General features: G+C 68.3%; 207 protein-coding genes, 5 tRNA genes and 1 pseudogene (1 of these 213 running past the window's edge). 102 read left to right on the top strand and 111 right to left on the bottom strand.

Annotated elements, in window-relative coordinates; translation table 11 throughout:
• The 4 genes from ABE957_RS06045 to ABE957_RS06030 all read left to right on the top strand — a co-directional run.
• Positions 1–330, top strand: partial view of an NAD-dependent epimerase gene (locus ABE957_RS06045; RefSeq protein WP_349757780.1) — the 3' end only. Its footprint begins 678 nt before the window's first position; only the last 330 of its 1,008 coding nucleotides appear in the window; its start codon lies beyond the left edge, outside the window; its stop codon occupies positions 328–330.
• 148 nt (positions 331–478) lie between these two features.
• Entirely contained in the window at positions 479–1,819 is a 1,341-nt protein-coding gene (locus tag ABE957_RS06040) for a UDP-glucose dehydrogenase family protein (protein WP_349757779.1), read from the top strand.
• 33 nt (positions 1,820–1,852) lie between these two features.
• A complete protein-coding gene (locus ABE957_RS06035) occupies positions 1,853–2,311 on the top strand; it encodes a tellurite resistance TerB family protein (RefSeq protein WP_349757778.1) in 459 nt (152 codons plus the stop codon).
• A 141-nt stretch (positions 2,312–2,452) separates the two neighbouring features.
• Positions 2,453–3,694, top strand: a complete 1,242-nt coding sequence (locus tag ABE957_RS06030) for an NAD(P)/FAD-dependent oxidoreductase (RefSeq protein ID WP_349757777.1) — start codon at positions 2,453–2,455, stop codon at positions 3,692–3,694.
• Positions 3,695–3,846: 152 nt separating this feature from the next.
• Here the strand turns inward: ABE957_RS06030 and ABE957_RS06025 are convergent, their stop codons facing one another.
• Together ABE957_RS06025 and ABE957_RS06020 are read right to left on the bottom strand one after the other, a co-directional pair.
• Positions 3,847–4,272 (bottom strand): hypothetical protein, encoded by a 426-nt coding sequence (locus tag ABE957_RS06025; protein WP_349757776.1) that lies wholly within the window; start codon positions 4,270–4,272, stop codon positions 3,847–3,849.
• Positions 4,273–4,323: 51 nt separating this feature from the next.
• Positions 4,324–5,217 carry a DMT family transporter gene (locus ABE957_RS06020; protein ID WP_349757775.1) on the bottom strand — a complete coding sequence of 298 codons (894 nt, stop codon included), beginning with the start codon at positions 5,215–5,217 and terminating at the stop codon, positions 4,324–4,326.
• 194 nt (positions 5,218–5,411) lie between these two features.
• Between ABE957_RS06020 and pyrC the strand changes: the two genes are divergently transcribed.
• The gene (pyrC, locus tag ABE957_RS06015; RefSeq protein WP_349757774.1) at positions 5,412–6,449 is read left to right on the top strand and encodes a dihydroorotase; all 1,038 of its coding nucleotides are present in this window, start codon (positions 5,412–5,414) and stop codon (positions 6,447–6,449) included.
• 107 nt (positions 6,450–6,556) lie between these two features.
• Here the strand turns inward: pyrC and ABE957_RS06010 are convergent, their stop codons facing one another.
• From ABE957_RS06010 to folD, 4 genes are all read right to left on the bottom strand, one after another.
• On the bottom strand, positions 6,557–7,471 hold the full coding sequence (locus tag ABE957_RS06010) for an alpha/beta hydrolase fold domain-containing protein (protein WP_349757773.1): 915 nt from the start codon (positions 7,469–7,471) through the stop codon (positions 6,557–6,559).
• 3 nt (positions 7,472–7,474) lie between these two features.
• Positions 7,475–8,209, bottom strand: a complete 735-nt coding sequence (gene mtnN / locus ABE957_RS06005; protein WP_349757771.1) for a 5'-methylthioadenosine/S-adenosylhomocysteine nucleosidase — start codon at positions 8,207–8,209, stop codon at positions 7,475–7,477.
• Entirely contained in the window at positions 8,206–8,673 is a 468-nt protein-coding gene (locus tag ABE957_RS06000) for an S-ribosylhomocysteine lyase (RefSeq protein ID WP_349757770.1), read from the bottom strand. The genes mtnN and ABE957_RS06000 overlap by 4 nt, the downstream gene beginning before the upstream one ends.
• A gap of 100 nt (positions 8,674–8,773) precedes the next feature.
• Positions 8,774–9,634, bottom strand: coding sequence for a bifunctional methylenetetrahydrofolate dehydrogenase/methenyltetrahydrofolate cyclohydrolase FolD (gene folD, locus ABE957_RS05995; RefSeq protein WP_349757769.1), 861 nt, complete (start codon positions 9,632–9,634; stop codon positions 8,774–8,776).
• A 207-nt stretch (positions 9,635–9,841) separates the two neighbouring features.
• Here folD and ABE957_RS05990 point away from each other — a divergent pair.
• From ABE957_RS05990 to ABE957_RS05940, 11 genes are all read left to right on the top strand, one after another.
• A tRNA-Pro gene (locus tag ABE957_RS05990) sits at positions 9,842–9,918 on the top strand.
• A gap of 67 nt (positions 9,919–9,985) precedes the next feature.
• Positions 9,986–10,062, top strand: a tRNA-Arg gene (locus ABE957_RS05985).
• 83 nt (positions 10,063–10,145) lie between these two features.
• Positions 10,146–10,220: transfer RNA gene (locus ABE957_RS05980), tRNA-His, on the top strand.
• Positions 10,221–10,243: 23 nt separating this feature from the next.
• Positions 10,244–10,318, top strand: a tRNA-His gene (locus tag ABE957_RS05975).
• A 300-nt stretch (positions 10,319–10,618) separates the two neighbouring features.
• Positions 10,619–11,974: a trigger factor gene (gene tig, locus ABE957_RS05970; RefSeq protein ID WP_349757768.1), complete on the top strand. Its 1,356-nt coding sequence runs from the start codon at positions 10,619–10,621 to the stop codon at positions 11,972–11,974.
• Between the two features lie 89 nt (positions 11,975–12,063).
• Complete coding sequence (gene clpP, locus ABE957_RS05965; RefSeq protein WP_349757767.1) at positions 12,064–12,684, top strand: ATP-dependent Clp endopeptidase proteolytic subunit ClpP; 621 nt, start codon at positions 12,064–12,066, stop codon at positions 12,682–12,684.
• A 126-nt stretch (positions 12,685–12,810) separates the two neighbouring features.
• Positions 12,811–14,091, top strand: coding sequence for an ATP-dependent Clp protease ATP-binding subunit ClpX (clpX, locus tag ABE957_RS05960; protein ID WP_349757766.1), 1,281 nt, complete (start codon positions 12,811–12,813; stop codon positions 14,089–14,091).
• Positions 14,092–14,272: 181 nt separating this feature from the next.
• Complete coding sequence (lon, locus tag ABE957_RS05955) at positions 14,273–16,681, top strand: endopeptidase La (protein ID WP_349757765.1); 2,409 nt, start codon at positions 14,273–14,275, stop codon at positions 16,679–16,681.
• Between the two features lie 178 nt (positions 16,682–16,859).
• Positions 16,860–17,132, top strand: a complete 273-nt coding sequence (locus ABE957_RS05950) for an HU family DNA-binding protein (protein WP_089850121.1) — start codon at positions 16,860–16,862, stop codon at positions 17,130–17,132.
• Positions 17,133–17,296: 164 nt separating this feature from the next.
• The gene (locus ABE957_RS05945) at positions 17,297–19,117 is read left to right on the top strand and encodes a SurA N-terminal domain-containing protein (protein WP_349757764.1); all 1,821 of its coding nucleotides are present in this window, start codon (positions 17,297–17,299) and stop codon (positions 19,115–19,117) included.
• A gap of 151 nt (positions 19,118–19,268) precedes the next feature.
• On the top strand, positions 19,269–20,312 hold the full coding sequence (locus tag ABE957_RS05940) for a CobW family GTP-binding protein (protein WP_349757763.1): 1,044 nt from the start codon (positions 19,269–19,271) through the stop codon (positions 20,310–20,312).
• 35 nt (positions 20,313–20,347) lie between these two features.
• Here the strand turns inward: ABE957_RS05940 and ABE957_RS05935 are convergent, their stop codons facing one another.
• Both ABE957_RS05935 and ABE957_RS05930 read right to left on the bottom strand, forming a co-directional pair.
• Positions 20,348–21,109, bottom strand: a complete 762-nt coding sequence (locus ABE957_RS05935; RefSeq protein ID WP_349757762.1) for a UDP-2,3-diacylglucosamine diphosphatase — start codon at positions 21,107–21,109, stop codon at positions 20,348–20,350.
• Between the two features lie 84 nt (positions 21,110–21,193).
• Positions 21,194–21,700 carry a peptidylprolyl isomerase gene (locus ABE957_RS05930; protein WP_349757761.1) on the bottom strand — a complete coding sequence of 169 codons (507 nt, stop codon included), beginning with the start codon at positions 21,698–21,700 and terminating at the stop codon, positions 21,194–21,196.
• Between the two features lie 344 nt (positions 21,701–22,044).
• On the opposite strand from ABE957_RS05930, the gene ABE957_RS05925 reads away from it, so the two are divergent.
• Together ABE957_RS05925 and cysS are read left to right on the top strand one after the other, a co-directional pair.
• Positions 22,045–23,757, top strand: a complete 1,713-nt coding sequence (locus ABE957_RS05925) for a glutamine--tRNA ligase/YqeY domain fusion protein (RefSeq protein ID WP_349757760.1) — start codon at positions 22,045–22,047, stop codon at positions 23,755–23,757.
• A gap of 11 nt (positions 23,758–23,768) precedes the next feature.
• The gene (cysS, locus tag ABE957_RS05920) at positions 23,769–25,202 is read left to right on the top strand and encodes a cysteine--tRNA ligase (protein ID WP_349757866.1); all 1,434 of its coding nucleotides are present in this window, start codon (positions 23,769–23,771) and stop codon (positions 25,200–25,202) included.
• Positions 25,203–25,401: 199 nt separating this feature from the next.
• Here cysS and ABE957_RS05915 read toward each other — a convergent pair whose 3' ends face one another.
• Entirely contained in the window at positions 25,402–26,403 is a 1,002-nt protein-coding gene (locus ABE957_RS05915; protein WP_349757759.1) for a DUF1853 family protein, read from the bottom strand.
• Between the two features lie 91 nt (positions 26,404–26,494).
• On the opposite strand from ABE957_RS05915, the gene osmF reads away from it, so the two are divergent.
• The 9 genes from osmF (at position 26,495) to ABE957_RS05870 (ending at position 37,351) form a co-directional block, all read left to right on the top strand.
• The gene (osmF, locus tag ABE957_RS05910; RefSeq protein WP_349757865.1) at positions 26,495–27,409 is read left to right on the top strand and encodes a glycine betaine ABC transporter substrate-binding protein OsmF; all 915 of its coding nucleotides are present in this window, start codon (positions 26,495–26,497) and stop codon (positions 27,407–27,409) included.
• 7 nt (positions 27,410–27,416) lie between these two features.
• Positions 27,417–28,583, top strand: coding sequence for an ABC transporter permease (locus ABE957_RS05905; RefSeq protein ID WP_349757758.1), 1,167 nt, complete (start codon positions 27,417–27,419; stop codon positions 28,581–28,583).
• A complete protein-coding gene (locus ABE957_RS05900; RefSeq protein WP_349757757.1) occupies positions 28,580–29,524 on the top strand; it encodes an ABC transporter ATP-binding protein in 945 nt (314 codons plus the stop codon). Before ABE957_RS05905 ends, ABE957_RS05900 begins: the two co-directional genes overlap by 4 nt.
• Entirely contained in the window at positions 29,517–30,245 is a 729-nt protein-coding gene (locus ABE957_RS05895) for an ABC transporter permease (RefSeq protein ID WP_349757756.1), read from the top strand. The genes ABE957_RS05900 and ABE957_RS05895 overlap by 8 nt, the downstream gene beginning before the upstream one ends.
• Positions 30,246–30,458: 213 nt before the next feature.
• The gene (locus ABE957_RS05890; protein ID WP_432765402.1) at positions 30,459–31,673 is read left to right on the top strand and encodes a thiamine pyrophosphate-dependent dehydrogenase E1 component subunit alpha; all 1,215 of its coding nucleotides are present in this window, start codon (positions 30,459–30,461) and stop codon (positions 31,671–31,673) included.
• A gap of 1 nt (position 31,674) precedes the next feature.
• A complete protein-coding gene (locus tag ABE957_RS05885; protein WP_349757754.1) occupies positions 31,675–32,652 on the top strand; it encodes an alpha-ketoacid dehydrogenase subunit beta in 978 nt (325 codons plus the stop codon).
• A gap of 28 nt (positions 32,653–32,680) precedes the next feature.
• Positions 32,681–34,336 carry a dihydrolipoyllysine-residue acetyltransferase gene (locus ABE957_RS05880; protein WP_349757753.1) on the top strand — a complete coding sequence of 552 codons (1,656 nt, stop codon included), beginning with the start codon at positions 32,681–32,683 and terminating at the stop codon, positions 34,334–34,336.
• Between the two features lie 262 nt (positions 34,337–34,598).
• Positions 34,599–36,446: a protein kinase domain-containing protein gene (locus ABE957_RS05875; RefSeq protein WP_349757752.1), complete on the top strand. Its 1,848-nt coding sequence runs from the start codon at positions 34,599–34,601 to the stop codon at positions 36,444–36,446.
• A gap of 50 nt (positions 36,447–36,496) precedes the next feature.
• Positions 36,497–37,351, top strand: a complete 855-nt coding sequence (locus ABE957_RS05870) for a hypothetical protein (protein WP_349757751.1) — start codon at positions 36,497–36,499, stop codon at positions 37,349–37,351.
• Between the two features lie 31 nt (positions 37,352–37,382).
• Here the strand turns inward: ABE957_RS05870 and ABE957_RS05865 are convergent, their stop codons facing one another.
• Genes ABE957_RS05865 through ABE957_RS05850 form a run of 4 tightly spaced genes read right to left on the bottom strand, consistent with a single transcriptional unit; the run spans position 37,383 to position 40,866 of the window.
• Positions 37,383–37,901 carry a winged helix DNA-binding protein gene (locus tag ABE957_RS05865; protein ID WP_349757750.1) on the bottom strand — a complete coding sequence of 173 codons (519 nt, stop codon included), beginning with the start codon at positions 37,899–37,901 and terminating at the stop codon, positions 37,383–37,385.
• Positions 37,902–37,946: 45 nt separating this feature from the next.
• The gene (locus ABE957_RS05860; protein WP_349757749.1) at positions 37,947–39,242 is read right to left on the bottom strand and encodes a TRAP transporter large permease; all 1,296 of its coding nucleotides are present in this window, start codon (positions 39,240–39,242) and stop codon (positions 37,947–37,949) included.
• Positions 39,243–39,258: 16 nt separating this feature from the next.
• Positions 39,259–39,810 (bottom strand): TRAP transporter small permease, encoded by a 552-nt coding sequence (locus tag ABE957_RS05855; protein WP_349757748.1) that lies wholly within the window; start codon positions 39,808–39,810, stop codon positions 39,259–39,261.
• A 54-nt stretch (positions 39,811–39,864) separates the two neighbouring features.
• Positions 39,865–40,866, bottom strand: a complete 1,002-nt coding sequence (locus ABE957_RS05850) for a TRAP transporter substrate-binding protein (protein WP_349757747.1) — start codon at positions 40,864–40,866, stop codon at positions 39,865–39,867.
• A 220-nt stretch (positions 40,867–41,086) separates the two neighbouring features.
• On the opposite strand from ABE957_RS05850, the gene ABE957_RS05845 reads away from it, so the two are divergent.
• From ABE957_RS05845 to ABE957_RS05835, 3 genes are read left to right on the top strand one after another with little or no spacing between them, the layout of a single operon-like run.
• A complete protein-coding gene (locus ABE957_RS05845; protein WP_349757745.1) occupies positions 41,087–41,842 on the top strand; it encodes a 5-oxoprolinase subunit PxpA in 756 nt (251 codons plus the stop codon).
• Positions 41,839–42,567, top strand: coding sequence for a 5-oxoprolinase subunit PxpB (gene pxpB / locus ABE957_RS05840; RefSeq protein ID WP_349757744.1), 729 nt, complete (start codon positions 41,839–41,841; stop codon positions 42,565–42,567). Before ABE957_RS05845 ends, pxpB begins: the two co-directional genes overlap by 4 nt.
• Entirely contained in the window at positions 42,564–43,520 is a 957-nt protein-coding gene (locus ABE957_RS05835; RefSeq protein ID WP_349757742.1) for a 5-oxoprolinase subunit C family protein, read from the top strand. The genes pxpB and ABE957_RS05835 overlap by 4 nt, the downstream gene beginning before the upstream one ends.
• 38 nt (positions 43,521–43,558) lie before the next feature.
• Here ABE957_RS05835 and ABE957_RS05830 read toward each other — a convergent pair whose 3' ends face one another.
• From ABE957_RS05830 to ABE957_RS05820, 3 genes are all read right to left on the bottom strand, one after another.
• Entirely contained in the window at positions 43,559–43,768 is a 210-nt protein-coding gene (locus ABE957_RS05830) for a hypothetical protein (RefSeq protein ID WP_138182399.1), read from the bottom strand.
• Positions 43,769–43,884: 116 nt separating this feature from the next.
• A complete protein-coding gene (gene csiR / locus ABE957_RS05825) occupies positions 43,885–44,571 on the bottom strand; it encodes a DNA-binding transcriptional regulator CsiR (RefSeq protein ID WP_349757741.1) in 687 nt (228 codons plus the stop codon).
• Between the two features lie 165 nt (positions 44,572–44,736).
• Positions 44,737–46,458, bottom strand: coding sequence for a SulP family inorganic anion transporter (locus tag ABE957_RS05820; protein WP_349757740.1), 1,722 nt, complete (start codon positions 46,456–46,458; stop codon positions 44,737–44,739).
• Between the two features lie 159 nt (positions 46,459–46,617).
• On the opposite strand from ABE957_RS05820, the gene ABE957_RS05815 reads away from it, so the two are divergent.
• Positions 46,618–47,892: an O-acetylhomoserine aminocarboxypropyltransferase/cysteine synthase family protein gene (locus ABE957_RS05815; protein ID WP_349757739.1), complete on the top strand. Its 1,275-nt coding sequence runs from the start codon at positions 46,618–46,620 to the stop codon at positions 47,890–47,892.
• Between the two features lie 84 nt (positions 47,893–47,976).
• Here the strand turns inward: ABE957_RS05815 and ABE957_RS05810 are convergent, their stop codons facing one another.
• Positions 47,977–49,134, bottom strand: a complete 1,158-nt coding sequence (locus ABE957_RS05810; RefSeq protein ID WP_349757738.1) for an NAD(P)/FAD-dependent oxidoreductase — start codon at positions 49,132–49,134, stop codon at positions 47,977–47,979.
• 70 nt (positions 49,135–49,204) lie between these two features.
• Positions 49,205–50,143 (bottom strand): EamA family transporter RarD, encoded by a 939-nt coding sequence (rarD, locus tag ABE957_RS05805; RefSeq protein WP_349757737.1) that lies wholly within the window; start codon positions 50,141–50,143, stop codon positions 49,205–49,207.
• A gap of 130 nt (positions 50,144–50,273) precedes the next feature.
• On the opposite strand from rarD, the gene ABE957_RS05800 reads away from it, so the two are divergent.
• Together ABE957_RS05800 and ABE957_RS05795 are read left to right on the top strand one after the other, a co-directional pair.
• Positions 50,274–51,089, top strand: a complete 816-nt coding sequence (locus ABE957_RS05800) for an amidohydrolase (protein ID WP_349757735.1) — start codon at positions 50,274–50,276, stop codon at positions 51,087–51,089.
• Entirely contained in the window at positions 51,089–51,787 is a 699-nt protein-coding gene (locus ABE957_RS05795) for a pseudouridine synthase (protein ID WP_349757734.1), read from the top strand. The genes ABE957_RS05800 and ABE957_RS05795 overlap by 1 nt, the downstream gene beginning before the upstream one ends.
• Before the next feature lie 92 nt (positions 51,788–51,879).
• On the opposite strand, the gene ABE957_RS05790 is transcribed toward ABE957_RS05795, so the two are convergent.
• The 7 genes from ABE957_RS05790 to gloB all read right to left on the bottom strand — a co-directional run bounded on the left by ABE957_RS05790 (position 51,880) and on the right by gloB (position 61,840).
• The gene (locus tag ABE957_RS05790; RefSeq protein WP_349757733.1) at positions 51,880–53,616 is read right to left on the bottom strand and encodes a sensor domain-containing diguanylate cyclase; all 1,737 of its coding nucleotides are present in this window, start codon (positions 53,614–53,616) and stop codon (positions 51,880–51,882) included.
• Positions 53,617–53,873: 257 nt separating this feature from the next.
• Positions 53,874–55,460 (bottom strand): ABC transporter ATP-binding protein, encoded by a 1,587-nt coding sequence (locus ABE957_RS05785; RefSeq protein WP_349757732.1) that lies wholly within the window; start codon positions 55,458–55,460, stop codon positions 53,874–53,876.
• Positions 55,461–55,464: 4 nt separating this feature from the next.
• A complete protein-coding gene (locus ABE957_RS05780; protein WP_349757731.1) occupies positions 55,465–56,553 on the bottom strand; it encodes an ABC transporter permease in 1,089 nt (362 codons plus the stop codon).
• Positions 56,554–56,556: 3 nt separating this feature from the next.
• Complete coding sequence (locus ABE957_RS05775) at positions 56,557–57,630, bottom strand: microcin C ABC transporter permease YejB (protein WP_349757730.1); 1,074 nt, start codon at positions 57,628–57,630, stop codon at positions 56,557–56,559.
• Between the two features lie 308 nt (positions 57,631–57,938).
• Positions 57,939–59,768: an extracellular solute-binding protein gene (locus ABE957_RS05770; protein WP_349757729.1), complete on the bottom strand. Its 1,830-nt coding sequence runs from the start codon at positions 59,766–59,768 to the stop codon at positions 57,939–57,941.
• A gap of 43 nt (positions 59,769–59,811) precedes the next feature.
• Positions 59,812–60,999 carry a transglycosylase SLT domain-containing protein gene (locus ABE957_RS05765; RefSeq protein ID WP_349757728.1) on the bottom strand — a complete coding sequence of 396 codons (1,188 nt, stop codon included), beginning with the start codon at positions 60,997–60,999 and terminating at the stop codon, positions 59,812–59,814.
• Positions 61,000–61,072: 73 nt separating this feature from the next.
• Positions 61,073–61,840, bottom strand: coding sequence for a hydroxyacylglutathione hydrolase (gloB, locus tag ABE957_RS05760; RefSeq protein ID WP_349757727.1), 768 nt, complete (start codon positions 61,838–61,840; stop codon positions 61,073–61,075).
• A gap of 95 nt (positions 61,841–61,935) precedes the next feature.
• On the opposite strand from gloB, the gene ABE957_RS05755 reads away from it, so the two are divergent.
• From ABE957_RS05755 to nudC, 3 genes are all read left to right on the top strand, one after another.
• The gene (locus ABE957_RS05755) at positions 61,936–62,718 is read left to right on the top strand and encodes a class I SAM-dependent methyltransferase (RefSeq protein ID WP_349757726.1); all 783 of its coding nucleotides are present in this window, start codon (positions 61,936–61,938) and stop codon (positions 62,716–62,718) included.
• Positions 62,719–62,835: 117 nt separating this feature from the next.
• Complete coding sequence (gene dnaQ / locus ABE957_RS05750; protein ID WP_349757725.1) at positions 62,836–63,597, top strand: DNA polymerase III subunit epsilon; 762 nt, start codon at positions 62,836–62,838, stop codon at positions 63,595–63,597.
• Positions 63,597–64,370 (top strand): NAD(+) diphosphatase, encoded by a 774-nt coding sequence (gene nudC / locus ABE957_RS05745; protein ID WP_349757724.1) that lies wholly within the window; start codon positions 63,597–63,599, stop codon positions 64,368–64,370. The genes dnaQ and nudC overlap by 1 nt, the downstream gene beginning before the upstream one ends.
• An 11-nt stretch (positions 64,371–64,381) precedes the next feature.
• On the opposite strand, the gene ABE957_RS05740 is transcribed toward nudC, so the two are convergent.
• A complete protein-coding gene (locus tag ABE957_RS05740; protein WP_349757723.1) occupies positions 64,382–64,693 on the bottom strand; it encodes an SCP2 sterol-binding domain-containing protein in 312 nt (103 codons plus the stop codon).
• Between the two features lie 151 nt (positions 64,694–64,844).
• Here ABE957_RS05740 and sohB point away from each other — a divergent pair, with 151 nt between their 5' ends.
• Positions 64,845–65,891 carry a protease SohB gene (gene sohB / locus ABE957_RS05735; protein WP_349757722.1) on the top strand — a complete coding sequence of 349 codons (1,047 nt, stop codon included), beginning with the start codon at positions 64,845–64,847 and terminating at the stop codon, positions 65,889–65,891.
• Positions 65,892–65,897: 6 nt separating this feature from the next.
• Here the strand turns inward: sohB and ABE957_RS05730 are convergent, their stop codons facing one another.
• A complete protein-coding gene (locus ABE957_RS05730) occupies positions 65,898–66,230 on the bottom strand; it encodes an ArsR/SmtB family transcription factor (protein ID WP_349757721.1) in 333 nt (110 codons plus the stop codon).
• 342 nt (positions 66,231–66,572) lie between these two features.
• On the opposite strand from ABE957_RS05730, the gene ABE957_RS05725 reads away from it, so the two are divergent.
• The 3 genes from ABE957_RS05725 to ABE957_RS05715 all read left to right on the top strand — a co-directional run bounded on the left by ABE957_RS05725 (position 66,573) and on the right by ABE957_RS05715 (position 70,178).
• Positions 66,573–68,480: a propionyl-CoA synthetase gene (locus tag ABE957_RS05725; protein ID WP_349757720.1), complete on the top strand. Its 1,908-nt coding sequence runs from the start codon at positions 66,573–66,575 to the stop codon at positions 68,478–68,480.
• Positions 68,481–68,660: 180 nt separating this feature from the next.
• The gene (locus ABE957_RS05720; RefSeq protein WP_349757719.1) at positions 68,661–69,344 is read left to right on the top strand and encodes a 7-cyano-7-deazaguanine/7-aminomethyl-7-deazaguanine transporter; all 684 of its coding nucleotides are present in this window, start codon (positions 68,661–68,663) and stop codon (positions 69,342–69,344) included.
• A 54-nt stretch (positions 69,345–69,398) separates the two neighbouring features.
• On the top strand, positions 69,399–70,178 hold the full coding sequence (locus ABE957_RS05715) for an alpha/beta fold hydrolase (protein WP_349757718.1): 780 nt from the start codon (positions 69,399–69,401) through the stop codon (positions 70,176–70,178).
• 50 nt (positions 70,179–70,228) lie between these two features.
• On the opposite strand, the gene ABE957_RS05710 is transcribed toward ABE957_RS05715, so the two are convergent.
• Positions 70,229–71,443, bottom strand: coding sequence for an ABC transporter substrate-binding protein (locus tag ABE957_RS05710; RefSeq protein ID WP_349757717.1), 1,215 nt, complete (start codon positions 71,441–71,443; stop codon positions 70,229–70,231).
• A gap of 155 nt (positions 71,444–71,598) precedes the next feature.
• Between ABE957_RS05710 and ABE957_RS05705 the strand changes: the two genes are divergently transcribed.
• Positions 71,599–73,305 carry a potassium/proton antiporter gene (locus tag ABE957_RS05705; protein ID WP_349757716.1) on the top strand — a complete coding sequence of 569 codons (1,707 nt, stop codon included), beginning with the start codon at positions 71,599–71,601 and terminating at the stop codon, positions 73,303–73,305.
• Positions 73,306–73,398: 93 nt separating this feature from the next.
• On the opposite strand, the gene ABE957_RS05700 is transcribed toward ABE957_RS05705, so the two are convergent.
• Both ABE957_RS05700 and ABE957_RS05695 read right to left on the bottom strand, forming a co-directional pair.
• Entirely contained in the window at positions 73,399–73,953 is a 555-nt protein-coding gene (locus ABE957_RS05700) for a YaeQ family protein (protein WP_349757715.1), read from the bottom strand.
• 227 nt (positions 73,954–74,180) lie between these two features.
• Positions 74,181–74,271, bottom strand: a tRNA-Ser gene (locus ABE957_RS05695).
• A 122-nt stretch (positions 74,272–74,393) separates the two neighbouring features.
• On the opposite strand from ABE957_RS05695, the gene ABE957_RS05690 reads away from it, so the two are divergent.
• The 7 genes from ABE957_RS05690 to ABE957_RS05660 all read left to right on the top strand — a co-directional run bounded on the left by ABE957_RS05690 (position 74,394) and on the right by ABE957_RS05660 (position 77,722).
• Positions 74,394–74,864, top strand: a complete 471-nt coding sequence (locus ABE957_RS05690) for an NUDIX hydrolase (protein ID WP_349757714.1) — start codon at positions 74,394–74,396, stop codon at positions 74,862–74,864.
• 79 nt (positions 74,865–74,943) lie between these two features.
• On the top strand, positions 74,944–75,618 hold the full coding sequence (locus ABE957_RS05685) for a Bax inhibitor-1/YccA family protein (RefSeq protein WP_349757713.1): 675 nt from the start codon (positions 74,944–74,946) through the stop codon (positions 75,616–75,618).
• A gap of 68 nt (positions 75,619–75,686) precedes the next feature.
• Entirely contained in the window at positions 75,687–76,079 is a 393-nt protein-coding gene (gene tusD / locus ABE957_RS05680) for a sulfurtransferase complex subunit TusD (protein ID WP_349757712.1), read from the top strand.
• 21 nt (positions 76,080–76,100) lie between these two features.
• Positions 76,101–76,481, top strand: coding sequence for a sulfurtransferase complex subunit TusC (gene tusC / locus ABE957_RS05675; protein WP_432765401.1), 381 nt, complete (start codon positions 76,101–76,103; stop codon positions 76,479–76,481).
• A gap of 23 nt (positions 76,482–76,504) precedes the next feature.
• Positions 76,505–76,795 (top strand): sulfurtransferase complex subunit TusB, encoded by a 291-nt coding sequence (tusB, locus tag ABE957_RS05670; RefSeq protein WP_349757710.1) that lies wholly within the window; start codon positions 76,505–76,507, stop codon positions 76,793–76,795.
• Positions 76,795–77,148, top strand: coding sequence for a TusE/DsrC/DsvC family sulfur relay protein (locus tag ABE957_RS05665; protein WP_349757709.1), 354 nt, complete (start codon positions 76,795–76,797; stop codon positions 77,146–77,148). Before tusB ends, ABE957_RS05665 begins: the two co-directional genes overlap by 1 nt.
• Positions 77,149–77,158: 10 nt before the next feature.
• A complete protein-coding gene (locus tag ABE957_RS05660) occupies positions 77,159–77,722 on the top strand; it encodes an acyl carrier protein phosphodiesterase (RefSeq protein ID WP_349757708.1) in 564 nt (187 codons plus the stop codon).
• A gap of 57 nt (positions 77,723–77,779) precedes the next feature.
• Here ABE957_RS05660 and ABE957_RS05655 read toward each other — a convergent pair whose 3' ends face one another.
• From ABE957_RS05655 to ABE957_RS05605, 11 genes are all read right to left on the bottom strand, one after another.
• Complete coding sequence (locus tag ABE957_RS05655) at positions 77,780–78,988, bottom strand: molybdopterin molybdotransferase MoeA (protein WP_349757707.1); 1,209 nt, start codon at positions 78,986–78,988, stop codon at positions 77,780–77,782.
• Positions 78,989–79,065: 77 nt separating this feature from the next.
• Positions 79,066–79,587 (bottom strand): molybdenum cofactor biosynthesis protein B, encoded by a 522-nt coding sequence (moaB, locus tag ABE957_RS05650; protein ID WP_349757706.1) that lies wholly within the window; start codon positions 79,585–79,587, stop codon positions 79,066–79,068.
• Positions 79,584–79,907, bottom strand: coding sequence for a DUF1244 domain-containing protein (locus ABE957_RS05645; protein ID WP_349757705.1), 324 nt, complete (start codon positions 79,905–79,907; stop codon positions 79,584–79,586). Before ABE957_RS05645 ends, moaB begins: the two co-directional genes overlap by 4 nt.
• A gap of 94 nt (positions 79,908–80,001) precedes the next feature.
• On the bottom strand, positions 80,002–81,063 hold the full coding sequence (locus ABE957_RS05640) for a formate dehydrogenase subunit gamma (RefSeq protein WP_349757704.1): 1,062 nt from the start codon (positions 81,061–81,063) through the stop codon (positions 80,002–80,004).
• A gap of 12 nt (positions 81,064–81,075) precedes the next feature.
• Positions 81,076–81,690, bottom strand: a complete 615-nt coding sequence (gene fdh3B, locus ABE957_RS05635; protein WP_089848956.1) for a formate dehydrogenase FDH3 subunit beta — start codon at positions 81,688–81,690, stop codon at positions 81,076–81,078.
• A gap of 10 nt (positions 81,691–81,700) precedes the next feature.
• Positions 81,701–84,556, bottom strand: coding sequence for a formate dehydrogenase subunit alpha (locus ABE957_RS05630; RefSeq protein WP_349757703.1), 2,856 nt, complete (start codon positions 84,554–84,556; stop codon positions 81,701–81,703).
• A gap of 26 nt (positions 84,557–84,582) precedes the next feature.
• Positions 84,583–84,786 (bottom strand): twin-arginine translocation signal domain-containing protein, encoded by a 204-nt coding sequence (locus ABE957_RS05625; RefSeq protein ID WP_349757702.1) that lies wholly within the window; start codon positions 84,784–84,786, stop codon positions 84,583–84,585.
• Positions 84,787–84,862: 76 nt separating this feature from the next.
• Entirely contained in the window at positions 84,863–85,465 is a 603-nt protein-coding gene (locus ABE957_RS05620; RefSeq protein WP_349757701.1) for a TorD/DmsD family molecular chaperone, read from the bottom strand.
• A 4-nt stretch (positions 85,466–85,469) separates the two neighbouring features.
• The gene (locus ABE957_RS05615) at positions 85,470–87,197 is read right to left on the bottom strand and encodes a 4Fe-4S binding protein (protein WP_349757700.1); all 1,728 of its coding nucleotides are present in this window, start codon (positions 87,195–87,197) and stop codon (positions 85,470–85,472) included.
• 188 nt (positions 87,198–87,385) lie between these two features.
• Complete coding sequence (locus tag ABE957_RS05610; RefSeq protein WP_349757699.1) at positions 87,386–87,961, bottom strand: DUF3306 domain-containing protein; 576 nt, start codon at positions 87,959–87,961, stop codon at positions 87,386–87,388.
• Positions 87,958–88,389, bottom strand: coding sequence for a DUF3305 domain-containing protein (locus tag ABE957_RS05605; RefSeq protein WP_349757698.1), 432 nt, complete (start codon positions 88,387–88,389; stop codon positions 87,958–87,960). Before ABE957_RS05605 ends, ABE957_RS05610 begins: the two co-directional genes overlap by 4 nt.
• Positions 88,390–88,608: 219 nt before the next feature.
• On the opposite strand from ABE957_RS05605, the gene ABE957_RS05600 reads away from it, so the two are divergent.
• A complete protein-coding gene (locus ABE957_RS05600; RefSeq protein ID WP_349757697.1) occupies positions 88,609–89,454 on the top strand; it encodes a formate dehydrogenase accessory sulfurtransferase FdhD in 846 nt (281 codons plus the stop codon).
• A 100-nt stretch (positions 89,455–89,554) separates the two neighbouring features.
• On the opposite strand, the gene ABE957_RS05595 is transcribed toward ABE957_RS05600, so the two are convergent.
• Both ABE957_RS05595 and ABE957_RS05590 read right to left on the bottom strand, forming a co-directional pair.
• Positions 89,555–90,190: a helix-turn-helix domain-containing protein gene (locus ABE957_RS05595; RefSeq protein WP_349757696.1), complete on the bottom strand. Its 636-nt coding sequence runs from the start codon at positions 90,188–90,190 to the stop codon at positions 89,555–89,557.
• Positions 90,191–90,352: 162 nt separating this feature from the next.
• The gene (locus tag ABE957_RS05590) at positions 90,353–91,288 is read right to left on the bottom strand and encodes a histone deacetylase family protein (protein WP_349757695.1); all 936 of its coding nucleotides are present in this window, start codon (positions 91,286–91,288) and stop codon (positions 90,353–90,355) included.
• Between the two features lie 110 nt (positions 91,289–91,398).
• Between ABE957_RS05590 and ABE957_RS05585 the strand changes: the two genes are divergently transcribed.
• Positions 91,399–94,146, top strand: a complete 2,748-nt coding sequence (locus tag ABE957_RS05585; protein WP_349757694.1) for a bifunctional acetate--CoA ligase family protein/GNAT family N-acetyltransferase — start codon at positions 91,399–91,401, stop codon at positions 94,144–94,146.
• A 111-nt stretch (positions 94,147–94,257) separates the two neighbouring features.
• Here the strand turns inward: ABE957_RS05585 and pdxH are convergent, their stop codons facing one another.
• From pdxH to ABE957_RS05570, 3 genes are all read right to left on the bottom strand, one after another.
• Positions 94,258–94,899: a pyridoxamine 5'-phosphate oxidase gene (gene pdxH / locus ABE957_RS05580; protein WP_349757693.1), complete on the bottom strand. Its 642-nt coding sequence runs from the start codon at positions 94,897–94,899 to the stop codon at positions 94,258–94,260.
• Positions 94,900–94,992: 93 nt separating this feature from the next.
• Complete coding sequence (locus ABE957_RS05575) at positions 94,993–95,340, bottom strand: branched-chain amino acid transporter permease (protein WP_349757692.1); 348 nt, start codon at positions 95,338–95,340, stop codon at positions 94,993–94,995.
• Positions 95,337–96,038 (bottom strand): AzlC family ABC transporter permease, encoded by a 702-nt coding sequence (locus ABE957_RS05570; protein WP_349757691.1) that lies wholly within the window; start codon positions 96,036–96,038, stop codon positions 95,337–95,339. The genes ABE957_RS05575 and ABE957_RS05570 overlap by 4 nt, the downstream gene beginning before the upstream one ends.
• Before the next feature lie 129 nt (positions 96,039–96,167).
• Between ABE957_RS05570 and ABE957_RS05565 the strand changes: the two genes are divergently transcribed.
• Positions 96,168–96,851 carry a cytochrome b/b6 domain-containing protein gene (locus ABE957_RS05565; protein ID WP_349757690.1) on the top strand — a complete coding sequence of 228 codons (684 nt, stop codon included), beginning with the start codon at positions 96,168–96,170 and terminating at the stop codon, positions 96,849–96,851.
• A gap of 91 nt (positions 96,852–96,942) precedes the next feature.
• Here ABE957_RS05565 and ABE957_RS05560 read toward each other — a convergent pair whose 3' ends face one another.
• The 5 genes from ABE957_RS05560 to ABE957_RS05540 form a co-directional block, all read right to left on the bottom strand.
• Positions 96,943–97,416, bottom strand: coding sequence for a c-type cytochrome (locus tag ABE957_RS05560; protein WP_349757689.1), 474 nt, complete (start codon positions 97,414–97,416; stop codon positions 96,943–96,945).
• 84 nt (positions 97,417–97,500) lie between these two features.
• Complete coding sequence (locus ABE957_RS05555; protein ID WP_349757688.1) at positions 97,501–97,893, bottom strand: DUF2069 domain-containing protein; 393 nt, start codon at positions 97,891–97,893, stop codon at positions 97,501–97,503.
• Positions 97,890–98,513 carry an NAD(P)H:quinone oxidoreductase gene (wrbA, locus tag ABE957_RS05550; RefSeq protein ID WP_349757687.1) on the bottom strand — a complete coding sequence of 208 codons (624 nt, stop codon included), beginning with the start codon at positions 98,511–98,513 and terminating at the stop codon, positions 97,890–97,892. Before wrbA ends, ABE957_RS05555 begins: the two co-directional genes overlap by 4 nt.
• Positions 98,514–98,553: 40 nt before the next feature.
• Positions 98,554–98,901 (bottom strand): arsenate reductase (glutaredoxin), encoded by a 348-nt coding sequence (arsC, locus tag ABE957_RS05545; RefSeq protein ID WP_349757686.1) that lies wholly within the window; start codon positions 98,899–98,901, stop codon positions 98,554–98,556.
• 97 nt (positions 98,902–98,998) lie between these two features.
• Positions 98,999–99,439 (bottom strand): gamma-glutamylcyclotransferase family protein, encoded by a 441-nt coding sequence (locus ABE957_RS05540; protein WP_349757685.1) that lies wholly within the window; start codon positions 99,437–99,439, stop codon positions 98,999–99,001.
• A gap of 152 nt (positions 99,440–99,591) precedes the next feature.
• Between ABE957_RS05540 and smrA the strand changes: the two genes are divergently transcribed.
• A complete protein-coding gene (smrA, locus tag ABE957_RS05535) occupies positions 99,592–100,185 on the top strand; it encodes a DNA endonuclease SmrA (protein WP_349757684.1) in 594 nt (197 codons plus the stop codon).
• A gap of 114 nt (positions 100,186–100,299) precedes the next feature.
• Here the strand turns inward: smrA and ABE957_RS05530 are convergent, their stop codons facing one another.
• From ABE957_RS05530 to metH, 4 genes are all read right to left on the bottom strand, one after another.
• Positions 100,300–100,830, bottom strand: a complete 531-nt coding sequence (locus tag ABE957_RS05530; protein ID WP_349757683.1) for a DUF934 domain-containing protein — start codon at positions 100,828–100,830, stop codon at positions 100,300–100,302.
• Positions 100,823–102,475, bottom strand: coding sequence for a nitrite/sulfite reductase (locus ABE957_RS05525; RefSeq protein ID WP_349757682.1), 1,653 nt, complete (start codon positions 102,473–102,475; stop codon positions 100,823–100,825). Before ABE957_RS05525 ends, ABE957_RS05530 begins: the two co-directional genes overlap by 8 nt.
• A 118-nt stretch (positions 102,476–102,593) precedes the next feature.
• Positions 102,594–103,922, bottom strand: a complete 1,329-nt coding sequence (locus ABE957_RS05520; protein WP_349757681.1) for an MATE family efflux transporter — start codon at positions 103,920–103,922, stop codon at positions 102,594–102,596.
• Between the two features lie 63 nt (positions 103,923–103,985).
• Positions 103,986–107,705 carry a methionine synthase gene (metH, locus tag ABE957_RS05515; protein WP_349757680.1) on the bottom strand — a complete coding sequence of 1,240 codons (3,720 nt, stop codon included), beginning with the start codon at positions 107,703–107,705 and terminating at the stop codon, positions 103,986–103,988.
• Between the two features lie 355 nt (positions 107,706–108,060).
• On the opposite strand from metH, the gene nfuA reads away from it, so the two are divergent.
• The gene (gene nfuA, locus ABE957_RS05510; RefSeq protein WP_349757679.1) at positions 108,061–108,651 is read left to right on the top strand and encodes a Fe-S biogenesis protein NfuA; all 591 of its coding nucleotides are present in this window, start codon (positions 108,061–108,063) and stop codon (positions 108,649–108,651) included.
• A 45-nt stretch (positions 108,652–108,696) separates the two neighbouring features.
• Here the strand turns inward: nfuA and ABE957_RS05505 are convergent, their stop codons facing one another.
• Positions 108,697–109,761, bottom strand: a complete 1,065-nt coding sequence (locus ABE957_RS05505) for a DNA-binding protein (RefSeq protein WP_349757678.1) — start codon at positions 109,759–109,761, stop codon at positions 108,697–108,699.
• Positions 109,762–110,071: 310 nt separating this feature from the next.
• Between ABE957_RS05505 and ABE957_RS05500 the strand changes: the two genes are divergently transcribed.
• The 3 genes from ABE957_RS05500 (at position 110,072) to gcvA (ending at position 112,817) form a co-directional block, all read left to right on the top strand.
• Positions 110,072–111,316 carry a tyrosine-type recombinase/integrase gene (locus ABE957_RS05500; RefSeq protein ID WP_349757677.1) on the top strand — a complete coding sequence of 415 codons (1,245 nt, stop codon included), beginning with the start codon at positions 110,072–110,074 and terminating at the stop codon, positions 111,314–111,316.
• A gap of 37 nt (positions 111,317–111,353) precedes the next feature.
• Entirely contained in the window at positions 111,354–111,779 is a 426-nt protein-coding gene (locus ABE957_RS05495; protein ID WP_349757676.1) for a SufE family protein, read from the top strand.
• Positions 111,780–111,890: 111 nt separating this feature from the next.
• The gene (gene gcvA, locus ABE957_RS05490; RefSeq protein ID WP_349757675.1) at positions 111,891–112,817 is read left to right on the top strand and encodes a transcriptional regulator GcvA; all 927 of its coding nucleotides are present in this window, start codon (positions 111,891–111,893) and stop codon (positions 112,815–112,817) included.
• A 72-nt stretch (positions 112,818–112,889) separates the two neighbouring features.
• Here the strand turns inward: gcvA and ABE957_RS05485 are convergent, their stop codons facing one another.
• Positions 112,890–114,578, bottom strand: coding sequence for a BCCT family transporter (locus ABE957_RS05485; protein WP_349757674.1), 1,689 nt, complete (start codon positions 114,576–114,578; stop codon positions 112,890–112,892).
• Positions 114,579–114,936: 358 nt separating this feature from the next.
• On the opposite strand from ABE957_RS05485, the gene ABE957_RS05480 reads away from it, so the two are divergent.
• The 6 genes and pseudogenes from ABE957_RS05480 (at position 114,937) to ABE957_RS05455 (ending at position 121,052) form a co-directional block, all read left to right on the top strand.
• Positions 114,937–116,124 carry an aromatic ring-hydroxylating oxygenase subunit alpha gene (locus ABE957_RS05480; RefSeq protein WP_349757673.1) on the top strand — a complete coding sequence of 396 codons (1,188 nt, stop codon included), beginning with the start codon at positions 114,937–114,939 and terminating at the stop codon, positions 116,122–116,124.
• Between the two features lie 32 nt (positions 116,125–116,156).
• Entirely contained in the window at positions 116,157–117,599 is a 1,443-nt protein-coding gene (locus tag ABE957_RS05475) for an aldehyde dehydrogenase family protein (protein WP_349757672.1), read from the top strand.
• Between the two features lie 10 nt (positions 117,600–117,609).
• Positions 117,610–117,771 (top strand): annotated as a pseudogene (locus ABE957_RS05470) (rubredoxin); the annotation flags it as partial.
• A complete protein-coding gene (locus tag ABE957_RS05465) occupies positions 117,760–119,034 on the top strand; it encodes an NAD(P)/FAD-dependent oxidoreductase (protein WP_349757864.1) in 1,275 nt (424 codons plus the stop codon). The pseudogene ABE957_RS05470 and the gene ABE957_RS05465, both read left to right, overlap by 12 nt.
• A 154-nt stretch (positions 119,035–119,188) precedes the next feature.
• Positions 119,189–120,508 (top strand): NAD(P)/FAD-dependent oxidoreductase, encoded by a 1,320-nt coding sequence (locus tag ABE957_RS05460; RefSeq protein WP_349757671.1) that lies wholly within the window; start codon positions 119,189–119,191, stop codon positions 120,506–120,508.
• 190 nt (positions 120,509–120,698) lie between these two features.
• Complete coding sequence (locus ABE957_RS05455; protein WP_349757670.1) at positions 120,699–121,052, top strand: cupin domain-containing protein; 354 nt, start codon at positions 120,699–120,701, stop codon at positions 121,050–121,052.
• 27 nt (positions 121,053–121,079) lie between these two features.
• Here ABE957_RS05455 and yidD read toward each other — a convergent pair whose 3' ends face one another.
• From yidD to ABE957_RS05415, 8 genes are all read right to left on the bottom strand, one after another.
• Positions 121,080–121,367, bottom strand: coding sequence for a membrane protein insertion efficiency factor YidD (gene yidD / locus ABE957_RS05450; protein WP_349757863.1), 288 nt, complete (start codon positions 121,365–121,367; stop codon positions 121,080–121,082).
• Between the two features lie 78 nt (positions 121,368–121,445).
• Positions 121,446–121,886, bottom strand: coding sequence for a phosphoribosyl-AMP cyclohydrolase (gene hisI, locus ABE957_RS05445; protein ID WP_349757669.1), 441 nt, complete (start codon positions 121,884–121,886; stop codon positions 121,446–121,448).
• Positions 121,883–122,353 (bottom strand): Fur family transcriptional regulator, encoded by a 471-nt coding sequence (locus ABE957_RS05440; protein ID WP_349757668.1) that lies wholly within the window; start codon positions 122,351–122,353, stop codon positions 121,883–121,885. Before ABE957_RS05440 ends, hisI begins: the two co-directional genes overlap by 4 nt.
• Before the next feature lie 70 nt (positions 122,354–122,423).
• Entirely contained in the window at positions 122,424–123,386 is a 963-nt protein-coding gene (locus tag ABE957_RS05435; protein ID WP_349757667.1) for an alpha-L-glutamate ligase-like protein, read from the bottom strand.
• 3 nt (positions 123,387–123,389) lie between these two features.
• Entirely contained in the window at positions 123,390–124,895 is a 1,506-nt protein-coding gene (locus ABE957_RS05430; protein WP_349757666.1) for a UUP1 family membrane protein, read from the bottom strand.
• Between the two features lie 53 nt (positions 124,896–124,948).
• Positions 124,949–125,800, bottom strand: a complete 852-nt coding sequence (locus ABE957_RS05425; protein WP_349757665.1) for an ATP-dependent zinc protease family protein — start codon at positions 125,798–125,800, stop codon at positions 124,949–124,951.
• A gap of 159 nt (positions 125,801–125,959) precedes the next feature.
• Positions 125,960–129,025, bottom strand: a complete 3,066-nt coding sequence (locus ABE957_RS05420) for an efflux RND transporter permease subunit (RefSeq protein WP_349757664.1) — start codon at positions 129,023–129,025, stop codon at positions 125,960–125,962.
• Positions 129,022–130,149: an efflux RND transporter periplasmic adaptor subunit gene (locus ABE957_RS05415; protein ID WP_349757663.1), complete on the bottom strand. Its 1,128-nt coding sequence runs from the start codon at positions 130,147–130,149 to the stop codon at positions 129,022–129,024. The genes ABE957_RS05420 and ABE957_RS05415 overlap by 4 nt, the downstream gene beginning before the upstream one ends.
• Positions 130,150–130,474: 325 nt before the next feature.
• On the opposite strand from ABE957_RS05415, the gene ABE957_RS05410 reads away from it, so the two are divergent.
• Positions 130,475–131,020, top strand: a complete 546-nt coding sequence (locus ABE957_RS05410) for a DUF3833 domain-containing protein (RefSeq protein WP_349757662.1) — start codon at positions 130,475–130,477, stop codon at positions 131,018–131,020.
• 121 nt (positions 131,021–131,141) lie between these two features.
• Here the strand turns inward: ABE957_RS05410 and ABE957_RS05405 are convergent, their stop codons facing one another.
• The 4 genes from ABE957_RS05405 to gorA form a co-directional block, all read right to left on the bottom strand.
• On the bottom strand, positions 131,142–131,555 hold the full coding sequence (locus tag ABE957_RS05405; protein WP_349757661.1) for an ectoine synthase: 414 nt from the start codon (positions 131,553–131,555) through the stop codon (positions 131,142–131,144).
• Between the two features lie 98 nt (positions 131,556–131,653).
• Positions 131,654–132,919 carry a diaminobutyrate--2-oxoglutarate transaminase gene (gene ectB / locus ABE957_RS05400; protein ID WP_349757660.1) on the bottom strand — a complete coding sequence of 422 codons (1,266 nt, stop codon included), beginning with the start codon at positions 132,917–132,919 and terminating at the stop codon, positions 131,654–131,656.
• Positions 132,920–133,028: 109 nt separating this feature from the next.
• Positions 133,029–133,607 carry a diaminobutyrate acetyltransferase gene (ectA, locus tag ABE957_RS05395; RefSeq protein ID WP_349757659.1) on the bottom strand — a complete coding sequence of 193 codons (579 nt, stop codon included), beginning with the start codon at positions 133,605–133,607 and terminating at the stop codon, positions 133,029–133,031.
• Between the two features lie 279 nt (positions 133,608–133,886).
• Complete coding sequence (gene gorA, locus ABE957_RS05390; protein WP_349757658.1) at positions 133,887–135,248, bottom strand: glutathione-disulfide reductase; 1,362 nt, start codon at positions 135,246–135,248, stop codon at positions 133,887–133,889.
• Between the two features lie 154 nt (positions 135,249–135,402).
• Here gorA and can point away from each other — a divergent pair, with 154 nt between their 5' ends.
• The 10 genes from can to ABE957_RS05340 all read left to right on the top strand — a co-directional run bounded on the left by can (position 135,403) and on the right by ABE957_RS05340 (position 145,753).
• Complete coding sequence (gene can, locus ABE957_RS05385; protein WP_349757657.1) at positions 135,403–136,056, top strand: carbonate dehydratase; 654 nt, start codon at positions 135,403–135,405, stop codon at positions 136,054–136,056.
• Positions 136,057–136,203: 147 nt separating this feature from the next.
• Positions 136,204–137,778, top strand: a complete 1,575-nt coding sequence (locus ABE957_RS05380; RefSeq protein WP_349757656.1) for an ABC transporter substrate-binding protein — start codon at positions 136,204–136,206, stop codon at positions 137,776–137,778.
• A gap of 108 nt (positions 137,779–137,886) precedes the next feature.
• On the top strand, positions 137,887–138,933 hold the full coding sequence (locus tag ABE957_RS05375; protein WP_349757655.1) for an ABC transporter permease: 1,047 nt from the start codon (positions 137,887–137,889) through the stop codon (positions 138,931–138,933).
• On the top strand, positions 138,930–139,886 hold the full coding sequence (locus ABE957_RS05370; RefSeq protein WP_108444282.1) for an ABC transporter permease: 957 nt from the start codon (positions 138,930–138,932) through the stop codon (positions 139,884–139,886). Before ABE957_RS05375 ends, ABE957_RS05370 begins: the two co-directional genes overlap by 4 nt.
• Positions 139,887–139,891: 5 nt before the next feature.
• Complete coding sequence (locus ABE957_RS05365; protein ID WP_349757654.1) at positions 139,892–140,911, top strand: ABC transporter ATP-binding protein; 1,020 nt, start codon at positions 139,892–139,894, stop codon at positions 140,909–140,911.
• A complete protein-coding gene (locus tag ABE957_RS05360) occupies positions 140,911–141,957 on the top strand; it encodes an ABC transporter ATP-binding protein (RefSeq protein ID WP_349757653.1) in 1,047 nt (348 codons plus the stop codon). Before ABE957_RS05365 ends, ABE957_RS05360 begins: the two co-directional genes overlap by 1 nt.
• Positions 141,958–142,018: 61 nt before the next feature.
• Positions 142,019–142,945 carry a LysR family transcriptional regulator gene (locus tag ABE957_RS05355; RefSeq protein ID WP_349757652.1) on the top strand — a complete coding sequence of 309 codons (927 nt, stop codon included), beginning with the start codon at positions 142,019–142,021 and terminating at the stop codon, positions 142,943–142,945.
• Between the two features lie 110 nt (positions 142,946–143,055).
• Positions 143,056–144,057, top strand: a complete 1,002-nt coding sequence (locus ABE957_RS05350) for a hydrolase (RefSeq protein ID WP_349757651.1) — start codon at positions 143,056–143,058, stop codon at positions 144,055–144,057.
• A gap of 197 nt (positions 144,058–144,254) precedes the next feature.
• A complete protein-coding gene (locus ABE957_RS05345) occupies positions 144,255–144,824 on the top strand; it encodes a hypothetical protein (protein ID WP_349757650.1) in 570 nt (189 codons plus the stop codon).
• A 140-nt stretch (positions 144,825–144,964) separates the two neighbouring features.
• The gene (locus ABE957_RS05340) at positions 144,965–145,753 is read left to right on the top strand and encodes a Crp/Fnr family transcriptional regulator (protein WP_349757649.1); all 789 of its coding nucleotides are present in this window, start codon (positions 144,965–144,967) and stop codon (positions 145,751–145,753) included.
• On the opposite strand, the gene msrA is transcribed toward ABE957_RS05340, so the two are convergent.
• The 4 genes from msrA to ABE957_RS05320 all read right to left on the bottom strand — a co-directional run bounded on the left by msrA (position 145,734) and on the right by ABE957_RS05320 (position 153,318).
• A complete protein-coding gene (gene msrA / locus ABE957_RS05335) occupies positions 145,734–146,348 on the bottom strand; it encodes a peptide-methionine (S)-S-oxide reductase MsrA (protein WP_349757648.1) in 615 nt (204 codons plus the stop codon). The genes ABE957_RS05340 and msrA overlap by 20 nt on opposite strands.
• An 84-nt stretch (positions 146,349–146,432) precedes the next feature.
• A complete protein-coding gene (tamB, locus tag ABE957_RS05330) occupies positions 146,433–150,524 on the bottom strand; it encodes an autotransporter assembly complex protein TamB (protein WP_349757647.1) in 4,092 nt (1,363 codons plus the stop codon).
• A gap of 26 nt (positions 150,525–150,550) precedes the next feature.
• Positions 150,551–152,434, bottom strand: coding sequence for an autotransporter assembly complex protein TamA (gene tamA, locus ABE957_RS05325; RefSeq protein ID WP_349757646.1), 1,884 nt, complete (start codon positions 152,432–152,434; stop codon positions 150,551–150,553).
• 26 nt (positions 152,435–152,460) lie between these two features.
• Entirely contained in the window at positions 152,461–153,318 is an 858-nt protein-coding gene (locus tag ABE957_RS05320) for a coiled-coil domain-containing protein (protein WP_349757645.1), read from the bottom strand.
• A 245-nt stretch (positions 153,319–153,563) separates the two neighbouring features.
• On the opposite strand from ABE957_RS05320, the gene ABE957_RS05315 reads away from it, so the two are divergent.
• Entirely contained in the window at positions 153,564–154,142 is a 579-nt protein-coding gene (locus ABE957_RS05315) for a superoxide dismutase (RefSeq protein WP_349757644.1), read from the top strand.
• Between the two features lie 151 nt (positions 154,143–154,293).
• Here the strand turns inward: ABE957_RS05315 and ABE957_RS05310 are convergent, their stop codons facing one another.
• Together ABE957_RS05310 and galU are read right to left on the bottom strand one after the other, a co-directional pair.
• Positions 154,294–155,583, bottom strand: a complete 1,290-nt coding sequence (locus ABE957_RS05310) for a nucleotide sugar dehydrogenase (RefSeq protein ID WP_349757643.1) — start codon at positions 155,581–155,583, stop codon at positions 154,294–154,296.
• Between the two features lie 4 nt (positions 155,584–155,587).
• Positions 155,588–156,478, bottom strand: a complete 891-nt coding sequence (galU, locus tag ABE957_RS05305) for a UTP--glucose-1-phosphate uridylyltransferase GalU (protein WP_349757642.1) — start codon at positions 156,476–156,478, stop codon at positions 155,588–155,590.
• A gap of 142 nt (positions 156,479–156,620) precedes the next feature.
• Between galU and ubiG the strand changes: the two genes are divergently transcribed.
• Both ubiG and ABE957_RS05295 read left to right on the top strand, forming a co-directional pair.
• Positions 156,621–157,346 carry a bifunctional 2-polyprenyl-6-hydroxyphenol methylase/3-demethylubiquinol 3-O-methyltransferase UbiG gene (ubiG, locus tag ABE957_RS05300; protein WP_349757641.1) on the top strand — a complete coding sequence of 242 codons (726 nt, stop codon included), beginning with the start codon at positions 156,621–156,623 and terminating at the stop codon, positions 157,344–157,346.
• Positions 157,346–158,020, top strand: a complete 675-nt coding sequence (locus ABE957_RS05295) for an HAD-IA family hydrolase (RefSeq protein ID WP_349757640.1) — start codon at positions 157,346–157,348, stop codon at positions 158,018–158,020. Before ubiG ends, ABE957_RS05295 begins: the two co-directional genes overlap by 1 nt.
• A 154-nt stretch (positions 158,021–158,174) precedes the next feature.
• Here the strand turns inward: ABE957_RS05295 and ABE957_RS05290 are convergent, their stop codons facing one another.
• The 13 genes from ABE957_RS05290 to ABE957_RS05230 form a co-directional block, all read right to left on the bottom strand.
• Positions 158,175–158,942 (bottom strand): YciK family oxidoreductase, encoded by a 768-nt coding sequence (locus tag ABE957_RS05290; RefSeq protein WP_349757639.1) that lies wholly within the window; start codon positions 158,940–158,942, stop codon positions 158,175–158,177.
• Between the two features lie 16 nt (positions 158,943–158,958).
• The gene (gene ybgF, locus ABE957_RS05285; protein WP_349757638.1) at positions 158,959–159,726 is read right to left on the bottom strand and encodes a tol-pal system protein YbgF; all 768 of its coding nucleotides are present in this window, start codon (positions 159,724–159,726) and stop codon (positions 158,959–158,961) included.
• 29 nt (positions 159,727–159,755) lie between these two features.
• Positions 159,756–160,292, bottom strand: coding sequence for a peptidoglycan-associated lipoprotein Pal (gene pal, locus ABE957_RS05280; RefSeq protein ID WP_349757637.1), 537 nt, complete (start codon positions 160,290–160,292; stop codon positions 159,756–159,758).
• Between the two features lie 23 nt (positions 160,293–160,315).
• On the bottom strand, positions 160,316–161,602 hold the full coding sequence (gene tolB, locus ABE957_RS05275) for a Tol-Pal system beta propeller repeat protein TolB (RefSeq protein ID WP_349757636.1): 1,287 nt from the start codon (positions 161,600–161,602) through the stop codon (positions 160,316–160,318).
• The gene (gene tolA / locus ABE957_RS05270; RefSeq protein ID WP_349757635.1) at positions 161,602–162,738 is read right to left on the bottom strand and encodes a cell envelope integrity protein TolA; all 1,137 of its coding nucleotides are present in this window, start codon (positions 162,736–162,738) and stop codon (positions 161,602–161,604) included. The genes tolB and tolA overlap by 1 nt, the downstream gene beginning before the upstream one ends.
• Before the next feature lie 9 nt (positions 162,739–162,747).
• Positions 162,748–163,188: a protein TolR gene (gene tolR, locus ABE957_RS05265; RefSeq protein ID WP_349757634.1), complete on the bottom strand. Its 441-nt coding sequence runs from the start codon at positions 163,186–163,188 to the stop codon at positions 162,748–162,750.
• 13 nt (positions 163,189–163,201) lie between these two features.
• Positions 163,202–163,891 carry a protein TolQ gene (gene tolQ, locus ABE957_RS05260; protein WP_138178947.1) on the bottom strand — a complete coding sequence of 230 codons (690 nt, stop codon included), beginning with the start codon at positions 163,889–163,891 and terminating at the stop codon, positions 163,202–163,204.
• Between the two features lie 49 nt (positions 163,892–163,940).
• Positions 163,941–164,963, bottom strand: coding sequence for a Holliday junction branch migration DNA helicase RuvB (gene ruvB / locus ABE957_RS05255; protein WP_349757633.1), 1,023 nt, complete (start codon positions 164,961–164,963; stop codon positions 163,941–163,943).
• 44 nt (positions 164,964–165,007) lie between these two features.
• A complete protein-coding gene (gene ruvA / locus ABE957_RS05250) occupies positions 165,008–165,622 on the bottom strand; it encodes a Holliday junction branch migration protein RuvA (RefSeq protein ID WP_349757632.1) in 615 nt (204 codons plus the stop codon).
• 140 nt (positions 165,623–165,762) lie between these two features.
• Positions 165,763–166,302, bottom strand: a complete 540-nt coding sequence (gene ruvC, locus ABE957_RS05245; RefSeq protein WP_349757631.1) for a crossover junction endodeoxyribonuclease RuvC — start codon at positions 166,300–166,302, stop codon at positions 165,763–165,765.
• Positions 166,303–166,311: 9 nt separating this feature from the next.
• Positions 166,312–167,061, bottom strand: a complete 750-nt coding sequence (locus ABE957_RS05240; protein ID WP_349757630.1) for a YebC/PmpR family DNA-binding transcriptional regulator — start codon at positions 167,059–167,061, stop codon at positions 166,312–166,314.
• 265 nt (positions 167,062–167,326) lie between these two features.
• Positions 167,327–169,108: an aspartate--tRNA ligase gene (gene aspS, locus ABE957_RS05235; protein WP_349757629.1), complete on the bottom strand. Its 1,782-nt coding sequence runs from the start codon at positions 169,106–169,108 to the stop codon at positions 167,327–167,329.
• Positions 169,109–169,157: 49 nt separating this feature from the next.
• Complete coding sequence (locus ABE957_RS05230; protein WP_349757628.1) at positions 169,158–169,418, bottom strand: FmdB family zinc ribbon protein; 261 nt, start codon at positions 169,416–169,418, stop codon at positions 169,158–169,160.
• A 211-nt stretch (positions 169,419–169,629) separates the two neighbouring features.
• Here ABE957_RS05230 and ABE957_RS05225 point away from each other — a divergent pair, with 211 nt between their 5' ends.
• The 3 genes from ABE957_RS05225 to ABE957_RS05215 are packed head-to-tail and all read left to right on the top strand — an operon-like array spanning position 169,630 to position 172,471.
• Positions 169,630–170,565 (top strand): D-2-hydroxyacid dehydrogenase, encoded by a 936-nt coding sequence (locus ABE957_RS05225; RefSeq protein ID WP_349757627.1) that lies wholly within the window; start codon positions 169,630–169,632, stop codon positions 170,563–170,565.
• 15 nt (positions 170,566–170,580) lie between these two features.
• Entirely contained in the window at positions 170,581–171,489 is a 909-nt protein-coding gene (locus ABE957_RS05220; protein WP_349757626.1) for a ribokinase, read from the top strand.
• A 40-nt stretch (positions 171,490–171,529) separates the two neighbouring features.
• Complete coding sequence (locus ABE957_RS05215) at positions 171,530–172,471, top strand: nucleoside hydrolase (RefSeq protein ID WP_349757625.1); 942 nt, start codon at positions 171,530–171,532, stop codon at positions 172,469–172,471.
• Positions 172,472–172,591: 120 nt separating this feature from the next.
• Here the strand turns inward: ABE957_RS05215 and ABE957_RS05210 are convergent, their stop codons facing one another.
• Positions 172,592–172,864 carry an acylphosphatase gene (locus ABE957_RS05210; RefSeq protein ID WP_349757624.1) on the bottom strand — a complete coding sequence of 91 codons (273 nt, stop codon included), beginning with the start codon at positions 172,862–172,864 and terminating at the stop codon, positions 172,592–172,594.
• 286 nt (positions 172,865–173,150) lie between these two features.
• Between ABE957_RS05210 and ABE957_RS05205 the strand changes: the two genes are divergently transcribed.
• Positions 173,151–174,197 (top strand): Glu/Leu/Phe/Val family dehydrogenase, encoded by a 1,047-nt coding sequence (locus tag ABE957_RS05205; protein WP_349757623.1) that lies wholly within the window; start codon positions 173,151–173,153, stop codon positions 174,195–174,197.
• A 156-nt stretch (positions 174,198–174,353) separates the two neighbouring features.
• Here the strand turns inward: ABE957_RS05205 and ABE957_RS05200 are convergent, their stop codons facing one another.
• The gene (locus ABE957_RS05200) at positions 174,354–175,298 is read right to left on the bottom strand and encodes a YihY/virulence factor BrkB family protein (protein ID WP_349757622.1); all 945 of its coding nucleotides are present in this window, start codon (positions 175,296–175,298) and stop codon (positions 174,354–174,356) included.
• 144 nt (positions 175,299–175,442) lie between these two features.
• On the opposite strand from ABE957_RS05200, the gene ABE957_RS05195 reads away from it, so the two are divergent.
• Complete coding sequence (locus tag ABE957_RS05195) at positions 175,443–176,531, top strand: bifunctional nicotinamide-nucleotide adenylyltransferase/Nudix hydroxylase (RefSeq protein ID WP_349757621.1); 1,089 nt, start codon at positions 175,443–175,445, stop codon at positions 176,529–176,531.
• A gap of 187 nt (positions 176,532–176,718) precedes the next feature.
• Here the strand turns inward: ABE957_RS05195 and ABE957_RS05190 are convergent, their stop codons facing one another.
• The 7 genes from ABE957_RS05190 to ABE957_RS05160 form a co-directional block, all read right to left on the bottom strand.
• The gene (locus tag ABE957_RS05190; RefSeq protein ID WP_349757620.1) at positions 176,719–177,636 is read right to left on the bottom strand and encodes a LysR substrate-binding domain-containing protein; all 918 of its coding nucleotides are present in this window, start codon (positions 177,634–177,636) and stop codon (positions 176,719–176,721) included.
• 94 nt (positions 177,637–177,730) lie between these two features.
• A complete protein-coding gene (cls, locus tag ABE957_RS05185; RefSeq protein WP_349757619.1) occupies positions 177,731–179,173 on the bottom strand; it encodes a cardiolipin synthase in 1,443 nt (480 codons plus the stop codon).
• Positions 179,174–179,542: 369 nt separating this feature from the next.
• Complete coding sequence (locus ABE957_RS05180) at positions 179,543–181,048, bottom strand: fumarate hydratase (protein WP_349757618.1); 1,506 nt, start codon at positions 181,046–181,048, stop codon at positions 179,543–179,545.
• 173 nt (positions 181,049–181,221) lie between these two features.
• Complete coding sequence (gene nei, locus ABE957_RS05175) at positions 181,222–182,049, bottom strand: endonuclease VIII (protein WP_349757617.1); 828 nt, start codon at positions 182,047–182,049, stop codon at positions 181,222–181,224.
• A 59-nt stretch (positions 182,050–182,108) separates the two neighbouring features.
• Positions 182,109–184,136, bottom strand: a complete 2,028-nt coding sequence (gene uvrB, locus ABE957_RS05170) for an excinuclease ABC subunit UvrB (protein ID WP_349757616.1) — start codon at positions 184,134–184,136, stop codon at positions 182,109–182,111.
• 66 nt (positions 184,137–184,202) lie between these two features.
• Positions 184,203–184,646 (bottom strand): OsmC family protein, encoded by a 444-nt coding sequence (locus ABE957_RS05165; protein ID WP_349757615.1) that lies wholly within the window; start codon positions 184,644–184,646, stop codon positions 184,203–184,205.
• Between the two features lie 68 nt (positions 184,647–184,714).
• Positions 184,715–184,912 carry a hypothetical protein gene (locus ABE957_RS05160; RefSeq protein ID WP_349757614.1) on the bottom strand — a complete coding sequence of 66 codons (198 nt, stop codon included), beginning with the start codon at positions 184,910–184,912 and terminating at the stop codon, positions 184,715–184,717.
• A 150-nt stretch (positions 184,913–185,062) separates the two neighbouring features.
• Here ABE957_RS05160 and ygfZ point away from each other — a divergent pair, with 150 nt between their 5' ends.
• Positions 185,063–186,097 (top strand): CAF17-like 4Fe-4S cluster assembly/insertion protein YgfZ, encoded by a 1,035-nt coding sequence (gene ygfZ / locus ABE957_RS05155; protein WP_349757613.1) that lies wholly within the window; start codon positions 185,063–185,065, stop codon positions 186,095–186,097.
• A gap of 27 nt (positions 186,098–186,124) precedes the next feature.
• Here the strand turns inward: ygfZ and ABE957_RS05150 are convergent, their stop codons facing one another.
• Positions 186,125–186,889, bottom strand: coding sequence for a TatD family hydrolase (locus ABE957_RS05150; RefSeq protein WP_349757612.1), 765 nt, complete (start codon positions 186,887–186,889; stop codon positions 186,125–186,127).
• A 209-nt stretch (positions 186,890–187,098) separates the two neighbouring features.
• A complete protein-coding gene (locus ABE957_RS05145) occupies positions 187,099–188,688 on the bottom strand; it encodes a peptide chain release factor 3 (protein ID WP_349757611.1) in 1,590 nt (529 codons plus the stop codon).
• Between the two features lie 356 nt (positions 188,689–189,044).
• Here ABE957_RS05145 and ABE957_RS05140 point away from each other — a divergent pair, with 356 nt between their 5' ends.
• Both ABE957_RS05140 and ABE957_RS05135 read left to right on the top strand, forming a co-directional pair.
• The gene (locus ABE957_RS05140) at positions 189,045–190,394 is read left to right on the top strand and encodes a type II toxin-antitoxin system HipA family toxin (protein ID WP_349757610.1); all 1,350 of its coding nucleotides are present in this window, start codon (positions 189,045–189,047) and stop codon (positions 190,392–190,394) included.
• Positions 190,391–190,708, top strand: a complete 318-nt coding sequence (locus tag ABE957_RS05135; RefSeq protein WP_349757609.1) for a helix-turn-helix transcriptional regulator — start codon at positions 190,391–190,393, stop codon at positions 190,706–190,708. Before ABE957_RS05140 ends, ABE957_RS05135 begins: the two co-directional genes overlap by 4 nt.
• Positions 190,709–190,736: 28 nt before the next feature.
• Here the strand turns inward: ABE957_RS05135 and ABE957_RS05130 are convergent, their stop codons facing one another.
• Complete coding sequence (locus ABE957_RS05130) at positions 190,737–191,228, bottom strand: DUF6647 family protein (RefSeq protein ID WP_349757608.1); 492 nt, start codon at positions 191,226–191,228, stop codon at positions 190,737–190,739.
• A gap of 355 nt (positions 191,229–191,583) precedes the next feature.
• Here ABE957_RS05130 and ABE957_RS05125 point away from each other — a divergent pair, with 355 nt between their 5' ends.
• Together ABE957_RS05125 and ABE957_RS05120 are read left to right on the top strand one after the other, a co-directional pair.
• Complete coding sequence (locus ABE957_RS05125; RefSeq protein ID WP_349757607.1) at positions 191,584–192,087, top strand: CIA30 family protein; 504 nt, start codon at positions 191,584–191,586, stop codon at positions 192,085–192,087.
• A complete protein-coding gene (locus ABE957_RS05120) occupies positions 192,084–192,488 on the top strand; it encodes a DCC1-like thiol-disulfide oxidoreductase family protein (protein ID WP_349757606.1) in 405 nt (134 codons plus the stop codon). Before ABE957_RS05125 ends, ABE957_RS05120 begins: the two co-directional genes overlap by 4 nt.
• Positions 192,489–192,609: 121 nt before the next feature.
• Here ABE957_RS05120 and ABE957_RS05115 read toward each other — a convergent pair whose 3' ends face one another.
• Both ABE957_RS05115 and dkgB read right to left on the bottom strand, forming a co-directional pair.
• A complete protein-coding gene (locus tag ABE957_RS05115) occupies positions 192,610–193,275 on the bottom strand; it encodes an SDR family oxidoreductase (RefSeq protein WP_349757605.1) in 666 nt (221 codons plus the stop codon).
• Positions 193,276–193,359: 84 nt separating this feature from the next.
• Complete coding sequence (gene dkgB / locus ABE957_RS05110; protein ID WP_349757604.1) at positions 193,360–194,169, bottom strand: 2,5-didehydrogluconate reductase DkgB; 810 nt, start codon at positions 194,167–194,169, stop codon at positions 193,360–193,362.
• Between the two features lie 228 nt (positions 194,170–194,397).
• On the opposite strand from dkgB, the gene ftsH reads away from it, so the two are divergent.
• The 3 genes from ftsH (at position 194,398) to ABE957_RS05095 (ending at position 198,691) form a co-directional block, all read left to right on the top strand.
• A complete protein-coding gene (gene ftsH, locus ABE957_RS05105) occupies positions 194,398–196,251 on the top strand; it encodes an ATP-dependent zinc metalloprotease FtsH (RefSeq protein WP_349757603.1) in 1,854 nt (617 codons plus the stop codon).
• A gap of 283 nt (positions 196,252–196,534) precedes the next feature.
• Positions 196,535–197,971 carry a sodium:proton antiporter NhaD gene (nhaD, locus tag ABE957_RS05100; RefSeq protein ID WP_432765400.1) on the top strand — a complete coding sequence of 479 codons (1,437 nt, stop codon included), beginning with the start codon at positions 196,535–196,537 and terminating at the stop codon, positions 197,969–197,971.
• Positions 197,972–198,091: 120 nt separating this feature from the next.
• A complete protein-coding gene (locus ABE957_RS05095; RefSeq protein ID WP_349757601.1) occupies positions 198,092–198,691 on the top strand; it encodes a CBS domain-containing protein in 600 nt (199 codons plus the stop codon).
• Between the two features lie 13 nt (positions 198,692–198,704).
• Here the strand turns inward: ABE957_RS05095 and ABE957_RS05090 are convergent, their stop codons facing one another.
• Entirely contained in the window at positions 198,705–200,027 is a 1,323-nt protein-coding gene (locus ABE957_RS05090) for an erythromycin esterase family protein (protein ID WP_349757600.1), read from the bottom strand.
• Positions 200,028–200,222: 195 nt separating this feature from the next.
• On the opposite strand from ABE957_RS05090, the gene ABE957_RS05085 reads away from it, so the two are divergent.
• The gene (locus ABE957_RS05085) at positions 200,223–201,326 is read left to right on the top strand and encodes a mandelate racemase/muconate lactonizing enzyme family protein (RefSeq protein WP_349757599.1); all 1,104 of its coding nucleotides are present in this window, start codon (positions 200,223–200,225) and stop codon (positions 201,324–201,326) included.
• A gap of 50 nt (positions 201,327–201,376) precedes the next feature.
• On the opposite strand, the gene ABE957_RS05080 is transcribed toward ABE957_RS05085, so the two are convergent.
• Positions 201,377–204,511, bottom strand: coding sequence for an efflux RND transporter permease subunit (locus ABE957_RS05080; RefSeq protein WP_349757598.1), 3,135 nt, complete (start codon positions 204,509–204,511; stop codon positions 201,377–201,379).
• Positions 204,508–205,866 (bottom strand): efflux RND transporter periplasmic adaptor subunit, encoded by a 1,359-nt coding sequence (locus ABE957_RS05075; protein WP_349757597.1) that lies wholly within the window; start codon positions 205,864–205,866, stop codon positions 204,508–204,510. Before ABE957_RS05075 ends, ABE957_RS05080 begins: the two co-directional genes overlap by 4 nt.
• Positions 205,867–206,046: 180 nt before the next feature.
• On the opposite strand from ABE957_RS05075, the gene ABE957_RS05070 reads away from it, so the two are divergent.
• Both ABE957_RS05070 and ABE957_RS05065 read left to right on the top strand, forming a co-directional pair.
• Positions 206,047–207,318, top strand: a complete 1,272-nt coding sequence (locus ABE957_RS05070) for an ATP-binding protein (protein WP_349757596.1) — start codon at positions 206,047–206,049, stop codon at positions 207,316–207,318.
• Between the two features lie 34 nt (positions 207,319–207,352).
• Positions 207,353–207,892 (top strand): response regulator transcription factor, encoded by a 540-nt coding sequence (locus ABE957_RS05065; protein WP_349757595.1) that lies wholly within the window; start codon positions 207,353–207,355, stop codon positions 207,890–207,892.
• Positions 207,893–208,029: 137 nt separating this feature from the next.
• Here ABE957_RS05065 and ABE957_RS05060 read toward each other — a convergent pair whose 3' ends face one another.
• Positions 208,030–208,800 carry a 3-hydroxybutyrate dehydrogenase gene (locus ABE957_RS05060; RefSeq protein ID WP_349757594.1) on the bottom strand — a complete coding sequence of 257 codons (771 nt, stop codon included), beginning with the start codon at positions 208,798–208,800 and terminating at the stop codon, positions 208,030–208,032.
• A gap of 156 nt (positions 208,801–208,956) precedes the next feature.
• Entirely contained in the window at positions 208,957–209,475 is a 519-nt protein-coding gene (gene hybE / locus ABE957_RS05055) for a [NiFe]-hydrogenase assembly chaperone HybE (RefSeq protein WP_349757593.1), read from the bottom strand.
• A gap of 129 nt (positions 209,476–209,604) precedes the next feature.
• Here hybE and ABE957_RS05050 point away from each other — a divergent pair, with 129 nt between their 5' ends.
• The 3 genes from ABE957_RS05050 (at position 209,605) to ABE957_RS05040 (ending at position 211,816) form a co-directional block, all read left to right on the top strand.
• On the top strand, positions 209,605–210,423 hold the full coding sequence (locus ABE957_RS05050) for an inositol monophosphatase family protein (RefSeq protein WP_349757592.1): 819 nt from the start codon (positions 209,605–209,607) through the stop codon (positions 210,421–210,423).
• 161 nt (positions 210,424–210,584) lie between these two features.
• A complete protein-coding gene (locus tag ABE957_RS05045) occupies positions 210,585–210,854 on the top strand; it encodes a GrxA family glutaredoxin (protein WP_349757591.1) in 270 nt (89 codons plus the stop codon).
• 194 nt (positions 210,855–211,048) lie between these two features.
• Positions 211,049–211,816: a VOC family protein gene (locus tag ABE957_RS05040; protein ID WP_349757590.1), complete on the top strand. Its 768-nt coding sequence runs from the start codon at positions 211,049–211,051 to the stop codon at positions 211,814–211,816.
• 179 nt (positions 211,817–211,995) lie between these two features.
• Here the strand turns inward: ABE957_RS05040 and ABE957_RS05035 are convergent, their stop codons facing one another.
• Both ABE957_RS05035 and ABE957_RS05030 read right to left on the bottom strand, forming a co-directional pair.
• Positions 211,996–212,658, bottom strand: a complete 663-nt coding sequence (locus ABE957_RS05035; protein ID WP_349757589.1) for a CoA transferase subunit B — start codon at positions 212,656–212,658, stop codon at positions 211,996–211,998.
• 75 nt (positions 212,659–212,733) lie between these two features.
• Positions 212,734–213,435, bottom strand: a complete 702-nt coding sequence (locus ABE957_RS05030) for a CoA transferase subunit A (protein ID WP_349757588.1) — start codon at positions 213,433–213,435, stop codon at positions 212,734–212,736.
• A gap of 170 nt (positions 213,436–213,605) precedes the next feature.
• Between ABE957_RS05030 and ABE957_RS05025 the strand changes: the two genes are divergently transcribed.
• The 6 genes from ABE957_RS05025 to ABE957_RS05000 all read left to right on the top strand — a co-directional run bounded on the left by ABE957_RS05025 (position 213,606) and on the right by ABE957_RS05000 (position 218,845).
• Positions 213,606–214,511 carry a LysR family transcriptional regulator gene (locus ABE957_RS05025; RefSeq protein WP_349757587.1) on the top strand — a complete coding sequence of 302 codons (906 nt, stop codon included), beginning with the start codon at positions 213,606–213,608 and terminating at the stop codon, positions 214,509–214,511.
• A gap of 72 nt (positions 214,512–214,583) precedes the next feature.
• Positions 214,584–215,456: a 1-acylglycerol-3-phosphate O-acyltransferase, YihG family gene (yihG, locus tag ABE957_RS05020; protein ID WP_349757586.1), complete on the top strand. Its 873-nt coding sequence runs from the start codon at positions 214,584–214,586 to the stop codon at positions 215,454–215,456.
• Positions 215,402–216,325 carry a LysM peptidoglycan-binding domain-containing protein gene (locus tag ABE957_RS05015; RefSeq protein WP_349757585.1) on the top strand — a complete coding sequence of 308 codons (924 nt, stop codon included), beginning with the start codon at positions 215,402–215,404 and terminating at the stop codon, positions 216,323–216,325. The genes yihG and ABE957_RS05015 overlap by 55 nt, the downstream gene beginning before the upstream one ends.
• Positions 216,326–216,462: 137 nt before the next feature.
• Positions 216,463–217,623 (top strand): glycosyltransferase family 4 protein, encoded by a 1,161-nt coding sequence (locus ABE957_RS05010; protein ID WP_349757584.1) that lies wholly within the window; start codon positions 216,463–216,465, stop codon positions 217,621–217,623.
• Positions 217,595–218,137 carry a phosphatase PAP2 family protein gene (locus tag ABE957_RS05005; protein ID WP_349757583.1) on the top strand — a complete coding sequence of 181 codons (543 nt, stop codon included), beginning with the start codon at positions 217,595–217,597 and terminating at the stop codon, positions 218,135–218,137. The genes ABE957_RS05010 and ABE957_RS05005 overlap by 29 nt, the downstream gene beginning before the upstream one ends.
• 69 nt (positions 218,138–218,206) lie before the next feature.
• Positions 218,207–218,845: an alpha-ketoglutarate-dependent dioxygenase AlkB family protein gene (locus ABE957_RS05000; protein ID WP_349757582.1), complete on the top strand. Its 639-nt coding sequence runs from the start codon at positions 218,207–218,209 to the stop codon at positions 218,843–218,845.
• A 100-nt stretch (positions 218,846–218,945) separates the two neighbouring features.
• Here ABE957_RS05000 and gcvT read toward each other — a convergent pair whose 3' ends face one another.
• Together gcvT and ABE957_RS04990 are read right to left on the bottom strand one after the other, a co-directional pair.
• Complete coding sequence (gene gcvT / locus ABE957_RS04995) at positions 218,946–220,055, bottom strand: glycine cleavage system aminomethyltransferase GcvT (RefSeq protein WP_349757581.1); 1,110 nt, start codon at positions 220,053–220,055, stop codon at positions 218,946–218,948.
• A gap of 73 nt (positions 220,056–220,128) precedes the next feature.
• Positions 220,129–221,508 carry an alanine/glycine:cation symporter family protein gene (locus ABE957_RS04990; protein ID WP_349757580.1) on the bottom strand — a complete coding sequence of 460 codons (1,380 nt, stop codon included), beginning with the start codon at positions 221,506–221,508 and terminating at the stop codon, positions 220,129–220,131.
• Positions 221,509–222,011: 503 nt separating this feature from the next.
• Here ABE957_RS04990 and gcvH point away from each other — a divergent pair.
• A partial coding sequence (gcvH, locus tag ABE957_RS04985; protein WP_349757579.1) for a glycine cleavage system protein GcvH occupies positions 222,012–222,374 on the top strand: 363 nt, incomplete at its 3' end.

Genomic DNA, 222,374 nt, shown 5'->3' with positions numbered 1-222,374 from the left:
GGGGTCGTGCGAGTGCTCGACGTCATTCCCCAGGCCGATCCGCAGTGGCAGTCCGGCGCGTCGGGGCCGGATACCTCCAGCGCGCCCTATGCGCTGTACAATATCGGTCATGGCAGTCCGGTGTCGCTGATGGCCTTCGTGCGCGCGGTCGAGGCCGCCACCGGGCGTGAGGCGATCTGCGACTTCCAGCCCATACAGCCGGGCGACGTGCCGCGCACCTGGGCCGATACCGAGGCGCTTTTCCAGGCGACGGGGTATCGGCCGGAGGTCAGCGTGGAGGTGGGGGTCAGAAAATTCGTGGAGTGGTACCGCGGGTTCTATGGGGTGTAGGACATGCGAGTGGCGGCAATCGCCTTGCAAGTCGAAACGTCGAACCGACGGCCCCACGAGGACAGGTGCCGAACCCTAGGCCCACGTGCACCTGCAGGGCGCGTATCGTAAATAGAACAGTTGAACAGGACAAAGCGGGAGACAAGGAATGAAGATCACCATTGTTGGCACGGGTTACGTGGGCCTGGTCACCGGCACTTGCCTGGCCGATGTGGGCCACGACGTGCTGTGCATGGACGTGGACGCCGAAAAGATCGCCCGCCTGGAGGCCGGCGAGATTCCCATCTACGAGCCGGGGCTCGAAAGCATGGTGCAGGCCAACGTATCGGCGGGGCGCCTATCCTTTACCACCGACCCGGCCCAGGCGGTGGCCTTCGGCACCATGCAGTTCATCGCCGTGGGCACGCCGCCCGACGAGGACGGCAGCGCCGACCTCAAGTACGTGCTGGCCGTGGCGGAGACCATCGGCTCCCACATGAACGAGTACAAGGTGATCGTCGACAAGTCGACGGTGCCGGTCGGCACGGCCGATCGCGTGCGCGAGACGGTGGCGAAGACCCTCGAGGCCCGGGGCGAGCGCCTCGATTTCGATGTCTGCTCCAACCCCGAGTTTCTCAAGGAGGGGGCGGCCATCGAGGACTTCACCCACGGCGCGCGGATCGTCGTCGGCACCGAATCCGAGCGGGTGAAGGGGCTGATGCGCGAGTGCTACGCGCCCTATATCCGTCAGCAGGAAAAGCTGATGTTCATGGACGTGCGGGCCGCCGAGCTGACCAAGTACGCCGCTAACGCCATGCTGGCGACCAAGATCAGCTTCATGAACGAGATCGCCAACCTGGCCGAGCGGCTGGGCGCCGACGTGGAGCAGGTGCGTCGCGGGGTAGGCTCGGATCCGCGCATCGGCTATCAGTTCATCTACCCGGGCTGCGGCTACGGCGGTTCCTGTTTCCCCAAGGACGTGCAGGCCCTGGCGCGCACCGCGGCCGACGTGGATTATCGGGCGGAGCTGCTCACCGCCGTCGAGTCGGTGAATCAGCGCCAGAAGCAGACGCTCTTCGCCAAGCTCCGTCAGGCCTTCGATGGCGACCTGGCCGGCAAGACCATCGCGCTGTGGGGCCTTTCCTTCAAGCCCAACACCGATGACATGCGCGATGCCCCGAGCCGCACTCTGATGGAAGCACTGTGGGACGCTGGTGCCCGGGTGCAGGCCTACGACCCGGAGGCGATGCGAGAGTGCCGCCGGATCTACGGCGAGCGGGACGACCTGGTACTGGTGGGTGATCGCATCCAGGCGGTGAAAGGCGCTGATGCCCTGGTGATCTGCACCGAGTGGAAGGAGTTTCGCACCCTGGACTTCGCCTGGCTGAAGCAGCAGCTGGCCATGCCGGTGGTGATCGACGGGCGCAACCTCTTCGAACCCGACGCGGTGAAGGCGGCCGGGCTGCTCTACTTCGCCGTGGGGCGGGGCGACTCGCTGCGCCATACTTGAGTGATCCGATGAGCGACGGGGAGGCAGCCTGCGATGATCGATTCGATACAGCGCTTCTTCAGCGACTTCATTGCCGGCGGCGGTGAAGCGGGCGAGGCAGGTCCTAGCCTGGAACTGTCCGTGGCTGCCTTGCTCTTCGAGGTCGCCCGTGCCGACTACCATCTCGACGATAGCGAAGTGGGCCTGCTGCGCGACCTGCTGCAACGGCGTTTCGACCTGGCGGAGGCAGAGCTCGACGAGTTGATGCGCCTGGCGCGGCAAGAGGCCGAGTCGGCGGTGGACCACTATCGATTCGTCAGCCTGATCAAGGAACATTTCGACTACGTCCAGCGCTGCGAACTGGTGCGCATGATGTGGTCGCTGTCACTGGTCGATGGAGAGCAGCACCACCTGGAGGAGCATCGCATTCGTCGCCTGGCCGAGCTCCTTCATGTCAGCCACTCGGATTTTATCCGTGCCAAGCTCGGGGTGCAGGAAGACGCGTCTCGCTGACCCTGTGATCATCGCTTTTCCTTGTCTTCCGGAAGGGGCATGCTGTGGGGAGATCCACATGGGGTAAATCCTTATGGGACAATCTGTTATGTGACAGCCCTTATGAGATGAGCCCCTTAATGGCAGACAAGGAGTCGAGCGATGGCGCGTGAGATAGCGGTGATGGGAGCCGGGATGGTGGGGGTGTCGGTGGCCTGGCACCTTGCTCGGCGAGGGCACTCGGTGACCCTGATCGATCGACGTGAGCCGGGGCGCGAGACTTCGTTCGGCAACGCCGGCATCATCCAGCGCGAGGCGGTCCGCCCCTATCCCTTCCCACGAGATATCGCCACCCTGCTGCGCGTGCTGCCCAACCGCCAGGTGGATATCCGCTATCGCCCCGGCGGCATGCTTCAGGCGGCCGGGCCGCTGCTGCGCTATTGGCACAACTCCTCCAAGGAGCGTTACCAGAAGATCGTGCCGGAGTATGCCTCGCTGATCGGGCTGTCGTTGGAGGCGCACGCCCCGATGATCGAGGCCGCCGATGCCGAGCGACTGGTGCGACGGGAAGGCTGGCTCGAGGTCTATCGCACCGCGGCCGAACTGGAGGCGCGAGCGGCCGAGGCGCGAGAGGACGCACAGCGCTTCGGGATCCGGTATCGCGTGCTGGATGCCGACGAACTGGCCGCCTTCGAGCCTTGCCTGGCCGAGGGCCTGGCGGGGGCCATCCATTGGCAGGATCCCTGGACGGTCGCCGATCCCGGCGCCCTGGTCCAGGCCTACGCCAAGAGCTTCGAGGCGGAAGGGGGGCGCGTGCAGCGGGCCGAGGTGACGGGCATCGAACGCCTGGGCAGCGGCTGGCGTATCGCGACCTCCGAGGGGGCCCTCGACGCCGAACAGCTGGTGATGGCGATGGGGCCCTGGTCGCGCGACTGGCTGGGCGATCTCGGGCTCGAGATCCCGCTGTTCGTCAAGCGCGGATATCACATGCATTACGCTGCTGCGGGGGCGGAGACACTACGCCACTGGGTCATGGATGCCGAGGTCGGTTACGTCCTGGCGCCCATGGAGGCGGGCATCCGCTTGACCACCGGTGCCGAGCTGGAGCGACTCGATGCGCCGCCGCACCTCGCGCAGCTGGAGGCGGCGGAACAGGCGGCGCGGCGGCTGGTGCCGCTGGGCGAGCGTCTCGAGGCCGAGCCCTGGAAGGGCGCGCGCCCCTGCACGTCCGACATGAAACCGGTGATCGGGCCCGCGCCGGGACAGCCAGGGCTGTGGCTGGCCCTCGGCCATGGCCACCAGGGCTTCACCCTGGGGCCGGCGACCGGTCGCCTGCTCGGCCAGATGATGGATGGCGAGACACCCGATATCGACATGGCGCCGTTCCGCGTGGATCGGTTCTGAAGTCAGTGGAGTGGGGTCGAAACCCCATCGCCGTGCAAGCATAGCTCCCACGGATGCATCTGCACGTTGTGGGAGCGGTCGGCTTGACACCTCGACTCGCACCGCGAAGGGCACGCATCGCCCTGCCTCAAGGCGGGAGGGGCCTCAGGGAATTAACGCTTCGCCTTGCGCTTCTGCTGGACGAGGTGACACAGCAGCTTGACGAGCAGGGTGACGACGAACACCAGCCAGCCGGCCGTGGCCAGCGCGTTGAACAGCAGCATCTTCTGCTCGCCGTTCATCGGCGTGATCAGGTGGTCGATGACGATGGCCAGCAGGAAGGCCAGGGTAAGGGGCAGGGCGAGGATGTGCATCCACATCTCGGTGCGCCGCTTGCGGACGTGGTAGCGCCCCAGCAGGACGCGGATCGGGCGGTGCACGAAGCTGATCAGGATCAGGCTGCCCACCATCAGCAGGGCGGCCAGCGACGGCTCGATGCTGCCCAGGTGGGCCGAGATGCTGACCGACCAGTAGAGCACCAGCCACATGAAACCGGCCAGGATGGCGACGATGTCGGCGTAGTGTCTTACCTTGGGCATGCTGTCCTCATGAGTGGTGCGGCCTGTCAGGCTGGCAATATGATACGGCATTCAGCGCCGCTTGAAGAGTCGACGTACCCAGTACCAGCGATTGATCAACAGGGCGGTAAAGATCAGCGAGCAGCCCGTGAGCTGCAGCAGTGTCATGCTCTCCTCGAACCACCAGGCCGCCATCAGCGCGGTCCAGACCGCCTCCAGCATCAGGATCACCGCCGCGTGGCTGGGCGTGGTCAGCCCCTGGGCATGCACCTGCAGGAAGAAGCGCAGGGTGCTGGCGAAGAGCACGCTGGCCGCGAGCCAGCCGAGGGTGGTGGCCGAGAGCTCGGCCGGCCAGGGCTCGATGGGCAGCGAGGCGAGGGTCAGCATCAGGCCCACCACGACCAGCTGGATGGCGGTGAGCGGCAGGGCGGGTACCCGGCGCACGACGCGAGCGTTGGTGTTGATCAACAGCGAGAAGCCTGCCGCCGCTCCGACCATCAGCCACTGGCTCGTCTCGATCCGGAATCCCGCGTTGAGCGACAGCAGGGCGAAGCCGATCAGCGCCACCGGCAAGGCGATCCAGGTGGAGCTAGGCGGCCGGTCGCCGAACATCAGGCGTGCGACCACCGGTACCAGCAGGATGCCCAGGCTGTTGATGAAGGCGCTCTCGCCAAGGTGTCGGGAGTGATGCAGGCCGAACACCCACAGCGCGATGGCGCCACTGAAGATCAGCCCCACCCCGGCCGCCAGCCGCCAGTCGGCGAGCGAGAGTCGTCGCAGGCTGGCGAGCGCGAAGAGCGCCAGGATGCCACCGGCCATCAGGAAGCGCGTGCCGATGAACAGCAACGGCGGCATGCCGGCCAGGGCCTCCTTGGAGAAGATCCAGCCGGCGGCGGCGAGCAGGGTGACCAGCAGCAGCATGAAGTCGGCGCGCAGAGGCGAGCGTGTCGGGTCAACGGGCGTCATCGGTCACCGGGACGTAGGGAAAGCGGTCGAACATGTTAGCAGACAACCGACTTGGCGTGGCCTCGGGAATGCCGAGAGGTTGCGATATACTGGCGCGACCGTGGCTTGCCACTCAGCGCCTGACTCGACAGGCCTTGGTGGCAGGCTCCTCGATACAGACGCTCTCGATACAGACTTTCGAAACAGGACCTGCCGTGAACTCGATTACCCTGACCCGCCCGGACGACTGGCACCTCCACCTGCGTGATGGTGACGTGCTCTCGGCCGTGGTGGCCGCCAGTGCGCGCCAGATGGGCCGTGCGATCATCATGCCCAACCTCAAGCCGCCGGTGACCACGACCGGGCAGGCGCTGGCCTACCGGGAGCGGATCCTGGCTGCCTTGCCCGCCGGGGCGCGTTTCGAGCCGCTGATGACCCTCTATCTGACCGACAACACCCCGGCCGAGGAGATCGAGCGGGCGCATGCCAGTGGCCTGGTACAGGCGGTGAAGCTCTATCCGGCCGGGGCGACCACCAACTCCGCCTCCGGCGTGACGGATCTCGCCCTCTGCGACGAGGCCATTGCCGCCATGGCGCGGCTGGGCATGCCGCTGCTTGTCCACGGGGAGGTGACCGATGCCGAGATCGACATCTTCGATCGCGAGGCGGTATTCATCGAGCGGGTGATGAAGCCACTGCTGGAGCGGCACCCGGACCTGAAGGTGGTGTTCGAGCACATCACCACCGCCGAGGCGGCCGCGTTCGTGGCCGCCGCACCGGCCAACGTGGCCGCTACCATCACCGTCCATCACCTGCTGTTCAACCGCAACCACATGCTCGTGGGCGGTATTCGCCCGCACTATTACTGCCTGCCGATCCTCAAGCGCGAGCGTCATCGTCAGGCGTTGCTGGAGGCCGCGACCTCGGGAAGCCCCAAGTTCTTCCTGGGTACCGACAGTGCTCCCCACGCCCGGGGCGACAAGGAGAGCGCCTGTGGCTGTGCCGGCGCCTACAGCGCCCCGGCGGCCCTGGAGCTCTACGCCGCCGCCTTCGAGCAGGCCGGTGCCCTGGAACGTCTGGAAGGCTTCGCCAGCCATCACGGCCCGGACTTCTACGGCCTGGCGCGCAATACCGAGACCGTCACCCTGGTGCGTGAGGACTGGCAGCTGCCGGAATCTCTGCCCTATGCTGGCGGGCAGACCATCGTGCCGCTCGCCGCCGGCGAGACGCTGAGCTGGAAGTTCGTCGACTGAGGCGAGCCCCCGGTGCGCGATCAATAAGACAGATAGACAAGCGGCCGCCCCATGGGGCGGCCGCTTTGGTTCGGGATGCCGTACCGGACTGGGAGCGAGAGAGGAGCTCAGTCGTCGAGCAGCTGTCGGTCCAGGAAGGCGATCCCGGCCTCGATGGCGCCATCACGCAGCAGGAAGCTGGTGAAGTGTCCGCGATAGTGCTGCAGGTAGAGCTCGCTTGTCACGCCGTGATCGACGAGGGCGGCGTGGAAGTCGGTGGCGTGATCCACCGGCACCAGGCCGTCCCAGCGGCCGTGGAAGAGGAAGTGGGGCGGGGCGTCGGCGTCAACGTGGGTGATCGGCGAGGCCTGCCGGTAGGCCTCTGACTTCTCGGCGCGGGTGCCGCCAATGAACTCGACCACCAGGCGGCCATCATCGAATTTCATGAGGTCGCTGGGTAGGCCGCCGGCCAGCACGGCGGCCAGCCGGGCGTGGTCGCCGCCATGGGGCTTGGCCAGGGCATCGACGTTGGCGGAGACTCCGAGCAGGCTGACCAGGTGGGCGCCGCTGGAGTAGCCGACCCCGACGATGCGCTCGGTGTCGATGCGCCACGCATCGGCATGTTCGTGGATCCATGCCATGGCCTGCTGCAGGTCGTGAAGCTGAGCGGGGAAGCGGTGCTCCGGGGCGAAGCGGTAGGCGACGTTGACCGTGACATAGCCGCGCCTCGCGAGTCGCTCGGCGATTTCCTCCATGTCGTCGGGCGTACGCCGCTGCCAGCCGCCGCCATGAACGAGCAGGGCGGCGGGGCGCCGCGCATCGGCGGGCGTGTCGGGCAGCAGGACGCGGGCCTCGAGGGACTCCGGCCAGTCGGGTGGCGTATAGGGGCGCGGCGAGAGGCGCCGGACGTCGACGTCGGGGCGAGGCCCCGACTGGGTGATGGCGGGCGCGTTGATCGTGGAGAGATGCGTGGCGCAGCCCGCCACCAGCAGCGGCAGGCACAGGGCGAGTCTTCGCCACCATCCCGCCGCCAGGCGCCTCACGGCTCAGCTCTCCAGCGGCTCGGCCTGGGAGCAGGGCTGGCCCAGGCGGTCGACCATGGCCGTGACCATGCGCGTCGAATGGTCGGCGGCCTTCTCCAGGAACTGCTCGAAGGAGAGGTGGTTATCGCCGCCGCCGGCGATGTCGGAGAGCGCGCGGATCACCACGAAGGGGCAGCCATAGAGATGGCAGGTCTGGGCGATCGCCGCGGCCTCCATCTCGGCGGCCAGCATGGTGGGGAAGCGCGAGCGGGTGGTGGCGACGAGCTCCGGGCAGGCCATGAAGACATCGCCGGTGGCGATCAGCCCTTCCACCACCTTGACCTCGCCCAGCGATTCGACGCACTCCCGCGCGACCTTGACCAGGCGCTCGTCCGGCAGGTAAGCGGCCGGCATGTTGGGTACCTGGCCATGCTCGTAGCCAAATACCACGGCGTCTACGTCGTGGTGGCGCACTTCGCTCGAGACCACCACGTCGCCGATCTCGAGACCCTCACCGAAGCCGCCGGCCGAGCCGGTATTGATGATCGCCTCGGGATGGTAGACATCGAGCAGCAGGGTGGTGCCGATGGCGGCGTTCACCTTGCCGATGCCCGATTGCAGGATCACTACCTCGACGCCGTGCAGCCTGCCGAGGTGAAAGGTGCAGCCGACGTGATGGCGGGTGCGGCGATCCTCCAGCTGGGCGGCGAGCTGCTCGACCTCCTGGGCCATGGCGCCGATGATGCCGATGCGTTTCATGCGAAGATGTCCGCCCACTCGTTGCGCTTGGCCAGGAAGCCGCGGGCGATCTGCTGGGCGCCCTCCAGGCTATGGCTGGCGGCCCAGCCGCACTGCATCTCGTTGCAGGCGGGCACCTCAGTGGCCTCCAGCACGTCCTTGAGGGTGCCTTCGACCAGGTCGAGCACGCCCTCGTAGTCGTCGTGGTTGATCATCGCGATGTAGAAGCCGGTCTGGCAGCCCATCGGACTGATGTCGACGACCTTGTCGGAGTGGTTGCGCGAGAGTTCGGCCATCAGGTGCTCGAGCGAATGCAGCCCGGGCATGTCCATGTGGTCCTGGTTCGGCTGGCAGATCCGCATGTCGTACTTGTGGATGGTGTCGCCGTGCTCGCCGGTCTTGATGTCGGCCAGGCGGATGTAGGGGGCCTTCACCTTGGTGTGATCGAGGTTGAAGCTTTCGACGTTCATCTTCTTGTCGGTCATCGGACGACCTCGCGAGTCGGAAAAATGGAGCAGCGATTCTAGCGGAATTCGCGGGAGGGTGCATGCCACCGCGCCTGCGAGACTGCCTGTTCTTGCCGCCTTACTGCGCGGCGTCGTGGAGGTCGGCGGCCTGCAGGGTGTTCTCGAGCAGGGTGGCCACGGTCATCGGGCCCACGCCGCCGGGCACCGGGGTGATCCAGCTGGCGCGCTCGGCGGCGGCGGCGAAGTCGATGTCGCCGATCAGCCGCCCGTCCTCCTGGCGATTGATGCCCACGTCGATGACGATGGCGCCGGGCTTGATCCACTCGCCCTTGACCAGGCCGGGCTTGCCGACCGCGACCACCAGCAGGTCGGCGCGGCGCACGTGCTCCTCGAGATTGCCGGTGAAGCGGTGGCAGACGGTGGTGGTGCAGCCGGCGAGCATCAGCTCCAGTGACATCGGACGCCCGACGATGTTGGAGGCGCCGACCACGGTGGCATCCAGCCCGCGCACCGAGAGCTCGCTCTGCTGGAGCAGGGTCATCACGCCCTTGGGCGTGCAGGGGCGCAGCAGCGGCAGGCGCTGCGCCAGGCGGCCGAGGTTGTAGGGGTGGAAGCCGTCGACATCCTTGTTCGGCAGGATGCGCTCGAGTATCGGTCGCGCGTCGAGGTGCTCGGGGAGCGGCAGCTGCACCAGGATGCCGTCGATGCGCGGGTCCTCGTTGAGCTGGTCGACCAGCTGCTCGAGGTCCTGCTGGCTGGTGTCGGCCGGCAGCTGGTGCTTGAACGAGAGGATGCCGGCCTCCTCGCAGGCGCGATGCTTGTTGCGCACGTAGACGGCGGAGGCGGCGTCCTCGCCCACCAGGACCACGGCAAGTCCCGGAATGCGCCCGCCGGCCTCGCGGCGCGCCTGGACCTGGCGCGCGACCTGCTGGCGGACTCGGGCGGCAATGGACTTGCCATCGATCAGTTGGGCGGTCATCGAGCTTCCCTCTGGTGGTTCGGGGTGAGTATGGGGCGTGGTGAGCGTGCACCGTGTTCGGGGCGGGGATTTTCGCATGCCGGGACCCGCAGGCAAAGCGCGTGCCGGCGGTGGTGAGGTTCCCGCTTGACCCGCCGGCAAAGTTACGTAGAATACGCAGCGCTTGACGAGGCCCCTGCGGCGACGTCGAGGCCGTGCAAGAGCCGGCGGGGTGTAGCGCAGTCTGGTAGCGCGCCTGCTTTGGGAGCAGGATGTCGGGGGTTCGAATCCCTCCACCCCGACCACAACCTGTTGATTGGAAAGTTTTATTTTCCACCAAGGGTTGCGGTCAGGCGCCCGGATATGTATCATGCGCCCATAGCTCAACCGGATAGAGCAACGGCCTTCTAAGCCGTAGGTTGCAGGTTCGAGTCCTGCTGGGCGCGCCATGCTCGCATGGAGTTGCCGGTAGCGGTTCGAGTCGTTCGTTAGAGCTCGCAGCAAGTGTTTTCGCAAGACCCGTGTCGTAGTGGTGGATGTAGCTCAGTGGTAGAGCCCCGGATTGTGGCTCCGGTGGTCGTGGGTTCGATCCCCATCATCCACCCCATCTCGACATGACCCCAGGCAGTGGTGGATGTAGCTCAGTGGTAGAGCCCCGGATTGTGGCTCCGGTGGTCGTGGGTTCGATCCCCATCATCCACCCCATTGCCTCCCTCAGCGTGATCCTGTCTCCCCGTAGTGCTCATCTTCGCCTCTCTTCATGCATGGCTCGTGCCGTGATGTTGCCCGTGGTGTCGTGCCGTGACGCCTTGTCCCGCACGCGTCGCGCCGATCCCGCTCGTGGTCGTGGTCAGCGCGGAAAAATCTCCGTCCTGGCCCTTGTAATGCGTCGTCGGGCCCCCATTTGATCAGGCACGGCGCTTGCCAGTATCGGGCGGGATTCTTAGAATCAGCCCTTTGAACTTTTCACGCTTTCAGAACGCCCAAGTCGGTAGAGGACATTTCATGCAAGTTTCCGTCGATACGACCTCCCAGATTGAACGCCGCATCACGGTTCAGGTGCCGGCCGCCGAGGTCGACGAGGCCGTTGCCGCCCGTCTCAAGGATGCCGCCAAGAACGTGCGCCTGGACGGGTTCCGCAAGGGCAAGGTGCCGATGTCGGTGATCCGTCAGCGCTACGGCCACGACGTCCGCAACGAAGTGGTGGGTGAGGTGATGCGCGAGCGCTACGTGCGCGCCATCTCCGAGCACGAGCTGAACCCGGCGGGCTACCCGCAGATCGAGGCCACCACTAACGAGACCGGCAAGGATCTGGAGTTCACCGCCACCCTCGAGATCTATCCCGAGGTCGAGCTGGCGTCCATCGAGGGCACCGAGGTCGAGCGTCCGGTGGTCGAGGTGACCGAAGCCGACGTCGACGAGATGATCGACACCCTGCGCAAGCAGAATGCCGGCTGGGAAGAGGTCGAGCGTGCTGCCGAAGACGGCGATCAGGTGAAGATCGACTTCCAGGGCTTCCTGGGCGACGAGCCCTTCGAGGGCGGCAGCGCCGAGGGTCACGAGCTGGTGATCGGCTCCGGCAGCTTCATCCCCGGCTTCGAGGAGCAGCTCATCGGTGCCAAGGCCGGTGAGGAGAAGGAGCTCAAGGTCACCTTCCCCGAGGACTACCAGGCCGAGCAGCTGGCCGGCCAGGAAGCGACCTTCAAGGTCAAGGTCCACGCGGTGAAGGGGCAGGCCCTGCCCGAGGTCGATGCCGAGTTCATCGCCAAGTTCGGCGTCGAGGACGGCGATCTGGACAAGTTCCGCAGCGAGGTCAAGCAGAACATGACCCGCGAGGCGAGCCAGGCCGTGGACAACCGCGTCAAGCAGCAGGTGCTCGAGGCGCTGAAGAAGGCCAACGACATCCCGGTGCCCCATTCGCTGGTGCAGCAGGAGACCGACGGCCTCAAGCGCCAGGCAGCCCAGCAGTTCGGCCTCGGTGAGGACTTCGACGTCTCCCAGCTGCCCGACGAGCTGTTCAGCGAGCAGGCCAAGAGCCGCGTTCAGGTCGGCCTGCTGCTGGCCGAGGTGATCAAGAGCAGCGAGCTCGAGGCCACCGACGACGAGATCAAGGCCAAGGTCGAGGAGCTGGCTCAGCAGTACCAGGACCCCGAGCAGGTCGTCGCCCACTACATGGGCAATGACCAGCTGAAGACCCAGGTCCAGTCCGCCCTTCTCGAGGAGAAGGCGGTCGACGCGCTGCTCGCGCAGGCCACCGTCAAGGACGTGGAAATGGGTTATCAGGAGGCTCTCGCCGCGGCCCAGCAGCAGGGCGAAGCGGCCGAGGAAGACGAAGAGGCCGAGGGCGAAGCCAAGGCCTGATCCTCGCTTCGGGATAGCCTGTCCGGCCGAACGGCCGGGCAGGCGCTACATCCACCGCTTCCATTCATCGGATCCAAGGACATCATCAGATGAGCAACCCGTTCGAACCCCAATCCGCCGGCGGCCTGGTGCCCATGGTGGTCGAGCAGAGCGCGCGCGGCGAGCGGGCCTACGACATCTACTCCCGCCTGCTCAAGGAGCGCGTGATCTTCCTGATCGGGCCGGTGGAAGATTACATGGCCAACCTGCTGGTGGCGCAGATGCTGTTCCTTGAGTCCGAGAACCCGGACAAGGACATCCACCTGTACATCAACTCGCCGGGCGGTGGCGTCACCGCGGGCATGTCGATCTACGACACCATGCAGTTCATCAAGCCCGACGTCTCCACCGTGTGCATCGGTCAGGCGGCGAGCATGGGCGCGCTGCTGCTGGCCGGCGGCGCCGCGGGCAAGCGCTACTGCCTGCCCAACTCGCGGATGATGATCCACCAGCCGCTGGGCGGCTACCAGGGTCAGGCCTCGGACATCGAGATCCACACCCGCGAGATTCTCGGCATCCGCGACAAGCTCAATCAGATCCTGGCCCATCACACCGGCCAGGAGATCGAGACCATCGCCAAGGATACCGATCGCGACAACTTCATGAATGGGCCGCAGGCCGCCGAATACGGCCTGATCGATGCGGTGCTGGAACAGCGTCCGACATCCTGATAGCGTGAAATTCACCCGAGTGCCCTTCATGCACTGAGACGTTTCCCGGTGGCCGCGGCCACCGTGGTGAACCCGACGCCCCGTGAGCCATACTGTACGGGGCGTCATCAAGAAAGAGGTACGCGAATGGCCGACGGCAAAGGCAAGGACGAAGGCGGCAAGCTGCTCTACTGCTCGTTCTGCGGCAAGAACCAGAACGAGGTGCGCAAGCTGATTGCCGGCCCATCCGTCTATATCTGCGATGAGTGTGTCGACCTGTGCAACGACATCATTCGCGAGGAGGTGCTCGATGCCGATGCCGAGACCGATGAGGAGCGCCTGCCCGCTCCCCGCGAGATCCGTCACACCCTCGACGACTATGTGATCGGCCAGGACCGCGCCAAGATGGTGCTGTCGGTGGCGGTCTACAACCACTACAAGCGCCTGCGCTACGGCAGCAAGGAAGACGACGTCGAACTTGGCAAGTCGAACATCCTGCTGATCGGTCCCACCGGCAGCGGCAAGACCCTGCTGGCCGAGACCCTGGCACGCCTGCTCAACGTGCCCTTCACCATCGCCGATGCCACGACCCTCACCGAGGCGGGCTACGTCGGCGAGGATGTCGAGAACATCATCCAGAAGCTGCTGCAGAAGTGCGACTACGACGTGGACAAGGCCCAGCGCGGCATCGTCTACATCGATGAGATCGACAAGATCTCGCGCAAGTCGGACAACCCGTCCATCACCCGTGACGTCTCGGGCGAGGGCGTGCAGCAGGCGCTGCTCAAGCTGATCGAGGGCACCACCGCCTCGGTCCCGCCCCAAGGCGGTCGCAAGCATCCCCAGCAGGAGTTCCTGCAGGTGGACACCGGCAATATCCTGTTCATCGTCGGCGGCGCCTTCGCCGGCCTCGACAAGGTGATCCGCGATCGCGCCGAGACGGGCGGCATCGGCTTCAATGCCGAGGTCAAGAGCAAGGACGAGTCCAAGGGCATCGGCGACCTGCTGCTCGACGTCGAGCCGGAGGACCTGGTCAAGTTCGGCCTGATCCCCGAGTTCGTCGGTCGCCTGCCGGTGATCGCCACCCTCACCGAGCTCACCGAGGATGCCCTGATCCAGATCCTCACCGAGCCGAAGAACTCGCTGATCAAGCAGTACGCTCGGCTGTTCGAGATGGAAGGCGTGGAGCTCGATTTCCGCGAGGACGCCCTGCGCGCGGTGGCCGGCAAGGCCATGGCTCGCAAGACTGGCGCCCGCGGGCTGCGCTCGATCCTCGAGTCGGTGCTGCTCGACACCATGTACGAGATTCCGTCGCTCGAGGGAGTCTCCAAGGTGGTGATCGATGCCTCGGTCATCGCCGGCGAGAGCGAGCCGCTGCTGATCTACTCCCAGCAGGAAGCGGCGCGGGTCGACGGCACCGACGGCTGACGCGCGCCGGGCGTTCGTCGCCCTGATGAGGGAGCGGCTTTATCCCCGGGGTGCCCGAAGGGCGCTCCGGGGAAGGGCCGCTCCCCTTCTTGTGTGTGGCCGCCCGCCTTTGCCTTGCAATGCCGCCGCTTCGCCCCCATTCCCTGGGTATCCATCCGATTTCGTGTGAGGAACGTCTGCGATGCAGCAGAACGCCGAACAGACCCTGAGTCTGCCCCTTTTGCCGCTGCGGGACGTGGTCGTCTACCCGCAGATGGTCATTCCGCTGTTCGTCGGCCGCGAGAAGTCGATCCAGGCGCTCGAGGCCGCCATGGAGGCCGACAAGCGCGTCCTGCTGGTGGCCCAGCGCGAGGCCAGCAAGGACGATCCCGATAGCGAGGACATGTTCGCCATCGGCACCGTCGCCGAGATCATGCAGCTGCTCAAGCTCCCCGACGGCACCGTCAAGGTGCTCATCGAGGGCGAGTCGCGGGCCGACATCCGCGAGATCGTCGCCGTCGACGGCGGCTACAGCCGCGCCGAGGTGAGCCTGCGCGAGAGCGAGCCGCTCTCCGAGCGCGAGCAGGAGTCGCTGGTGCGCGTGCTGCTCAACCAGTTCGAGCAGTACGTGAAGATGTCGAAGAAGGTGCCCAACGAGGTGCTCAACTCGCTCTCCGGCATCGAGGACCCGAGCCGCCTGGTGGATACCATCTGCGCCCATCTGTCATTGAAGATCGATGACAAGCAGCAGCTGCTGGAGATGGATCGGGTGCGCGATCGTATCGAGCACCTGATGGCGCTGATCGAGTCCGAGATCGACCTGCTGCAGGTGGAGAAGCGCATCCGCTCGCGGGTCAAGGACCAGATGGAGAAGTCTCAGCGCGAGTACTATCTCAACGAGCAGATGAAGGCCATCCAGAAGGAGATGGGCGAGCTCGAGAACGTGCCCAACGAGGCCGAGAAGTACGAGCAGGCCATCGAGGAATCCGGCATGCCCAAGGAGGCCCGCGACAAGGCCCTCCAGGAGCTGGGCAAGCTCAAGATGATGTCGCCGAATTCCGCCGAGGCCACGGTGGTGCGCTCCTACCTCGACTGGCTGGTGGCGGTGCCGTGGAAGAAGCGCACTCGCATCAAGCACGACCTGGTGCATGCCCAGAAGGTGCTCGACGAGGATCATTACGGCCTCGAGGAGGTCAAGGCGCGCATCCTCGAGTACCTGGCGGTGCACAAGCGGGTCAAGAAGCTCAAGGGCCCCGTGCTCTGCCTGGTGGGGCCGCCCGGGGTGGGCAAGACTTCCCTGGGGCAGTCCATCGCCCGGGCCACCAATCGCAAGTACGTGCGCCTGGCGCTCGGCGGGGTGCGCGACGAGTCCGAGATCCGCGGCCATCGCCGCACCTACATCGGCTCGCTGCCCGGCAAGATGGTTCAGCGCATGGCCAAGGCCGGGGTCAAGAACCCGCTGTTCCTGCTCGACGAGGTCGACAAGATCGGCATGGATCACCGCGGGGATCCCTCCTCGGCGCTGCTCGAGGTGCTCGACCCGGAACAGAACGATACCTTCAGTGACCACTATCTGGAGTTGGACTACGATCTCTCCGAGACGCTGTTCATCTGCACCGCCAACTCGATGAACATTCCCGGGCCGCTGCTGGACCGTATGGAAGTGATCCGTCTTCCGGGCTACACCGAGGACGAGAAGCTGGCCATCGCCAAGCGCTACCTGGTGCCCAAGCAGCTCAAGGCCAACGGCTTCAAGGACGACGAGCTGTCCCTCTCCGACGACGCCCTGCTCGAGCTGATCCGCTACTACAGCCGCGAGGCCGGGGTGCGCGAACTCGAGCGCCAGATCGCCAAGGTGTGTCGCAAGGTGCTGCGCGAGCGCATCGAGAAGGAGAGCAAGGAGGGCGCCCAGGCCCCGCAGCGGCTCTGCGCCGCCGACGTCGAGCCCTATGCCGGGGTGCGGCGCTACAGCTACGGTCTGGCCGATCAGCAGGATCAGGTGGGGCGCGTGACCGGCCTGGCCTGGACCTCGGTGGGCGGCGAGCTGCTCAACATCGAGTCGGTGATCACCCCCGGCAAGGGCCGCCTGGACAAGACCGGCTCGCTCGGGGACGTCATGAAGGAGTCGGTGAGTGCCGCCCAGACCGTGGTGCGGGCGCGCGCCCTGGCGCTCGGCATCGATCCCGAGCGCTTCGAGAAGGAAGACCTGCACATCCACGTGCCCGAGGGCGCCACGCCCAAGGACGGTCCCAGCGCCGGTGTCGCCATGGTCACGGCGATGGTCTCGGCCTACACCGGTCGTCCGGTGCGCTGCGACGTCGCCATGACCGGCGAGGTCAACCTGCGCGGCGAGGTGATGCCGATCGGCGGGCTCAAGGAGAAATTGCTGGCCGCCAGGCGCGGTGGTATAAAGACGGTGCTAATACCGGAGGAAAACCGTCGTGACCTCAAGGAGGTCCCGGACAATATCAAGGAAGCCCTCGATATTCGGCCGGTTAGCTGGATTGATGACGTTCTGGAGGTGGCCCTGGCCGAGAAGCCTAAGCCGAAAAAGGAGGGTTCCACTGCGGAAGACTCCTCCTCCAAATCGTCGATGATCAGTACGCACTAACGGTAATTTTTCTCGCCATGCCGGAGTGAAAAGCCCGGTATGGCGGGGTTTGGCTGGTAAGGTTGCTTGACAGGGCTTTCGCCGCATTGCTATAAACTATCGCCATGCTGTGATCGCGTCAGTCAGCCGAAAGTCTCGCCGATTAGAGCCAATTTACGAAATAGTCAAGGGGTGAAGTGTGAACAAATCCGAGCTGATCGAAGCCATTGCCGCGTCTGCCGACATTCCCAAGGCAGCCGCTTCCCGCGCACTGGATGCCATGGTCGACACCGTGTCAGAGAGCCTGAAGAAGGGTGACAGCGTGTCCCTGGTGGGGTTTGGTACCTTCACCGTCAAGGAGCGTGCCGCTCGCACTGGCCGTAACCCGCAGACCGGCCAGCCGATCGAGATCAGCGCTGCCAAGGTGCCGAGCTTCAAGGCCGGCAAGGCGCTCAAGGACTCCGTCAACTGAGGCAACGGCGCCTGCCGTAGCATTGACGGTGGTTTCTTCAACAGGCGCATCGCCCCGGCGGTGCGCCTGTTCCCGTTCATGGGCACCAACACCGCGGCGTCGCGAGGCGCACGGTGATGCGTATAATGTGCGCGACCCGACTCATTTGATCCGCAGAGGCCTGCATGCTGCAAAGTATTCGTGACCGCTCCAAGAGCTGGGGCGCCAAGATCATCATCGGTGCCGTGGTCGTGACCATGGCGCTGTTCGGCGTGGAATCGCTGGTCGGGCTGCTGGGCAACAGCGGCGATGAGGTCGCCCAGGTCAACGATGAGCCGATCACCCGCCAGCAGCTCGAGATCGAGGTGCAGCGCGCCATCCGCAGCGGCCAGGTACCGCCGGACCAGGAGCGCGCCCTGCGCGCCGAGATGCTCGACATGCTGATCACCGAGCGGCTGCTGACCCAGTACGCCGAGGAGGGCGGCCTCTACGTCTCCGAGCAGCAGCTCGATCAGCTGATCGTCACCCTGCCGGAGTTCCAGGACGCCCAGGGACGCTTCGACCGCGAGCTGTTCCGCAATCGCCTGGCCAGCGCCGGCTTCACGCCGCTGTCGTTCCGCCAGCAGCTCGCCGTCGACCTGAAGCGTCAGCAGGTCCAGCAGGGACTGGCGGTCAGCGACTTCACCCTGGAAGAGGAGAGCGAGCGCCTCGCCGAACTGCAGCGCCAGACCCGCAGCTTCCAATACCACGCCCTGACGGCGGATGACCTGGCCTCTGCGCCTGAGCTCCAGGAGCAGGATCTGCAGGCCTACTACGACGCCCACCAGGGCGACTACCGCCGCCCCGAGCAGGTGAAGGTCAACTACGTGGTGCTTGATCGCCAGCAGATGGCCGCCGAGGTCAAGGTGAGCGAAGAGGCGCTGCGCGAGGCCTGGCAGGCCGGGGCGGCCGAGGCCGATCGCCGCGTCTCGCACATCATGGTCACGTTCGGCGACGAGCGTAGCCGCGAAGAGGCTCGGGCGCGCCTAGAGCAGGTTCAGGCGCGTCTCGCCGAGGGCGAGGCATTCGACGCGCTGGCGGCCGAGCTCTCCGACGACACCTCGACCAGCGACGCCGGCGGCGACCTGGGCGTGATCTCCCGCGGCTTCTTCGGCGAGGCCTTCGAGGACGCCGCCTTCGCCCTCGGCGAGGGGGAGGTCTCCGGGATCGTCGAGACCGACAACGGCCTGCACCTGATCAAGGTCACCGAGCTCGATCGCCCCGCCCTCGAGGAGCGCCGCGAGGCGCTGCGCGCCGAGCTGGCCCTCGAGCAGGTCGACGACGCCTTCAACGAGCGTGCCCAGCGCCTGATCGATGACAGCTTCGCCGCCGACGATCTGGCAAGCGTCGCCGACGATCTCGGGCTCTCGCTTGAGCAGAGCGACTGGGTCGGTCGCGAGGGGGGTGACGGCGTGCTCTCCGAGCCCGGCGTGATGCAGCAGGCCTTCAGCGGCGATGTGCTGGAGGAGGGCTACAACAGCGAGGTGATCGAGCTCGACGAGGATCGCCGCCTGGTGCTGCGCGTGGCCGAGCATCGCGACGCCACCACGCTGCCGCTTTCCGAGGTGCGCGATGAGGTCGAGGCCGCCGTGCGCGAGGCCAAGACCCGCGAGGCGCTGGTGGAGCTGGCGACTCGGCGCGTCGAGAGTCTGCGGGCCAGCGAGACGCTGGAGATCGACTGGCAGCAGGCCGAATCGGTCAGCCGCCAGGGCGGCAGCGCCCTCCCGGAGGCGCTGGTCCAGGCCGCCTTCCGCCTGCCGCATCCCGAGGGCGAGCAGCCGGTCTACGGACACGCCGTGGACGGCGAGCGCGTGATGCTGATCGCCCTGGAGCGCGTCCAGGACGGCGAGCCCAATGCGCAGATGGAGGCCTTCGTCGCCAACATGGCGGAGCGTCTACGCGCCCAGGCCGCCATTCAGGGCCTGCTTGACGACCTGCGCGACAAGGCGAGCATCGACCGGCTCTGACGGTAAGCGCCGAGCCATACGCGCCGAGCGACAAGCTAACCCCAAGGCGATGGCCTTGGGGTTAGCTTTTTCTGGGGGCAGCACACACGCTTGGCCGCTTGGCCTTTATGTTATCTTGTAACATTATTGCTGAGAACACCAAGGAGCCCCCATGCCCGCGCCTCTCTCTGCCATCCCCGTCCATCTGCTCACCGGTTTTCTTGGCAGCGGCAAGAGCTCGCTGATTCGACGCTTGATCGAGCAGAAGCCTGCCGACGAGCGCTGGGCCGTGGTGATCAACGAGTTCGGCCGGGTGGGGATCGACCAGGCGATGTTCGAGGAGCGTGACGACCTGGTCGTCAAGGGACTGCCCGGGGGGTGTCTCTGCTGCCAGCTGGCCGTCGTGCTGCAGGCCTCGCTGGTGAACCTGCTGCATCGCCATCGACCGGACCGCCTGATCATCGAGCCCTCGGGGCTCGGTCATCCGGCGGGCCTCATCGAGGTGCTGCGCGGCGAGGGCCTGGCCGAGGCGCTGGCGGTGCGCGATGTGATCGCGCTGCTCGATCCGCGCCGGCTGGAAGACCCGCGCGCCCGGGCGCATGAGACCTTCCGCGACCAGCTGGTCATGGCCGACGGCGTGGCGCTGACCATGACCGACCTGGCCACCCCCCAGCAGGTGCAGGCGGCGAAGGACTGGCTCGGCGAGCTGTGGCCGCACAAGCGCTGGATTCGCGAGGCGCCCCATGGGGACCTGCCGCTCTCTTTGCTGCGTGAAGGCGGGCGCCACGCCGCCGGCGCCGCAGCGCTTGGCTCGCCGGCCCATCGGGCGGCCCGGGAGGGCGCATTACACTCCGCGAAGGACGCGGCACGGGACGCGGTGCCCGCCGAGCGTGAGCCGTCCCCCGGCAGGCCGGTCCGCGAGGAAGGGGCCTCGCTGGGTCACGCGACCCTGGGCTGGCGCTGGCACGCCGAGGATGTCTTCGACCTGGATCGCCTCGCGGCGCTGCTGGGCGAGCTGCCCGCGGGACTCAGGGTGAAGGGCGTGCTGCACACGGCCGATGGCTGGAAGCTCTACAACCGCGCCGAGGGCACGGTCAGCCTGTCCGGCACGGCCTGGCGGCGGGACTCGCGGCTGGAGCTGATCGGCGAGGCGGGCCGCCTGCCGGACGCCGAGGCGCTGGAGGGCCGGTTGGCAGGCTGCCTGGACAGTCGGTGAGGCCATCCTGGTGGGAGCACTCCTTGCAGCGCGAGTCAGGAGAGCGGGAACTCCTGGAGTCTCGGCTCACTCCCTTCCTCGACGACGATCTCCCAGCCCTTGTCAGGCTGCCAGTCGCCCAGCACCAGGCGCTTGGCCGGGGCACCGTCGACCTCGAGATCATGCACCGCCGGGCGATGGGTGTGGCCGTGGATCAGGGTATCGACCTCTTGGGCCCACAGCGCCTCGACTACCTCGTCGGGGGTGACGTCCATGATGTCCTCGGCCTTGTTGGAGTTCGCCTCGCCGGACTGGTCGCGCAGCTGCTTGGCCAGCTGGAGCCGCTCGGCGATCGGCATGCCGAGCACCTGGGCCTGCCACTGTGGGTCTCGGGCCTGGCGGCGAAAGGCCATGTAGGCCTCGTCGCGGGTGCACAGGCTGTCGCCGTGCATCAGCAGCACTGGCCGCCCGCCCAGGGTCACCACGCTGGGGTCCGGCAGCAGGCGGGCGCCGGCGGCCTTCGCGAAGCGCTCGCCCAGCAGGAAGTCGCGGTTGCCGTGCATCAGGTAGATGGCGGTGCCGGCCTCGGCGAGGGTCTTCAGCGCGGCGGCGACGCGGGATGCCAGCGCGGCGGTGCCGGTCGGATCGGCAGCGCCGAGATCCAGCAGGTCGTCGCCGATCCACGCCTCGAAGAAGTCGCCGAGGATGTAGAGGGCCTCGGCGCCAGAGGCACGTTCGGCGAGCCAGCGAAGGAAGCCGTCGGTGATCTCGGGGGTGGCGGGCTGCAGGTGCAGGTCGGATATCAGCAGGGTGGTCATGGTCGGCCCTGTTAGACGGTGAAACGAATCACGCCCGCCGGGCCTCAACGGCCCCGGCGGGCGTGCGCGCGAGCTTTCCGAGGATCAGACCGCGGTGTCGTCCTTCACGTAGGCCTTCTGGATGACCACGTCCTCGGCGGGCACGTCGGCATGCATGCCGCGACGGGTGGTGGGGACCTCCTTGATCTTCTCGACCACGTCCATGCCCTCGACCACCTCGCCGAACACGCAGTAGCCCCAGCCCTGGATGTTCTTGCCGCTGTGGTTGAGGAAGTCGTTGTCGGCGACGTTGATGAAGAACTGCGCGGTAGCCGAGTGGGGATCCTGGGTGCGCGCCATGGCCAGGGTGCCGGTGGTGTTCTTCAGGCCGTTATCGGCTTCGTTGTCGATCGGGTCGCGGGTCGGCTTCTGGTTGAAGTCGCTGTCGAAGCCGCCGCCCTGGACCATGAAGCCCGGAATCACGCGGTGGAAGAGGGTGCCGTCGTAGAAGCCGTCGCGCACGTACTGCTCGAAGTTGGCGGCGGTCTTCGGGGCCTGGTCGTGGTTCAGGGCGATGGTGATATCGCCGAAATTGGTCTGCAGAATGATCATGCTGGGTTCCTATCGTTGTCGCCGGAGCCGGCGCGATCGCCACGTCCGTTTCGCGGGACTGTTCCGTCGACAGCTCTGCGAGGAGGCGCTGTGAACCCTTCCCTGGGCGCTACTTTTGCCATCCATGGCAAAAGACCTCCTCTTCGAGCTGTCCACGGCGTCCCGCGGGATGGCCCGCGGCGGTCATATTGGTCGGTAGGCGTGATGCCTTGGCGCCGTATGGGCACGTGGCGCTATAATAGCCGTTTTGCCTCGATGCGCGAAGACGGGGGCGTGCCCGCCACGCCTTCTCGTCGTTTGCACCGAGCCAGGCCCGCGATTCAACCAGAGGTTGCCCCACCGACATGACCACCGAGACTACCAGCGCGCCGAACTTCATCCGCAACCAGATCCGCGAGGAGATCGAGGCCGGGCGGACCGGGAAGATCGTGACGCGCTTCCCGCCGGAGCCCAACGGCTTCCTGCACATCGGCCACGCCAAGTCGATCTGTCTGAACTTCGGGCTTGCCGAGCACTTCGGTGGCGACTGTCATCTGCGCTTCGACGACACCAATCCGGCCAAGGAAGAGCAGGCCTACATCGACGCCATCAAGGACGACGTGAGCTGGCTGGGCTTCGAATGGGCCGGCCCGGTGCGCTTCGCCTCTGACTACTTCGACCAGCTCTACGCCTGGGCCCAGCACCTGGTGCGCGAGGGCAAGGCCTACGTCGACGACCTCTCGCCGGACGAGATCCGCGAGTACCGCGGCACCCTGACCGAGGCGGGCCGGCCGAGCCCCTACCGCGAGCGCGGCGCGGAGGAGAACCTCGACCTGCTCGAGCGCATGCGCGTGGGCGAGTTCGCCGAGGGCGAGAAGGTGCTGCGGGCGAAGATCGACATGGCCTCGTCCAACATCAACCTGCGCGACCCGATCCTCTATCGCATTCGCCACGCCAGCCACCACCAGACCGGCGACAAGTGGAAGATCTACCCCTCCTACGACTTCACCCACGGGCAGTCCGATGCCCTCGAGGGCGTGACCCACTCCGTCTGCACCCTGGAGTTCGAGGATCACCGCCCGCTCTACGAGTGGTTCCTCGACAACCTGCCGGTGCCGGTGACCCCGCGCCAGATCGAGTTCGCGCGGCTCAACCTCAACTACACCCTGACCTCCAAGCGCAAGCTCAAGCTGCTGGTGGACGAGCAGATCGTCGACGGCTGGGACGACCCGCGCCTGCCGACCATCTCCGGCATGCGGCGCCGCGGCTACACGCCGGGGTCGATCCGCAAGTTCTGCGACATGATCGGCGTGACCCGGGCCGACGGCGGCCTGGTCGACATCGCCATGCTCTACCACGCCATCCGCTCGGACCTCGAGGACAACGCTCCCCGGGCCATGGCCGTGCTCAAGCCGCTCAAGGTGGTGCTGACCAACGTGGCCGAGGAGCATGAAGAGGTCTATGAGGTGCCCGGCCATCCGGCCCGCGAGGACATGGCGGTGCGCCGTGTGCCCCTGACCCGGGAGCTCTACATCGACGCCGACGACTTCATGGAGGAGCCGCCGAAGAAGTTCTTCCGGCTGGCGCCGGGCAAGGAGGTGCGCCTGCGTAACAGCTATGTGATCCGCTGCGACGAGGTGATCAAGGGCGAGAGCGGTGAGATCGCCGAACTGCGCTGTTCCGTCGACTTCGACACCCTCGGCAAGAATCCGGAAGGTCGCAAGGTGAAGGGCGTGATCCACTGGGTCAGCGCCGAGCACGGCGTGCCCATGGAGGTGCGCCTCTACGACAACCTCTTCCAGGTCGAGCAGCCCGACAAGGACAAGGACGCCGATTTCCTCGAGCACCTCAATCCCGCCTCGCTGGTCACCGTGCAGGCGATCGGCGAGCCGAGCCTGGCCGAGGCCACGCCCGAGAGCCGCTTCCAGTTCGAGCGAGTGGGCTACTTCTGCGCCGATCGCCACGCCTGCCGCGACGGCAAGCTGGTGTTCAACCGCACCGTGGGCCTCAAGGACGGCTGGGCCAAGGTGCAGAAGCAGGAAGGCCAGAAGAAAGCGCACGACCAGAAGAAGGGGTGAGCATGAGTACCATGCAGATCTACAACACGCTGACGCGCCGCAAGGAGCCGCTCACGCCGCTCGAGCCCGGCAAGGTGCGCATGTACGTCTGCGGCATGACCGTCTACGACTACTGCCACCTGGGGCACGCCCGGGTGATGGTGGCCTTCGACGTCATCACCCGCTACCTGCGCGCCCGAGGCTATGACGTCACCTACGTGCGCAACGTCACTGACATCGACGACAAGATCCTCAAGCGGGCCGACGAGAACGGCGAGACCATCACCGCGCTCACCGAGCGCATGATCGAGGCCATGCACGAGGATGAAGCGCGCCTTTGCGTGCTGCCGCCGGACCGCGAGCCCCGCGCCACCGGCCATATCGGCGAGATCATCGCGATGATCGAGACGCTGATCGACAAGGGCTTCGCCTACGCCGCCGATAACGGCGACGTCTACTACCGGGTGCGCCGCTTCGAGACCTACGGCGCGCTGAGCAATCGTGATCCGGACGAGATGCGCTCTGGCGCCCGCATCGAGGTGGATGAGCACAAGGAGGATCCGCTGGACTTCGTTCTCTGGAAGGCGGCCAAGCCGGGCGAGGCGAGCTGGACCTCGCCCTGGGGCGAGGGACGGCCCGGCTGGCACATCGAGTGCTCGGCGATGTCCACCTGCTGCCTGGGCGAGACCTTCGACATCCATGGCGGCGGGCCGGACCTGATGTTCCCGCATCATGAGAACGAGATCGCCCAGAGCGAGGCCGCAACCGGCCACCGCTACGTCAATACCTGGATGCATGCCGGGGCGGTGCGGGTGAACCAGGAGAAGATGTCCAAGTCGCTGGGCAACTTCTTCACCATCCGCGACGTGCTCGAGCACCACGACCCGGAGGTGGTGCGCTACCTGCTGGTGGCGAGCCACTACCGCAGCCCGATCAACTACGCCCCCGAGTCGCTGGCCGACGCCCGCAAGTCGCTGGAGCGCTTCTACAATGCTCTCGAAGGGCTGGCCCTCGAGGACGTCGCGCTCGACGATACGGCCGCGGAAGCGAAAACGCTCGATCAGCCGGGCGACGGCGGCCACGACGCGCGCTTCATCGCCGCCATGGACGACGACTTCAACACCCCCGAGGCGCTCTCGGTGCTCTTCGACCTGGCCCGCGAGCTCAATCGCGCCAGGAAGGAAACGCCGGACCGGGCCCCGGCGCTGGCCGCCGAGCTCAAGCGCCTGGGCGGGCTGCTGGGCCTCTTGCAGCAGGACCCGGCGAGTTTCCTCAAGGCCGGTGCCGCCGACCTGCCGCTCGCGGAAGACGAGATCCAGGCGCAGATCGACGCGCGTGCCGTGGCCAAGAAGGCCAAGGACTTCGCTCGGGCCGATGGCATCCGCGACGAGCTCGCCTCGCTCGGGATCATCCTCAAGGATTCCCGCGAGGGCACCACCTGGGTCTTCGAGACGCCCACCGACTGACCTCGGCCAGACCCTCGGCCGTCGAAAACGCGCCCGGCTCCTGTTCTGCAGGGGCCGGGCGCGCCTCGTCGGGGGCTCGCTTCGGTACGGGGCTTTGGCGTTAGGGCTCTGGTGTCAGGGCTGTGGCGATAGGGCTGTGGCGATATGGCTTTGGCGCAAAGGTCTTGGAGATAGCACCTTGGCGATGTGGGGGCGAGGCTCAGGCGCCGGGTATCGCGTGCGTCGGCAGCGGGATCTGGCGCGGCCAGTCGTCAGGGACCAGGACGAGGCGGCGAGCATTGCTCTCGGGGTGGTGGAGCACGATCTGGATCGGCCGGGCGGAGGCCTCGAAATGCGCCGCCAGTTGCCTCTCCAGCACCGACAGGGCTTCCAGGTCCTCGTGGCGGGGCAGGGCGAGCCAGTGCGGCTTGTGCAGCCAGGCGCCGCGCGTGCCTCGCGGCAGCCCGGCCCGCAGCCGGGGCCAGTCCTGCGCGTAGAGCCAGCGGCCGCGCAGGTGGTCGGGCGTGGCGTCTCGCGGCGCCGGCAGGGGGGCGTGCCAGGGATAGAAGAGCACCCCCGGCATCGCCAGCCGCACGGCCGTCGCCGGATCCTTTGCCCACTGGGGCTGTCCCGCAGAATCCACGGGCGGCAGCAGCGGGTGCAGCGCCTCGATGGCCTCCGGTGTTCGCGCCAGTCGCAGCTGGTGATGGAACAGGTGGTCGCGCTTGGCGAGCAGGCTGTCGGCGCCGCCCGGGCCGATCCAGCGCGCCTGGCTTTCCGGCGTGCCGGGCCCCTCTACGAGTCCCAGGTAGAACTTGATCGCCACTTCCAGGTGTACCGGGCGAGGATCGTCGCGACGGGCGTAGAGCAGGTCCAGCTCGCCGAGGGTGCGCTTGCCCTGGTGGATGCGCAGGTTGTGGGCCAGCAGTCGCGTGGCCGGTGCCTCCTCGAGCAGGAACTGCCAGAGCCGCTCATGATAGAGCCCCATCCGCCCGCGCAGGGTGGGGACGAGATGCGCCTCGAGGCGGCCCGGCGAGCGCTCGTGTGCCAGAAGCCAGGCCGCCAGCCGTTCGTCATCGGCGAGGCCCAGCTCCTCGCGGGTCGGGCGCGCAGCCCCGGGCATCTCGACGAGGCACGGCGCCAGCAGGATCCATCCCAGGTCGCGGACCAGCGGATGGCGGCAGTGATCGAGTAGGCGTTGCGCCGAGGCGGAAAGAGGCATGGCGAAAATCCGACGTTGACGCCCGTGTCTGACATTGAAGCTGTACAGGCCTTATACTCAGGATACATTCATAAGGAACCGGGTGAACATGATGATTCGTCCTCTGTCTCGCTGCGTCTCCCTGGCGGCCGCGTCGTTGATCGCCATCTCCACGGCCCAGGCTCAGGATCCCGTGGTGATCTCCTCCAAGATCGATACCGAAGGCTCGGTGCTCGGCCAGCTGATCCTGCAGCGACTGGAGCAGGGCGGCATCGAGGTCGAGGATCGCCTGCAGCTCGGCGGCACCAGCATCGTGCGCGAGGCGCTGCTGGCCGGCGAGATCGATCTCTACCCCGAGTACACCGGGAACGGCGCCTTCTTCTTCGACATGACCGACAGCCCGGTGTGGAACGATGCCGCCAAGGCCTTCGAGACCGTGCGGGAGCGTGACGCCGAGGCGAACGGCCTGGTCTGGCTGACGCCGGCCCAGGCCAACAACACCTGGGCGATCAGCGTGCGCGGCGAACTGGCCCGCGAGCATGAGCTGTCGAGCCTCGAGGACCTGGCGAGCTACCTCGGCGACGGCGGCGAGTTCAAGCTGGCGGCGAGCGCCGAGTTCGTGGAGTCGCCCCAGGCGCTGCCGGCCTTCCAGTCGGCCTACGGCTTCACGCTTGGCGAGGAGGAACTCTTGGTGCTCTCCGGCGGCAACACCGCGGCGACCATGCGCGCCGCCGCCCAGCAGACCAGCGGCGTCAATGCGGCCATGACCTACGGCACCGACGGTGGCCTGCAGGCCCTGGACCTGGTGGTCATGGACGACACCCTAGGCGTGCAGCCGGTCTATCAGCCGGCGCCGGTGGTCCGCGAGGCGGTCCTCGACCAGCATCCCGAGATCGCCACGTTGCTCGAGCCGGTCTTCCAGGCCCTGGACAAGGAAACCCTGCAGCGCCTGAATGGCGATGTGGCGGTGAGCGGGCGTGCCCCGGACGCCGTGGCGGCCGAGTTCCTCGATACCCTGGGCGACTGAGGCGACATTGCCCGCCGATCGCCCCCGTCACAATGTCGTGCTGCTGAGCCTGTCGCTGGTCGGCCTGCTGGTCTGGCTGGCCCTCGACATGGTGAGCGTGGCCCCCAATCGCATCGTCCCCGGCAGCACCCATGGCCTGGTGGAGTCGCTCGGCTGGGGCGGCGCCCTGGTCTCGGCGATGCCCCTGCTGGCGCTGGCGGCGTTGGCCCGGCGGCCGTCGCCGAGGACACTGCGCATCGCCCTGGGGCTCGTCGTGGTGCAGCTCGCCGCGCTGCCGCTGTGGCTCTCCCTGGCGGCGCACCGCCTGGTCGATCCCGGCGCGGTGGGCGCGCGCCTGGGGATCGGCGCCGGCGTCTGGCTGCTGCTGTTCCTGCTGCTGATGCTGCTGGTGGAACTGCGCAGCCGGCTGGCGCTGTCGCGGCTGGCCGGTGTCGCGCTGCTGGCAGTGCCGCTGGCCGTATTTGGGCTGTGTCTCACGCAGTGGCTTGCGCCCCTGGCGCTGTGGCAGGAGTATCAGGGGCGTCGCGACCAGTTCCTGGGCGCCATCCTCGAACACCTGGCGCTGGTCGGCGTCGCGGTGGGGGTGAGCCTGGTGCTCGGGGTGGCCGCGGCACTCGTCATGCGCCGCTGGCAGGTCGCCCAGCGGATCGGCTTCGGGGTGCTCAACTTCCTGCAAACCATCCCCAGCATTGCGCTCTTCGGCCTGCTGCTGGCCCCGCTCGCCTGGCTCTCGGCGCATGTCGAGTGGCTGGCGGCGCTGGGGGTCAGCGGCATCGGCTGGGCGCCGGCGCTGCTGGCGCTGGTGGGCTACAGCCTGCTGCCGATGGTGCGCAACACCTTTGTGGCGCTGGAGGCGGTGGACCCCGGTGTCATCGACGCCGCCCGCGGCATGGGCATGAGCCGCGGCCAGGTGTTTCGCCAGGTGCGCCTGCCGCTGGCGCTGCCGGTGATCCTCGAGGGCGTGCGCATCACCACGGTGCAGGCCATCGGGCTGACCGCGGTGGCAGCGCTGATCGGCGCCGGCGGCCTCGGCACCTTCATCTTTCAGGGGCTCGGCCAGGCCGCCATGGACCTGGTGCTGCTGGGCGCGCTGCCCATCCTGGCCCTGGCGCTGGTCGCCGACGCCCTGTTGGGGGCCCTGACCGACACGCTACGCCCGGGAGAGGCCGAATGATCGATCTGATCCATGTCACCAAGCGCTTCGGTGCCGACACCGCGGTGGATGACATCTCGCTGAGCGTGGCGCGCGGTGAGCTCTGCGTGCTGGTGGGGACCTCGGGCTGCGGCAAGTCGACCACGCTGCGCATGATCAACCGCCTGATCGAGCACAGCGAGGGCGAGATCCATATCGACGGCCAGCAGATTCGCGACTTTCGTGAGGAGAGCCTGCGCCGACGCATGGGCTATGCGATCCAGAGCACCGGGCTCTTTCCCCACTGGACGGTGGCGCGCAACATCGGCCTGGTGCCGCGTCTGCTCAAGTGGCCGGCCGCGAAGGTCAGGGCGCGGGTCGAGGAGTTGATGGCGCTGCTCGGGCTCGCCATGGAGGAGTTCGCCGACAAGTATCCTCACCAGCTCTCCGGCGGCCAGGCCCAGCGGGTGGGCGTCGCCCGGGCGCTGGCGGCGGACCCCGAGATCCTGCTGATGGACGAGCCCTTCGGCGCCCTGGACCCGCTGACCCGCGAGAGCCTGCAGGAGGAGCTGCGCGAGCTGCAGTCGCGGCTGCAGAAGACCATCGTCTTCGTCACCCACGACATGGACGAGGCCCTGCGGCTGGCGGATCACCTGGTGGTGATGCATCGCGGGCGTATCAAACAGCAGGGTCGGCCGCTGGAGCTCTTGCGCGAGCCGGCCGACGGCTTCGTCGAGTCGCTGCTCGGCGGCGAGGATCGCGGCCTGAAGGAGGCGGCGCTGCTGCCGGTCAGCCAGCGGATGCTGCCGCTGGGGCCGCGCCTGCTGGCGCGCGAGCGGATCGGTCAGCAGGCCAGCCTGCGTGAGGCGCTGTCGCTGATGCTGTGGCGCCATGCCGAGCGGCTCACCGTGGTGGATGATGACGACCTGCCGGTGGGCGAGCTCTCCCTGCGCCGCCTGGTGGGGGTGCGCAGCGATGACTGAGTGTCGCCGGCTGATCGTCCCACTCTGCTGGTTCTCGCTGTTGCTGGCCGCCACCCTGGGCATGGGGCAGCTGGAGGGGCTCTTTCGCGTCATCGAGCCCGACAGCCGCCAGGTGATCTATGCCCGTGCCGACTTCCTTAACCTGCTGGGCCGCCATCTCTCGGTGGTGGGCGTGGCGGCGGTGCTGGCGATCCTGATCGGGGTCGGTGCCGCCATCGCCGTGACCCGCGAGCCGGGTCGCGACTTCCTGCCGCTGGTCAGCCAGCTGGCCTCCATGGGACAGACCTTCCCGCCGGTGGCGGTGCTGGCGCTGGCCGTGCCGGTGCTGGGGTTCGGTACCCTGCCGATCATCGTCGCGCTGCTGCTCTACGGGCTACTGCCCATCGTGCGCAACACCCTGGCGGGCATCCTCGGCATCGACCCGTCGGTGCGCGAGGCGGCGCGGGGCATGGGCATGAGCAGCGGCCAGATCCTGCGCCAGGTGGAGCTGCCCCTGGCCGCCCCGGTGATCCTCGCCGGCATCCGCACCTCGGTGACCATCAACATCGCCACGGCGGCCATCGGCGCCACCGTAGGGGCGAGCAACCTGGGCGACCCGATCATCTCGGGGATCGTCAATGGCAACACCGCCTATGTGATCCAGGGGGCGCTGCTGATCGGCCTGCTGGCCCTCAGCGTGGACAGCCTGTTCAGCCGGTTGCCGTCGCCCGGCGTGCGCTGATCGCGCCTCCGCCGCGCGTGCGTCCCTCGAACTCCTCTCAAGTCCCTCACTCGAGCTTACTCGGGCGCTTCTCTCGCTCGATCGGGGACTACCCAACTCGCCCAGTTTACGTTAACGTCAAGCCTGTTGCGTTGACCGGCCCCGGGGCGACCCCCTGGCGGACCGGAACATTAAAGACAACACTGCCCCCAAAAGGGGCACAGGATCATGACGATGACAACAACACCGGACATCCACGAGCCGACCTTCCTGGCCGGTGACGAGTTCAGCATTCCGACCTTCCGCCTGCTCAAGCAGGACGGCACCCTCTATGAGGGAGCGAAGGCGCCCGAACTCGCCAAGGACCAGGCGCTGGCCATCTATCGCGCCATGGTCGCCACCCGGGTGCTCGACGAGCGGATGCTCGCCGCCCAGCGCCAGGGACGCCTCTCCTTCTACATGCAGTGCACTGGCGAGGAGGCCGCGGTGATCGGCGCCACGGCGGCGCTGGACGACGCCGACATGATCATGGCGCAGTACCGTGAGCAGGGCGCCCTGATCTATCGCGGCTTCACCTTCGACGAGTTCATGAACCAGCTGTTCGGCAACGAGCTCGACTACGGCAAGGGCCGCCAGATGCCGATCCACTACGGGTCGCGCAAGCTGCACTACATGACCATCTCGTCGCCGCTGGCGACCCAGATCCCCCAGGCCACCGGCTACGCCTACGGCCAGAAGCTCGCCGGCGACGGCCAGTGCACCACGGTGTTCTTCGGCGAGGGGGCGGCCTCCGAGGGCGACTTCCATGCGGCCTTGAACATGGCGGCGGTCCACGAGGTGCCGGTGATCTTCTTCTGCCGCAACAACGGCTATGCGATCTCCACCCCCTCCATCGAGCAGTTCGCCGCCGACGGCGTGGCGCCGCGGGCCTTCGGCTATCGGATGCACGTGATCCGCGTCGACGGCAACGACATCCTGGCGGTCTACGCGGCCACCCGCGAGGCGCGCCGAATCGCCGTGGAGCACAACCAGCCGGTGCTGATCGAGGCCATGAGCTACCGCCTGGCCGCCCACTCCTCCTCGGACGACCCCTCCGGCTATCGCTCAAAGAAGGAAGAAGAGGCCTGGCGGGAGAAGGATCCCATCCTGCGCATGCAGCGCTGGCTGGATGACCTGGGCTGGTGGAGCGAGGACGAGGAGAAGGCGCTCCAGGAGAGCCTGCGTCGCGAGGTGCTGGAGACCATGAAACGGGCCGAGAAGCGCCCGCCGCCGCCCCTGGACAGCCTGGTGACCGATGTCTACGCCGACGTCACCCCGGAGCTGCAGCGTCAGCTCGACGCCCTGAAGCGCCATATCCGCCAGTACCCGGAGACCTACCCCAAGGGGGCGCGTGCCCTGGACCCGGACGTGCGAGCCGGCGATGACACCGCGGCCAAGGGAGAGAAGTGAGATGCCGACCATGAACATGCTGCAGGCCATCAACAACGCCCTGGACATCGCCATGGGCGAGGACGACAAGGTGCTCTGCTTCGGCGAGGACGTGGGCAGCTTCGGCGGCGTCTTCCGCGCCACCAGCCACCTGCAGGAGAAATACGGCCGCGCGCGCTGCTTCAACACGCCACTGGTGGAGCAGGGCATCATCGGCTTCGCCAACGGCCTGGCCGCCCAGGGCTCGGTGCCGGTCGCCGAGATCCAGTTCGCCGACTACATCTTTCCGGCCTTCGACCAGATCGTCAACGAGACCGCCAAGTTCCGCTACCGCTCCGGCGATCTCTTCAACGTCGGTGGCCTGACCATTCGTGCGCCCTACGGCGGCGGCATCTCCGGCGGGCTCTACCACTCCCAGTCGCCGGAGGCCTACTTCGCGCACACCCCCGGCCTCAAGATCGTGGTGCCCCGCGATCCCTACCAGGCCAAGGGACTGCTGCTGGCCGCCATCCGCGACCCGGACCCGGTCCTCTTCTTCGAGCCCAAGCGGCTCTATCGCGCCGCCGTGGGCGAGGTGCCGGAGGAGGACTACCAGCTGCCCATCGGCGAGGCCGAGGTGACCAAGGAGGGCAGCGACGTGACCCTGGTGGGCTGGGGCGCCCAGATGGAGGTGATCGAGCGTGCCGTGGAGCTCGCCGAGAAGGACGGCATCTCCTGCGAGGTGATCGACCTGAGGAGCCTCTTGCCCTGGGATCAGGAGACCGTGGCCGAGTCGGTGTTCAAGACCGGCCGGCTGGTCATCACCCACGAGGCACCGCGCACCGGGGGCTTCGCCGGCGAGATCGCCGCGGCCATCCAGGAGCGCTGCTTCCTGTACCTGGAATCGCCCATCGCCCGGGTGACCGGCCTGGATACCCCCTTCCCGCTGACGCTGGAGAAGGAGTATCTGCCGGATCACCTGAAGATCGTCGAGGCCATCCGCGAAAGCGTGAATTTCTGACGACCGGATCCAGGACAGGAGAGACAAGATGACAGATTTCAAGCTGCCCGATATCGGCGAAGGTATCGTGGAGTGCGAGGTGGTGGAGTGGCGCATCCAGGAGGGTGACGTCATCGAGGAGGACCAGCCGGTGGTCGAGGTGATGACCGACAAGGCGCTGGTCGAGATCACCGCCCCCGAGGCGGGTCGGGTCTCCCGGCTCTTCGTGCCCAAGGGCGAGATCGCCAAGGTGCATGCCCCGCTGTTTGCCTACGAGGCTGAGGGCGTGTCGGCCGCGTCTTCCGAGGGTCAGGTGCCTGAGCAGAAGACCGATGAGCCTGAGAGCCAGGCCACGCCCGCCGCCGATCTGCAGGAGGGTGCTCGCCCTGCCGCCAGCACCGCCGCTGCCAAGGACTTTATCCTGCCGGACCTCGGCGAGGGCATCGTCGAGTGCGAGGTGGTGGAGTGGCGCATCAAAGAGGGTGACAGGCTCGAGGAGGACCAGCCGGTCGTCGACGTGATGACCGACAAGGCCATGATGGAGATCACCGCCCCCGAGGCGGGTCGCGTGGCGAAGCTTCACGTGGCCAAGGGCGAGATCGCCAAGGTGCATGCGCCGCTGTTCGCCTATGAACCGGCCGATGGTGACACCACAGATAGCGAGCCGGCCGGCGAGCAGGCGTCGTCCGAGCCCGCCGCCTCGACCCCGCGTGCGCCGCAGGCGGGGTCGACGGATGCCTCGTCTGGCCCGGTGACCCGCGAGACGAGCGGGCAGGGGCCCCACGGGCGGATCCCGGCGAGCCCGGCGGTGCGACGCCTGCTGCGCGAGCACGGGCTGCGCCTCGAGCAGGTACCTGGGTCCGGCAAGCAGGGCCGGGTGCTGAAGGAGGACATCCAGGCCTTCCTGGCGCGCGGCGAGACGGCCAGCCAAGAAGCATCTCCCACCGCGGCGTCCCCCGCCGAGCAGGCCCAGGCGCCCGCGCGCTCGAGCGCCCAGGGTGAGGTGCGGGTGGAGCCGATGCGCGGCATCCGCGCCGCCATGGCGCGCAAGATGGTCGCCTCGGCCTCCACGATCCCGCACTTCCAGTACGGCGAGGAGCTCGACGTCACCGAGCTGCTGGCGCTGCGCGAGCGCCTGAAGCCCGAGGCCCAGGCTCGCGATGCGCGCCTGACGCTGATGCCCTTCTTCATGAAGGCGATGGCGCTTGCGATCCGCGACTTCCCGATCCTCAACAGCCGGCTCAACGAGGCCGGTGACGAGATCCACTACCTGCCGTCGTGCAACATCGGCATGGCCGTGGACGGCAAGGCCGGGCTGATGGTGCCCAACGTCAAGGGCGTGGAGCGTCTGAGCCTGCTGGAGATCGCCGGCGAGATCCAGCGCCTGACCGAGGGTGCCCGCGAGGGCCGGGTGGCCTCCGCGGACCTGCAGGAGGGCACGATCAGCATCTCCAACATCGGCGCGCTGGGTGGCACCTACGCGGCGCCGATCATCAACGCCCCGGAGGTGGCCATCGTGGCCATTGGCAAGACCCAGTGGCTGCCGCGCTTCGATGCCGACGACAACGTCGTCAAGCGGGCGATCATGACGATCACCTGGGCGGGCGATCATCGCCTGATCGACGGGGGCACCATCGCCCGCTTCTGCAACGCCTGGAAGGGCTATCTCGAAGCCCCGGAGACGATGCTCCTGCATCTTGGATAAGCGCGCCTTTCACGGCTTCCCGCCATGCCGGATACCGGGGGCAAGGCGAAGCGAGGGTCCTTTGCCAAGGGTGAGGCGGATTCCGCCGAACGGGTTGGCCATGGATGGCCAACACCGGCCCTGCAAGCGGAGCAGGATGCAAGAGCGCTGCAGGGCAAAGGTAGCGCCCAGGGATGGGTTCACAGCGCCCTCGCGATGGTCCGGCACCCCGGGACTTGCCGACGGGATCTGATCCACTGGGTTGTGCAAGGAGTCCCATGTCATGACGCAGGCGTCCCTGCAGCAGTTCTACATTCCGGAAGAGCAGTCGATCTATCTGCTCAGCCACGACGACGCCCGCAAGCTCAAGGCGTGGGTGTCGCTGTGTCAGGCCCAGCTGGAGCAGCTGGGCTACCGGGGCATCGAGCTGATCGGCAAGGGCGCCTACGGCTTCGTGTTCGCCGGCTTCACCGGGGTGGGCGAGGAGTACGTCTTCAAGTTCACCCGGGTCAACCTGCCCCAGCGCCTGCAGGACCGCCTCGAGGAGGAGGCCTTCATGCTGGAGCAGGTCGACCACCCGCGGGTGCCGAAGCTGATCGTCTTCCAGCGGGTCCGTCGCCAGTCGATCCTGGTGATGCAGCGGGCGCCGGGCTTCAACCTCGAGGAGGTCTCGCTACAGCGGGGGCGGCTTTCGCCGCGCCTGGTGGTGCGCATCGCCGATCAGCTGGCCGATATCCTGCGCGCCCTGCGCCGCGAGAGCGGGCCGGCCGGCAAGCCGGTGGTGCATGGCGACATCAAGCCCTCCAATCTGGTCTTCGATGCGCCAAGCGAGACCATCGCGCTGATCGACTGGGGCTCCTCGGTGTTCGCCCAGCTCGATGCCAACCAGCAGTTCGTGGCGACCAACGTCATGGAGCTGATGTCGGACAACCTGCAGCAGACCAACGCCCGCCTGGGCGATGTCTATTTCATCGGCGAGGAGCAGCTCAACGGCGCGCTCTCCTCGCCGCGCTTCGACGAGCAGGGTGCGGCCGCCACCCTCTATGCGCTGGCCTCGGCGCAGTCCTGTCGCTTTGGCCATCGGGCCATCCCGGCCACCTCGCTCGGCCTGCCCAGGGAGTTCGCGCGCATGCTCGACGGCATGCTCGATCCCGACCCCCAGACGCGCCGGCGCGCCGGCGATCACTTCATCCGCGAGATGCCGCGCCTGGGCCGGCTGGTGATGCTCGACCTGCCGACCCCCCAGGAGGCACCGCTGGTGCCGGTCTGGAGCCGGCCCGCCGGACGCGAGATCGATACCGTCGTCTACAGCTCGCGCAAGTCCTTCCTGCGCGAGGAGGGCGGTCGCGAGACCCTGAATGACGTCAACGACGTCCAGCTCGATCGCTACTACAAGAACTTCATGCAGAACATGGGCGAGACCGAGAAGGCCTTCCTGGCCGCGGTCAGCCGGCTGGGCCGCTATCCGGTGGTCGGCGGGCTGGCGGTGCGCTGGGAGGCCGAGGGGGTCTACATCGACACCTCGCTCAACCTGCACGACCCCGGCCTCAAGCCGGCGTTCATCGCCGCGGTCAACAACATGGTGACGCTCGCCCGGGCGATCCATCGCCGCGGGATCTTCAAGAGCTGCCTGTTCAATGCGCGCGACACCCTGCACCTGGAGCGCGAGAGCGTCGAGGCGCCCTTCGTGCTCACCCCCGGCATGCGGCTGCACTACGAGGTCAGCGCGGTGCCCGAGCTCGAGGACCGCTCGCGCCTGCACAGCTACTTCGAGGACGGTCCGGACCCCGAGGAGTTCCTGGTGCTGCCCGAGGCGATCATTACCTCGCTGGAGGCGCTCAACGATATCCACCACACCGGCATGATCATCTTCGAGGCGCTGCCCGAGCACCTGAAGATCCATAGCCACTACCGGCTGCTGGACCCCTCCCGGGAAGACGAGTTTCGCCGCCGGCTCGAGGACATCCTCGACGCGGTGGGGCTGATCGAGGGGCTCGGGGTCTCGGGCTTCATGAAGATGCCCTACAAGGACACCCGCTTCTTCGCCCATATCGAACACCAGCCCGAGCGCTTCTATCCGCGCAATCCGCGCCGGGCGGCCGAGCTGTCGGCGGTTCGCGAAAGCGAGTAGGGTAACGGCTCGCAGGGTTTCTCGTCGCACAGGGAGGTGGCTCGTCGCTTATGCTCCAGCTGTTGCTGATCAAGCTGCTGGCGACGGCCGGCATCGTGATGCTCGTCGCGCTGTCGGTGGGCCGCCTGGGGCCGAGGCTCGGTGGCATCCTCGCCGGCACCCCGGTGATTCTCGGGCCCGGCTACTTCTTCATGCTGCGCGAGCAGTCGGCGGACTTCGTGCAGCAGGCCGTGCTCTCCACCCTGCAGGCGCTGGTGGCGACGCTGCTCTTCACGGTGTGCTTCGTGGTGAGCGCGGCGCGGTTATCGGCCCTGAAGAGCCTGGCGCTCGCCAGCCTGCTCTGGGTGCCCGGCGCGCTGCTGTTCACCCGGCTACCGGGCGAGCTCGTTGGCGTCATCGTCGCCTACCTGGCGGTGCTGGCGCTGGCGGAGGGGATCAATCACCGGTTGAGGCTGGGACAGCCGGTGGTGGTGGCCAGTGCCGGCTGGTGCGACCTGCTGCTGCGCGGACTCCTGGCGGGGACGCTGGTGAGCCTGGCGACGACGCTGGCCGCGCGCTCTGGCCCGGCCCTCTCCGGCGTCATCCTCGGCTTTCCGGTCGGCATCCTGACCATCGCCTGGACGCTCTCCGAACGCTACGGGGTCGAGGTGGCCCGCATGACCGTCAGCATGACCCAGCGCGGCATGCTGAGCCTGCTCGCCTTCTGCGTCGTCAGCTATCTGGGCGTGGGCCATCTACCGGGCATGCTGGTCTTCGCCCTGTCGCTGTCGGCGTCGATGGCCACCAGTTTCCTGCTGTTCATGTTCAGCCTGTGGCGGGCCCGACGGCTCTACCCGCGTCGCGCGGCCCGCGGCGAGCGCCTTGGCGTCGCTGAATCCAGCGTCGCGGCCGACCCGGAACCCTGACCGCCACCGCGCGGAACCCGGCGGGGCTTGCCTAGAGCGAGGCGGCGGAGCGCGCGGCCTGGTCGTAGAGCCCGGACATGGCGCGCAGCAGGCCCGCCAGGCGACTCATCTCCTCACGCTCGATGCCCATGGAGGAGAGCGAGTCGACCAGGCAGGCCTCGCGGATCTCGGCGTAGCGGCTGCAGGTCTCGCGGCCAAGCTCGGTGGTGCGAAACAGGCTCTCCTTGCCCTGTTTCTCGCCAGCCACCAGCCCCAGACGCGCCAGCTTCTTCAGGGCATAGGTCACCGTGTGGGTATCCTCGACGTTGAGCACCAGGCAGATATCCGCCTGGCGCTTGGCGCGCTCCCGGTGGTTGACGCTATGCAGCACCAGCACGTCCAGGGCGCCGAGTTCCGGGTAGCCGCTGGCCGTCATGCAGCGCACCATCCAGCGGTCGAAGGCGTGCCCGGCGATGATCAGGCCGAACTCGAACTCCGAGAGCTCCTGGCTGCTGCGCGACAGGTGCTCCGAGGAGACAATGGGGCCGCGGGGTGTCCGTTCGCGTGTCACGTGCTGCTCCTTGTCTAGTCATTCCAACAGTCCAGGCGTCCCGGATCAGTTGCCCATGGCCTGCGGCAGCCAGGTCACGATGCCGGGAAAGACGCTGATCAGTACCACGCCGAGCATCATCAGGAAGAAGAACGGCATGGCGGCCCAGGCAATCGACAGGATGTTGCGCCCCGTCATGCCCTGCAGCACGAAGAGGTTGAAGCCCACCGGCGGGGTGATCTGCGACATCTCCACCACCACCACCAGATAGATGCCGAACCAGATCAGGTCGATGCCGGCGGCCTCGACCATGGGCAGCATGATGGAGGTGGTCAGCACCACGACCGAGATGCCGTCGAGGAAGCAGCCCAGCAGGATAAAGAACAGCGTCAGGGCCGCCAGCAGCATGACCGGTGAGAGCCCCAGGGTGCCGATCCAGGCGGCGAGCTCGCGGGGTAGCCCGGTGAAGCCCATGGCCGCGGTGAGAAAGGAGGCGCCGGCGAGGATGAAGGCGATCATCGTCGAGGTGCGCACCGCGCCAAGCAGGGCATCGCGAAAGACCCCGCCGTTCATGCTGCCCTGGACCCGGGCCAGCAGTAGCGAGAGAACCACCCCGACGGCGGCCGCCTCGGTGGGCGAGGCGAGCCCCGCGTAGATCGAGCCGATGACCCCGACGATCAGGGCAAGCAAAGGGATCAGCCGGCGCGCCCGGCGCAGCTTCTCGCCCAGCGGCAGGCCGCTCTCGGCGGGGGGAACCTTGTCCGGGAAGCGCCAGGACCAGAGCATCAGGTAGCCGGCGAACAGCGAGATCAGCAGCAGGCCCGGGAAGATGCCCGCCATGAACAGCCGCGCGATCGACTGGTCGGTGGCGACGCCATAGACGATCAGGATGATCGACGGCGGAATCAGCAGGCCCAGGGTCGCCGAGCCGGCCAGGGTGCCGATCACCAGCTGCTCGTCGTAGCCGCGGCGGGTGAGCTCGGGAATGGTCATCCTGCCCATGGTGGCGCAGGTGGCCGCCGAGGAGCCGGAGACGGCGGCGAACAGCCCGCAGCCGATCACGTTGGTGTGCAACAGGCGCCCCGGGATGCGCTGCATCCAGGGCGACAGGCCGGTAAACATGTCGTCGGCGAGCCGTGAGCGGAAGAGGATCTCACCCATCCAGATGAACATCGGCAGGGCCGTGAGCTCCCAGCTGTAGCTGTCGCCCCAGACATTCGAGGCGAGCACGTCGCCGGTGGGCACCGAGGTGAACTGCGAGAGCCCCAGCCAGCCTAGCCCCAGCAGCGAGAAGGCCACCCAGACGCCGCTGCCGAGCAGCAGCAGCAGGGTAACGAAGAGGACCGTCATCATCACGAGCATGGTGTGTCTCCCGGGCTCATTCCTGGCCGCTGTCGTCGATGGTAAAGGTGGAGGGCCGGGTCACGGCGGTCACCAGGGTCGCCCACCAGGCCTCGGCCAGCGCCAGGCAGAGCAGCACCACGCCCAGGAGCATCGCCGACTGGGGAATCCACAGCGGGATGCGCAGCAGGCCGTAGGAGGTCTCGTTGAAGGCGATGCTGTCGGCCAGCAGCCAGTAGAGGTACCAGCCAAGGTAGAGGCCGAGGATCAGTGCGATGCTCAGACAGAAGACCTCGACGAAGGCGCGCGGGGCTGGCGAGAGGCGCCCGACCAGCAGCGTCACGCGGATGTGGCCGCCGTGCACGAAGGTGTAGGCGAGCCCGAGGAAGCTGGCGCCGACCAGCAGGAAGCCGGAGATCTCCGCGAGGCCGGGAATCGCCAGGCCGATGCGGTCGCCGCCGAGCGCCGTGGCGAGGCGGTCGACGATGCGCCCGAGGATCTGGGCGGTGATCAGCGTACAGATCAGGCACAGGCACAGGGCGGCCAGGTAGCCGCCCAGCTGGTAGAGGGGTCTGAGGCGATAGGTCATGGCAGGGTCCAGAGGCAGCTGCCGGGGCGGGAGGCCCCGGCAGGGAGGGGCGGATCAGTCGCGAGCGGCCTCGTAGGCCTCGAGGATGGCGGCCCCCTGGTCGCCGGCGCGGCCGGCCCACTCCTCGGTCATGGTCGCACCGACCTCCTCGAGCAGGGTCGCGAGTTCCGGGGTCGGCTGGCTGACCTCGATGCCGTTGTCCTTGAGCACCGCGAGGGCGTCGTCGGTCTCCTGGCGGCTCATCGCCCAGCCGCGGGTCTCGGCCTCGGCGGCCGCGTCCAGCACCGCCTGGCGGGTGGCCTCGTCGAGGCGCGAGAAGGCCTTCTCGCTGACGATCACCATGTTCTTCGGCAGCCACAGCTGCGCATGGTTGAAGTGACTCAGGTAGTCCCAGGCCTTGGTGTCGGCGCCGGTGGCCGGCGAGGTGATCATGGCGCCGACGCGCCCGGTGCTGAAGGCGGTGGGGATGTCCGGCACCTCGACCTGGGTCGGCACGGCGCCGACCAGCTGCGCGAACCGCTCGCTGGCGGTGTTGTAGGCGCGCATGCTCAGGTTCTTCAGATCGTCGGGCTCCTCCAGCGCCTGCTGGGTGTAGATGCCCTGGGGCGGCCACGGCACGGCGAAGAGCAGGCGCAGCCGCTGCTCGGCGAGCTCCTCGGCGATGATCTCCCGAGAGGTCTCCCAGAGGGTCTGGGCGTCTTCGTAGCTCGATGCCAGGTAGGGCACGGAGTCGACCTCGAAGATCGGGTTCTCGTTGGCCAGGCGCGACATGATCAGCTCGCCGATGGGTACGATGCCACGACGCACCGAGTTCTTGATCTCGGCATGGCCGATCAACGAGCCGTTGGAGTGCACGGTGATGTCCAGCTCGCCATCGGTGGCCTCGCGTACGTCATCGGCGAACTCGCGGATGTTGACGGTGTGGAAGGTCATGTCGCCGTAAGGCGTGGGCATGTTCCACTCGGTTGCCGCCTGGGCGGTGCCGCCCAGGGTGGCTAGGCTGAGACCAAGGGCGGCGGCCGAGGTCAGAGATAGAAGAGAGAAGCGGGCAGTCATGGGCGGTACCTCGTGTCGGATTCTTGTTGTCGCTCGAGGACGGAAGGGCTCGACGCCTGGCGTCGCACGTGGGCCGTCCAGAAGGAGTCTAGCGACTGTATGGCGAGCAGGTTAGGTAGGCGGACGAGTTCGAGTCAACGATGTGTCGACTAAAGAACGATGTGTTATCGATAAAACGTTGATAAATTCTCGATGTACCCTAGTTTCGAGGAGGTGGAGCATGAAGCGCCTGTTGCTCAATGCCGACATGGGCGAGAGCTTCGGTCCCTGGGTCATGGGTCTGGACCAGGAGGTCATGCCCCACGTGGATCTGGCCAACGTCGCCTGCGGTTTCCATGCCTCCGACCCCGACGTGATCCGCATGACCGTGCGGCTCGCCAAGCGTCACGGCGTTACCGTAGGCGCCCACCCCGCCTATCCGGACATGGTCGGCTTCGGCCGACGCTCGATGGCCTGCTCGGCCGAGGAGGTCGAGAACCTGGTGCTCTACCAGGTCGGGGCCCTGGCCGGGATCTGCCGGGCCGAGGGCCTGGAGGTCGGCTACGTCAAACCCCACGGTGCGCTCTACAACGACATGATGCGCGACCCCGAGATCCTCGCGGCAGTGATGCGCGCGCTCACGGCCTTCGATGCCCGCCTGCCGCTGATGGTGATGGCCACCCGGGATCCTTCCGCGACGCGCGAGCTGGCCGAGCGCCATGGCGTGACCCTGTGGTTCGAGGCCTTCGCCGATCGCGCCTACGACGCCGAGGGGCGGCTCGTCTCCCGGCGCGAGCTGGGCGCGGTGCACCATGATCCGGAGGTGATCGTCGATCAGGCCCGGCGCATCGCCGGCGGCGAGCCGCTGACGGCGAGCGACGGCAGCCGCCTGGTGCTGGACGCCGACACCCTCTGCGTGCACGGCGACAACGCCGAGTCGATCGCCGCCATCCAGGCGATCCGCGAGGCCCTCGACGGACCCGCGAGCGACTCATGAGCCGGCGTCTCCCCCACGGCCTGCCGCGCCTGGAGCCCGCCGGGCTCGACGGCTGGATGGTGCGGCTGTTCGATGCCATCGATGAGGCCAACATGCCCTGGCTCACCGCCCTGGTGAGGGAGTGCGAGGCGGCCTTCGGCGATCGGCTGGTCGACCTGGTGCCGTCCTACACCACCCTGCTGGTGATCTTCGACCCGCTGCGACTCTCGCCGGACGAGGCCCGGCGCCGCCTGGTCGCGCTGCTGGCGGGGCTCACCCCCGATGAGGAGGCGGCGGATGCCCCGGTCAAGGAGCTGCCGGTGTGGTACGACGCCTCGGTGGGGCCGGAGCTTGAGCGACTGGCCGAGCTTTCGGGCATGCGTCGCGATGAGGTGATCGCCTGCCACAGCGAGCGCGACTACCGCGTTTTCGCCCTGGGCTTCGCCCCGGGCTTCGCCTTCATGGGCAGCGTCGATGCCCGGCTCGAGGCGCCACGCCTGGACACCCCCCGGCGCCGGGTGCCGGCGGGCAGCGTGGCCGTGGCCGGCCGTCAGACCGCGGCCTACCCCGCGGTCACCCCGGGCGGCTGGAACCTGATCGGGCGGACCCCGGCGCTGCTCTTCGATCGCGACCGCGAGGGCTTCAGCCTGCTGCAGGTAGGCGATCGGGTGCGCTTCGTGCCCATCGAGCGCGCCGAGTTCGAACGCCTGGGCGGCGATTCCCGACCGATGGAGGAGTCGCGATGACCGATGCCGTCAACGGCCTGCGCGTGACGCGCGCCGGTCCCCTGGCGCTGCTTCAGGATGCCGGGCGCTTCGGCGTGCGCCGGCTGGGGGTGACCCAGGGCGGACCGCTGGACCTGCACGGCTGGGCCTGGGCCAATCACCTCGTCGGCAACGCCTGGGGCACGCCGGCGCTGGAGGTGACCTTCGGCGGCCTGGAGCTCGTTGCCGAACGGGCGCTGGTGGTGGCCGTGGCGGGGGCGGACCTCTCGGCGAGGCTCGACGGCGCGCCGCTCGCCGGCTGGCAGTCGGTGTCGATCGAGGCCGGCCAGCGGCTCGCCTTCGACACGCCGGTCAACGGCCTGAGGGCCTACCTGGCGGTCGCCGGTGGCTTCGCGGCGTCGCCGGTGCTCGGCAGCGTGGCCTGCGTGGTGCGCGAGGGGCTGGGCGGCCACGATGGCCAGGGCCATCGGCTGGCCGAAGGGGATCGTTTGCGGGTCAGGGCGCATCACGCGCCCACCGGGCGCGGGGTGGCTCGTGAGACGCCCCGGGAGGCACCCGCTGAGGCGTGGATCGACTACCGGCAGCCGGCCGTGCTGTCGCTGCTGCCGGGGGCCCAGGTGGGGGAGTTCAGCGGGGAGAGTCTCTATCGGGCCTTCAATGCGTCCTGGCGGGTGGACGATCGCGCCGATCGCATGGGCGTCCGGCTCACCGGCCCGCCGCTTCACTGCCGGGTGACCAGCATGATCTCCGAGGGCATCGGCCTGGGGGCCGTGCAGGTGCCGCCGGACGGTCAGCCCATCGCCCTGCTCAATGATCGCCAGACCATCGGCGGCTATCCCCGGCTCGGCGCCCTCACGCCGCTGGCCTGTTCACGGCTGGCCCAGTGCCTGCCGGGCCAGGAGGTGCGACTGAAGGCGATCGCTACCGAGCGGGCGCTGGAGGCGTACCGCCGTTTTCGCAGCGCCTTCGCCTGAGCGAGGCGCCGGCACGGCGCCTCGCTCAGGCGTTTCTCTCATGCGCCCAGGCCACTCTCACGCAGCAGCTGGTCGATGCTGCGCTCGACGCGGGGCGCGCCGCCCTCGAGCAGCAGCTGGGTCTCCAGGTCGCTCAGGCCGTCCTGCACCAGGCGCTCGATCAGCTCGGCCTTGGTGATGCCGGTATGCTGGCTGGCCTGCTCGAGGCGGGTCTCGATGTCGCGGGAAAAACGCAGCAGATGTGGCATGGGGCTAGTTCCTTGCAATGGGTCCGAGTCGAGTGTCGCGATAGCGCATGACACCATCATGACGCCTTGGCCGGGCGAGGGAAACGCCTCGCCGATGTCATGGCCTCGTCGAGGCCTCAGGCCAGTCCCTGGCGCTGCATGGCCTCGGTGATGATCGGCACCGGGGTCATCAGGTGCTCGCGCATCATCTGGGCGGCGCGCGGGACGTCGCGGGAGAGGATGGCCTCGACCAGGGCGTCGTGCTCGCCGCGCTTGCGCGCCAGGGCTTCATTCGAGAAGACCGTCTCGCGCAGCCACAGGTGCCGATAGCGCTCCACCTGGTCGAAGAGGCCCTCGCGGACCTTGAGCAGGTGGGGCGAGTCGCAGCCGGCGACGATGGCGGTATGAAAGGCCTTGTGGCGGGTATCCCACACCTCGAGCTGCTCCTCGGGGCTGTTGACCTCGGTCACCTTGGCCAGAGTATGGGCCTTGGCCAGGATCTCGGCCTCCCAGTCGTCACCGCCGCGCTGGATGGCCAGCTCCAGCAACAGCCCCTCGAGCTGGGCCCGGGCATCGTAGAGATCGGCGAGTTCCGACAGCGACATGGGCGCGACCCGGTAGCCCCGCTGGCTGATCGCCACCACCAGGTGCTCGGCCACCAGCTGCGAGAGGGCCTCGCGCAGGGGGCCGATGCCCAGGCCATAGCGTTCCTTGAGCCCGCTCATCCGCAATTTCTCGCCGGGCGTGAAGACGCCGCGGATGATGTCGTGTTTCAGCCAGTGATAGGCACTGACGCCGAGGTTCTGTTTCGAGATGGTGTCCATGGCCCGCTGTCGTCCTGAGTGTCCCGTCCATCATACCCAATGATCGCCACGGTGGTGAATCATGCACCCTGATGCCAAAACATGGACGCTTACGTGAATGATGGATATTTCGAGCCACGCCAGGCGCGGCGCCGGGGCCGAGCGAGGGGCGCCCCGCACCCGCCGTCAGTCGGCGGCCTCGCGGGGCTGGCGCAGCTCCTGCCAGGCCGCGTAGGTGCTGAGGAACACCCGGCCGGTCAGGTCGTCGAGGAAGTCGCTGTGCTTGAGCCGGTCCATCACCGGCCCCTTGACCTCGGCGAGATGCAGGGTGACCGAGGAGTCCTGGAGCCGGGCGTTGATCGCCTCGAGGCTCTCCAGGGCCGAGGCGTCGATCAGGTTGACCGCCGAGCAGATCAGCACCACGTGATCGAGCTCGGGGCGGCTTGCCACCAGGGCGTAGAGGGTGTCCTCGAGGTAGCGGGCGTTGGCGAAGTAGAGGCTCTCGTCGACACGCAGCATGGCCAGGTGGCTGACGGTCTCGGTCTGGTGGCGATGCACGCTGCGAAAGTGCTCGGTGCCCTCGATACGCCCCACCAGCACGCTGTGCGGGCGGCTGGTGCGGTAGAGGAAGAGCCCGATGGAGAGCAGCACCCCCGAGATGATGCCTGCCTCCACGCCCTCCACCAGGGTCAGCACGATGGTCACCGCCATGGCCGAGAAGTCGCTGCGCGAGTAGCGCCAGGTCTGGCGCATCAGGGGAATGTCCACCAGCGTCAGGATGGAGACGGTGATAGTGGCGGCCAGCGTGGCGATGGGCAGGTGGTGCAGCAGCGGGGTCAGGGCCAGGGTGACCGCCGCGATGCCCAGCGCCGCGAAGAGGCCCGCCATGGGGGTGCGCGCCCCGGATTCGAAGTTGATCACGGTACGCGAGAGCCCCCCGGTGACCGGCATGCCGCCGGTGAAGGCGGCGGCGACGTTGGCGCCGCCCAGGCCCACCAGCTCCTGATTGGGTGAGATCCGCTCGCGGCGCTTGGCGGCGAGCATCTGCGCCATGGAGATCGACTCGACGAAGCCGACCACGCTGATCAGCAGCGCCGGGACCAGCAGCGCTCGCCATAGCGGCAGCTCCAGCGGCGGCAGGGTCAGCGGCGGCAGCCCGCCGGGCACGGCGCCGACCACCGCCACGCCCCGCTCGGCGAGCCCCAGCTGCCAGCTGAGCAGCGTGGTCGCGATCACCGCGATCACCGGGCCCGTGCGTGTCAGCAGCGCGGCGAGCCCCGCCGGCAGGCCCATCGCCAGGAAGAGCCGCTTGCCAAACTGTCGGATGCCCACCAGGAAGGCCAGGCAGCCCAGGCCCATCAGCAGGGTCGGCCCGTGGGTCCGGCCCAGGTCGCCGGCGAGGCTCGCCACCAGGTCCAGGGCGGTGAAGCCGCTGGCCTCGATGCCGAGCAGGTGGGCCGCCTGGCTGGCGGCGATCAGCACCGCCGAGGCGGAAAGGAAGCCGGCGATCACCGGATGGCTCAGGAAGTTGGCGAAGAAGCCCAGGCGCAGCAGCCCCATGGCGGTGAGCATCAGCCCCGAGAGCAGCGACAGCACGAGTGCCGCCTGGAGGTACTCCGGCGTGCCCGGCGTGGCCACCCCCGAGAGGGCCGCGCCCGTCATCAGGGCGATGATCGCCACCGGCCCCACGGCCAGGGTGCGGCTGGTGCCGAGCAGGGTGTAGGCCAGCAGGGGCAGGATGCTGGCATACAGGCCGACCACCGCGGGTAGCCCCGCGAGCAGGGCATAGGCCAGCGACTGGGGAATCACCATGATGCTGACGATCACCCCGGCCAGCAGGTCGGCGCCGGCCAGGCGGCGGGTGTAGTGGGGCAGCCAGGTGAGGATCGGGAGGTAGCGCTTGAGCATCCTGTCACGCCGTGTCGGTGGCTTTTGCAGCGGGCGGTGGCCCGCGGGCATGCCGACCAGACTAAACGATATTGGTCTCGAGGTTCAGGCTTGGTTAGCATCGGGTGAATCAGCAATGCACAGTGACACCCCACCGATGACAACGCCAAAGGACACGCCATGAAGCCCGAGACTCTCGCCCTGCACCACGGCTATTCCCCCGACGACCAGCACGCCGTGGCTGTGCCGATCCACCAGACCACCTCCTTCTCCTTCGACAGCGCGCAACACGCCGCGGACCTGTTCGACCTCAAGGTCGAGGGCAACATCTACTCGCGGATCATGAACCCCACCTGCGCGGTGCTCGAGCAGCGCCTGGCGGCACTGGAGGGCGGCATCGCGGGCCTGGCCGTGGCCTCGGGCATGGCCGCCATCACCGCCTCGATCCAGACGATCGCCGAGGCCGGCGACAACATCGTCTCGATCAGCGAGCTCTACGGCGGCACCTACAACCTCTTCGCGCATACCCTGCCGCGCCAGGGCATCGAGGTGCGCTTCGCCGACAAGGACGACATCGAGGGCCTGGAGGCGCTGATCGATGCACGCACCAAGGCGGTCTTCTGCGAGAGCGTCGGCAACCCCTCGGGCAGCGTGGTGGACATGGCGGCCCTCGCCGAGGCGGCGCATCGCCACGGGGTGCCGGTGATCGTCGACAACACCGTGCCCACGCCCTTCCTGTGGCGTCCCATCGAGCATGGCGCCGACATCGTTATCCACTCGGCGACCAAGTACATCGGCGGTCACGGCACTACCGTGGGCGGGGTGATCATCGATTCCGGCAAGTTTCCCTGGGCCGAGCATGCCGAGCGCTTTCCGCTGCTCAACGAGCCGGACGTCTCCTATCACGGGGTCTGCTACACCCGGGACCTGGGCGAGGCGGCCTTCATCGGTCGGGCGCGGGTGGTGCCGCTGCGCAACATGGGTGCGGCGCTCTCCGCCCAGGCCGCCTGGAACCTGCTGCAGGGCCTCGAGACCCTGTCGCTGCGCATCGAGCGCATCTGCGACAACGCCCTGAAAGTGGCCGAGTACCTGGAAGGCCATGACGCGGTGACCTGGGTGCAGTACGCGGGTCTCGAGAGCCACAAGGACCATGGCCTGGCACGCCGCTACATGGACGGTCACGCCTCGGGCATTCTCAGCTTCGGCATCAACGGCGGCCTCGAGGCCGGCGCGCGCTTTTACGATGCCCTGGGCATGATCCTGCGCCTGGTCAACATCGGCGATGCCAAGACCTGCTCGTCGATCCCCGCGGCCACTACCCATCGCCAGCTCAACGAGCAGGAACTCAAGGCGGCCGGGGTCAGCCCGGACATGGTACGCCTCTCCATCGGCATCGAGCACGTCGACGACATCATCGCCGACCTGGATCAGGCCCTGGCCGCCAGCCAGGCCTGAGGGAGCGGGGAGGGAGCACGGGCGTCGGAGGGCGTCGAGCGCCCCGGCTCAGGGCCGGGGCGTGCGTAGCCGGTGCCTGTCGAGCTAGCCCCTATCGAATAAGCCCCGATCGAATACGCCCCGGTCGAGCCGGCGCTTCCAGGCCAGCGCCAGGCGCCCGCCCCACCAGCGTCGACCGCGGATGGCCAGGCCCTGGCCGCCCAGGTCGAGGATCGTGACGGCCACCCGCCTGGGAACGTAGGGCGTCAGTGGCTTGCCGGCCAGGCGGGCGGCGAGGTTGTCGGCCAGCACGGCGGCCTGTTGCAGGTCATGCAGGATCAGCTTCGGCAGCACCCGATGCATCAGGGCCGCGCAGTCGCCGGCGGCGAAGACGTCGGGAGAGCCCGGGCTCTGCAGGGTCTCCTCGACGGCCAGACCGCGTTCCGGAATCAGCGGCAGGCCCAGTCGCTCGAGCCCCTCGGGCGGGGCCAGCCCCGCGGCATGCACCACATGGTCGGCCGCCAGCCACTGCAGGCTGTCTTCCCCCCAGGCGTGATCGGCGGCGGTGAAGGTCAGGCCCCCCGGGGCATGGCCGGAGACGTTCACGCCGAAGCGCACCCTGACCTCCTGGCGTGCGAGATGGCGCATCAGCCAGCGCACGGCGCCCGCCGGGGCGCCCTCCAGCAGCCGTTCGTCGCGGGTCACCAGCAGGATCTCGGCTTGGGCACCAGAGCGCCTGGCCAGCTCGCGAAGCTGACAGGCGATCTCCACGCCGCTGGCGCCGCCCCCCACCACGACGATTCGCGGCGCGAGCCCGCGGGCAAACTCCCGCTCCAGGCTGTGGCGCATCGCCAGCAGGCGAGGAATCGGCTTGATCGCCCAGACTCGAGGCCCCGGCGATGAGGGGGGCGGACAGCGACTGGAGGACCCCAGGTTCAGGGAGAGCAGGGAGAAATCCAGCGTCCGCCCATCCTCAAGCCGCGCTTGCCGCGCCTCGGGATCCAGGCCCGCCAGGCGCCCGCGGATCGGCGTCACGCCGTATCGCGTCGCCAGCCGGGCCGGATCCAGCCGACCCTCGCTGGCGCCGTGCTTCCCGCCGAGCATGCCGGCGGCGATGCCCGCGTGCCAGAAGCCGCCGGGGTCGACCAGCATCACCTCGGCATCCCCGAAGCGTCGTCGATGGCGGAGCAATTGCAGGTGGACATGGCCGGCGCCGACCAGCAGCAGGCGGGGACGCTCGGCGCGGGGGGATGCGGGAGTCATGGCGCGATGGTAGCCCAAAGGCGAGGCGCGGGCGACACGGGCCCCGTGTGCGCGCTGATGCCTGTGCTGGTCAACGGGATGCCGTCAGGGGGGCGGAGCGTCGCCGGTGGGCGTGCCAGGCCGACCAGGAATAGAGGGCCAGGCCGATCCAGATCAGCACGAAGGTCGTCAGCTGCGTGGCCGGCAGGGGCTCATGAAAGACCCACAGGGCGATGAGGAACTGGATGGTCGGGTTGAGGTACATCAGGAACCCCAGCGTGGCCAGGCGCAGGCGCCGCGCAGCGCCGGCGAAGGCCAGCAGGGGCAGGGCGGTGATCACCCCGCTGGCAATCAGCAGCAGGGTGGTGCGGCCCTCGTCGAGGAAGTGGGAGAGCTCGGCCTGGGCGAGCCAGCCCAGCGTCATCAGCGCCAGGGGCAGCAGCAGCAGGGTCTCGACGAACAGCCCCGAGAGGCCGTCGAGCCTCACCTGCTTGCGCAGCAGGCCGTAGGTGCCGAAGGAAAAGGCCAGGGTGAGGCTGATCCAGGGCAACTCGCCGAGCATCACCAGCTGGATCGCGATGGCCGCGACGGCCAGCGCCACCGCGACGCCCTGCAGGCGCGCCATGCGCTCGCGCAGCACCAGCATGCCCAGCGCCACGTTGACCAGCGGCGTCATGAAATACCCCAGGCTCGCCTGCAGCACGTGGTGGGTCTCCACCGAATAGATGTAGAGCCCCCAGTTCAGGGCGATCAGCAGGGCGCAGCCCAGCACGCGACCCAGTCGCCTCGGTTCGGCCAGGGCCTGGCGAACGGGCGACCAGCGGCCGAGCAGGGTGATCAGGCCGGCCAGGAAGGCGCAGGACCAGATCACCCGGTGGATCAGCACCTCGAAGGCCGGCACGCCCTGGAAGAGGGCGAAGAACAGCGGAAAGCAGCCCCACATCATGTAGGCGGCCAGGCCGAAGGCCACGCCCTGGCCGGTATCCCGGGAGAAGCCAGCGCCTTTGGCGGAATCGAGGGAGCGCGTCATGGAGATCTCGTGTCGCAAAAACCCTCGAGATTAGCAGGCTATCGGCGTCGCCGCCATGCGCGGGGCGGCTGACGCGACGCCGGTGCTGCGGTAATCTGGGGGCCAGATACAGCCCCGGACGGAGTCCCCGATGAGCGAGTTGCGAACCACCCTGGTGCAGTGCGACCTGCGCTGGGAAGATCCCGATGCCAACTGTCGAATGCTCGAGGAGACGCTGGGCGATCTCGGCGCCGACGACACGGACCTGATCGTGCTGCCGGAGATGTTCGCCACCGGCTTCACCATGAACTCCCGCGAGATGGCCGAGCCCATGGCCGAGAGCCGCACCGTGGCGTGGCTACAGGCTCAGGCGGCCCGTCGCGGCTGCGTGGTCACCGGCAGCGTGGCCGTGGTGGAGGGCGGCGACTACTTCAATCGCCTGATCTGGGCGCGCCCGGACGGCAGCCTGGTGCACTACGACAAGCGCCACCTGTTCCGCATGGCCGGCGAGCATGAGCGCTACGCCATGGGCCACGAGCGGGTGATCGTCGAGCTCAAGGGCTTTCGCCTCCTGCTCAGCGTCTGCTACGACCTGCGTTTCCCGGTCTGGCTGCGCCAGCGGCCGGGTCCCGATGAGCACTTCGAATACGACGCCCTGCTCTGCGTGGCCAACTGGCCGGCGCCGCGTCGCCATCCGTGGCGGGTGCTGCTGCAGGCACGCGCCATCGAGAACCTGTGTCCGGTGATCGGCGTCAACCGTGTCGGCGAGGATGCCAAGGGACTCGCCTACGCCGGCGACTCCATGCTGATCGATGCCAAGGGCGAGGCGATTCTCGACGAGCCCCGCGACACGCCGTTCCTGAAGACCGGCGTGCTCTCGCTTTCCGAGCTGACGGCGTTTCGCGAGAAGTTTCCGGCCTGGCGCGATGCCGACCACTTCGGCCTCGCCGACGGGGTGGGATTCTGATGCGCCTGGACCGTTTTCTCTGCGAGACCACCGACCTGACCCGTAGCCTGGCCAAGAAGGCGCTGCACCGCGAGGAGGTGCAGGTGGACGGCGAGGTGATCAAGAACCCCGCCACCCAGGTCGACGCGAGCCGTCGGGTCACCTGGAACGGTGAGCCCCTGGCGCTGGTCGGCCTGCGCTACGTGCTGCTCAACAAGCCCACGGGGGTCGAATGCAGCGCTCGTCGCGGGCTTTACCCGCTGGTGCGCGAGCTGGTCGACCTGCCCCATGTGGAGCGGTTGCAGACGGTTGGCCGCCTCGACGTCGACACCACCGGCCTGGTGCTGCTCACCGATGATGGCCAGTGGTCACACCGGGTGACCTCGCCGAAGCGGCGCTGCGGCAAGGTCTATCGCGTCACCCTCGCCGAGCCGCTGGAGGGCGACGCCCTGGACGCCGCTGTGAGCCAGTTCGCCGAGGGGCTGTGGCTGGAGGGCGAGGAGAAGCCGACGCGCCCCGCGGAGCTCTCAATGCGCGAATCACGGGTAGCCGAGCTGACCCTCTTCGAGGGCAAGTACCATCAGGTCAAGCGCATGTTCGCGGCGATCGGCCACCATGTGGCGGCCCTGCATCGCGAATCGATCGGCCCGCTGGCGCTCGGTGCGCTGGCTCCCGGCGAGTGGCGAGAGCTCACCGAGGCGGAGCGAGCCCAGTTCTGAGGATCGTTCTCACGTTCTGATTCCTGCGCACCATGTCGCCCTGAACCCCGCCCCGCACTGCGGGGTGCGGGGCGCCTGAGCGCTGGTCACGTTCAGGCGTAGGTCTCGACCCGGGCGCGCCCGCGATGCTTGGCCGAATAGAGCGCCTTGTCGGCGAGCCCGATCAGCGTCAGCGGCTCGCCGGCATGTTCGGGATAGGAGGCGATGCCGCAGGAGATCGTCAGGGGATCGAGCACCTGGCCGCGATAGCGAAAGCGCGTGCGGTCGATGATCTCCATCAGCTCGGCGAGGCGCGCCTCGACCATCGCCGCGGTCGCGCCCGGCATCACGACAACGAACTCCTCGCCTCCCATGCGGCAGACTTCGTCGCTGTCGCGGAAGTGATGCGTCAGTAGCCGGCCCAGGCCGATCAGCACCGTATCCCCCGCCTCGTGGCCCTCGCGGTCGTTGAACTGCTTGAAATGGTCGATATCGATCATCGCCAGGGTCAAGGGCGTGCCGTGGCGACGCGCCATGGCGGCCTCGTGCTCGAGCAGCTCGTCGAAGTAGCGGCGGTTGTGCAGGCCGGTCAGGGAGTCCTGGTAGGAGAAGGCCTGAAGCTTCATGACCGTCTCCTCGAGTTCCCGGGTGCGCTGGGCGACCTGCTGCTCGAGGGAGTGATTCAGGCGGCGCAGTTCATGCTGGGTGCGGCTGTAGTGCCAGAACGAGATCGCCACGATCGCCACCGCGAAGCCCAGGGCGCCGCCATGCACGGGCACCCGACGCCAGCCGAGCAGCCCGTGGGCCACGGCCATGTCGACCAGCAGCATCAGGGCGAAGAGCCCGTAGCTCAGCACGATCAGCCTCTGCTCGCCGTTGAGCTCCCCGAGGTGCACGACGATGGCCACGAACATCAGCACGAGACTCGCCACCAGCAGCGCATCGAAGGGCGGGAAGGTGCTGGAGAGGTCGATGACCCCGGCCAGCGCCAGCCCGAGGGCCACCACCAGGTAGCCGAGGTGGAGCTGCCAGAGGCGACGCAACAGCGTCGGGCGCCGGTCGGCGAACCAGTGCTCCAGCATCAGGCCCATGGCCAGCGGCACGGTGTAGTAGCCCGCGGCGGCGAGATAGTCCCACAGCAGGGGCCGCTCGATCAGTAGCTGGCTGGCCTGGGTCTCGGCCAGCAGCATGGTGCCGGATGCCAGGGCAAAGAGCCCGATGCCGAGGAAGCTGCGCTGATCGGCCTGCACCAGGGTGAAGAGGAAGGCGAGCAGGGCGAGCAGCAGCAGGAAGGCGCTGACGACCAGTTCCCCGGCGGAGCGCTCCAGGATATAGGTCAGCAGATCGGGGCGGTCCATCAGCTTGACCTCCCCCCACAGGCCGATGTCGGTGTAGTCCGAGAAGACACGGAAATAGAGGGTCCGGCCCGCGAAGGTCTCGGGCAGGCTGATCATGTGCCAGGGCCAGCCCTCGAAGCGCCCCTCGCCCTGCGCATCGAAGCGACCGTACTGGTAGATCCGCTCGTCACCGAACCACACCTGGGTGATCAGGTCGACGCTGTAGATGTACAGCACCGGGTCACGCCACTCGCCCTCCGGGAGGGTGATGCGAAACCAGGCGTGCTTGTGCCCGTCGCGACCGGGCGGGTTGGAGGGGAAGGCGATGGGCTTCCACGCGGCCTCGTCCCCGGGCTCGACGACCCAGGCGGGCGTGCCGTCGGGCTGGAACGGGGAGTCGCCCCACCGGTACTCCCAGCCCTCGTCGAGATCCAGCGCCCTGGCGTTGGCACTGGCAACGAGCAGCGCGGCCAGCAGCAGGGGGGCGAGCAGCGAGGGAAGGAGGCGTCGCATGGCGTCTTATCGGCATGTTGGAAGAGATACAGTGTAACGCGGCGTAATCAGCGTATCCTCGCCGCCTGTCAACGCCCCGACGACGCAGGTGACGAATGGCCCTCGGCTCGGTAATGGGGTGACGGCCATGGCGCTCGCTGGTTCGTATTTATACCGTTATCTTGTCTATCTGCTTATAGATCGACGCCTTCCCGTCGTGAGCCTACAGCGGGTCTTCGCGGGTCTTCACAGATAACAAGGGCAGGCGGTTTGCCGGCTCAGTCGACCTCGGCGAGGCCGGCGGCCGCCACCAGGGCCCGGGTATAGTCGCTGGTGGGCTGCTCGAGCACCTGTCGGCAATCGCCCTGTTCCATCACCTCGCCATCCTTGAGCACCAGGATACGATGCGCCATGGCACGCACCACTGCCAGGTCGTGGCTGATGAACAGGTAGCTCAGCCGGCGCCTGGCCTGCAGGTCGCGCAGCAGCTCGACGAGCTGCTTCTGCACGCTGCGATCCAGCGCCGAGGTGGGCTCGTCGAGCACCACCAGGCGCGGCTCGAGGATGATCGCGCGCGCCACGGCGATGCGCTGGCGCTGGCCACCGGAGAACTCATGGGGATAGCGGGAGGCACAGGCCTCGGGCAGGCCGACCTCGCGCAGGGTGTCGCGCACCCGACGCTCGACTTCGCCCAGGGCAAGCTCCGGGTGGTGAAAGCGCAGTCCCTCGCTGACAATATCGAAGACCGGCAGGCGCGGGGAGAGCGAGCCGTAGGGGTCCTGGAAGACCACCTGCAGGCTGCGCCGCTGGCGGCGCAGGTCGTTGCCGCTCAGGCGATCGAGGCGCGCCCCATCGAAGTCGATCTCGCCGCGTCCCTGGCCCAGACGCAGCAGCGCCAGGGCCAGGGTGGTCTTGCCCGAACCGGATTCACCGACGATGCCCAGGGTCTCGCCGGGCGCCACCGAAAGGTCCAGCGGCTTGACCGCCTCGAAGGGGGGCGGGCGACGCGAGAACAGCCGCTTAGGGCGCTGGAAACTGACCCCGATGCCGCGGGCCTCAAGCAGCGGCGCCCGGCTCTCGACGGGCACCGGCCGCCCGCTCGGCTCGGCATCGAGCAGCAGGCGGGTATGGGGGCTCTGGGGCCGGGCGAAGACCTCGCCCACCGCGCCGTTCTCCTGCGACTTTCCGTGGTGCATCACGCAGACCCGATCGGCGTGGCGGCGCACCAGGTTGAGGTCGTGGGTGATGAAGAGCATGCCCATGCCGTGGCGGTCGCGCAGCTCGGCCAGCAGGGCGAGGATCTCCTGCTGCACGGTGACGTCCAGCGCCGTGGTCGGCTCGTCGGCGATCAGCAGCTCCGGCTCGTTGGCGATGGCCATGGCGATCATCACCCGCTGGCGCTGGCCGCCGGAGATCTGGTGCGGCCAGGCGTCCAGCAGCTCCTCGGCGCGGGGCAGCTTGACCTGCTCCAGCAGTTCCCGGGTGCGGCGGCGGGCCGCCTTGCCGGTGAGGCCCTGGTGCAGGCGCAGCGCCTCGCCGATCTGCTTGCCGATGGGGTGCAGCGGGTTCAGCGAGGTCATGGGTTCCTGGAAGATGAAGCCCACCCGGCTGCCGCGAAGCCCCCGCCAGCCCCGCGACGAGAGGCGGGCGAGGTCGGTGTCGCCCAGCCGTCGACCGCCCTCGATCCGCGCGTTGGGGGGCAGCAGGCTCATGGCACCGAGCGCCGAGACCGATTTCCCGGAGCCGGACTCACCCACCAGGGCCAGGGTCTCGCCGCGCTGCACCGTGAGCGACAGCCGGTCGACCACGGTCACGTCGTCGAAGGCGATGGTCAGGTCGTCGAGTCGCAGCAGGGGCTCAGGCATCGCGTTAGGTCCTCGGGGTGGCGGCATGCTGGATATGGCGGGGGTCGAAGGCGTCGCGCAGTCCCTCGCCGATGAACACCAGCAGCGAGAGCATCACCGACAGGGTCACGAAGGCGGTGATGCCGAGCCAGGGTGCCTGGAGGTTGTTCTTGCCCTGAGCGACCAGCTCACCGAGCGACGGCGAGCCCGGCGGCAGGCCGAAGCCCAGGAAGTCCAGGGCGGTGAGGGTGGTGATGGCGCCGGTGAACAGGAAGGGGATGAAGGTCAGGGTCGCGACCATGGCGTTGGGCAGCACGTGGCGCCACATGATCAGGTGCGAGGGCAGGCCCATGGCCCGGGCGGCGCGCACGTACTCCAGGTTGCGCGCGCGCAGGAACTCGGCGCGCACCACGTCGACCAGGCCCAGCCAGGAGAACAGCAGCATGATGCCGAGCAGCCACCAGAGGTTGGGCTCCACGAGGCTCGCCAGGATGATCAGCAGGAAGAGCATCGGCAGCCCCGACCAGATCTCGGTGAAGCGCTGGCCGATCAGGTCGACCTTGCCGCCGAAGTAGCCCTGGATGCCGCCGGCCAGCACCCCGAGCACCAGCGAGCCCGCCGTCAGCACCAGCGCGAAGACCACCGAGAGCCGGAAGCCGTAGATGACCCTGGCCATCACGTCGCGGCCCTGGTCGTCGGTGCCCAGCCAGTGGCGGGCAGTCGGCGGCGAGGGGGCGGGGTGGTCGAGGCCCCTGTCCAGGGTCTCGTAGGAGAAGGGGATCGGCGGCCACAGCATCCAGCCGTTGGCGGCTATCTCGTCCCGGGTGAAGGGATCGCGATAGTCGGCGGGACTCGGCAGGAAGCCGCCGAACTCGGTATCGGGGTAGTCCACCAGGATCGGCGCGTACCACTGTCCCTGGTACTGCATGACGATCGGCCGATCATTGGCGATCAGTTCGGCGGCAAGACTCACGATGAACAGTGCCGCGAAGATCCACAGCGAGAGCCGCGCGCGGCGGTTGTCGCGAAACACCGCCAGGCGGCGCCGGGTGATCGGCGAGAAGCGAGATGGGCGGCGCGCCGCAAGGGCGGGGTCGGTGCTGGGGGCATTCATGACTCAGGACTCCCGTGTCTCGAAGTCGATGCGCGGGTCGACCCACACATAGGTCAGGTCCGAGACCAGCTTCAGGATCAGGCCGATCAGGGTATAGAGATACAGGGTGCCGAAGATCACCGGGTAATCGCGCTGCATCACCGCCTCGAAGCCCAGCAGGCCGAGCCCGTTGAGGGAGAAGATCACCTCGATGAGCAGCGAGCCGGTGAAGAAGATACCCACCAGCGCGGCGGGCAGCCCCGCGATGATGATCAGCATGGCGTTGCGGAACACGTGGCCGTAGAGCACGCGCCGGTCGCTCGCACCCTTGGCGCGGGCGGTCAGCACGTACTGCTTGTGCACCTCGTCGAGGAAGCTGTTCTTGGTCAGCATGGTCAGGGTGGCGAAGCTGCCGATCGCCGAGGCGGCCACCGGCAGGGTAATGTGCCAGAGGTAGTCCTTGACCTTGCCCCAGGCGGAGAGCTCGTCGAAGTCCGCCGAGGTGAGGCCGCGCAGCGGGAACAGGTCCCAGTAGCTGCCGCCGGCAAACAGCACGATCAGCAGGATCGCGAACAGGAAGCCCGGGATGGCGTAGCCGACGATCACCAGTCCCGAGCTCCAGACGTCGAAGGTCGAGCCGTGGTGCAGGGCCTTGCGGATGCCCAGCGGGATCGAGACCAGGTAGACCACCAGGGTGGTCCAGAGCCCCAGCGAGATCGACACCGGCAGGCGTTCGAGCATCAGGGTGGTGACCTGTTCGTCGCGAAAGAAGCTCTCGCCGAAGTCGAAGGTCGCGTAGTCGACGATCATGCCCAGGAAGCGCTCGTGGGCCGGCTCATCGAAGCCGAACTGTGCCTCGAGCTTCTCGATGAAGGCGGGGGGAATGCCCCGGGCACCGCGGGACTCGCCGCCCGCCGCGACGTCGCCCCCACCGCCTTCCATGCGGGTGCTGGCCTGGCTGGAGAGCCCCTGGAAGCGAGCCAGCACCTGGTCGATGGGGCCGCCCGGGGCGGCCTGGACGATCACGAAGTTGAGCAGCATGATCCCCAGCAGGGTGGGGATCATCAGCAGCAGGCGGCGCAGTACGTAGGCGGCCACGGCGTGTCCTTGAAGGTTACGTTCAAACGTCGTGCAAAAATGCGATGAGCTGTTCCGGCGTCAAGCCCCGGAGTGCCGGACCACCACGAGGGCGCTGTGAACCCTTCCCTGGGCGCTACTTTTGCCCTGCGGCGCTCTCGCATCCTGCTTCGCTTGCAGGGCCGGTGCTGGCCTTCCTTGGCCAGCCCGTTCGGAGGAATCCTCCTCACCCCTGGCAAAATGACCCTCGCTTTGCCTTGCCTCCGGCGCTCATTTGGCCAAGTAGGCGCAGGCACAGCCTTATCCTGGCGGCCGACTCCCTCCGGCCGTCAGCGATTACGCTGGCGGGCCTCGATCTCGCCGCCGCGCTCGGGGTCTACCCACCAGGCGTGAAGATCCAGTCCGTAGGTGGGGAAGGGCTCCTGCCAGCCGAACTTGTCCCACAGGGCGATCCGCGTCTGACCCAGGTGCCACTGGGGGATCACGTAGAAGCCCCAGCGCAGCACCCGGTCGAGCGCCCGGGCGGCGGTGTCCAGCGCCTCCCGGGAGTCGGCGGCGATCAGGTCGCTGACCAGCTCGTCGATCACCGGGTCGCTGAGCCCGATCAGGTTGCGGCTCTGGGGCACGTCGGCGAACTCGCTGGTCCAGAAGTCGCGCTGTTCGTTGCCGGGGTTCGCCGACTGCGGGAAGCTGCCGACGATGATATCGAAGTCGAAGCTGCGCAGCCGGTTGAGGTACTGGTTGACGTCGACGATGCGGATATCGCCCTGAATGCCGAGGCGTTCGAGGTTCTGCAGCAGCGGCTGCACGACCCGCTCGAACTGGGTGTCGAAGAGCAGCACCTCCAGGCGCAGGGGCGTGCCGCTGTCGAGCTCGGTCATCACGCCGTCGCGCACCGCGTAGCCCGCCTCGTTGAGCAGCTCGAGCGCCCTGCCAAGCCGGGGGCGCAGTCCCTCGGGATGCTCGATAGGCAGCGGCGCCTCGAAGACCTCGTCCGGCAGCGCCTCGCGATGAGGCGCGAGCAGCTCGAGCTCGGCCTCGCTCGGCAGGCCCTCGGCGGCCATCTCGGAGTTGGCGAAGTAGCTCTCGGTGCGCTCGTAGGCGCCGTAGAAGAGGTTGCGATTGAGCCACTCGAAGTCGAACGCCAGGTTCAGCGCCTCGCGGACGCGCACGTCCTGGAAGGTCTCGCGACGCAAATTCATCACGTAGGCCTGCATGCCGGCGGGCTGGCCGTCCGGCACCTCGAGGCGCTTCACGAAGCCTCCGTCGAGGGCCGGGAAGTCGTAGGCGGTGGCCCAGTTGCGGGCGCTGGTCTCGATGCGCAGGTCGAGGTTGCCGGCCTTGAAGGCTTCAAGGGCCACGGTCTGGTCGCGGTAGTAGTCGTAGACCAGCCGCTCGATGTTGTGGCGCCCGCGGTTCACCGGCAGGTCCTTGCCCCAGTAGTCCGCCACGCGCTCATAGACGATGCGGCGTCCCGGCTCCACCGTGGCGATGCGGTAGGGGCCCGAGCCGAGCAGGGCGTCCCGGGTGGTCGCCTCGAAGTCCCGCCCCTCCCAGTAGTGGGCCGGCAGGATCGGTAGCTGGCCCAGTATCAGCGGCAGCTCCCGGGATTCGCTGTCGGCCAGGTCGATGTGCACGGTGTCGTCATCGACGGCGCGGACCTCCACCACGTCGGCGTAGTAGGCGGCGTAGAAGGGCTGGCCCTGCTCGGTCAGCGTCTTGAAGCTGAAGATCACGTCCTCGGCGCTGACCGGGTGCCCATCGTGGAAGCGCGCCTCGGGGTGCAGGTCGAACTCGATCCACTGGCGATCGGGATCCAGGCGCACGCCCTCGGCGAGCAGCCCGTACATCGAGAAGGGCTCATCGGGGTTCTGGGCGAGCAGGGTGTCGTAGATCTCGGTCAGCCCGGTGGCCGGGGTGCCGCGGATGATGAAGGGGTTGGTCGAGTCGAAGCTGCCGATGGCCGAGCGGACCAGGCTGCCCCCGGTCGGGGCCTCGGGGTCGGCATGGGGCAGGTGCGGGAAGTCGGCGGGCAGGGCCGGGTCGCCGTAGAGCGCCAGGCCCTGCACGGTCGGCACCTCGGCGGGCGCGGCCGCCAGGGCCGGCCCGCCGAGCAGGGCACCCAGCAGCAGGCCCAGGCCAGGGGCAGCGTGTCGCATCGATCAGCATCCTTGTAGCAGGGCGGGGCCGTGGCCCCGGTCATCAACTACCGGAAAGTGTCAGCTGTTGCCCCGGTTGTAAAGCATCGGGCCGCTCGATACCGTTCCAGCGGGCCAGCTCGGCCAGGGTCACAGAGTGGCGCGAGGCGATCGCCGAGAGGCTGTCGCCGCGGCGCACCACGTAGACGTCATTTTGACCCAGCGCGGTGGCGCGGTCGGGGGTGTCGCTGCGCAGGCGGGCGACCATCTGGGTGGCGCTCTCGGCGGGCACCAGCAGGCGCGTCACGCGGCGCGGGTCGGCGCGGTTGCCGAGCAGGCCGGGGTTGAGCTCTTCGAGTTCCGAGCGGGAGACGCCGGCGAGCTGGGCGGCTTCGCCGAGCGCCAGGGAGCGGGTCACCGGCACCTCGGCCACGGCCGGCTCGGCCTCGATCTCGGGCAGCGCGACGCCGTAGCGCTCGGGGTCGGCGATGATCGTCGAGATGGCGATCAGCTTGGGCACGTAGGCCATGGTCTCCCGCGGCAGGTCGAGATCCCAGTAGCTGCCGGCCTTGCCCTGGGCGAGCGCGGCGCTGCGGGCACGGTTCACGTTGCCGGCCCCGGCGTTATAGGCGGCCAGGGAGAGCTCGATGTCGCCCTCGTACCACTGGTCGGCCTGCATCTCGATGTAGTCCAGGGCGGCGTGGGTAGAGCGCGCCACGTCGAGGCGACCGTCGTAGCCGCCGCCGCGGTGCAGGCCCAGGGCGTTGCCGGTGCCGGGCATGAACTGCCAGAGGCCGGTCGCGCCAACATGGCTGCGGGCGGTGGGATCGAACGAGCTCTCGATGAACGGGATCAGGGCGATCTCGCCGGGCAGTTGCCGTTCTTCGACGCGCTCGGTGATCCAGGCGAGCCACGGCCGAGCCCGTTCGGTGATCTCGGCGATGTTGTGCGGGCTCTGGCGGTAGTGCTCGATCCAGTGCTGGACGCGCGGATGGTCGGCGTCGGCCTGCCACTGGAAGGCCTCGCTGAGTCGCGACCAGGCGTCCTGGGGCTCCAGGGCCAGGGCATCCCAGAAATGCAGGCTGGTGGGCAGGGGGGCGGGTCGGGCCTTCTGGCTGGCCGAATCATCCTTGAAGGCGCTCCCGGGTGTCGAGGTCGAGGCATGGCTGTTGCCGGCGACCATCAGTGAACCCATGAGAGCGAGACAGCTGGTGAAGCCCAGGATCCGTCGACGTGAGGTGTAGTAGGTCATCGAGAGGTGATCTCCAGGTCATACGAAGGCCTGCCCCAGGGGGCAGGCCTGAAAACGTCTGTCATCAGAACGTTCAGAAGTCGTCTTTCCAGGCGCGTAGCGTGGTAAAGGTCGCCAGGCTGGTGTCGGTGTCGCCATGGGCGGCGGCGGCCTGGCGGATGCCGGCCGAATCGCAGCGCAGGAAGGGGTTGATCCGACGTTCACGGCCGAGGGTGCTCGGCAGCGTGGGGCGATCGAGCTCGCGGGCGCGGCGGCACTCCTCCTGGGCCGTCTGGACGTCGGCATTGTCCGGGTCGGCGGCGCGGGCGAAGGCCAGGTTGGCCTGGGTGTACTCGTGGGCGGCGAAGACCAGGGTCTCCTCCGGCAGGGTCGCCAGGCGCGACAGCGACTCATGCATCTGCTCGGGCGACCCCTCGAAGAGGCGGCCGCAGCCGCCGCTGAAGAGCACGTCGCCGCTGAACAGCAGCGGCGGGATGCCCGCCGTGAAGAAGCCGATGTGATCCAGGGTGTGGCCGGGCAGGGCGAAGACCTCGAACAGCCGACCCATCACCCGCACCTCGTCACCGTCGCCGACCCGCTCGTCGATGCCGTCGATGGCAGGGTTGGCCGGGCCGATCACGCGCGGCGAGTAGCGCGTGATCAGCTCGCGCAGGCCGCCGGTATGATCCGGGTGGTGGTGGGTGATGAGCACGGCGCCGAGCTCGAGGCCCTCGCGCTCCAGCCACTCGATCACCGGCGTTGCATCGCCCGGGTCCACCACGCAGACGGCCTGGCTCGTATCCTGGCGCAGCAGCCAGATATAGTTGTCGCTAAAGGCGGGGATCGGTGTCACGCTCAACATGGCTCAGGATCCTTGACGGAGGCGTTCCCAGACGCTGCCGCGATTCGTTGCGATATGGCTTGCAAAACACGGCACTGTGGAGGGATAAGGGCGTTATGTCAAATTCGCGGGATCTTCATGGACTGGCGCAGCTGGTACGGGACGGCCGCCGCTACTGGTCGTCGCCGGTGGGGCGCGCCCTGTGGCGGGCCGAGCGCGCCTGCCTGGGCCCGGTCTGCGAGCGCCTCTTCGGCCGGCACAGCCTGGAACTCGGCATGGCGCCCGTGCTGAGCGACATCTGCCCGATCCGCCATGCCCTGAGCTGGTCGCCGACCCGCGAGATGGCCGCCCATGAATCGACCCTGGTGTGCCCACCCGATGGCCTGCCGCTGCCCGATGACAGCCTGAGCCTGGTGGTGATCCATCACCTGCTGGAGGTGGTGCCCGACCCCCATCACATGCTGCAGGAGGCGGCCCGCGTCACCGCCGACGACGGCCGGCTGATCATCTTCGGCTGGTACCCGCTGAGTGCCTGTGGGCTCTCGCGCGCCTGGCCGGGGCGGCGCGAGCTCATGCCCTGGCGAGGGCGCTGGCGCACGCCCGGACGACTAGGAGACTGGCTGGCGTTTGTCGACTTCGAGATCGACCGGGTAGACTATTGCGGCTTCCATCTGCCCGGCAGCCTGCCGCGCAACGCCATGTTGGAGACCCTCGGGCGGCGTCACAACTTGCCGCTGGGCGACAGCTACATGATTCACGCCCGGCGCCGTACCCAACTGGTCCAGCCCCAGCGGCCGGGGCTTAACCTGGCCAGCCCCCTGGTGGGGCCGAGCCTTGGCAGCGCCACCCGAATCCGTACCCCGCGCGAGGCGCTGCGCGAGAAGGAACCGTTGGGGTGAGGCAAGGCGCCCGCTGCTTCGCGCCGTGACGTCCCACTGTGTACGGCCGCGCCTGCCCCTGGCGTCCCGCTCCTGGCTTTTCCATCCCCTGTTACCCGCGAGTCGACGAGAGACCCCATGCGTCAGATCATCCTGGATACCGAGACCACCGGCATCGACCCCCGTGACGGCCACCGCCTGATCGAGATCGGGGCGGTGGAGATGGTCAACCGCCGTCTCACCGGCAACTCCTACCACCAGTTCATCAATCCCGAGCGCGACATCGAAGCCGAGGCCGTGGGCATCCACGGCATCACCAACGAACGCGTGGCCGACGAGCCGGTGTTCGCCGAGGTCGCCGACGCCTTCTGGTCCTTCATCGAAGGGGCGGAGCTGGTGATCCATAACGCACCCTTCGACGTGGGCTTCATCGATCACGAGTTCGGCCTGCTCAACGCGCGCCGCGGCGAGCCGCGCCTCGGCCCGGTCGCCGAGCACTGCCGGATCCTCGATACGCTGAAGATGGCGCGCGACCTCCACCCCGGCCAGCGCAACAACCTGGATGCGCTGTGCAAGCGCTACGACATCGAGAACGGTCACCGGGTGCTGCACGGCGCCCTGCTCGATGCCGAGATCCTCGCCGACGTCTACCTGGCGATGACCGGCGGCCAGACCGCGCTGTCGCTGGACGCCTCGGCGGCCTCGGAGGGGGCCTCCAGCGAACAGCAGGGCCTGTCCATCCGCCGGCTGTCGCTCACGCCGGGACAGCTGCGCGTGGTGCGCCCCGGCGAGGACGAGCTGGCCGCCCATCACGCCAAGCTGGGCCGCATTCGCGAGGCCGCCGGGGAGTGCCGCTGGGATGCCCATGCCGGGCTCGTCGGCGAGGAGGGGAGTCGCTGATGCTGCGTCGGGAGCTGCCCAGCGAGGCGACGGCCGGGCGAGTGATACGCCTGGCCCGCGGGCGCATTGCCCCTGGGGCCGACGACAGTCCCCTGCAGCCCATTCAACCCTGGCACGGCCGGGTGCAGCCGCTGTGCTGGTGGCAGGAGGAGCCGGTGGCGCTGTCGCTGGAGGAGCAGCCGGGGGAGGACTGGCCGGAGGCCCGCGAGTGGCTCGCTCGGCTGCCGGAGTCCTGGTACGCGCTGGTCGCCACCTCGCTGCAGGTGGCGGCCTGGCTCCAGAACCATCGCTTCTGCGGCCGCTGCGGGACCCCGGCGTCGCGGCTGGACGCCGAGTTCGCCATGCACTGCGCAGCGTGCGGCCATCGCAACTATCCGCGTAACTCGCCCTGCATCATCACCCTGGTGACCCACGGCGAGTCGCTGCTGCTGGCGCGCAGCCCGCGCCACCCGCCAGGGCGCTACTCGACCCTGGCCGGCTTCATCGAGCCCGGTGAGGCCGCAGAGGAGGCGGTGCGTCGCGAGGTCTTCGAGGAGGTGGGGCTGAGCGTGGGGCGGGTCAGCTACTACAAGAGCCAGCCCTGGCCCTTCCCCCACTCCCTGATGCTGGGGTTCTTCGCCGAGGCCGCCAGCCGGCGCATCCGCATCGACGGGGTCGAGATCGCCGACGCCGCCTGGTTCAGTCCGCGGCGCCTGCCCCAGCTGCCCCCGCTCTACTCCATTTCGCGGGCGCTGATCGAGACCCATCTCAAGGAGGTCGGGGGCCGCGGCTGACGGGCGCCGGGTCAGCAGCTCGGGAAGAGACTCGAGAGCTTGGTGGCCAGCATGACGTTGCCGGTCGCCTTGAGCTTGCCGCTCATGAAGGCGCTCATGCCATTGATCTCGCCGTTCATCACGCCCTTGAGGGTCTCGCTGCTCAGGCTCAGGCTGACCGAGGGATCGTCATGCTCGCCCTCGTGCACCTCCAGCTCGCCGTCGTCCACCACCAGGTAGTGATCGCCGACGTCGCTGAAGTGGAACTGAAAGACTTCGTGCATGCCGCTGGCGGCGTCGGCATCGAATCGGCGCTTAAGCTTGTCGAGGGTGGCATCAGACATCGGGGGTCCTTTCTGGGTGGTGGGGGTGCATCTTGGGAAGGATGGCGTGGCTGTCAGCGTATTTGAAACACCTGTTTGAATCAAGCGCCCTTGTGCCTCGGGGAGGGCCCCGGGCAGGATGGTATCAGGGCGAGTCGACGCGGAGAGGACGATGAACGAGTGGCTGACGGATTTCGGCATGTTCGTGGCACAGCTGTTGACCCTGGCCCTGGTGGTCGGCCTCGGCGCGGCGCTGTTCGTGAAGGCGCGAGGCGAGACGGGGGAGCGCACCCGGCTGCGTCTCGAGGAGCTCAACCAGACCCGCCGCCAGCGCCGCCGGCGGATGCAGCTGGTGGCCAGCCAGCCGGGAGCCCGCAAGGGCCTGCTCAAGGCCTTCCGCCGCGACGACAAGGCACAGGCGCGCGGCGGTTCTAAAGGCGAGGGCGAAGACGGGGCGCGCCCCACGGTCTGGGTGCTCGACTTCCACGGCGACATCAAGGCCAGCGCCACCGGCCGCCTGGCCGAGGAGGTCTCTGCGCTGCTCGAGGTGGCCGGCGACAACGACGAGGCGGTGCTGCGCCTGGAGTCGGCCGGGGGCCTGGTGCACAGCTACGGGCTCGCCGCCGCCGAGCTCGACCGGCTGCGCCAGGCGGGACTCTCCACCACGGTCTGCGTCGACAAGGTGGCGGCCAGCGGCGGCTACCTGATGGCCTGCGGCGCCGACCACCTGCGGGCCGCGCCCTTCGCGGTGATCGGCTCCATCGGGGTGGTCGCCCAGCTGCCCAACCTCCATCGCCTGCTCAAGCGTCACGACATCGACGTCGAGATGCTCACGGCGGGGCGCTACAAGCGCACCCTCACCGTCTTCGGCGAGAACACCGACGAGGGGCGCGACAAGTTCGTCCAGGATCTCGAGACCACCCATCAGCTGTTCAAGCGCCACGTGGCCGAGCGCCGCCCGGGCCTGGACATCGAAGCGGTGGCCACCGGCGAGATCTGGTACGGCAGCGATGCCCTCGAGCGGGGCCTGGTGGACGACCTTGGCACCAGCGAGGCCTATCTGGTCGAGCGCATGCAAGAGGCCCGGGTCATCAGCCTGAAACTGGAGCATAAGCCGACGCTCTCCCATCGCCTGGGGCTGGGGATCTCGCGGGGGGTGGAGCGAGGCGTCGAGCGGGGGCTGGAGATGCTCGACGCCGGTCGCTGGCAGAAGCGCTGACGGCGTTTACGGCCTGCCATCGAGGGCCAGGCTGCCGAGCGCCTCGATGAGGGTACGGGCGCGCTCGCCCTGCAGCGAGTAGTAGATGGTCTGTGACTCGCGGCGGGTCGTGACGAGGCTCTCGCGACGCAGGATCGCCAGGTGCTGCGACAGCGCCGACTGGCTGAGCACCAGCCGCTGGTTCAGCTCGGTCACCGATAACTCGGTGCCGTCCAGCAGGCAGAGAATCCGCAACCGATTGTCGTTGGCCATCGCCTTGAGTAGGGAGCTGGCCTCGTTGATGACCGCCTCTCCGCCTTCGAGGAGGCGTGCTGACGCACCTCTGGTGGTAGTGCCCATGATCTGTGCCCTGCGTTGCAGGCGCCGCCCATGGTCGGTCGCCTGCGCGGTGAAAAAGGATCCCCTGAGTCCACGCCTGGGGGGTGTGCTCGGTCGTTCGTCAGACCTTCTGATTCAGCTTATTCGCAATAATAGCGCAGCCTGGACGCCAACGCCGGATCAACGATGCCCAGGCGAGGGCGCGTCCGGCGGTGGTGGCGCGCGTGTTGTTGACAATAGTGGGGAGGTTTCTCGTCCTTTTGTCGAAGATTAGCCGATGGTATGAGGTTTGGCGGCGCAGTATGTTCTAGAGTGTCAACAATCAACGCCCTTTCCTCGATTGCTGACAGGATGCTGACGCGCATGTATCACGACGAGTTCCGCCGCTCCATCGATCAACCTGAGGCCTTCTGGGCCGAACAGGCCAAGCGTATTCCCTGGTTCACCCCGCCTACCACGATCCTCGAATACGACGAGGCGAATCACGCCCGCTGGTTCGTGGACGGTGAGCTCAACATCTGCCACGCCGCCCTGGACCACCATGTCGAGCAGGGGCGGGGTGATCAGCCGGCCGTCTACTGGGATTCACCGGTCACCGACAGCAAGCGGACCCTGACCTTCGCCGAGATGCGCGACCAGGTGGCGCGCTTCGCCGGGGCCTTGAGGGATCTGGGGGTGGAGAAGGGCGACCGGGTGGTGATCTACATGCCCATGGTGCCCGAGGCCCTGGTCGCCATGTACGCCTGTGCCCGCCTCGGGGCCATCCACTCGGTGGTGTTCGGCGGCTTCGCGCCCCACGAACTGGCGGTGCGCATCGAGGACGCCGAGCCGAAGGTCGTGATCGCCGCCTCCTGCGGCGTCGAGGGCGACCGGGTGCTGCCCTATAAGCCGATCATCGATGCCGCCATCGAGCAGAGCACCTACAAGCCTGAGGCCTGTGTGATCCTGCAGCGCGAGCAGCACGCGGCCGAGCTGAGCACGGCGATCGACCATGACTGGTCGGCCCTGGTCGAGCGGGCCATCCCGGCCGAGTGCGTGCCGGTCAAGGGCAGCGATCCGCTCTACATCCTCTATACCTCCGGAACCACCGGCAAGCCCAAGGGCGTGGTGCGCGATACCGGCGGCTATGCCGTGGCGCTGGCCTACTCCATGGAGACCATCTACGACGTGGCGCCGGGCGAGGTCTTCTTCTCGGCCTCCGACGTGGGCTGGGTGGTCGGCCACTCCTATATCGTCTATGCGCCGCTGCTGCGCGGCGCCACCACCCTGGTCTACGAGGGCAAGCCGGTGAAGACCCCGGATGCCGGAGCCTTCTGGCGGCTGATAAGCGAGTATCGGGTCAAGAGCTTCTTCACCGCGCCCACCGCCTTTCGCGCCATCAAGAAGGAGGATCCGGATGCCAAGCTGATGGCCCAATACGACATCAGCTGCCTCAAGGCGCTGTTCCTGGCCGGCGAGCGGCTGGATCCGCCGACCTTCCACTGGCTCGATGATCTGCTGACGGTGCCGGTGATCGATCACTGGTGGCAGACCGAGACCGGCTGGCCCATCGCCGCCAACCTGCACGGCCTCGAGCCGATGCCCACCAAGGCTGGCAGCGCCACGGTGCCGGTCCCCGGCTTCGACGTGCAGATCCTCGATCGGGAGGGCGAGCCCTCCGGCGCCATGGAGCAGGGTAGCGTGGTGATCAAGCAGCCGCTGCCGCCCGGCTGCCTGTCCGGCGTGTGGCGCGATCCGAAGCGCTTTCACAGTGCCTACATGGCTGCGTTCCCCGGCTACTACCTTACCGGCGACGGCGGCTACTTCGACGAAGACGGCTACCTGTTCATCATGGGGCGCACCGATGACGTCATCAATATCGCCGGCCATCGCCTCTCCACCGGCGAGATGGAGGAGGTCGTGGGCGCCCACCCCGCGGTGGCCGAGTGCGCGGTGATCGGCATCCACGACGCCCTCAAGGGGCAGCTGCCGGTGGGGCTGGTGATCCCTAAGGATGGCTTCGAGGGGGATGAGGTGACCCTGGAGAACGAGCTGATCGGCCTGGTACGCGAGAAGATCGGCCCCATCGCCTGCTTCAAGCAGGTGCTGGTGGTCGACCGCCTGCCTAAGACCCGCTCCGGGAAGATCCTGCGCAAGCTGCTGCGCAACATCGCCGACGGCCAGGAGTTCGGTGTGCCCTCGACCATCGACGACCCGGCGAGTCTTCAGGATGTCCACGAGGCGATGAAGGAGCGTTCGGTCGGCGCCGCCGAGGAGGCCCGCCAGGTCTGAGCTCCGAGCGACTCAGCTGTGATGCCACGACGCCGCCCCCTAGGGCGGCGTCCTCATGTGGGCAGGGCCCTTCCATGGCCAGGGTGGCGGCCAGGTCGTATAATGCGCGGCCCATTCTCGCCACGCGCGAGTGCCGATCCACGAGGGTTCCCTCACCCCTCCCCAAAAAAGGATGCCGTGATGTTCGTGCTGTCCGAGGCCCAGACCCGGCGCTGCCTGGCGCTGCTGGTCGCCTTCCATATCCTGGTCATTGCCGCCAGCAACTACCTGGTGCAGCTGCCGTTCACCCTGTGGGGCTTTCATACCACCTGGGGCGCGTTCAGCTTTCCCTTCATCTTCCTGGCGACCGATCTCACCGTGCGCCTGTTCGGCAAGGAGCCGGCCCGGGCGATCATCCTGCGCGTGATGCTGCCGGCACTGGTGATCTCCTATGTCGTCTCCGTGGTTTTTCCCCGCGGCGGTTTCGCCGGCCTCGAGGCGTTGGGCGAGTGGAACCTGTTCGTCGCCCGCATCGCCCTGGCGAGCTTCATGGCCTACGTGCTGGGACAGCTGTTGGACGTGCAGGTCTTCGACCGGCTGCGCACCCTCAAGGCCTGGTGGGTAGCGCCGGCCGTCTCCACCGTGCTTGGCAACCTCGCCGATACCTTCGCGTTCTTCTCCATCGCCTTTCATCGCAGCCCCGATCCCTTCATGGCCGCCAACTGGCCGGAGATCGCCTGGGTCGACTACGCGATCAAGCTTTGCATCAGCCTGGCGTTCTTCCTGCCGCTCTACGGCGTGCTGCTGGCCTGGCTCAGCCGTCGGCTGGTGGCGGTGACGGGGCGCGACGACGTGATGCCGGACGAGGCGCGCGCGCCTTCCTGATGCTCTGACGCCGGATACCCCAGCACCCGAACCCCTGACGCCAAGGAGGCTTTCATGCCCACCGATCTCCACTTCCTCGATACCGGCGGCGACGAGACCCCGCTGGTGGTCATCCACGGCCTGCTGGGCAGTGCCGACAACTGGCGCTCCCACGCCAAGCAGTGGCAGCGGCGCCGTCGGGTGATTACCGTGGACCTCCGCAACCACGGACGCTCGCCCCACGTGACGGGGATGGGCTACGACGCCATGGCCGAGGACCTGCTGGCCCTGCTCGATCGCCTCGACGTCGAGCGCGCCCACCTGCTGGGACACTCCATGGGTGGCAAGGTGGTGATCAGCCTGGCGCGGCTGGCGCCTGAGCGGGTGGCCTCGCTGATCGTCGCCGATATTGCCCCGGTGGCCTACGGGCACGACCACGACAGCGTCTTCGCCGCCCTGCGCCGCGTCGAGGCAGGCTCGCCGACCAACCGGCGCGAGGCCGATGCGCTGCTCGCCGAGCACGTCGACGAGCCCGCGGTGCGGCTGTTTCTCGCTACCAACCTCGAACGCGACGAGGCGGGCATCCTGAGGCCGCGCATCGGCCTTGACGAGATCCAGGACGACTACGAGACGATCATGGGCGAGCCGGCGGGCGAGGGCGCCTTCGAGGGGCCGACCCTGGTGTTGCGCGGCGCTCAGTCGCGCTACGTGACCGACGAGATGCTCCCGGCGCTTCATGCGGTGCTGCCACGGGCAGAGATCCAGACACTCGAGGCCGGCCACTGGCTGCATGCCGAGCAGCCTTCGGCCTTCCAGGCGGCGGTCAACGCCTTCCTGGAGGCGCTGGAAGACTAGCGGGGGTTGGCCACTGTGCGGACCACTTGGCGGGGCAGTTAGCGGGTCGCTTAGCGAGAAAGCGCCCCGGGGTCGACGGCCAGTCGGGAGACCGGATGGCGTTCATCCAAGATGCCGGTCTCGAGCAGGTACGCCTCGAAGCGACGGTAGCGGCCCTGGTCCAGGGCCGCGGGGCTCAGGCTCAGGCGCGGACGAATCTGCTGCCAGGCCTCACGGTTGACCGGGGTGTCGATGCCCGGCTCGGCGGTGGCGATCAGCATCCACGCCTCTTCCGGGTGGTTGGCGATCCAGGCCGAGGCCTCCTCCAGCGCCTCGACCAGCCGGCGAATGGCGTCGCGCTGTGAGCCCAGGTGATCGCGGTTGGCCAGCAGAACCAGACCGTCGTGCAGCGGGATGCCGAGGGCTTCGCTGGTCAGCGTGCGGGTGGCGAGTCCCTCGTCGGCCAGTTGGCGCGGCAGCAGGTGGCGCATGGCGCCGATCACCCCCTCCACGCGACCCTCGCGCAGCGCATCGCCGAGGCGGAAGTGCAGCTCCTCGGTCTCGACCTCGTCATCGCGCACGCTGGCCTCGCGCAGCAGGGCCGCGAGCAGCACGTCTCGGCTGTCGGCGTCGGCATGGCCGATGCGCGCACCGGCCAGGTCGACCGCCGCGGTGATGTCGCTGTCCTCGCGCACCACCAGGGCGCTCAGCGGCATGGCGACCAGGGTGGCGACCCGCACCAGCGGCAGCCCGCGATCCACTCCGAGATGCAGCAGCGGCTGGCGAGCCAGGGCGAGATCGATACGCGACGCCGCCAGCAGCTTGATGGGCACGTCCGGGTCGGCGGGCGTCGAGAAGGTGACTTCCAGTCCGCGGCTGGCGAACAGGCCGCGCTCCCGTGCGACGATCAGCGCGGCATGCCGCGGGCTGGGGGTCCAGTCCAGCATCACGCTGAGCGGGGTGACGGGGGGCGGCTCGATCGGCTCCGCCGGGCGCAGGGCGATGGCCGGCACGCTGGGGCGAGAGGGCGTGTCGACCGCCGGCCCCCGGGGGGCCTCCCGGTAGCGCCGGCGAATCGCCTGCCGCTCGGCGATGGCGCGCGCCGCTTTATCGGCCAGGGCCTCGAGATCCAGCACCATCACCTCGGTGCCCAGCGGCAGATAGCCCTCCCGGGTGTCGGGATCGGCCGATGCGGCGTCGGCCGCTGCCGGTCCGGTCGGCAGCAGGCAGGCGATCACCAGCAGGACGATCGGCCAGCGACGCCGACGAACAACGGGGGGGATCATAGAAAGGACTCCTGCCATGCGCGGTACCCGGTCAATGGTGCCGCGCAAGCTTAACCGCTGGCGGTCGGCCACGGCCAGTGGCGGGCGCCAACGAAAATCGCCGCGTCGAGCGTGACATGCGATACTTTGCCCTCTCGCAGCCAAGGCAGGCGGCCATGGATTCGATCAACAGTCTGTTCCTGCTCAGCGGCTTCCTGCTGGCCCTGAGTATCCTCGCCAGCCGGCTCTCCTCGATGGCCGGCGTGCCGCTGCTGCTGATCTTCCTGGGCCTGGGGATGCTGGCCGGCGAGGAGGGGCTGCTCGGCATCCAGTTTGACGACTACTCCCTGGCCTTCTCCATCGGCCACCTGGCGCTGGCCATGATCCTGCTCGACGGCGGGCTGCGCACCCGGCTGAAGACCTTCCGCGTCGGCTTTCGCCCGGCGCTCTCCCTGGCCACCTTCGGGGTGTTCATCACCAGCGGCCTAGTGGGGCTCTTCGCCATGTGGGTCTTCGACCTGAGCCTGGTGCAGGGCCTGCTGGTGGGTGCCATCGTGGGCTCCACCGATGCCGCCGCGGTGTTCTCGATGCTTAGCGGGCGCGGCGTCAATCTCAACGAGCGGGTCGGCGCCACCCTGGAGATCGAGTCGGGCACCAACGACCCCATGGCAATCTTCCTGACCCTGATGCTGGTGGAGGTGCTGGTCGGCGACATCGGCGGGGTGGGCGAGACCCTGCTCTTCCTGGTGCAGCAGTTCGGTCTGGGGATCCTCATCGGGCTCGGCGTCGGTTGGCTGAGCGCCCGGTTGTTGAGCTGGCTGGACCTGGCGCCGGGGCTGTATTCGCTGCTGGCCCTCGGGCTCGGTTTCTGTGTCTTCGGGCTGACCAGCGCTCTGGGCGGCAGCGGCTTTCTGGCGATCTACCTGGCCGGCCTAATGATCGGCAACCGCCCCGGGCGCCATCTCGCCTTCATCCTGCCGGTGCACGACGGCCTGGCCTGGCTCTCCCAGATCGGCCTCTTCCTGGTGCTGGGCCTGCTGGTCACGCCCAGCGAGATGATGGACTATGCGCTGCCGGCGCTGCTGGTGGCCCTGGCGCTGATCTTCGTCGCCCGGCCGCTGGCGGTGCTGATCGTCGTCAAGCCCTTCTTCAAGTTCCGCTGGCGGGAGATCGGCTTCATCGCCTGGGTGGGCCTGCGCGGGGCGGTGCCCATCGTGCTGGCGATTTTCCCGGTGATCGGCGGGGTAGAGAACGCCTCGCTCTACTTCAATGTCGCCTTCGCGGTGGTGCTGCTGTCGCTGCTGATCCAGGGTGGCTCTTTGCCGTGGATGGCGCGTCGCATGAAGGTCGAGCTGCCGCCCACCGTCACGCCCAACCGTCGCGGCCCCTTGGGCATCCTGCCGGAGAACGACTACGAGATGTTCGTCTACGAGGTGGAGAACGCCGACCTTGAGGACGTGCCGATTCGGCTGTTGCGCTTCCCCTCTGGGGCCCTGATCTCGGCGCTCTTCCGTGAGCATGCCATGCTGCACCCCAAGGGCAGCACCCGACTGCGGCTGGGCGACGTGATCTGCGTGATCGGCCGCACCGATGACCTTCCAGCCCTGAACCGCCTGTTCAACGGGGACGCCAAGCTCAAGCGCGAGCGGGCCTTCTTCGGCACCTTCACCTTCGACGGCGACGCCTTCATGCGCGACATCGCCGACGCCTATGGCCTCACCCTGAGTCCCGGCGAGCAGGACATGACCCTGGCCGAGTTCGTCTCGCTGCGGGTCGGCGGGCATCCGGTGGTGGGCGACGACGTGGACTGGCACGGCATCCATTGGGTCGTCAGCGCGATGGAGGGCAATCGCGTGACCCGAGTAGGGCTGCGTCTCTATTAAGAGGAAGAGCTAGGCTGCGCTTTTATTGAGCGCAGCATGATGCGTTGGGGCAATGAGGGCCGACGGGGAGGGGCGAGGAGCGGTCTTGGCCACTCACGCCTGCCGGGTCGCCGCCTTGAGCACCTCGAGGGTGACCTCGACGGCCTGTTCGCCGTCGGCGAGCCACACCGTGTCATCCTGCAGGGTGGCGCTCAGGGACATGCTCTTCGCCGCCATGCCCGCCAGCGACTGCACTGCCTCCGGCGCGATGGCGACTACCGTCAGGTTGTCGAGGGTCGCGAGCTTGCCGGCCAGCGAGTCCCACCAGAGCGCGGCGCCATGGCCGCTGTAGGTGTAGAGGATGACCTCGTCGGCGCGGCCGCAGGCGCGGCGGATGCCCTTCTCGTCGGGCTGGCCGAGTTGGATCCACTGCTCGATCTCACCGGTGAGGTTCTTGCGCCACAGGTCGGGCTCGTCGTCGGTGCTCACGCCGCGGCCGAAGGCCAGGGCCTCGTCGGCGTTCAGCGCGAAGGCGAGCAGCCTGACCATCATGCGCTCGTCGGTTTCCGAGGGATGTTGCGCCACGGTCAGGGCATGATCGGCGTAGTAGTGCCGGTCCATGTCGGCGACCTGCAGCTGTACTCGATGAATCGTTGCCTTCAGTGCCATGGCGGGATGGGCCTTTGTCGGGTGGCGGCCTCGCGGTGCAAGGGCGCGGGATGATGCCGTCGGGCGTTGCCCGGTGGCGCCTCGAGAGTGGACAGCGGGGAAGGGACCCATGTTTCGCGTCCGGACGCGGCGTGATCGTCGCGCGACGATCCGGTGCGCCGCCATCAGTGTGGTCCGTACGCTGAAACAAGAAAACCAGCCGCAGGGGGCTGGTTTTCATCAAAAGGTGGCGGAGGGACAGGGATTCGAACCCTGGGTAGGCTATTAACCTACGCCGGTTTTCAAGACCGGTGCATTCAACCGCTCTGCCATCCCTCCGGCTTACGGATGCGTACTCTACCAGCTTTCATCCGCAGGTCAAGAGCCCATCTGGATCAGGATGTTAGCCCCCGGTTCAGGGGTGGGGCACAATGGGGGCACGATGATCGCAGGAGACCCTTATGCCTAAGCGCTCGGCAGGTACCACAGTGCACCCCATACCCGCTGTGTCGGCCGCGGTGATGAGGGACGATCGCATCCTGATGGTCAGGCGGCGCAATCCCCCCAACGCGGGCAAGCTGGCCTTGCCCGGCGGCAAGGTCGAGGCGGGGGAGAGCCTCCAGCAGGCCGCGGCCCGCGAACTGCGAGAAGAAACCGGCGTGCTGGCCGACCCGCGGCGCATCTTGACCGCCCTCGACGTCTTCGATCACGACGCCGAGGGTGCGCTGATCATGCACTTCGTCATCGTGGTGGTCCAGCTGGAGTGGCAGGGCGGCATCGAGGCGGCCGCGGACGATGCCACGGCGCTCTGCTGGATGGACTTGGCGGCCCTAGAGCACGCTGGGGAGGAGGTCTGTGACTCCGCGGCGCGGGTGGCGCGGCGGGTCCTGGAGGAGGCCTCAGCCGCGGAAAAGGCGTTGAACCCTGACTAGCCGGGCGCTTGCGTCGGGAACCATCTGGCTGCATCCTAAGTCTAGTGCCTAGTCCAACCATACAGGGAGCTTCGGATCCATGGCTTATCAAGAGACGCAGACGACACGTCAGCAGACGCAGTCGCAGTCGGTCGGTACCAGCAAGGTCCTTCGCAATACCTACGGCCTGCTGGCGATGACCCTGCTGTTCTCCGCGGTCACCGCGGGCGCAGCCATGAGCATGGGCATCGAGCGCATGAACATTTTCGTGTTCTTCATCGGTGCCTACGGCCTCATGTTCTTGGTGCACAAGACCGCCAATTCCGCGATGGGGCTGCTCGCCACCTTCGCCTTCACTGGGTTTATGGGCTTCACGCTCGGGCCGATCCTGAGCGCCTACCTCACCCTGCCCAACGGCGCTCAGCTGATCATGACCGCTCTGGGCATGACCGGCATCACCTTCGTGGGGCTCTCGGCAGTGGCGCTGATCACCCGCAAGGATTTCAGCTTCCTGGCCAACTTCCTGATGGCCGGCGCCATCGTGTTGATCCTGGCCATGCTGGCGGGCATCTTCCTGCAGATTCCGGCCCTGTCGCTGATGGTCTCCGCCGGCTTCGTGCTGTTCTCCTCGGCGGCCATCCTCTATCAGACCAGCGAGATCGTGCATCGTAGCGGCGAGACCAACTACATTCTCGCCACCATCACGCTCTACGTGTCGATCTACAACCTGTTCATCAGCCTGCTGTCGATCCTGGGGATCATGAGCCAGGACTGACCCCAACGCGGTATCAGGATCATCTGGCCCCGCCAACCGGCGGGGCCAGGTTGTTTCAGGAGGACCTCATGCGCTACGCCATCCTGCTGATGGGCGCTCCCTACACCCATCAGGCCAGCCACTCGGCCCTGCGCTTCGCCCACGCCCTGGTGGCGCGCGGCCACCGCCTGGAGGCGGTATTCTTCTATCACGACGGGGTGCACAATGCGGCTCGGCTGGCCGCCCCCCCGCAAGACGAGCCGCATCTGGTGGATGCCTGGACGGCGCTGTCCCACGAGCATGAGGTCTCGCTGCAGGTCTGCATCGCCGCGGCGCTGCGTCGCGGTCTGCTCGACGAGCGCGAGGCCGCTCGGCACGGCAAGGACGGGATCAGCGTGGCGGCGCCCTTCGAGCTCACCGGGCTAGGGCAGCTGATCGATCTGGGCACCCGCTGCGACCGGCTGGTGACCTTCGGCCCCTGAATCTCGGCATGTGATGGAGCGATGATGCACGAACACGACGATCCACTCCGTGACCTGCTGGTCATCTTGCGCCATGCGCCTCACGGCAGCAGCTGGCTGAAGGAAGGGCTGGACGCCGCCCTGGTCGCCGCCGCCTTCGGGCAGAGCGTTTCACTGCTGTTCATGGGGGAGGGCGTTACGGCCCTGATGCCGGGGCAAGGGCCCGGGCCGCTCGAGCAGAAGGGGACGGCCGCGACGCTGGAGATGCTGGAGATGTATGATATCGAGACCCTGCTGGTGGACGCGCAGGCGCTTTCGGCGCTCGGCCTCGCGGCCGACGAGCTGATGCTCGATGTGACTCCCGTGTCGGCCGAGGCCCTCTCAGAGGCCCTCTCCGCCCACCGCCTGGTATTGACCTTCTAGCCCGAGTCGCGAGGAGACCCTGGATGCTGTTGCATGTGGTGAACCGTTCCCCGGCGAACAGTCGGGTCTATGAGCAGGCCCTGAGCGGCATGGGGCCGGATGATGTCCTGCTGCTGATCGAGGACGGCGTTCAGGGGGCGCTGCCCCAGCTGGTGCGCTATTACGCCCAGATCGAGGGGCGGCTCTTCGCCCTCCAGGAAGACCTGCAGGCCCGCGGGCTCCTGGGACGCTGCGCGGAAAGCGTGCAGGTGGTCGATGTGGATGGCTTCGTGACCCTGACCGAGGAAGCCGAACGGACGGTGAGCTGGTACTGATGGCTTCTACAGAAATATACCGTTATCTATCTTTAGACAAAGACCAGTACGGCCTGGATCCGGAAGGCTATCTCGTCGACATGACGCAGTGGTCGCCCCAGATCGCCGAGGCCCTGGCACGCGAGGAGGGCATCGAACTGACCGAGGAGCACTGGGAAGTGCTCAGGGTGCTGCGCGATTTCTATGCGCGCTACGAGATGGCGCCCGCCATGCGGCCTCTGGTCAAGGCGGTGGGCAAGGCCCTGGGGCCCGACAAGGGCCGTTCGATCCACCTGATGCGCCTCTTCCCCGGTAGCCCCGCCAAGGTGGCGGCTCGGCTGGCCGGGCTGCCCAAGCCCACCCATTGCCTGTGACCGGCCCACCGTGAACTTCCTTGCCCATGGCTGGCTCGCCCGCGGCGGCGGTGACGACTTCCTGTATGGCAACCTGATCGCCGACGGGGTGAAGGGCATCGACCTCTCGGCCTGGCCGCTGGCGACCGCGGCGGGTATCCGCCACCACCGTCGGGTGGACGCCTTCGTCGATGGTCACCCGGTGGTCGCCGACGTCCTGGCGCGCACGCCGTGGCCGCAGCGCCGCTTCGCCGGCATCGCCCTCGACCTGGTCTGGGATCACTTCGCGGCCCGCACGCTCGAAGGTGACGAGCGGCGCCGGCTGATCGCGCGTTGCTACCGGCTGCTCGAGGCCTCTCCCGCCCCGGGCCGGCTGGCGGGGATGGTGCCCGTGCTGGTGGAGCAGGACTGGCTCAACCGCTATGCGGATTTCACCTTCACCTGTCGTGCCATCGAAGGCATCGGCGGGCGACTCTCCGGGCCGAATCGCCTGGCCGAGCTGGTCCCCTGGCTTGAGGCGGACTACGTCCGCCTCTCCCGCGACTTCGAGCGGCTATGGTCGGCCGTCAATGCCGAGCTCGGCGTGCCGGCCTGAGGCCGGCATCAGCCGCCTCTTGATCGATCCTCGATCGACCTTCAGTCCAATCGGTCCTCAATCGACCCTGAGCCACAGGCAGTCGAGGCGATCGCCCGGCTCGATGCGGGTCTCGGCGGGGATCTCCGCCAGGGCATCGGCGCCGATGCACGACGACAGCACCCCCGAGTTCTGGTCGCGAAACGCCCGAGCCACGATGCCGTCCTCCCCGAAGGCCAGGGTGACGCGCATGTAGTGGCGGCGCGGACCGGTGGAGGTCGAGAATTCCGCCTGCGCCGCGAGACGGGGCAGCTGCGCCAGGGCAGGGCAGCCCTGCAGGGCGCCCAGCAGCGGGCGCAGGAAGAGCCAGGCGCCGACAAAACAGGACACCGGGTTGCCGGGCAGGCCGACGAAGCGCACGTCCTGGCCCGCCGGCCCCGGCAGCCGCCCCAGCGCCAGGGGCTTGCCCGGGCGAATCGCCAGCCGCCACAGATCCAGCTGCCCCAGCGACTCGAGCGCCGCCTTGACGTGGTCCTCCTCGCCGACGCTCACCCCTCCGGTACTGATCACCAGATCGGCCTCCAACGCCGCCGCGGCGAGGGTGTCGCGGGTGCCCGCGGCATCGTCCGGCACCGAGACGACACGCACCAGCTCGGCGCCGAAGCGCTCCAGCAGTCGCCTGAGCATCGGCCGGTTGGAGTTGTAGATCTGGCCGTCGGCCAGGGGCGTGCCCGGATCGACGATCTCGTCGCCGGTGGAGAGCAGCGCCACCCGAGGCCGGCGCCGCACCACCACCTCGGTGATGCCCTGGCCGGCCAGGTGCCCCAGGGCCGCGGCCTCGAGCCGTTCCCCGGCGGGTAGCAGGGGCGCACCGGCCGCCACGTCACGCCCGCGGCGGCGAACGTTGTCGCCCGCCGGGACATCCGCCGGAAGGGAGGCGACGTCGTCCTCGAGCGTCACGCGCTCCTGCATCACCACGCAGTCGGCGCCCGGGGGCAGCGCGCCGCCCGTGAAAATGCGGGCGCACTGGCCGCGCGCCAGCGGCGTCGCCGGCGAGCCCGCGGCGATGCGCTGGGCGACGGGCAGCCGCTTGCCCGCGTCGCCGTGGTGCAGGGCATAGCCGTCCATGGCGCTGTTGTCGAAGGCGGGTACGTCGAGGCGCGCCTCGATCGCCTCGGCGAGCACGCGGCCCGCGGCGTCGGCGCAGGGCACGGTCTCGGCGGGCGTGGGGGTGACGCCCTCGAGCAGCGCGGCGAGGGCCGCCTCGACGGGTTTCAGCTCAGCCATGTTGGCCCCGCTCGGGAATGCCCCGGTTGGCCTGAAGGTGTAGAGAGCTGCATGGCTTATGCCGATGGGTCGTCCTGTCACGCATGCTGGCCTCGCTCGGGAATGACCAGGTTGGCGAAGTTGCACGGCTTGTGCCGGCTGTCGAGCTGTTCGGCGAGGATGCCGTCCCAGCCGGTGCGACAGGCGCCGGTGGAGCCGGGCAGGCAGAACACCACGGTGGCGTTGGCCAACCCGCCGAGGCAACGGCTCTGCACGGTGGAGCTGCCGATCTCTTGCCAGGAGAGGTGGCGAAACAGCTCGCCGAAGCCTTCGATCTGCTTGTCGAGCAGCACCGAGACCGCCTCGGGGGTGGAGTCGCGACCGGTGAAGCCGGTGCCGCCGGTGGTCAGGATCACTTGCACCGCATCGTCGGCGATCCAGTCCGCCACCACCGCACGGATGCGATAGATGTCATCGGGCACGATGCGCTTCTCGTGCAGCCGGTGGCCGGCGGCGGTCAGGCGCTCGACCAGGGCCTGGCCGCTGCGATCGGTCTCCTCGTTACGCGTATCGGAGACGGTCAGCACCGCCACGGAGAGGGGAATCATCGGTTCGCTCATTCGCCTTGGGTCTCCTGCTTGGCTGCCTGGCGCGCCTCGAAGGCCGCCTGCTGCTCGGGGGTGGCCTCCTGCTGGTACTTCGCCTTCCACTCGCCATAGGGCATGCCATAGACATGCTCCCGGGCGCTGTCGTAGTCCAGCTCGACCCCCCGCTCATCGGCGGCAGCCACCAGCCACTTGGAGAGGCAGTTGCGGCAGAAGTCGGCGAGGATCATCAGGTCAATGTTCTGGACCTCCTTGTGCTCGTCCAGATGGCGCAGCAGGCGGCGAAACGCGGCCGCCTCGAGTTCGGTGCGGGTGGCGTCGTCGAGTTGTGGCATCGTCGCTCTCCGATGGTCGGGGGATCTGTGGGGTCAGCTTAACAAAAAAGACACCGCCCGCAGGCGGTGTCGTAGGGGGCATCGAGGGTGTGGCTTAGCCGGAGCGTGGCGCGGGCGCGTCACCCTCGGCGGCCGGGCGCTGCTCGGCCAGCTGCTCCTCGGGAATGGCCTGATCCTTGACCTCCTCGTACCAGAGGTTGTGGTGCTCCTTGGCCCAGCTCTCGTCCACGTAGCCGGTGGTCATGCCTTCCAGCGACCCTTCGGTGCCGACGGTGCCGATGTAGATATGGCCCAGGGCCACGGCGGTCAGGCCCAGGGCCCCCACGGCGTGGATGATGCTGGCCCACTGCATGGTGTCACGCGCCTGGCCGTAGTTGGGGAAGTCCAGCACGAAGCCGCTGGCGATCACCGCGAGGCCGGCGGTGGCCAGCAGCCAGTACCAGACCTTCTCGCCGCCGTTGGCGAAGCCGGCGTCGGGATGCCCCTTGCCGACCAGGCCGCCGCCCTTGGCGAACCACTCAAGGTCATGGGCCTTCGGGATGTTGTGGCTGAGCAGGCGCAGCAGCAGAATCACCAGCAGGATGCCGAACAGCGGCCCCAGGTAGTTGTGGATCAGCTTGGTGCCCGACATCATCGCCGCCCAGGCCCCGTCGCCGAACAGCGGACGCAACAGCGTCTTGCCGTAGGCGAGGTTGAGCCCGGTGAGGGCCAGCAGGATGAACAGCGTCGCCACCGTCCAGTGCAGGGAGCGCACGACCAGCGACCAGCGCAGCAGCTTGCGCCCGGTGCGCGGCTCGTCGAGCTTCTTGCGTCCCACCAGCAGGTAGAAGAGCGCGATCGCCGCGATCATGCCCAGTACCGCGATCGCCCCGAACGGGGAGATCCAGCGCTCGCGGATCTGCCGCCAGGTCTCGCCGCTGGCATTCACCAGGTTATAGGTGCTCTCGGCCCGGGAGTCCCGGTAGTTGGGGCCCGTCTCGCCCGCCTTGACCTGTCGCCACAGGTCGGCGTCCACGGCGGGGACGGCGAAGGCCGCCTCCCGGCCGGGATCGGCCTCCTGTGCCAGCGCCAGCGAGGACAGCACCAGGCCGGCCAGCAGCACCAGCAGCGTCAGGAGTCGCCGGGCGGCCCCCGCGTGCTTCATCGAAATGCTCATGGCATCGCCTCCTTACCCCTGCTGGGTGGCATCGTAGGCCAGGGAGTCGGCGTCGGCCCTGGGGTTGCCCGACCAGCCGCCGTCCTTGTGCCCGCGCTGGACGACGCGTTGGCGGAAGATGTCGGCGACTTCCTGGGCATCCCCGGCCAGCAGCGCCTTGGTCGAGCACATCTCGGCACACAGCGGCAGCTTGCCCTCGGCGATGCGGTTGGCGCCGTACTTCTGGTACTCCTCTTCCTTGGTCTCCGCCGGCCCGCCTGCGCAGAAGGTGCACTTGTCCATCTTGCCGCGCTCGCCGAAGGCGTTCTGCTTCGGGAACTGCGGCGCGCCGAAGGGACAGGCGTAGAGGCAGTAGCCGCAGCCGATGCACAGGTCCTTGTCGTGCAGCACGATGCCGTCATCGCGCTGGTAGAGGGTCTCGGTGGGACAGACGGCGATGCAGGGCGCATCGTCGCAGTGCATGCAGGCCACCGAGATTGAGACCTCGCTGGGCTCGCCGTCGTTGAGGGTCACCACGCGGCGGCGCTGCACGCCCCATTCGACCTCGTTGGCGTTCTTGCAGGCGGTGACGCAGCCGTTGCACTCGATGCAGCGCTCGGCGTCGCACATGAATTTCATTGTGGCCATGGGGTTCTCCTCAGCTTGCCTTCTCGATGCGACACAGGGTGCACTTGGTTTCCTGCATCTGGGTCACCGAGTCATAGCCGTAGGTGGTGGCGGTGTTGGCCGCCTCGCCGAGCACATAGGGGGCCGAGCCTTCCGGGTAGCGATCGTGCAGGCTCTCGCCCTGGAACATGCCGCCAAAGTGGAAGGGCATGAAGACCACCTCGGGGGCCACCCGTGGGGTGACCAGCGCCTTGACCCTGACGCGCCCGCCCTCGGCGCCCTCGACCCACACCATGTCGCCTTCGGCGATGGCCAGGTCGTTGGCGAGTGCCGGGTTGATCTCGACGAACATCTCCTGCTGCAGCTCGGCCAGCCAGGACATGGAACGCGTCTCCTCGCCGCCACCTTCGTACTCCACCAGTCGCCCGGAGGTGAGGATGATCGGGTACTTCGCGGTGACGTCCTGCTCCTGGATGCTCCGGTAGAGGGTCGGCAGGCGGTAGTGAGAGGTCACGTCGTCCCAGGTCGGATAGTCCTTCACCAGGTCGCGGCGGCTGGTGTAGAGCGGCTCGCGGTGCTTGGGGATGGGATCCGGGAAGGTCCAGACGTTGCAGCGTGCCTTGGCGTTGCCGAAGGGGGCGCACTCGTGGGCGATGGCCACGCGCTGGATGCCGCCGGAGAGGTCGGTCTTCCAGTTCTTGCCCTCGGCCGCGGTCTTCTCCGCGTCGGTCAGGTCATCCCACCAGCCCAGATCCTTGAGCATGGCGTCGGTGAATTCGGGATAGCCGTCCTCGAGTTCAGAGTCCTGGCTGAAGACGCCGTCGGCCAGCAGGTTCTCGCCGTCGCGCTCGATGCCGAAGCGGGCGCGGAAGGTGAGGCCGCCCTCGGAGACCTTCTTGCTGGTGTCATAGAGGATCGGCGTGCCGGGATGGCCCATCTCGGCCGTGCCCCAGCAGGGCCAGGGCAGCCCATAGTAGTCGCCGTCGGCGGGCCCGCCCTCGGCCTTGAGGTCGCGGAAGCTGAAGGTGTGCCAGTTCTGCTGGTGCTCCTTCAGACGCTCGGGGCTCTGGCCGGTGTAGCCCACGGTCCACATGCCGGCGTTGAACTCCCGGGTGATATCCTCGATCAGCGGTTCGCTGCCCTCGACCCGGATGTTCTTGAACAGCTCCTCACCGAAGCCGAGCTTATGCGAGAGCAGGTACATGATCTCGTGGTCGGGCTTGGACTCGAACAGCGGCTCGATCACCTTGTCGCGCCACTGGATGGAGCGGTTGGTGGCGGTGACGCTGCCGGTGGTCTCGAACTGGGTGGCCGCGGGCAGCAGGTAGACGCCGTCCTGACGGTCGTGCATGACCCCGGCCACGGTGGGGTAGGGATCCACGATGACCATCATCTCGAGCTGCTGCATGGCCTTCTGCATCTCGGGGCCGCGGGTCTGGGAATTGACCGCATGGCCCCAGTAGAACATCGCCTTGAGGCGGGTCCGCTGGGAGATGTCCTCCTCCTGCTCGAGGACGCCATCGATCCAGCGCGATACCGTGATGCCGCTGGCGTTCATCGGCTTTCCATCGGCGTACTCGGCCTGGTCGAAGCGACTCTTGAGCCACTCGTAGTCCAGGTCCCAGACCCGTGCCCAGTGCTGCCAGGCGCCCTCGGAGAGGCCGTAGTAGCCGGGCAGGGAGTGCGACATCAGGCCGAGGTCGGTGGCGCCCTGGACGTTGTCGTGGCCGCGGAAGATGTTGGCGCCGCCGCCGGATTTGCCGATGTTGCCCAGCGCCAGCTCCAGGATGCAGTAGGCGCGGGTGTTGTTGTTGCCGGTGGTGTGCTGGGTACCGCCCATGCACCAGACGATGCAGCCCGGACGGTTCTCGGCCAGCTGGCGGGCGGTGTCGCGCATCGTTGCTTCCGGTACCCCGGTGATGTTCTGGACCACATCGGGCGAGAAGGTCGCGACCTCCTCACGCACCTGGTCCATGGCGTAGACCCGCTGCTCGATGTACTGGCTGTCTTCCCAGCCATTCTCGAAGATGTGCCACAGCAGGCCCCAGATGAAGGCCACGTCGGAGCCGGGGCGGATCCGCACGAAGCTGTCAGCCTTGGCGGCGGTGCGGGTGAAACGTGGATCGACGACGATGATCTGCGCCTGGCTGCGCTCCTTGGCCAGCAGGATGTGCTGCATGGCGACCGGGTGCGCCTCAGAGGGGTTCGAGCCGATGAACATGATCGATCGGCTGTTCTGGATATCGTTGAGCGAGTTGGTCATCGCCCCGTAGCCCCAGGTGTTGGCGACCCCGGCCACGGTGGTGGAGTGACAGATGCGTGCCTGGTGGTCGGTGTTGTTGGTACCGGCCAGGGCGGCGAACTTGCGCATCAGGTAGGCCTGCTCGTTATTGAACTTGGCCGAGCCCAGCCAGTAGATGCTGTCGGGTCCATGCTGCTCCGTCAGCGCCAGCACCTTGTCGCCGATCTCCTCGATGGCATCCTCCCAGCTCAGACGCTGCCACTCCCCGCCGACCAGCTTCATGGGGTACTTGAGGCGACGGCTGGAGTGGCCGTGCTGGCGCAGCGAGGCGCCCTTGGCGCAGTGGGCGCCGCGATTGATGGGGTGGTCGAAGGCCGGTTCCTGCTTGGTCCAGACGCCTTCCTGCACCTCGGCATAGACGCCGCAGCCCACCGAACAGTGGGAGCAGACGGTACGCTTGGTTTCGACCGGGGCATCGGACCAGGCGGTCTTCTCGGCCGCCTCGGCACGCTGCATCATTGGTGCGCCCATGAAGCCGGCGGCGGCCAGCCCCCCGGTGGTCGCGCCGCTGCGCTGGAGGAACTGGCGACGGGAAATGCCCAGTCCGCTGGCCCTCGGAGTATTGGTTTTAGGTGTCAGACGCATGGTGTCGCTCTCCTGGCTCGGGGCCGTCAATCACGCAGGGTGGCGTAGAAGGCTCGAATATGAGGCGTTTCCCGATACTCGCGGGAGGGCTCGGCCTCCGGGGCCTCGGGCTTGGCATCGGCCTGGGCCAGGGTGACGTGGCCGACCGCGGCCGCCGCGCCGGCGGCCGCGGTGCCGACGCCGAGGGTCTTGAGGAAGCGCCGACGCTGCGGGTTGCGTGTGCTGGGCATGGGGATCTCTCCTGTGTCTCGCTGCTCTGGCCCTGACGGGCGCTGTTCTGGTGATGTCACGGTGTGCCGTGCGGCGTCAGGGTTCGACGATTCGCACCGGATCCTGTTGGGCCTCGGCCTCGAGGCGACGGGCCTCCTGCTCGAGGAAGGCCTGGCCGAGCCGCCCCAGTCGCGCCTGGAAAGGGGTGTCGACCCGGCCGAGGTCGGCGAGGCAGTCCGCGGCCCAGGGGGCGAGATGGGCCATGAAGAAACGCGCCTCGTCCGGCGAGCGAGCCTCGATCAGCATCGCCATCACCTCCGCCAGCGCGGCGAGGTGGTCCTCGGGGTCGCGGCTATGCTCGGCGCGCTGGAAGCCCAGCGCCTTGAGGTCCCGGCGCAGCGCCACCAGCGCCGCATCCATCAGTTCGCCATTGCGGTACCAGGAGGCGTAGGGCGTGACGTCGCCTTGGACCACCCCGACCAGGTGGCGGAAATGGGCCCGTGCCTGCTCCTCGGCGGTGGTCGCGCGTGCCGCCTCGATCAATGCCGCCCAGTGCTCGGCGAGCAGGGTGCCGTCGGCGTCGATCTCCAGCCCGGCCAGCCAGTCGAGCAGGGCGGCATCCGGGGCCTCGCGCAGCAGCCTGGCCAGCAGCCGGTAGACGTCGGCTCGCAGCGCATCGCTCTCGTTCAGCTCGTTCATGCGGTCACACCTTCAGCTGCGATTCGGGGTTGCGGGCCATGTCCTGCCAGACGTCCTTGACGCGACAGTCCTCGCACATCTCCAGGCGGGCCAGGGCGTCGCCGGTGAAGTAGGGGTGGTCGGCGAGCTTGGCCTTGATGGTCTCGACGGTGCTGACGGTGGCGAAGGGCTTGCCGCAGCGAATGCACGGGAAGGCGTCCTCCTCGTGGCGAACCTGGCGCTCGCCGCGCTGGGCGTCGGCCAGGAAGCCGGGGACGAGAGTGATCGCGTCCTCGGGGCAGGCCTCGGCGCAGAGCCCGCACTGCACGCAATCGGCTTCGCGAAAGCTCAGCAGCGGGCTGTCGTCGCCGGCGGCCAGCGCCGGGGTCGGGCAGTTGGAGACGCAGGCCATGCACAGGGTGCAGGCGTCGCGATCGACCGCAATATCGCCATAGGCGGCGCCGGACGGCAGGCGATGGCGCTGACCGTCCGGGGCGCCCAGGCTCGCCAGATGCTCGAGCACGGCGTTGAGCCGGCGGCGCTTGTCATGGCCTTCGAACACCGGCGGCGTCTGCGTCAACGGCGGCTCGAGCGGCAGGGCATCGCGGGCCGCCGCGTCACCGGCCGCGAGGCGGCCGATCCGCTCCGGCGAGTGGCCGAGGGCCGTCAGCAGGGCGCGCGCCTGGGCGAGCTGGTCGTCGATGAAGCGGGTCAGGCGCTCGGGCATGCGCGGATGGCACTGAATGCGCACCTCGGCCGCGCCGGCGGCCAGGGCCGTCAGCCACTGATCGTGACCGGCGGCACCGAGCTCCTCGAGGGGCACGTCGAGCACATGGCCCGCCGCCTCGCCCTCGGCCTCCAGGTCGCTCGCCTCGGCGAAGCGCACCACTGGCGCCGTGCCGCCGGCCTCGCGATAGGCGGTAAGCCAGCCCAGCAGGGTGTCCTGCTGGCGGGCGGTCTCGGGCAGGCGAAACTGGATGGCCCCCGTGGGACAGGCGCTGCTGCAGCTGCCCACGCCGTGGCATCGGAAGGGGTCGATCTCGATCCATGCCTCGATGCGGCCCTGGTGGCTCTTGACGGCATCGGCGGGGCAGACGTCCAGGCAGCGGGTGCAGCCCGTGTTGCCGCTACTGGCATGGGCGCAGAGGTCGTTGTCGATCTGGAAGTAGCGCGGCTTGTCGAACTCGCCGACCAGCCCGGCGAGGGCCTCGAGTCGCTCGTCGCGATCCGCGTCCTGCCAGCCCAGGGCGACATAGCCCGGCGGAGGAAGCTCGAGGGCGAGGGCCGGCGTGGCACCGAGATCGAGGATCAGGTCGAAGTGCGCGCGCTCGGCCAGCGCCCGGGCGAGGTTCAGCGCGCCATCGCCATCGGGCACGCTGACGCCGAAGCGTCCCAGGTAGCCGTCGATAGTCAGTGCCCGCGCCTGGGCGCGCGATAGCGTCTGGCAGGCGAGATTGGCAGTCTCGGCGAGCAGGGCCTCGTGTTGTTCATCACTACCGGCGTCACTACCGGCGTCGCCCTGGAGGGGCTCGGTGACCAGTAGGGCAGGGGGTGCGAGACCCCGCGCCACGAGGGCGCGGGCGGCATGCCGTGCGTCGCGCTCGTTGCCGAGTATCAGGGCGTGGCCGTCACTCTTATAGCTGACGCGGGCGGGGCTGAGATTGATGGGCCAGGAGACGCGACGTCGCGCGGCTTCCCTGGCCTGCCGGTTGCGGTCGTCGTCGACCGGCATCAGTTCGATGTGCTGGTTCATGCAGTCTCACGGTTGCGTGCGTGCGGTAGGCGTCTTGTCATAGTTATGTGCCTTCGCATCAGTCTTGGTCGAATTCTCGGCGTGCGCAAACGCTGCCTTGGTCTAATGCATAGGACTGATGCATGATCCCGATAGACCGGCTCAATGGGCCGGACGGTGACATTCGGCGGCCGCGTTGCTGCGGGCTGTTATCCCGGGCGCTCAGGGGTGCGCGCCTCGGCGTCTTCGGTGATATCGCTGTCCGAGGCGGTATCGGATGCCTCCGGCGGTGTTTCACGGGCGTCGTGCTCGTCGCTGTCCATGTCCCGTGACGACACCTCTTTCGGCGCCTCGGCTTCCAGCATCTCGTCATCGTCCTCGACCTCACGGCGGGTCCACTGGCGCAGCCGTTCGGCCACGTCCTCGGCCAGTGGCTTCAGCTTCGCCCGGAAGTCATCGTCATAGTCGTCGAGGCCGTCACGCACGCCGTAGTGACTCGCGGCGAAGAGTCGACGCAGGGCGCGCTTGCGCAGCCCCGCGCTGACGCCCGAGACCAGGTAGGCCTTGATGTCGCTGCCCGGGGGCAGGGTGTCGGGGTCGGGCAGGGTATGGTCGAGGCTGCCCGGCTCGAGGGTCTCCGGCGAGTCATCCTCGGGAATGTCTTCCTCTCGGCCATCGGCCCCGAGGCTCGAGGGTGGCCACTCGCCCTCGGCGGGTGGCGAGGAGACCGGGGCCTCCTGCGCCTCGCCCCGCTTGAGGCGCGACCAGCGCTCCAGCCGGCTCATGACTCGGCCTCCCGGGCGCGACCGGCGCCCTTGCGCTTCTTCTTGCGCCCCTCCTCGGGCGCCTCGCCATGATGGGCGAGATAGGCCTCGAGCCAGGCCTGGATGGCCAGCGGCATGTCGACCTCCAATACTTGATGCTCGCCGTCGAGCCAGCCGGCGGCGACGTCCTGGCTGGCGGTGATGGCATCGGGCCGGGGCATCCCGCCCGCCTCGCCGGCCCGGATGAACAGTCGCGGCGTGCGGCTCGTCAGGTTGAAGCGGTAGGCCGAGCGTTCGGTCATGTAGAGCTGCAGGTCGAGCCGGCAGGGGCCAGCGTCGCCGGGCGTGAGGTTCGCGATGCGCCAGCGGGTCGTGGCAAAGCCCTTGATGGTGAGCGGCTCGCCGACGATCGTGAAACTCAGGGGGCGAGTGCTGCTGATCGACGCCATGGGTAAGTCTCTCCGGGGCTGGGCGGGGTGAGGACGCTTGTCGCGATGCGTTGTTGAATGTCGACACCGGGTAGTGGCAAAGGGTGCCGACAGTGCCAATAGTACAGAAATTTCTGATATAAGAGACACTGTCGAGTGTCAACTAACCTTTACACAGTAAAGACACCGCCGGCCGCGAGTGCCATCATCGAGAATCAACGTTCTGTCGAGGAGCCGTGGATGCACGACATCAGCCTGAGCCGGGCACGCCTGCCCGCCACCCTGGAAATCGAGGTGCTGGATGAGTTCGGCGAGACGAAGCGCCAGGCGATCGCCGCGGAACGGGCCCTCACCGTCTACCTGAACAAGCGCGAGATCGTCACGCTCATGACCCTCGGGGCCGATCCGGAGGCGCTGGTGGTGGGCTACCTACGCAACCAGGGACTGCTCGGCGAGGCGCGGGATCTGCAGGCGGTGCAGGTGGACTGGGAGGTCGAGGCGGCGGCGGTCGTGACCCGTCGCCTGCCGGAGGATCTGGAGGAGCGCCTGGGCCAGCGCACCGTGACCACCGGATGCGGCCAGGGCACGGTCTTCGGACGGTTGCTCGAGTCGACCGCCCTGCGCCCGCTGCCGGCCACGGTGATGCGCCAGTCGGTGCTCTATCGGCTGCTGGACAACCTGGGCGCCTACAACGAGACCTATCGCAGCGCCGGCGCCGTGCATGGCTGTGCGCTCTGCCGCCAGGAGGCGGTGCTGGACTTCGTCGAGGACGTGGGGCGCCACAACGCCGTGGATACCCTGGCGGGGCGCCAGTGGCTCGCCGAGGCCGACAGCGGCGACGCCGATATCTTCTATACCACCGGGCGGCTGACCTCGGAGATGGTGCTCAAGGTCGCACAGATGGGCATCGGTGTGCTGGTGTCGCGCTCGGGCGTCACCCAGAAGGGCGTGGAGCTGGCCGAGCGCTTCGGCGTGCTGCTGATCGCCCGCGCCAAGGGGCGACACTTCCAGGCCATCCACGGCGGAGGACGGCTCGAACTGGATGCCATGCCGACGCGCCGCCCGGGTGACCGGGCTCGCGCATGAGACTCGGATCGTGAACCCCGGGGCCGGCACCCAAGGACGCGAACCTCAGCACAGGAACCTAGGGACAGGAGTGTAAGGGCCGTAATGTACGGACCCAGTCTCAGGATGTGCCGTCGCCCCGGGTACAGACCGACAGCACCACGGCATCGGCCTCGCTGGTCGACACCAGGGCGTGGCCCATGGCGCTGTCGAAGTAGATGCTGTCGCCCTCGGTCAGGCTCAGCGGCTCGTAGTACTCGGTATAGAGCCGGATATCGCCCTCGAGCACCATCAGGAACTCCTCGCCATCGTGACGCACCCACTCGGTGAACTCCTCGAAAGCGCGGGCCCGCACGATGGTCTTGAAGGGGATCATGCGCTTCTGGGCGAGCTCGCAGCTGAGCAGCTCATGCTCATAGGTTGGAGTGGGGTGGCGCTCACCGTGGCCGCGACGCGTCAGGTCGCGACGCCCCATGGTGCGAGCCTGGACCTTGGGCGGAGAGAGCAACTGCGGCAGGTCGATGCCCAGGCCGTCGATCAGCTTCTGCACCGCGGTGAAGGTCGGCGAGATCTGATCGTTCTCGATCTTGGAAAGCGTCGAGCGGGCGAGCCCGGTGCGCTGGCTGACATCCTCCAGGGTCCACTGGTTGGCCAGGCGGATCTCCTTCACGCGCTCGCCCAGGCGCAGCGGTTCGACGAAGGGCTTGCGGCCGGCGGCGATACGCAGGGCGGCGCCCTGATCGGTGGTGGCGGTCATGCGCGATCACTGTCCTTGTTCACTATCGGAAACCAGGTTTCTTCCAGCCTATCACACCCGCCGGAGCCGATGCCCCGTGTTCTGCGCTCAGTTAGGCGTGCGTCCAGGCCTTCCAGACCCCGGATGCACGCGCGCCTGTTTCCCGCCGGCGAGAAACACCGGTCAGCCGCTGAACGGGAGGCCGAGCAGGGCGGTAAGGTGGGCCTCGGCGCTGCGTCCCAGGGCGTCCAGGTCGTAGCCGCCCTCCAGCACCGAGACCAGGCGCCCGTCGGCATACAGCGCGGCGATCTCCAGCGCCAGGCGGGTGACCCAGTAGAAGTCCTCGTCCTCCAGGCAGAGCTCCGCCATGGGGTCCTCGCGGTGGGCGTCGAAGCCCGCCGAGACCAGCACGATCTCCGGCTTGAAGGCGTGCAGGGCCGGCAGCCAGTCGTCCTCGATCGCGCGACGGAAGGCGGCGCTGTCGGTACCGCCTGACAGCGGCGTGTTGACCACGTTCTGCCACTCGCTGCGCAGGTAGCGCCAGGGATAGAAGGGGTACTGGAAGCTGGTGCAGACCAGCACCTCGGGGTCATCCTTGAAGATATCGATGGTGCCGTTGCACTGGTGCACGTCGAAGTCGAGGATCGCGACCCGGCGCGCCCCGTACTTCGCCCGGGCATGGGCGGCACCCACCGCCACGTTGTTGTAGAAGCAGAAGCCCATGGCGTCGGTGGCCTCGGCATGGTGGCCGGGCGGGCGCACCGCGCAGAAGACGTTGTCGGCCTGGCGGCGAAACACCTGATCGACGCCCCGCACCACCGCGCCGGCGGCCATCTTCGCCGCCGTCAGGCTGTCGGGGTTCATCATGGTGTCGCTGTCCAGGGTGACGATGCCCTGGTCCGGCACGCACTTGTCCAGGGCGCGCAGGTGGCGCAGGGGGTGGACCCGGGCCAGCTGCTCCTCGGTCGCCGCCTTGGCATCCGACTGCATGGTCTGCTGCAGGACGCCGGACAACATCAGGCGCGCGCGGATGGCGTCCAGTCGCAGCGGACTCTCGGGATGTTCGGGCCCCATGTGGTGCAACTGACAGTCTGGGTGGGTAATGTAGGCGGTGATCATGCGCTGGCTCCGGGAAGTCTGAAGTCACCTTAATCGTGACGCCCGCTTGCCGGACAGTGTCCATAAGTCGTAAACGCGACGGGGCGAGCCCCCGCGCAGGAGGTCCTGGCTTGAGCACGCGCTTTCTTCGCCACTTCTTCGAGCCCGGCACCATCGCGGTGATCGGAGCGTCAGAGAAGCCCCATTCCATGGGTGGCCTGGTGATCCGCAACCTTCGCGAGGGCGGCTTTCCCGGTAGCGTCTGGGCGGTCAATCCCAAGGGCTACGACGCGGTCTTCGAGGCGCCCTGCGTCACCCGGGTGTCGCATCTTCCCGAGGTGCCAGACCTCGCGGTGATCTGCTCGCCGGTGCAGACGGTGCCCAAGCTGATCGACACCCTGGGCCGCTTTGGGGTCAAGGCCGCGCTGGTGCTCTCCGGCGGGGCCCACCTCGACCGCGAGCACGGCGACAAGGGTTCGGTCCGCAGCCGTATGCTCGGCGCGGCCCGGGCCTCCGGCATCCGTGTGCTCGGCCCCGAGTGCATGGGGCTGATCGTCCCCGGGCGCAAGCTCAACGCCTCCTACGCCAGCCAGCCCGTCAAGGCCGGCCGCGTGGCCTATCTCGGCCAGTCGGGCATGCTCGGTAACGCCATGATCGACTGGGCCGCCGGCCGCGGCATCGGCTTCTCCCACTTACTTACCGTGGGCGACAGCGTCGACGTGCTGCTGCCCGACCTGATGGACTACATCAACCAGTTCTCGCCGGCCCAGGCGATCCTGCTCCACCTCGAGCGCATCATGGATGCCCAGCACTTCATGACCGCGCTGCGCGATGCGTCGCGCAACCGCCTGGTGCTGGCCATCAAGAGCGGGCGCACCGCCGAATCTGACATCTCGGGCCTGCCGCCGACGCCCGGCGTGGCCAATCGCGACCAGATCTTCGATGCGGCCTTCGCCCGGGCGGGGGTGGTGCGGGTCAACGACTCCGACGAGCTCTTCGATGCCCTGGAGACGCTGTCGCGGATGAAGCCCTTGAAGGGCGATCGGCTGGCCATCGTCTCCAACGGCCTGGGCCCGGCGATGCTCGCCATCGATAAGCTGATCAATGCCGGAGGCAAGCTGGCTAGCTTCAGCGAAGAGACCCGCGACGCCCTGCGCCGTGACGACTTCGACATGAGCAAGCCCGGCGAGAACCCGGTGGACCTGGGCGGCAACGCCACCCCGGAACGGCTCGTGGAGGCCCTGGAGATCGTGGCGGCCGACCGCGGCGTCGATGCCGTGCTGGTGGTGCATGCCCCGACGCGGCAGGCCCCGTCGAAGACCACCGCCCAGGCGATCATCGCCGCCCGCAAGCGCTTTCGGCGCAACTTGCTGACCAGCTGGATGGGCCTGAACGAGGCGCTGTCGGCCCGCCACGAGTGCAACCTGGCGGGCATTCCTACCTATCTCAGCCCCGAGAAGGCGGTCAAGGCCTTCATGCACATGGTGAATTACCAGCGCGTGCAGGCGCTGCTCCAGGAGATTCCGCCGAGCCTGCCCTTCGCCACGACCCCGGAGATCCGCCGGCGCTGCCGGCAGCTGATCGAGGAGGCCCGCGAGGCGGGACGCGAGACCCTCTCACATTCCGAGACGGCGCAGGTGCTCGAGGCCTACGGGCTGCCGGTGGCGTCGAGTCGCTATCCCCGGACGCCGGAGGAGGCGGCCGAGGCGTCGGCCGCATTCGAGGGGCCCATGGCCCTCAAGGTGGTTCATGAGGGCAACTGCCGTCCCTTCCGCTACCGCCAGCACCCCCACAAGATCTCCGCCGGCCTGCTCCAGGACCTGGCGACCCCGGAACAGGTCGCCGAGGCGGTGGGGCGCCTGGGCGACCGGGTGCAGGAGAAGTTCCCGGACTTCGCGGTTCGCGAGTACTGCCTGCAAGCCATGCAGCGCGGCAAGCACTCCATGCAGCTGTGCGCTGGCATCACCCGCGACCCGGTGTTCGGTCCGGTGATCGTGTTCGGTATCGGCGGCTACAAGGTCAATATCCTGGCCGACCGGCAGGTGGCGCTGCCGCCGCTCAACATGAGCCTGGCGGCGGACGTGGTGGGGCGCACCCATGCGGCGGCGCTGATTCGCGAGCACTCCAACCATCCCGAGCGCGACCTGGAGCGGCTCTGCGAGCTGCTGGTGACCCTGTCGCAGATGGCCAGCGACCTGCCCCAGCTGCGCGGGCTGGAACTCAACCCGCTGGTGCTCAATCGCGATGGCCTGCTGGCCGTGGACTTCGCCATGGACCTCGGCACCCCGGCGCGCTTCGCGATCATGCCCTATCCCGAAGAGCTGCGTGAGTGGTTCACGCTGAAGAACGGCTGGGAGGTCGAGGTGCGCCCGATCCGTGCCGAGGACGCGCCGCTGATCACTCGCTTCCACGAGCAGCTCTCCGAGGAGAGCATCCGCTTTCGCTACTTCCACAACAAGGCCGACCTCACCCAGCGGGACCTGTCGATCCTCTCGCACATCAACTACGACCGACAGATGGCCTTCATCGCCGAGCACCGTGGCGAGAGCGGCGCCAAGGAGATGCTCGGCGTGGTGCGGGTGTGGAACGACCCCGACAATATCCGCACCGAGTTCTCGGTGATCATTCGCGACGATCTCCAGGGGCTGGGCATCGGCAGCCTGCTGATGAAGAAGATGATCGGCTACTGCCAGAGCGTCGGCACCCTGGAGATGATCGGCAAGATCATGGTCGACAACCATCCGATGCGCTCGCTGATGAAGCACCTGGGCTTTCGCCTGCGCTACAACATGGAGGAGCAGGTGGTGGACGCCGTGCTGCGCCTCAACGAGCCGGAGAGCGAGTGGCAGCGCCACCGCCTGGAGAGCCAGCCGGACTGACACCCACCCTCACCGGCGCTAGAAAAGAACGCGGCCCCCGCCATGGCGGGGGCCGCGTTCCGTTCGGATCCGAGTGGGCCGGATGAGTGTCCTGTCGACGCCGAGGCGGGGTCAGGGCGCCAGGCGGAAGCGGTGCCAGCTGCCGTCGCGGCGCTCGTAGCGCAGGCGGTCGTGGAGCCGGCTCGGCTGCCCCTGCCAGAACTCGATCATGTCGGGGATCACGCGGTAGCCGCCCCAGTGGATCGGGCGGGGAATGTCCTGCCCCTCGTAGGCACGCTCGAAGCGCTGTTCGCGCTCTGCGAGCCAGGTGCGATCGGGGATCACCACGCTCTGGGTGGCGACCCAGGCGCCCAGCTGGCTGCCGCGGGGGCGGCTGGCGAAGTAGGAGTCCGACTCCTCCGGGCTGACCTGCTCGACCCGGCCCTCGACGCGCACCTGGCGGGAGAGGCCGGGCCACCAGAACACCAGCGAGGCGTGGGGCACGTTGGCGAGCTCGCTGCCCTTGTGGCTGTGGTAGTTGGTGAAGAACACCATGCCCTTCTCATCGGTGCCTTTGAGCAGCACGATGCGGGCGTGGGGGCGTCCCTGGCTGTCGGCCGTGGCCAGGGTCATGGCGTTGCCGTCGCTGCCCTCGGTGTCGAGCGCCAGGGTCAGCCACTCGTCGAACAGCGTCATGGGCTCGTCGGGCGAGTCCGTCTCGTCCAGCTGACCACCCTCATAGTCGCGCCGAATATCGGCAATATTGCGTGTCATGACCGTCTCCTTGAAGTTTGTGCCATGGTCGCCGCTCGTCGGGCCAAGCTCAATGCCCTGGATCAACGGGCCATGCGAAATCTTTCCCCAAGCTTACGGTGTCCAGCCCAGCTGCACCATGGCCATGTAGGCGCCGGTCCCGCCGGCGATCGACAGCAGGGCATGGCGTCGCCACAGGTGTAGCCCCACCACCGCGAGCGAGGCGAGGATCAGCGGCCAGCCGTCGGGGGCGACGTTCAGGCGGCCGTCGGTCAGGGGGCGGAAGTCGCGCAGCGCGTAGATCACCAGGATCATCATCACCGCCGGCGGCAGGTAGCGCCCCAGGTGGAGGATCAGCGGGTGCTCTGCCTGGCGCGCCAGGGCCACGAACGGCAGCACGCGGGTGGCGAAGGTCGCCGCGGCGCAGACGGCGATGAAGATCAGCAGCTCGATGGAGGTCATGGGGACAGGGCCTCGCGTTGTGCCTGACGGCGGCGGTGGTCGGTCAGCAGGATCAGGGTGGTCGCGCCGATGGCGCCCAGCAGCAGGTGGCGGTCGGGCAGCAGCAGCACGGCGCCGAGGCCGGTGGCCAGTGCGATGGCGAAGGGCAGCCACTGGCGCAGCCGCCGGGCCTGCTCCAGCGTCAGCACGATGAACAATGCCGTCAGGGCGAACTCGATGCCGCGGCTGTCGAAGGTCAGGGTGGTGCCGATCAGCACGCCCGCCACACTGCCCAGCACCCACCAGAGCTGGTTGAGCAGGCTGAGGCGAAAGGCCTGGGCGTGGTCCAGCTCACGCTCGCCGCCGTGCGTGGTCAACAGCGAGTAGGTCTCGTCGGTCAATGCGAAGATGAGATAGGGCTTGCGCCAGCCGGCGCCCTGGAAGCGCTTGAGCAGCGAGAGGCCGTAGAAGAGATGGCGAGAGTTGAGCATCAGGGTGGCCACGGCCACCTCCACCAGGCCCGCCCCGGCGGCGAGCAGCGCCACGGCGAGAAACTGTCCGGCCCCGGCGTAGATCACCAGCGACATCAACAGCGCGCCCCAGACCGGGATGCCGACCTCGATGGCGAGGATGCCGAAGGCGGCCCCCAGCGGCAGGTAGCCGAACATCACCGGCAGGGTCGTGACGCTGGCCTCGTGCCAGGCGTGGCGGTTTGGCACCGTGGACCTCCTTGTCGTCGTGTGCGGGTGCGGTAACACTGCATCGGGCGAGCTATCATGGGCCGACGCGACCCGTGCCTCCCCTAGAGGCAGGGATATACTATTGCAGGAAGGCAAGGAGGCAGCAATATGCACCGCGTGAGAGTCTGGGATCTGCCGATTCGTCTGTTTCACTGGGCCTTGGTGAGTGCCGTGGCGCTCTCGTACTACACCATGAAGCTGGGGGGAGCCCCCTTCGTCTTTCCCGTCGAGATCCATGCCCGAGCCGGACTGGTGGTGCTGGGGCTGCTGCTGTTTCGCTGGGGCTGGGCGCTGGCGGGTAGCCACCATGCTCGCGTGTGGCACTTCCTGCACGGGCCGCGCGCCATGCGGGACTACCTGAGGGCCCTGTGGCGCGGCGCGCTGCCGCCTTATGCCGGCCACAATCCCCTCGGTGGCCTGGCGGTGATGGTCATGCTGCTGTCGCTGAGCGTTCAGGCGATCAGCGGACTCTTCCTGAGCGACGATGTCTTTTTTCAGGCGCCGCTCTACGACCAGGTCTCCACGGCGACCAGCGATGCGCTGCGCACCCTGCACCACTGGAACGGCCAGCTGCTGCTCGTGCTGATCGGCCTGCACCTGCTGGCCCTGCTGATCCATCGCCTGAAGGGTGAGCGTCTGGTGGGCGCCATGATCCATGGCCGCAAGCGGCTGGACGCGACGCCCCTGGATGCGCCCGGCGAGACGGTGACCCGCGACGCGGGCCGGCCGTGGCGGGCCACGGGACTGCTGCTGGTAGCGGTCGGTGTGGTCGCCTGGCTCTGGCGGCTGTGACGGTCGGGCCGCGCTAGGCCGGGCGGGGTGACACAAAAGCGAGGAGGCGGCCCGTGGGTCGCCTCCTCGTTTGTTGGCGCCTGGCGTCGGCTCACTCGGCCTTGTAGTTGTCGTGACACCCCTTGCAGGTATCGGCGACCGCCGCGACCTGGCGGCGCATGGCGGTGACGTCGTCTCCCTGGGCGAGCTCGGCCAGGGTGGCGGTCTCCTCGATCAGGGCCTGCTGGCGAGACTCGAAGTCCGCCCAGTCGTCGGCGATATCGGCCAGGGCGGCGGTGTCGATCCCGTGGCCATCGCCCCGCAGGGAGCTCTCGATGAAGCCTTCCCAGGGCAGGGGCGCCGCGGCGGCGAGGTTCTCGGCCCGGCGGGCGAACTCCTCGGCGTCGTAGTCGATCTTGCCTTGGGCCATGTCGCCCAGCGGGCCGATCTGCCAGCCGATCACACCCAGGGCGTCCTGGCGGTACTCGATGGCCTTGTCGACGTCGGCGGCGTAGCTACTGGTGGCGCTGACGAGCGCGAGGGTCAGGGTGGCGGCGGCGATCAGCGGTCTGCGCATCGGGGTCATCACGATCTCCTTTTCGTGTCGGGGGAGGACCGGTCGTCGAGCTACGGCCGGCCCCGCCCAGCCTAGCATTTTTCGCCCCCGCCGCTAGCCGGCGCGCAGCTGGCGGCTGCGGAAACGCGCGTAGCCCATGCACCCGGTGAACAGCGCCAGGGAGACCAGCGCCTCGGCCGTGCCGCGCAGCCCCTGGCCTGGCAGGGTGGCGACCATCACGCCCTGGGTAAAGTAGAGCAGGCTGACGAAGGAGAGCCAGGCATGGCCGCGCGGGCGACGGGCGATGATCGACGGCAGGAAGAGCACCAGCGGCAGCACGAAGGCCACCAGGGGCACCAGGGGATTGCCGTCGGTAGTGACCAGCAGGCCGCGATAGAGCATCAGCGCCAGCAGGATGCCATAGCTGCCGAGCACCAGTCGGCGTGAGGCGTCGGTCAGGTGATCGAGTCCCTTGCGGGCCTCCAGTCCCTCCAGCCACTGTCTCATTTGGCCTCCCGGCGTGACGCCTCGAGAGCCAGAGCGAGGCGCGCGACGCGCTTGCCCTGGGCGAAGGCGAGCGTGCGCTCGTGCTCGTCCAGCGGGCGATCGCTACGCGTGCCCGCCAGGTGGCTGGCGCCGTAGGGCGTGCCGCCGCCCGTAGTCGCCATTAACTCGATCTCGCTGTAGGGCAGGCCGGCGTACACCATGCCGTGGTGCAGCAGTGGCAGCAGCATCGAGATCAGCGTGGTCTCCTGGCCACCGTGCAGGCTGGAGGTGGAGGTGAAGGCGGTGGCCGGCTTGTCGATCAGGGCGCCGCCCAGCCACAGCTCGCTGGTGCCGTCGATGAAGTACTTGAGCGGGGCGGCCATGTTGCCGAAGCGGGTCGGGCTGCCGATGGCCAGGCCCGCGCAGTGGCGCAGGTCGTCGAGGGTCGCGTAGACGGCGCCGGCCTCGGGGATCTCGGGTTCCACCGCCTCGCAGGTGGCCGAGACGGCGGGCACCGTGCGCAGGCGCGCATCGATGCCCGGGCACGCCTCGACGCCGGCGGCGAGGCGCTCGGCCATGGCGCGGGTGGCGCCATGGCGGGAGTAGAAGAGAATCAGCACGTACGGACGGTTTGCGGTCATGGGAGTTCCTGGGTGACCTGGGGAAGCGGGCGGGCGAGGCTCAGTCGAGCAGGGCGCGGATGGCCTCGGGAGGGCGGCCGATGATGGCGCGGCGCCCGTCGTCGGCGATGGGGCGCTGCAGGATTCGCGGGTGGGCGAGCAGGGCCTCGATCACCTGGCGCGGGTCCTCGGCATCGGCCCTCCGCTCCTTCCACTCGCTCTCGTTCTGACGCACCAGAGCCGAAAGCTCGCCCTCCAGGCGCTGGATCAGGGCCTCGAGCTCGGCGGCGTCGAGCGGCTCGTCCAGGTAGCGGCGCACCCGCACTTCGGTCCCGGCCTCCTCGAGCAGGGCCAGGGCCTCGCGTGACTTGGAGCAGCGCGGGTTGTGGTAGAGGGTGATGCCGACCATGGAAACTCCTTGAACCCTGATGAAAGGCGCCATTGTAGAAGGCGGCGATGTAGGGCCACAACCCGGCCGTGCCGCAATCTCGCCAGAGGGGCGTGGATCATTCCGTGGCGTCGGCGGCGTCCTTTGGCAGGCGTCGATAGACCCAGGCCCGGGTGTCGTCGCCCAGGGTGACACGCACCCGCTCGTAGCGGATGCCCAGGCGCTCGTAGCGATCGAGGCGAGAAAGCTCCTCGGCATCGACCCGCAGCAGCAGGCCCTCCACTCGTGCCGAGGCTGCCGGCGCGAGGTCCAGCCCCGTGCGCCGGAAACCCTCCAGAACGACCGGTTCGGGCTCGCCGGTGCGGCCATAGACCAGCCAGCGGATCGGGGCATGGGTCAGGGTGCCATAGACGAAGACCCGGTGGGGCCCCTCGGCGATCGGGGCCAGGTGGTCCGGGCGCTCGTAGGTGAAGGGACTGAGCATGGTCAGCCACAGCCAGCCGGCCAGGGCGAGCGGGGAGGCGATGGCCAGGACACCCAGCCGCGTGCGCATGCGCATGGCGCTTCCTTGTCGTCATCAGTGGAGGGTGGGAATGGCGGGGTGGATCCCCGGTGTGCAGCGCCATCCTGCCACGATCGGGCCGAGTGCTTAAGCCGTGCGCGCGGCTCTGCTAGGATGGGATTTCCCCCTTGACGTCCTGGAGGTGTCCCGTGAGCCAGCCTAACCGTAACGACGAGGATTTCCAGGCGCTGATGGGGGACGTGCGCCCCCTGACGAAGCGTGCCCACCGTGCCGATCCGGGTCGCCGCCGCGGCGCCCCCAGCGAAGCGCAGCTGGCCCGGCGGGAGAGCGCGGCGGCCGAGACGCCGGGGCGCGACCTGCTCTCGACCGACTTCATCGACCTGATGCCCCCCTTCGATCCGCTCTACTTCCATCGCGACGGCATCCAGACCGGCGTGATGGATCGCCTGCGCCACGGCGGCTATCCGGTCCAGGCGAGCCTGCACCTGTTGCGCCGGCCGCTGGAGGAGTGTCGCCGGCTGCTGGCTCCCTTCATCCGCGAGGCCTACGCCCACGACCTGCGCTCGGTGATGATCATCCATGGCCGTGGCCGCGAGATCGACAGCCCCGCCAACGTGCTGCGCTCCTGTCTGGCGAAATGGCTCCAGAGCCTCGACGAGGTCCAGGCCTTTGCCTCGGCGAGCCAGGCGGATGGCGGCCTGGGCGCCACCTGGGTGATGCTGCGCAAGAGCGAGCGGGCGAAGGCCAACAACCGGGAACGTCAGCAGAAGCGTCGCGGCTGAGTCGGGACGCTATGTGTTAGATAGGCGACAAGCAGAAAGACGACGCCGCCGGCCTTCGGGCCGGCGGCGTGCGTTGGACAGGGACGTTGAAAAGAGGCGGCGTTGTCGCCCCGGTCAGGCCAGAGCCGGCTCCTGCAGTCGGCCGGCGAGCTCGCGCAGGCGACGACGGAACAGCGGCTGGGGGTCGTCGGTGCCCGGCTGGTAGCCGCGGCTGAAGGTGGTCAGGGCGTTGAGCGCGTCCGCGACGATCTGATCCTCGCGCAGCGAGAAGGCGTTGACGCCGCAGCGCGACAGGTAGAAGAGCTGGTCGATCAGCACGTCGCCGACGGCGCGAATCTGGCCCGAATAGCCGTACCGTTCGCGCAGCAGCCGCGCGATGGAGTAGCCGCGGCCGTCGGTGAACTTCGGGAAGTCGACGCCGATCAGCGGCGCCTGCGCGAGCTCGGCGGCGAGTTCAGGCGTTAGCTCTGTGTCGCTCGGCAGCCAGGGCGCCAGGTCGGCGCGCCGTCCGGCCGCCTGCCAGACATCCAGGCGTACCAGGGCCGGGCCCTCGGCCGGGGCGAAGTCGCCGTCGTGGCGTGGCCAGTCGGCCTCGACCGGGCGGCCATCGACGATCAGCGGGCGAGTGGCAATCTGCTCAGGCATAGACACGCTCCTTGAAGGGTTTGAGGCCGATGCGGCGATAGGTGTCGAGGAAGGTCTCGTCGGGCTGGCGGCTGCCGACATAGACCTGCAGCAGCTTGTCGATCACGCTCGGCACGTCCTCGCGGAAGAAGGAGGGGCCGAGGATCTTGCCGAGGGAGGCGCCGTTGCCCTGGCTGCCGCCCAACGAGATCTGGTAGTACTCCTCGCCCTTCTTGTCGACGCCGAGGATGCCGATGTGGCCGACATGGTGATGGCCGCAGGCGTTCATGCAGCCGGAGATGTTGAGCTCCAGGGGGCCCAGGTCGTAAAGGAAGTCGAGGTCCTCGAAGCGCTCCTGGATGGCGTGGGCGACCGGGATCGACTTGGCGTTGGCCAGGCCGCAGTAGTCGCCGCCGGGGCAGCAGATCAGATCGGCCAGGGTGCCCACGGTGGGGTTGGCCAGGCCCAGCGCCTCGAGGCGCTGCCAGAGTTCCTCGATGCGATCCACCGGCACGTCGGTGAGCACCAGGTTCTGCTCGTGGGTGACCCGCAGCTCGCCGTAGCCGAACTCGTCGGCCAGGTCCGCCACCGCGGCCATCTGCTCGGAGGTGACGTCGCCCGGCGAGTGCTCGCGGCGCTTCAGGGACAGGGTGACCGCCTTGTAGCCGGCCACCTTGTGGTCGGTGACGTTGTTGGTGACGAAGCGGGCGAAGGCGCGGTTCTCGCCGCGCAGCCGCTCATAGGCCTCGAGGGCCTCGGCGGGCACGGCGCGGCGCTCCGGCTCGACGAAGTGCTCGGCCACGGCCGCCAACGCCTCGGCGTTGAGGGTCTGGGGGCCGTCCTTGAGGTGGGCCCACTCCTCCTCGACGCGGCGGCGGAACTCGTCCACGCCCAGCGCCTTGACCAGGATCTTGATGCGCGCCTTGAACTTGTTGTCGCGGCGACCGAACTGGTTATAGACGCGCACCAGGGCCTCGAGGTAGGTAAGCAGGTGCTGCCAGGGCAGGTCCTCGCGCACCGTCTCGGCGATCATCGGCGTGCGCCCGAGGCCCCCGCCGGCCAGTACCTTGATGCGCACCTCGCCGTCGCGGTCGCGCCACAGGCGCAGCCCGACGTCGTGAACCTGAATGGCGGCACGGTCGTCCTCGGCTCCGGTCACGGCGATCTTGAACTTGCGCGGCAGGAAGGCGAACTCCGGGTGGAAGGTCGACCACTGGCGGATCAGCTCGCACCAGGGGCGCGGATCGACCTCTTCGTCAGCGGCGATCCCCGAGAACTGGTCGGTGGTGGTGTTGCGGATATCGTTGCCGCTGGTCTGGATGGCGTGCATCTGCACGCTGGCGAGCTCGGCGAGGATGTCCGGCACGTCCTCGAGGGCCGGCCAGTTCAGCTGCAGGTTGGTGCGGGTGGTGAAGTGGCCGTAGCCGCGATCGTAGCGGGCGGCGATCTCACCGAGCTTGCGCAGCTGGTAGGAGGCCAGCATGCCGTAGGGAATGGCGATACGCAGCATGGGCGCGTAGCGCTGAATATAGAGGCCGTTCTGCAGGCGTAGCGGCAGAAACTCCTCTTCGCCGAGCTGACCGGCGAGGTAGCGGCGCATCTGGTCGCGGAACTGGGCGACGCGTTCATCGACCAGGGTCTGGTCGTGGGAGTCGTAGCGATACATGCAGCGCGATCCTGAATCGAGAAAAGGGACGTTGGCGCTACCTTACCCGCTCCGGTTTATTCTAGAAAAGAATAAATGTGCATAGTTTATATGCGAAATGGAATGAGGCGGTACCCGGCTACAGTGCCAGGGACTGCCAGCGCCGCCGCTGCCAGATCAGCACGAACCAGGCCGAGTTGAGGCAGCGGTAGCCCAGCTGCACCCACCAGATGCCGAGCAGCCCCTGCTCGAGCACCACGCCCACCCACCAGGCCAGCGGCAGGAACACCAGCCACTGCAGGGAGAGGGTCGCGGTCATCACGGTGCGGTTCGCCCCGGCGCCCAGCAGGGCCTGGGCGAAGACCAGGGCGGCGGCATCGAGCACGATCATCACCGCGGTCAGCTGCAGCGGCAGCCGGCCCAGGGCGACCAGGGCCGGGTCGTGGAGGAAGAGGCGCAGCACCGCCTCGGGGAAGAGCAACATCGGCAGGGCCAGCACCGCCAGGGCGCACCAGGCCAGGCGCACCACCTCCCAGCCCCAGCGGTGGGCATCATGGAGTGCCTGGCGGCCCAGCGCCTGGCCGACCAGACTCATCGCCGCCATGCCGAGCCCCACGCCGGGCAGGATCAGCAGCAGCGAGAGGTTCACCAGCACGTGGCCCACCGCCACGCTTGGCGTATCGATGCGCCCGAGAATCCAGAACAGCACGGCGTAGCCCGCCGCGAACCACAGCTGCTGGAAGGAGTGGGGCGTGGCCAGGCGCAGGGTGGTGGCCAGGATGAGGCCGCGGGGGCGCTCGGCCAGAAAGCCGCTGCCGGTGGCGTGACGCAGGCTGAGCCCGGCCCAGATGGCGAGCCCCGCGAAGAGCGAGAGGCTGGTGCCGGCCCCGGCGCCGGCCGCGCCCATGGCCGGCAGCCCGGCCAGCCCGAAGATCAGCCCCAGGCTCGCGACCACGTTGATGGCGTGCATCACCAGGATGATGCGCAGGTAGATGCCGGTCTGCTGGATGCCGTTCCAGTAGCCGCGAAAGCAGAAGATCATCGCCACCGGGATCAGTGACACCACCCGCCAGCGGAAGTACTCCACCGCCACGGCGTTGACCGCGGGGTCCTGGTTGATCAGCGCCAGCAGGCGCGGCGCCTGCCACAGGCAGAGCAGGGTGAGCGGGCCCGCCACGGCCAGCGCGATGGCGAGCCCGGCATTGAGCGCCAGGGCGCGTCGTCCCCAGTCCTCCTCGCCGTGGCGACGTGCCGTCTGGGCCTGCACCCCCGAGGAGAGCCCGAAGACCATGGCGGTGATCAGGAACATGGCGTAGCCGCCGATGCCCACGCCCGCCAGGGGCACCTGGCCGAGCGAGCCCACCAGGGCGGCATCGATCAGGTTGAGCAGGCTCTGGGTGAGCATGCCGGCGATAATCGGCAGGGAGAGGCGCAGGATCGTCTGGCGGCGGGTGGGCTCGGGCAGCATCCGTCTTCCGGCAAGGTGGGGCACAGGGTATGAAAGATGGCCCGCCGCGGCGGGCCGGCGGAGTCAGGCGGGATCGTAGGAGAGCACCGGCGCGAGCCAGCGCTCCAGCGCCTCGACGGTCATGTCCTTGCGGGTGGCCAGCGCCTCGACCTGGTCGCGGGTGATCTTGCCGGTGGAGAAGTACTTCGAGCGGGGGTGCGAGAAGTACCAGCCGGCGACCGCGGCGGCGGGCCACATGGCGAAGTTCTCGGTGAGCTCGAGGCCGGCGTTCTCGGTGGCCTCGAGCAGGCGGAACAGGGTCGCCTTCTCGGTGTGGTCGGGGCAGGCCGGGTAGCCCGGCGCCGGGCGGATGCCCTGGTACTTCTCGGCGATCAGCGCCTCGTTGTCCAGGGTCTCGTCGGGCACATAGCCCCAGAACTCCTTGCGCACCCGCTCGTGGAGCCGCTCGGCGAAGGCCTCGGCCAGGCGGTCGGTGAGCGACTGGACGAGGATGGCGTTGTAGTCGTCGCCGGCGGCCTTGTACTGCTCGGCGAGCGCCTCGACGCCGTGGCCGGTGGTCACGGCGAAGCCGCCGATCCAGTCCGGCTGGCCGCTCGGCTCGCCCGTCGCGTCATCACGGGGCGCGATGAAGTCGGCCAGGCTGTGGCAGACGCCGTCGCGGTTCTTGGTGGTCTGCTGGCGGATGTGGTGCAGCCGCTCGATCACCTCGCGGCGCGACTCATCGGCGTACACCTCGATGACGTCGTCGTCGACGCTGTTGGCCGGCCACAGGCCGATCACCCCGCGGGCGTGCACCAGCTGCTCGTCGATCAGCTTGGCAAGCATCGCCTGGGCGTCGGCAAAGAGGTGGCGCGCGGCCTCGCCGACCACCTTGTCCTCGAGGATCTTCGGGTACTTGCCGGCCAGCTGCCAGCTCATGAAGAAGGGCGTCCAGTCGATGCGCGGGACCAGCTCCTCGATGTCGTAGTCGTCGAACACCTGGAGGCCGGTGATCGCCGGCCGGGGCGGCGTGTAGCCCTCCCAGGCCATGTCGGGCTTGCGGCGTCGCGCCTCGTCATAGCTCAAGTCGGCGGCCTTGGGGCGGCGCTTGGCGTTGCGCTCGCGCACCGTCTCGTACTCGGCGCGGATGTCCGCGATGTAGGCCGGCTTGAGGGCCGGCGAGAGCAGCTTGCCGGCCACGCCCACGGCGCGGGAGGCGTCCGAGACGTAGATCACCGGCTGATCGTAGCCCGGCTCGATCTTGACCGCGGTATGGGCCTTGGAGGTGGTGGCCCCGCCGATCAGCAGCGGCAGGCTGAAGCCCTGGCGCTGCATCTCCTTGGCCACGTGAACCATCTCGTCGAGCGACGGGGTGATCAGCCCGGAGAGGCCGATGATGTCGGCGTTGATCTCCCGGGCCGTCTGCAGGATCTTCTCGGCGGGCACCATCACGCCCAGATCGATCACCTCGTAGTTGTTGCACTGCAGGACGACGCCGACGATATTCTTGCCGATGTCGTGCACGTCGCCCTTCACCGTGGCCATCACGATCTTGCCCTTGGCCTTTGTCTCGGCGCTCTTCTCGGCCTCGATGTAGGGGATCAGGTAGGCCACCGCCTGCTTCATGACCCGCGCCGACTTGACCACCTGGGGCAGGAACATCTTGCCGGCCCCGAACAGGTCGCCGACCACGTTCATGCCGTCCATCAGCGGTCCCTCGATCACCTCGATGGGGCGCTCGGCGCGCTGGCGGGCGAGTTCGGTGTCCTCCTCGATGTAGGCGGTGATGCCCTTGACCAGGGCGTGGGCGATGCGCTTCTCGACCTCCCAGCTACGCCACTCGAGGTCCTCCTTCTTGGCCGGGCCGCTGCCGTCGCCCTTGTACTTGTCGGCGAGCTCGAGCAGGCGCTCGGTGGAGTCGCTGCGCCGATTGAGGACCACGTCCTCCACCGCCTCGCGGAGCTCCGCCGGCAGGTCATCGTAGACGGCCAGCTGGCCGGCGTTGACGATGCCCATGGTCAGGCCGGCGCGCACGGCATGGTAGAGGAACACCGAGTGGATCGCCTCGCGCACCGGGTTGTTGCCGCGAAACGAGAAGGAGACGTTGGAGACGCCGCCGGAGACCATGGCGTGGGGCAGGTGCTCGCGGATCCACTGGGTCGCCTCGATGAAGTCCACGGCGTAGTTGTCGTGCTCCTCGATGCCAGTGGCGATGGCGAAGATGTTGGGATCGAAGATGATGTCTTCGGCCGGGAAGTCCAGTTCGTCCACCAGGATGCGGTAGGCGCGCTGGCAGATCTCGCTCTTGCGGGCGAAGGTGTCCGCCTGGCCGGCCTCGTCGAAGGCCATCACCACCACGGCGGCGCCGAAGCGCCGGCAGGCCGTGGCCTGCTCGCGGAAGGCGTCCTCGCCCTCCTTCATGGAGATGGAGTTGACCACCGCCTTGCCCTGCACGCACTTGAGGCCCGCCTCGATGATCGCCCACTTGGAGGAGTCGATCATGATGGGTACCCGGGCGATGTCGGGTTCGCCGGCGATCAGGTTGAGGAAGCGCACCATCGCCTCCTCGGACTCGAGCATGCCCTCGTCCATGTTGATGTCGATGACCTGGGCGCCGTTCTCCACCTGCTCCAGGGCCACTTCCAGCGCGGTGGTGTAGTCCTCCTCGACGATCAGCCGCTTGAAGCGCGCCGAGCCGGTGACGTTGGTGCGCTCGCCGACGTTGACGAACAGCGAGTCGGCCTCGATGTTGAAGGGCTCGAGCCCGGAGAGGCGACAGGCCCGGGAGCGCTCGGGCACCCGCCGCGGGGGCAGGTCCTTGATGGCGGCGTGGATCGCCGCGATGTGCTCCGGGGTGGAACCACAGCAGCCGCCGATGATGTTCACGAGCCCGCTCTGGGCGAACTCGGCGACGATCGCCGCCATCTCCTCGGGCGTCTGGTCGTACTCGCCGAACTCGTTGGGCAGGCCGGCGTTGGGGTGGGCCGAGACGAAGGTGTCGGCCTTGGTCGAGAGCTCCTCGATGTAGGGCCGCAGTTCCTCGGCGCCGAGGGCGCAGTTCAGCCCCACGCTGAGGGGGCGGGCGTGGCGCACCGAGTTCCAGAAGGCCTCGGTGGTCTGGCCCGAGAGGGTGCGCCCGGAGGCGTCGGTGATGGTGCCGGAGATCATCACCGGCAGCCGCTCGCCGCGGGCCTCGAAGAGCTCCTCGAGGGCGTAGATCGCCGCCTTGGCGTTGAGCGTATCGAAGATGGTCTCGATCATGATCAAGTCGGCGCCACCCTCGATCAGCGCCTCGGCGGCCTCGCGGTAGTTCTCGCGCAGAGCGTCGAAGGTGACGTTGCGCTTGGCGGGGTCGTTGACGTCCGGCGACAGCGAGGCGGTGCGCGAGGTCGGCCCCAGCACGCCCGCCACGAAGCGCGGCACGCCGCTCTCCTCGGCCACGGCGTCGCACACCGCGCGGGCCAGGCGCGCCGACTCGCGGTTGAGCTCGGGGACCAGATCTTCCATGCCGTAGTCCGACTGGGAGAGGCGGGTGCTGTTGAAGGTGTTGGTCTCGACGATATCGGCACCGGCCTCGAGGTAGTCGCGATGAATCCGCGCCACCAGGTCGGGGCAGGTCAGGGCCAGCAGGTCGTTGTTGCCCTTCAGGTCGCTGGGCCAGTCGCTGAAGCGCTCGCCGCGGAACTCCGCCTCGGACAGCTCGGCGTTCTGCAGCATGGTCCCCATGCCGCCATCGAGCATCAGGATGCGACGTGAAAGGCTGTCATGAAGCGAGTTGGTCTGGGCGGTGGGAACGGCGGCCATGGGCGGATCAATCTCCAGCGAAGAGGCGTCAAGGTTCTGGCCGGCAGCGGTGCGCCTGTGGCGTCTTGTCTCGTTGATGCGCTGCGGGCCGGGGCGGCCTGCCGGGATGCGGCACGTCGGCGGGTCGCCGGGGAAGGCGAATATCTTAGCAAAAGCCGGCGCGCCGCGGCAGGGGCGCGACGCGAGCGTCTTTCATGTCCTGCGTGACCGGGCTTCATGCAGCCGGTGGATGTAAAACCCAGCAAATCAGTCGGGATTGTGTCGGCCGCGCGGGTCGCTTACCATTGACGTCATCACCCTTTCTGCCTCCGTCGCGACGGTCTTCGATGCGGCGGATCACGATAGCGAGAGCACCATGAGCGACAGCATCCAGATTACCGATAGCGCCCAGGACTACCTCGCCGAGCTGCTCGAGAAGCAGAACGTCGAGGGCATCGCGGTGCGCATCTTCATCACCCAGCCCGGCACGCCCTACGCCGAGACCTGCCTGGCCTACTGCCGGCCCGGCGAGGAAGAGCCCAGCGACGAGCTGCTGGAGCTTCCCAAGCTGCGCGTCTACCTGGACAAGAACAGCCTGGCCTTCCTCGAGGAAGCCGTGGTCGACTTCAACGCCGATCGCATGGGCGGCCAGCTGACCATCAAGGCGCCCAACGCCAAGATGCCCAAGGTCAATGCCGACAGCCCGCTGGAGGATCGCGTCAACTACATCCTCTATAGCGAGATCAATCCGGGCCTGGCCTCCCACGGCGGCGAGATCAAGCTGGTCGAGCTGACCGAGGACCAGGTGGCGATCCTGGCCTTCGGCGGCGGCTGCCAGGGCTGCGCGGCGGTCGACCTGACCCTCAAGGATGGCGTCGAGAAGACCCTGCTCGAGCGCATCCCGGAGCTCGCCGGCATCCGCGACGTGACCGACCACTCGGACACCACCAACGCCTACTACCGCTAGGCGCTTCGGCGGGCGCGGGAGGCCATCGGCCTCCCGGCGCAACGCTCACTCCTCCCTGGAAGGTTCCGCAGTCGCGGGGCCTTCGTCGTTTCCGGCCCCGTGTTCGGCTCCGTCCTCTTTCTCGTTCTCGTGCTCGTCGCCAGGCGGCGCCACCGGTGCCTGCCACAGGCAGCGATGCAGCTGAGTCTCCAGGTCGCGCAGCCGGCGCGCCTGCTCCGCCAGCAGCTGCTTCTGCTCGTCGATGCGCCCCTGCAGCAGGCTCTGCTCGTGTTGCTGCGTGCGCGTGCGCTCCTCGGCCTGCTGGCGTGCCCAGTCGGTCTCCCGATGGCGCTTTTCCTCCTCGGCCAGCGCGCCACGGGCTTCCTGCACCAGCCGCTCTGTCCGCTCCAGTCGCGTCTCGAGCTGCTGGTGGCGCTGCGCGTGGGCCTTGTCGGCGGCCTGGCGCTCCTGGCGCGCCTCGTCCAGCAGGGCCATCAGCCGCGATTCGCTGCTCTCGTGACGCTTCTCCTCCTGGGCCAGCCGCTCCTGGTGGCGTGACGCCTGCTCGGCCAGCGCCTGCTGATGCTCCTGGGCCTGGCGCTCCTGCATTTGCTGCAGGTCGGCGAGCTGCTGCTCGAGCCGCGCCTTGTGGCGGCCAAGCTTCACCTCGCGCTCGGCCAGGGCGTCGCGTTCGGCCTCCCGGCGGGCCAGCTCCCCACTCTGTTCGCCCAGGCGCTGCTCGACGCTCGCCAGATGGGCGGAGAGTGCCGACTCCCGCTGCTCGGCGTCCTCGGCGCGCCGCGCCGCCTCATCGGCCTCGCCGCGGGCCGCTTCCACCCGGCCGTCGGCCTCCTGGCGATAGTGGGCGAGCGCCTCGTTGGCGGTGGCCTGAGCCTTCTCCCACAGCGCCTCGGCGAGCTCCTGCAGTGCCGCGGGCATGCCGCGGGGCGGCGGCTGGTCGCGATTCTCCTCCCGCTGGGTGCGCCATTCCCGCAGGTGCTCGCTGATGGTGGTGAAGCTGCCGGTGCCGAGTACCTCGCGCACCTTGTGCACGCTCGGGGCCTCGCCTTTCGAGAGCAGGGCGTCGATGGCCCGCTGTACATCCTCGTACCGCACGCCGCTGCGCGCCATGGTCGTCTCCTCGTGGTGATCTGTCGGCTGTCTGTCGGGCCGTGTCCGTGTTCTGGGCGCCAGTCTACCCGGGAGTATGCCAATATTGAAGCTAATTACATAATACGTAAAACGTAAAAAAATTTACATTTATTGGGATAAAATCAAGATTACGCGGCTTACCTTGATTATGTGCCGCCGTAAGGGCGACACTGAGCGATGTGGCAGGAGGGGCGGCCTCTACGAAGAGGTCGCCAACGGCGGCCGGGCCGCGGGGAGCCACGGCGTGAATCGACACGGCATGAGCGACAGGGAAGGAACCGGAGAGTCGATGAAAGACGATTTAAATCAATTGGTTGATCAGGGCGAGGGGCAGCCTGATCGGAGCCTGGTTCAGGGCCTGGAGATCGCGCCGGGTCGAGCGCCCGCGGCGGATCTCACGCCTTCGCCGGCAACGCGCGTGCACATCGAGGCCGAGAGCGACGCCGAGGCCGTGGCGAGATGGTTGGCCGAGTACCGGGCGAGCCAGCAGACCCAGCGCGCCTATCGCCGCGAGGCGGAGCGGCTGCTGCTGTGGCTGGGCGAGCAGGGCAGGGGGCTTGGCGAGCTGCGTCGGCATGATCTCGATGCCTTCGAGGCCTTTCTGGCCGATCCGCGTCCGGCCGAGCGCTGGATCGGACCGGTGCGAACGCGCGAGGATCCGCGCTGGCGGCCCTTTCGCGGGCCGCTGTCACCGGCGAGTCGCCGGCAGAGCCTTGTCATCCTGCAGGGCATGTACGCCTGGCTCGTCGAGGCGGGCTGGGTCGGCCACAACCCCTTTCGGCTGATGCGCGACAAGCGCCGCCGGCTGGATAACCGCCAGGGGGGGATCGAGCGCTATCTCGAGCGGCCGCTGTGGGACTGGTTCTGGGCCTGGCTCAATCGGCCGCTGACGCCGGACGCCACGCCGCGTCAAATCTTCGAGCAGGCGCGTCGCCGGCTGGTCTTCGGCTTCGCCTATCTGCTTGCCCCGCGCATCGGCGAGATGAGCGCGGCGCGCATGAACGACTTCGTGCGTCGCGAGGGGCGCTGGTGGTGGCGGGTGGTCGGGAAGGGCGACAAGGCGGCGCAGATCCCGGTGCCGCCGGACATGCTGGCCCTGCTGGAGGCCTGGCGGGAGGCCCTGGGCCTCTCGCCCCATCCGGTATCGGACGACGACGGCCCGCTGCTCAGGGCCCTGGACGGGAGGCGGGGCCTGGGCGACAACCGGCTCTATCGGCTGATTCGCGACGCCTTCGGCAAGGCGGCGGACGTCCTCGAGGCCGAGCAGGGCGACGAGGCCCGCGACGCCGCGGCGCGCCTGCGCCAGGCGACGCCGCACTGGCTGCGCCACACGGCCCTGACCCATCAGGCCCAGGCCGGCGTGGAGCTTCGCTACCTGGCGGGCACCGCGCGCCACTCGCGACTCGATACCACGGCGCGCTACCTGCATGCCGAGGACGAGGAGTGGCATCGCCAGCAGGCCCGCCATGGCCTCGGTGTCGATGCCGCCGGCGACGGGCACGACGCCGGGGAAGGATCGAGATGGGGCGTCTGAGTCGTTATACTGAAGCTCACTGCTTTGAGGAGAGATCATGAGCACCGAGACCACCGCCGAACAGGCCCAGCAGGAGCTTCTCGACGAGTTCGAGATGTTCGACAACTGGATGGATCGCTACCAGTACATCATCGACATGGGCAAGCAGCTGCCGGCCTTCCCCGAGGAGTGGAAGATCGAGGAGCTGAAGATTCAGGGCTGTCAGTCCAACGTCTGGATGCGCCACCGTCGCGAGGGTGAGACCCTGCACTTCGATGCGGTCTCCGATGCCGCCATCGTCTCCGGCCTGATCGCCGTGCTGATGCGCATCTACAACGACCGCCGGCCGGCGGACATCCGCGCCACCGGCCCGCACTTCCTCAAGGATCTGGGCCTCGACAAGCACTTGTCGCCGACCCGCAGCAACGGCCTCAACGCCATGCTGGAACGGATCTACCGGGTGGCCGAACAGGAAGCGGCGTGACCGGCAGGCTCGAGCCCTGATCGACTCGGGGAGGCGGTGTCGAACCGCCGTGGCGCCGGCGCAGCGTGACGCGTAAACTCAGCGCCCCCTAACGGTCGATGTTGCGCTGCCATGAAGATCAGCCCCTTGCCTCCCCTGAACAGCCTCGTGGCCTTCGAGTCGGCCGCCCGACACCTCAGCTTCACCCTGGCGGCCGAGGAGCTCCATGTGACTCAGGGAGCCATCAGTCGCCAGATCCGCGGTCTCGAGGACTATCTGGGCAAGCCGCTCTTCGAGCGCGCCAACCGCAGCGTCAAGCTCACCGCGATGGGCCATCGCTACGCCCAGACCATTCATCAGGCACTGAACGATATCTCGTCGACCACCGACGAGGTGCGTAGCTGGCAGGGCACGCACCAGCTCACCGTGGCGACCACCAGCGCCATGGCCTCGCTATGGCTGCTGCCCAAGATCTCCGAGTTCCAGCGCGAGCATGACGACATCGAGCTGCGGATCGTCGCCACCGAGCAGCTGCGCGACCTCGCGCGGGTGGAGTGCGACGTCGCGCTCTTCTATTGCCGCACGCCACCGCCTTCGATGCAGGCCACAACGCTCTTCCACGAGGAGGCCTTCCCGGTGTGCAGTCCCAGCTACCTGGAGAAATACGGTCCCTTCTCGGGCCCCGACGCACTGCTCGACTGCACCCTGCTGTCGCTGGAGGATGCCGATCAGGACTGGATGAGCTGGAAGCAGTGGTTCACCGAGGTGGGCGTGATCGCACGCCCACCGCGACGCCGGCTCAACATCAACAGCTACTCGATGCTGGTGCAGGCGGCGATGATGGATCAGGGGGTGGCGCTGGGCTGGAGTCAGCTGGTGGACGACTACCTGGAGCGCGGCCTGCTGGTGCGGCCGGTGGAGACGGTGCTGCGCACCGAGGCACGCTTCTGCCTGCTCGAGCGCGGTGAGGCACCCTCCAGCCGCCGCGCGGTGCGCGCCTTCCGGGAATGGCTGCTCGATACCATTCCCAAGGAGGTGGGCGATCTGGGCCTGATCTGAGGTCCCGATGCAGCGCCCAACAATGACGAGGCCCGGCGCTTGCCGGGCCTCTTGCGTTGCGTAGGGCGCCTCTCAGGCCTGCGCTACCGCCGCCTCGCGGCGCGTCGCGGCCGTCGGGGAGGCCTTGGCCCTGCCGCTGTGGTGATCCAGGTCCTTTGCCGCGGGCCGCACCTGGGCCGGCAGCATGGCCGCGGCGATGGGCTCCCGTCGCAGGGTGCGGTGCAGGCTCAGGGTCATCATCAGGATGAATATCGCGATGGGCAGGCCGGCGATGATCGAGGCGGTCTGGATCGTCTTGAGCCCGCCGGCGTAGAGCAGCGCGCCGGCGATGCAGCCGATCACCAGGCCCCAGATCACCCGGATCGGCTGCGGCGGCTCGGGGCTGCCCATGCTGTCCAGGGTGCACAGTACCAGGGTGCCGGAGTCCGCCGAGGTGATGAAGTAGGTCGCCAGCAGCAGCACCGCCATGATCGACAGCACGCTGCCCAGCAGTCCCGGGTCCAGGGTGTCGAACAGCGTGAACAGCGCCAGGGTGGTGTCTTCCTTGGTCGCCTGGAGCACCGCGCCGCCGGCGAAGTCGGCATCTTCGACCAGCGCTCCGCTGGCCACCGCCTGTTCATGGGCCTGGCGCGCCTGCTGCTCCTGAAACAGGGCGCTGCCGCCGAACACCGACATCCACACGAAGGTCACCAGGGTCGGGACCAGCAGGGCGCCGCCGATCAGCTCGCGGATGGTCCGGCCGCGGGAGATGCGGGCGATGAACATGCCGACGAAGGGCGCCCAGGTCATCCACCAGGGCCAGTAGAAGGCGGTCCACCAGTTCTGCCAGCCGCTATCGGCGTTGGCGTCACTCCACAGGCTCAGGCCGACCAGGTTGTCGGCATAGTCGCCGGTACTCTGCAGCAGGGTGTTGAGGATGTAGCGGGTCGGCCCTATGGCCAGCACGATGGCGACGATCGCCACCGACAGCAGCATGTTCCACTCCGACAGCCGGCGAATGCCGCGGCCCACGCCGGACATCACCGAGGCGATGGCGAACAGTGTGATCACCGCGATCATGGCCAGCTGGATGCCGATGCTGTTGGGCACCCCGAAGACGTTATGCAGCCCGCTGTTCATCTGGATCACCCCCAGGCCCAGCGACTGGGAGACCCCGAAGGCGGTGATCGCCACGGTGAGGATGTCGACGGTGTGGCCGATAGGGCCGTAGATGCGATCGCCGATGAAGGGGTAGAGGATCGAGCGCAGGGTCAGCGGCAGGCCCTTGCGGTAGGCGAAGTAGGCCAGCGCCAGGGCCACGATGATGAAGGTCGCCCAGGGGTGCAGGCCCCAGTGGAAGAAGGTCAGGCGCATGGCCATGCCCGCCGAGGCATCACTCATGCCATCGCTGAAGGGGTTGTCGGCGTAGTGCCACATCGGTTCGGCCACCGACCAGAAGACTAGGCCGATGCCCATGCCCCCCGAGAACAGCATGCTCACCCAGGAGATGAAGCTGAATTCGGGGCGCTCGTCATCCTTGCCCAGCCGGATATGCCCGAAGCGGCTGACCATCAGGTAGAGCAGGAAGGCCAGTACGCCGCTGACCACCGCGAGATAGAACCACTTGGCGTTGTTGAGGACGGTCGTCGAGATGTCCTGGAAGATGGTGCCGGCCCGTTCGGCGAGCACGGCGCAGAAGATCACGAAGCCGATGACCAGCACCTTGGAGGCGATGGTCACCGTAGGGTTAAGGCCCTTGAAGAGGCCACTTTCTGAGCGCATGGCGTCACTCTCGTTTGTTATTGAGTCAGGGGACGTCTTGGAGGGAGGGTCACGATGACCCGCCGGAAAGGGTGGGGACTTTGCGGGGTGCGGACAACGCATGTTTTCTCATCGATCAATGAGCTTTCATCACTCGGCGTTGCGCCGGCATCGCCCATGTATCGCATCTTGGACAGGAGGTTAGAGCGCTTACCTGGGATTGGTCTTTGGTCTAATCGATGATGATGGATCATGGGTTGATGCCGAATCATCGATTGTGGCCGTGCCGCGCCGCTCCCAGACTTGCCTCCACCAGCCGGAACCCCCGGTAGGGCCACAACCAGATAATGACTCGCCCGTTGCCCGTGAGGAGCCCAAGATGACCCTGACCCAATCCCTTATTCCCGCCCGCCAGCTCGATGACGTCCTCGCGCCGATCGAGGAGGCCACCGGCATGCCCAACGCGGCCTACGTCAGCGATGCCTTCTTCGCCGACGAGCGCGACCGCGTGATGGCCGGCACCTGGGCGTGTATCGGCTTCGCCAGCGACCTGATCAAGAACGGCTACGTCAAGCCGGTCGACTTCATGGGCCTGCCGCTTCTGATGATGCGCAACAAGGAGGGCGAGACCCAGGTCTTCCATAACGTCTGCAGCCACCGCGGCATGCAGCTGGTCGCCGAGGAGGGCGAGGTGCAGGGCGTGATCCGCTGCCCCTACCACTCCTGGACCTATGACCTGAACGGCAACCTGCGCGGCACGCCGCACATCGGCGGCGTCGGCCAGCACAAGGTCGACGGCTTCAAGTGCGAGAAGCATGGCCTCAAGCCCATTCGCAGTGCCGTCTGGATGGACATGGTCTTCGTCAATCTCGATGGCCAGGCGACCGAGTTCGCCGAGCACGTGGCGCCCCTGGAGAACCGCTGGCGCGATTTCATCGGCGCCGACGGCTTCGACCTGCTGCGTCGCGTCAACATGGGCGGCAACCTCGAGATCACCGTCAACTGCAACTGGAAGCTGGCGGTGGAGAACTACTGCGAGAGCTACCACCTGCCCTGGGTGCATCCGAGCCTGAACACCTACTCGCGCCTCGAGGACCACTACAACATCCAGTTCGGCGAGCATTTTTCCGGGCAGGGCAGCTTGGCCTATCGCCTCTCCGACGTGGCCGGCACCCGCCTGCCCAAGTTCCCGTCCTGGCCGAAGGACAAGATGGAGCACGCCGAGTACGTCTCCTTCTTCCCCAACGTGCTGCTCGGCATCCAGGCCGACCATGCCTTCGCCATGATGCTTGAGCCGGTGTCCGCCGATAAGACGGTGGAGCACCTGCGCGTCTACTACGTCGGTGACGAGGCGACCCAGGACGCCTACGCGGCCTGCCGGACCTCCACCCTGGAATCCTGGCGGGTGGTCTTCGGCGAAGACATCGCGGCCGTCGAGGGCATGCAGCGTGGCCGGCAGTCGCCGGGCTTCCAGGGCGGCGTCTTCTCGCCTGTGCTGGATCACCCGACCCACTTCTTCCACCAGTGGGTGGCACGCCGCGTGCGCGGCGACGCCGAGGCCGCCTGATCGCCTGATCCCTCGTTATTGGAGTCCCCCTGATGAGTACGCTCGACCGCTACTATAACTATATCGACGGCGCCTGGACGGGCGCCGATACCTGGCTGATGGTCGCCGATCCGGCCACCGACAAGCCCTATGCCGAGATCGCCGAGGCCGGCCTCGAGGATGCCGATGCCGCCATGGCCGCGGCGCGACGCTGCGTGACGTCGGGCGCGCTGAGCTCGGTGCGTCCGGCCCAGCGGGTCACCTGGCTGCTGGCCATCGCCGAGGAGCTCAAGGCGCTGACCGACGAGGCGGCCCTGGTGCTGTGCCGCGAGAACGGCAAGTCCGTGGCGGTGGCCCGCGGCGAGTTCGAGGAGGCCGCCCGCTACTTCGAGTACTACGCCGGCATGGCCGACAAGATCGAGGGCACCTCGATCCCGCTGGGCGACGATTACGTCGACTTCACCAGCTATGAGCCCATGGGCGTATCGGTGCAGATCGTGCCCTGGAATTTTCCGCCGTCGATCTGCGCGCGCTCCCTGGCCCCGGCGCTGGCCGCCGGCAACGCCGTGGTGATCAAGTCGCCGGAGATCTCGCCGCTGGCGATGACCTACCTGATGACCGCCTGCGAGCGCGCTGGCCTCCCGCCAGGCGCCGTCAACCTGCTGTGCGGCAAGGGCTCGGTGGTCGGTGCCCATCTGGTCAAGCATCGCGATGCCAACCAGATCGTCTTCACCGGCTCGGTGCCTACCGGCCAGCGCATCCTGCGCGACGCCGCCGAGCGCGCCACCCCCAGCGTCATGGAGCTGGGTGGCAAGTCTGCGGCCATCGTGCACGCCGCTGCCGACATCGAGCAGGTCGTCGACAGCGTCAAGGCGGGCATCTTCTTCAATGCCGGCCAGGTCTGCTCCGCCATGTCACGCCTGCTGGTGCATCGCTCGCGCTTCGATGAGGTGGTCGAGCGGCTCCGGGCACTGGCCGAGGGACTCTCCATCGGGCCCGGCGTGGATAACCCGGACCTGACCCCGCTGGTCTCGCGGGACCAGCTCGAGCAGGTCGAGGCCATGTGCCGTCGCGCCATCGAGGCCGGCGCCACCTGCGTGACCGGGGGCGAGCGGGTCTCGGGCACCAACGGCTACTTCATGCAGCCGACGCTGTTCACCGGTGTGGCCGTGGACAGCGAGATCTTCCAGGAGGAGGTCTTCGGCCCGGTGCTGGTCATCCATCCCTTCGATAGCGAGGACGAGGCCGTCGAGCTCGCCAACGGCACCGCGTTCGGCCTGGTGGCCGGCGTCTTCGACGGGCAGCTCGATCGGGCCCTGCGCACCGCGCGACGCCTGCGCGGCGGCCAGGTGTTCATCAACGAGTGGTTCGCCGGCGGCGTGGAGACGCCCTTCGGTGGGGTCGGTCTCTCCGGTTTTGGTCGCGAGAAGGGCCAGGAGGCGCTCTACAGCTACGTCCAGACCCGCAATATCGCCGTGCGCATCAAGGGCGCGTGAGGAGGTCCCGATGAAGAAGTGGCTCTGCATCATCTGCGGCTTGATCTACGACGAGGCCGAGGGCTGGCCGAGCGACGGCATCGCGCCCGGGACCCGCTGGGAGGACGTGCCGGAGGATTGGCTGTGCCCTGATTGCGGGGTGGGCAAGGCCGATTTCGAGATGCTCGAGATCACCGATGACGCGCCGGCTGCGGCGGCGCCGGTGGCTCCGAGGCCCCTGGCCGATGCCGTGGCCGCCCCGGCGGCGACCGCCGCCGAGCCGCGGTCCGGGACCCCGGCCGGCCCGCTGGTGATCATCGGCAGCGGCCATGCCGGCTACGGGCTGGCCGAGGCGGTGCGCGCCCGGGATCCCCTGCGGGAGATCCACGTGGTCACCGCCGACGATGGCGGCCTCTACTCGAAGCCGGCGCTGTCCAACGCCTTCGCGCTGGGCCAGGCCGCCGAGGCCCTGCTCGACGAGTCGGCGCTGTCCGTCGAGAAACGCCTGAACATCCGCGTGCACGCCTTCTGCCCGGTGGAGCGCATCGACGCCGAGGCCAAGCGCCTCACGACTCGCCTCGGCGAGCTCGACTACGGCCAGCTGGTGCTGGCCACCGGCGCGAGCCCGATCCGAATCCCCGTGGCGGGCGAAGCGGAAGCGCTGCTCTCGGTCAACGACCGCGGCGACTATGGCGAGATGCGTCGTCGCCTCGACGCCCTGGACCGTCACGCGCGGGTGGTGATCATTGGTGACGGCCTGATCGGCTGCGAGTTCGCCAACGACCTGGTCCAGGCCGGCCACGGCGTCGAGGTGGTGGGCCTGGCCGAGCGGCCGCTGCCGCGCCTGCTGCCCGAGGCGGGCAGTGAGGTGCTGCGCGAGGCGCTCTCCCGGCTTGGCGTGGGTTGGCACCTGGGCCGCTCGGTGGCCCGTGTCGCCGCCGAGGAGGAGGGCTACCGGCTGACCCTGACCGACGACAGCGAGCTCGCGGCGGACCTGGTGATCAGCGCCGTGGGGCTCGCGCCCAACGTCGAGCTGGCCCGCGCGGCCGGCATCGATTGCGGTCGTGGCATCCGGGTCGACGAGGCACTCGCGACCTCGCTGCCCGATGTCTACGCCCTGGGCGACGCCGTGGAGATCGATGGCCAGCTGCTGCCCTACCTGGCGCCGATCAATGCCGGGCTGCGCGCCTTGGCGGCGACCCTCACGGGCACGCCGACGGCGGTCAGCTACCCGGTGATGCCGGTGATGGTCAAGACGCCAGCCGCGCCGGTCTGCGTGGTGGTGCCCCCGGCCGCGACCGAGGTGCACTGGCGCGTCACCGCCACCGCCGACGGCATCGAGGCCGGCGCCTTCGACTCCAGCGGCCGGCTGCTGGGCTTCGCCCTGGTGGGCGAGGCGGCCATGGCCCGGCGCAGCGACTGGGTGAAGGCCTGCGGCCAGGCCCAGGCCGCCTGAGGACTCACCCTGCGCCCCGGGATGATGGGCGCCAAACGGGGTTCAAGGCACGCCGCCGCCATATCACATGCGATGCCCATCGGGCGCCGCCTTCTTTCGAACCGCCGGGCCCGCCCGGCGATCACGTCGCGCCCCGGCGCGGCGGAGGTCCAGGATGTCACAAGCAACGATTCCCCGTGACGACAAGTGCAACGGCTGGTACCAGCTGCTCGACGCCCCTGCGCCGGCGCGTCGCCTCAATGCCCGGGAGACGGCCGACTGGCTGGTGATCGGCGCCGGCTTCACCGGCCTGGCCGCGGCCCGGCGTGTCGCCGAGCTGCGCCCCTTTGATCGCGTGGTGCTGGTCGAGGCCCTGCGGGTCGGTCAGGGCGCCTCGGGGCGCAATACCGGCTTCGTCATCGATCTTCCCCACAAGCGCGACCTCGAGGGCGACGACCTGGCGCACAAGCAGAGGCTGCTGTCGCTCAATCGCGCGGCGATCGAGGACCTCGAGACCCTGGTCCGGCGCCACGGCATCGACTGCGGCTGGTCGCTGGCCGGCAAGTATCAGGGCGCCGTGGGCGCGCGGGGGCTCAAGTACCTCGACCACTACGAGACCCTGCTCAAGGCGTTCGACTATCCCTACCGGCGCCTGGAGCGCGACGCCCTGGCGTCGATCCTCGGGACCCGCCACTACGCGGCGGCCATCTACACGGCCAATACCGCCCTGATGCAGCCCGCCGCCCTGGTGCGCGGCCTCGGCGAGACCCTGCCGGCGAATGTCGAGCTCTACGAGCATACCCCGGTCGTGAACCTGACCCGCTCCGACGGGCAGTGGTGCGCCACCACGCCGGAGGGCGAGGTGCGGGCCACCAACCTGCTGCTGGGATCCAATATCTATGCCCAGGAGTTCGGGTTCCTCAAGCATCGGATGCTGCCGGTGATGACCTTCGCCAGCATGACCCGGGCGCTGACCGAGGAGGAGATGGCGCGGTTCTCCACGGCGCCTCATCACTTCGGCCTGACCCCCGCCGACCATGCCGGCACCACGGTGCGCCTGACCCCGGACCGGCGGTTGATCGTGCGCAACCAGTACCGTTTCGTGCCGCGCTATCACGATGACCTGGCCGAGCGGACGCGCATCCGGCAGGGGCATCGGGACTCCTTCGAGGCCCGCTATCCGGAACTGGCCCATGTACCCTTCGCGGCGACCTGGGGTGGGGCCTGCGGCCTCTCTCGCAACTATACGGCCTTCTTCGGCAAGGTCGGCGACAACGCCTGGATGTCCGGCGTGCATCAGAGCGTCGGCGCGGCCCGGGGTACCATCTCCGGCAAGCTGCTGGCGGAGATGGCGACCGGCCAGGACTCCCGTCAGCTAGCCGACATGCTGGCGGTCTCCGGCATGCCGGCGCTCAACCCGCCTGAGCCCTTCCTGAGCCTCGGCGTGAAGGCGCGCATGAAGCAGGCGGCCTGGTCCAGCCGCAGCGAACTCTAGGGAGGAAACGCTGATTTATTGCTGCGCTCGATATCCTGGCCGCCGGCGGTGCCGAGGCGTCGGACCATCGCCATCCTCATGTAGCGGGCTACATTCCGGCAGCTGCGCTCCGGCGGCGACCAGCCTCTCATCGCTCGCGACATAAATCAGCGCATCCTAACGCATTTTATTTTCTGTCTAGGAAGCTAGTGTGAACGATACCCCCATCCGCGCCATCAAGTTCGACCATCGCGACACCCCGTTCCGCCATCGCGGCGGACCGCCCGGCCATGCCGAGATCGGCCGCACCGTGGACACCGCGCTGAGCGCCACCATGGGCGCCGGGTTCGCCCGCTGGGAGGGGGCCGAGGTGGCCTGGACGGTCCTCTACGACGAGGTGATCTTCGTGATCGAGGGCGAACTCCAGGTCACCGCCGCCGGCGAGACTCATCGCGTCACCCCCGGCCAGATGCTGTGGATCCCAGAGGGCACCGAGCTGGTCTACGCCGGCCAGGCGCTGTTCGGCTACGCCCTCTATCCGGGCAACTGGAAAGACCGCGTGTAGGGCAGGGGGCGGGGCTCTGCTAGCGCGTCAGCGGGGGTCGTGCGGCTGGTGGGGGTGACGGCAGCGGAAGTGCTCGTCGAGCTCGGGGTCCTCGCGGCAGAGCGCTTCGCTCGGGCCGCCGGGCACCGGGTCGATGCCGCCGTCGGCACCGGGGTGGCAGCGCGCGATGCGCTTCATGCCCAGCCAGCCGCCGCGCAGCGGGCCGTGCACCCGCAGCGCCTCCGCCGTGTAGGCCGAGCAGCTCGGCCAGTAGCGGCAGCGCGGCCCCAGCAGCGGGCTCAGCGTGACCTGATAGAGCCTCACCAGGGCGATCATCAGCCCGCCCAGGGCGCGTGACAGCAAGCCCGAGAGGCGCCTCACGGCTCAGCCCTTCCCAGCTCGGCCCTTCTCAGCTCAACCCTTGCCATAGAGCGTATCGGGGTCGATCAACGGATCGCTGTCGATGCGCGCCTCGTCGCCCTCCAGCGCCACGTAGAAGCAGCTGCGCCGCCCGCTGTGACAGGCCGGCCCGGTCTGCTCCACCTGCAGCAGCAGGGTATCGCCATCGCAGTCCAGCGCGGCGGACCTGAGCCGCTGCTGCTGGCCGGAGCTCTCGCCCTTGCGCCACAGCTTGCCGCGGGAGCGCGACCAGTAGCAGACGCGGCCGGACCGCAGGGTCTCCTCCAGGGCTTCGCGATTCATCCATGCCATCATCAGCACCTCGCCGCTGTCGTGTTGCTGGGCGATGGCGGGGATCAGGCCGTCGGCATTGAAGCCCACGGCGGCGAGGATCTCGGCCAGCGGCCGGCGACTGTCGCGAGGGGCCCGTTCGAGGGCCTTGAAGGATGTGCTCATGGGGACTCCGCGGAAACGGCGGGGGAGAGGCTCTGCCGGCAGGCGTCGCACTGGCCGAGCAGCTCGATGGTCTGGCGCTGGACCTCGAAGCCCAGCTCCCTGGCGCGTCGCGTCAGGTGATCGTTGATCTCGTCCAGGTGCAGCTCCTCGACGCGGCCGCAGTGGCGGCAGATCAATAGCTGAAAGCCGTGGGCGTGCTCCGGGCAGGGGCAGGCCACGTAGGCATTGAGCGACTCGATGCGGTGTACCAGCCCCTGGTCGATGAGGAACTCGAGGGCCCGATAGACGGTGGGCGGACGCGCCGCGGCGTGTTCGGCCGCCAGGCGGTCGAGCAGCTCGTAGGCCTTCAGGCCGCCGCGGGTGGTGGCGACCAGCTCCAGTACGCGGCGGCGAATCGGCGTGAAGCGCGCGCCGCGCTGCTGGCACTGCTGCTCGGCCTGGCGGATCATGTCGCGGGGGTCGGTCATGGCACCCGAAGCGGTGGCTGAAGGAAGCGCATATTCTACGCGGCCGCCCGGTGAGGAGCCAGCCGCCGCCTCAGGCCGTCTCGCGCAGCTCGCTCGACCGGGCGAAGTGATGCTGCGAGAAGACGACGCGCTCCTCGGCGGGAACGCCGTCGGGCTGGCGTTCGATCAGATCGAGCCGCGAGCGCAGCCCCTCGCCGTTGGCCATCTGGATCGCCAGGCCCGGGCGGGCGTTGAGCTCGAGCAGCATGGGGCCGTGAGCACGATCGAGCACCATGTCGGTGCCGAGATACCCCAGGCCCGTCATCTCGTAGCAGCCGGCGGCGAGCAGCAGCAGGGTGGCCCAGTCGGGAATGTGCAGGCTGGCGAGCTCGTGGCCGGTGTCGGGATGGTCGTGTCGCGTGCGGTCGAACTGCACGCCGCGGATCGCCGTGCCGCTGGCGATATCGATGCCCACGCCCACGGCGCCTTGGTGCAGGTTGGCCTTGCCGTCCGAGGCGGCCGTGGAGAGGCGCATCATCGCCATCACCGGGTAGCCCTTGAAGACGATGACCCGGATATCGGGCACGCCCTCGTAGGTGTATTCGGCGAAGGAGTCGTCGAAGTTGATCAGTGCCTCGACCAGCGCCACATCGGGCGATCCACCCAGCGAATAGAGCCCCGAGAGGATGTTGGAGACGTGGCGTTCCACGTCGCCGAGGCTCAGTCGGGCGCCGCTCGGCTTGACGTAGCGGTCGCCCTCGACCCGCTCGATGACCAGGATGCCCTTGCCGCCGCTGCCCTTGGCCGGCTTGATCACGAAGCCATGGTGACCGGCAAGCATCTTGCGGATGTGCTTGACGCCGAACTGGGTGGTCACGGTGCCGATCAGGGCCGGGGTAGTGATGCCGAATTTCTGGGCCAGCAGCTTGGTCTTGAGCTTGTCATCCACCAGCGGATAGAGCCGGCGACTGTTGTAGCGTCCGATATAGCGGATGTTGCGCCGGTTCATGCCGATGATGTCCTTGGCACGCAGGCGTGCGGGGGTCGTCCACATACCTCAGTCCTCCGTGACCGGCTTGAAGCGGCGCAGCTCGAGCAGACGGTAGCCCGTGTAGTTGCCGAGCAGCAGGATCAGGCCCATCAGCATCAGCTGCACGCCGAGGAAGTTGAAGGTGATGTGGCGGATCCAGGGGTTGTTCATGGCCAGGTAGGCGAGCACCGCCGTCATCAGGCTGCCGCCCCCCTGGATCAGCACCTGCTTGGGCCCTTCCTCCTCCCACAGGATCGACATCCGCTCGATGGTCCAGGAGAGGATGATCATCGGGAAGAAGGTGATGGTCAGGCCGGCGTTGAGCCCGAATCGGTAGGAGAGCACCGAGAACACCGAGATGATGGCGATGACCGTGATGATCACCGCCGTCACTCGCGCCACCAGCAACAGGTTCAGATAGGAGAGGTAGTTGCGGATCACCAGCCCCACGGCGACCACCATCAGGAAACCGACCAGGCCGGTGATCAGCGTTGTCTGGATGAAGGCCAGGGCAATCAGCACGGGCATGAAGGTGCCCGAGGTCTTGATGCCCACCAGCACGCGCAGCAGCACCACCACCAGGGCGCCGATGGGAATCAGCAGGATGGTCTGGAACAGCGCCTGATCCTCGAGGGGCAGGCTGTGGATCGAGAAGTTGAGCAGGGTGTCGTCGGCCAGCTGGTTGCGCACGGCGGCGGCGGCCGGCTGGTTGCGCGAGAGCATCGAGAAGTTGATGCGCGAGTTGCTGCCGCCCTGGACCTCGAGCACCGCCTGGCCGGCGGACTCCCAGAGCAGCATGTTGTCCGGCCGTCCTCGCTCGCCGGTGCGCGGATCGAAGAGCACCCACTGCTGGTCCTCGAAGACCTGGATCCAGGTCGTCAGGCTCTGGCGGCGGCGACCATGATCCAGCATCAGGCCGCTGACCTCGCGCGCCGGCACGCCGGCCTGGTTGAGCAGGCGCACCAGCAGCGGCGTGCGGTCGAACTGGGTCAGCAGCAGCCGCGCATTCTCGCCCTGGCGCTCGTCGGTGAAGTCGTTGATCAGCTCACGGGCGAAGGTGAAGTGATCGGCGCTGCGCGCCCAGGCGCGGTCGATCACCTGGCTGGCCGCGGTGTCGTAGGGCGACTCCCAGAGGATGTCGCGACGCAGGGGAGGGGGCTCGATCTCGGCACTGCGCGCTCCGGGGGCCACCAGGGCCTGGACGCTGTAGTAGAGCTGCTGATCGCCGCTGGCGTCGCGGGTCGACCACTCGGCGCGACGCCCGCCTTCCTCCTCGAGGAAGGCCAGGCCGTAGCCGGGCGAGGCGGTATGCTCGGTGAGGATGCGATACCCCTGCTGGCTCGAGGGCAGCGCCATGTTGACCTTGGCCGGTCCACCGTCGGCGGTGAAGTTCACCTGAGCCTCGATCTCCCAGACCTGGCGCAATTCGCCCGGCGTCCAGGGCACCTCGAACTGTACGTGGCGATGGATGCTCATGGCGGCGCCGGCCACCAGCAGGAGAGTGACGATCAGGTAGAAGGGCAGTCGTGACATGGGTCTTCCTTGGGGGATGGACGGACGGTCCGGGTCAGGCCCGGACGCGGGCGTCAGCCCTCGGGTTGTACATCGGCATCGGTGGCTTCATCGGCGCCGGCGTCCGCTGCCGGACGCCCACCCGGAAATTCGGGTCGTTCGTGGAGGTACTGCTCGGCCACGTCGATGATGGCGATGTCCAGCAGGAAACGACGACCGAGCAGGACCGGATGGTCGAGGTGTGTGCGGTCATTGAGGGTGAACTGCACCGTCTCGCGCAGGGGGCCGAGGGTCATCAGCAGGCTGATCACCGGGCGAGACTCCTCACCGGTGGCCTGGATGATGCGCACCCGGCGATCCACCGAGGCCTCGATCCACTCGCCGCGGACGCGGTCGACCACGCTGTCGTCATCGTTGAGTCCCAGCTTGAAACGCACCCAGTCCTCGCCGTCGCGTTCGAAGCGAGTGATCTCGGTGGCCGAAAGCGACGAGGTTGTGGCACCCGAGTCGATCCGCGCCTTGAGATAGGTACCCACGTCGGGCAGACCGATCCATTCGCTGCGTCCCAGGACCTCCTTGTTGTTGAGGCTGGTCCGTTCGGCGTTGCTGCACTGGCTTTCCGTCCGCCGCGGTTCGTCCTTGCCGTCGAGGCGGGCAACATCGCCGCGCAGTTGCCGCAGCAGGCTGCCGACCTCACCGAGGTCGGCATCCACCTCGTCGAGACGCCGTTGCTGCTGCGTGAACTGTTCCTGGCGGCCACCGCATTGGCCTTCCACCACCGCTTGAAGCCGTGTGAAGCGCTCATCCACCTGGGCCGTGGTCGCCAGCGTGGCATGAGCCTTTTCCTGGGCCTGAGGCAACCAGGAGCAGCCCGCCAGTAGCGAGAGACCCATCACTGCCGCCAGGCATGCATAGCGATTGCCCATCGTTGTTTCGCACCTTTAAACCGGCCGTTGGTATCCGACCCTAGCCACCGCCGGAATTCTCAGATTTCCATCTCCGCGAATGGCGAAGAGTTCGGCGATGATAAGGAGTGATACCGACCCTGTCCACGTGAGCACCGGGAGTGCCGGGTGCCTGACCGCTCATGATGAAGCACTCGCCGCAGCGCCGGCATCCTTGGCCGCATTGTGATCCCGTGCCAGCAGCAGGTAGAACGCCGGCAGCACGAAGAGGGTGAACAGCGTGCCGATACCCAGTCCCGAGGCGATGGTCAGACCGATATCGAAACGGCTGACTGCGCCTGCTCCGGTGGCCACCAGCAGGGGCACCATGGCCACGATCAGCGCCACCGACGTCATCAGGATCGGCCGCAGGCGGATCGCCGCGGCCTCGATGACCGCATCACGCTTGTTCAGCCCCTTTTCGTGCTGCAGGTGATTGGCGAATTCGACAATCAGGATGCCATTCTTGGCCACCACCCCGATCAGGGTGATCAAACCTACCTGAGTATAGATGTTCAGGCTCGAAACCCCGAGGGTAATGAAGGTCATGGCGCCGGCCACCGACATCGGCACCGAGACCAGGATAATCAGCGGATCACGCCAGCTCTCGAACTGGGCCGCCAGCACCAGATAGATGACGATCAGCGAGAGAAAGAAGGTCAGCACCAGGGCGCTGCCCTGGCTCATCAGCTGTCGCGACTGACCCTTATAGTCGACCGAGTAGGCGGGGGGCAGGCTCTCGGCGGCCGTCTGGTTGAGCCAGGTCAGCGCATCGCCCAGCGTGACGCCGGGGCGAGGCACCCCCTCGAGTATGAGGGAGTTCAGCTGCTGGAACTGGCTGCGCGCGGAAGGCTCCACGCTGTCCTCGAAGCGCACCAGGTTACCCAGCGGGACCTGTTGACCGGAGTCCGCCTCGATGTAGTAGGTGTCGATCATCGAGGCATCGAGGCGGAAGGCCTGCTCGACCTGGGGAATGACCTTGTAGCTGCGCCCGTCCATGCTGAAGCGGTTGGCATAGCCTTCGCCGAGCAGGGTCGACAGCGCCTGGCCAATATCGGCCATGGTGAGGCCAAGATCCGCCACCCGGTCACGGTCGACCAGGATACGGGTGGTCGGACGGTCGAAATCGATCGACTTGCGCAGGAAGGCGAAGTTGCCACTGCCCATGGCGCGACCGAGCAGCTCGTCGGCGATGGCGTTGAGCTCCTCGTAGCTGTTGCCGGTGGTCAGCACGAACTGCACCGGCAGGCCACCGCTGGAGCCGGGCAGGGAGGGGCGAGGGAAGGCGGCGGTCTGCAGGCCGGTGACCCGGGAAAGGGCGCCCTGCAGCGCCGGCATCACCTCCATCTGCGAGACATCCCGCTCGCTCCAGGGGGCCATCTTGAAGCCCCCGAACACGGTGTCGGTGCTGGTGCCGCCGAGGATCATGAAGGACTCTTCGTAGCCGTCGATGCCTTCCATGCCGGCCTGGATGTCGCCGGCATAGCGCTCCAGGTACTCCAGCGTGCCGGTCTGCGGCGCGGTCCCCTGGAAGAAGATGATCCCCTGATCCTCCGTGGGGGCCAGTTCGTTCTGGCTGGTGATGAACATGAAATAGATCGAGGCCAGCACCACGGTCGCGAACACCACCGGGACCGAGACGGTTTCCAGGGTGCGCGACAGGAGCCCACGGTAGCCGCTGGACAGGCCATTGAAACTGGCCTCGACCCCTCGCTCGAAGCGCGACGAGCTGCCGTGGGGCTTCAATACCTTGCCGGACAGCATCGGGGAGAGCGTCAAGGCGACGATACCCGAGACCACCACCGCGCCGGCCAGGGTGAAGGCAAACTCCGTGAACAGCGAGCCGACCAGGCCGCCCATGAAGCCGATCGGCGCATAGACCGCCACCAGGGTGGTGGTCATGGCGATGATGGGCACCGCCATCTCCCTGGCCCCGTTGATGGCGGCGTCGAAGCGCGATTCCCCGGCCTCGATGTGTCGATGCACGTTCTCGACCACGATGATCGCATCATCCACCACCAGGCCGATCGCCAGCACCATCGACAGTAGGGTCAGCAGATTGAGCGAGAAGCCCAGCATCAGCATCACGAAGGCCGCTCCTATAAGTGACAGCGGCACCGCGACGGCCGGGACCAGGGCCGCACGGAACGACCCGAGCGACAGGAAGATCACCACCAGCACGATGACGACCGCCTCGAGCAGGGTCTTGATCACCTCGTTGATGGAGTCCTCGATGAACTCCGAGGCGTCATAGGGGAGTACCACCTCGAGACCGGCCGGCAGCTGGCGACGGATCTCCGGCAGCGTGTCGCGGACCGCCCTGGCCACCTTCAGCGGGTTGGCCCCGGGCGCCTGCTCGATGGCCATGAAGGTGGCGGGCGTCCCGCTGTACCAGGCGGTACTGTCATAGCTTTCTGCGCCCAGTTCCGGGCGTGCCACGTCCCGTAGGCGTACCAGATCACCGCCGTCATTACGCACCACCAGGTCCTCGAACTGACCGGGATCGGTGATATCGGTATCGGTGGTCAGGTTGATGGCCACGAGCTCGCTGCGGGTCTTGCCGACGCCGGCCTGGTAGTTATTGTCCTGCAGCACCTCGATGATCTGGCCGGGATCGACGTTCAGGGCCGCCATGCGTCGCGGGTCGAGCCAGATGCGCATGGCCATGTTCTGACCGAAGCTGCGGGCCTTGGCCACGCCGGGCAGCGCCTGGAGCTTGGGCTGTACCACCCGCGTCAGGTAGTCGGTGATGCGCGGCACCGCCATGCGCTCGGAGTAGAACGCCAGATACATCAGCGCCGTGCTGTCGCCGGTCGACGACTCGATGACCGGACTCTCGGCCGCGACGGGCAGGACGCTGCGCTGGCTGGCCACCTTGGCCTGCACCTCGGCAAGTGCCGCGTTGGCATCGTAGTTCAGCTCCATGTTGACCTCGATGGTCGAGGCCCCCTGGAGGCTGGTCGATTCGATGAAGTCGATGCCATTGGCTTCGGCGATGGCCTGCTGCAGGGGCGTGGTCACGAAGCCCTGCACCAGTTCGGAGCTGGCCCCGGGGTAGGAGGTCGTCACCGTGATCACGGTGCTCTCCAGCTCCGGGTACTGGCGCACTTCCATGTCCATCGCGGCCCTCAGGCCCGCGAGCAGGATCAGCAGGCTGATCACGGTGGCGAGCACCGGGCGCCGGATGAAGACATCGGTGAATGTCATCGGCCCTTGGCCTCCTCGCCGGCGTCGGCCGCCGGATCCGGGTAGGCACCTTTCTCCGTCGGCTTGACCGGCTGGCCATCACGCAGGCGCAGCAGGCCGGTGGCCACGACCCGGTCGCCGGGCACGAGCCCCTCGGTGATCTCGATCACATCGTCGCGCGTGCTGCCTGTCGTGACCTGCTGACGAGCCACGACGGTCTGGCCCTGATCATTCTCGGTGACGCGGAACACGAAGTCGCCATAGGTATTGAAGGAGAGCGCCGTGCGGGGGAGGGTGATGACCTCTCGCGTCTCGGTCGAGAGGGTATTGACCTCGGCGAACATGCCGGGACGCAGGGCCCCGTCGGCATTGTCGAGACGCGCGCGGACATTGATCGTTCGTGTCGATTCGTTGACCGAAGGCGCGACGGCCAGTATCTCACCACGAAAGATGCGCTCGGGATACGCCGCCACCGTCAGCGCTATGTTGCGTCCGGCGGCCACCTGGTCAAGCGCACGTTCCGGCACGCTGTAGTCGACATGAATGGGATCGAGCATGTTCAGGTCGACGATCGGCGTGCCCACGGCGATGTATTCGCCCAGATCCACCTCGCGCAGGCCCACCACGCCATCGAAGGGCGCTCGGATGGTCTTCTTGTTGATCTGGGCACGCTGCTGTTCGACGTTCGCGCGGGCGGCTCGGTAGTTGGCGCGCGCTTCATCGAACTGGGACTGGGATACCGCACTGCGTGGCAACAGGTTCGAGTAACGCTTGTACGTCTCGTTGGCCAGCTGCGCCTGCGCCTCCAGGGCAACCAGCGCGGCTTGATCGACGCTGTCCTCGAGACGAATCAGGACGTCGCCTTGGCTGACGCGCTGCCCTGATTCGAAGGCCACGTCACTGACGACGCCGGCCAGCTCGTTGGCCACCTCGACACCATTGATGGCGCGCAGTGAACCCACCGAGCTCAACGCCGAGCGCCAGGACTGCGACACGATGGTCACCGCCTCGATGGGCGTGGGTGACTGGGGCTGAGCATTTTTCTCGCCCATTTCCTGCATCTTCAGGTACTTCCACCCGAATATGCCGCCCAGGGCCACCGTCAGCACGAGGATGACGATGACGAGACGTAGCGTGGTTTTCATGGCCCGTTCCCGAGAAGCGTCGACAAGAACCCTGCGCGCACTGCCCAGCGAGGCGGCGCAGGTAAAACGACGGTATTAGTGTTCAATCATGTGAGCATCATGGCCAAATGGCCAGTCAGCAACGGGAAAAGGCGGGGCAACGGTCGGGAGGATCCATATCGTGACTATCCATCATTTAACATAATATACATTATGCGTCGTAGTGGGTGTCCGGCATTCCACGCGATCAGGATCGCCTTCCAGGTGGCCATGTGGGCCGCCGGATGGCGCCGGCGTCGGCGATCCGCTAGCCTTTGCTGTACTTGAAATCAATCCTGGATAGATCATGTACAAGATATTGCGCTATCGACTGCTCCTGCTGCTTCTCCTGGCGCTGCTGCTCGCCGGCTGCGGCAGTGTCGATGTCGAGCGGTACGCCGGCACCACGCCCCGGCTGGACATCGGCGAGTACTTCGACGGCCAGACGCGCGCCTGGGGCATGGTGCAGGACTACAGTGGCGAGGTGCAGCGTCGCTTCACGGTGGTGATCGACGGCAGCCTCGAGGGCGACACCCTGACCCTCGACGAGCACTTCACCTACCAGGATGGCGAGACGGACCGCCGGGTCTGGACCTTCGAGCGCCAGGATGATGCGACCTGGCTCGGCCAAGCCAATGACGTCGAGGGTCCCGTCGAGGCTCGCCAGGCCGGCCATGCCTTCAATATGCGCTACCGCCTGCCGGTCGAGGTCTCGGGACGCGAGCTCACCTTCACCCTGGATGACTGGATGTACCTGCAGCCAGACGGGCGGCTGATCAACCGCACGGCCATGAGCAAGTTCGGCGTGAGGCTGGCCGAGATCACCATCGTCTTCGATCGCTCGGCGCCCTGAGGCGCCACTAGGCTATGCCGAGTGGCGCACTCCATCACGACCTGGCCCCGAACCATGACGGTTCGGGGCCAGATGTTAAACCCGTGTCGTCGCGACAGGAACGCGACGAACAGCGCTCGGATCAGAGCGGGGTCTTGTCGTCCGGCTCGTTGGCCGGCGCGTAGGAGCCATCCTCGCGATGGATCTCCTTGCCGGTCAGGCCCGGAGTGAAGACGCAGGCCAGGTGCATGGTCTTGCTGGCCCGCAGCAGGTGTTCGTCGTGCTGGTCGAGAATGTAGATGTCGCCCGGCTTGATCGGCCAGATCTTGCCGTCGGCCAGGGTCTCCACCTCGCCTTCACCCTCGATGCAGAACACCGCCTCGAAGTGATGCTTGTAGTGGATATGAGTCTCGGTGCCCTCATAGATCCGGGTGATATGGAAGGAGCAGTTGCCGCCATCGTCGGCCAGCGACAGGCGGGTGCTGTCCCAGTTGCCGTTCTCGGCGGTGACCAAGCGGTCAGACTTGCGGGCTTCCTCGAGATTGCGAACGATCATGAATACTCTCCAGTAATGTCGATGGCGAACCGGCCGAGCCCTCGGCCGGTCGAGGACCGGGCCGCCCTTCCTCGTGACCGGGCGACCCTGTCAGCGTATCAGCTCAGCGCTTCGCGTGCGCTGGCCTCGAGGATATCCAGGCCGCGAGTCAGCTCTTCGTCGGTGATGGTCAGCGGGCAGAGGCACTTGACCACCTCGCCGTCCTGGCCGCTGGTCTCGATGACCAGGCCGTTCTCGAAGGCCTTGTGGGTGATCTTGTCGGCGATGTCGCCGCTGCCCACGTCGATGCCGCGCATCAGGCCGCGGCCACGCTCGGTGGCCTCGAAGCCCAGCTCGTTGAGCATGCCGGCGATCTTCTGGAAGCGCTTGGCGACCACCTCGCCCTTGCGCGCCACTTCCTTCTCGAAGGCGTCGTCGGCCCAGTACTCACGCAGCGCCGCGGCGGCGGTGGTGAAGGCCAGCGCGAAGCCGCGGAAGGTGCCGTTGTACTGACCCGGCTTCCAGACGTCGAGCTCCGGGCGCATCAGCACCTGGGCGAACGGCAGGCCAAGGCCGGAGAGCGACTTGGAGTTGGTCACGATGTCCGGGGTGATGCCGGCGTGCTCGAAGCTGAAGAACTTGCCGGTGCGCCCGCAGCCTGCCTGGATGTCGTCGACGATCAGCAGGATGTCGTGGTCGCGGCAGATCTGCTCGAGCCGCTTGAGCCACTCGAGGCCAGCCACGTTGATGCCGCCCTCGCCCTGCACGGTCTCGATGATCACCGCGGCCGGCACGTCGAGCCCGCCGGACTTGTCGCCGAGCAGCTTCTCGAAGTAGTCCAGGGTGTCGGTGCCCTCGCCCATGTAGCCGTCGAAGGGCAGGAAGCTGCCCCCGACCGTCGGCACGCCGCCGGTCGCCTCGCGGAACTTGCGGTTACCAGTGGTGGCCAGCGCGCCCATGGTCACGCCGTGGAAGCCGTTGGTGAAGGTGACGATGTTGTGGCGACCCTTGGCGTTGCGGGCCAGGCGAATGGCCGCCTCGACGGCGTTGGTGCCGGTCGGCCCGGGGAACTGGACCTTGTAGTCGAGCCCACGTGGCTTGAGGACGACCTCCTCGAGGGCCTCGAGGTAGTCACGCTTGGCGGCGGTCCAGAAGTCCAGGCCGTGGATGATGTTGTCCTCGGCCAGGTACTCGAGCAGCGCCTGCTTGATGTGCGGGTTGTTGTGGCCGTAGTTCAGCGTGCCGGCACCGGCCAGGAAGTCGATGTATTCGCGGCCGTCTTCATCGGTCAGCCGCGCATTCTGGGCCTTGGTGAAGACCACCGGAAAGGAGCGTGAATAGGTCCGAACGTCGGACTCCATGCGTTCGAGAATCTGGGTCTGCATGTGCGACCTCCTGTTGGTGTTGGATAGGGTTCTGGCCGCGACGCGGCCGGTAGAGACGCAGGGGCCTGGGCCGCCCGTCGGGCAGCCGGTCCCACGAAAAGGCGGATGATCAGATGCGATCGGTCTGGAAGGGTCCGATGCGCACGAGGTTTTCCGGGTCGTGCTCACCGCCGAGCTGATCGGTGGAGAAGTACTCGCGGCTGTTGAGCGGTGCCTGCCAGCGATCGGCCAGTCGCCGGAACAGGCCCCAGGAGGCCTGGTTGTCGGGGGTGATAGTGGTCTCGAGGTGGTGCACCTCGGCCATTTCCGGGCGAGACATCACGGCTTCCACCAGGCGGCGCGCCAGGCCGGTGCCGCGCGCCTTCTCCCCCACCGCCACCTGCCAGAGGAAGTAGGTGTCGGGCGCATTGCTCTTCACGTAGCCGGAGACGAAGCCGACCACCTCCCCTTCCTCGTTGGTGGCCAGGGCGCAGCTGTTGCGAAACTGGGTCGCCAGCAGCAGGTAGGCATAGGCGGAATTGACGTCCAGCGGCGGGCAGGACTTGACCAGCTCGTAGATGCCCCAGCCGTCATCGGGATTGGGTTTGCGGATGAACAGCGGCGAGGCCTCGTGGCCGACCACGGCGTCGGCCACGGTGGGCCGTGCCAGGTCGGCGGAGGGCGTGAAGGGTTCGGTGGTTGCGGTCATGTCGGTGGTTCGCTGTAGCGAATTTGAGCGAGATTATAACAGCGCCTTATTAGCAATTCAAAACCATGGTTATCCAGGCGCCGCCTAACCATAAAATATCATTATGTTGCGTGGGTCCAGGCCCGCCATGTCGGCATCGACGCCCGGCTCCTCCTTCCAGAACAGCGTCAGAGTCACTTCAGAATAGCCCAGGATGAGGACGCCGAAACGTTGAGGGTCTCCAACGCAAACGGGCCCCCCTGAGGGTGGCCCGTGATCACGTAGCGCCGTCGATCGACGTCAGCGGCGCGTCGGGGTGCGCATGGTGACGAACTCCTCGGCGCCGGTGGGATGGATGCCCACGGTGGCGTCGAAATCCGCCTTGGTGAGTCCCGCGCGCACGGCAACGGCGATTCCCTGGATCACCTCGCCGGCCTCCTCGCCCACCATGTGGGCACCGACCACCACGTCGCTGGCGTCGTCGACGATCAACTTCATCAGACAGCGCTCGCTGCTGCCGGAGAGGGTGTGCTTCATGGGGCGGAAGTCCGCCGCGTAGACCCGGATCTCGCCACAGGCCGCACGGGCCTGCTCCTCGGAGAGCCCCACGGTGCCGATGTTGGGGTGGCAGAACACCGCCGTGGGGATGTGGCGATAGTCCAGCGGGGCCGGCTCGCCCGGCTCGAAGTGGTGGCGGACCAGCTGCATGGCCTCGGCGAGCGCCACCGGCGTGAGCTCCGGGCCGCCGGTTACGTCGCCGAGCGCCAGGATCGACGGCACCGAGGTCTCGAAGCGCTCGTTGACGGCAAGATGCCCGCTCTCGGTGCGGGCCACGTCCAGCGCCTCGAGCCCGAGCCCCTCGAGGTGGGGGCGACGACCGGTCGCCGCCAGCACCGCGTCGACCTCAAGCTGCTCGCCGCTGGTCAGGGTGACGCGCAGGCCGCCCTCGACCTTCTCTATCGCCTCGATGTTGGCGTCGAAGTGCAGGTTGACGCCCTTCTTGGCCATCTCGTCCCGGGTGAACTCGCGCACTTCCTGATCGAAGCCGCGCAGGAAGAGATCACCGCGATAGACCAGGTGCGCCTCGCTGCCGAGCCCGTTGAAGATGCTGGCGAACTCCACCGCGATGTAGCCGCCGCCGAGCACCAGGAAGCGCTCGGGGAAGGTCTCGAGATCAAAGACCTGGTTGGAGTTGACCGTGAGCTCCTTGCCGGGGAAGTCCGGCGTCCAGGGCCAGCCGCCGACGGCCACCAGGATCTTCTCGGCGCTGACGGTCTCGCCGCCGACCTCCACGTGATGGGCGTCCACCACCCGGGCGCGCTCGTTGATCAGGCGCACGTCGGCGGCGTCCAGCAGCCGCCCGTAGATGCCATTGAGCCGCTTGATCTCGCCGATCTTGTTGTCGCGCAGCGTCGCCCAGTCGAAGCGTGGCGCCTCGGCCAGGTGCCAGCCGAAGCCGCCGGCATCCTCGAAGGCCTCGTGGAAGTGGGCCGCGTAGGAGTAGAGCTTCTTGGGCACGCAGCCGACGTTGACGCAGGTGCCCCCCAGGTAGCGATCCTCCGCCACGGCGACACGGGCGCCGGTCGCCGCCGCGGTGCGGGCGGCGCGCACGCCGCCGGAACCGGCGCCGATCACGAAGAGGTCGTAGTCGTATTCGGACACAGTGTTCTCCTGATGGTGTGTCGTTCTGATCGGGCGCGATCATACCAGCCGCGGTCGACGCCAGGGAGGCCCGCTCCATTGACCCTGGCTATGCGGTAATCAAGAATGCCTCCCGTCCCATATCCCATGGCCCGTTCTTCAGAGAAGCCCACCCATGAAAACCGAAATGCAAGAGCTGCTCGAGCGCAACCGCGACTGGGCCGACAGCGTCCGTCGCCAGGATCCCGACTTCTTCGCCCGGCTGTCGCAGCAGCAGAATCCCGACTACCTGTGGATCGGCTGTTCCGACTCCCGGGTGCCGGCCAACCAGATCATCGACCTGCCGCCCGGCGAGGTCTTCGTCCATCGCAACGTCGCCAACCTGCTGCACCACAACGACATGAACGCCCTCTCGGTGGTCCAGTTCGCCGTCGACGTGCTCAAGGTGAAGCACATCATGATCGTCGGCCACTACGGCTGCGGCGGGGTCAAGGCAGCCGTGACCGGCGACGAGTGCGGCATGGTCGACTACTGGCTGCACTCGGTGCGCGAGCTCTACAGCCGCCATCGCGGCGACCTGGAGTCGCTGCCCCTCGGCGAGCAGGTCGATCGCATGTGCGAGCTCAACGTCCAGGCCCAGGTCAACAACCTGTGTCGCACCAAGATCATCCAGCGCGCCTGGCAGCGCGGCCAGCCGCTCGCCGTGCACGGCTGGGTCTACGGCCTGAGCGACGGTCGCGTCACCGATCTGGAGTGCAGCGTCTCGGGGCTTGACCAGGTCGCCACCCTCTACCGCATCGGCCGCCTGACGCCGACCAGCGAGGACTGATGCATCGTTCGCCCGGCGGCCTCATTCGCCGGGCGCATGGCGCCTGTCAAAATTTCGATTGGGCAGGGGCCGCCGGGCTCTCTATGTTGTGGGCTGGACCTTAGCGGTCATGACACCAATAACAAGTCACCCGGCATGGAACGACACATGACTCTCAAGAAGACCCTGCTGGCGAGCGTGATCGGCGCCGCCATGACCACCGCCGTACTGCCCTCCGTGGCCACCGCCGAAACCAGCCTGCGCATGGCCTACGACGCCGACCCAGTGTCGCTGGACATCCACGAGCAGCTCTCCGGCGGCATCCTCCAGCTCTCCCACATGACCTTCGACCCGCTGGTGCGCTGGAACAAGGACCTCTCCTTCGAGCCGCGCCTGGCCACCGAGTGGGAGCAGGTGGACGACACCACCATGCGCATGACCCTGCGCGACGACGTGACCTTCCACAGCGGCAACGCCTTCACCGCCGAGGACGTGGTCTGGACCATCGAGCGCCTCAAGCGCAGCCCGGACTTCAAGGCGATCTTCGAGCCGATCGAGAGCGTCACCGCCGTCGACGACACCACGGTGGAGATCACCACCACCAAGCCTTACCCGCTGCTGCTGAACCTGGCCACCTACGTCTTCCCGATGGACAGCGCCTTCTACAGCGGCACCGACGAGGACGGCGACCCCAAGGACGAGATCGTCAAAAACGGCAACTCCTTCGCCTCGAGCCATCTCTCCGGCACCGGCCCCTACGTGGTCACCGAACGCCAGCAGGGCGTGCGCATCGCCTTCGAACGCTTCGATGACTACTGGGACGAGGACTCCCCGGGCAACGTCGACGAGATCGTCATGACCCCGATCAGCGAGAACGCCACCCGCGTGGCCGCCCTGCTCTCCGGCGACGTCGACTTCATCGCCCCGGTGCCGCCCAACGACCTGGAGCGGGTCCGCGAGGACGAGGACGTCCAGCTGGTGACCATGTCGGGCACCCGCATCATCCTCTTCCACATGAACCAGGAGCGCGTCGAGGCCTTCCAGGACCCGCGGGTGCGCCAGGCCTTCGCCTACGCCATCAACCAGGAAGGCATCGCCGATCGCCTGATGAAGGGCTTCGCCACCCCGGCCGCCCAGTTCTCGCCGGAAGGCTACGCCGGCCATGTCGAGAGCCTCGAGCCGCGCTACGACCTGGAGAAGGCCAAGCAGCTGATGGCCGAGGCCGGGTATGAAGACGGCTTCGAGATCACCATGATGGCGCCCAACAACCGCTACGTGAACGATGCCAAGATCGCCCAGGCGGTCGCCGCCATGCTGGCGCGCATCAACGTCACCGTGGATCTCAAGACGCTGCCCAAGGCCCAGTACTGGGGCGAGTACGACGAGCGCGTCGCCGACATGATGATGATCGGCTGGCACTCCGATACCGAGGACTCGGCCAACTTCCACGAGTACCTGACCGCCTGCCCGGACGCCGACACCGGGGCCGGCCAGTACAACGCCGGCAACTACTGCAACCCGGAGCTCGACAAGCTGGTCGCCGAGGCCAACCTCGAGGTCGACCTCGAGAAGCGTGCCGAGATGCTCCAGCAGGTCGAGCAGGCGCTCTACGACGATGCCGCCTTCGTGCCGCTGCACTGGCAGGACCTGGCCTGGGCCTCGGCCGCCAACGTCGACATCGAGCCGGTCCTCAACGTGATGAACTTCCCCTACCTCGGGGACCTGGTCATCCACGAAGAGTAACCCCCGCCGCGCGCCGGCCCCTCGCGGGCCGGCCCTTCGAAACCCTGACCCCTGTGGCGCGCTCGATGCTCGAGTGCGTCACCGCGTGTTGCACACGGGACGCCAGCCATGATCGCTTTCCTGATCAAGCGCCTCTACCATGCCCTGCTGGTGATGTTCGTCATCAGCATCATCGCCTTCGCCATCCAGGACAACCTGGGCGACCCCATCCAGCAGATGGTCGGCCAGTCGGTGCCCGAGAGCGAGCGCGAGGCCCTGCGCGAGGAGCTGGGGCTCAACGACCCCTTCCTGGTCCAGTACCTGCGGTTCGCCGGGAACGCCGTCCAGTTCGACTTCGGCTACTCCTACACCTTCAACCAGCCGACCACCGAGGTCATCATGCGCCACCTGCCGGCGACCCTCGAGCTGGTGGCGGCCAGTACCTTCCTGATCATCGCGCTGTCGGTCCCGATCGGCGTGTACAGCGCCATCCGGCCCCGGGCCTGGCTGTCGCGCTTCTTCATGGGGGTGTCGATCGTCGGCATCTCGATCCCGGTCTTCCTGACCGCCATCGTGCTGATCCAGATCTTCGCCATCGGGGTGAGCGTCTCGCCCTTCCCCGCCGATACCGGCTGGGGTGCCTGGCTCAATGAGGCGCTCTCCACCGACGGCGGCATGCCGGCCTACGGGCGCGGCGACCCGATCAACGTCTTCGGCACCTGGGACACCAATTTCGCCTCGCTGACCGGGCTGACCTACCTGGTGCTGCCGGCGGTCTCGCTGGCCTCGATCATGCTGCCGCTGTTCATCCGCCTGATCCGCGCCGAGATGCTCGAGGTGCTGCAGTCCGAGTACGTGAAGTTTGCCCGCGCCAAGGGCATCTCGCTGCGCCGCATCTACTTCATCCATGCGCTGAAGAACACCATGCTGCCGGTGATCACCGTGGGCGGGGTGCAGATCGGCACCCTGGTGGCCTACACCATCCTCACCGAGACGGTCTTCCAGTGGCCGGGCATGGGGCTGATGTTCCTCAACGCCATCCAGCGCTCCGACGTGCCGCTGATCGTGACCTACCTGATGATCGTGGGCCTGATCTTCGTGATCACCAACACCCTGGTCGACCTCATCTACGGCCTGGTCAATCCCACCGTCAAACTGACAGGGAAGCCCGCATGACTACCACGAACTCTTCCATGGCAGCCGCACCGGTGGCGAGCCGCTGGTCGCGTTTCCGCGGCTCCTACCTGCTCTACAGCTTCAAGCGCGACCCGGTCGCCCAGCTCAGCCTGCTGGTGTTCATCATGCTGGTCGGCGTCGCGGTGCTGGCCCCGTGGCTGGCGCCGATGGACCCCTACGACCTGGCGCAGATCGATATCCTCGCCTCGGAGCTGCCGCCCTTCTGGATCGACGGCAGCGATCCGGCCTACGTGATGGGTACCGACGCCCAGGGGCGCGACCTGCTCTCGACCATCCTCTACGGCGCCCGGGTGTCGCTGATCATCGGCTTCGGCGCCGTGGCGCTGCAGGCCCTGCTCGGCGTCAGCTTCGGGCTGCTCGCCGGCTACCTCGGCGGGCGCGTCGACGCTTTCCTGATGCGCCTGGCCGACATCCAGCTGTCGTTCTCCACCCTGATGGTGGCCATCGTGGTCGGCGCCCTGGTCAAGGCGGTCTTCGGCGGCGCCACCTACAGTGACTACGCGGTGCCGCTGCTGGTGCTGATCATCGGCCTGGCGGAGTGGCCGCAGTACGCGCGCACGGTGCGCGCCTCGGTGCTCGCCGAGCGCAGCAAGGAGTACGTCGACGCCGCCCGGGTGATGGGCTTCACGAGCCGGCGCATCATGTTCCGCCATATCCTGCCCAACACCCTGTCGCCGATCTTCGTCATCTCCACGGTGCAGGTGGCCAACGCCATCATCTCCGAGGCGGCGCTGTCGTTCCTGGGGCTCGGCATGCCGGAAACGCACCCGTCGCTCGGTTCGCTGATCAAGTCGGGCTTCGACTACATCCAGTCGGGCTCCTGGTGGATCACCCTGATCCCCGGGGCCGTGCTGGTCATCCTCGTGCTGGTGATCAACCTGCTCGGCGACTGGCTGCGCGACGTCCTCAACCCGCGACTCTACAAGGGCTGATTACCATGGCACTCCTCGACGTAAACAACCTCGACGTGCGCTTCGCCCTGCGCCGCGGCGACGTGCAGGCCCTGCGTGACGTCTGCTTCAGCCTGGAGCGCGGCGAACGCCTCGGCATCGTGGGCGAATCCGGCGCCGGCAAGTCGGTGGCGGCCTTCAGCCTGCTCAACCTGATCGCCAAGCCCGGCTACATCGCCGGCGGCAGCATCCGCTTCGACGGCCAGGAACTCACCGCCATGAGCGACCGCGGCCTGCGCCACGTGCGCGGCCACCGCATGTCGATGATCTTCCAGGACCCGATGATGACCCTGAACCCGGTGCTGACCATCGGCGAGCAGATGGTCGAGTGCCTGAAGGCGCACCGGCGGATCTCCACCAAGGAGGCCCGGGCGATCTCGCTGCGCAAGCTCGAGCAGGTGCAGATCCCCTCCCCCGCGGCGCGCCTGGACCAGTACCCCCACGAGCTCTCCGGGGGCATGCGCCAACGGGTGATCATCGCCATCGCGCTGCTGCTCGACCCGGACATCATCATCGCCGACGAGCCCACCACGGCGCTGGACGTGACCATCCAGGCCGAGATCATGGCGCTGCTGCTCGAGCTCTGCGAGAAGCACAACGTCGGCCTGATCCTGATCACCCACGACCTCGGCGTGGTCAGCCAGGTCACCCAGCGCATGCTGGTGATGTACGCCGGCCGGGTGATCGAGCAGGGCCCGACCCGGGAGATCATCAACGATCCCCAGCACCCCTACACCCAGGGGCTGATCAACGCCCTGCCGCAGATGGCCACGCCCGGCGCGCGCCTCAACCAGATCCCCGGCAGCATGCCGTCGCTGGACAACCTGCCGAGCGGCTGCGCCTTCCACCCGCGCTGCGGCTTCCTGAAGCGCGCCGACGGCTCGACCCGCCACGCCTGCACCGATGAGGTGCCTGACTTCGTGACCTCCGGCAACTGCCGGGTCGCCTGCCACATGGTCGCCGAGATGCTCGATCGCGAGCGCATCCCGGCCGAGGAGATCCGCTGATGAGTTCGACAGCCCACGCCCCCGCCGCCGAGCCCGCCTCCCCGCTGCTGGAGATTCGCGGCGTGGAGAAGCGCTTCTCGCTCTCCGGCGACTTTCTCGAGCAGCTCAAGTTCAAGGGCGGCAAGCTGGTCCGCGAGCAGAAGCACGTGCACGCCATCAACGGCGTCGACCTGGACATCCAGCGCGGCGAGGCGCTCTGCGTGGTCGGCGAGTCCGGCTGCGGCAAGTCCACCGTGGCGCGCACCGTGATGGGGCTGCTGCACCCGAGTGCCGGCGAGATCCGCTATGACGGCGAGCGCATCGACGATCTCTCCCATCAGGCGCTGATGCCCTATCGCCGCCGCATGCAGATGATCTTCCAGAACCCCTATGCGTCGCTGAACCCGCGCATGACCATCCAGCAGACCCTGGAGGAGCCGATCCGCCTGCACCACCCCGACTGGTCGGCGCAGCGGGTCAAGGACCAGGTCGCCGAGGTGATGGACTCGGTGGGCATCGCCGCCGACTGGGGCGCCCGCTACGGGCACGAGTTCTCCGGCGGCCAGCGTCAGCGCATCGCCATCGCCCGGGCGCTGGCGGTGGACCCGGAGTTCATCGTCGCCGACGAGCCGATCTCGGCGCTGGACGTGTCGATCCAGGCCCAGGTGCTCAACCTGCTGATGGAGGCCCAGCAGCAGCGCAACCTGACCTACCTGTTCATCACCCACGACCTCGCCGTGGTGGAGCACTTCGGCACCCGGGTGGCGGTGATGTACCTGGGCCGGGTCTGCGAGGTGGCGCCCACCGCGACGCTCTTCGCCCGGCCGCGCCACCCCTACACCCAGGCGCTGATGTCGGCCATCCCGCGCCTGGAGGACGACCGGCCGCAGCACATCCGCTTGCAGGGCGAGGTGCCCACGCCGGTCAACCTGCCGTCGGGCTGCGTCTTCCACGGCCGCTGCCCCCACGCCAACGCGCGCTGCCGCAGCGAGATCCCGGAGCTGATCGTCTCGGACGACGGCAGCCAGGTGGCCTGCCACGCCGTGGAGGAAGGGCGCATCGACTGACGCCCCGGGAGGTGTGGCACAATGCCGGGTGTGACACCCGGCTCCTGGCTCGAGGATCGACATGGAACTGCGCTGGCTGGAAGACTTCATCGTCCTGGCCCGGACCCAGCACTTCTCGCGCGCGGCGGAGGAGCAGAACGTCACCCAACCGACCTTCTCGCGACGCATCAAGCTGCTCGAGGAGGGCATGGGCACCACCCTGATCAACCGCCAGACCCTGCCGCTGACCCTGACGCCGGCCGGCGAGGAGTTCCTGGCGCTGAGCCTGGAGGTGACCCGCCGGGTCGCCGCGACCCGGCAGCGGCTGTCGCAGCTGGCCGAGGAGCAGGCCAGCCAGCTGCGCCTGGCCGCGCCCCAGAGCCTGCTGGCGCACTTCCTGCCGGCCTGGCTCGCCAGCTTCACCAACCCGCCGCCGCTGACCCCCTACCTGCGGGCCACCGGCTGGCTGGCCAGCGACTTCTTCGAGGCGCTGGCCCGCGACGAGTGCGACCTGGTGCTCACCTACTGGCCGCGGGTCGAGGGGCCCCAGATGCCCGAGACCGAGGGCCTCGAGCACTGCTGCCTCGACCGCGAACGCCTGGTGCCGGTGTCGCTGCCCGAGGCCGATGGGCGGCCCCGCTTCGCGCTGGCGTCGGGCCCGCGTGCCAGCCTGCCGCTGATCGCCTACCATCCCCGCGGGCTGACGGACATGGCGCTGCGCCGCCATCTCGAGGGGATCCCCGGCGCGCCGGACTTCCGGGTGCTCCACGAGAGCATCCAGAGCGGCAACATCCGCGAGCTGGTCGGCCTGGGCTATGGGCTGGGCTGGCTGCCCGAGCGCGTGGTGCAGGAGACGCTGGCCGCGGGCACCCTGGTGCGCGCCGGCGACGCCCGCTGGGACGTGCCGCTGGAGATCCGCCTCTACCGCCGCCGTGGCGTCGAACAGGCCGCCGTCGAGGCCCTCTGGGAGGCGCTGGCGACAAACACCGAGGCGCGCCGCGCACTCTGAGTCGCGTTTACCCTGATACCCTTTGAACCTGACGCGGCACGGCGCCGACGCTGGTGGCGTGCCGTGTCCCCTACCCCTCCCTTTTATCCAACACCCTGGTGGAGCCCCTCATGGACGAGCCCTGGCACATCGCCGACTTCCGCGCGCCCTCGGGGCTTAGCAATCGTCACGTCCAGACCCTGCTGCCGCGCTGCCTGCCGCGGCCCGCGCTTGGCTGGAAAGACGAGATCCTGGAGCTGCCCGATGGCGACTTCGTCGAGCTGGCCTGGGCAGAGCCGGCCCCGTCCGAGGCCGAGGCGCCCATCCTGGTGCTCTTCCACGGGCTCGAGGGCTCGATCGACTCCCCCTATGCCCGGGAGCTGCTGAATGCCGCCGCCGGCCTGGGCTGGCGGGCCGTGCTGATGCATTTCCGCGGCTGCGGCGAGCACCCGAACCGCCTGCCCCGCGCCTATCACAGCGGCGATACCGCCGATGCGGCCTTCCTGATTGGCCAGCTGGCGCAGCGCTACCCTCACGCCATGAAGGTCGCCGCCGGGGTCTCGCTGGGCGGCAACATGCTGGCCAAGCTGGTCGCGGAACAGGGTGGCCGGGGCCTCGACCTGGCCGGGGCCATCGTTATCAGCGCGCCGCTGGATCTCGCCGCCTGTGCCGACACCCTGAGCCAGGGATTCGCCAGGCGCTACGAACGCCATCTGCTAGCCTCGCTCAAGCAGAAGATGGCCGGGCGCCTGGCGCGCGGCGAACTGCCGCTGGCGCTCGGCCCCCGCGAGCTCGCCTCGCTCGACAGCCTGCGCGGCTACGACGATGCCGTGACCGCCCCGCTGCACGGCTTCGACGGCGCCGCGGACTACTACCGGCGGGCCTCGGCCGGCCCACTGCTCCGCGAGGTCGCGCTGCCCATGCTGATACTGCACGCCGACGATGATCCCTTCATGCCGCCGGCGCTCTTCGAACGCTTCCCCCGGCCCTCGCCCGCGGTGCGGGTGGAGCTCGCCCATCACGGCGGGCACGTCGGCTTCGTCGAGTGGCGCAATGGCCGCCCGGCCTCGTGGCTGGCCAGGCGAGTCGCCCGCCAGCTGACGGCGTGGCAGGCCCCTCGCTCGGGCCGCTGACGGTCGTCGACGCCCCTCCCGCCATGACCCCTGGCGACAATAAATACCGTGACCTTAACCCATGTTGTCGCCACTACCCGGCCGCAATGCCTAGTCTGGCGGCATGGCGAGGCCCGCGATCGATGTCACCGTGCCGGCCGCCGCCCCGGATTCATCACAGGATTCATCACGCGATTCATCACACATGGGGGGAGCTCATGGACATCTCGAACCAGTCTCAGGGATCGACCCTCCAGGCCAATGACTCCCGGCCCAGCCGGACGCCCATGCTGCCCGCGGAGCTGCTGCAGGCGGTAGACGATCATGAACGCCGGCAGTCGCAACGCTATCGCTGGCGGGCGTTGCGCTTCTTGACCTATTACCCCGGCCTCAGCCAGCTGATGGAGGCCCTGGCCGACGAGAGTCGCGATCGACGCGAGGTGCTGGTCGAGGCGCTGACGGGGGAGAGTCCCGTCGAGTCCGGCCAGGCGCCGGCGGCCGGCGGGTGCCGGGAGCGCGGTGCGGCGCACTTCTTCATCGTCGATGACGACATCGCGCACCTGGAACTGGGCGTCAGCCTGCTGGAGGAGCGTCGGACGGCGCGCTTCTATACGCGCCTGCTGCGCGACGGCGCGATCCCGGGCCTGGATGCGCTGCTGGGTGACTGCATCGCCCAGTGTCGGGCACATGGCCGGCTGCTCGAGGAGACGCGACAGTCGCTGCCGGCCCGCCACCGCTCGCTGGGGAGCATCGCGCGCAGTCGGCGGCGGCGCCGACGCATCGGCTGAGGCCATCATCGGGGGCCACCGTCTGCGGCGTTGGAACGCGCGGGCATGGGTCATGGTGACATGGCGCTATAGTGAACAGGGCGGTGCAGATTCTTGCCTGCCATCGTCCCGCCGTCGCCGCCGCCCATCGAGGTTCGTGAATGACCCCCTCCCCCTACTTTCAGGCCGCCATGAGCCGCTACTTCGCCCTGGGCGACGACGATTGCCGGCTGCTCGGACAGCTCGAGCGGCGCACCGCTTCGGCGGATAAGGATCGGGTGCTGTGGGCGCTCGGCGCGCGCATTCAGAACCTGTTCATCCTGCAGAGCGGCTGGGCCTGTACCGTGCGCGATACCGGCGAGGGAGAGCGCCAGATCATTGAGCTGCTGCTGCCGGGCGATATCGTCGGCCTCAGAGAGTTCACCTTTCGCCGTCACGGCAGCGAGGCGCGCATGATCAGCGCCGGCAGCGTCAGCACCTTCACCCACCAGCAGATCGTGGATATCGTCGCGGCCTCCACCTCCCTGGCGGTTGCCCTGTTCGCCACCATCGGACGCCAGGAGGCGCTGCTCACCGAGCGCATGCTGGTGACCCTCCACCGCTCGGCCCGGGTGCAGGTCAGCCATTTCGTGCTCGAGACCTACCTGCGCCTGAGCAAGCTCCAGTCCGTCGATCCCGGCCGCATGCCCTTCCCCATCTCCCAGCGCCTGCTGGGGCAGATCCTCGGGCTCTCGCCGGTGCATATCAATCGCACCCTGACGGCGCTGGAGCGCGACGGGGTGCTCGAGAAGCACCGCGCGCACGTCGTCATCCATGACCCCGGGCGCCTGCGCGACGAGGCGGATTTCGACGACGACTACCTGAGCGACCGTGTGGACGGCCTCAGCACGCGCCTCGCGGAGCTGAGAGAGGGCGCCGCGTCCTCTGCTGTCAGCCAATCGGGCAGCTGACGCCGGTGCCCTTCAGGCCGCAGTAGCCGCCGGGGTGCTTCTCCAGATACTGCTGGTGGTACTCCTCGGCGTAGTAGAAGGCCGTGAGCGGCTCGATCTCGGTGGTGATGGGGCCCTTTCCGCGTTGCGACAGCGCCTCGCCGTAGGCCTCGCGGCTCTGCTCGGCGGCCTTCTGCTGCTCGTCGGTGGTGGTCAGGATGATCGACCGGTACTGGGTGCCGATGTCGTTGCCCTGGCGGTTGCCCTGAGTCGGGTCGTGAGCCTCCCAGAACACGCGCAGCAGCGTCTCCAGGTCGACCACGCGCGGGTCGAAGACCACCCGCACCACCTCCGCATGACCGGTTCGGCCGCTGCAGGTCTCCTCGTAGGTGGGATTTGGGGTCGCGCCACCGGCATAGCCCACGGCGGTGACGTGCACCCCGGGCAGCTGCCAGAACAGCCGCTCGGCGCCCCAGAAACAGCCCAGGCCCAGCACGATCTCCTGCATCCCCTCGGGCCAGGGCGGTTGCATGGCCTGGCCATTGACCAGGTGGGTGGCGCTGATCGGCAGCGGGGTCTCGCGCCCGGCGGGCGCATGGACGGGATGAAGTGGCATGCGGTTTGCTCCTTGTCGGGGGTCGCCCGCTCCTTCGACGGGTCGAGGGAGCGAGCACCATGGCATGTCTGACGGGCGAGCCGGTCACGGCGACGGCGGATCACCCGGCAGGCTGAAGGTATAGATCATGTCCACCGCCTGCGCGGCGCCGGACACCGCCTCGAGGTAGAGGTTGCGCCACAGCTTGTAGCGCAGGGACAGCTCGGCGATGGGCGAGAACACCCCCACGCCATAGCCGATGCTCAGCCTGTCGGTCAGGTTGCCGGTGACCACCACCTGGCTCTCCTCGCCGGTACCGGCGGACGAGAGACTGAGATCCTCGATGCCGAAGGCCTCGCCGACGGCCCCCACGGCCCCGCCGGTCTTGCCGATCGTCAGGCCGATCAGCGCCGAGGTCAGGGCGCCGTCGGTCCCGCCGCTGCTGTCCGGGGCGCGGCCGCGCAGCAGGTAGGAGAGCGCCCTGCCCTCGTTCATCGACGGCTCCGAGAAGATCTCCAGGCTCGGGGCCGACGCCTCGCCGCTCACCCGGAGGCCGGCGATCACGTCGTCCTCGGTGGCGGCCGGATTGCGGATCGCCTCGAAGTCGAGCCGCGGCTGCCCCGGCGGGCCGCTGAAGAAGATGATCCCCTCGCGGATGACCAGGTCCTGGCCGTAGGCCTTGAAGCGGCCATCGATCAGGCTGACATCCCCGAACAGCTGGACCGGGCCGCTCTGCTGGCGCACCTCGAGGTTGCCCGCGAGCTCCGACTCCAGCCCGTAGGCCTCGAGCTGCATGTCCGGGCCCAGTGACAGGGTGATCCGAATGTCGGTGGCCATGCCGGCCTCGGCCATAGCCGCGGCGGTGGATTCGCCGGGCTGGCGTTGCGCCCTGGCCTCCGCCTCGGCTTCGGCGGCGCGGCGATCGTCTTCCTCGGTGATGATCACCTCGTCGGGGCTTGGCGCCTGCGCCGACTGGGGCACCTCGCCTACCTGTAGCCTCGCCCAGGGGATCTCGACCGTGCCACGCACCCGGAGTCGCTCGGGATCGGCGCGCACGCGGAGATCCGGGGCCAGGCGCAGGCGACCGAAGCTCGGCAGGATCGCCAGCAGGGGATCATCGACCGCGTTCAGGTCAATGGCCGCCTGCCATCCGCCGTCGGCCGGCCACTGGGCGTTGCCATCGATGGTGAGGCGGCCCTCCTCGGCGGCCAGGAAACCGCCGAGGTCGGCTCGGTCGCCGGCCAGGTCGATGATGAGCTCGCCGTCCTGCACCTCCAGGGGCAGATCCAGGCCGCCGGCCTTCAGCCCGGTCAGGGCGAGTCGGCCGTCCAGCCGCGGGGCCTCCTGGCGGCCGGCGATGCGGATATCGCCGTCCAGGCCGCCCTCCAGGGTCTCCAGGCCGGCGACCAGCGGGCGATATGGCGCCAGGCGCAGGTCATCGACGCGAAGCTGGCCGTCCAGAGCGCCGTCGCCCAGCGGGTCGAGGATCCCCAGTGCCAGGCGAACTTCCCCGGTGTCGGCCAGGCCCACGACCAGCTCGAGATCCGCCCGCGTCTCGCTGGCTTCCACCGTCACGTCAAGGCTGGTGCCGGGCACCGCCCAGGGCTGGCCATAGGCGTCTTCGCCGGTCACCTCGGCGCGGCTGTCGAGGTCGGCGTCGAGCCGCCAGCGCTCTCCCCCACCCGACCAGCCGGCGGAGAGGGTACCGGCGCTCTCGCCGCCGATGCGCCACCCGGGCGGCATCACGCTGTCGACCATATCCATCGGCAGGTCGCGGATCTCGAGGGCGGCGCGCCCGGCCTCGGCCGAGGCCTCGAGCGGCTCGACCAGGCAGATGTCCCCGCCTTGGCGGCGGCTCAGGCAGAAGGGCGCCACCCGGGCCGACCCCTCGGGCAGATGGGCCTCGAAGGTCAGCGCCTCGGCCAGGCGGATATCGCCGAACTCGCTGTCGAGCTCGAGCGGCGCCAGGGTGCCCCGGTAGCGCTCGCGCGCGGTGTCCAGGCCACCCTCGAGGGTCAGGGCCAGCCGCGAGACCGGCAGGCCCTCGCCGCCGTCCATGGCCAGGCGCAGTCGATGCGCGGTCTGCTGCCCCTCGAGGTCCAGCGTCAGCGCGGTGATCTGCTGTCCGCCGGCCGCGATGTCACGGGCGTCCAGCGACACGGCGAGCTCGGGATCGTCGAGGCCGGCGACGCTCGCCTCGAGATCCAGTCGCGACAGCCGGTTGTCGTTGAAGGCCAGCTCGCGTCCGGTCAGGTCCAGTTCGAGCTGGGGCGCCTCGAGGCTGCCCTGGGCGATGAAATCGCCGTCGAGGACGCCGTCGAGGCCGGGATAGAGGCTAGCGAGGGCCGGCAGGGCCAGCTCGCCGCGCAGGTCCAGCGATGACGGGCTGACCGTGCCCGTGGCGCTGATGCGATTGCTGCCCTGGCGGAAGTCGAGGGTCTCGATGTCCCATTGCATCTCGCTGTCGCCGGCCAGCACCGCCTCGAGGGAAAGCGGCCGGTCGTCCAGCACCCCCCGGATGTCCAGGGACGGGACCTCGACTCGCCAGCCGTCGGCGTCCTGGGCGAAGCTCACCTCGGCGCCGCCACCCAGCTGGCCCTCGAGTCCCTCGACGAAATTGCCGGGATCGATGGCGTCCAGGGAGAGCGTGGCCGTGGCGTCGAGGCCCTGCCCCCAGTCGACCCGGCCGCGGCTGACGATCACCCCGCCCTGCTGGTTCACGGTCAGCGGCGACCAGGCGAAGTGGGCCAGGCTGCCGGTGCCGATCAGCGAGAGATCGGTGCGCGGCAGCGTCGGGCCCGCGGCCGAGAGGGAGAGTTCGGCCCGATAGTCGACCAGGCTGCCGGCCAGGCGCAGCGAGAGCGCCTCGGCCCGCCACGGCTCCGTCGGCGCGGGCTGTGCATCGCTCTCTGGTGTTTCCTGCTGCGCCTGTGTCGCTGGGTCTGGTGTCTCGCCTTGCCCGTCGGCCTGCGCCTGGGCCTCGGCGGACACCTCCTCTCCCTGGCCCTCGCCTCCCTGGGCCTCGCCGGGCAGCGGCCACTGCAGGGCCTCGCTGTCCAGCGAGGCTTCGAAGGGCAGCGTGGGATCGAGAGCGTCGAGCCGGGCCGTCAGCCGCGCCTCGACCGGGCCCTGCAAGGCCAGGTCGACCTCGAGCTCGGCGAGGCTGCCGGCGACGTCGAGCTCGATGCGCTCGCCGGCCAGCGCCGGCATGCGCTCCGGCAGATAGAGCTCCGCGGCCAGACGCGCCTCGAGGGGGTAGTCGTCCCGCAGGGCCAGTCGCGCCTCGAATTCGGCGTCGGCGTCGGGGCTCGCAAGCCTCAGGGGGGCGATGCGGATCTCATGCCCCTGCGCGCTCAGGCGCAGCAGCAGGCGCTCCACGCCGGCCTCGACGGTGCCCCCCACGGCGAAGTCCTCGACGAGCAGCTCCGGCACCTCCACCGCCAGAGGCAGCGTCACCTCGGGCAGTACGCGACGCGGCTGCTCGGTCAGGGGCAGGTTGGCCATGCCCTCCAACTCGGCGGCGGCCTCGTCGGGCAGCGGCGAGTGGACGGCGGTAGCGGCGTCGATGGCCTGGGCGGTGAGCCTCGGCCCCTCGTAGTCGGCCTCGCTCAGCGCGAGCCGCGTGCCCGCCGAAAGCGGCAGGGTCAGCCGCGTGCCGGCGAGGCGCGTGGGCAGCAGGGTCAGGGTGCCCTGCTCGGCGCGCAGGGCACTGGTGAAGGAGGCCCAGGCGAGCCGCGTGCCGTCGGCGAGCCGCAGGTCCACATCGGCAAGCGACAGTTCACGCAGCTCGAAGGGGAACGGCAGCTGGATCTGGCCGAGCGGTTCGCCGTCGGGGGCGGGCTCCTCGGGTGCCTCCGCTACGGGGGGCGCCGTCTCGGCCAGGCGAATATCGGCGCCCTCCAGGGCGAGCCGCTCGATGCATAGCCGTCCCTTGAGCAGGCAGTCCTCGGACCAGGCGAGCTCCAGGCGCGACAGGGCGACCCGCGCCGGTCCCGCCTCCAGGCGCAGGTCCTCGAGCACCAGGCGATCCAGCGGCGCCCCCTCATAGCCGCCCAGCTCATAGAAGCCGCGCTTGGCGCCCTGCTCGAGCAGCACGCCGGTGCCCCAAGGCGACAGGGCCAACCCCAGCAACAGCAGCACGAGGCCGATGAGCCACAGGGGCAGGAGGATCAGCAGGCGGGCCAGAGCCCAGGTCACGGCGCGCTTTCTCAAGGTGTTGGCTCTCAGAATTCCGGTCCGATGGAGAAGTGGATGCGAAAGGTATCCTCGATATCGAAGGGGTGCGCGATGTCGAAACGGATGGGGCCGACCGGCGAGATCCAGCGCACGCCGAGGCCCGCCCCGGTCTTCAAGTCGCTCGGCCACCAGTCGTTGAAGGCATCGCCGGTGTCGACGAAGGTCGCCAGCCACCACTTCCCGGCTACGCGCCGCTGGGCCTCGAGGCCAACGGTCAGCAGCTGCTCGCCGCCGATCAGGTTGCCCTCGTCGTCCTCGGGGGCGATGCTCTCGTAGGAGTAGCCGCGCACGCTTCGATCACCGCCGGTGAAGAAGCGCAGGGACGGCGGGATGTCCGCGAAGTCCTCGGTGGTGGTGCTGCCGAACCCGACCCGGCCGACGAAACGGTTGTCATCGCCCAGCATGCGGATCCATTCGCTGTCGCCGGTGATGCGCAGGAACTCCGCCGCCGACCCCCATGCCTCGTTGGAGTACTCGAACGCCAGGAACTGGCGATCCCCCCAGGTGGGGAAGGCGGGATTGCGGGTGCGCGTGCGCGTCCAGCTGATGCCGGGATAGAGCAGCAGGACCTGGTTGGAGACGCCGGCCTGGGTGAAGTCCTCGTAAGTGCCCCGCAGGTAGAGCGACTGCTCCCAGTCCCTGGCGAACGCCCAGAAGTCGTCGGCCGCCCAGTCGCTGTCGAACTTCCAGCGCCGGGCGATTTCCACGGTGCTCTCGAGGGTTTGGGTGTCCTCGCTGTCCTTGTTACGTAGGCCATACTGGAGGCGATAGCTGTCGCGCAGCGGATCCTCGAGAGGCATCGTATAGAGGCCGGAAAACCGCTGCTCCGGGCCCGAGAGATAGAGGTCGTGGTCGAGGCCGTGACCGTAGCGATTGATCCAGGGCTGATCCCAGGCGAGGCGGATACGGGGGCCCACGTCGGTCGCATAGCCCAGGCCGACCTCGAACTGGTGGCGGTCCGCCGGCGTCACCGTGACGTCGATGGGAGCCTCGGCGGGACGCTGAAGGGTGCTGGCCGCGACCAGCGCCTCGGCCTCGATGCGCGCCGCCGGGGGCGTCGGCTCGCGGCCCTGCAGGTCGAGGGCCTGCCACCAGCCGGCCTCGGTGGCCGGCAGCGCCAGGCGCTCCAGGTCGCGATCGAGGCGCGGGCGCACGCTCAGTGATTCGAACCACTCGGTCTGGCCCAGGCGCTCGTTGAGCCGGGCGACCTGGCTTGCCAGGTAGGGATCCCCGCGATCGAAGGTCGCCAGGTTCTTGAGCCGCTCGGTCTCGATGTGATGGCCCTGAAAGGTCACGTCGCCGAAGCGGTAGCGTGGGCCGCTGTCCAGTGCCAGGTAGAGCCGGGCACTCTGGGCATAGGGCCTCACTTCCATGCGCCGGTCGGTGAAGGACCAGTCGAAGTAGCCGCGCTGCAGGGCCAGGTTGGCCAGGGTGCTGCGCAGGCTGTCGAAGGGCGCATGGCGCAGCCGATCGCCCCGGGAGAGGGGGAAGTCGTCGATGGCGTCGACGAAGGGCGGATCATCGGCAGCGTCCCCGGTCACCGAGAGCTCGAGGATCTCGATGCGCACCGGCGCGCCGGGATCGATGACGAGCGTCACCTCCTCGGGTGCCTCGGGGTCGTCGACGCGCGTGCGGATATTGGGCGAGTAGTAGCCGAAGACCCTCAGGGCCTCACTGCTGCGCCGCAACACCTCGCTCTTCAGGCGCTCGGGGCTGTACTGCTCGGCCTCGAGTTCGTCGAGATAGAGGCGCACGTTCTCGGCCAGCTCGTCCTCGAGACCCTCGACCGTCGCCTCGAGGGCCTGGGCGCCGGGCGCCAGACCGAGACACAGCGTTGCCGCCGAGAGGCGAGTCCACACGCGATTATCCATGAGCATCGATCCCTGACGGGGGGATGTCACTGGCGCAATGCCTCGAGTTGGGCGCTCAGGGCGAGCTGGGACTGTCGCAGCTCGCGCAGCCCGGATGCCATCTCTTGAAGCCCGCTGTCCAGCGCTTCCATTCGTTGATGAACATCATCGCGTGATCCCGTCACGGCTTCAACTCGGCCGTCGAGTTGCGTCAGCTGTGCTTCCAGACTCTCCATCCGCTCCTGGAGCGCCTGCACGCCGTCGGCCAGGGTCTGGCGACGCTCGGCCTGAATCTCGCGAGCCTGATCGAGGGTCGCCAGCCGCTCGCCCAGCGCGGCGCGTCCCTCCTCGCCGGCACGCTCCAGGGCGTCCAGGGAGGTGCGGGTCGCGGCCAGGGTGGCGTCGCGGGTCGCGGCCTGCTCCGTGAGCGAGGCGATCCGAGCCTGCTGGCGCGCCAGGCGCTCCTCGAGGGGCGCGATCTGCTGCGCCCGCGCGGCCTCATGTTCGGTCTCGAGGTCGGCCTTGAGCTCGGTCTCGAGCTCACTCTTGAAGTCTGACAGGCGACGGTCGAGGACCGCGTCGACCTCGGCTTCCAGGTTGGACAGCTCATCCAGGCGCGACTGCAGCGCGCTGAGCGCCTCCCCCCTGCCCTGTTCGGCATCGAAGCGCGCATGCACGTTGGAGAGCTCGCCGCTTACCCGGGAGAGCTCGGCCTGCAGGCGAGCGCGCTCCTGCCAGCCGGCCCAGGCCAGGGCCGCGCCGGCGGCGAGCAGCAGCAGGACCAGCAGCCACAGCGGCCACACCCGCGGAGGAGGCGGATAGCGTGTGCGCGGCGCCGACAGGCTGGCATCCGGGTCCGGCACGATCGGCCGGGGGTGCCGGCGGTCATCCGGGTGCTCTGCCATGAGGAACTCCTTCTCTCGGGGTGGTTGGCCGGGGTCGCCGGTTCTTGGGGCACGCAATTGGCGCCCCCCGGGGCGGGTGCTATGATGCCGCGACAGCACCGACACATCGTCCTGATAGTGTAAGGTTTTTTGTCATCGGAACGCACGGTTCCCGGTCAACATCGACGGGGGAGCCTTGAATCCAGGCGTCCCGATGCCCACCATGGGGTGCTGTTACGACACCGCTGACGACAAGGAGAGACTCGATGGCATTTGAACTGCCCGCACTGCCGTACGACAAGAACGCTCTGGAACCGCACATCTCGGCCGAGACCCTCGAGTATCACTACGGCAAGCATCATCAGACCTACGTGAACAAGCTCAACGAGCTGACCGACGGCACCGCCGAGGCGGACAAGTCCCTGGAAGAGATCATCCAGTCTTCCTCCGGCGGCCTGTTCAACCAGGCGGCACAGGTCTGGAACCACACCTTCTACTGGCACTGCCTCTCTCCCAACGGCGGCGGCGAGCCGACCGGGGCGCTGGCCGAGGCCATCAACGCCAAGTTCGGCTCCTTCGAGAAGTTCAAGGAGACCTTCAACGCCCAGGCGGCCGGCAACTTCGGCTCCGGCTGGACGTGGCTGATCAAGACCGATGATGGCGGCGTCGACATCGTCAACACCAGCAACGCCGACACCCCCATCGCCCATGGCCAGACCCCGCTGCTGACCATCGACGTGTGGGAGCACGCCTACTACATCGACTACCGCAACGCGCGCCCAAAGTACCTCGAGAACGTCTGGAGCGTGCTCAACTGGGACTTCGTCGCCCAGAACTTCAGCTAAGCCAGAACGTCAGCTGAGCCAAAGCTCCAGTCAAGTCTGAGCTTCGGCCACGGCATAGGCGCCTCGGCGCCGCCCGCTGAATGACAACGGCCCCGCCATCTGGCGGGGCCGTTTTGTTAAGGTGTCGAGACCTCCTGGGGACTGGGCGCCGTCACGGATCGGCCCGTCGGCCGATCCCGCGATAGTGCAGGCCACAGGCCGCGACATGGGCCGGATCATAGATGTTGCGGCCATCGAGCAGCAGCTTCTCGCCGAGCAGGTCGGTGAGCCGCGGCCAGTCGGGGTTCCAGTAGGCCTTCCACTCGGTGACCAGCATCAGCGCATCGGCGCCCTCGCAGGCCGTCAGCGGGTCCTCCTCGAACACTTCGAGCAGCGGGTGCTCGCCGACCTCGGCGAGCACCGCGGGGATCGCCGCGGGATCGTGCAGGCGCACCTTGACGCCCTGGGCCCAGAGGGCGCGCAGCAGCGTCAGCACCGGCGCCTGGTCGATGCGCGCCGTGCCGGGCTTGAAGGCCGCCCCCCAGATCGCCACCGTGCGGCCGCCCAGGCGGCCATGGAAATGGGCCCATAGCTTGCGAAACAGCGTCTCCTTCTTGTGCTCGTTGATGTCGAGCACCTGGTCGAGCAGCGCTGAATGGCGTCCGCTCGCCGACTGGACATGGGCCAGGCGCATCAGGTCGCGGGAGAAGTTGGGGCCGCCAAAGCCGCAGCCGGGATACAGATATTCGTAGCCGATGCGTGAATCGGCGCCCATGCCCTGGCGAACGTGCTCCACGTCCACCCCCAGGCTGTCGGCGAGCCCGGCGATCTCGTTCATGTAGCTGATGCGAGTGGCGAGCATGCCGTTGATGGCGAGCTTGGTGAGCTCCGCGGCGCGCCGCGGCATGCGCTGGATTACCTCGCGCCGACGGTTGAAGGCGCGCAGCAGTTCACGCACCTGGTGTCCCGCCCGATCATCGTCGCAGCCGAGCAGCCAGCGCGAGGGCCGGGTGAAGGTCTCCCAGGCGCGCCCCTCCTCGAGCAGGTCGGCCAGCGCCACCGCCCGGCAGCCGGCCAGGCGCGACTCCAGCTGCTCGGTCTCGCCGACCGGGAAGGTGGAGTTGTTGATCAGCACGGCCCCGGGGCACAGGCTCGCCATCCGCCGCTCGACGCACTCGGCGGCATCAGGGCGCTGGTCGGGGGAGACGGCGAGCCACATCACGTCGAAGGGCTCGTCATCGATGTCATGCTCATCCTGGGGCAGTATCCGCAGGCTGCCCTGGGCGATGCCCTCCTCGAGCCGACCCATCAGCTCCGGCTCGCTGGCGAGCCAGCGGCTTTGCGCGAGGGTCGGCCAGTCGGCCGAGACGTGGGGCAGCCAGGCCACGCGGTGGCCCACCCAGGAGAGCGCGGCCGCCGCGGTGGCCGCGGCCAGCTCGCTGCCGTGGATCAGTACCCGCATTGGCTCACTCCCCGTCCGCGTAGCGCGAGAGCAGCTCGCAGAAGCCCTTCCCGTAGCGGGGATGGCGACGGCCGTAGGCGAGAATCGCTTCCAGATACCCCAGCTGATGGCCGCAGTCGTAGGTCTTGCCCTGCATGCGGAAGGCATCGACGCCCTCCTCGCGACGCAGGGTCTCGATGGCGTCGGTGAGCTGGATCTCGTTGCCGGCTCCGGGCGGCGTGTCGGCGAGGAGCGGGAAGATGCGCCCGGGCAGGACGTAGCGGCCGATCACCGCGAGGTCGGAGGGCGCCTCGTCCACCGCCGGCTTCTCGACCACCCCGGCGATCGGCCGCGACTCGCCGGGCCCCGGCAGCTCGCCTCCGGTATCGACGATGCCGTACTTGTGGACCAGCTCGTGGGGCACCTCCTCGACCATCAGCTGGCTATGCCCCGTGGCCTCGAAGGAGGCGATCATGCCAGCCAGGTCGTTGCGCGCCAGGCCCTCGCCATCCACCAGCACGTCGGGCAGCAGCACCGCGAAGGGCTCGTCGTCACCCACCACCGGGCGGGCGCAGAGCACGGCGTGGCCGAGGCCCAGCGGCTCGGGCTGGCGCACGCTGATGATATTGACGTCGGCGGGCACGATGGAGCGCAGCTCCTCGAGCAGGTCGGTCTTGCCCTTGGCTTCGAGGCTCGCCTCGAGCTCGAAGTGCTTGTCGAAGTGGTTCTCGATGGCGCTCTTGGTGCCGTGGGTCACCAGCACGATGTCGCGGATCCCCGCGGCCACGGCCTCCTGGACGACATACTGGATCACCGGTCGATCGACGATGGTGATCATCTCCTTGGGAATGGCCTTGGAGGCCGGGAGACAGCGCGTGCCGAATCCGGCAACGGGAAGAACGGCCTTGTGGATCATGGTGCGGTCCCTGTCACGGTTGGGGGTGGCCGGCCGGAAAGCGTGGGAATGCCCTCCGGGGAGCGGGTACAATACCGGCCATGATACCGAACCCAGGCCGGCCTGACAGCGTGTCGGGTGGGCGATACCAGGGAGACAGCAGATGAGTGCAAGCCACCCGCACGCGGGCAACGTCGATCAGGCGGAGATCGCCAAGTTCGAGGCCCTGGCCGACCGCTGGTGGGATCCGCACGGCGAGTTCAAGCCGCTTCACGACATCAACCCGCTGCGACTGGACTTCATCGATGCCCGCTCAGGCCTGGCCGGACGGTGCGTGCTGGACGTCGGCTGCGGCGGCGGCATCCTCGCCGAGGCCATGGCGCATCGTGGCGCCGAAGTCACCGGCATCGACCTGGGCGAGGCGCCGCTGGCCGTGGCTCGACTGCATGCCCGGGACCAGAACGTCAGTGTCGACTACCGCCACATCAGCGCCGAGGCGATGGCCGCCGCGCATCCCGGCGAGTTCGAGGTGGTCACCTGCCTGGAGATGCTCGAGCATGTGCCCGACCCGGCCTCGGTGGTGCGCGCCTGCGCGGCCCTGGTGAAGCCCGGTGGCCAGGTGTTCTTCTCGACCCTCAATCGCACACCCAAGGCCTATGCCCTGGCGGTGGTCGGCGCCGAGTACGTGATGCGCATGCTGCCCCGCGGCACCCATGACTACAGCCGCTTCATCCGCCCCTCGGAGCTGGCCGGCTGGTGCCGCGAGGCGGGCCTCGCGGTGCGCGAGCAGAACGGCCTGGTCTACCACCCGTTCACCCGCCAATTTTCTCTGTCGCAGCGCGATGTCTCGGTCAACTACCTGATGCACTGCCGCCGGGAGATGAGCTGATGCCTCCGTCGCGGCCCGAGGCCCTGCTCTTCGACCTGGACGGCACCCTGGTGGATACCGCGCCGGACCTGGCTCGGGCGACCAATGCCCTGCGCGACCATCATGGCCTGCCCGCCCTGCCCTATGCGCTGATCCGCGCCCAGGTCTCCAACGGCGGCAGCGCCCTGGTGACCCTGGCGCTGGGCCTCGAGAAGCAGGCCCCCGGCCATGACGCGGCCCGTACCTTCCTGCTCGAGGCCTACGGCCAGTCGGTGGCCGAAGAGAGCCGCGTCTTTCCCCCGCTGGATCGGCTGCTGGACGCGTGGGCGGCGCGGGAGCGACGCTGGGGCATCGTCACCAACAAGCCCCGCGCCTACGCCGCCCCCCTGGTCGAGGCCCTTGGGCTCGCCCCCGGGGTGCTGCTCTGCGCCGACGACCTGCCGGTCAAGAAGCCCGATCCTGAACCGCTCGTCGAGGCGGCGCGACGCCTGAGCACAACGCCCGAGGCCTGCTGGTACATCGGCGACCACCTGCGCGACATGCAGGCGGCGCGGGCGGCCGGCATGGCCGCCGTGGCGGTGGGCTATGGCTATATCGAGGAAGAGGACGACTACCGGCGCTGGCCGGCCGACCTCTGGTTCGAGACCGCCGAGGCGCTGGTCGCCGCGGTGATGGAGGGAGCGCTGGAAGGCTAGAACGACGCACGAGCCCCAGACGCCATGAAGCCCTCACGCCGACCAAGGCGTGAGGGCTTCTTGATGTGGCCTCGCCGTTTGGCTGCCCGGTGAGGCCTTCCGTTCAGGTGTGCCCCTCAGCGGAACCGTCGGGCGGGCCTCTCGCGCAGAACCGTCAGGTAGAGCCCTTGGGCGGCTGGGCGTCGAACGGCTCGCCGTTGTGGCCCCGGCTCTCGGGACCCATCAGCCACAGATAGGTCGGCATGATGGCCTCGGGGGGCCGCAGCGACTGGGGGTCCTCGCCCGGATAGGCGGCCTTGCGCATGGGGGTGCGCGTCGCGCCGGGATTGAGGCTGTTGACGCGCAGCGTGCCCAGATGCTCGACCTCATCGGCCAGCACCTGGACGAAGCCCTCGGTGGCGAACTTGGAGACCGAGTAGGCGCCCCAGTAGGCCCGGCCGCGGCGGCCTACGCTGGACGAGGTGAACACCACCGAGGCGTCCGGCGAGCTCTTGAGCAGCGGCAACAGCGCCTGGGTCATCCAGATCGGCCCGTTGATGTTGACCTGCATCACCTGTTCCCAGAGCTCGGGGTTGTACTGCTCGAAGGGAGTGATGCGGCCCAGCATCCCGGCGTTGTGCAGGATGCCATCCAGGCGGCCGAACTCCTTGTCCAGGGTCTCGGCCATATCGTGGTAGTCCTTGAGCGCGGCGCCCTCGAGATTGAGTGGGAATATCGCCGGCTGGGGGCCGCCGGCGGCCTCGATCTCGTCGTACACCTTCTCGAGCTTGGCGATGGTGCGCCCGAGCAGGATCACGGTGGCGCCGTGGCCGGCGAAGGCCAGCGCCGCGGCGCGACCGATGCCGTCGCCGGCACCGGTGACCAGGATGATGCGGCCGTCGAGCAGGTCGGCCGCGGGCTGGTAGTCGATCTTGCAGGTCATCTCGGTTCCTCGATCCTCAGTTACCCGCCTGGCGCAGGAAGTCATCGGCCAGTCCGGCGGCGCTGCTGTCGGGATGCTCCTCGCGCACCCGCTCGAGCAGGGCCCGGCTCTCTTCCGGTCGCCCGCGGCGCGCCTCGAGCAGGCCCAGCTTGTAGAGGGCGTCCGGCACCTTGCTGCTCTCCGGGAAGTCCTCGAGGACCCGCTGGAAGGCCGTCTCGGCCTCCTCGAGGTTGGACTCGGCCGAGTGCAGCTCGCCCAGCCAGTAGTAGGCGTTGGCGGTCAGGCGGCTGTCGGGATGCTGGCCGACGAAGGCCTCGAAGGCGGCGATCGCCTCGCCGAACTCGCGGGCCTGAACGTGCGCGAAGGCGGCCTGATAGGCCTGCTGGGTGTCGGCATCGTCGCCGCTCGGCGAGGGGGCCTCGGCCACCTCGCGGGCGCTCTGCTCGTCCACGGGCGGCGCGGCCTGATCGACGCCGCTGCCCGCCGCCATCAGGCGATCCTCGATGTCCAGGTACTGCTGGCGGGTCTGGCGGCGCAGCTGTTCGAGCTGATGGCGCAACTCCTCCACCTGCCCGCGCAGCTGGCGGATCTCCTCCTGGTGCTTCTGCACCTGGTTGAAAATCACCAGGCTGCCGCCGGCCTCCTCGCGCGTCGCCGTCTGGCTGTAGAAGCCCCCTCCCCGGTTGCTCTCGGTGAGGTCCTCGATCACCGGCTGCTGCGCCGCGACGGTCAGCGGGAGCACCAGGGCTCCCGCGCCGCACAGTCTCTTCAGACCGTGTCTCATGGCTATCTCCCTCGTCGTGTGGGCCCGGCTCAGTAGGCGAAGACCACCCGACGGTTCTGGGCGTAGGCCTGCTCGTTGGCGCCCCGCGCGGCGGGCCGCTCCTCGCCGTAGCTGACCACCTCGACCTGGGAGGGGGAGACGCCCTGCACGTTGAGGTAGCGCTCGACGGAGCCGGCACGACGCTCGCCCAGCGCCAGGTTGTATTCGCGGGTGCCGCGCTCGTCGGTGTGACCCTGCAGGATCACTGTGGCGCTGGGGTTGGCGCGCAGGAAGCGCGCGTGGGCGGTCAGCACCGGCTCGAACTCGCTGCGAATGGTGTCGCTGTCGTACTCGAAGTAGATGGTGCGGGTCGCCGGGATGCGGCCGTCGGCATCGGTCATCTGACCGGCTCGGTCGCCGCTGACACCACTGCCGCCGGCCGTGCCGGTGGAGACGCCGCCGCGGTCGCCGCCAGCGAGGCCGCCGTCCATGTCGCCGTCCTGGCTGCCGCCCGTGCTGGAACAACCGGCCACGACGGCCAGAGAGAAGGCAATGGCCAGGGTTCTGGCGTGGGACTTGAGCTGCATCGTGAAACTCCTTTTGGGGGACATCAGTTCAGAAACGGGGACCACGCGGGTTCGCGGACATCACCCTGTGCCGCCGGCAGTCGGAAGGAGGCGCGTCCGTCGGCGGACACGCCGCCCAGCACGCCGTTGCCGCCCTGCTGGGTGGCGAAGATTACCATGGTGCCGTTGGGCGCGACACTGGGTGATTCGTCCTGCCGCGAGTCGGTGAGCGCCACCAGGCGGCCGCTCTCCAGATCCTGGCGAGCGACCTGATAGCCGTTGCCGCCGCGGTGGATCAAAAAGATCGCCTCGCCGTCCGGGGCGAAGCGGGCCCGAGCGTTGTAGTCACCAGTGAAGGTGATGCGTTCGGGCTTGCCGCCGCCGAGCTCGAGGCGATAGATCTGGGGCCCGCCGCTGCGATCCGAGGTGAACACCAGGCTCCGGCCATCCGGCGACCAGGCGGGCTCGGTCTCGATGCTGGAGTCGGTGGTGATCCGCTCGATATTGCGCGAGCCGATGTCCATCACGTAGATGTCCGGCTGGCCGTCCTTGGAGAGCGACATCGCCAGGCGCCGGCCGTCGGGGGACCAGGTCGGGGCGCTGTTCAGGCCCTCGAAGGAGGTGGCCCGCACGCGCTGGCCGGAGGCGATGTCCTGGAGGTAGATGGCCGGGCGGCCGGTCTCGAAGGAGACGTAGGCCAGCTTGCCGGCGTCCGGTGACCAGGAAGGCGACATGATCGGCTCGTCGGAGGCCAGGATCTGCTGGCTGTTGCGGCCGTCGGCGTCGGCCACGTGCAGCGCATACTGGGTGCGATCGCCCAGACCCGTGGAGGTCACGTAGGCGATGCGGGTCGAGAAGGCGCCGCGAATGTCGGTGATCTCCTCGAAGATCTGGTCGCTGATATAGTGCGCGGCGTCGCGCAGCCCGGCACCTTGGGAGGTGACATTCTCGCCGAGCATCCGGCGGCCGCTGGTGACGTCGAGCAGCTCGTAGCCGATCCGGTAGGCATCGCCCTCGCGGCTGACCTGTCCCACCACCAGGTAGCGGACGTCCAGGGCGCGCCACTCGCCGTAGCTGACCTCCTCGCTCGAGCTTGGGCGCGCGAACATGGCGCGACGCTCGAGGGGCTCGAAGTAGCCGCTGCGCTCCAGGTCGTCGGCGACGATCTGCGCGATGTCCTGAGGCAGGTCGTCGCCGTCGGCCAGCGGCACCACGGCGATGGGCGTGGCCCGGTCGCTGCCCCGGGTGATCTCGATGGTCAGGTCGGCCTGGGCCAGGCTGGTGACCAGCATCAGCATGGCGGCAAGCCAGGTGGTCTTCAGAATCTTCATCAGCGGATATCCCCCGGTCTGAATCGCAGATTGAATTGACGGTAGTCGCGTTGCACCGCTGCCGGCAACTGGCGAAGCTCGGCGAAGGGGGCGGCGGCCTCCACGGCCTGGACAGCGGAACGATCGAAGGCCCCGTCACCACTGCTCTGACCGATGGAAGCGGCGAACAGCTCCCCCGACGGCCCCAGTCGCACGTTGACCTGTGCCGCGGCGCCGGCGGGGACGTTGGGCGGAATCACCCAGGCCTGCTCCACCGCGCGGCGCACCAGGGTGATGAAGCTGTTGGCGGCCTCGGTCGCCTGGCGGGCATTGGCGACATTGTCGCTCTCGCCCTCGATGGCGCGATCCAGCCCCTGGCTCGCCGCCTCGGCGGCACGCCGGGCGGCCTCCTCGGCCTGGCGCTTGCGTTCGGCCTCCGCCTCGGCCTGGCGCTGGCGTTCGGCCTCCGCCTCGGCCTGGCGCTGCCGTTCGGCCTCCGCCTCGGCCTGGCGCTGGCGTTCGGCCTCCGCTTCGGCCTGACGCTGCCGTTCGGCCTCCGCCTCGGCCTGGCGCTGCCGTTCGGCTTCCGCCTCGGCCTGGCGCTGCCGTTCGGCTTCCGCTTCGGCCTGGCGCTGCCGTTCGGCTTCCGCCTCGGCCTGACGCTGCCGTTCGGCCTCCGCCTCGGCCTCGCGGCGCCGCTCGGCCTGGGCCTCGCGTTCGCGGGCCTGCTCTTCCGCCTTGGCGGCGCGGCGAGCGGCTTCCTGCTCCGCCTCGCGGCGGGCGGCCTCGCGGGCCTCTGCCTCAGCCTGGCGCTGTGCTTCGGCTTCGGCGTTTGCCTCGGCTTCTGCCTGGCGTTCGGCTTCCTCGGCCTCGGCCTGGCGAGCCGCCTCCTGCTCGGCGGCCTGCTCCTCGGCACGCGCGGCGGCGTCCTCCTCGGCCTGGCGAGCCTCGGCCCGGGCCCTTGCCTCCTCGGCGCGTTGGGCCTGATCGGTGGTGGTCTCGGTGCTCACCAGGGTCGCCTGGACGATGGCGCTGCTCGGCGGCGCGACCTCCTCGTCGGGAAAGCGCAGCACGCTGGCCACGAGGATCGCCAGGTGCAGCCCGATGGCGAGCAGCAGCGGCAGGCCATAGCCCACGCGTCGGTCTTGTCTGGCCATGGGCGCTCCTCAACGATCCCCGGGGGGCGGTTCCGAGATCAGCCCGACGTTGCTCACCCCGGCCGTCTGCAGGGTGCTCATCAGGGTCACCACCTGGCCGTAGGGTACGTTGCGATCGCCGCGCACCATCACCGGAGTGCCCGGTTGGCGGTCGAGCAGGATGATCACCCGCTCGCTGACCTCGTCCAGGCTGACCGGCGACTCGTCGCCGCCCAGGGAGATGAAGTACTGGCCGTCCTTGTCCACCGAGACGATGATCGGGTCGCGATCCTCGGTCTCCTCGATGGGCTCGGAGGTGACCTGGGGCAGGTCGACCTGCACGCCCTGGGTGAGCATGGGGGCGGTGATCATGAAGATCACCAGCAGCACCAGCATGACGTCGATGAACGGCACGACGTTGATCTCGCCCATGGGGCGGCGGCGCCCGCTACGATTGAAGGGTCCCAGCATGATGGCCTCTCCCTCAGTCGGCGCCGGCGTCGGTCCGGCCCTGCAGGTTGCGGTGCAGGATGGAGTGGAACTCCTCGGCGAAGTCTTCGTACTTGCCCAGAAGACGGCCGGATTCGGCCGAGAGGCGGTTGTAGAAGATCACCGCGGGAATGGCGGCGAACAGGCCCATGGCGGTGGCGATCAGCGCCTCGGCGATCCAGGGTGCCACAGTGGCAAGCGTGGCCTGCTGGGCCATGGAAAGCGACTGGAAGGAGCCCATGATGCCCCAGACGGTGCCGAACAGCCCGATATAGGGGCTCGCCGAGGCGACCGTGGCCAGGAACACCAAGTGCAGGTTCAGGCGATCCTCCTCGCGGGACCAGGCCACGCGCATGCTGCGCTGGACGCCCTCGAGGATTGCCTGGGGACTGCGGGTCTTGGCCAGCAGGCGGTTGAATTCGCGAAAGCCCGAGCGGAAGACGTGCTCGGCGCCCAGGGTCTCCTGCTCGGCCGGCGTCTCGCGATAGAGTTCGTTCAGATCGACGCCGGACCAGAAGCGGTCCTCGAAGCGACGGTGCGCCTTGCGGGCCCGACGCATCACGAAGGTGCGCTGGAAGATCACCACCCAGGAGAGCAGCGAGCCGATCATCAGGATCAGCATCACCGCCTGCACCACGCCGCTGGCGTTCATGATCAGGTGGGGTATGGACAGGGAGTCGTTCACGGGCATCCTCGTCGGTCTTGGTCGGTCAGGAAAGGGAAAGAAACGTGCGCTACTCGGGCGACCGCTCGTGGGGCGCCAGGTCGAAATGGGCCCAGGCCTGACGGGTCACCACACGCCCCCGGGCGGTGCGCATCATCAGACCCTGCTGGATCAGGTAGGGTTCGATCACGTCCTCGATGGTGTCGCGCTCCTCGCCGATGGCTGCGGCCAGGGAGTCGATGCCCACCGGGCCGCCGTCGAACTTCTCGATCATCGCCAGCAGCAGGCGACGATCCATGTGATCGAGGCCATGGTGATCGACGTGCAGCATGTTCAGCGCCAGGTCGGCGATCTGGGCATCGACCCGGCCCTCGGCGCGCACCTGGGCGAAGTCGCGCACCCGACGCAGCAGTCGGTTGGCGATACGCGGGGTGCCGCGGGAACGGCGCGCGACCTCCTGGGCGCCCTCGCGATCGCTCTCGACGCCCAGCAGGTGCGACGAGCGGGCGACGATCTCGGTCAGCTCGTCGATGCTGTAGAACTCCAGGCGCTGCACGATGCCGAAACGGTCGCGCAGCGGCGAGGTCAGCAAGCCCGCCCGGGTGGTCGCCCCCACCAGGGTGAAGGGCGGCAGGTCGAGCTTGATCGAGCGTGCCGCCGGCCCCTCGCCGATGACGATATCGAGCTGGAAGTCCTCCATGGCGGGATAGAGGATCTCCTCGACCACCGGCGAGAGCCGGTGGATCTCGTCGATGAACAGCACGTCGCCGGGCTGCAGGTTGGTGAGCATGGCGGCGAGATCGCCGGCCCGCTCCAGCACCGGCCCGGAGGTCGACTTGAGCCCCACGCCCATCTCGGCGGCGATGATGTTGGCGAGCGTCGTCTTGCCGAGCCCCGGCGGGCCGAAGACCAGGGTGTGATCCAGGCTCTCCTCGCGGCCGCGGGCGGCGCTGATGAAGATATCGAGCTGCTCGCGCACCCGCGGCTGGCCGATATAGTCGGCCAGCCGCTTGGGGCGGATGGCATGGTCGACGCTGCCTTCGCCCTCGCCTTCCCGGGCGTCGGCGGCGATCAGGCGGTCACTCTCGAGCATGGCGGCCATCCGGTGTCAGGTGAAGAAACGGCGACGGCATCGACTCACCCCGCCAGGCGGCGGCTCAGTGCCGCCTTGATCATGGCCTCGGTGGAGTCGGCCTCCTCGAGGCCGACCAGCATGCGCGCCGCCTCGGCGGGCTTGTAGCCCAGGCTGACCAGCGCGGCCTCGGCATCGGCGACGGGGTCCGCCGCGGCGGCGGGCACGCTGCCGGGCGAGCCCTCCATCCCCACGGCCAGCTCGCCGGGCTGCTGCCAGTGGGGAAAGCGGTCGCGCATCTCGATGATCAGCCGCTCGGCGGTCTTCTTGCCGACGCCGGGCAGGCGCGTCAGCGCCTTGGCATCATCGTCCATCACGCAGCGGATGAACGCCTCCTCGTCCATGCCGGAGAGGATGCCGAGGGCGAGCTTCGGACCGATGCCGTTGACCTTGATCAGGGCACGGAACAGCGCGCGTTCCTGCTCGCGGGCGAAGCCGTAGAGCAGGTGGGCATCGTCGCGGATGGTCAGATGGGTATAGAGCGATACCGGCTCACCGGTGCCGGGCATAGCCACCAGGGTGGTCATGGAGGCTTCCAGTTCGTAGCCAACGCCGGCCACGTCCACCACCATCCAGGGGGGCTGTTTCTCGAGCAGGGTGCCTCGCAGGCGTCCGATCATGGAAATGTGCTGTCCCTTAGGGTTGGAGTCCTTGGCGGCCTTGGGCCGCCACCGGGCCACTATACTGTTCGCCCGGGCAGCGTGCCAGCCCGCGGGAACAGCGTTCGAGAATGCCTGAGCGTCGCCTCATGGCGACAGGCTCAGGGGCGAAAATCCCGCCAGGTGCTGGTCTTGCGGCGGCTGCGATGGCCGCCGAAGCTGCCCTTGTTGAGCAGCCCCAGCCGCGCATGGGCATGGGTCAGGGCGATGGCCAGGGCGTCGGCGGCGTCGGCCTGGGGCGTCGCCGAGAGCCCGAGGATCGCGGTCACCATGTGCTGCACCTGGGACTTGTCGGCGGCACCGCCGCCGGTGACGGCCTGCTTGATCTGTCGCGGGCCGTACTCGCTGACCGGCAGGCCGTGGTTGGCGGCGCAGACGATCGCCGAGCCGCGGGCCTGGCCGAGCTTGAGGGCGGAGTCGGCATTCTTCGACATGAACACCTGTTCGATGGCGAACTCGCCGGGGACGTGCACGGCGATCAGCTCGCTGACCCCGGCGTAGACCTGGGCCAGCCGCTGGGCCAGGTCGTCGGCCTGGATGCGGATGCAGCCGCTGGCCACGTAGCGCGGCGTGGGGGTGGTGACGTCCAGCACTCCGTAGCCAGTGATCCGCGAGCCGGGATCGATGCCCAGGATCAGCATCGGCGCGCCTCAGTCGAGCTGGTCGAGGACATCATCGTCGAACTCCGCGTTGGTATAGACGTTCTGAACATCGTCCAGATCCTCGAGCATGTCGATCAGCTTGATCACCTTGCGGGCCATCTCCACGTCGGCGATGGGCGCGTAGCTGTCCGGATACAGGCCGACGTCGCTGGCCACCGGCTCGATGTCAGCCGCGGTCAGGGCGTCCTTCACTTGGCCGAAGGCGTCCGGCGTGGTGATCACCTCCAGGCTGCCATCCTGAAGCGCCTGGAGGTCCTCGGGCTCGGCCGCGAGGGTCGCCTCCATGGCGGCCTCTTCGGTTACCGCCTCGGGGAGTTGCAGGCGCCCCTGCTTATGGAACATGAAGGCCACCGAGCCGCTGGTGCCGAGGTTGCCGCCGTGCTTGTTGAAGGCGTGTCTTACCTCGGAGACAGTGCGGTTGCGATTATCGGTCATGCACTCGACGAGCATGGCCACGCCATCCGGCCCGTAGCCCTCATAGACGATCTCCTCCATTTCGTCGGCGTCGGCATGGCCGGCGCCGCGGTCGACCGCGCGCTGGATGGTGTCCTTGGTCATGTTGCTGCCCAGCGCCTTGTCGATGGCGGCGCGCAGGCGCGGGTTGTCGGCGGGATCGCCGCCGCCCTGGCGGGCCGCCACCGTGAGTTCGCGGATCAGCTTGCTGAAGATCTTGCCCCGCTTGGCATCCTGGGCCGCCTTGCGGTGCTTGATATTGGCCCATTTGCTATGGCCGGCCATGTTACCTCCGGTTTATCCAGAAAACGCTGACAGGCGTGTTGGCCCATCGTGGCAAGAGGCGCCGGGGGCAGGCAAAAGAGGAGGTCCGACGCCAGGAATGGCGTCGGTAGCGCCCAGGGAAGGGTTCACAGCGCCTCCTCGATGGTCCGACACTTCGGGGTCTGCCCCGCGGGAAGAGCCACAACACCAGCGCTTAAGTGACAACAGGATACGCCACCGGCGCCCTCGGGCGCCGGTGGGATGGTGCTGGGACGGGCGACGATGCCTATTCGCCGGCCCCCTCCGCCTTGGCCTTCTGGCGCAGGCGAATGTTGAGCTCCTTGAGCTGGTCGCCGCTCACCTCGCCCGGCGCCTCGGTCAGCAGGCAGGAGGCGCTCTGGGTCTTCGGGAAGGCGATCACCTCGCGGATGGTCTTGGCGCCGCTCATCAGCATCACCAGGCGGTCGAGGCCGAAGGCCAGGCCGCCATGGGGCGGTGCGCCGTACTGCAGGGCGTCCAGCAGGAAGCCGAACTTCTCGCGGGCCTCGTCCTGGTCGATGCCCAGCACCTCGAGCACGGTCTGCTGCATCGCCTGATCGTGGATACGGATCGAGCCGCCGCCGAGCTCGGTGCCGTTGAGCACCATGTCGTAGGCGCGCGAGAGTGCCCCGGCCGGATGGGACTTGAGGGTCTCGACGTCGCAGGACGGCGCGGTGAACGGGTGGTGCAGCGCCTGCAGGCGGGCGTTGCCGTCCTCCTCGAACATCGGGAAGTCGACCACCCACAGCGGCGACCACTCGGCGGTGTAGAGCTCCAGGTCCTCGCCGAGGCGAACGCGCAGCGCGCCCAAGGCCTCGTTGACGATGCGCGTCTTGTCCGCACCGAAGAAGATGATGTCGCCATCCTCGGCGCCGACGCGGTCGAGCAGGGTCTCGACCACGCCTTCCATGAACTTGACGATCGGCGACTGCAGGCCCTCGAGGCCCTTGGCGCGCTCGTTGACCTTGATCCAGGCCAGGCCGCGGGCGCCGTAGATGCCGACGAACTTGGTGTACTCGTCGATCTCCTTGCGCGACAGCTTGGCGCCGCCGGTCACCTTCAGCGCGGCGACGCGGCCGTCATCGGCGTTGGCCGGGCCGGAGAAGACCTTGAAGTCGACGTCCTTCATCAGGTCGTCGACGTCGGTCAGTTCGAGCGGGATGCGCAGGTCCGGCTTGTCGGAGCCGAAGCGGCTCATGGCCTCGGCATAGGGCATGCGCGGGAACTCGGGCAGTTCGACCGCGAGCACTTCCTTGAAGAGCTGGCGGACCATCGACTCGGTGATCCCCATGATGTCCTCCTCTTCGACGAAGGAGGCCTCGATATCGATCTGGGTGAACTCCGGCTGGCGGTCGGCGCGCAGGTCCTCGTCGCGGAAACACTTGGCGATCTGGTAGTAGCGATCGAACCCGGACACCATCAGCAGCTGCTTGAACAGCTGCGGCGACTGCGGCAGGGCGAAGAAGCTGCCCGGATGGGTGCGGCTCGGCACCAGGTAGTCGCGGGCACCCTCGGGGGTGGCGCGGGTCAGGATCGGGGTCTCGATGTCGAGAAAGCCCTGCCCCTCGAGGAAGGCGCGCACGTTGTGGGAGATCCGCGAGCGCAGGCGCAGCTTGTCGATCATCTCCGGGCGGCGCAGATCGATGTAGCGGTGCTTGAGGCGCACCTCCTCGCCCACCTTGCCATGCTCGTCGAGCTGGAACGGCGGCGTGGCAGCGGTGTTGAGGACCTCGACGTCCTTGGCCAGCACCTCGATCAGCCCGGTGGGCATGTTGGGGTTCTGGGTGCCTTCCGGGCGCAGCCGGATCCGGCCCTGGATGCGCAGCACGTACTCGCTGCGGGCGCGGTCGGCATTGGCGAAGGCCTCGGCGGTATCGGGGTCCACCACGACCTGGGCGATGCCGTCGCGATCGCGCATATCGAGGAAGATGACGCCCCCGTGGTCACGGCGGCGATGGACCCAGCCGCACAGGGTGACCGTCTGGTCCACCAGGGTCTCGTTGAGCTGGCCGCAATAATGGCTGCGCATGTCGTATCCTGTTCCGTTGCGTTAAGTGGTGAAAAGCAGCGTGGGCGGCTCAGGCGACCGCTCCGTCCTTGCCGGGTGCCGCGGCGGTCTTGCTGCCCTCGCTGCCGCCGGCCAGGTTCTTCTTGCTGCCGGTCTTGAAATCGGTCTCGTACCAGCCGCCGCCGGCCAGGCGGAAGCCCGCCGCGGAGATCAGGCGGTTGAGCTCGGCCGCCTCGCAGGACGGGCAGTCCGTCAGCGGCGCGGCGCTGATCTTCTGCAGCTTCTCCAGGCGGTGGCCGCAGGCCTTGCACTCGTATTCGTAGATGGGCATGGTTTGCTCACTCCCGATATCTGTCATGTCCCACGGAGCAAGCGCTTGCCGGGCATTCGCCACGGCGCGCTGGCGCGGTACGATATAGGGCCGGCCCGCGGATAATCCAAGCCTGCCTTGAAAGCCGGGTATTATAGCCTGTCGCGCCCCGCCAGGCCCAGCCCCGTCAGGGCCTGACCTCCGACGCGGCCGACTCGACAAGGAACCCCCCATGAAAGCCGTGATTCTCGACGCCGCCAGCCTCGGGCCAGGCATCGATCTGACCCCGATCAGAGCGCATCTCGACGCCCTGGACGTGCATCAATACAGCGCCCGCGAGCAGGTCGCCGAGCGGCTCGCCGGCGCCGAGGTCGCCATCGTCAACAAGGTGGTGCTCGACGGCGACGCCCTGGCGGCGCTGCCCGGGCTCAAGCTGATCTGCGTGCTGGCCACCGGCACCAACAACATCGACATGGCCGCCGCCGAGCGCCTGGGCATCGCCGTGCGCAACGTCACCGCCTACGGCACCGCCAGCGTGGCCCAGCACACCCTGATGCTGATGCTCGCCCTGGCCACCCGCCTGCCCCGCTATCAGCGGGACGTGGCCGAGGGCCGCTGGGGCGAGAGCCCCTTCTTCTGCCTGATGGATCACACCACCCTGCAGCTGGAGGGCAAGCGCCTGGTGATCGTCGGCCAGGGCGAGCTGGGCTCCAAGGTGGCCCGCCTCGCCCAGGCCTTCGGCATGCACGTCGACTTCGCGGCCCGTCCCGGCAACGAGGCTCACGACAGCCGGCAAAGCCTTGGCGAGCTGGCTCCCGAGGCGGACGCGATCAGCCTGCACTGCCCGCTCACAGAGGCCACCCGCCACCTGGTCGATGCCGACCTGCTGGCGACCCTCAAGCCCGGCGCGCTGCTGATCAACTGCGCCCGGGGCGGCATCATCGACGAAGACGCCGCCCTCGAGGCGCTGCGCGACCATCGCCTCGGCGGGCTGGCGGTCGACGTGCTGCCCACGGAGCCGCCCCGCGACGGCCATCGGCTGCTCGACGCCCTGAACGAGCCGCTCAACCTGATCGTCACCCCCCACAATGCCTGGATCACCCCCGAGGCTCGCCAGCGCATCGTGACCCTGACCGCCGACAACCTGCGCCACTGGCAGGCCGACTGATTGCAAGAGGACGACATGCTGCACAATTTCGGGTCCATCAACCTCGATCACTTCTATCGCGTATCCCATCTGGTGAGACCCGGCGAGACCCTGGCCAGCCGTGACTACCGCGTCGGCCTCGGCGGCAAGGGCGCCAACCAGTCGCTGGCCATGGCCCGCGCCGGCGGCCGAGTCAGCCACTGGGGCCGCCTCAATCACCGCGATGCCTGGGCCCGGTCGCTGCTCGGCGAGGCCGGGGTGGAGGTCGCCGGCATCGCGCTGGTTGACGCGCCCAGCGGGCATGCCGTCATCCAGGTCGACGATCAGGGCGAAAACGCCATCATCCTGTTTCCCGGCGCCAACCACGGCTTCGACGCCGCCGACCTCGAGACGCGCCTCGACGCCACGCGCCCCGGCGACTGGCTGCTGGCCCAGAACGAGACCAACGCCCTGCCCCAGGTGCTGGAACAGGCCGCCGAGCGAGGGCTCAAGGTCGCCTTCAATCCCGCGCCCATGGGCGCCGAGGTGCTGGAGCTTCCCCTGTCGCGCTGCGCGCTGCTGTTCGTCAACCGCGGCGAGGCCGCCTGGCTCGCCGGCGTCGAGGAGGACGCCGCCCCCGAGGCGCTGCTCGACGGCCTGGCGCGACGCCTGCCGGACACCGATACCGTGCTGACCCTGGGCGGCGACGGCGCCTGGTTCCAGGGCGGCGGCGAGCGCCACTTCCAGCCGGCGTTGCCGGTGGCGCCGCGCGACACCACCGCGGCGGGCGATACCTTCATCGGCTACTATATGACGGCGCTGCAGGAAGGCCAGGCCGTCATCGACTGCCTGCGGCTCGCCGCCACGGCCGCCGCCCTGGGCGTGCAGGTCGAGGGCGCCGCCGAAAGCATTCCCCAACGTGATGCGGTCGAGCGCGCCCTGTGCGACGGCCCCGTGGCACGCTGATCCGAGCGACCCGCCGGCCTTAAAGGAAAGGAGCCCCACCGTGACGCATCCGATCATCTTCGATACCGACCCGGGCGTCGACGACGCCCAGGCCATCGCCATCGCCTTGCGCCATCCCGAGATCGAGCTGCTGGGCATGACCACCACCTACGGCAACGTGGACGTGGAGACTGCGACCCACAATGCCCTGCTGCTGGCCGAGCTCGCCGGACGGGAGATCCCCGTCGCCCAGGGGGCGGCGGGACCGATGGTCAAGGATCGCCATCCGCCGCCGGCCCACATTCACGGCGCCAACGGCCTGGGCGACATCGCGCTGCCGCCGGTCACGGGCCAGGCCGAGGGCGTGAGCGCCGCGCAGTTCATCGTCGATACCGTGACGGCTCGGCCCGGCGAGGTCACGCTGGTCGCCGTCGGTCCGGTGGGCAACTTGGCCGCGGCCCTGCAGCTCGACCCGGGCCTCATCGACAAGGTGAAACGCGTGGTGATCATGGGGGGCTCGATCCGCGAGGGCGGCAACGTCAGCCCGGTGGCCGAAGCCAACATGTTCAATGACCCGGACGCCGCGGCCCGGGTGCTGACCGCCGGCTGGCCGCTGACGCTGGTCGGCCTGGACGTCACCCACCGCTGCGTGCTGACCGACGCGCACATGGCGCGCATCGAGGCGGGCCAGGGGGAGCTTGGCAAGGTGCTGGCGGGAAGCTTCGCCTTCTATCGGGACTTCTACCGCGAGGCGCTGGGCATCGACGGCTGCTGCCCCCACGACAGCTGCGCCCTGGCCTGGCTGCTGCGCCCGGAGCTCTTCACCACGAGCCGCGGTCACCTGACCGTGGCCACCTTCGGCGATGCAGAGGGCCAGACCATCTTCGCCCCCGAGGGCCGCGGCTTCATCGAGGCGCGCTGGTCGCGGACGCCGCTGGTAGAGGTCTGCCTGGGCGTCGACGGCGCGGCCGTCAGCGACTGGATCGCCGACACCCTGGCCTGATCGCCGAGCCCCGGCCTCAACCGGGGCTCGTCATGGGGCCTTCACATCCAGGCCCCGCTCTCGTCGGCACGGGCCTGAATCGCGCGGGTATGAATTGCGCGGGCTTGAAACGGGCGAAACCTAGCCGGTGTGGAAGTCGTCCGGGGCGTGGGTCTCGATCACCTCGAACTCCACGTGGGTGACCCGTGCCCCGTCCGGGCCCTTCCAGAGCCACTCGGCGAGGCGCTTGACCGCCTCGCGCTCACCGCACATCAGCACCTCCACCCGGCCGTCCGGCAGGTTGAGCGCATGGCCGGTGATGCCGGCCTTGAGGGCCTGCTCCTGGGCCGCCCCGCGGTACCAGACCCCCTGCACCTTGCCGGTCACCAGCGCCTTCACGCAGCACGTGTCCATGGTCGTCTCCTGATGATCGCGATGGGATTTCCCTCCTTTCTACCAGCCCGGCCTTCGTCGCGGCCAGTCCTCTCCGTTCTCCCCCGCGCTCTTCCCCGCGCGCTCCTGCATCGTATCCGGCTCGCTCCCACCTTCGCCCGCGCCTGGCCACTTCCCGTCTCGGGGCCGATGCCCTAGGCTTAGCGGTATCCCCGGGCGCTTCACGGCCACAAGCCGACCGCGGCCGAGGATCGCCCTACCCGGGCAGACATCACCACAACAATCATCCTCACGAGGGAGTACCGTCATGCCGGTCTTCGACCACCCCGAGTTCGATCACCACCAGCAGATCGTCTTCGGCAGCGACGAGGCGAGCGGCCTGCGCGCCATCATCGCCATCCACGACACCACCCGCGGTCCCGCCCTGGGCGGCCTGCGCATCTTCCCCTATGCCAGCGACGCCGAGGCCCTCACCGACGTGCTGCGCCTCTCCCGCGGCATGACCTACAAGTCGGCGCTGGCCGATCTTCCGCTGGGCGGCGGCAAGGCGGTGATCATCGCCGATCCTCGCCGGCACAAGACGCCCGAGCTGCTGCGTGCCATGGGTCGCCTGGTCGACTCCCTGGGCGGCGCCTACATCACCGCCGAGGACTCGGGCTCCGGCGAGGACGACATGCGCCTGATTGCCGAGGCCACCGAGCATGTGGGCGGTCTGCCCCGTCATGGGCAGGCCTCCGGCGATCCCTCGCCCTTCACGGCCTGGGGCGTTTACTGCGCGCTGAAAAGCGCCGTGCGCCATCGCCTGGGGCGTGACGACCTGACCGGCCTGCGCGTCGCCGTGCAGGGTGTCGGTCACGTCGGCGCCCACCTGGCCCGCCACCTGCACGCGGCGGGTGCCCGGCTGGTGCTGACCGACGTCGACAGCGCCGCGCTCGCCCATCTCGCCGAGGAGCTCGGCGCCGAGACCGTGGCGCCGGAGGCGGTCGCCGAAGCCGAGGTCGATGTCTTCGCCCCCTGTGCCCTGGGCGCCGCCCTCTCCGCCGAGGTGGTCGAGCGCTTGCAGGCGACGGTGGTCTGCGGCGCCGCCAACAACCAGCTCGCCACCCCCGAGATGGCAAAGCGCCTGCAGGCCCGCGGCATCCTCTACACCCCGGACTATGTGGCCAACGCCGGCGGGGTGATCGAGATCGCCTGGCAGCGGCGCGACGACTATGCCCGCGAGGCTGTCATGGCTCACATCGAGGGCATCGGCACGACCCTCGACGAGATCTTCGCGCGGGCCGAGCGCGAGGGACAGAGTCCGGCCATCGTCGCCGACGACCTGGCCCGGGAACGCTTCCGCCCCGCCGACTGAGTCTCGAGGAACGCACCAGCACGGGGGCCAGCACGTGGCCCAACGCAGAAGGCCGGCGATTGCCGGCCTTCTGCGTTTGTCTCCTGTTCGTCCGTCTCGGTGTACTTTATCGATGTTCTTTATCAGTGCTCTTAACAAGTGCTCGTATCGGCGCCGTCAGGACTCGACGAGATCGTGTCGCTCGAGCAGCTCATGGCGCACCAGCACCGCGGAATTGCGCGGCACCACGCTCTGGCCTCGGGCCAGCAGGTGGCACTTGGTGAAGGCGGCCCCGAACAGCAGGATCAGCGAGCTGTAATAGACCCATAGCAGGATCATCACCACCGAGCCCGCCGCGCCGTAGGTGGAGGCCGTGGCCGTGTAGGCCAGGTAGATGGCGATGCCCCAGCGGCCGATGGCGAACAGCACCGCGGTGACCACGGCGCCGACCAGCACGTCCTGCCAGCGCAGCACCACGTCCGGCAGTACCTTGAAGATGGTGGCGAAGAGCGCGGCGATCACCGCCAGCGACACCAGGAACTCGGCGGCGCTGGTCAGCATGCCCACATAGGGCAAGAGGTCGTCCCCCGCCTGGAGCACGGCGCGCACCGCCACGCCGAGGACCAGCGAGACCAGCAGGATGAAGCCGATGGCCAGCACCACGGCCAGCGACAGCAGACGATTCTGGATGAACTTGAGCGCGCTGTTGCTGCTGGGGCGCGCCGTGACGCCCCACAGCGTGTTCAGCGAGAACTGCATCTGGGCGAAGACGGTGGTCGCACCGACCAGCAGCGCCCCGACGCCGAGCAGCGTCGGCAGCAGGCCGGACTCCTGAATCCTCGACTGGGCCACCGCCTGCTCGATGGCGGCGGCGGCGTCATGGCCCATGGTGCTCTGCAGCTGGGCGACGATCTGGCCCTGGGCGGCCTCCTCGCCGAGCACCACGCCGATCACCGTGACCGCGATGATCATCGTCGGGGCCAGGGAAAAGAGGGTGTAGAAGGCCAGCGACCCGGCGTAGCTGAAGGCGTTGCGCTCCAGCCAGAGCCTCACAGCGTCCTGCACCACATTCCACCAGAACCGCACCGCCTGCGGGATGCGCGTCACGTTTGGCTTGATCACTGGGTTCCCCGCGCTTGTGTCTTTTGTTTCAGCATACCCGAATGGACACCGCCTCGCCGAGGCGCGGGGCGATTGCAGCGATACGCGGGGCTGACCATAATGGCCCCGCCTCACTCCTTCCTCCTCTCTCCGCCAGGAGCCTTCATGACCGCACGACCGGACGACAGCGCTGCCGAATTCGACTGTCTGGTGTTCATCGGCCGCTTCCAGCCGCCCCACCTGGGGCACCTGGCGGTGATTCGCGAGGCGCTGCGCCAGGCGCGTCAGGTCATCGTGCTGGTGGGCTCCGCCTGGCAGGCGCGCTCGCTGCGCAATCCCTGGCGCTACGAGGAGCGGCTGCGCATGCTGCGCAGCGCCTTCGAGGAGGAGGAGAATGCTCGCCTGAAGGTTGTGCCGCTGCTCGACGCCCTCTACAACAACGACGTCTGGGTGCGCGACGTGCAGCGCAAGGTGCGCGACATCGCCAGCCCCGAGCACGCCCGACTGCCGCGCATCGGCCTGATCGGAGCCAGTCGCGGCCAGTCGAGCTACTACCTGGCGCTGTTTCCCCAGTGGGAGTCGGTGAGCGTGCCGCTGGTGGAGGGTATCTCGGCCAGCCGCATTCGCGACCGGCTGTTCCGCTCGGCGGCGTCGGCGGAGGACTACCTGAGCACCCACGCGACCCACGACCTGCCCCCCGGCGTGGTGGCGCGGATCCGCACCTTCCTCGAGGAGTCGACCTACGGCCAGCTGGTCGAGGAGCAGCACCTGCTGGATCAGTATCGCCAGGCCTGGGCCCAGGCCCCCTACCCGCCCATCTTCGTCACCGTCAACGCCGTGGTGGTGCAGTCCGGCCATGTGCTGCTGGTGAGGCGCACCGCCGCCCCGGGCAAGGGGCTCTATGCGCTGCCCGGCGGCTTCATCAGCCCTCATGAGCGGCTGATGGACGCCTGCCTGAGGGAGCTCAGGGAGCGGGTGCGATTGAAGGTGCCGGAGGCGGTACTCAAGGGCTCGCTACGCGGCCAGCGGCTCTTCGACGAGCCCCACCGCAGCTGGCGCGGCCGGACCCTGGCCGAGGCCTTCTACTTCGCGCTGCGCCCCGAGCAGCAGCTGCCCCAGCTCAAGCCGGTCAAGGGCGGCGACCACGCCCGCTGGGTGCCGCTCGCCGACCTCGATCCCGAGAGCCTGTTCGAGGATCACTTCTTCATCATCCAGGACTTCCTGGGTCTGCCGGCGGACTTCGGTGGGCGCTGACAGTTGTCGGCGTGTCCAAAAGGTCGGGATTTTCGAAGCGAGCGAAGAGTAGGTGGGGACGCCGAGTCCGGCCACCGCCGCAGCGCAACGACCGGAGTGTAGCCTGCTACATGAGGATAGGGACGGTCCGACGCTTCGGCACTGCCGGTGGCCGACATATGGAGCGCAGCAGGAAATCACACCTTTTTCAGGCCTGAAGGAAATCCCGGGGCAACTTCATCATCTGCCGCCACAGCTTCTCGACGCCGGGCTTATGCACCAGCGAGCAGCGGTAGAGACGAATCTCCAGCGGCACGTCCCACTGTTCGCCACCGGCGCGCACCAGGCGGCCGTCCTTGAGCTCCTGGCGAATGCAGAAGTCGGGAATCCAGGCCATGCCCATGCCCTGCATCACCATGCCCTTGAGGCCCTCGGCCATGGCGGTTTCGTAGACGGTGCGCAGGCGCATGCGGACCGGGTCGTTCTTGAGCAGCATGCGCACGCTGCGCCCGAGGAAGGCGCCCTGGGTATAGGCCAGGTAGGGAATCGATTCCTGGCCCTCGAGGGTGAAGCGCGGCGTGCCCTGCTCGTCGGGCAGGCAGACGGGCAGCATCTTCACCTGGCCGATGGAGAAGGAGGGAAAGACCTCGGCATCCAGCTGCATGCTGGCGTAGGGATCGTAGTAGGCCAGCATCAGGTCGCAGTTGCCCTCGCGCAGCACGTGGATCGCATCGCCCACGTTCATGGCGACCAGCCGGGTGGGCAGTTCACCGAGGCCCTGCTGCAGGCGGGAGATCCACTGCGGATAGAAACTCAGGGCCAGCGAGTGGGCGGCGACGATGTCCAGCGCCTCGTTGGCCATGGCCAGGCCGCGCAGGTGGCCGAGGCTCTCGTTGAGCTGCTCGACGATGTTGCGGGCGGTGACCAGGAACAGCTGCCCTTCGGGAGTGAGGTCCACCGGCGTGGTGGAGCGGTCGACCAGGGTCACCCCCACCGCCTGCTCAAGGGAGCGGATACGGCGACTGAAGGCCGGCTGGGTGACGTGCCGCTGACGGGCCGAGCCCGAGAAGCTGCGCGTGCTGGCCAGGGCGACGAAGTCTTCCAGCCATTTGGTCTCGAGGTTCACCAGGACTCCCCAGGATATCGAAATGCCTGCCCCCCGGCGGGGAGCTTTTGAAGCCCGCTAATGTACCCCAGCCGGGAGCGCGACCCAAGCCGCATCACTGGATCGGCGAGAGCAGATAGGCCGCCCGGGAGAGCAGCTTGCGCCACAGCGGGCGACGAGTCAGCTCCTCCAGCGTGACGCGACGGCAGTCGCTGAAGTCGCGCTCGAGCATCTGGTGCACCTCGGCGGCGAAGCGCCGATCGGGCACCACCGCGGTGATCTCGAAGTTGAGCCGGAAGGAGCGGTTGTCGAGGTTCACCGTGCCGACGCTGGCGGCGACATCGTCGATCAGCATCACCTTCTGGTGCAAGAAGCCCGGCTGGTAGCGGAAGACCTTGACCCCGGCGCGCAGCATGTCGGGCAGGAAGGAGAACGCCGAGAGGAACACCAGCAGGTGATCGGGACGCTCGGGCATCATGATCCTCACGTCGACCCCGCGCATTGCCGCCAGGCGCAGGGCGTCCTGCACCCCCTGGTCGGGCACGAAGTAGGGGCTGGTCACCCACAGCCGCTCATGGGCGCTGTGGATCGCGTGCTGCACCAGCAGGCTCGCCGTCTCAAGGTGGTCGGCCGGGCCCGAGGGCACAATCACCACGCTCTGGCTCTCGCTCTGCTCGTCGTCCTGACTGTCGGCCGCATAGGGCACAGGGGTCCAGGTGAGCGAGATCATCTCGCCAGTGGCCCAGTGCCAGTCCTCCCAGAAGGCCTCCTGGAGGCCCAGCACGCTGGGGCCGCTGAGCTTCAGGTGGGTGTCGCGCCAGTGGCCGAGACGCGGGTTCTGGCCCAGGTATTCCGTGCCGACGTTGAAGCCGCCGATCCAGCCCTCGCGACCGTCCACCACCAGCACCTTGCGGTGGTTGCGGAAGTTGAGCTGGAAGCGATGCTTGATACCCCGCGAGGAGCGAAAGGCGCTCACCTCCACGCCGGCCAGGCGCAGGTCGCGCAGGTAACGCTCGGGGAGGCTGTGGGAGCCGATCTCATCAAACAGGAAGCACACCCGCACTCCCCTCTCGGCGGCGCGCTGCAGGCGATGCTTGAGTTCGAGCCCCAGGGCGTCATCGCGCACGATGAAGAACTGGATGAGGATATACTCCTCGGCGGCCTCGATGCCGGCGAACAGGCTCTCGAAGGTGGCTTCGCCGTCGACCAGCAGCTCGGCCCGGTTGCCCCGGGTGAGCGGCATCAGGGCGAGCTGCTCCACCGCGCGGATGTCGGCATTGCTGCTGGAAGAGAGATAGGGGGCGAAGCGATCCCGATAGCGGTGCAGCTGGCGGCGCAGCACGCTGTCGCGCTCGCCCCGAGCCAGCACATAGCCGTAGAAGCGCGGGCGGCCGAAGATCCAGTAAGCCGGCACCGCCAGATAGGGCATGGTCAGAAGCGAGATGATCCAGGCGATGGCGCCCTGAGAGGTGCGCGACGACATCAGGGCCAGCACGGCCGAGAGAATGCCCAGCACGTACGTCAGGAAGATTGCCAGGCCGATCAGCCAGGAGGTCATGGTCGGATCCCCGTTCCGTGGGACGACGGCGTGGCCGTCCGAAAACACAATGTCCTGTTGCCTACCCTCCCAGCATACCCCCAACGACGACGGCCCCACCAGATGGCGGGGCCGCAGTACGTTGCTCATGATCACGCCACGGCATATGGCGCCTGCCACAGGCCTGCGCGGGGGCGCTGTGAACCCTTCCTTGGGCGCTACCGACGCCCTGCGGCGCTCTCGCATCCTGCTTCGCTTGCAGGACCGGTGCTGGCCATCCATGGCCAGCCCGTTCGGAGGGATCCTCCTCACCCATGGCGTGGGACCCCCGCTACGACCTGTGGCTGGCATCGTTCGTTCGAGATATTTGCCGCGAACGTTGCCGGCGTATCAGGCCCGTTCGGCGATGATCTCCTTCCACTTGGCGGGCCCGGTCTGATGCACGGAGGTGCCCTGGCTATCGACCGCCACGGTCACCGGCATGTCCTCGACCTCGAACTCGTAGATCGCTTCCATGCCGAGGTCCTCGAAGCCCACCACGCGGGCCTGCTTGATCGCCTGGGCGACCAGGTAGGCGGAGCCGCCCACCGCCATCAGGTAGACCGCCTGGTTGTCGCGGATCGCCTCGATGGCCGCCTCGCCCCGCTCGGCCTTGCCGACCATGCCCAGCAGGCCGGTCTTCTCCAGCATGGTGCGGGTGAACTTGTCCATGCGCGTGGCGGTGGTCGGGCCGGCCGGTCCGACCACCTCGTCGCGCACCGGATCCACCGGGCCCACGTAGTAGATGAAGCGGCCCTGCATGTCGACGGGCAGGGGTTCGCCCTTGCCGATCATGTCGACCATGCGCTTGTGGGCGGCGTCGCGGCCGGTGAGCAGCTTGCCGTTGAGCAGCAGCGTGTCGCCGGGCTGCCAGGTCTTGACCTCCTCCGGCGTCACGCTGTCCAGATCGACGCGCTTGACGTTGTCGCCCGCCTCGCGGGTGATCTCCGGCCAGTCCTCGAGCTTTGGCGCGGGCAGCGTGGCGGCGCCGGAACCGTCCAGCGTGAAGTGGGCATGACGGGTGGCGGCACAGTTGGGAATGATCGCCACCGGCTTGTTGGCGGCGTGGGTCGGATAGTCCTTGACCTTGATGTCGAGCACCGTGGTCAGCCCGCCCAGCCCCTGGGCGCCGATGCCGCTCTTGTTGACCTTGTCGAACAGCTCCAGGCGCAGCTCCTCGGCGCGGTTGGCGGGGCCGCGCGCCTGCAGGTCCTGGATGTCGATGGGATCGAGCAGCGCCTCCTTGGCGATCTGCATGGCCTTCTCGGCGGTGCCGCCGATGCCGATGCCCAGCATGCCCGGCGGGCACCAGCCAGCGCCCATCTTGGGCAGCTGCTCCATGACCCAGTCGACCACGTTGTCGGAGGGATTGAGCATGGCGAACTTGGACTTGGCCTCGCTGCCGCCGCCCTTGGCCGCCACGTGCACCTCGACGGTGTCGCCGGGCACCAGCTTGTGGTGGATCACCGCCGGGGTGTTGTCCTTGGTGTTGGCGCGCTTGCCGTCCGGATCGGCCAGCACCGAGGCGCGCAGCACGTTGTCCGGTAGTTGATAGGCGCGACGCACGCCCTCGTTGATCATGTCGTCGAGGCTCATGTCGGCCTCGAAGCGCACGTTCATGCCGACATGCACGAAGACCGTGACGATCCCGGTGTCCTGGCAGATCGGGCGCTTGCCAAAGGCACACATCCGCGAGTTGATCAGGATCTGGGCGATCGCATCCTTGGCCGCCGGGTTCTCCTCACGCTCGTAGGCCGCGGCCATGGCGTCGATGAAGTCCTTCGGATGGTAATAGGAGATGTACTGCAGGGCATCGGCGACGCTCTGGATCAGATCGTCCTGGCGAATCACGGTCATGGGCAAGGAGCTCCTCGGCATTGTCGGCATGCCCGCCTACGCGCCGGGAAGACGGCGCCTCGGTGGGCCTGAACGGCGGGCATTATACCCTACCCTCGTCCTTGTCGACATTCTCGCCAAAGGTCTCAGTCTAGAGATGTTGCCGAAGACAGATAACGGTATAAACATGGTAATTAACGAGGCTCTGACTGGCAGTCAGGACAGGAGTAGAGACGCCGCGAGGAGACGCTGGTGCGAACGATAGCGGCCCCGCAGGCGTGACACGGCAGGCCGTCACGCTCGAAGACGGCGAAGCGCCAGCGACGCCGAGAGGCGCCTAGTGCACGATCGGCGGATGCCCAGTCGGGACGATTGGTCACCCCGGCCTCGTCGTAGGCCTGACGCGTCACCGAGAGGATGCACTGCGCCAGGCGCGACAGCCCCTCCTCCTCGAGGGATTGGGGGCGTGTACGGTGATGGAGCCCGGCGAAGAACAGGATCTCTGAGCGCAGGTAGTTGCCGATGCCGGCGAACAGCGCCTGATCGAGCAGCAGCCCGCCCAGCCCACGGCGGCGAAAGCGCGGCTCGAGAAGGCGCGCCATGGCCTGCTCCACCGTCACCCCATGGGTCAGCAGGTCCGGGCCGAGACGCGACAGGAACGGGTGCTCGTCGAGCTTCTCCTCGTCCCATAGCGAGACGTCCGAGGCGCTGTAGAGGCTCGCCGCCCTCCCCTCAGCCACCAGGCGCACTCGCAACGAGCGGCCGGTGTCCGGCTCGCGCTCGGCATCGTGCAGCTTCCAGACGCCGTAGAGCTGGTTGTGGGAATAGAGCACGCGGCCGTCATCGAAGCGAGTCAGCAGCGCCTTGCCCCAGCTGTCCACGGCGTTCACTTCGCGGCCAATCAGCGAGGCGGCCTGCCTCGCGAGCTCGGGAAAGGCGAACCAGGCATCGTCGAGACGCCGGCCGGCGAGCTGGCGATGCACGCGGTCGGCGGCGCGGCGAATCTCGGGACCTTCAGGCATGCGGAAACCTCGACAAGGGTCATGGAGAGGCCTCGGTCACCGGGAAAGCCTCGAGCGTATCAGGCGGAACCCAGCATCAGCTGACGCTCCTTGAGCGCGTGCAGGCGATCGCGCAGCCGGGCGGCCTCCTCGAACTCCAGGTTCTGCGCCGCCTCGTGCATGCCATCCTCGACCCGGGAGACCTCCTTGAGCAGCTCTTGGGGCGACAGCTCGGCGGGATCGTAGACCGCCTCGCGCTCGGCGACCTTGCGCTCGCCGCGGCGCCCCTTGCCCTTCCTGCCCGGGGCCTGGGCGGCCTCCATGATGTCGGCGACCGAGCGCGTGACCGTGGTCGGGGTGATGCCGTGGGCCTCGTTGTGGGCGACCTGCTTGGCACGACGCCGCTCGGTCTCCTCCATGGCGCGACGCATGGAGTCGGTGACCCGGTCGCCGTAGAGGATCGCCTTGCCGTGGGCGTTACGCGCCGCGCGGCCCATGGTCTGGATCAGCGAGCGCTCGTTGCGCAGGAAACCCTCCTTGTCGGCATCGAGGATCGCCACCAGCGAGACCTCGGGAATATCGAGGCCCTCGCGGAGCAGGTTGATGCCCACCAGGACATCGAACTTGCCCAGGCGCAGGTCGCGGATGATCTCCACGCGCTCCACGGTGTCGATGTCGGAGTGCAGGTAGCGCACCCGCACGTCGTGCTCGTCCAGGTACTCGGTGAGGTCCTCGGCCATGCGCTTGGTCAACGTGGTGACGAGCACCCGCTCCCCCACCTCGGTACGCGTGCGAATCTCCGAGAGCAGGTCGTCGACCTGGGTGGTGGCCGGGCGCACTTCGATCTCCGGGTCGAGCAGCCCAGTCGGCCGTACCACCTGCTCGACCACCTGGCCGGCGTGATCGGCCTCGTAGGGGCCGGGCGTGGCCGAGACGAAGATCGTCTGCGGGCAGATGCGCTCCCACTCCTCGAACTTCATCGGCCGGTTATCGAGCGCCGAGGGCAGGCGGAAGCCGTACTCCACCAGGGTCTCCTTGCGCGAGCGGTCGCCCTTGTACATGCCGCCCACCTGGGGAACGCTGACGTGGGACTCGTCGATGAACAGCAGCGCATCGGCCGGCAGGTAGTCGAAGAAGGTCGGCGGCGGCGCGCCGGGGTCGCGCCCGGAGAGGTAGCGTGAGTAGTTCTCGATGCCGTTGCAGTACCCCAGCTCCAGCATCATCTCGATGTCGTAGAGGGTGCGCTGCTCCAGGCGCTGGGCCTCGACCAGCTTATCCTGCTTGCGCAGCTGGTCGAGGCGCGTGACCAGCTCGGCCTTGATCTCGTCGATGGCGCCGAGGATGGTCTCCCGCGGCGTCACGTAGTGCGACTTGGGGTAGATGGTCATGCGCGGCACCTTGCCCCGCACCTCGCCGGTGAGCGGGTCGAACAGGCTGATGGTATCGATCTCGTCGTCGAAGAGCTCGACGCGCACCGCCTCGTCCTCGGCATCGGCCGGGAAAATGTCGATCACGTCGCCGCGCACCCGATAGGTGCCGCGCTTGAAGTCCATGTCGTTGCGAGTGTACTGCAGCTCCGCCAGGCGGCGCAGCAGGGCGCGCTGGTCAATCTGCTCGCCGCGAGTGACGTGCAGGCGCATCTTCAGGTACTGGTCGGGATCGCCCAGGCCGTAGATCGCCGACACCGAGACCACGATGATCGCGTCGCGACGCTCCAGCAGCGCCTTGGTGGCGGAGAGGCGCATCTGCTCGATGTGGTCGTTGATCGAGGCATCCTTCTCGATGAAGGTGTCCGACGACGGCACGTAGGCCTCGGGCTGGTAGTAGTCGTAGTAGGAGACGAAGTACTCGACAGCGTTGTCGGGGAAGAACGACTTGAACTCGCCGTAGAGCTGCGCGGCCAGGGTCTTGTTGGGCGCCATCACGATGGTCGGGCGCTGCAGGCGCTCGACCACGTTGGCCATGGTGAAGGTCTTGCCCGAGCCGGTCACACCCAGCAGCGTCTGGTGGGCCAGCCCCGAGTCGAGCCCGCCGATAAGGCCCTGGATGGCGGCGGGCTGGTCACCGGCCGGCTGGAACTTGGACTGCAGACGAAAGGGCTTGCTCATGGCGGCTCCGATGGCGAACCGGACGCCATCACGGCGCCCGGGAAGAAGACGACGCCGGGCGCGGGGTCAGGCGTCGGCGCGGCTAGCGATAGCGGGGCTCTGGTCGACGAGGCGGGTGTTGACCTCCACGGTGGCGGTGGTCATCAGCCGGTGGATCGGGCACTTGTGGCTGATCTCCTCGAGCCGCGCCCGCTGCTTGGCCTCCTCGATGCCGTGGAAGGCCATCGCCACGTCTAGGCGATAGGTCCCGTGACGCTCCTGGCTGTCATCGCGATTGACCGTGACGCTCACGCCCTCGAGCGGCCACTTCTTGCGTCGCGCGTACATCATGGCGGTGATCGCCTTGCAGGCGCCCAGGGAGAGATCGAAGTAGTCGTGGGGATCCGGGGCGCTGCCCTCGCCGCCGTAGGCCTCGGGCACATCGACGAAGAGATCCTCGAAACCGTCCAGCTCGACCCGCTGACGATGGATATGGTTGCGCTCGCTGACGACTTCAATGGTCTTCTTCATGTCACCTCCGGATCACATTCCCTGGAACATCCCCTCGAACACCGACTCGACATCGGGTCGCCGTCCGGTCACTTCACCTCGATGCCGAGCTTGAGGTCCTTGATCGCCTTGATCAGCGCCTCGCGGCGGGCCTTGCCCTCGACTTCCGCGCCGTGGCGGCCGACCTCGACAGTGTCGACGCCGTCGAGCATCATCAGGGCGGTGGTGATGCGGTTGACCTGGTCGGCGTTCTCGACGCCCTGAAAGCTCAGCGACTGTTGGGCCATGGTCGGCTCCTGAGAGGAATGAGAGGTGAATGGGAGCAGGCCACGAGTCTAGCACGCCACCGAGGCACCGGGCAGCGCTTGCAATGCCGCCCCGTCGCCCGCATCTAGCGCAGCATCACGCCCGACACCGAATCACGAGGAGCCCCGCAGATGAAGGATTGGATCGCTGCCACCGGCGGCCGGCAGGAGGCCGGCCATCGCGTGACGTTCGAGACGCCCGCGGCGCCCCGGGTCGCCCTGGAGGCGACGGTGATGACGCCGCTCGCCCACCTCGGGGTGCTCGATATCGAGGGCCCCGATGCCGAGCGTTTCCTGCAGGGCCAGACCAGCGCCCAGGTGACGCTGGCCGACGGCGCCTTCGCCCCGCTGACCTGCTTCTGCACCCCCAAGGGACGCGTGCTGGCCAACGCCCAGCTGATGCGCATCGCCCCGGCACATTTCCGCCTGGTGATGCACGCGAGCCTGGTGGCGTCGCTGGCCGAGCACCTGGCGAAATTCGCCGCCTTCTACAAGGCCGAGCTGCGAGTTCGCGACGACCTGGCCCTGCTCGGTCTGATCGGCCGAGAGGCCCCGGCGCTTGCCGAGGTGCGCTTCGATGCCGCGGCACCCCGGCCCTGGCATCAGGCCGGCGACGAGGCAGTCCAGCTGCTGGCCCACCCCGGGCCGCGCCCTCGCCTGCTGGTGTGCCTGCCGGCCGAGCGCGTCGAAGCGGAGTGGCCGTGGCTCAAGGAGCACGCCACGCCGGTCGACAACGCCGTCTGGCGGCTGCACGACATCCAGGCCGGACTCGCCTGGCTCGACGCCGAGCAGCGCGATACCTACCTGCCGCAGATGATCAACTGGGAGGCGCTGGGCGGCATCAGCTTCAAGAAGGGCTGCTATACCGGTCAGGAGGTGGTTGCCCGCGCTCACTTCCGCGGCCAGGTCAAGAAGCGCCTGGTGCGTGCCCAGCTCGATGGCGGCCTGCTGCCGGAGCCCGGCAGCGCCATCGAGGACGCCAACGACAAGCGGCTCGGCGAGGTGCTGGGTGCCGAGCTGGATGCCTACGGCGAGGCCGAGGTGCTGGCGGTGATGAGCACCAAGGAGCCCGCGCTGCCCCTGCGCTGCGCCGGCCAGAAGCTCAAGCTGCTGAAGTTGCCCTACGCGGTGGAGCGCCTGGATCCGGAGGCGCTGGCGGCTCGCTAGGAGCGTCCGACGAGGAGAGCGGTCCTTCTAGAGGGGAAGTCCGAACAGTCGACGCGCCGTGGCGGTGCTGGCCGCCGCCACCTCGCGTTCCGGCTGGCCGCGAAGTTCGGCCACCGTGCGGCACACCTCGGCGACCCGCGCCGGCTCGTTGCGCTCCCCCTGATGGCCGGCCAGCGGCATGTCGGGGCTGTCGGTCTCCAGCACGTAGCCGTCGTCCGGCAGGGAGGCCACGACGCGCTGCACACGCCTGGCGCGATCGAAGGTCGTCGCCCCGCCGAGGCCCAGCGTGAAACCGAGATCGAGGAAGGCGCGCGCCTGCTCGGGCGAGCCGGCGAAGGCATGGATCAGCCCGCCCGCCGGCAGGTCGAGCTGACGCAGCCGCTTGGCGACCCGGTCGTTGGCATGCACGCAGTGGATCACCACCGGCAGCGCCCTTTCCTTCGCCAGGCGCAGCTGGGCGTCGAACAAGCGCCACTGGGCGTCCCAGCTGTCGGAGAAGCGCGCATCGATGCCGCACTCCCCGACCGCCACGACCTCCGGGTGCGCGTCCAACCACCGCGCCAGCGCCTCGAGATCGTCCGGCGCATGCTCGGCCATGAAGTAGGGATGCAGGCCCAGGCAGACGCTGACGTCCTCGCGCTTCCCCAGCGCCAGCACCCGCCCCCAGTGCTCACGGGTCGTCCCCGGCACCACGAAACGCGCGACGCCCACCGCCCTGGCCCGCTCGATCACCGCCTCGCGGTCGGCATCGAAGTCGGGGAAGTCCAGGTGGCAGTGGGCGTCGATCAGCATAGGGGCAAGCTACAAGGAGCAAGGAGCAAGGAGCAAGGAGCAAGATACCTCTGCTTCCTTGCTCAATGCGAGGGGCGCCGGGGACAGGCCGAAGAGGAGGTCATTTGCCATGGATGGCAAATGTAGCGCCCAGGGAGGGGTTCACAGCGCCTCCTCGCAGGCCTGACCCCGGATCAGCTCCGACCGGGACTGCACTGGCACTAGCGCAGTCAGTGCTCCCTTGTCGGCTGGAAGCGGATCTCCGGCCAGCGCTCCTGGGTCATCTGCAGGTTGACCCGGGTCGGAGCGATATAGGTCAGGTAGCCGCCGCCGTCGATGGCCAGGTTGGTGCTGGCCTTGCGCTTGAACTCCTCGAGCTTCTTGGCATCGTCGGAGTAGATCCAGCGCGCGGTGTTGACGTTCACCCCCTCGTAGACGCAATCGACCTTGTACTCTTCCTTGAGGCGGTGGGCGACCACGTCGAACTGCAGGGTACCCACGGCGCCGAGGATCAGGTCATTGTTATCCATCGGCATGAAGACCTGGGTCGCACCCTCCTCGGAGAGCTGCTGCAGGCCCTTCTGCAGCGCCTTCATCTTCAGCGGGTCCTTGAGGCGCACGCGCTTGAACAGCTCCGGGGCGAAGTGCGGGATGCCGGTGAAGCGCATGTCCTCGCCCTGGGTGAAGGTGTCGCCGATCTGGATGGTGCCGTGGTTGTGCAGGCCGATGATATCGCCAGGCCACGCCTCCTCCACCTGGGAACGGTCCGAGGCCATGAAGGTCAGGGCGTCGGCGATCTTGACGTCCTTGCCGATACGCACGTGGCGCATCTTCATGTTCTTCTCGTACTTGCCCGAACAGACCCGCAGGAAGGCGATGCGGTCGCGGTGGTTGGGGTCCATGTTCGCCTGGATCTTGAAGACGAAGCCGGTGAAGCGGCCGTCGTCGGCCTCCACCGTGCGGGTATCGGTCTCCCGCGGCTGGGGCGGCGGCGCGTACTCGACGAAGCCGTCGAGCATCTCGCGCACCCCGAAGTTGCCCATGGCGGTACCGAAGTAGACCGGCGTCAGCTCGCCGCGGCGGTAGGCCTCGAGATCGAAGGCGTGGGAGGCCCCGCGCACCAGCTCTACCTCCATGCGCAACTCCTCGGCCTGATCCTCGCCGAGCACCTCGTCCACCTCGGGATTGTCGAGCCCCTCGATGCGGCGATCTTCCGGGATGCGGTTGCCCTGCCCCTGCTTATAAAGGTGAATGGTGTCGTTGTAGAGGTGGTAGACGCCCCGGAAGTGGCGCCCCATGCCGATCGGCCAGGTCATGGGCGCGCACTGGATGTTGAGCACGTCCTCGACCTCGTCCATCACCTCGACGGGATCGCGGATATCGCGGTCCATCTTGTTGACGAAGGTGAGGATCGGCGTGGTCCGCAGGCGACACACCTCCATCAGCTTGATGGTACGCGCCTCGACGCCCTTGGCGCCGTCGATCACCATCAGCGCCGAGTCCACCGCGGTCAGGGTGCGGTAGGTGTCCTCGGAGAAGTCCTCGTGGCCCGGGGTGTCGAGCAGGTTGACGATGCGCCCGCCATAGGGGAACTGCATCACCGAGGTGGTCACCGAGATGCCCCGCTCCTGCTCCATCTTCATCCAGTCGGAGGTGGCGTGGCGGTCGTCGCGCTTGCTCTTGACGGAACCGGCCAGCTGGATGGCGTTTCCGAACAGCAGCATCTTCTCGGTGATGGTGGTCTTGCCGGCGTCGGGGTGCGAGATGATCGCGAAGGTGCGGCGCAGCCCGGTTTCGTGGGCGAGGGTCGAGTTGGACATTGCGTCTCGTCGCTGATTGATGCACATCCGGCCGGGGGTCGGGTCCGGCCGGCGCGTGTCGGTGTCTATCGGTGTCGTGAGTGCGACGATTGTACCGTCAGGCTCGGAGTCTGTCGCCGGTCGTCGCCCAGGCCGGCAGCGGAACGGGTGCTCAGACCCGGCACAGGCTGCGGCGGCATGACCACAGCGGGCCGCCCCGATGGGCGTTCGCGCTTAATGAGCACTATATTGCCTAAAAATGACATGCCGGCCAAAATATGGGTAATTTACTGCGCAAGAAATACCGCCTGCGCTAGACTATGTGCCATATATTGCGCAACACATGACGCAAATACTTCACCATGCAAGGGCCCACCATGCAGTTGACCCTTCAGATCCATCACCAGGGACAGTGGCACGATGCGGCCGTACTGGAACTCCCGCATCCGGAGCGCGGCACGCGTGGCCCTGCCCGGCTGGGCTATCTGCAGGCGCATGCCCTGGCCTGGATGTCCCGCGATGATGAGCACGCCTGCAGCCTGACCCTGCCGGTCGAGCTGATGATGCGCCACCACGGCGAGCGCTGGTTCGGCTTCCTCGAGGACATCATGCCGGCCGGGGCGAGCCGCCGGTACTGGATCGCTCACCTCGGTATCCAGGACCTGACATCCGGCGAGCAGGACAGCGAGCTGCTGCAGCGCGGCACCATCGCGCCGGTCGGCAACCTGCGCATCCGCGAGGCCGTGCCGTCGCGCCCGCCAGGCAGCACACTGGAGGCGCTGCGCTTCCCGCTCAGCGATGTCATCGAGCGGCATACCGACTTCCTGGAGTACGCCCAGCAGATGGGCGCCGCCAGCGGCGGGGCCACCGGCGCCGGCGGCGAGGCGCCCAAGCTGCTTGTGCGTCGCACGACGGGCGACGAGGTCTGGATCGACACCTGGCAGGACGACCCGACGACCCTCGACCCGCACTTCCTGGTCAAGTTTCCCCGCGGCCAGCGCGGGGTCGACGACTGCGACATCCTGCGCGCCGAGTACCATTACTACCGTGAGCTGGCCGACCTGGGCATCGATACCGTCTCGCTCGAGGGCCTGGCGCTGAGCGAAGGCGAGCGCTATCCCTCGCTGTGGCTGCCCCGCTTCGACGTCGAGGCGCGCGACGGCCGGCTGTGTCGCTACGGCCTGGAATCCGTCTATGCCCTGCTCGGCGTGGCGCCGGGCACCCACCTGCGCCACCCGGCAGTTCTGGAGCGACTGGTCGCCCTGCTCGAGCGCCAGCATCGGGTCCGGGAGCTGGGCGAGGCCTTCGACCGGGAGTCGTTCGTGATCGAATGGGTCAAGCGCGACCTGCTGAACGTGGCCTTCGGCAACTCCGACAACCACGGGCGCAACGCGGCCCTGCTCAAGCGTCCCGAAGGCATCTGGCACGCCCCGGTCTATGACTTCGCGCCCATGAAGGCCGACCCGGAGGGCGTGACGCGCACCACCCAATGGGGCGCTCCGCTGGAACAGGGCGGCGATTTCGACTGGCCCGCCATCGCCCGGGCGCTCGGCGTCCTGGTCGACCCGGATCGCCTGATGGCCGAGCTGGAGGCCCTCGCCAGCCGCTTGAAAGGCCTGGACGAGCGGCTCGCGGCGCGCGGCGTGCCGGAAGGGATCCTGACTCGACCGGCCGTGGGGCTCGGCCATCTCGATCAACGGCTCAAACGCTGGGGACTGGCACCATGAAAACCGACACCCTGACCCCGGAGGCCCGGGAAGCCGCCCTGCTGGAGCAGCTGCGCCGGTTACTGCGCGGCGAGCTCAGTGAGGGCCAGGTGCTGCGCCACCTGCGCCGCGAGGTGCTGGGCATGTCCCAGGGTGCCTACGCAGAGCTCGTCGGCATCAGCCGTCGGACCCTGTCCGACATCGAACGCGACGCCGGCAACGCCTCCATGGCCAGCATGGACCGCGTCTTTCGCCCCCTGGGCCTGAGGGTCGGCCTTCTACCTCGTCAGCCCGCCCTGCTGTCACGGCTCGTCGAGGAGGACGAGACCCCTTGACGGCCGACTTCGCGCCCTGGCGATCCGGCTAGCGCTGGCTGCGCTCGATGATCTGCAGGGTCTTCTCGTCGATGCCCAGGGCCGCCAGGGGGTCCGCTACCCCCGCCTCCTCGAGCCAGCGCAGCTGCAGGCGATAGGCCTCGCCCTCCAGGCGTCCCCGAGGTCGGATACCGGCATCGTCCTGACCCTGGCGCCGGGCATGATGAACCTGAAAGTGATGCACCAGCTCATGGAGCAGGTAGCTCTGGTCGACGCGGTCGTCGAGATCGAGATCGACGTCCAGGTAGATGATGCTGTCTCTGGGGTCGTAGGCTCCCTTGACCCGCACGCCCAGAGGTTCGGGAAAGTCGGGGAAACAGCGTTGCTGCAGGCTCGCCTGGCTCTCGACTTTCACCCCCGGCAGGGCGGGTTCGCGATAGTCCGTGCGACGCGCCAGCCAGGCGCTCTGCTCCCGGACGATCCGTGCCGGCGCCGAGGGCAAGGTCGTGGTCGAGGGATCGCCGGACGACGTGGACGACACGGCAGGTACCCCAGGCGCCAGCATGAATACCCACAGCCAGAGGGCGAGCGGTGCGGGCCAGCGGGAGGGCCGCGGCCGTGAGGGCCCGCCCCTCGACGGGGCCCTGGGCGTGAGCAAAGGCGACATGCCGACCTCGCAATGGTTGGGGCAAGCCAGCGCCGGTGACCGGGCGCCCGGCATCCCCGAGCCCCGACGGCCGACGCGGTGGCAACACGTCACCAGTCTAGCCGCCGAGGGTGCACACCACCCGGCTTACCCACCGACGGACATGGGCACCTGGCCAGCGCCCCCGCTGGGCGTCATCCTGTCCAGTGCTGAAGGATACTCTGGTTCACCGCTACCGCGAGGAGGCTCCATGCCATCAGGGATCGATTTCCACATCGATTTTCAGGACACCGACGAGGCAGGCCGCTGGCGTGCCATCAACGACGGCGTGATGGGCGGCGTCTCCCAGGGCGGGATGCAGTTCGCCGCGGGCATCGGCGTCTTCACCGGGCGGCTGTCGCTCGACCACGGCGGCGGCTTCGCCTCGGTGCGCCGCGAGCCCGGTGACCCGGCCCTGGGTGACGCTCGTGGGGTTCGTCTCCGGGTGCGCGGCGATGGCCGCACCTACCAGCTGCGGCTGCGCACCGACCGCCTCTTCGAGGGCGCGGCCTATCGCGCCCGGTTCACCACCACGGGCGAGTGGCAGAGTCTCGATCTTTCCTGGGGCGACTTCGAGGCGGTCTTCCGCGGCCGGCGGCTGGAGGATGCCCCGCCGCTCGCGCCGCAGGATATTCGCCAGTTCGGCTTCCTGATCGCCGACCGCCGTGAGGGGGACTTCCGGCTGGAGATCGCCACCCTCGAGGCGCTGGCATGACGCGACAGGAAAAGTCTCGGCCCGCCCTGACGCTGGTCTATGACGGCCAGTGCCCGATGTGCCGGCAGTTCGTGCGCCTGCAGCGGCTGCGTCGCGATGTCGGCGAGCTGGAACTGGTCGATGCGCGAGAGCAGAGTGCCGTCCGCCGCGAACTGAGTGAGCTCGGCATCGACCTGGACGAGGGCTTCGCGCTGCGCATCGGCGAGCAGTGGGTGCACGGCAGCGAGGCCCTGCACCGCCTGGCGCTGATGAGCACCGGCAGCGGCCTCTTCAATCGCCTGATGGCCAGGATCTTCGCCTCCCCGCGCCGCACCGCCCGGCTCTATCCCTGGCTGCGCGCGGGCCGGGCCACCCTGCTGCGCCTGCTGGGGCGCGGGCCCATCGACAACCTGCGGCGCTGAGCCTGATGACCGCCCCCGGCGCGGACGCCTCATCCGGGACGGTCACCGGACGGCTCACCTCAACAAGCGGCCGACTCGATCAGGACGCACCTCATCAGGTCAGGCTTAACCAGGCCGGGCTTTACCAGGGGAGCGACTCGCCGTTGCTGTGCCAGAAGCCGCCGCTGGTCGCGAGCGTCAGCGCCTCGATGCGCGCCGCGATGCCGTCGGCGGCCTCCTCCGGGCTGATCAGGCCGCCGAAGTTGACCATGCGGGTCTGCACATAGCCGGGGTGAAGCTGGGCCACGGCGATGCCGCGGGGCGCCAGGTCCACCGCCAGCGACTTGCCGAAGGCGTTCTGTGCGGCCTTCGAGGCTCGATAGCCGTAGCGCCCGCCGGAGTCGTTGTCGGCGATCGAGCCCATGCGGCTGGTGATGTTGGCAATCTTGGCGCCCTCGTTAAGCCGCGGCAGCAGCGCCTCTGTGACCCGCAGCGGGGCATAGGCGTTGATCTCCATCTGCGCGCGAATGGCGTCGAAATCGAGCTCGCCCAGCGACTCGTCGTGGAGCATCCCGGCGTTGTTGATCAGCAGATCCAGCGGCTGATCCGCGAGCGCCTCGGCGAGGCGCGCGACATCCGCCTCGCCGGTCACGTCGATGCCGTCAATGACCCGGCTGGCCACCTCGGCGAGTTCATCGGAGCCGGCGCGGCAGGCGCCGATCACCTGCCAGCCCGACCGGTGGTAGTGGCGCGCCAGCGCCAGGCCGACGCCACGATTGGCGCCCGTGATCAGTACGGTGGAAGCCATGTTCCCTCCTTCGATGAGCCGGCCGTCTCGTTCGAGCGTGTCTGGTTCCGGTGCGTGCGCTTCAATGATGGGGGCCGGCCGGGCTCAGTCCCAGTCGGGGGCGAAGTCGGGGTCGGCGATCCGCTCGCCGCGATCCAGGGCGGCAATCGCCGCGAGCTCCTCCTCGCTCAGGGTGAGATCGAAAGCGGTCAGGTTGCTCGCCAGGTGCTCACGCTTGGTGGAAGACGGAATGCTCACCACGCCGCGCGAGCGAATCCAGGCCAGGGCGACCTGGGCCGGCGTGGCCTCGTGGTCTTCGGCGATGCGCGCGAGGGTGGCGTCTTCCATCACCTTGCCCACGGCCAGCGGCATGAAGGCGGTCACCGTCAGGCCGCGCGACTGGCAGTGCGCCACCAGGTCACGATTGTGCAGGAAGGGGTGGATCTCGACCTGGTTGGTCAGCAGGGACTCCGGCCCGAGGATCTCCAGCGCCTGGTCGACCTGGGCAATGGTGAAGTTGGAGACGCCGATATGGCGCGCCTGACCGGCCTCTCGCACCTCGCGCAGGGCGTTCAGGTAGTCGGCCATGGGCACCGCGTCCTCCGGCGAGGGCCAGTGGATCAGCAGCAGATCGACGTAGTCGGTGCCGAGCTTCTCCAGGCTCTCGCGCACGCTGGCCTTCAGCGCGTCGGGCTCGAGCCGGTCGTGCCACACCTTGGTGGTCAGGAACAGCGACTCGCGCGGCACCTCGCTCTCGGCGAGGGCGGCGCCCACGTCCTGCTCGTTCTCGTACATCTGGGCGGTATCGATATGCCGATAGCCCAGCGCCAGGGCGTCGTGGATCACCTGCTTGAGGGTGTCGCCCTTCAGGCGGAAGGTGCCGAGGCCGGGATTGGGCAGCGGGGTCGTGCTCATGGGCTCTGCTCCTCGTGTCGCGCGCTGCGTGTCACGCTGAATCGCTGGCGCGCGGTGCATGTCGGGCCTGTCGCACCGGTCCTGACTAGGTGCGGGAAGACGCGCCGATTTCAAGGGGCAATTTCAAGGGGCGCGGCCTGCCCTACACTGGAAGCCATCATGATGGCATTCGGCCACCCCTCTGCAGGAGACATCTGCATCGGCGAGGCCGCGTTGCGAGGAACCGGCATGGAACCCAATCATCGCTTCAACGTGATTTACGTGCTGATCGCCGTGATGCTCTTCCTGACCTTCCAGAACGTCTACCGCAACTGGCAGACCACCGATCCCATTCCCTACTCGGAGTTCACCCGACTGCTGGAGGAGGGCCGCATCGCCGAGGTGCAGGTCGGCGACGATCGTCTCACCGGCACCTTCACCTCCCCCCAGCCCGACGGCCAGACCGCCTTCACCACCAACCGCGTCGATCCCGGCCTGGCCGAGCGGCTGGCGCAATACGACATCACCTTCGACGGCCGCCCGACGAGCCCCTTCCTGACCGTGCTGCTGTCGTGGTTCCTGCCGCTGGTGCTGCTTTTCGTGATCTGGTCCTTCCTGATCCGCCGCATGACCGGCGGGGGCGGGCTCGGCGGGATGATGTCGATCGGCAAGTCCAAGGCCAAGGTCTACGTGGAGACCTCCACCAGGGTGAGCTTCGAGGATGTCGCCGGGGTGGACGAGGCCAAGAACGAGCTCCAGGAGGTGGTGGCCTTCCTGCGCGACCCCGAGCGCTACGGCAGGCTCGGTGCGCATATTCCCAAGGGCATCCTGCTGGTCGGCCCGCCCGGCACCGGCAAGACCCTGCTGGCCCGAGCCGTGGCGGGCGAAGCCGGCGTGCCCTTCTTCTCGATCTCCGGCTCGGAGTTCGTCGAGATGTTCGTCGGGGTGGGCGCGGCTCGGGTCCGCGACCTCTTCGAGCAGGCCGGCAAGGCCAAGCCCTGCATCATCTTCATCGACGAGCTCGACGCCCTGGGCCGGGCCCGGGGGCCCGGCGCCATGGGCGGCCAGGACGAGAAGGAGCAGACGCTCAACCAGCTGCTCTCGGAGCTCGACGGTTTCGATCCCTCCACCGGCATCGTGCTGCTCGCCGCCACCAACCGGCCGGAAATCCTCGACCCGGCCCTGCTGCGCGCCGGTCGCTTCGACCGCCAGGTGCTGGTGGATCGCCCCGAGCGCAACGGCCGGCTGCAGATCCTGCGCGTGCATATCGGCAAGATCCACGCCCTGGCCCCGGACGTCGACCTCGACCACATCGCCTCGCTGACGCCGGGCTTCACCGGCGCCGACCTCGCCAACCTGGTCAACGAGGCGGCGCTGCTGGCCACCCGCCGCGACAGCGAGACGGTGGCCATGGCGGACTTCACCAACGCCATCGAGCGCATCGTCGCCGGCCTCGAGAAGAAGAGCCGGCTGCTCAATACCCACGAGCGCGCGGTGGTCGCCCACCACGAGATGGGCCATGCCCTGGTGGCCGCCTCCCTGCCGGGCATGGATCCGGTGCACAAAGTCTCGATCATCCCCCGCGGCGTCGGCGCGCTGGGCTATACCATCCAGCGCCCCACCGAGGACCGCTTCCTGCAGACGGTCAGCGACCTGAAGTACCGCATGGCGGTGCTGATGGGGGGCCGCGCCGCCGAGCAGCTGATCTTCGAGGAGGTCTCCACCGGCGCCGCCGACGACCTGGCCAAGGTCACCGAGATCGCCCGGGACATGGCGACCCGCTTCGGCATGGCCGACGAGACCGGCCAGGTGGTTTACGAGAAGGATCGCCAGGCCTTCCTGGGGGAGACCTACGGCATCAGCCAGCCCCACGACTACGCCGAGGCCACCGCCCGGGAGATCGACCTCTCGGTGCGCCAGCTGGTCGACGAGGCCTACACCCTGGCCCGGCAGACGCTGACCGAGCGGCGCCAGGACCTCGAGGCCGGTGCCGCCCTGCTGCTCGAGCGCGAGACGCTGACCGCCGACGAGTACCCGCCGATGGCGCCATCGGTCCCTGACGCGTCCCCGAGACCGTCTGAGGGGCGCTTGAGAAGCTCTTGAGGGGTTCTTGAGCAAGCCCTTAAGCCCCCCTTAAGAAAACGCCGCGATACTCCGCCTCCGCGCGCCAGGACCTTGCCTGTTGTCCGCCGACATCGCGACCGCCGATGCCCGGGCCCCGACGGGCCGCCGACAGCGCTGGCGAGGGTCCGCTTCCAGTTGCGAGCAAACGGTTCGCACCCTATCATTCGCGCTTCAGCCTCCCCGCTCACCCTCCTCCCCGGGAACTTTCACTCCGATGTCGATGCTACCCCGACCGCACCGCAGGCCCAGGCACAGCGCCCGGATGCCTGGTCTTCTCATGCTTGGCCTGATGGCCCTGCTGGCCGCCCCGCTGGCCCAGGCCGCCGCCGGCCCGCTGGCGCTCACGAGCTCCCTCTACGGCTTCAGCGCCGTGACGCTGTTCATCCTCGCCTACGCGCTGGTGATGGCCGAGGAACAGCTGCACATGCGCAAGTCCAAGCCGGTGCTGATCGCCGCCGGCCTGATCTGGACGCTGATCGGCTGGGTATACGTCCAGGCGGGCCTGCCCGACGCGGCCGAGGAGGCCTTCCGGGAGACCCTGCTGGAGTACAGCGAACTGCTGCTCTTCCTGCTGGTGGCGATGACCTACATCAACGCCATGGAGGAGCGCCGCGTGTTCGATGCGCTGCGCTCCTGGATGGTCCGGAAGGGTTTCAGCTACCGTTCGCTGTTCTGGATCACCGGCATCCTGGCCTTCGGCATCTCGGCCATCGCCAACAACCTGACCACGGCGATGCTGATGTGCGCCGTGGTGCTCAAGGTCGCCGAGGGCGACAAGCGATTCATCGGCCTGTGCTGCGTCAATATCGTCATCGCCTCCAACGCCGGCGGCACCTTCAGTCCCTTCGGCGACATCACCACCCTGATGGTCTGGCAGGCCGGGATGGTCGAGTTCAACCAGTTCTTCGCCCTGCTGGTGCCCGCGCTGGTCAACTACCTGCTGCCGGCGCTGATCATGAGCGCCTTCATCAAGAACCGGAAGCCCGACTCCCTGGAGGAGAACGTCTGGCTCAAGCGCGGCGCGCGGCGCATCATCGCCCTGTTCCTGTTCACCGTGGCCAACGCCGTGGCCTGCCATACCCTGCTCAACCTGCCGCCGGTGCTCGGCATGATGACCGGCCTTGGCCTGCTGCAGTTCTTCGGCTACTACCTGCGCCGCAGCCTGCCGATGTCGCTGGAGCGCAAGCGCACCCGCTACACCCAGCGCGGCGACTGGAAGAAGCTCGAGCAGCTCGGCAGCGTGGTGCCCTTCGACGTCTTCACGCGGATCGCCCGCTCCGAGTGGGACACCCTGCTGTTCTTCTACGGGGTGGTGATGTGTGTCGGCGGTCTGGGCTTCATGGGCTACCTCAGCCTGCTCTCCGAGACGCTCTATACCGGCTGGGACCCCGTCTGGGCCAACATCGTGCTGGGGGTGATCTCGGCGGTGGTCGACAACATCCCGGTGATGTTCGCCGTGCTCTCGATGGAGCCGGACATGTCGCTCGGCAACTGGCTGCTGATCACCCTGACCGCCGGCGTCGGCGGCAGCCTGCTCTCGGTCGGTTCCGCCGCCGGCGTGGCGCTGATGGGCCAGGCGCGGGGCAACTACACCTTCGCCACCCACCTGCGCTGGGCGCCGGTCATCGCCCTGGGCTACGCGGCCAGCATCGCCGTGCATCTGTGGATGAACGCCGAGGGCTTCCAGCTCCTCGGCTGAGCCGCCCGCAACGGGCGCAGCCCGGCGCCTTAAGAAACCCATAAGAAACTCGTGCAACGGTGAGTTCAGCAGGAGCCGCCCAGGGCCGCGCCTGCTGACCATCACGACACGGAGTTCCCCATGACGACCCTCTCTCCCTCCCCCATCCAGCCGGTCGCGCTGAACGCACGCCCGACCATCGCCACGCCCGAGTCGCTGATCCTGGACGCCCAGAGTCCGGCCATGATGGTGCTCACCGACTTCGCGCGCACCTCTCCGCAGACCATCCATGCCGACCGGCCCGTCGACGAGGCCCACCAGCAGATGATCAGCGGGGGTGTGCGCCTGCTGCTGGTGATCGACGACCAGGGACGCTGCAGCGGCGTGCTGCCCGCCCGCGAGGTGATCGGCGGACGGCTGATCACGCTGGCCATGCAGCAACACCGCATCGACCGCGGCGACGTCACCGTCGGGATGATCCAGACCCCGCTGCACAAGACCCCGACGCTTACCCTGGAGACGCTGGCCTCGCTGACCCTCGATGATCTGGTGCAGTCGCTCAGGAGCTTCGGCGACCAGCACCTGCTGGTCACCGAACCGACCCCACGCCATGGAGAGCGCATCCGCGGGGTGATCTCGGCGGCCGACATCGCCCGCGTGCTCGGCTATCGCCCGGGCGGGCTGGCCGAGGCGAGAAGCTTCGCCGACATCTGCAAGGTGGTGCTCGGCCGCGAGCTGTGACGCCGGACATGGCTCACACCCCGAACGGATAGGTATCGGGGATGGCCTCGCGCTGCCAGTGCGCTCCCGGTGCCAGCGGCTCGACGGCCGTAGTCTCGTCCAGGTGGTAGAGCGCATCGAACTGCTCGGCCAGGCAGACCTGGAAGTAGTGACTGCCCCGTTCCGTCTCCGGGCGGTAGATCACCCCGATCGCCCGCTCCAGCCGGTGAGCCTTCAGGGGCTCGGTCCGGGCCGCTGGCAGCGGCAGATAGAAGCGGTCGCGCCCGCTCTGGTGGAAGAGCCGCTCGACGCTGCCCTCGAGCGAGGGGCGCACCCAGCGGTGCTCGGCCGGACCGTCCCAGTCCCGGGCGGCGGTGACATGGCCGGTGTGGGTGGTGAAGCCCACCAGCAGCACCCGCTCGCCCCCGAATCGCCGGCGCGCCAGCTGGCCGACGTTGTGCTGCGCCTGGCGCCAGCCCATCTCGGTGGCCCGGGCGTCGCCCAGGTGGGAGTTGTGGGCCCACACCACCACCTTGCCCCGTCCCCCCTGGCGACGCAGGTGGTCGTGCAACTCGGCGAGGGTCTCGGTCATGTGGTCGTCGCGCAGGTTCCAGGTATCCACCCGGGTGCCGAACATCGCCCGGTAGTAGGCCTCGGCGTTGACCACCACCCGGGCGTTCTGCTCGGCGAAGAACTGGGCATCGACGGCCCGGCGTCCGTCCTCCGCCAGGTAGGAGGAGGCTCGCTCCATCAGCCGCACCTGCAGTCCCACGGCCGCCCGCTCGCAGGAGGGGCTCAGGCCGAAGGCCGCGCTGCGTCCGTAGTGGAAGGGATCGCCGCGATGATCGAGGCAGGCGTAGCCCCGGCGGGCGACCTCGGCCTGCTCGGGGTCGACGCCTTCCAGGTACTCGATGACCGCCTCGGCCGAGCGATGCAGGCTGTAGAGGTCCATGCCGTGGAAGCCCACCTTCTTCGCCAGGGGCTGGCGGGCGTTGTACTCGCGCAGCCAGGCGATGAAGTCGCGCACCTCATGGTTGCACCACATCCAGTGGGGAAAGCGCTGGAAGTCCTCGAAGGCCTCGCCGAGGGAGTCCTCGCCCCCGCCCCGCACGTAGCGGTCCAGGCGCAGGGCATCGGGCCAGTCGGCCTCCACCAGCACCGCCTCGAAGCCCTTCTCCTCGATCAGCCGCCGGGTGATCTCGGCGCGCAGCCGGTAGAACTCGGCGGTGCCGTGGGAGGCCTCGCCGAGCAGCACGAAGGGCCGGTCGCCGACCCGGTCGAGCAGCGCATCATGGTCGCCGGCGCGCCCTTCCAGCCGCGTGGCCAGGTCACGCACACAGGCAAGGGGAGTCGTCATGACAGGCACCTCCACAGAACGCCTCGAGGCCTATTCTGACAGTCTAGTCCGGGGGCCAACCGGCGGAGAGGCCAGGGCTCACCTCGAGCCTTCCCCATGCGATCGAATACGACCGGGATGGGCTGACCCTTGCCGCTCGACCTGCCGGCGACTCCGCTATGCTGGGATTTCTTACATTCGGGGCGAGGACGCGGCATGCGCATTACCCATCTGGCGGCCTACACCGGCGAGCTTCACTACGATGGCACGGCCTATGCCTTCGCCGGCGGGCGCTCCTACCAGCGGTTCACCAGCACCGTGGTAGTGCTCACCACCGACGAGGGCCTGACCGGCGTCGGCGAGGTGTGCCCCTGCGGGCCGAGCTACATGCCCGCCTTCGCCGGGGGCCTGCCCGCCTGCCTGGAGGAACTCGCGCCCCACCTGATCGGGGAAGACCCGCGCCACACCACGCGCCTCGCCCGCAGGATGGACCAGGCGCTCAACGGCCACGCCTACGCCAAGGCCGCCATCGATCTCGCCTGCTGGGACCTGCTGGGCAAGGCGGCGGGCCTGCCCGTGCATGTGCTGCTGGGCGGGCGACTCATGGAGACGCTGCCGCTGCATCGCATCGTGCCGCTGGCCGACCCCGAGGCCATGGCAAACTCCCTGGCGGCCTACCGCGCGGCCGGCTTCCGGCACTTCCAGATCAAGCTGGGCCATGAAGTGGAGGACGACATCGCCATGATGCGGGTACTTTCCGAGGACCGGCCGTCCGGCGAGGTGTGGGTGGGCGACATCAACGGCGCCTGGCGGCGCGACCAGGCGGCGCGCTTCTCCAAGGCACTTGCCGATCTCGACCTGATCCTGGAGCAGCCCTGCGCGAGCTACGAGGAGTGCCTGTCGTTTCGACGGCGCTCGCACCACTCCATCAAACTCGACGAGAGCCTGACCAGCCTTGCGGACGTGCAGCGGGCGCTTCGTGACGATGCCATGGACGCCATGGCGCTGAAGGTCAGCAAGTTCGGGGGCCTGACGCCCTCGCGGGTCATCCGCGACCTGTGCGTTGCGGCCGGCATCCCGATGACCATCGAGGACGCCTGGGGCAGCGGCATCGCCACCGCCGCCTATGCCCAGCTGGCCGCCAGCACGCCCGCGCCCTGCCTGCTCAACACCACCGACCTGCACCGCTACAACACCACCCAGCTGGCCCACGGCGCCCCCGAGGTCACCGGCGGCACCATGTCGGTCGGCGACCGCCCGGGGCTCGGCGTCACGCCGGACCTCGACCGGCTGTCGGGCCCCATCGTGGAACACGGCTGAGCCGCGCCGCTTACCCCACCTGAGGGTTTGCCGCGACGGCTCACAGCGGGTCAGCCGCCCGCCGGTGCGTCCTGGGCCTCCTCGCCGGCGCGCCCGAAGCGCTCACGAAGTCGCTCGAGGTAGCTCAGCAGCACCGGGATCACGGCCAGCACCAGCAGCGTCGAGAACGCCAGGCCGAAGGCGATGGAGACCGCCATGGGGATCAGGAACTGCGCCTGCAGCGAGGTCTCGAAGAGCAGCGGCAGGAGCCCACCGATGGTGGTCAGCGAGGTGAGCAGCACGGCCCGCACCCGCTGCACCACCGCCTCGTTGAGCGCAGCATCGATGGCCAGCCCCTTGTGGCGCTGGTGGCGGTAGAAGGCCACCAGGATGATGGCGTTGTTGACCACGATGCCGGAGAGCCCGAAGAGCCCGAACAGCGAGAGCATGGTCAGGTTGAGGCCCATTGCCCAGTGGCCCAGCAGGGCCCCGACCAGCGCCAGCGGGATGATCGTCATGACGATCAGCGGCAGGCTCCAGGAGGCGAAGACCCAGGCCAGCACCACGTACATCAGCCCCAGGCCGATGATCAGCCCGGTGCGCATGTCGGCGAAGGTCTCGCGCTGGTCGGCGGCGCGCCCCTCGAAGCTGTAGCGCAGCCGGTGGGTGCTGACGAGCGTCGGCAGCACCTCCTTGGAGACGCCGTCGAGCACCCGCTCGGCGTTGGTGATCTCGCTGTCGAGCTCGGCGGTCACCTCCACCGCCAGGCGCCCGTCTGCATGGCGCAGCGCCTCGAAGCCCTGGCGATGATCGAGCGCCATGACCTGATCCAGCGGCACGAAGCGCCCCTCCGAGGTGCGCACCGTCAGCCGTGACAGGGTCGAGAGCCGCTCACGCTGTTCGCGGGGCAGCAGCACCCGCACCTCGATCTCGTCGGCGCCGTCCTGGTAGATCTGCACCAGGCGGCCGTCGAAGGCCGCCCTGAGCTGGCGACCCAGGTCGAGGGTGGTCAGCCCCAGGGCCTCGCCGTGGGCACTCACCCGGTAGATGAGCTGCTCGCGTCCCCAGGGCATGTCGTCCTCGGTATCCAGCACGCCGGGCAGCTCGCTGAGCGAGCGGGACAGCGATTCCGCGGCGGCCTTGAGGTCGTCGGCGGACTCGCCGGTCAGGCGGATGTTGACGTCCTTGCCGGGCGGTCCCGCCGCGCGCTCGTTGATGGTCAGGTTCTCCAGGCCCGCGGGCTCGGCCATCCGCGCGCGCCAGGTGCGGATGAACTCGGCGTTACGCACGTCGCGGTCGTCCGAGGGGGTGAGCTCGATCATCATCGAGCCGACGTTGTCGCCGTTGCGTCCCGGCTGACCGCCGGACATCGTGGCCCCGTGGCGGACCACGGCATGCTGGACGAGTCCGCCGCCTAGCGCCTCCTCGGTCTCGTTCAGAGCGGACTGCATCTGGGTCAGCAGTTCGTCGACGCTGCCGTGGTCGGTGCCCGCCACGAAGCTGGCGTTGGCATAGAGGATGTTGGGTTCCGGCGTGGGAAAGAAGGTGAACTCCAGGCGTCCCCCGGCCAGCAGGCCGACGGTGAAGAGCACGACCGAAAGCGCCGAGGCGAGCGTGGCGGCGCGGTGGCGCAGGGTCAGCGCCGAGAAGCGCCGGAAGGGTCCCTCGCGGAAGCGCTCGAAGGCCGTCTCGAAGCGCTCGCGGGGCCGCGACAGCAGGTGGCGCCGGGGCGCCTTGCCGGGCACGAAGGCGTTACGCAGGTGAGCCGGCAGCACCACGAAGCACTCCAGCAGCGAGGCGACGAGCACACAGATCATCACCACCGGAATATCGCCGAGGATGTTGCCGATCACCCCGCCCACCAACAGCAGCGGCATGAAGGCGGCCACCGTGGTCAGCGACGAGGCGATGACCGGCCACAGCATGCGCCGGGCGGCGCCCTCGGAGGCGTGGCGGGCGGGCTCGCCGCCGCGGTAGTGGGCATCAGCGTCCTCGCCGACGACGATGGCGTCGTCGACGATCACCCCGAGCGCCATGATCAGCGCGAACAGCGAGATCATGTTGATCGACCCGCCGATCACCCAGAACACCGCCATGGCGGCCAGGAAGGCGGTGGGAATGCCGATGGCGACCCACAGCGCCACCCGGGCGGGCAGGAAGAAGTAGAGCAGCAGCAGCACCAGGAAGAGGCCGCCCAGGCCGTTGCTGATCAGCAGCCAGATGCGCTCGGCGATCAGCTGCCATGTCTCGTCGTGCACCTCGAGCTCGACCGAGGGCGGCAGCTGGGGTCGTGTCTCGTCGAGCCAGCGATTGAGTACGTCGGCGGCGGCCAGCGAATTGCCGTTCTCGCTTCGCTGCAGCATCAGCTCCACCGCCGGGTGACCGTTGCGACTCAGGGTCACCGAGGGTTCACGGGCCTCCTGGCGGATGATGGCGATGTCGCCCAGGCGCAGCTGGACCCGCTCACCGCTGAGCACCGGCAAATCGGCGAAGGCCAGGGCATCGCGGCGCTGCTCCACGGCGCGCAGCTCGCGGGTGCTGTCCTGCTGGCCGAGCAGCCCCGCCGGCAGGTCGCGGGACATCGCCTCGATGCGCTCGGCGATCTCGCCGAGGCTCAGCTGCAGCCCCTGCAGGCGCTCGGCAGGGATCTCGATGCTGATCTGCTGCTCGGGCAGGCCGCTGATCTCCACCCGGTCGATGCCCGCCTGCAGCAGCTGGTCCTCGAAGCGATTGGCCAGGTGGCGCAGCTCCTGGGGGGTGACCTCGCCATGCACCAGCAGCCGGGCCACCGGTTCATAGCGGGCCGCCCGGGCGACCTGGGGCTCCTCGGCCTCCGACGGCAGGTTGGTGAACTCGTCGACCTGCTGGCGAACGTCGTCCAGCGCCAGGATGGGGTCGCTGCCCTCGTTGAACTCCAGGGTGATGTTCGAGATGCCCTGGGCCGAGGTGGAGGTCATCCGCTTCAGGCCGTCGATGCTGCGCAGGCGCTGCTCGAAGGGGATGGTGATGCCCTGCTCGATGTCCTCCGCCGAGGCGCCGCTCCACACCGTGCGCACGCTGACCACGTCCAGGGCAAAGGAGGGGAAGAACTGGATGTTCATGCGCGAGATGCCCAGCGCCCCGCCGAGCAGCATCACCAGCATCACCAGGTTGGCGGCGACCCTGTGATGGACGAAGAAGCCGATCACCCCGCGCCGGCGACTCACGAGGTCGCCTCGTCCTGGCCAGCGCCCTCATCGACGCCGCCGGCTCGCTCGACCCGCTCGGCGCTCGCGCCGTCGTCTCCTTCGTCGCTGGCGGCTTGCCCGTCGCGCTCGGCTTGATCATCACTGGCGGCTGGCTCGTCGCCAGCGCTCTGGACCAGCAGCCCCTGCATGGCGTTGGGCAGGTGAGTGACGATCACCCGGTCGCCGTCGGCCAGCGCCTCGCCGCTGACCAGCGCCCAACGCTCACCGTCGTTGCGCACCACGTCGCCATGGTGGGTCACCGCCAGGCGCTGCATGCGGTTCGCCTCGTCCATCAGGTAGAGGGCGTCGTTGCCGTAGAGCGCGCTGTAGGGCACCGCCAGGCTTTCCGGCACCCGCGGGCGCTGAAGCGACACGGCCGCGAGGCTGCCGGGGCGCAGCCGCTCACCGCCATCCTCCAGGCGGAAGATCGCCTCGGTGCCGGCCGGGTCGCCCTCGCCGGCGAGCCCGGTCAGCACCAGACGCGCGCCCTGCTCGTCGGTGGCCACCAGGCGTTCCCCGTGCGACAGGGCCTCGAGCAGCTCGGCCTGATGGCGCTGGGGGATGCGCGCGCGAAGCTCCAGCCCGCGTTCGGGATAGACGCTGAGCAGTTCGCTGCGGGCGGCGACCTGATCGCCCGGGGCCACCCGGATGCGCGTGACGATACCATCGAAGGGCGAATCGACCCGGCTGCGCTCGGCATCGCGGCGCGCCGCGGCCAGGGCGGCTTGCGCCCGGGTCAGGCCGGCCTGAAGCGAGCGCAGGCGCGCCGGGTGCTCGGCGATCGCCCGCTCACGGGCCGCCACCGTCACCCGGGCGCGGGCCAGCTCGTTGCGCGCGGCGTCCAGATCAGACTGGGAGGCCAGGTTGCGCGCCCTGAGCGAACGGGAGCGCTCCAGCTGGCGAAGGGCGTTGTCGACCAGCTCGCGCTCGCGGGCCAGGGCCTCGCGGTCGCTATCGTGGCGCACCCGCTCGTTCTCGACCTGGGCCTCGCGATCCGCCACCTCGGCCTCGGCCTGCTGCAGGGGTGGGACCACGTCGGCATCGTCCAGGGCCACCAGCCGCTCGCCGCGGGCCACCCGCTGCCCCTCCCGGACCGGCCGTTCGGCGACCCGCCCGGCCAGAGGCGCGGTGACGGTGAGCATGTCGGGGGCGGTGATCTCGCCATACAGCGGCAGGACGGGCGCCCGGGGCTCAAGCGTCGCGGCGAGAGTCTCGACGCGCCAGCGGCGCTCCTCGGGAGTCACACTGGGGCTTTCGGGCCGGGTCGCGCGCAGCCACAGAAAGGCCACCACGCCGACGGCCAGGATCAACAGGGGGAGCAGGCGTCTAAGCATCGGGCTTGGTTCCACCGGGCATATCAACAGCCCACAATATACAGTCATCAACCGGCGATTGTCGGCACCGTCATCTACCGGGACGAGGCGACACTCGACCGCAGCCCGGCGCGTCGGCGGCTCGCCCCACCCGTCCCCGGATCGGGTATCATCGCCCCCCACTCGCCTCGCGGAGTCGCCATGCAAGCCGCCCTTCCCCTGCCGCTCTCCACCCCCAACCGCAACCTGGTGCGGCTGACCATCGTGCGCGGCATCACCTGGACCGGCTTTCTCGCCGCCATCATCATCGGCATCGAGCTGCTGGGCTTCTCGCTGCAGGTGCCCGCGGTGATCGCGGTGATCGTCTCCATGGGGGTGATCAACATCGCCACCTGGTGGCGGCTGGGGCGTCCCCGGGCGGTCACGCACCAGGAGTACCTCGGTCACCTGATGATCGACGTGACGGGGCTGACGCTGCTGTTCTACTTCACCGGCGGCGCCCATAATCCCTTCATCAACTACTACCTGGTGCCGGTGACCATCGCCGCGGCGACCCTTCCCTGGCGCCATGCCTGGCTGATCGCCGCCGCCTCCATGGCCGCCTACACCTTCCTGATGGTGGTCTACCAGCCGCTGCCGCAGCTCGCCCAGGGAGGGGGTGCCACCACCTTCGGCCTGCATACCCTGGGCATGTGGCTGAACTTCGGGCTCTCGGCGGGGCTCGTGACCTTCTTCATCTTCAAGATGGCGCATGCCCTGCGCCGCCGGGATCAGGCGCTGTCGCGCACCCGCGAGGCGGCGCTGCGCAACGAGCAGGTGCTGGCGGTGGCCACCCAGGCCGCGGGCACCGCCCATGAGCTCGGCACGCCGCTCTCGACCATGGCTGTGCTGCTCGCCGAGATGCGCGAGGATGCCAAGGACGACCCGGCGCTGACCCGGGACCTGGAGCTGCTGCGCCAGCAGGTCGATACCTGCAAGTCGCGGCTGCGCCACCTGGTGCAGAGCGCTGATCGCCGGCGCATGGCCGAACCCGAGGTGTGCGATGCCCAGGATTGGCTCGCCGGGGTGGTGCAGCGCTGGCTGGTGCTGCGCCCCGACGTCAGCCATCGCCTCGAGGTCGCCGGGCGGCGCGACCCGCCCCGGCTGGCGGTGGACGCCACCCTCGACCAGGCGCTGACCAACCTGCTCAACAACGCCGCCGATGCCAACCCGGACGACATCATCATCCGCCTGGAGTGGAACGGTGACGAGGTGATCATCGACATCCGCGACCACGGCCCGGGCGTGGCGATGTCGATCGCCGACCAGCTGGGCGAGACCTTCGTCTCCACCAAGAGCAAGGGGCTGGGCATTGGCCTGTTCCTGACCCACGCCACCATCAACCGCTTCGGCGGTGGCGTGAGCCTGTACAATCACCCCGACGGCGGCACCCTCACCGAGGTGACCCTGCCGCGCAGCCAGACGACGACCTGACGGCTCCGGGAGCCCCCGACCCTGCGAGGACGAAATGCAAGAGACCGCCGAACGCCTGCTGATCGTCGACGACGACGAGATGTTCTGCCACGTGCTCGACCGGGCGCTGACTCGCCGCGGCTTCGAGGTAATGGTGGCCCACGACGCCGCCCAGGCGCTCTCCCTGGCGCGTCGTCACCAGCCCCAGCTGGCCACCCTGGACCTCAAGCTGGAGAACGAGTCGGGCCTCAAGCTGCTGCCCGAGCTGCTCGAGCTGGTGCCGTCGTGCCGAGTGATCGTGCTGACGGGCTATTCGAGCATCGCCACCGCGGTGGAGGCGATCAAGCTGGGCGCGGTGAACTACCTGTGCAAGCCGGCCGATGCCGATGAGGTGCTCGCCGCCCTGTCACGGGAGGAAGGCGATCCGGAAATGGAGGTGGCCGACAACCCGCCGTCGATCAATCGCATCACTTGGGAGCACATCCAGAAGGTGCTCCAGGAGCACGACGGCAACATCTCCGCCACGGCGCGGGCGCTGGGCATGCACCGCCGCACCCTGCAGCGCAAGCTGCAGAAGCGCCCGGTCAGGCGTTAACGCGGCCAAGCGGCCAGCCGTACTTGAAGTTCTCGTGCAACAGTAAACCCCGAAAGCCTCGGCCTTCGGGGTTTACTTGTCGCTCGGCGCTCGGTGCTTGTCGCTCCCGGCGAAGCCGGGCTCTTCCAGCTTAAAGCTTATTGAGCCGTCCAGCCCAGATCGATGTTCCAGCTCGCCCCGGTGACGGCGCCGGCCTGATCGGAGGTCAGGTAGGCGACCAGCGACGCTACCTCGCTGGGCTCGATCAGCCGCTTCACGGCGGCATTCTTGAGCATGATGTTCTCGATTACCTCCTGCTCCTCCATGCCGTGCATCCTCGCCTGATCGGCGATCTGGTTGTCGACCAGCGGGGTCTTCACGTAGGCCGGGCAGATGGCGTTGGCGGTGATGCCCTGCTGGCCGCCCTCCAGCGCCGCGGTCTTGGTCAGGCCGATCATGCCGTGCTTGGCGCTGATGTAGGCGGCCTTGCCCGGCGAGGCCACCTGGGCGTGTACCGAGGCGATGTTGACGATGCGACCCCAGCCGCTCTCGCGCATGCTCGGCCACACCGCCTGGGTGAGCAGGAAGGGCGCGGTCAGCATCAGGTCAATGATCTGGCGCCACTTCTCCTCGGGGAAGGTCTCGATGGGCGAGACGTGCTGAATCCCGGCGTTGTTGACCAGGATGTCCACGCGACCGAAGCGCTTGATCGCCTCCGCCACCGCCGCCTTGCAGGCCTCGCCATCGGTCAGGTCGGCCTGGAAGAAGGCCGCGCCGGCCTGTTCGGCGACCTCCTTGCCGGCCGGATTGAAGTCCACGGCCAGCACCTGATGACCCTGCTCGCAGAAGTGGCGGACCACGGCCTCGCCGATGCCGCTGCTGGTGCCGGTGACCAGGGCGACGCGGGGGGGGGAAGCGTTGGCGGTCATGCGTGACTCCTCTTGATCGGTCCGTCCCGGGGCAACGGGGCGCGCCCCGGTAGAGCCCCCGATGGGCCCGGTGATGGTGATATTGTGATTGTCGTCGTGCTCATGGGAATGGCGCGTCGCCACCAGCATAAGGCGAATGACGCGGTGCGTCATCCATCAGGAGGCGGGCTCGGCGGGGGTCATGACTCGCTCCATCAGCTGCTGAGCGAGGCGGCTGGCCGCCTGAAGGGAGTCGAGATCGGAGAGATCCGTAAGCAGCTCGCAGCGCCAGCAGCCCTCCAGCGCGCCCTGGCCCTCAGCGTCACCGTCGCCATGATGCTCCCCGTGACTTTCAGAGCGACTTTCAGGGTGACTTTCCGCGCTGCTTTCCCCCAGGGGCTCCCAGGCGAAGGGGTAGCGCCCCGAGGGCAGCGCCAGGGTCAGGCGCGGCTCCGCCGATGGCGGCGCGGCCTGGTCGTCGACCACCAGCGCCAGCGACAGCGAGACGGGCGTGACCAGGGCCCCGAGCAGGCCGTGGCGCCCGTCGGGGAGCGGGTGGGGCTGAAAGCACAGGGCATCCACGCCAAGGCGGGGATTGAAGTGCGCCTCGCCCTTGGCGTCTTTCAGGTAGCGGCGGGTCCAGGCCTCGGCCAGGCGACCCAACCGCGCGTACTGCTCGGCACTCAATGCCTGCATGGTGTCCTCCAGTTCGGCGAGGCCGCCAGTATAGTCGCCGCGCTCGGGTCGTCACACCGGGCGTTCGGCAGCGACACGGCGAGCTGCTAGCATGAAAGCCGTTCGATACTGACCCGCCAAGGAGCCGCCATGACCCCCGCCCAGCGCCTGGAGATCGCCGTCGATATCGCCCGCGAGGCCGGCCAGATGATCATCGAGGCCCGCCAGGGTCAGGCCTTCGGCCATCGCTACAAGCACGGCCATGAGCTGGTCACCGACACCGACGTCGAGGTGGATACGCGGATCAGCGAGCGCCTGGACGAACACTTCGGCGACGAGGCCCGCCTCAGCGAGGAGCTGGCCCCCGACCGCAAGGCGCTCGCCACCCCCCAGGCGCTGTGGGTCATAGACCCCATTGACGGCACGGTCAACTTCGCCCACGGCCTGCATCACGTGGCGGTCTCCATCGGCTGGGCCAGCGAGGGGAAAACGCGCCTGGGAGTCGTGCATGCGCCCTTCCTGGGCGAGACCTTCACCGCCCTCGACGGCCAGGGCGCCTGGTGCAACGGAAAGCCGATCCGCGCCAGCCGCACCGGCAACCTGACCCACTGCCTGGTGGGCACCGGCTTTCCCTACCGCCGCGACAGCCGCCCGCCGCTGATGCGCCGCCTCACCGCGGTGCTCGGCCACTGCCAGGACGTCCGACGCAACGGCTCGGCCGCCCTGGACCTTTGCGACGTGGCCTGCGGTCGGCTGGACGCCTACTACGAGAGCGTCTCGCCCTGGGACTGCGCCGCGGGCTGGCTGATCGCCCGCGAGGCCGGCGCCCGCACCGGGCACCTCTATCCCGCCCCGGCGGGAATTCCGGAGGATCTCTACGGCGAGAACCTGCTGGTGACAGCCCCCGAGGTCCACGTCGCCCTCGGCGATCTGCTGCGCCGCGCCGACGCCGGCGAGGTCGATCTCTAGGGCGGTCGGCGGATCGTCACCGTCTCGTGGGCACCGATAGCCCGCCCCCATCGCCGCCCAAGGTGGGGGCTATTGGCGAAAGGGCGTGCGCTCCTTCACAATACCGATCCTCCTTTCCCATCATCCACTGCCGTGCACCTCGCCGTGCCAGGAGCCACTTCATGTTCGTCGTCATCTTCGGCCGCCCCGCCTGCCCCTTCTGCGTCCGTGCCAAGTCGCTGGCCGAGAGGCTCGAGAGCGCCGGCGCCATCGAGGGCCACCGCTACGTCGACATCCAGGCGGAGGGCATCACCAAGGCCGACCTGGAGAAGACCATCGGTCAGCCGGTGCACACCGTGCCGCAGATCTTCGTCGACCAGACCCACGTCGGCGGCTTCACCGAGTTCGATCGGTACGTGCGCGACAACGCCCTGATGGCGGCCAACGTCTGACACCCCCTCGCCCCGTGATCGACGCCGTCACCCCAGGGTGGCGGCGTTTTCGTTGTGGGTACCCGCCTTTGTGAGGCTGCGTCTTTCCCGCGTTGAATGTGCTCCCGACCTCGCTGCCTATACTGGCGCTGCGGGCGCACAACAGATGAAAACGGGCCACACGAACGGGGCATCACGACGGGGGAAACGGCACGATGCAACGGGAAGAGTTCGTCCAGCAGCTGTGGCTGGACTACGTCCATCACCATCCTGACGTCGGCGGCCTGCGGCTGTGGCCAGTGGAGGCGCCGGCGGAATACCTGGCGATCCTGACCCTCAATCACGGCCCCTGGGCCATGGAATCGCTGATCCCGACGCTGGTGCGCTTCGGCTATCGCCCCCAGCAGCGCTACGGGATGGCCGACCGCGGCCTGCTCGCCACGCTGCTCAGCGCGCCGGATCATGGCGGCTGGGTGCTGCTCGCCGAACTGCAGCTGGGCGCCCTGTCGCGCCAGCCCCGGGAGCGCCTGAAGGCGCTGGTCGAAGACGCCGACCCGCGGGAGGCCCGCAGCCAGGCGCTGCTCTGCCATGGTCGCGCCTGGCCGATGCCCGACTGGGACAGCTACCAGCTCCTGCAGGGCGCTCATCCCCTGGCCGGCTGGCTCTCGGTGATGGGACCGCGGGTCCACCACGTCGGCTTCGACTGCCAGCGGCTGGGCCAGGACATCAAGACCCTCGACGGGCGGCTAGAGCAGGTTGGGCTCAAAGGCAGCGACGATCGCCATCATGGCCTCTTCCCCGTCTCGCCACTGCTCGACTACCGCTTCTATGCCACCCGCTCGCAGCGCCTGGCCTTCGCCGACGGCGACGAGCACCGCATCAGCCTGGGCGGCCTGGCGCTGGTACAGAAGCAGGTCAGCGCCAACCAGGAACGCGCCGCCGAGCTGCTGCTGCCCCACCACACCCGCTGCGAACTCACCTGATCCGGATCATCCACAGAATCTGTGGATAACGCTGTGCATCACCCCGGGGAAAGCCACGTCGAGCCGGATGACGGGGGCCGCGTCCCGCCGTGATCAGTTTTTCGGCACTCCATTCCCTCCCCCAACGACAACGGCCCGGACGCGGGGTCCGGGCCGTCGACGGTCATGCGCGCGCAGGATCAGGCCTCGAAGGTCATCTCCGGCACGTGCTCGGGCACCACCAGCTTGCCCGCGGTCAGCTCCTTGATCTCCTCGACGGAGACGCCCGGGGCGCGCTCCTTCAGATGGAAGGCGCCGTCCTTGATCTCGAGATACGCCAGGTCGGTCAGCACGCGGTTGATGCAGCCGGCGCCGGTCAGCGGCAGGTTGCACGATTCCAGCAGCTTGGACTCGCCGTGCTTGGAGGCGTGGGTCATGGTGCAGATGATGTTCTCGGCACCGGCGACCAGGTCCATGGCGCCGCCCATGCCCTTGATCAGCTTGCCCGGGATCATCCAGGAGGCGATGTTGCCGTTCTGGTCGACCTCGAAGGCGCCGAGCACGGTCAGGTCGACGTGGCCGCCGCGGATCATCGCGAAGGACTCGGCGGAGGAGAAGATCGCCGCGCCCGGCCGGGCGGTGACGGTCTGCTTGCCGGCGTTGATCATGTCCGGGTCAACCTCAGCCTCGGTGGGGAAGCGTCCCATGCCGAGCAGGCCGTTCTCGGACTGCAGCATCACGTCGATGCCATCGGGAATGTAGTTGGCCACCAGGGTCGGGATGCCGATGCCCAGGTTGACGTAGAAGCCGTCTTCGAGTTCGCGCGCCACGCGCTGTGCCATCTGTTCGCGGGTGAGTGCCATCGTGTTGCCTCTTGTAGGTCGGTGGAAGCGGGAAAAGCGCCGGCGGTCGGGCCGGACGTCACGTGCGGAGAGCGCTCAGCCCTCGCGCACGGTGCGCTTCTCGATGCGCTTCTCGAAGGAGCCCTGGATGATGCGGTCGACGTAGATGCCCGGAGTGTGGATCTGGTCGGGGGTGAGCTCACCCGGCTCGACGATCTCCTCGACCTCGACCACGGTGATCTTGCCTGCGGTGGCGGCCATCGGGTTGAAGTTCTGGGCGGTGTCGCGGTAGACGACGTTGCCGTAGCGGTCGGCCTTCCAGCCCTTGATGATGGCGAAGTCGCCGACCACCGCCTCCTCGAGGATGTAGTGGCGACCGTTGAACTCGCGCACCTCCTTGCCCTCGCCGATCGGGGTGCCGTAGCCGGTAGCGGTATAGAAGGCGGGGATGCCGGCGCCGCCGGCGCGCATCTTCTCGGCCAGGGTGCCCTGGGGCGTCAGCACCACCTCGATCTCCTCGTTGAGCATCTGCTGCTCGAACAGGGCGTTCTCGCCGACGTAGGAGGCGTGGATCTTGCGGATCTGCTTGTCTTCCAGCAGCAGGCCCAGGCCGAAGCCGTCGACGCCGCAGTTGTTGGACCATACCGTCAGGTCCTTCACGCCGCGACGCTTGATCTCGCCGATCAGGTTCTCGGGGATGCCGCAGAGACCGAAACCGCCGGCGATCACGGTCATACCGCTCTCGATGCCGTCCATTGCCTCTTCGTAGGAAGTCACACGCTTGTCGAATCCGGCCATCGTGGCGCCTCGCGTTGTTGTGGAGAGTGGAGAGATGAGTGGGGAAACGAACTCTGGGAGTACGTGGCTAGAGTGTCAGGCCAGTGTTGCCTCTGCCAATATATTTGTTAAGTTTGTTTTATTTATCGATTGATATGATTGCCTCATAAATTGGACCTTGGTAGCACGCCATGACCGTCAAGCAACTGCGCGCCTTCCTCGCCGTGGCGCGAACCCTGAGCTTCACCCAGGCCTGCGAGCACCTGCACCTCTCCCAGCCGGCGCTGAGCCTGGCGATCAAGGGGCTCGAGGAGAGCCTGGGCGGCCGCCTGCTGATCCGCAGCACCCGCAGCGTGCGCCTCACCCCGGAGGGCGAGTCGCTGGTGCCGCTGGCCAAGCGCCTGATCGCCGAGTGGGACAACACCGAGGAGCTGCTGCGCCAGCGCTTCACCCTGCAGCTCGGACGCCTGGCGGTGGCGACCATGCCGTCGTTCGCCAGCAACCTGCTGCCGCCGGCGCTGCGGGTCTTTCGACAGCGCCACCCGAAGGTCAACGTCACGGTCCACGACGTGATCAACGAACAGGTGATCGAGATGGTGCGCGCCCGCCAGGTCGAGCTGGGGCTGGCGTTCGAGCCCGAGGCCACCGGCAGCCTCTCCTTCGCGCCGCTGTTTCGCGACCGCTTCGTCGCCGTGGTACCGGCCGAGTCGCGCCTGGCCGACCGGCCGAGCCTCGACTGGGCGACCCTGATGACTCGGGACTTCATCGCGCTGCAGCGCCCCTCCATGGTGCGCCGGCTGCTCGAGCGGGCATTGGAGGGGCGCGGGCTCGTCCTGCCGGCGACCTTCGAGTGCCATCAGCTGGCCACCGTGGGCCGCATGGTCTCAAGCGGGCTGGGCGTCAGCGCCGTGCCATCGCTGTGCATCGAGCAGATGCAGGAGCTCGGCGCGGTCTGCGTGCCGCTGGAGGACCCGATCGTCGAACGCGACGTCGGCGTGCTGACCTGGAACCGCCACGAGCTCTCGGTCGCCGCCCTGGCGCTGCAGCGGGTGCTGGCCGAGACCATCCAGACCCCGGGGCTCTCACCGCGTCGTTGAGCCCTTCAGCTGGGCAGCTCGCGGCCGATCCATTAGCATGAACGCCTCGTAAAACCCGTCAAGGAGACAGGCATGTCGACCCTAAGGGGGTTCGTGAGCATCCTGCTGCTGAGCCTGACCACCCTGACCTGGGGGATCCCGCTGATCCTGCTGACCCTGGTCAAGCTGGTGACGCCGGGGCGCCGCTGGCGCCGCCGGGTCCTGACGGCCCTCAACTGGGTCGCGCTCAACTGGATGGGCAGCAATCTGTGGTGGATGCGCCGCTGGCTGCGCCCGCCCTTCGAGCTGCAACTGCCCGACGGCCTGTCCCGGGACCGCTGGTGGCTGGTGCTCTCCAACCACCGCAGCTGGACGGACATCTTCCTGCTGTTCTTCGCCTTCCACCGGCGCATCCCCATGCCGCACTTCTTCGTCAAGCGGCAGCTGATCTGGATCCCCATCGTCGGGCTGGCCTTCTGGGCCATGGAGTTTCCCATGCTGCGCCGCCTGACCCGCGAGCAGCGCGAGCGCCATCCCCACCTGGCGCGTCGCGACCGCGAGGCCACCGAGCGCATGTGTCGCCACGCCCGGGAGCGACCCATCGCGATCTATAACTTCGTCGAGGGCACCCGCTTCACCCCCGCCAAGCACGCCGCCCAGGGCGCTCCCTATCGGCACCTGCTCAGGCCCCGCGCCGGCGGCATCGCCCAGGTGGTGGGCCTGCTCGGCGACCGGCTCGGCGGCATCCTCGACGTCACCCTGCACTACGACAATCCCGCGCCAAGCTTCTGGGGCTTTCTCTGCGGCCGCGAGGGCCGGGTCGTGCTGGAGGCGCGACGGCTGGAGGTGCCCGCCTGGATGCTCGAGGGGGACTATCACGACAACACGGACTACAAGGAACGCTTCCAGTCATGGCTCAACGCCCTGTGGCAGGACAAGGATCGCCGTCTCGACGCCCACCGCTGAGCTGGCTGCTGATCGCCCTGACGGTGCTGCTGGCCGGCTGTGCCGGCCACGGCCGCGACGGCGGACCCAGCCACGGCATCGCCGGCGAGTGGGTCACCATCCAACGTGGCGACACCCTGGGGCAGATCGCGCGGCGCGCCGAGGTGCCGCTGGTGCGCCTGGAGCGTTTCAATCCCGGCGTCGATGCCCGGCACCTGGCGGTGGGCCAGCGCCTGATGGTGCCCGCCCGGGATGAGCGGGCACCCTCCGGCGGCCCCTACCGCTACCGGGTGCGGCCCGGCGACACCTACAGCGCCATCGCCCGGCACTTCGGCGCCGACCCCACGCGCATCCGGGCGGCCAACCCCGGCATCGTGCCCACCGAGCTCAGGGTCGGCCAGCGGATCCAGGTGCCGCTGGGCAGTGGCCCGACGCGCACGGCCGCCTCGAGCACCGCCAGCACCCGCAAGGCCGCTCGGCCGTCCCGCAAGCAGCTGCCGGATCCCGGCGACCTGCCCGCCTCGGCGCGGCGCTGGCCCTGGCCGCTGGACGACTACCGGGTGGCTCGCGCCTTCGGCACCGATGCGCGCGGCGCCCTGCAGCCGATGCTGCTGGCCACCGCGCCCGGCAGCCGCGCCAAGGCGGTGGCCGATGGCGAGGTGCGCTTCGCCGACAGCATGCGCCAGCTCGGCCAGGTGGTGATCGTGCACCACGCCGACAACCTGCAGAGCGTCTATGCGCTGTGCAAGAGGCCGCTGGTGGGCAGCGGCGAGCGGGTCACGCGGGGCACCCCGGTCTGCGAGGTCGGCCGCCACGACGGCGGCCCGCGCCTGCTCTTCGACATGCGCCACGGCGGCAAGCCCGTGGACCCCGCGCAGGTGCTGCGGTAAACGCGGTGTTGCCCAGACCGCCGCGAGCGCTGCAGGCGTCACGTCATCGTCACCGCGGCGTCGCGCGGCTGTCATGAGCGACGCCCATCCTCGGCGATGTCAGGCCCGCTCGGGCCCGCCATCGCACGAGGAGCGCCATGCGCATCTGCCTGGTCAGCGACACCTGGTCCCCCGACATCAACGGCGTCGCCCACACCCTCGGCCGACTGAACGCCGAGCTGGATCGACGCGGGGTGGCGCTGCAGCTGGTGCGCCCCCGCCCGGCCGCGCGGACCGCGCCGCGGGCCGAGGGCATCGAGACGGAGCTTCGCGTGCGCGGCCTGGCCCTGCCGGGCTATCGCGAGGTGCGCATCGGCCTGCCGGCCGGGCGCGCCATCCAGCGCCTGTGGCGCCAACAGCGCCCCCAGGCGATCTACCTCGCCACCCAGGGCCCGCTGGGCTGGTCGGCACTGCGCATCGCCCGCCGGCTGGGCATCCCGGTGATCAGCGGCTGGCACACCAACTTCGATCACTACTGCCGCGACTACGGCCTGCCCTGGCTGGCGCCGCTGGTGCTGCGCCGCCTGAGGCACTTCCATAACCGCACCGCGGCGACCCTGGTGCCGACCCATGCCCAGGCCCGCACGCTCGGCGAGCAGGGCTTCGCCAACGTGCGCGTGATGGCGCGCGGCATCGACGGCGAGCGTTTCTCCCCGGCGCACCGCGACTCGGCGCTGCGCGCCGCCTGGGGGAGCGATGCCCATCGTCCGGTGGCCCTCTACGTGGGGCGCCTGGCGCCGGAGAAGAACCTGGCCCTGTTGCGCGACACCTTCTCCGCGATGCTCGCGGCGCGCCCGGATCTCAGCCTGGTGGTGGTCGGCGACGGTCCGGGACGCGCCGGGCTGGAACGTGCCCTCCCCCAGGCCCACTTCACCGGCTTCATCGATCGCGAGAGCCTGATTCGCCACTACGCCAGCGCCGATCTCTTCGTCTTCCCCTCGCTCTCCGAGACCTGGGGCAACGTGGTGCTCGAGGCGATGGCCAGCGGCCTGGCCGTGGTCGCCTTTCGCCATGCCGCCGGCGCCGAGCTGATCGATCACGACCGTAACGGCCTCAGCCTGGCGCTCGACGATGTCGCCGGCTTCCAGGCGGCGGCGGTCGCCCTGTGCCAGCAGCCGGCCCGCTATGCGAGGCTGGGTCGAGCGGCACGCGAGCGCGCCCTGTCCTATCGCTGGTCGGCGATCGCCGACACCTTCCTCTCCACCCTCATCCAGCCTCTGGAGATCGACGATGAAGCCGCACCCCCCTGCCGTGTTTGATCGCCTGGACCTCATCGAGTGGCAGCTCTGCCGGCGGCTGGTCGGCTGCAACGTCCACCGCCCCTGGCTGACCCTGCTGCGCCTGGCCAGCCGGCTGGGCGACTGGCCGCTGTGGGTGGGGCTGATCCTGGCCCAGCCGCTCATCGATCCCGTGAGCGGCGGGCGGCGGCTGCTCGCCTACAGCGCCACCGCCCTGGTCGCCATCGCCTGCTATCGCGTGCTCAAGACGCGTCTGTGTCGCGAGCGCCCCTTCATCACCTTCACCGGGATCATCCGCTGTGGCGAACCTGCCCGCGACCGCTACAGCTTCCCCAGCGGGCACACCATGCACGCGGTGCTCTTCTGCCTGCTGACCGCCGTGCACGCCGCCTGGCTGCTGCCGTGGTTGATCCCCGTCGCGCTGCTGATCGCCATCTCACGGGTCGGCCTGGGGCTGCACTACATCAGCGACGTGTTGGCCGGCGCCCTGCTCGGGACGGCCTTCGCGATGGTAAGCCTCCACCTCTTCGGCTGAGTTCGTCGCCGTGACCAGCGAGCCGCGGCTCGCTGGCCTCTTCCCCTGACGGGATGGCATCCTGAGGCGATGACCCAGTTGTCGCTCTCTTCCCGCGAGACCCTGCTCGAGGATCCGCCCCTGGCGCGGTTCGCCGGCCTGCTCGGCGAGCCCGCCGCCGCCCAGGCGCTGATCCGGCTCGACCGCGAGCTCGACTGGCAGCGTCCGACCCTGCGCCTCTACGGTCGCGAGCACCCGATCCCGCGCCATCAGGTCTGGATGGGCAGTCCCGAGGCCCGCTATCGCTACTCGGGGCGCGACTTCTGCCCCGAGGCCTGGCACCCCGAGGTCACGGCTATCCGCGATGCCGTGGTCGAGCGCCTGGCCGACGCCGGCCAGGCGGCGGGCTTCAACAGCGTGCTGCTCAACCGCTACGCCGACGGCGAGGAGCGCATGGGCTGGCACTGCGACGACGAGCCCGAGCTCGGCGTCGACCCGCTGATCGCGGCGGTCAGCCTCGGCGCCGAGCGCCCGCTGCGCTTTCGCTGGAAGCGGCGCGACGCAGCGGCCTTCAACGCCTGGCTGCCCCACGACAGCCTGCTGCTGATGGGGCCCGGGGTGCAGCGCCGCCTGCAGCATGCGCTGCTGCCGCGTCGCATCGAGGGCCTGCGCATCAGCCTGACCTTTCGCTGGGTGCACCCGCTCTCGGCGAGCGGCCGCCCCGGCTGATCCCTGCCCCCCCGAACGCCATGAAAAACGGCCACCCCGTTCGGGATGGCCGCTGTTTATCGAGCACGCGAGATAACGGTATAAGATCGCGAAGAAGCGATCAGCCGCGGTAGTAGCCCGGGGCGACGAAAGGCATCTTGCTGACCGTCATCGGCAGGCGCTTGCCGCGCACCTCGGCGTAGACAGTGGTGCCGACCTCGGCGGCCTCGATGGCCACGTAGCCCATGGCCACCGGCCGACCGACGCTGGGGCCGAAGCCGCCGGAGGTCACGCGACCCAGGTGGCCGCCGTCGGCATCATAGAGCTCGGTGCCCTCACGCACCGGCGCGCGGCCCTCGCCTAGCAGCCCCACGCGCTTGCGGCGGTGATCCTTCTCGGCCACCTGGTGCAGGATCAGGTCGGCGCCGGGGAAGCCGCCGGCCCGCTCACCGCCGTGACGCCGCGGCTTGCCGATGGCCCAGATCAGGCCGCCCTCGACCGGGGTGGTGTCGGTGTCGAGGTCGTGACCGTAGAGGCAGAGCCCAGCCTCGAGGCGCAGCGAGTCCCGCGCGCCCAGGCCGATCGCCTCGACCTCCTCCTCGGCCAGCAAACGACGCGCCAGGGCCTCGGTATCCTCGGCCGCCACCGAGATCTCGAAGCCGTCCTCGCCGGTGTAGCCGCTGCGGCTGATCCACACGGGAATGCCCTCGATCTCGAAGCGCCCATGCTGCATAAAGACCATCTCGCAGGCCTCGGGGCACAGGCGCTGCATCACGCGGGCGGCCTGGGGGCCCTGCAGCGCCAGCAGGCCGCGGTCGACCAACTCTACCTCGTGACCCGGCAGGCCCCGGCGCAGGTGGGCGATGTCCTGCTCACGGCAGGCGGCGTTGACGACCAGATAGAGGTGATCGCCGGCGTTGACCACCATCAGGTCGTCGAGGATGCCGCCCTCCTCCGAGGTGAACAGCGCGTAGCGCTGCGTGCCCTCGGCGAGGCCGACGATATCGGCCGGCACCAGGGTCTCCAGCGCCTCGGCCGGGTTGGGACCGCGCAACAGGACCTGGCCCATGTGGGAAACATCGAAGAGCCCGGCGGCCTGGCGGGTATGCTCGTGCTCGCGTTTCACCCCCAGCGGGTACTGCACCGGCATGTCGTAGCCGGCGAAGGGCACCATCTTGGCGCCGAGTTCGACATGCAGGGCATGAAGCGGTGTCTTGCGTTGTTCGTCCATCGGTCGTGTCACCCTTGGAATGAGTGGAAGCGATGCGCGGCACCCGGCCAGGGCCGGATGCCGCCACCTGCCCTTACTGGCGCTCTTCGCCCGGCAGCACGTCCAGACCGTCGAAATAGTCCTTGGTGAGCTTGAAGACCACCGGCGACAGCAGCGCCAGGGCGATCAGGTTGGGGATCGCCATCATGGCGTTGAAGACGCTGGCCAGCAGCCAGACGAAGCCCAGCGGCAGAACGGCGCCGACGAGAATCGCCAGGATGTAGACCACGCGATAGAACTTGATCGCGCCCACGCCGAAGAGGTACTCGAAGCACTTCTCGCCGTAGAAGGCCCAGCCGAGAATGGTAGTGAAGGCAAACACCGCCAGCGCCAGCGACACCACGTGCTGGCCGACGCCCGGCAGCGCATCGTTGAAAGCCAGGGCGGTCAGGGACGCGCCGGTTTCGCCGGAGGTCCAGGTGGTGGTCAGGATCGCCAGAGCGGTGATGGAGCAGACCACGATGGTGTCGATGAAGGTACCCAGCATGGCGACCAGGCCCTGACGCACCGGGTTCTTGGTCTTGGCCGCCGCGTGGGCGATGGGCGCACTACCCAGGCCAGCCTCGTTGGAGAAGACGCCACGTGCCACGCCGAACTGGATCGCCTTGGCCACTGCGGCACCGGCGAAGCCGCCCGCCGCCGAGACGGGGGTAAAGGCGTGGGTGAAGATCATTCCCAGCGCCGTCCCGATCTGATCGGCATTGATCACCAGCACCACCACCCCGCAGACGATGTAGGCCACGGCCATGAGCGGGACCAGCTTGCCCGCCACCTTGGCGATCCGACGGATACCGCCGAGGATGACGGCGCCGGCCAGCACCATGATCACCACGCCGGTGATCCAGTGCGGCAGCCCCAGGGAGCTCTCCAAGGCGTCGGCCACAGAGTTGGACTGCACGGTATTGCCGATACCGAAGGCGGCAACCGCACCGAAGAGGGCGAAGGCGCTCCCCATCCAGGCCCACTTCTTGCCGAGACCGTTCTTGATGTAATACATCGGGCCGCCGACGTGATCGCCGGCCTCGTCGACCTCGCGATAGCGAACGGCCAGCACGGCCTCCGCAAACTTGGTGGCCATGCCCACGAGGGCCGTGATCCACATCCAGAACACCGCCCCCGGTCCGCCGAGGAAGATGGCAGTCGCCACACCGGCGATGTTACCAGTACCGATGGTGGCCGACAGTGAAGTCATCAGGGCGTTGAAGGGTGATACCTCACCCTCGCCCTCGGCGGCCCCCTTGGGGCCGGTGTCACGGCCGCGCCACAGCAGGCGAAAGCCCATGCCGAGCTTGCGAATCGGCAGGAGCTTGAGACCGATCTGCAGGTAGAGGCCGACGCCGAGCAGCAGCACCAGCATCAATGGCCCCCAGACCACGCCTTCGATCGCGCTCAATATATTGGTTAATGTTTCCACGTTGTGTCTCCCAAAACTGATTGTTGTTATGCATCTGAGTGCATGGCTCAAGCGGGCGGATGAAACCACCGAGTACGAACAGGCGTACCATAGCGGATACTTCCGTTGGGGCTCCAGTCTCCTATACGAAATTTTTGTTGATCCGGCGACATCCAGCACAAACTGCAACCATAGGGACTAGCTGGCACTGAGCCTGTGCCGACGGCCCCTTCCCTCGGCCTCGCTGTCGCGCCGCCTGTTTCCGATTGGAAACATGCCCAACTCTAGCGACGCTGCCAACCCTGGACAAGCCACCGGCGCGACGCCTCGCGACCATGGGCCGCCCCACTCCAGGCCACCGGGACCTGGGCCTGGATAGTCAATCAGGAAAGACGACGCCAAACCGCCTACGCTGTAGGACGCTGCCCCGGGTCCACGCGTCGTTGGCACCGGGGCTCGCCAAACGACGCCGGGGGCGTTAGCATTCGCCTACCCGGAAACCTTTTTTCGTATAGGAAAACATCATGAGCTCTATCCCCGCCAACCTGCGCTACGCCGACAGCCACGAATGGGTCCTGGACAACGGCGATGGCAGCGTGACCATCGGCATCACCGACCATGCCCAGGAGGCGCTGGGCGACGTGGTCTTCGTCGAGCTGCCCGAGGTCGGCAAGACCCTCGCCGTCGGCGACGAGTTCGGCGTCATCGAGTCGGTCAAGGCCGCCTCCGACCTCTACGCGCCGATCGCCGGCGAGGTCATCGAAGTCAACGAGGCCCTGGAAGATGCCCCGGAGACCGTCAACGAGGCGCCCTACGCCGACGGCTGGATCATGAAGGTCCGCCTCGACGACGCCACCGCGCTCGACGCGCTGATGGATGCCGACGCC

It is taken from the genome of Halomonas pelophila (genome assembly GCF_040196315.1).
Taxonomy (GTDB): domain Bacteria; phylum Pseudomonadota; class Gammaproteobacteria; order Pseudomonadales; family Halomonadaceae; genus Halomonas; species Halomonas pelophila.
This window is presented reverse-complemented; position numbering and strand designations above follow the sequence as displayed.

Excerpts from the sequence above, each read along its gene's own strand:
- ABE957_RS06040 (WP_349757779.1), top strand. The coding sequence starts at position 479 with ATGAAGATCACCATTGTTGGCACGGGTTACGTGGGCCTGGTCACCGGC.
- ABE957_RS06035 (WP_349757778.1), top strand. The coding sequence starts at position 1,853 with ATGATCGATTCGATACAGCGCTTCTTCAGCGACTTCATTGCCGGCGGC.
- ABE957_RS06030 (WP_349757777.1), top strand. The coding sequence starts at position 2,453 with ATGGCGCGTGAGATAGCGGTGATGGGAGCCGGGATGGTGGGGGTGTCG.
- ABE957_RS06025 (WP_349757776.1), bottom strand. The coding sequence starts at position 4,272 with ATGCCCAAGGTAAGACACTACGCCGACATCGTCGCCATCCTGGCCGGT.
- ABE957_RS06020 (WP_349757775.1), bottom strand. The coding sequence starts at position 5,217 with ATGACGCCCGTTGACCCGACACGCTCGCCTCTGCGCGCCGACTTCATG.
- mtnN (WP_349757771.1), bottom strand. The coding sequence starts at position 8,209 with ATGAAACGCATCGGCATCATCGGCGCCATGGCCCAGGAGGTCGAGCAG.
- ABE957_RS06000 (WP_349757770.1), bottom strand. The coding sequence starts at position 8,673 with ATGACCGACAAGAAGATGAACGTCGAAAGCTTCAACCTCGATCACACC.
- folD (WP_349757769.1), bottom strand. The coding sequence starts at position 9,634 with ATGACCGCCCAACTGATCGATGGCAAGTCCATTGCCGCCCGAGTCCGC.
- tig (WP_349757768.1), top strand. The coding sequence starts at position 10,619 with ATGCAAGTTTCCGTCGATACGACCTCCCAGATTGAACGCCGCATCACG.
- clpP (WP_349757767.1), top strand. The coding sequence starts at position 12,064 with ATGAGCAACCCGTTCGAACCCCAATCCGCCGGCGGCCTGGTGCCCATG.
- clpX (WP_349757766.1), top strand. The coding sequence starts at position 12,811 with ATGGCCGACGGCAAAGGCAAGGACGAAGGCGGCAAGCTGCTCTACTGC.
- lon (WP_349757765.1), top strand. The coding sequence starts at position 14,273 with ATGCAGCAGAACGCCGAACAGACCCTGAGTCTGCCCCTTTTGCCGCTG.
- ABE957_RS05945 (WP_349757764.1), top strand. The coding sequence starts at position 17,297 with ATGCTGCAAAGTATTCGTGACCGCTCCAAGAGCTGGGGCGCCAAGATC.
- ABE957_RS05940 (WP_349757763.1), top strand. The coding sequence starts at position 19,269 with ATGCCCGCGCCTCTCTCTGCCATCCCCGTCCATCTGCTCACCGGTTTT.
- ABE957_RS05935 (WP_349757762.1), bottom strand. The coding sequence starts at position 21,109 with ATGACCACCCTGCTGATATCCGACCTGCACCTGCAGCCCGCCACCCCC.
- ABE957_RS05930 (WP_349757761.1), bottom strand. The coding sequence starts at position 21,700 with ATGATCATTCTGCAGACCAATTTCGGCGATATCACCATCGCCCTGAAC.
- ABE957_RS05925 (WP_349757760.1), top strand. The coding sequence starts at position 22,045 with ATGACCACCGAGACTACCAGCGCGCCGAACTTCATCCGCAACCAGATC.
- cysS (WP_349757866.1), top strand. The coding sequence starts at position 23,769 with ATGCAGATCTACAACACGCTGACGCGCCGCAAGGAGCCGCTCACGCCG.
- ABE957_RS05915 (WP_349757759.1), bottom strand. The coding sequence starts at position 26,403 with ATGCCTCTTTCCGCCTCGGCGCAACGCCTACTCGATCACTGCCGCCAT.
- osmF (WP_349757865.1), top strand. The coding sequence starts at position 26,495 with ATGATTCGTCCTCTGTCTCGCTGCGTCTCCCTGGCGGCCGCGTCGTTG.
- ABE957_RS05900 (WP_349757757.1), top strand. The coding sequence starts at position 28,580 with ATGATCGATCTGATCCATGTCACCAAGCGCTTCGGTGCCGACACCGCG.
- ABE957_RS05895 (WP_349757756.1), top strand. The coding sequence starts at position 29,517 with ATGACTGAGTGTCGCCGGCTGATCGTCCCACTCTGCTGGTTCTCGCTG.
- ABE957_RS05890 (WP_432765402.1), top strand. The coding sequence starts at position 30,459 with ATGACAACAACACCGGACATCCACGAGCCGACCTTCCTGGCCGGTGAC.
- ABE957_RS05885 (WP_349757754.1), top strand. The coding sequence starts at position 31,675 with ATGCCGACCATGAACATGCTGCAGGCCATCAACAACGCCCTGGACATC.
- ABE957_RS05880 (WP_349757753.1), top strand. The coding sequence starts at position 32,681 with ATGACAGATTTCAAGCTGCCCGATATCGGCGAAGGTATCGTGGAGTGC.
- ABE957_RS05875 (WP_349757752.1), top strand. The coding sequence starts at position 34,599 with ATGACGCAGGCGTCCCTGCAGCAGTTCTACATTCCGGAAGAGCAGTCG.
- ABE957_RS05870 (WP_349757751.1), top strand. The coding sequence starts at position 36,497 with ATGCTCCAGCTGTTGCTGATCAAGCTGCTGGCGACGGCCGGCATCGTG.
- ABE957_RS05860 (WP_349757749.1), bottom strand. The coding sequence starts at position 39,242 with ATGCTCGTGATGATGACGGTCCTCTTCGTTACCCTGCTGCTGCTGCTC.
- ABE957_RS05855 (WP_349757748.1), bottom strand. The coding sequence starts at position 39,810 with ATGACCTATCGCCTCAGACCCCTCTACCAGCTGGGCGGCTACCTGGCC.
- ABE957_RS05850 (WP_349757747.1), bottom strand. The coding sequence starts at position 40,866 with ATGACTGCCCGCTTCTCTCTTCTATCTCTGACCTCGGCCGCCGCCCTT.
- ABE957_RS05845 (WP_349757745.1), top strand. The coding sequence starts at position 41,087 with ATGAAGCGCCTGTTGCTCAATGCCGACATGGGCGAGAGCTTCGGTCCC.
- pxpB (WP_349757744.1), top strand. The coding sequence starts at position 41,839 with ATGAGCCGGCGTCTCCCCCACGGCCTGCCGCGCCTGGAGCCCGCCGGG.
- ABE957_RS05835 (WP_349757742.1), top strand. The coding sequence starts at position 42,564 with ATGACCGATGCCGTCAACGGCCTGCGCGTGACGCGCGCCGGTCCCCTG.
- ABE957_RS05830 (WP_138182399.1), bottom strand. The coding sequence starts at position 43,768 with ATGCCACATCTGCTGCGTTTTTCCCGCGACATCGAGACCCGCCTCGAG.
- csiR (WP_349757741.1), bottom strand. The coding sequence starts at position 44,571 with ATGGACACCATCTCGAAACAGAACCTCGGCGTCAGTGCCTATCACTGG.
- ABE957_RS05820 (WP_349757740.1), bottom strand. The coding sequence starts at position 46,458 with ATGCTCAAGCGCTACCTCCCGATCCTCACCTGGCTGCCCCACTACACC.
- ABE957_RS05815 (WP_349757739.1), top strand. The coding sequence starts at position 46,618 with ATGAAGCCCGAGACTCTCGCCCTGCACCACGGCTATTCCCCCGACGAC.
- ABE957_RS05810 (WP_349757738.1), bottom strand. The coding sequence starts at position 49,134 with ATGACTCCCGCATCCCCCCGCGCCGAGCGTCCCCGCCTGCTGCTGGTC.
- rarD (WP_349757737.1), bottom strand. The coding sequence starts at position 50,143 with ATGACGCGCTCCCTCGATTCCGCCAAAGGCGCTGGCTTCTCCCGGGAT.
- ABE957_RS05800 (WP_349757735.1), top strand. The coding sequence starts at position 50,274 with ATGAGCGAGTTGCGAACCACCCTGGTGCAGTGCGACCTGCGCTGGGAA.
- ABE957_RS05795 (WP_349757734.1), top strand. The coding sequence starts at position 51,089 with ATGCGCCTGGACCGTTTTCTCTGCGAGACCACCGACCTGACCCGTAGC.
- ABE957_RS05790 (WP_349757733.1), bottom strand. The coding sequence starts at position 53,616 with ATGCGACGCCTCCTTCCCTCGCTGCTCGCCCCCCTGCTGCTGGCCGCG.
- ABE957_RS05785 (WP_349757732.1), bottom strand. The coding sequence starts at position 55,460 with ATGCCTGAGCCCCTGCTGCGACTCGACGACCTGACCATCGCCTTCGAC.
- ABE957_RS05780 (WP_349757731.1), bottom strand. The coding sequence starts at position 56,553 with ATGAATGCCCCCAGCACCGACCCCGCCCTTGCGGCGCGCCGCCCATCT.
- ABE957_RS05770 (WP_349757729.1), bottom strand. The coding sequence starts at position 59,768 with ATGCGACACGCTGCCCCTGGCCTGGGCCTGCTGCTGGGTGCCCTGCTC.
- ABE957_RS05765 (WP_349757728.1), bottom strand. The coding sequence starts at position 60,999 with ATGACCTACTACACCTCACGTCGACGGATCCTGGGCTTCACCAGCTGT.
- gloB (WP_349757727.1), bottom strand. The coding sequence starts at position 61,840 with ATGTTGAGCGTGACACCGATCCCCGCCTTTAGCGACAACTATATCTGG.
- ABE957_RS05755 (WP_349757726.1), top strand. The coding sequence starts at position 61,936 with ATGTCAAATTCGCGGGATCTTCATGGACTGGCGCAGCTGGTACGGGAC.
- dnaQ (WP_349757725.1), top strand. The coding sequence starts at position 62,836 with ATGCGTCAGATCATCCTGGATACCGAGACCACCGGCATCGACCCCCGT.
- nudC (WP_349757724.1), top strand. The coding sequence starts at position 63,597 with ATGCTGCGTCGGGAGCTGCCCAGCGAGGCGACGGCCGGGCGAGTGATA.
- ABE957_RS05740 (WP_349757723.1), bottom strand. The coding sequence starts at position 64,693 with ATGTCTGATGCCACCCTCGACAAGCTTAAGCGCCGATTCGATGCCGAC.
- sohB (WP_349757722.1), top strand. The coding sequence starts at position 64,845 with ATGAACGAGTGGCTGACGGATTTCGGCATGTTCGTGGCACAGCTGTTG.
- ABE957_RS05730 (WP_349757721.1), bottom strand. The coding sequence starts at position 66,230 with ATGGGCACTACCACCAGAGGTGCGTCAGCACGCCTCCTCGAAGGCGGA.
- ABE957_RS05725 (WP_349757720.1), top strand. The coding sequence starts at position 66,573 with ATGTATCACGACGAGTTCCGCCGCTCCATCGATCAACCTGAGGCCTTC.
- ABE957_RS05720 (WP_349757719.1), top strand. The coding sequence starts at position 68,661 with ATGTTCGTGCTGTCCGAGGCCCAGACCCGGCGCTGCCTGGCGCTGCTG.
- ABE957_RS05715 (WP_349757718.1), top strand. The coding sequence starts at position 69,399 with ATGCCCACCGATCTCCACTTCCTCGATACCGGCGGCGACGAGACCCCG.
- ABE957_RS05710 (WP_349757717.1), bottom strand. The coding sequence starts at position 71,443 with ATGATCCCCCCCGTTGTTCGTCGGCGTCGCTGGCCGATCGTCCTGCTG.
- ABE957_RS05705 (WP_349757716.1), top strand. The coding sequence starts at position 71,599 with ATGGATTCGATCAACAGTCTGTTCCTGCTCAGCGGCTTCCTGCTGGCC.
- ABE957_RS05700 (WP_349757715.1), bottom strand. The coding sequence starts at position 73,953 with ATGGCACTGAAGGCAACGATTCATCGAGTACAGCTGCAGGTCGCCGAC.
- ABE957_RS05690 (WP_349757714.1), top strand. The coding sequence starts at position 74,394 with ATGCCTAAGCGCTCGGCAGGTACCACAGTGCACCCCATACCCGCTGTG.
- ABE957_RS05685 (WP_349757713.1), top strand. The coding sequence starts at position 74,944 with ATGGCTTATCAAGAGACGCAGACGACACGTCAGCAGACGCAGTCGCAG.
- tusD (WP_349757712.1), top strand. The coding sequence starts at position 75,687 with ATGCGCTACGCCATCCTGCTGATGGGCGCTCCCTACACCCATCAGGCC.
- tusC (WP_432765401.1), top strand. The coding sequence starts at position 76,101 with ATGATGCACGAACACGACGATCCACTCCGTGACCTGCTGGTCATCTTG.
- tusB (WP_349757710.1), top strand. The coding sequence starts at position 76,505 with ATGCTGTTGCATGTGGTGAACCGTTCCCCGGCGAACAGTCGGGTCTAT.
- ABE957_RS05665 (WP_349757709.1), top strand. The coding sequence starts at position 76,795 with ATGGCTTCTACAGAAATATACCGTTATCTATCTTTAGACAAAGACCAG.
- ABE957_RS05655 (WP_349757707.1), bottom strand. The coding sequence starts at position 78,988 with ATGGCTGAGCTGAAACCCGTCGAGGCGGCCCTCGCCGCGCTGCTCGAG.
- moaB (WP_349757706.1), bottom strand. The coding sequence starts at position 79,587 with ATGAGCGAACCGATGATTCCCCTCTCCGTGGCGGTGCTGACCGTCTCC.
- ABE957_RS05645 (WP_349757705.1), bottom strand. The coding sequence starts at position 79,907 with ATGCCACAACTCGACGACGCCACCCGCACCGAACTCGAGGCGGCCGCG.
- ABE957_RS05640 (WP_349757704.1), bottom strand. The coding sequence starts at position 81,063 with ATGAGCATTTCGATGAAGCACGCGGGGGCCGCCCGGCGACTCCTGACG.
- fdh3B (WP_089848956.1), bottom strand. The coding sequence starts at position 81,690 with ATGGCCACAATGAAATTCATGTGCGACGCCGAGCGCTGCATCGAGTGC.
- ABE957_RS05630 (WP_349757703.1), bottom strand. The coding sequence starts at position 84,556 with ATGCGTCTGACACCTAAAACCAATACTCCGAGGGCCAGCGGACTGGGC.
- ABE957_RS05625 (WP_349757702.1), bottom strand. The coding sequence starts at position 84,786 with ATGCCCAGCACACGCAACCCGCAGCGTCGGCGCTTCCTCAAGACCCTC.
- ABE957_RS05620 (WP_349757701.1), bottom strand. The coding sequence starts at position 85,465 with ATGAACGAGCTGAACGAGAGCGATGCGCTGCGAGCCGACGTCTACCGG.
- ABE957_RS05615 (WP_349757700.1), bottom strand. The coding sequence starts at position 87,197 with ATGAACCAGCACATCGAACTGATGCCGGTCGACGACGACCGCAACCGG.
- ABE957_RS05610 (WP_349757699.1), bottom strand. The coding sequence starts at position 87,961 with ATGAGCCGGCTGGAGCGCTGGTCGCGCCTCAAGCGGGGCGAGGCGCAG.
- ABE957_RS05605 (WP_349757698.1), bottom strand. The coding sequence starts at position 88,389 with ATGGCGTCGATCAGCAGCACTCGCCCCCTGAGTTTCACGATCGTCGGC.
- ABE957_RS05600 (WP_349757697.1), top strand. The coding sequence starts at position 88,609 with ATGCACGACATCAGCCTGAGCCGGGCACGCCTGCCCGCCACCCTGGAA.
- ABE957_RS05595 (WP_349757696.1), bottom strand. The coding sequence starts at position 90,190 with ATGACCGCCACCACCGATCAGGGCGCCGCCCTGCGTATCGCCGCCGGC.
- ABE957_RS05590 (WP_349757695.1), bottom strand. The coding sequence starts at position 91,288 with ATGATCACCGCCTACATTACCCACCCAGACTGTCAGTTGCACCACATG.
- pdxH (WP_349757693.1), bottom strand. The coding sequence starts at position 94,899 with ATGACACGCAATATTGCCGATATTCGGCGCGACTATGAGGGTGGTCAG.
- ABE957_RS05575 (WP_349757692.1), bottom strand. The coding sequence starts at position 95,340 with ATGACCTCCATCGAGCTGCTGATCTTCATCGCCGTCTGCGCCGCGGCG.
- ABE957_RS05565 (WP_349757690.1), top strand. The coding sequence starts at position 96,168 with ATGCACCGCGTGAGAGTCTGGGATCTGCCGATTCGTCTGTTTCACTGG.
- ABE957_RS05560 (WP_349757689.1), bottom strand. The coding sequence starts at position 97,416 with ATGACCCCGATGCGCAGACCGCTGATCGCCGCCGCCACCCTGACCCTC.
- ABE957_RS05555 (WP_349757688.1), bottom strand. The coding sequence starts at position 97,893 with ATGAGACAGTGGCTGGAGGGACTGGAGGCCCGCAAGGGACTCGATCAC.
- wrbA (WP_349757687.1), bottom strand. The coding sequence starts at position 98,513 with ATGACCGCAAACCGTCCGTACGTGCTGATTCTCTTCTACTCCCGCCAT.
- arsC (WP_349757686.1), bottom strand. The coding sequence starts at position 98,901 with ATGGTCGGCATCACCCTCTACCACAACCCGCGCTGCTCCAAGTCACGC.
- ABE957_RS05540 (WP_349757685.1), bottom strand. The coding sequence starts at position 99,439 with ATGCGCATGCGCACGCGGCTGGGTGTCCTGGCCATCGCCTCCCCGCTC.
- ABE957_RS05530 (WP_349757683.1), bottom strand. The coding sequence starts at position 100,830 with ATGCCTGAGCAGATTGCCACTCGCCCGCTGATCGTCGATGGCCGCCCG.
- ABE957_RS05525 (WP_349757682.1), bottom strand. The coding sequence starts at position 102,475 with ATGTATCGCTACGACTCCCACGACCAGACCCTGGTCGATGAACGCGTC.
- ABE957_RS05520 (WP_349757681.1), bottom strand. The coding sequence starts at position 103,922 with ATGCTGCCCGAGCCCACCCGCCGCCAGACGATCCTGCGCCTCTCCCTG.
- metH (WP_349757680.1), bottom strand. The coding sequence starts at position 107,705 with ATGGCCGCCGTTCCCACCGCCCAGACCAACTCGCTTCATGACAGCCTT.
- nfuA (WP_349757679.1), top strand. The coding sequence starts at position 108,061 with ATGAGCGACAGCATCCAGATTACCGATAGCGCCCAGGACTACCTCGCC.
- ABE957_RS05505 (WP_349757678.1), bottom strand. The coding sequence starts at position 109,761 with ATGGCGCGCAGCGGCGTGCGGTACGAGGATGTACAGCGGGCCATCGAC.
- ABE957_RS05500 (WP_349757677.1), top strand. The coding sequence starts at position 110,072 with ATGAAAGACGATTTAAATCAATTGGTTGATCAGGGCGAGGGGCAGCCT.
- ABE957_RS05495 (WP_349757676.1), top strand. The coding sequence starts at position 111,354 with ATGAGCACCGAGACCACCGCCGAACAGGCCCAGCAGGAGCTTCTCGAC.
- gcvA (WP_349757675.1), top strand. The coding sequence starts at position 111,891 with ATGAAGATCAGCCCCTTGCCTCCCCTGAACAGCCTCGTGGCCTTCGAG.
- ABE957_RS05485 (WP_349757674.1), bottom strand. The coding sequence starts at position 114,578 with ATGCGCTCAGAAAGTGGCCTCTTCAAGGGCCTTAACCCTACGGTGACC.
- ABE957_RS05480 (WP_349757673.1), top strand. The coding sequence starts at position 114,937 with ATGACCCTGACCCAATCCCTTATTCCCGCCCGCCAGCTCGATGACGTC.
- ABE957_RS05475 (WP_349757672.1), top strand. The coding sequence starts at position 116,157 with ATGAGTACGCTCGACCGCTACTATAACTATATCGACGGCGCCTGGACG.
- ABE957_RS05465 (WP_349757864.1), top strand. The coding sequence starts at position 117,760 with ATGCTCGAGATCACCGATGACGCGCCGGCTGCGGCGGCGCCGGTGGCT.
- ABE957_RS05460 (WP_349757671.1), top strand. The coding sequence starts at position 119,189 with ATGTCACAAGCAACGATTCCCCGTGACGACAAGTGCAACGGCTGGTAC.
- yidD (WP_349757863.1), bottom strand. The coding sequence starts at position 121,367 with ATGATCGCCCTGGTGAGGCTCTATCAGGTCACGCTGAGCCCGCTGCTG.
- hisI (WP_349757669.1), bottom strand. The coding sequence starts at position 121,886 with ATGAGCACATCCTTCAAGGCCCTCGAACGGGCCCCTCGCGACAGTCGC.
- ABE957_RS05440 (WP_349757668.1), bottom strand. The coding sequence starts at position 122,353 with ATGACCGACCCCCGCGACATGATCCGCCAGGCCGAGCAGCAGTGCCAG.
- ABE957_RS05435 (WP_349757667.1), bottom strand. The coding sequence starts at position 123,386 with ATGTGGACGACCCCCGCACGCCTGCGTGCCAAGGACATCATCGGCATG.
- ABE957_RS05430 (WP_349757666.1), bottom strand. The coding sequence starts at position 124,895 with ATGTCACGACTGCCCTTCTACCTGATCGTCACTCTCCTGCTGGTGGCC.
- ABE957_RS05425 (WP_349757665.1), bottom strand. The coding sequence starts at position 125,800 with ATGGGCAATCGCTATGCATGCCTGGCGGCAGTGATGGGTCTCTCGCTA.
- ABE957_RS05420 (WP_349757664.1), bottom strand. The coding sequence starts at position 129,025 with ATGACATTCACCGATGTCTTCATCCGGCGCCCGGTGCTCGCCACCGTG.
- ABE957_RS05415 (WP_349757663.1), bottom strand. The coding sequence starts at position 130,149 with ATGAAAACCACGCTACGTCTCGTCATCGTCATCCTCGTGCTGACGGTG.
- ABE957_RS05410 (WP_349757662.1), top strand. The coding sequence starts at position 130,475 with ATGTACAAGATATTGCGCTATCGACTGCTCCTGCTGCTTCTCCTGGCG.
- ABE957_RS05405 (WP_349757661.1), bottom strand. The coding sequence starts at position 131,555 with ATGATCGTTCGCAATCTCGAGGAAGCCCGCAAGTCTGACCGCTTGGTC.
- ectB (WP_349757660.1), bottom strand. The coding sequence starts at position 132,919 with ATGCAGACCCAGATTCTCGAACGCATGGAGTCCGACGTTCGGACCTAT.
- ectA (WP_349757659.1), bottom strand. The coding sequence starts at position 133,607 with ATGACCGCAACCACCGAACCCTTCACGCCCTCCGCCGACCTGGCACGG.
- can (WP_349757657.1), top strand. The coding sequence starts at position 135,403 with ATGAAAACCGAAATGCAAGAGCTGCTCGAGCGCAACCGCGACTGGGCC.
- ABE957_RS05380 (WP_349757656.1), top strand. The coding sequence starts at position 136,204 with ATGACTCTCAAGAAGACCCTGCTGGCGAGCGTGATCGGCGCCGCCATG.
- ABE957_RS05375 (WP_349757655.1), top strand. The coding sequence starts at position 137,887 with ATGATCGCTTTCCTGATCAAGCGCCTCTACCATGCCCTGCTGGTGATG.
- ABE957_RS05370 (WP_108444282.1), top strand. The coding sequence starts at position 138,930 with ATGACTACCACGAACTCTTCCATGGCAGCCGCACCGGTGGCGAGCCGC.
- ABE957_RS05365 (WP_349757654.1), top strand. The coding sequence starts at position 139,892 with ATGGCACTCCTCGACGTAAACAACCTCGACGTGCGCTTCGCCCTGCGC.
- ABE957_RS05360 (WP_349757653.1), top strand. The coding sequence starts at position 140,911 with ATGAGTTCGACAGCCCACGCCCCCGCCGCCGAGCCCGCCTCCCCGCTG.
- ABE957_RS05355 (WP_349757652.1), top strand. The coding sequence starts at position 142,019 with ATGGAACTGCGCTGGCTGGAAGACTTCATCGTCCTGGCCCGGACCCAG.
- ABE957_RS05350 (WP_349757651.1), top strand. The coding sequence starts at position 143,056 with ATGGACGAGCCCTGGCACATCGCCGACTTCCGCGCGCCCTCGGGGCTT.
- ABE957_RS05345 (WP_349757650.1), top strand. The coding sequence starts at position 144,255 with ATGGACATCTCGAACCAGTCTCAGGGATCGACCCTCCAGGCCAATGAC.
- ABE957_RS05340 (WP_349757649.1), top strand. The coding sequence starts at position 144,965 with ATGACCCCCTCCCCCTACTTTCAGGCCGCCATGAGCCGCTACTTCGCC.
- msrA (WP_349757648.1), bottom strand. The coding sequence starts at position 146,348 with ATGCCACTTCATCCCGTCCATGCGCCCGCCGGGCGCGAGACCCCGCTG.
- tamA (WP_349757646.1), bottom strand. The coding sequence starts at position 152,434 with ATGGATAATCGCGTGTGGACTCGCCTCTCGGCGGCAACGCTGTGTCTC.
- ABE957_RS05320 (WP_349757645.1), bottom strand. The coding sequence starts at position 153,318 with ATGGCAGAGCACCCGGATGACCGCCGGCACCCCCGGCCGATCGTGCCG.
- ABE957_RS05315 (WP_349757644.1), top strand. The coding sequence starts at position 153,564 with ATGGCATTTGAACTGCCCGCACTGCCGTACGACAAGAACGCTCTGGAA.
- ABE957_RS05310 (WP_349757643.1), bottom strand. The coding sequence starts at position 155,583 with ATGCGGGTACTGATCCACGGCAGCGAGCTGGCCGCGGCCACCGCGGCG.
- galU (WP_349757642.1), bottom strand. The coding sequence starts at position 156,478 with ATGATCCACAAGGCCGTTCTTCCCGTTGCCGGATTCGGCACGCGCTGT.
- ubiG (WP_349757641.1), top strand. The coding sequence starts at position 156,621 with ATGAGTGCAAGCCACCCGCACGCGGGCAACGTCGATCAGGCGGAGATC.
- ABE957_RS05295 (WP_349757640.1), top strand. The coding sequence starts at position 157,346 with ATGCCTCCGTCGCGGCCCGAGGCCCTGCTCTTCGACCTGGACGGCACC.
- ABE957_RS05290 (WP_349757639.1), bottom strand. The coding sequence starts at position 158,942 with ATGACCTGCAAGATCGACTACCAGCCCGCGGCCGACCTGCTCGACGGC.
- ybgF (WP_349757638.1), bottom strand. The coding sequence starts at position 159,726 with ATGAGACACGGTCTGAAGAGACTGTGCGGCGCGGGAGCCCTGGTGCTC.
- pal (WP_349757637.1), bottom strand. The coding sequence starts at position 160,292 with ATGCAGCTCAAGTCCCACGCCAGAACCCTGGCCATTGCCTTCTCTCTG.
- tolB (WP_349757636.1), bottom strand. The coding sequence starts at position 161,602 with ATGAAGATTCTGAAGACCACCTGGCTTGCCGCCATGCTGATGCTGGTC.
- tolA (WP_349757635.1), bottom strand. The coding sequence starts at position 162,738 with ATGGCCAGACAAGACCGACGCGTGGGCTATGGCCTGCCGCTGCTGCTC.
- tolR (WP_349757634.1), bottom strand. The coding sequence starts at position 163,188 with ATGCTGGGACCCTTCAATCGTAGCGGGCGCCGCCGCCCCATGGGCGAG.
- ruvB (WP_349757633.1), bottom strand. The coding sequence starts at position 164,963 with ATGCTCGAGAGTGACCGCCTGATCGCCGCCGACGCCCGGGAAGGCGAG.
- ruvA (WP_349757632.1), bottom strand. The coding sequence starts at position 165,622 with ATGATCGGACGCCTGCGAGGCACCCTGCTCGAGAAACAGCCCCCCTGG.
- ruvC (WP_349757631.1), bottom strand. The coding sequence starts at position 166,302 with ATGCTGATCCTGGGCATCGATCCCGGCTCGCGGATCACTGGCTACGGA.
- ABE957_RS05240 (WP_349757630.1), bottom strand. The coding sequence starts at position 167,061 with ATGGCCGGCCATAGCAAATGGGCCAATATCAAGCACCGCAAGGCGGCC.
- aspS (WP_349757629.1), bottom strand. The coding sequence starts at position 169,108 with ATGCGCAGCCATTATTGCGGCCAGCTCAACGAGACCCTGGTGGACCAG.
- ABE957_RS05230 (WP_349757628.1), bottom strand. The coding sequence starts at position 169,418 with ATGCCCATCTACGAATACGAGTGCAAGGCCTGCGGCCACCGCCTGGAG.
- ABE957_RS05225 (WP_349757627.1), top strand. The coding sequence starts at position 169,630 with ATGAAAGCCGTGATTCTCGACGCCGCCAGCCTCGGGCCAGGCATCGAT.
- ABE957_RS05220 (WP_349757626.1), top strand. The coding sequence starts at position 170,581 with ATGCTGCACAATTTCGGGTCCATCAACCTCGATCACTTCTATCGCGTA.
- ABE957_RS05210 (WP_349757624.1), bottom strand. The coding sequence starts at position 172,864 with ATGGACACGTGCTGCGTGAAGGCGCTGGTGACCGGCAAGGTGCAGGGG.
- ABE957_RS05205 (WP_349757623.1), top strand. The coding sequence starts at position 173,151 with ATGCCGGTCTTCGACCACCCCGAGTTCGATCACCACCAGCAGATCGTC.
- ABE957_RS05195 (WP_349757621.1), top strand. The coding sequence starts at position 175,443 with ATGACCGCACGACCGGACGACAGCGCTGCCGAATTCGACTGTCTGGTG.
- cls (WP_349757619.1), bottom strand. The coding sequence starts at position 179,173 with ATGACCTCCTGGCTGATCGGCCTGGCAATCTTCCTGACGTACGTGCTG.
- ABE957_RS05180 (WP_349757618.1), bottom strand. The coding sequence starts at position 181,048 with ATGACCGTGATTCGCCAGGACGATCTGATCCAGAGCGTCGCCGATGCC.
- nei (WP_349757617.1), bottom strand. The coding sequence starts at position 182,049 with ATGCCTGAAGGTCCCGAGATTCGCCGCGCCGCCGACCGCGTGCATCGC.
- uvrB (WP_349757616.1), bottom strand. The coding sequence starts at position 184,136 with ATGAGCAAGCCCTTTCGTCTGCAGTCCAAGTTCCAGCCGGCCGGTGAC.
- ABE957_RS05165 (WP_349757615.1), bottom strand. The coding sequence starts at position 184,646 with ATGAAGAAGACCATTGAAGTCGTCAGCGAGCGCAACCATATCCATCGT.
- ABE957_RS05160 (WP_349757614.1), bottom strand. The coding sequence starts at position 184,912 with ATGGCCCAACAGTCGCTGAGCTTTCAGGGCGTCGAGAACGCCGACCAG.
- ygfZ (WP_349757613.1), top strand. The coding sequence starts at position 185,063 with ATGAAGGATTGGATCGCTGCCACCGGCGGCCGGCAGGAGGCCGGCCAT.
- ABE957_RS05150 (WP_349757612.1), bottom strand. The coding sequence starts at position 186,889 with ATGCTGATCGACGCCCACTGCCACCTGGACTTCCCCGACTTCGATGCC.
- ABE957_RS05145 (WP_349757611.1), bottom strand. The coding sequence starts at position 188,688 with ATGTCCAACTCGACCCTCGCCCACGAAACCGGGCTGCGCCGCACCTTC.
- ABE957_RS05140 (WP_349757610.1), top strand. The coding sequence starts at position 189,045 with ATGCAGTTGACCCTTCAGATCCATCACCAGGGACAGTGGCACGATGCG.
- ABE957_RS05135 (WP_349757609.1), top strand. The coding sequence starts at position 190,391 with ATGAAAACCGACACCCTGACCCCGGAGGCCCGGGAAGCCGCCCTGCTG.
- ABE957_RS05125 (WP_349757607.1), top strand. The coding sequence starts at position 191,584 with ATGCCATCAGGGATCGATTTCCACATCGATTTTCAGGACACCGACGAG.
- ABE957_RS05120 (WP_349757606.1), top strand. The coding sequence starts at position 192,084 with ATGACGCGACAGGAAAAGTCTCGGCCCGCCCTGACGCTGGTCTATGAC.
- ABE957_RS05115 (WP_349757605.1), bottom strand. The coding sequence starts at position 193,275 with ATGGCTTCCACCGTACTGATCACGGGCGCCAATCGTGGCGTCGGCCTG.
- dkgB (WP_349757604.1), bottom strand. The coding sequence starts at position 194,169 with ATGAGCACGACCCCGCTGCCCAATCCCGGCCTCGGCACCTTCCGCCTG.
- ftsH (WP_349757603.1), top strand. The coding sequence starts at position 194,398 with ATGGAACCCAATCATCGCTTCAACGTGATTTACGTGCTGATCGCCGTG.
- nhaD (WP_432765400.1), top strand. The coding sequence starts at position 196,535 with ATGCCTGGTCTTCTCATGCTTGGCCTGATGGCCCTGCTGGCCGCCCCG.
- ABE957_RS05095 (WP_349757601.1), top strand. The coding sequence starts at position 198,092 with ATGACGACCCTCTCTCCCTCCCCCATCCAGCCGGTCGCGCTGAACGCA.
- ABE957_RS05090 (WP_349757600.1), bottom strand. The coding sequence starts at position 200,027 with ATGACGACTCCCCTTGCCTGTGTGCGTGACCTGGCCACGCGGCTGGAA.
- ABE957_RS05085 (WP_349757599.1), top strand. The coding sequence starts at position 200,223 with ATGCGCATTACCCATCTGGCGGCCTACACCGGCGAGCTTCACTACGAT.
- ABE957_RS05075 (WP_349757597.1), bottom strand. The coding sequence starts at position 205,866 with ATGCTTAGACGCCTGCTCCCCCTGTTGATCCTGGCCGTCGGCGTGGTG.
- ABE957_RS05070 (WP_349757596.1), top strand. The coding sequence starts at position 206,047 with ATGCAAGCCGCCCTTCCCCTGCCGCTCTCCACCCCCAACCGCAACCTG.
- ABE957_RS05065 (WP_349757595.1), top strand. The coding sequence starts at position 207,353 with ATGCAAGAGACCGCCGAACGCCTGCTGATCGTCGACGACGACGAGATG.
- ABE957_RS05060 (WP_349757594.1), bottom strand. The coding sequence starts at position 208,800 with ATGACCGCCAACGCTTCCCCCCCCCGCGTCGCCCTGGTCACCGGCACC.
- hybE (WP_349757593.1), bottom strand. The coding sequence starts at position 209,475 with ATGCAGGCATTGAGTGCCGAGCAGTACGCGCGGTTGGGTCGCCTGGCC.
- ABE957_RS05050 (WP_349757592.1), top strand. The coding sequence starts at position 209,605 with ATGACCCCCGCCCAGCGCCTGGAGATCGCCGTCGATATCGCCCGCGAG.
- ABE957_RS05045 (WP_349757591.1), top strand. The coding sequence starts at position 210,585 with ATGTTCGTCGTCATCTTCGGCCGCCCCGCCTGCCCCTTCTGCGTCCGT.
- ABE957_RS05040 (WP_349757590.1), top strand. The coding sequence starts at position 211,049 with ATGCAACGGGAAGAGTTCGTCCAGCAGCTGTGGCTGGACTACGTCCAT.
- ABE957_RS05035 (WP_349757589.1), bottom strand. The coding sequence starts at position 212,658 with ATGGCACTCACCCGCGAACAGATGGCACAGCGCGTGGCGCGCGAACTC.
- ABE957_RS05030 (WP_349757588.1), bottom strand. The coding sequence starts at position 213,435 with ATGGCCGGATTCGACAAGCGTGTGACTTCCTACGAAGAGGCAATGGAC.
- ABE957_RS05025 (WP_349757587.1), top strand. The coding sequence starts at position 213,606 with ATGACCGTCAAGCAACTGCGCGCCTTCCTCGCCGTGGCGCGAACCCTG.
- yihG (WP_349757586.1), top strand. The coding sequence starts at position 214,584 with ATGTCGACCCTAAGGGGGTTCGTGAGCATCCTGCTGCTGAGCCTGACC.
- ABE957_RS05015 (WP_349757585.1), top strand. The coding sequence starts at position 215,402 with ATGGCTCAACGCCCTGTGGCAGGACAAGGATCGCCGTCTCGACGCCCA.
- ABE957_RS05010 (WP_349757584.1), top strand. The coding sequence starts at position 216,463 with ATGCGCATCTGCCTGGTCAGCGACACCTGGTCCCCCGACATCAACGGC.
- ABE957_RS05005 (WP_349757583.1), top strand. The coding sequence starts at position 217,595 with ATGAAGCCGCACCCCCCTGCCGTGTTTGATCGCCTGGACCTCATCGAG.
- ABE957_RS05000 (WP_349757582.1), top strand. The coding sequence starts at position 218,207 with ATGACCCAGTTGTCGCTCTCTTCCCGCGAGACCCTGCTCGAGGATCCG.
- gcvT (WP_349757581.1), bottom strand. The coding sequence starts at position 220,055 with ATGGACGAACAACGCAAGACACCGCTTCATGCCCTGCATGTCGAACTC.